Origin of the sequence: Ascidiaceihabitans donghaensis (assembly GCF_900302465.1) — a bacterium.
GTDB classification, from domain to species: Bacteria; Pseudomonadota; Alphaproteobacteria; order Rhodobacterales; family Rhodobacteraceae; genus Ascidiaceihabitans; species Ascidiaceihabitans donghaensis.
In genome coordinates this window covers 573,052-800,218 of record NZ_OMOR01000001.1, presented here as the reverse complement: position 1 = coordinate 800,218, position 227,167 = coordinate 573,052, and the positions used below count along the sequence as shown (strand labels likewise).

The window sequence follows — 227,167 nt, the reverse complement described above, 5'->3', positions numbered from 1 at the left end:
CTTGACCTAAAGTTAGGTTTAGAAATTACGGTAAGACAAGACACATTGAAAGGAAAAACAATGACCGCCATGTTAGAACACGCAAACTACACTGTTTCCAACATCGAAAAGACAGCCGCATGGATGCAAGACCTGTTTGGCTGGCATATCCGTTGGCAAGGCGACAGCACCTTAACGGGGCAGTCGATGCATGTCGGCACGGACACACACTATCTGGCGCTGTACACTCGTGAAGATGCAAAGCCGCGGCAGGAAAACTCCTACGATACCGTCGGCGGACTGAACCACATCGCTGTTGTGGTCGACGACATTCAGGACATGCGCAAAAGGGTCAAAGCAGCAGGGTTCACCCCGGGCGAACATTACGATTATGAACCTGGACAGCGGTTTTATTTCCATGACGATGACGGGATCGAATATGAAGTCGTGCAATACGACTGAAACACGCCTAAACCATGCTCAGCGCTTGCAATTCCCATCCGCTTTGGTTCAATTGCAAGTGTATTACTTAACGGCGGCCCATGTGGTCGCCTTTTGACAGTTGGACAGGTGCCATGGAAAAGATCCCAATGACCCGCGCAGGGTATACCGCTTTGGAAGTTGAACTGAAGCAGCTCAAAACCGTTGAGCGTCCGACCATCATCAAAGCCATCGCAGAAGCGCGCGAACATGGTGATTTGTCTGAAAACGCCGAATACCATTCCGCCAAGGAAAAACAGTCCTTTATCGAAGGCCGCGTCAAGGAATTGGAAGGCGCCATTTCACTTGCAGATGTGATTGACCCGTCCAAACTGTCGGGTTCTATCAAATTCGGCGCCAAAGTGACTTTGGTGGACGAAGACACCGACGAAGAAAAAACCTATCAGATTGTTGGTGAATACGAAGCCAATATCGAAGCCGGATTGTTGAACATCAAATCCCCCATTGCGCGGGCTTTGATTGGTAAAGAAGAAGGTGACAGCGTCGATGTGCGGACACCGGGCGGCGTCAAATCTTACGAAGTGCTCAGCGTTATTTATGCCTGAACTGTCGACGGGACACCCACGTCATGGCCGATAAACCAACAAGCGCAAAGCCGACCCAAGCCAAACCCACGCCGCTTGGCATCTATGACCGTCCGCAAAAGGATGGTATTTCCGGTATCGAAGTGATTGCCATAGCGCTGAGCGCTTTGTGGTTGCTGGGTGCTGCGATTTTCTTTGTGTTTTTGCCATCAGACGCTGCCACGTCGGACACGGGTGGTTTGCGGTTTTTGATGACGATGCTGGCTATATTCATGCCCGTTGCAATGATCTGGGTGGCCGCCACTGCCGCCCGCGCCAGCCGGGTCATGCGCGAAGAAAGCCAGCGCTTGCAGGCCGCAATCGACGCAATCCGTCAAGCGTATATTGCGCAATCCCAAGGCCGCGATCTTGGCGCGGAACCTTCTGTTTCGCGCAAGCTTGATGAAATTGCCGCAGCGGCCCGAAAAACCGAAACGGCGTTGGCCACCTTTTCGACCCGCCGCGAAGCCGAGGAAGCACAACGTCCCGCCCCTACCCCCAAAGTTGCTGCCGACGATCAACCTGCATTGGCCTTGGGCACCACAGCCGAGGACATCACACCACCCCTGCCCAACGGTGATTTTGTCCGCGCGATGAATTTCCCTGAAACGGCCGAAGACGAAGCCGGCTTTGCCGCTTTGCGACTGGCCTTGAAAGACCGCACCGCGTCGCAGCTGGTGCAAGCCGCGCAAGATGTGCTGACTTTGCTCAGTCAGGATGGCATTTACATGGATGATTTACGCCCCGACCGGGCCCGCCCCGAAGTCTGGCGCCAGTTTGCGGCCGGTGGACGGGGCCGCGAGATTGCTGCCTTGGGCGGTGTCCGCGACCGTTCCTCATTGGCGTTGACCGCCGGCCGCATGAAGCAGGATCCGATTTTCCGCGACGCGGCGCACCATTTCCTGCGCCGCTTCGACAAACAGTTTGCGGAATTTGCCCAGAACGCAACAGACAGCGAGATTTCGGCGCTGGCGGACACACGAACGGCCCGCGCCTTTATGTTGCTGGGGCGCGTTGCCGGAACTTTTGATTAACGCGCTATAGCCTAGGGTCAGGACCCTAAGCGTTGTCACCGCATGTAGGTGCGATCCGTGCTACGTTTTGTGCGTCAAACGTTGCGGTGTAGCCTTTGCCAGCGACTGTAAACGCCATTTGTGCCCCTTGCATTTCGGACCCCGACACGCGGATCTGACCCAGTTCCGAAGCCGTCAAACGATCATCAACGTCAATGGTAAACGATACTTTGGCACCTGATGGCAGACCTGCAAGTGGCAAGCTGAGCATCTCGGCCCCATCCGCCACGGCCAAAATGCCTGCGTCACTGCGAAACGGTTGGAACACTTCAACACCCGCGCCGCCACCCACAGTGTCAAAAATCAACCGCCCTTTGGACGGGGCAAGGTCCAACGAAATTTCGGTCACATCCAAAGCGGACGCCCCTGTGTTGGTGATCACAAAACGATCCACAGGTGCCCCTTCAACGAAGCGGGCTTCCAAGGGAACACCGCAGGTCGCGGACATTGCGGCGATCGGGGCCGCCATGGCAAGAAAACTGATGGGAAGAATACGGCGCATGTTAGGGCCTCCTTTAACTAGAGAAAAGGGTAGCCCAACACGCACCAAAGGCAATCAATCAGGGCGTATTACTTCGAAGCGTCTGCAATATAGGCAATGACATTCGCAATATCATCTTCCTTTTTCAGTCCGTTGAATGCCATTTTTGTCCCTTTGACCAAGGACTTGGGCTTTGCCAAGAATGCCGACAGCGTCTCAATATCCCAAACCAGACCGGATGCCGCCATAGCTTTGGAATATTTGAACCCTTCCACCGCCGCTGCCTGCGCCCCCACAATCTGGTACAAAGTCGGGCCAGCACCATTTTTGCCCGCTTTCAGCTTGTGGCAGGCTTTGCATTTTTTAAAGACCTTTTTGCCAGCATCCACGTCGCCTGCCACTGCAGCGACCTGAGTAGGGGCCGGGGCCGCTGGCGCGGCTTCAGCTTTTGTGTCGTCCATGGTGAACATCAAGCGTAGAGTTACAGGCGTGGTGCGCGTGATGCCCGGCAGTTTTGCCAGTTCCATCAGCTTGTCGACGCCGGCTGTGATGCCCAGATCATCGGTGCCAACAAAGATCATGTCGTTGGTGGTGATCATGACTTGGGTATCAGACACACGCAGCGCAAACATTTCCGCCTCGACTTCGATGTCCGCCCCAAGGAAGGACAACACCGCCTCAACGTCGATCACATCAGACGCGCCCACAGCCATTGCGGACATCTCGGCCATGTCGACTTCCGCGTTCAGGGTCGCTTTGGGTGCGCCTTTGAACACGAACTCACCAAAGCGTTCGTTTCGTATATCGATGTTCGTTTGAACGGACGTCAGATCGATCTCGATGGCCACAGCGCCTTGTGCGCTGACACCTCCCGAAATGGTTTCAAAGCTGTGGACTTCGCCAACGCTGTCTTTCTTGACCGATCCAAAGGCCAGCTTTGACGCAGAGGCATCCAACGTCCAACTGATGGATGCATGTCCATCGGCTGTCGCCGCATGGCCTGACAACGTAACAGCCGCGATGGCTGCGGCGCGCATAACTTTATTGAGCATAGTGCCCTCCCAGATTGCTATTTTTAAGCACCGCAACGGCGGCTCTATCCAAACAACACGGGGAGGGCAGGTTTTATTCAGGCCATCTTGGGAAAATAATCTTCACAATCGCCTTCGCGGTACACATCCGCCGTGCAGCAATGCAATCCGCCGCCAAAGGCATAGGCATCGCGCAACTCGACCTCAACGACGTTCATGCCCAGCTTGTCCATCTGCTCGGCTTGGTAAACCTCTGATTTTTCGACACAAACAGTTTTTGGATCAAGCACCAGAACGTTCATCGACAACCATGTTGACGAATAGCACAACGGCGGTGGTGCGTTGTGCGCGGGTTGCGCGGCGTCCACGATCTCCCATCCGTTGTCATTATACATTTTGCGTTGTTCTTCGGGCAAACGGCGCTGCGGGTTGTTCAAGATCAGTCCGGGCCGCAAAGGTGTAAAGGTTGCGTCAATGTGGATCGGATAAGGGTCCCCGGGAAAGTTCACCGTATGCACGCGGTGGTCGGGGAAGTGCCGGCGCAGCCATTCGATGCCCTTCAGGTTCGTCGTGAACCCGTGCTGCACCACCAAATCGCGCCCAAAGCGCAAAACATCTGCCGCATCAAACAACGGCTCTTCTTCAGTGGTGACAAAGAACTTCTCTTCGGCCCATTGCAGCCGCTTTTCGACGCCAATTTTGTCACTTAGATAATCAGGGTGATAATCCGCATCGGTCAGGCGCGGTTTTGGTGCAGATTCGTGGCGAAAGTTGGGGTCTTCATTGAAGTACCGCTGCATCAACGGGCGATAGTTCAAGTATTCGAACCAACGGCAGCGATAAGACATCGTTGCTTCCAGCATTTCGGACCCTACCGTCAACAACACATCGCGCGGCGGCATGCACCCAAACTGGCTTTCGGTGTGAAAGTCGGGGGTAGTGGCGGGCAAGGAATGGTCAATGGAATCGGGCCGATCCACACGCACACCGCGTTTCACAAGCATATCGGCAAAGTTATCCAGCAACTCATTGCCGCGATCGATCATTTCCTGCGGGCGACGCCCCCATTGCCCGCGCATATCGCTGTTTTCGGGCACTTTTGCATCCAAGGCAGGTTCTTCAGGCGGGATATGACAATCATCGGCACGGCCAACGATGACATGACGCAATGGATCCCATTCGTTCCAGCTGTTGACGATTGTGGGTTCGGCGGGTGTATCAGGCTTTTGTGTCATGGCTTTGTCGTAGCCACTGCATGGTCCCAAAACAAGCACCGGTTTGCGCAAAACATCAGTAGAAAACGACACGTTCGCAGATCGGTTGCAGTTTCCCCTCGTCCAGCGTCGGATTCGCACTAACTGATGAGTTATGTCAAAGCTGATTTCATTCTCCGGCTTGCCCGGAACAGGCAAATCATCCTTGGCTGTCGCCTTGGCAAAACAAACCCGCGCCATCTATCTCGATGTTGCATCCATCAACGCATCCCTTACACAAAACCTGCAATCGCAAGAGGTGGATCAATACGCCGCCTACTGTGCAGCACAAGCCGTTACCGAAACAAATTTGAAATTGCGGCGCAGTGTGATCATTGACGCAATCAACCCAACGGCACGGTTCCATGACATGTGGGCGCTCAGTGCCAAGCGCAGCAACTCAAGCCTGTTTTGGGTGACGCTGACATGTTCAGACTTTGCCATGCACCGCGACAGGATCGCCGCACGCAACACCCCACCCATTTGGCCTGATGTGCAACGGCACCCGTTTGATCCACACCCGCAGCCCCAGTTGAACCTTGATACCGCAAAACTAACACAGGACGCTTGCCTGATGCGTATCATGAAGGCGCTAAAAGACTATGACAGGAAGCTGCTGAAGGGAATGTAGCGCACAGTGTCACCCGGTGTGATGGTCGCGGCCCCGTCGGGCAATTCCACCAACCCTTCAGCCCAGCTCAATCCGCTGATGCGCCCTGATCCCTCGGATTTGAATATCTCGACGCGTCCCTGCACCATACGGGCGCGCAGGTATTCGCGCCGTCCCGGTTTTTTGCTTTTGGAAAAGGCCGCAGGCACTTCGAAGCCTTGCGGTATGCGCCATCCTGCCCCCGCCAACAGTCCAAAGGCGGGCCCCGCAAAAACAAGCGCACACACAAGTGCCGCCACCGGATTGCCCGGCAGACCAAAAACAGGGGTACCTTCCCACAATCCCAAAGCCAGTGGCCGCCCCGGTTTTATGGCAATCCGCCACATCTGCATAGCGCCTGCGTCTGTCAGCAGCGCCGACACGTGGTCTTCATCCCCCGCTGACGCGCCGCCGCTGGTCAACACAACATCCGCTTGTGCAGCGGCCCGATCCAGACAGGCAGCCAAAGCATCGCGGTTGTCAGCGACCCGTCCCATATCAACAGGCACATGCCCCATTTGCGCGATCAGCCCAAGCAGCATGGGCCGGTTTGCATCATAGATTTGCCCCGGCTGCGCGGTTGAGCCCGCCTCGACCAGCTCATCCCCTGTTGAGACAACCGCCACACGCAAAGGCTGGCGTACCGCAACGCGGTCGACGCCCGTGGCTGCCATCAGCGCGACATCCGCAGCCGTTACATGGCGGCCCGCAGACAATATCACTTGCGCAGCCTCTATGTCCTCTCCGGCCTTCCGCGTGTTTGCGCCACGCTTTATGGGACCGTTGAACGCAATTTGGCCTGCAGCCACTGTGACGTCCTCTTGCAGCACGACCGTATCGACACCGTCAGGCAATGCAGCCCCCGTCAAAATCCGCATTGCATGGCCTTCGGGCACGGCGCCCATATGACGCACGCCAGCCGCGACGCGGCCTTCTGCCAGTGGCATCACATGTGGGCCTTCACCACGACCACCTGCGAAGCCGTACCCATCAACGGCCGTGTTTGGCAGCGGCGGGTTGGACCGCAAGGCAGCCACATCTTGCGCCAGAACCCGCCCCATGGCCGATGTGACCACGACGTCCTCGACCGCAGTCACGGGGGTCAATCGCGTCTCCAACAAAGCCAACGCATCATCGACAGGTGTCCATTGAATTCCGGCAGGCAACGCAAAACAATCATTGGTCAGTTTGGGTGGCTCAGGGACCGTATAAAGCCCCTTGCGCAACGTGTCTTCAAACCCAAGTCCGAGAATCCAACCTTCAAGCGGGTGACCTTCACCCAGCATCGTCTCCAACGCGGTCCCGTCCAGCGCAGCAAAGGCTTGCGCCATCACACGGACCTGCGCACGGTCCTTGATTTCATCAGGGCCTTGCAGCTTTGCCACATCGACACCCAACATAGATGGATAAATTTCCGCCAACACAATCGGCGTTGTCGCAGGTTGAAACGGGCTAACCGATACAGCCGCGCCAAAACGATCCCGTAGCCCCTGTAAACGCGCCAGCCCCAATATGGCCTGTGATCCCACGGACCCCGTTGTAAACAGCTTCCAACAGGGTTGCGCCCCTTTGATCTGTTGTTCAACAGCGCGGCGTTCCGTCATGCCATGTCCGTGACGCAAGGTGCCCTTTGCAGGCAGATCCGGCCCGTCCTGCCCAACAGGGCACCCCCAGAAGGGTCCCACACCGGGAAACAACCGGTTTAATTGCTTTGCCACGTCCCAGCGGTTGTTGGCATTGTCGTCACTGTCCGTCACGCGCTGCGCGAAATCTGCCCAAAGCGCCAGCGGACCGGCCCGCCCGGTCACGGTCTGCGCGAACCCGTCCGGATAACCAAATGGAAAATCGAAACCCGCCAATACACGCCGTCCAGCGGCCAGTTCTGCAGCCAGCAACGTCTCTAGATGCATCATGACATCTGTGCGCGTGCGGTGGTAGGTGCAGATTGCAGCCCCGCCATCTTTGACAACAGCCATCCAGATCGCGTCCGCGCTGGGGCGTTTGGGCGATGGCGCTTTGGACGCGGACCAATCGACCATGACGATGGTGTCAAACCCGGTCACAGTCCGACGTGCCCCAAAATGAAATCTGCCACAGAAGACGTATCGTTCAAATCAAACACAGGACGATCCAACGTCAGCTCAACGTCTGCCGCAACGGCCTTGATCGTGGGGTCATCCGGCGCAATCAAGGCGTTGCCCGTTTCGGCACGGTGCGCTTCGACTTTGGGATGCGCATCGCGTTTGTAGCCCTCGATCAGCACCAGATCGACGGGGGCAAGTTTGCCCAATAAAGTCGCAAGCGTTGGTTCTTCTTCATCTCGCAATTCATGCATCAGGGCAAAGCGGTTGCGCGAGGCCAGCAAGACTTCTGTCGCGCCGGCCACGCGGTGGCGGTGGCTGTCTTTGCCTTCGTGATCCACGTCGAATGTGTGGTGCGCATGCTTAATCGTGGACACCGAAAACCCGCGCCCCGTGATCTCGATAACAAGCCGTTCCATCAGGCCGGTTTTACCTGCGTTCTTCCAGCCCACAACGCCAAAGATTTTCATAACATCGCCTGTGCTTTGACCAGATCATCTGGGGTGTTTACGTTAAAAAATGCATCCTCGGACGGGAACATTGCAAGGCGTCCATGGTGGCCATCTGTCCATTGCACCACCTTGCGGGTCCCTGCGTGAAGGGCGGTGCGCAGGTCATCGCGCAATGCGACGGGCCATAGCCCAAACGTCGGGTGGCGCAGCTTGTTGCGATCCGGGTGCGGTGTCGCGGCAAGTGCAAGCGGATGCACCATGCTCTGTGCGGCAGCTTGCAAACACTCTACCAAGTCCGATGGGAAAAACGGCGTGTCAGCGGCGGCGGTAACAATAGTGTCTGCCCCTTGGGATGCGGCGTAATCCATACCCGCCAGCACACCGGCCAAAGGGCCTGCGAAGCCTGTCATACTGTCCGCGATGACGGGCAAATTATAGGCGCTGAACCGCGATGGATCGCCATTGGCATTCAGCGCGATGCTGTCCACCTGAGAGGCCAGACGCTCTATCACATGCTGCAAAAGCGTTTGATCGCCCAGTGGCAACACCCCCTTGTCACCTCCACCCATGCGCGTGGCCTGTCCCCCGGCAAGGATGATGCCAATCATGAGCGTCATTTACTGTCCGCCCACTGCCACTGTTGTTGAACAAAACTCCAAACATCGTCTGCTTGCTCAGCCATAGCTCGTTCGGGCAGAAGGGCGGCAGTGACTCCGAACCGCAAAACAATTAAGCCATTTCGACGATCAATACTGGAAACATGTGACCAAGGGGCAAAAACGGTAGCCCCACCCTGTGTTTCCTCAATACCATGCGCATCCAGCTTTACCCGCGCGCCCCTAAGCCGATAACTATACAGATTTGCGGCTTCAATAGTGCGATTATCGAGGCATTTTTTCAACGCAAAACTTCCAAATCCAATCGCTAACGCGACTCCATAATAAATCGCCACGGGAAGGCCTGTCCGTTGCCAGACTATCATTCCCACGACAAGAGCGAAGCATGCGATACCAACGCCATTTATGAAGCTTGAAAGCTGTGCCAACCAGCGCCATTTGCCAGTGTAGATGCTGGCATGGATGCTACGTCTCCCAATTTTATAGTCGTTCTCAGTCAAAGAAAATTCTAGGAAAAATTCGTCTTTGCTCATTAGGCCCCCTTGCGCCCCGATTTGCGCGGCTCGTCCTTGACCGCGCTTGGGTCCGCATCCCACACCAGCCGTTCCTGCCCGGACAGGCACATGAACCTTTGCCCCCGCATGCGTCCGATCAGTGTCAGCCCCACTTGTTGCGCGATTTCGACGCCCCATGCGGTGAACCCTGATCGGGACGCCAGCACAGGGATGCCCATCATCGCTGTTTTGATCACCATTTCGGACGTCATGCGCCCCGTGGTGTAAAGCACCTTGTCGGCGGCAGTGGTTCCGGTCTGCATCATCCAGCCTGCGATCTTGTCGACGGCATTGTGACGGCCCACGTCTTCCATATAGACCAAGGGCTGGTCTCCGTGACACAGGACCGTGCCGTGGATGGCGCCAGCCTCAAGATATAGACTTGGGGTGCGGTTGATCTTGGCAGCCAGCGCGTACAGATCCGAGGTTTTGACTTGGGTCGCGGGCAACACCAAACCCTCAAGCCCTTCCATCATATCGCCAAAAACAGTGCCGACAGCACACCCTGAAGTGCGTGTTTTTTTCTTCAGCTTTTCTTCGTGGTCGGTTTGTACATCCGTGCGCACCACGACAACTTCAAGCTCTTCATCGAAGTCTACGGCAGTGACCACATCAGTGTCCGACACCATGCCCTGATTGCGCAAAAAGCCCAGCGCCAGGTATTCGGGATAGTCCCCAATTGTCATCGCTGTGACAATTTCCTGAGCGTTGAGAAAAATAGTCAAAGGACGTTCTTCGACCACGGAAATCTGCGTGATGTTACCGAGATGATCGGTGCCTGAAACCGCCCGCGTCAAACCGGTACGGCCCGGATCCGGTGCAATCAAATAACCGTCAGTGTTGTCGCGTTTGGCCAATTGCATACCCCTGTGAAGCCAGCTAGTCCTTTACCATAACCTAAGGCGTCGCAATGGCCATCACCACCACCAAATCCGCCTATTGGAAGGGCTTTTTCGACGGCGCACCGTTTGTTGCAGTTGCAGCGCCGTTCGCCGCGCTGTTCGGTGTGCTTGGGACAGAAGCCGGGCTGAACCTGTTTGAGGTTATGATGTTTTCGGTTGCCGTCATTGCAGGGGCCGCGCAATTCACAGCATTGCAGCTTATGCAAGAAAACGCCCCGACGCTTATTGTGTTGATTTCGGCACTGGCGGTGAACCTGCGGGTAGCAATGTATTCGGCGGCGCTGACGCCCTATCTTGGCGATGCACCGATCTGGAAACGCGCCATTGCGTCCTATCTGCTGGTGGATCAAAGCTATGCGCTTTCACATGCAACATTTGATGATGCACCCGACATGACAACGCCCCAACGCTACGCCTATTATTTCGGGACATGCACGCTGGTGATGATTGCGTGGTTTTCATGCAGCTTTGCAGGGGCCGCTTTGGGCACAGCCTTGCCCGCCAATATACCGCTGGATTTTGCGCTGCCTATCACGTTCTTGTCCATGGCTGCGCCTATGATGCGCACGGTGCCGCACCTGATTGCAGCAGCCACTGCGATTGTGGTCAGTTTGGCCGCAGTGTCAGTGCCATATTCGCTGGGGCTGATTATTGCGGGGGCGGCTGGCATGGTGGCTGGCGCACAGGCGGAACTTTGGTTTGAAAAGCGCGGTACGACATGAGCGGGTCAGGCGCATTATGGTTTATCATTGTCGCGCTGGGCGTGGGCAGCTTCTTGCTGCGTTTCTCCTTTATCGGGCTGGTCGGAAACAGGCCCTTGCCGCCATGGTTGTTGCGGCACTTGCGGTATACAGCCGTTGCGATTTTACCCGCACTGGTCACGCCTGTGGTGGTGTTTTCCAATGAAAGCGGAACAGGCCCGGAACCCATACGTTTGACAGCGGCAGTTGCAACTTTGGTGGTTGGGGTCTGGAGCAAAAACACGATTTTGACGATTGCAACAGGTGCAATCATCTTATCGGGCGGTCTTTATTTGTTTGGCTAGCAAATTTGCGCCACGCAGCAACCGCGGCATAAGTCGGACGGGACGGTGGGCGGGGCGCCTTGAGCAACTGCTCAAAAGCGCCGCACAGCGGCTAAAGTTGGACTTTAGCCACACCGTCAACAATCGTACCTTCATCGTCTTCATAGTAACGATCGGTCACAACACCCGGACGCGTTTCAAACTGTTGCATCAATTTTTTAGGGAAATAAGTGACCTTGATGTCTTCAAAGCCGGGAATTTGCTGCAAAAGGCTGGTGGTGGAATTGGTGCACGCCGCTTGGGACACAGGGCCACGGGCCTTAATCAGTTGCAATGCCAATTCTGCCTGTTGCGGAGTCACTTCGACCTCTTGGGTCACAACATGATACGCCACCCGCGCATGCGCACTTTTGTAAGCGGCCAGAACAACGGGACGAATACCAAACAAGACATCATCTTGTTGCGGCACCGCGTCGTTGTAAAAGGATCCCGCAGGATCAAATATGACCCGCTGTGATCCGTTCACCATCAAAGCTGTGTGTGCACCACTGCCTGACGTATTGCTGATCATGGTGATCAACGTGATCGTCGCGGGACCGGGATGGCGGTAGGATTCTTCCAGAACACGCGTGTCACTTGCCTGTGGCCCCTTTGGGCCTTCAGCACACGCGCCAAGGGCTGCAACAACGGCCAAAGCCGCACAAATACGCATCATACCAAACGCCCCCCAGCGCCACCAAAAACAGGTTTAACGGGCGAAAAGCGCCATAAACACAAGGATTCCAACAATCGCCACACAGGACCATGTTGTGAATTTGATGAACCCGTCAAAGGTGCTTTGCTGCACTTTGGTGTCCATTTCGCCGTGTTTGTGATCTGCCATGATCTAAATCCTTCAATCTTGCCAAGTTGGCTCGGGACTTACACCAAGCCAAACGCCCTGTCACCACGTCAAAGCGGCGCAGGGCTTACTTTATGGCGTTAATCTGCGTTAAGCATCATCAAGGTCTTGCGCCAAACGAAATCCGATCCGCTTGGGCTCGGCCTGTTCTACCGCTTTGGGTAAAGCCCGCAGCATGACATTCAGCTGACTGACGTGTTGAACAAGCTGTGTCTTCGATCCGGTCGGATCCGATCCGTAGAACGTGACGATGTCAGGGTCGTAGTATCCCATGCCTTCAATGCGCAAAACACCAGCGTCACCGCCTGTAAAGCCCATGGCCATCTCGTGTTCGTTGTCCAGATCTTCTTCAAAGTTTTTGAGATAGATAATCAGTCGCTCATAAGCCCATTGCGCAGGGCTTTTTTTGCCCACCGGCGTCTTTTTGACACCATCCGGCACAGGCTTTTGCGCCGCGTTCTTGGCTTTTGGGTCAGCATGCACCTCGTGCACTTTGGGCAGCGCGTCGGCTTCTTCTGCTTCTGCTGCCGTTTTTACCTGTTCGCCCATCGATCATCCTTTGGCCGTTATTGTTTGGCTTGATAGACCCACGCGCCATCGTCCCGTAAGGAACGCGTCGCTTGGCCCATCTGGTAAAGGTGCGACAAATGCGCGGCGGCTTCAACCATCGCCAACCCATATTCGCCCTCACCTATCGATCTTTTGAACAAAGGCGCGAAGCACTCCGTCGCTGATTTCGGTGTGTCGATGTAGGCCTCAAGGCGCTTTAAGGCACCGTGGTGATTCTCTATCAATTGGCGCATGCGTGTCGGTAGCCCAGTAAATGGCAGCTTGTGCCCACCCAACACCAGATGATCTTCCCGTGCCAGTGTCGCAAGCCGCTCGCACGCTTCTAACCAATCGCCAATCGGATCAGCCATCGGTTCAGTGGCATAAATTCCGACATTCGGACTGATAGAGGACAAAATCTGATCCCCCGCAATCACCAGATTGTCATCGCGCGACCACAGCGTCGCATGTTCAGGCGCATGCCCGTTGCCCATATGCACATCCCACGTGCGCCCACCGATCGTGATCACATCGTCTTGTTTGATGCGGGTGTACCCCAAAGGCATCGGCGCCACGATATCCCCGAAATTAAAGGGACGTTCCTTGGCGCGTTTGTCGAAAAGCTCCGGGCTCATGCCGCAGCGTTTGTAAAATTCCAGAGATTCAGCATTTGGCACGTCCTGCACATCAAGCGTCAACATGCGCGCCATCAACCACGCGGTGCGGGTGGTGATCATTTCCGCGCCAAAGTCGCTTTGCAGCCATCCCGCCAAACCAATATGATCGGGGTGATGATGCGTGACCAGAACGCGCGTGATCGGCTTGCCTGCAAGCGGGCCGTCCATCATCTTTTCCCAGATCGCTTTGGTCTTCTTCGACGCAAAGCCGGTGTCTACGACCGTCCAGCCATCCCCGTCGTCCAACGCGTAAACATTGACGTGATCCAGCTTCATGGGCAGCGGAAGGCGAAACCACAACACCCCGTCAGCCACCTCAACAGGAACGCCATGATCCGGCGGTGTGTCCCATGGATATCTCAGCCCTGTGGGCGCCCCGTCAGCCATTATGCTTGCAACTCCTCGATGCTCATGTCGAACAACCCCTTTGCGCCTTCTGTGGCATGGGTCAGATGGCCTGCATATTCAGGCAGCAATCGTTTGATATAGAACCGCGCAAGGCGTTCACGTGCGCCCCCGGGCGTGTCGGCCAAGGCCGTCGTCAATTGAAGGTGCCCACCCAAAACGCGGCCCCATGCCATAAGATAGGGAAACGCACCCGCAAACCGTTCGTCAATGTCAGACTGCCCCACCATCCATTCAGTGGCCTCACGCAAGGATTCGGCAGCATCCCACACAGCGCCTGCCATGTTAGGAAAGCGTCCACGCGATGCTTCGGCCTGTTTTTCAATTTCCTCAAGCAAAGCAAAAGCAGCGTCGCCCCCGTCCATCAATTTGCGGCCCACAAGGTCCATGGCTTGGATGCCATTGGTGCCTTCATAAATCGCAGTCACACGCACGTCGCGCACAAATTGTGCAGCCCCTGTTTCTTCGATAAAGCCCATGCCACCATGCACCTGAATGCCCGTATTGGCGACGGATTGGCCGATCTCGGTGCCAAAAGCTTTGGCGATGGGCGTTAAAAACGCGGCGCGAGCAGCCCATGTGGCATCGTCCGTGGCCGCGGCCATATCAATCGCAATCGCGCAGCTTAAAGCTATGGCCCGTGCCGCGTAGCTGTCGGCCTTCATCGACATCAACATACGGCGCACATCGGCGTGATCCACGATCGTGCCGCCGCCCTGTCGCGCAACGCGGCCCTGCTTGCGGTCCACTGCATACGCCAACGCATGGGTGTAAGCTGCATGCGCAATGCCAACGCCCTGTGCACCGACACCCAATCGCGCATTGTTCATCATTGTAAACATGGCAGCCATGCCGCCACCTTCCGGCCCGACAAGCCAGCCTGTCGCACCCGAATACTGCATCACGCAAGTCGGAGACCCGTGAAGCCCCATCTTATGTTCCAGACTGACCACATTCAGGCTGTTGGCCACACCGGGGTTTCCGGCGTCATCAGGGATACGTTTTGGCACAAGAAACAGACTGATACCTTTGGTGCCGGCTGGCGCACCGGGCATCCGCGCCAGCACCAAATGGCACACATTCTGCACCACATCGCTATCGCCCCAACTGATGTAAATCTTTTGGCCCGTGATGGCGTAAGTTCCATCACCGTTGTCTTCGGCCTTTGTGGTCAAAGCCCCAACATCCGATCCAGCCTGTGGCTCTGTCAGGTTCATCGTGCCGTTCCATTCGCCTGAAATCAGCTTCGGCAAGAACCGCGCCTTCAGATCGTCGGACGCATGATGTTCCAACGCCTCGATCTGGCCCTGGCTCATCATCGGAACCAATTGCAGCGCAAGGCAAGCCCCGCTCATCATTTCGTTGACAGACGTGGTCAGCGCAATGGGCAATCCCATCCCGCCATTTTCTGGACGCGCATTCATGCCCACCCAACCACCTTCCGCGATGGCTGTGTACGCTTCTATGTACCCCTCGGCGGTCCGTATTACGCCATTCTCCAAATGCGTCGGGTCAAGGTCACCGGCACGGTTGACCGGCGCGATCACCTCTTCGCACATTTTGCCAGCCTCCAACAAAATGGCTTGGGTCAGGTCTGGCGTCGCGTCTTCAAACATCGCGGTGGCGCGAACTTGTTCAAGACCCACAACATGTTCCAACAAAAACGCATGATCATCGACGGGGGCACGGTATGACATTTCAACCTCATTCTTTGTGGACGAAGGTTTGCGACCGCTTGGCAAGCGCGGCACAACCCGTTACCGAAGATCACCTAAAGCGCAATTTTTGCCAAAGTGTTGCAGTGCAGGTTGCAGCACTCTGGTCTGGCGCACTCCAACACGCAACCCATACGCCGCGTCACATCAAGAGCTGCCAATGACCGACAGACTGACATCAGATACTTTTGGAATTGACCGCGCTGCAACCTTGTTGCGCGAGGGGGCATTGGTCGCACTGCCAACCGAAACTGTCTACGGTTTGGGGGCCGACGCCCGCAATTCAGATGCGGTTGCAAACATCTATGCGGCAAAGGGTCGGCCAAGTTTCAATCCTTTGATTGTGCACGTTTCCGACATCGAAATGGCGCGCCGTTTCGTGGTTTGGTCAGACACGGCGCAAACGCTTGCCGACGCGTTCTGGCCCGGCGCGCTTACGCTGGTTCTGCCCTTGAAACCCGATCATGGCATCTCAAGCCTTGTGACCGCCGGGCTTACAACACTGGCCGTGCGCATGCCGGATCACCCCGTCGCACTGGCTGTATTGTCGCGTGCAGGCATTCCAGTCGCTGCCCCTTCGGCCAACCTGTCCGGTCGGATCAGCCCGACCACCGCAAATCACGTGCTGAACGGCTTGGATGGAAAAATCGGAGCTGTTTTGGATAACGGCCCCTGTCCGGTGGGGGTGGAAAGCACCATTGTTGGGCTGATTGAAACCCCCACATTGCTGCGTCCGGGGGGCGTTGCGCAAGAAGACCTTGAGACTGTTTTGAAACACCCTTTGCAGGCGCCGGAGCCCGATACTATAACGGCGCCCGGGCAGTTGGCTTCCCACTACGCTCCGACCGCGCAAGTCAGGTTGAACGCGGCGCAGGCAGAAGATCACGAAGTGATGCTGGGGTTCGGTGAAATCGGGGGCGATTTGAACCTGTCAGAAACAGGCAATCTGATCGAAGCTGCGTCCAACTTGTTTGACCATCTCCACAAGCTTAACGAGACACAAAAGCCCATTGCGGTTGCACCCATTCCGAACACAGGGCTGGGACAGGCCATAAACGACCGTCTCAAACGCGCCGCCGCTCCCAAAAACGGCTGACCCCGATCACAAAGCAGGTTTTCTTTTCGCCAAAAATATCCCGGGGGAACGCGGGACGCGTGGGGGCAGCGCCCCCCGAACCCGCTTCAGGCACGGCCAGCCGTCGCGGACAATGACAAGGGATCAACACCCAAAGATGCCAACGCAGCCGTCCACTTTTCAGCATCAGGTAACTCAAACACAACCTCGCGCGACACATCACAGGTCAGCCAGCCATTTTGTGCGATCTCGGCCTCAAGCTGACCAGGACCCCACCCTGCATACCCTAAGGCAAGAACCGATTGTTCGGGGCCTTCGCCCTTTGCGATGTCTTCAAGGACATCCAAAGTTGCGGTCATCCCGTAGCCTGCGACCTTCAAAGTCTGAATGCTAGACGTGTAATCCAGCGAATGCAGAACAAATCCGCGTGCCATTTCGACCGGACCGCCAAAATGGACGGACAACGTCTTGGACCGCGGGGTAATTTCGATAGAAAGCTGCTGAAGTATTTCTGTGAAATCCACATCTTTCGACGGCTTGTTGACGATCAGGCCCATAGCCCCTTCATCAGAGTGGGCGCATAGAAAAATTACGGAATGCTCAAACCGTGGGTCTCCCATACCCGGCATTGCAATCAAAAGTTTTCCATTCAATTCCACGAGATACCAAGCCTTCCTGCCACCGCATCCCCACCTTGCGGCAACGGACATAGAGCTGGCAAGAGACATATGAGCGCAAGGCGGAACACGGCCAACCGGCTGGCATCTAAAACCTGCACTCGGGGCGTTAATGTCCATTACAAAAGCTAACCACAACGTGATTTGGCATTTCAGCGCTATATCGTCATTTAGAATGAATGAAATACGCCACACATACCGCTCTCGCAGCTTTGCTCTGTTCCGCTCAGGCCTTAAGCGCACAATCGGCAAATGTGTTCGAAGATCCCATCGCGGTTGAGGTTTTGCACGGCTGGGAACGTGCCGACGGCAACCGAATAGCTGCTTTGCGCCTGACGTTGAAACCGGGTTGGAAAACCTATTGGCGTGCGCCAGGTGATGCTGGCATTCCTCCGCAGTTTTCATGGTCAGGGTCGCGCAATCTGGACGATCTGCGCATCACATGGCCCCAGCCCTATGTGTTTCATGACAATGGCATGCGGTCTATCGGGTATAAAAACCAGGTGGTGATCCCGCTGCATATCGCGCCTAAACGCACAGGCAAACCCGTACAGATCAAAGGGCGTATGGATCTGGGCGTGTGTAGCGACATATGCATGCCACATACGTTGCGCTTCTCTGCAACATTAGAAGACACCGGCGGCACGCCCACCCCCGCCATTGCCGCATCCCTTGCGACAGCCCCTTATTCGGCCGCAGAAGCAGGGGTGAAACGTGCCACATGCATCATCACTCCAAGCCAAGATGGCATGCGCATAGAAACGCGGATCACCATGCCCTCCGCAGGCGGGCGCGAAGAAACTGTCATTGAACCCGGGGTGCCCGGCGTGTGGGTCAGTGAACCCAAAACCAAACGCGACGGCCGCGATATTGTGGCGGTGTCAGACATGGTGCACCCGAACGGTGGACCGTTTTCAGTCAACCGGGCGAACATTCGGATCACAGTCATCGGCAGCGGCCATGCCGTCGACATTCAAGGCTGCACCGCAGGCTAGCAGGCAAGGTGTCAGGTTTCGCGTTGTCGCAAAGACCGCTGCTGGAAGGCCATCAGCTGATAGATGGCCGCAAACATGAGATAAACAACCAACACCAGCTGCGCGACGCCAACCACAAACAAGACCATCGACAACGGCATTTGCGCCACGTCGGCCAAACCGGGAAACACTGCTAGAAATTGTGGGGGCAAAGCGCCGGTGACCATAACAAACCCGATGGTCAGCGCACCCCATACCGCAATGACACCCCACATCGCCCGCAGCGTCCAAGCCAATCCCGTCGCGCGTGATCCAACGCCGCGGCGCATGGCAGCGATCAACCGTCCCACATCGTTCTGAACGGCGATTAACGACGGCACAACAAGCAGCACCAGAACCATGCCAAATCCAAGACCATAGACCAGCGTGATGATTGTTGGCTTCAAGAACTGCGCTTGCTGGCTTTGTTCATACAACAGCGGGGCCATACCCAAAACCGTCGTCAGCGTTGTCAGCAACACAGGCCGCAAACGGTCCGCGGCCCCATCGATGATGGACGGGACCAAGCCACGGTCTTTGGCATATTCATCAATGGATGTGATCAGAACGATGGAATCGTTAATGATAATACCTGTCATTCCAAGAAGGCCCACAACCGTGAACATGCTCAGCGGCACATCCCACAGATGATGCCCGTAAATTGTGCCCACCAAGCCAAACGGAATTATGGCCATGACAACCATTGGCCGTGTCCAACTGCCAAACACCCAGGACAACACCAGATAAATGCCTGCGAGACACAAAATCAGCCCCGTCAAAGCGTCGCTTAAAAATGTGCTTTCCTGTTCACTCAAACCGGACATCCGCCACTCAACCTGCCGCTCCGAGGCGATTTTGGGCAGGATGTCCTCTTGCAAGGCGCGGGTGACTTCGGCCGCGCGGGCCGGGTCGTCTTCCGAAATATCGCCCGTCACCGAAATCAACCGCACGCCGTTCTCGCGGCGTACCGTGCTAAAACCTGTGCGTCGCTCTACGCTGACAATATCCGCCAATGGCACATAGGCGCCGGTGGGCGTGCGCATTTGCATACGTTCCATGAAATCGGCCGTCAGTTCACCACTTGGAAGCTCAACACGAATGGTCGCAGACCGTGGACCTTCGGGAAACGTCGCGGCCTCGATCCCGTTCAAACGACTGCGCAATGCGCGGCCCAGCATGTCGATCGTAAAACCCAACGATTGCCCCTGAGGCGTCAAATCAAGGATCAGTTCCTCTTTGTCATAGGCCAGATTGTCCTGCATGGCGCTGACTTCGGGATATTGCCCTAGTGCCTTTTGCATATCCTGAGAGGCCGCTTTCAAAACGTCCGTGTCGGCGCCAAAGAACTGCACACTTAGGCTGTCGCCACCCGGCCCGGACCGCCACGACCGGAAACTGACCGTTTCCACCAAGGGATGCCGCACCACCATGTCCTGAAGTTCCGCCACGAAGGCAAAACTGGAATAGGGCCGCAAGTCGGCGTCGATCAATTCGATCGAAATGCCGCCCAGCAAATCTGCGTCTTTGGTTTCGACACCAGACAATCCGCGCCCCGCATTGCCGCCGATTTCTGCCATGACGTAATCCAGAGGATTGCGCCCGTGCCGCTGCTCATAATCTGCACCCAAGCTTTCCGTGGCCCTTTGGAATTCACGCATCATCTCAAGCGTGTCATCGCGTGTGGCGCCTTCGGCCATTGCAAAATTGCCTGTCACCGAACCGCGTTCCGGCGCGTTGAAAAAACGCCATTTCACATCGCCACTGATGAACAACACAACCTGAGACGCCAGGACCACACAAACCCCCGCCAGCACAACGTAACGTGCGCGTACCACGCCCGCCATGAAGGGGCGGAACAGGTGCTTGCGGACCCATTCAAACCCGTGGTTGACCACCACAGACGGCGTATCGATGCCATGTGTGCCAATCGACGCCACAACGCTTGCCTTGCGGTGCCGTCCCATAATCAAAAACAAAACAGCAGCGCCCACGATCACGTAATACGCTTGCGCCGCGCCGGTTTGCAGCAACGCCAAAGCCCCACCGTCAAGCGCGTCTGCGCCCGTCAGATATGTGTAAAGCCCGTGACCAGCCACAAACAAAGCAGCTGTCAAAGCCACCAGAACCGCGATGGACACAACAAGCCCAATAAGCAACTTCGGGCGACTGAACTTTGGTCCCTGCCCGCTTTTGGCAAGCGCATGTGACATGTGGTTGGGCAAGATCAAAAAACATTCAATAAGGGATGCGATCAACACCGCGATCACCGTGAAAGGAATATCGCGTATCAGATCCCCGAAACGCCCGCCCACGGCCACAAGGCCGAAGAACGCGATCACCGTCGTCAAGGTTGCGGCGAACACCGGCATCGCCATCCGTTGGGCCGCGCGCTCGGACGCCTCTACGGGCGTTTCGCCGTAATGTCGCGCCCTGTGGTCGGCATGTTCGCCCACGACAATGGCATCATCGACGACAATACCAAGCGTGATAATCAGACCAAACAAGCTGATCATGTTGATGGTCAAACCGCCCAGCCACATAAAGGAAATCGCCGCCATCAAAGCCACCGGAATACCGGCCGCGACCCAAAACGCGGTCCGTGCGTTCAGGAACAAAAACAGCAATGCCACGACAAGCCCCAAACCGACCAACGCGTTATCCACAAGCAATTCCAACCGTGACGAAATCGCTTCGGCGCGGGTGCGGATTAATTCAACCGTGACATCGCGCGGCAAGGTGCGCTGCATCGCGTCGGCGACTTCTTGCACCTTGGCTTGCATCTTGATGGCGTCGCCAGTGTTAGAACGGTCCACACGGATCGATACCGCAGAGTTTTCATCCACAAAGTAAGTGCGATTGCGGTCGACCCCTTGGCGCAAAACAGTTGCCACATCACCGATCAACAGTTTGCTGCCATCGGGATTTGAACGCAGTACAATGCCCGCGATTTCCTCAGCAGTGCGTTTTTGCGTGCCCGTTCGCACCCGCGCATTGGCGCCGGTCACATCGCCTGCGGGGTCTGCGTTGACCTCGCCTGCTATGGCCTCGGCAATTTCAGTCATGGTGACGTCGCGCGCGATAAGTTGCGCGGTCGGCACTTCCACCATGACTTGCGGGGCCGCAATGCCCCGGATCGTGGTGCGGGTCACGCCCACTGCAAACAGTCGCGTGACAAATTCGTCAGCAAACAGGCCCAGTTGCTCGGGGGCAATTGGGCCTGTGATGACAACATCCGTCACCCTGTCGCGCCACGCACTGCGCACAACCTTGGGGTCTTCTGCGTCATCAGGCAATGTCGTGATCGCATCCACCGCAGCCTGCACATCATCAGCGGCGCGGGCCATGTCCCAACCGGGCGCGAATTCCAGCGAAATGACGCCAGTGCCTTCGCGCGATGTGCTGTCGGAACTTTCGACCCCTTCCACCATCAACAGACTGGGTTCAAGCACCTGAACAATACCTGCATCCACATCCTCGGCCCCTGCGCCGTCCCAGATCGTCGTGACGCGCACGTTGTCCAAAATGACATCGGGAAAGAACTGGGCGCGCATATTCGGGATGGAAGCCATCCCCGCCACCAGCATCACCAAAAGCAACAGATTGGCGATGGTGCGATGCCGCACAAAATAGGAAAGTAATCCGCCAGCCGCTTTGGGGATAGGTCGGGCCATGCTTAGCCCCCCATCCGGCTTTCAATGCGTTTGATCATCTGTTCTGGCACCAATGGCTCTGACAGCCGCGCCAAAACGCGTGCTTTTGCAGCCTCTGGCATACGTGTGCTGCCTTCGATGAAGGCCACCAGCTTTGCGCGGCGGTCATCGCTGAGTTCAACCATCGCGGGGGATGCGGGGGCAACTTCCCCGCTTTTTGCTTTGCGCAAGGGCGTCACAGCGATGCCCGCACCTAACAAGGGTGATCTTGCTTCGACCACTTCGCGCCCCGCAAGGCCGTCACCGCGCACCAGTACATCATCGCCCTGGCGACGCACCAATGTCACGGGCAATGCTTCAAGGCGGTCACCATCGCCAAGCACCAAAACAGTTCCAGATGCATCCAAAGCAGAGGCAGGCAAACGCACAACATTTTCCACAGCCGGTTCACGCACTTGCACAGTTGTGAAATCGCCCGGTTTGAAGCCCACCGCGTTTTCAAGCCGTGCGAAAACCAAACGGCCAGTTTGCCCTTCACCGGCTGTGACGCTGGCACGGCTGATCCGGCCGGTTGCCGTCAAATCCACACCGGAAACATCCAAAACCGCAACAACATCGGCGCGGATCAATGCACCCGACGCATCCAAAAGCCGCGAATACTGTGCCGTGGACACCCGAAACGATACCTCAAGCGCATCCGGATCGACCAGATCCGCCAACTTTTCGTTGTTGTTGACCAAACGCCCTTCTACCACGTTGGTGGCGCTTAAAGTGCCATCAAACGGGGCCGTCAGCGTGGTGTCCTCAAGCCGCCGCGTGGCTTCGGCCAATGCGATATTGGCCCGCGACAAAGTGGTTTCAGCCTGATCAATGCGCGCTTCGGCCTGTGTCATGACCTGTCTGCGCGCCAACACCGCCTGACGGGCTGACGAGGCTGCCAGTTCAGCGGTTTCCACAGCGGCAGCCGTTCCAACGCCGCGTGTCACCAGATCTTGCTGACGTTGAAACGCGCGTTGTCGTAATTCGGCCTGTTCTTGGGCGGCGGCCTGTTCATCGCGGGCCAAATTCAACGCTTTTGCAGCATCGCGGGCTTCGGCCTGTGCATCTGCAATGTCTGCACGGACACGGTCCAGCGCCGCTTTGGCATCGGCGGGGTCAATGCGGACAAGTTCCTGTCCCGCGACCACAGCGCCACCGTCTTCAAACGCCTCGGCCAGTGCAATCACGCGTCCACTGGCGGCCGCCCGCAATTCAAGGGTGCGTCTGCTTTGCACTTCGCCAAACGCTTCAAGAACAGGTGTTTCTGTGCCCAAACGCGCCTCAACCAGATTGACAGCAAAGACGCGCTCGCGGGCAGGCGGCACGCGCTTTTCGGCACCAATTCTGGCCTGAACGGCGCCATTCACCAGAAAAACGGCATAGGCCATCAGCGCCAGCGTCATTGACGCCAGAAGCATGCCTATCAAACTTCGCCCTAGAAACCGCATGTCGTATTCCTTGCGCACCAAAGCGGCGCGTGTGGTCTATAATGTAGTTTGCCTTGCTGAAATACCAAGGCACATACGTGAAACGCACGTATGTGTTATTTCCGTCGCTGGTGTTCGTCCAAGCGCGGTAAAATTTCAACAAAATTGCAGGGGCGGTGGCGGTAATCCAACTGCCGCACAAGAATTTCGTCCCATGCATCTTTGCAAGCGCCCGGGCTTCCGGGCAATGCAAACAGGTATGTTCCGGCCCGTACGCCGCCTGTCGCACGGCTTTGGACCGCGCTTGTGCCGATCTTTTGCATGCTCACGATTGTGAAAACCGTCCCGAAGGCATCGATCTCTTTTTCATAGACGTCACGGTGCGCCTCAACTGTGACATCGCGCCCCGTAAGACCCGTGCCGCCCGTCGAAATGACGACGTCAATCGTTGGGTTGTCACACCACATACGCAATTGTTCCGCGATCTGGTCACGTTCATCCGGCAACACCAGACGGTCTGCCACGATATGTCCTGCGCTTTCGATCCGGTCCACCAACGTGTCGCCAGACCTGTCCTGATCCAGACCACGCGTGTCTGAGACCGTCAAAACAGCGATACGCACGGCGATAAACTCCGCGCTTTCATCAATGTGGCTCATGCGTGCAGCCTCGCTTTCAAACTTAAAAGATCCGCCCAAGCCTCGCGCTTGGCGATGGGATTGCGCAACAGGTAAGCGGGGTGGAACATCGGCAGGGTTGGCTTGCCACAGGCCTCTACCCAATCGCCACGCAATCGGGTGATGCCTTTCTTACCAAGCAGTGCCTGACACGAGATGTTGCCCATAACAACCAGAACATCCGGATCTGCCAAAGCGATGTGCCGTTCGAGGAACGGTTTCATCATGGCGATTTCATCGGGTTTCGGGTCACGGTTTTGGGGCGGGCGCCAAGGCAATACATTTGTGATATAGACCGTTCCGGCGATGCGGCTAAGGTCAACCGCATCCAGCATCCGGTCCAAAAGCTGTCCGGCGCGGCCCACAAATGGCCTGCCTTCGCGGTCTTCGTCACGCCCTGGCGCTTCGCCAATTATCATGACGCGCGCGGACGGATCGCCATCCGAAAAAACCATGTTGCGAGCGCCCAGTTTAAGATCGCAATGCTCAAACCCTTGCATCGCAGCCTTTAATCCCGGCAAGTCGACAGCCTGCTGTGCCACCATCTGGGCCACAGCGGATACATCCACCGCTGCTGCAGGGGCAGGCACCCCCTTGGACGGGGTTTTCTGTTTTGCGGCAGGTTCCGGTTTGGCCAGACGGTCCGGTAAAGCATAACGGTCAACCGGGGCATCACAGATCGCTTCATCTGCGCCCAGCTCAATCTGCCACGCCAACAAAGCCGCCGCTGAATGAAAGTCTTGTGATTCCATTTCGCCACCCTACGCCCCACAAGACAAAGACAAAACGCCCCAAGCTTGTTCTAATCAAAAATACTCAATTGCCGCAGCACCCGCCCCACACTATAACGCCTGAAATATCCACGAGGTTGCCCATGACATTTCTCCATCGCCATCTTCTGGGGATCGAACAATTGCGGCCAGATGACATCACGGCGCTGCTGGATCTGGCTGAGGAATATGTGTCGCTGAACCGCGGCGGGCACAAACATTCTGACGTGTTGGCGGGCCTCACCCAAATCAATATGTTCTTTGAGAATTCAACGCGCACGCAAGCATCCTTTGAGCTGGCGGGCAAACGGTTGGGTGCCGATGTCATGAACATGGCCATGCAGGCGTCCTCTGTCAAAAAGGGCGAGACGCTGATTGATACAGCCTTGACCCTGAATGCCATGCACCCCGATTTGCTGGTGGTACGCCACCCCCATTCCGGTGCGGTGGATTTGCTGGCACAAAAGGTAAACTGCGCCGTTCTGAATGCAGGCGATGGCAGACACGAACACCCGACCCAAGCGCTGCTGGACGCGCTGACCATCCGCCGCGCCAAAGGGCGCTTGCATCGTTTGTCCATCGCAATTTGCGGCGACATCGCCCACAGCCGTGTGGCGCGGTCCAACATCATCTTGTTGGGCAAAATGGAAAACCGCATCAAGCTGATCGGCCCCCCCACCCTGATGCCTTCCGAAATCGAACACTTCGGTGTCGAGGTCTACGACGATATGAACGAAGGGCTGAAAGACGTTGATGTGGTGATGATGCTGCGTTTGCAAAAAGAACGTATGGATGGCGGGTTCATTCCGTCTGAACGCGAATACTACCACCGCTACGGGCTGGACGCCGAAAAGCTGGCGCATGCCAAAGACGACGCCATCGTTATGCACCCCGGCCCCATGAACCGTGGTGTCGAAATCGACGGTGACATCGCCGACGACATCAACCGGTCTGTCATTCAGGAACAGGTGGAAATGGGTGTGGCCGTGCGCATGGCCGCGATGGATTTGTTGGCCCGCAATCACAAAGCGCAAACTGCATGACAGGCACGCCTGTGCATATCTGGACGGCCTCGCCACGGGCCTTTGCCCTGCGCTGTCTGGCTTTGTTTGCTGTCACCTTCGCGCTGTTGTTGCCCGGAGTGCCCTTTGTTGGCGGGCCTCAGGCCCTGTTGGCGGCCCTGTGCTTGTCGCTAATATATATGTTTATTCTGGATGACTTCGCTGAATGGCGGACCGACAAGAACGCCACATGGACACTGACCCCCAATGCCCTGCTGTACCAGAACCCGATGGAGGATCTGGACATCCATCAGGTGTCGTTGATGGATATCACAGCCGTGAAGCCCCGCTTATGGTGGGACGTTGTTTTGCGCTTGTCTGACGGGCAGGCCGTGACCATGCGCTATATCGAAAATCCACGCCAAGCGCGTGACTTGATCCAAAGCACGAAAGACAAAATGGCATGACCAATGATCTGACCATACAGGCTGCAGAAACCGGACGATTGCGTCTGTTTGCCATCAATCTTGATGCAAAGGCTGTGGCAGAGCTGGACAACGCCGAACCGGAAGCGCTTGGCCTTATGTTGGGTGTTGACGATCTTGACCCGACATACATGGAGCTGGTGCGTATTGAAGACCTGTCAGAGCTTGGGTTGATAGGATACCTGCGCGAAGGCTATGATCTGGGCGACGATATTGTAGGCGCTGACCGCACCAAGCTTGCTGCCTTGCGCGGCCATGTTCTGATTGTGCTGTCACTTGCGTTTCAAGGCCATGCCGTCACCTTGCCCAAACGCGCTGAGCTGACTTTGATCGCGACCTACACTACCCATGGACCGGACTGGAGCGAGGGAATGGCCCTAAGCACCCCTAGCGCCGAGCCGTATTCCGGACCACCCGTCAAGAAACGCCCGTCGGATGCCGCCATGTCCGGCCGCATCGCCACCTTCGCGCTGCTGTTCATCTTCCTTTTCACCGCCGTTTTCATTTGGATCGCCGCATGACCACAACTTTGTTCACAAACGCCAAATTGATCGATCCAGAAGCCGCAACCGAAACCTTCGGTGCGCTTTTGATAAAAGACGGACACATCCACACAGTGTTTGACGATCCCGCGCCCTCTGCGCCGTCGGACGTGGTTGTGGATTGTGCAGGCAAGTATTTAGCGCCCGGCATTGTCGATATGGGTGTCAAAGTATGTGAACCGGGCGAACGACACAAAGAAAGCTACCGTACAGCCGGATTGGCGGCCGCTGCGGGTGGCGTCACAACGATGATCACGCGTCCCGATACCGATCCTGCCATCGACAACCCCGAAACGCTGGAATTTGTCATTCGTCGCGCCCGGGAAATGGCACCTGTCCATGTGCATCCCATGGCCGCACTGACCAAAGGGCGGTTGGGGCGCGAAATGACTGAAATCGGGTTTTTGATGGATGCGGGTGCCATCGCCTTTACCGATTGCGACGCTGTTGTCACGGACACCAAGGTGCTGTCGCGGGCCATGACCTATGCGCGGTCTTTGGGGGCATTGGTGATTTGCCACCCGCAAGAGCCGATCCTAAGCGCAGGTGCGGCAGCCACATCCGGCAAATTCGCATCGTTGCGCGGACTGCCTGCCGTGTCACCAATGGCCGAGCGCATGGGACTGGACCGTGACATTGCGATGGTCGAAATGACGGGCGCACGGTATCACGCAGACCAGATCACAACGGCCCGCGCGCTGCCTGCTTTGGAACGCGCCAAGGCCAACGGGTTGGACATTACGGCAGGCACATCTATTCACCACCTGACGCTGAACGCCCTTGATGTTGCCGACTACCGGACCTTTTTCAAACTCAAACCGCCCCTGCGCGATGAAGACGACCGTTTTGCCATAGGCGAGGCCGTGGCCAGTGGTTTAATCGACATCATCAGTTCTATGCACACGCCCCAAGACGAAGAAAGCAAGCGCCTGCCATTCGAAGAGGCCGCCAGCGGGGCCGTGGCTTTGGAAACCTTTTTGCCAGCCGCGATGCGCCTTGTGCATTCCGGTGCAATCGAATTGCCTGTGTTGTGGCGCGCCATGTCCCTCAACCCTGCAAAGCGTTTGGGATTGGCATCGGGACGATTGACGAAAGATGCCCCAGCCGACCTTGTAATGTTTGACGCCCATGCTCCATTTTTAATGGATCGCACGACCTTGCGGTCAAAATCGCGCAACACCCCGTTTGACGGGGCGCGGATGCAGGGTAAGGTTCTTGCGACCTACGTTGATGGAACAGAAATTTTTAAGGCCGCATAATGCCATTCATCGAAAACAGTTTGACGCTTTTGGCCCTATGGGCCGTGATTGGCTATCTTTTGGGGTCCATCCCTTTTGGCATGGTGATTGCGCGTGTCATGAACCTTGGCAATTTGCGTGACATCGGGTCTGGCAATATCGGTGCGACAAACGTGCTGCGGACCGGCAATAAGACCGCCGCCGCTTTGACACTGGTTTTCGACGCCGCGAAGGGGGCCGTGGCCCTGTTGCTGGCGCGCCACTTTGTCGGCGAGGACGCTGCACAGATCGCAGGCATCGCCGCGATGATCGGGCATTGCTATCCCGTATGGTTGAAGTTCGCAGGCGGCAAAGGTGTTGCGACCTTTATCGGCATTATGCTGGCATTGACGTGGCCCGTTGGCATTGCGTGCTGTGTCGCGTGGTTGGTCGGGGCCGCATCGACGCGGATTTCATCTATGGGCGCTCTTGTTGCTGCCGCAGCTTCAACGTTTTTGCTGACCTTCATGGGCGCGCCCACTGCCCTTTTGATGGGAATTGTGCTGACGCTGCTGATTTTCTGGCGGCACCGTGCGAACATCTCCCGTATTCGCGCAGGTACTGAGCCGAAGATCGGACAAAAACAGGCATGATCGACGGCATCAACCTTCCGTTGATTTTGGGGGCCGCATTTTTGGCCTCCGCATCACCCGGCCCTGCAACATTAACCATTGCGGGGACTTCGATGGCGTCCGGGCGTCGGGCGGGATTGGCTTTGGCATCCGGTGTCACGACGGGATCATTGATCTGGTCGATCGCGGCAGCTTTCGGGTTGGGCGCTATAATGCTGGCCAACACGTGGGCTTTTGAAACCATTCGCTATGCAGGCGCTGCGTACCTGATGTGGCTTGCATTCAAATCGGCGCGGTCTGCGTGGTACGGTACAAAATTGCAGGCCCCTGAGTTGACCCGAACAACCCCCGCGCGGGCCTATGCCAAAGGGTTGGCATTGCATTTGACCAACCCTAAGGCCGTGTTGTTTTTTGGCGCACTCTATTCCATTGGCGTGCCCCCCGGCACGGGTGTTTCAGCATTGATTACGGTCATTGTTGCAATCGGCATCCAGAGTTTTGTCATGTTCCATCTATATGCGTTGATCTTTTCTTCCGCGCCGATGACGGCGGCCTACACCCGAATGAAACGAGGCTTTGAGACAGCGTTTGCTTTGGCTTTCGGCGCCGGAAGCTTGAGCATTCTGACGGCTCGATTGGGATAGGTTTTGAGGTCTTTCTGAGGCTTTGCCTCATGCTCCGGGATTTTTTCAGGAAAAAAACATGTCGACCATTACCAACGCGGGCTAAGGGCTTTCACAGCCTGTCGCAAAATGTTTTGCGCCTGCGGCAGTTCGGTGGCATCTTTTGGCCCCTCAACATAACCTGCCAACAAACTGGTTCCGAGCGGCGTGACGAATTCGTAGATCATGTCGTCTTGTTCCAATGAAAAGAACCCGGGCGCTTTCAGATCAAGACATCGGCCGGTTTGATCCGCTGCCAAATCACGGCACAAAGCCTTGCGTCCCGCCATGTACAAATCCATGGGCCGCGCAAAATCAGACCCCTTTGTGTAGTCGTCGATCTGGCGCAGCACCACTGTCACCACCTGCGCACAGGATGTGCATTGCATCACTGTCTGGTTCGTTGTGTGTGTTGTTTGCCACTGGCCGATCTGTCCAAGCCCTTTTGCCAATACTTTGCGTGCGCGGTCCATATAGGGGCTTTCCCATTGGGCGGACGCAGCCATTGGTAGAAGTGCTACAATAGCAGTGCATAGAACTTTCATCATGCGTGTCACCTTGGACTTTAAGGTCTGAAGATCAAGTGAAAGAAATAACTTGATCAAACAGTCTTATCTGTTATTTCTGTCATTACAGAAATTTAGAAAGAGATTCGCGATGCACCTGACCCCCGCCATGCAAGACTTTATCCTTCACTGGGGGGATATGGGTGCAAAATGGGGCACCAACAGGTCTGTCGCACAAATCCATGCCTTGCTGCATATCTCGCCCGATCCCCTAAGCGCAGACGAAATTTGCGAGCTGTTGAATCTGGCGCGCTCCAACGTGTCCAATGGCTTGAAAGAACTGCAAAGCCTGCGCATGGTGAAATCCAGCCGCAAGCTGGGGGATCGCCGTGATCACTTTCATTCGGTGCGTGACATGTTCGATCTGGTCAATACCGTGATCGAAACCCGCCGCGAACGCGAATATGCCCCGACTTTGGCAGCCCTGCGCGACGTTCAAAAACAAGCCGAAGACGACGCCACACCCGCAGCCGTCAAGCAGCGTTTCAAAGAAACCTTGGATACAATGCAGATGTTTGACGACTGGTACACGGAAGTGTCGCGCCTGCCCCGCGCCGTGCAATTGACCGTCATCAAACTGGGCGCAAGCGTCGCCCGTTTCTTGCCAAAGGGCAAATCAAAGGGCTAACGCCTAAAAATTTTGGAGTTTAATTTCTCTCATGACAGAAATGACCGTAAATAATGACTTACCCCAAGCAGCGCATGCAAGCGTGCCCTCCAATCCAAAAGGCTATTTCTGGATGCCAAGGCACCGCCCCGCACGTTATCTGGTGGATCCGGTGGCCTTCGTCATCGCGCTTATTGGCGGCCCCCTTTTGATCACAGCCGCCACCTTCTGGATGTTGTTTATTCCTGTTGGCGCTTTGATCATGGGCGGTCCGGTGTATCTGGTGATCGGCACCCCCTTGCTGCTCATCTACCTGCGCAACAACGCAGGGGATACCAACGGCGTCATGCAACTGTCCCTTTTTGCCGTGCTGGGCCTGTGTGTCGGTGGCGGCATCATGTCGCTGATCCTTGCAGGGTCTTCCGCCATCGGCCTGATTGCCGGCCTGTCGGTTTTCGCAGCCATCTTTGCCCCGCTTTGGGCTGGTGGATTTGGCTGGATTTACTTCAAACTGCGCAAAGATATTTACGCGCAGCCTCTTCCCAACCACTTCTGAGCGAAAGGAAACACCATGCTCATTCTTATTCTCAGCTACATTCTGATTGCCTTTGGCGGCGTTACTGCCCTGGCCAGCATGATTTTACGGATCGGCACTTTGATGGGCGACTGCCCGATAACCGCCGCCCGCGCCAAAACAGCGTCGCTGACCATTGCAACCGGATTTGCAGCCATAGGCGCAGGCGGCGTCATTCTGATCGGCGCGGCCATCCCAGTGCTGCAACAAGAACCCGCAGCAGCTTTGATGGTTGCCCTTGGCTGTGCAGCCCTAAGTCTGGGCCTTGGGTTTACCCACGCCGTCGCCACTTTGCGGGCCGTGACCCTACCCCCGGAACCTGTAAAGATGCAAACCGAGGTTGCACCTGCATAAAACAACAACAGTAATGAGGACCCCACCCATGGCACATTCAGAGCACCCCCCCAAAGGCGTTCACTGGCACGATCTGACCCAGTTCGGCCCCTTGGACAGCCTAAAAGAACTGACATTGTGTTTGCCGTGGTTGGGCGCCTCTTTTGTTTTGTACGCAAGCCCGTTGTGGATGATCGGCCCCTTTGCCAGCTTTATGTTCTTTCTGTGCGCTTTGCGCCTGAACCACGAAGCCATTCACGGCAATTTGGGCCTGAACCGTGGGGGCGACAGCATCGTGATGCATGTTCTCAGCGCCATAATGCTAGGATCAAACCATGCCGACGCCTTCTGCCACCTGAAGCACCACAAACACAACATGGGCGAAGACGATGTTGAAGGGCGCTGCGGTCACATGACCTTTTGGCAGGTGCTGAAATACGGGCCGCGCTTTCCGGTGGACTTGAACAAGGCTGCATGGCGCAGCGGATCACGCTATTGGCGGCGCAAAATGGTGTTGGACTGGGTTTTCGTTGCAGGTTTTGTTGCACTCTGTCTTGGGGTCGGTGCCCGCTTTTTGCTGTTGCACCTTGCCGCAATGGCGGTTGCGCAATGCCTGACTGCATTGTTTGCGGTCTGGATCACCCATCAAGGCACCCATGGGTCGGGACTGGCGGGACGCAGCCAAAGAGGAATCATGGCGAAGGCCGCTTACTTGATGCTGTATCATCGGGAGCACCACTTGTTTCCACGGGTGCCTGTATGTCACCTACCTGCTTTGGCCGACAGATTGGACAGTCAGGTGCCAGGGTATGCGCAATCGCGCCAACCCGTTGTCCCGCTTTGGGACACCGCAGGCTGACGCCTTCACAGGCTGCAGCTTTGCTAAAATTATCGCGAAAATGGACGCACGCTGCCCCATTTTCGCCCAATCCACATCGCCATACTGACGTTCCAAGCAATGTAGGAAATGTGCCATGATGGGACCACTTGCGGCGGTCAATTCCGTCTTTTCGAAATTCTTCAACATTATGGGACGTGCCAGCCGCGCAGAATATTGGTGGTATGTCGGTTTCTACGTTGTCTTTATGATTGCGGCCATCAGCTTCGATGTCTGGTCATTGGACGCTGCTGTAGCGGTGGGCAAACTGTCATACAACCCCTTTGACTATTTCACCACATACTGGCTTCTGATCAACTTTGTTCCGTCCATAACCGTGACCGTGCGTAGACTTCACGATGCGGGTTTTTCGGGTTTCTTCTTTTTGCTGTATTTTGTGCCGTTCATTGGCGGTTTGATGGTTTTCATCATGATGCTTTTACCGTCCAAACCAGACACCAATATCTACGGGCCGCCGCCGCATTTGCCAAGCTCCGGCACCAGTCGCCGCATGTCCACTGACGGATCAGGGACCGCACGTGCCCATGACCCGATGCAAGGTTATGCCGTGTTGGACCGGATCAACGAAAAACCAACCCCTCAGGTCATCGCCGCACGTAAGGAAGAGGTACGCGCCCTATACGAACAACGCGTCTTGGGCAGACCCGCGCCAACATAGGGCGCGGGCGGCGCGACCGATCAGTAGCTGTATTCTGGGAACACGCGCGTCAGATCACCATTCCAGTCGCCATTGTACTGGTCCAAAAGCTCGTCTGCGGGGGTTTTCCCGCTTTCGATACTTTCATGCAACGCGTTCAGGAAATGCGTCTCGTCGGGAACCATTCCGCCAGCCCCAGCACGTGCGCGGGCCTTCAGGCCCGCATCACTTAGGGCCACGGCTTCACGTGCCAAATCGTGCATGTTGATGTTGCCAACCTGTGCTTGTAGCCCATCTTCGGAAGCAGCCACACGCAACGCTTCGCGTGTTTCAGCATCCCAGCCTTTGCAAATGTCCCACGCGGCATCCAACGCGCCTTGATCATACATCAAACCCACCCAGAAGGCAGGCAAAGCGCACAAACGACGCCAAGGGCCACCGTCTGCGCCGCGCATTTCCATGTATTTTTTGATGCGGGCCTCGGGGAAGGCTGTTGTCAGGTGGTCGGCCCAGTCAGACATCAAAGGCATTTCACCGGGCAAGGCCGGCAGTTCGCCTTTCAGGAAATCACGGAAAGACATGCCCAAAGCGTCAATATATTTGCCATCGCGATAGACGAAATACATCGGCACATCGAGGGCGTATTCCACGTACCGTTCAAAACCCATGCCGTCTTCAAACACGAAGGGCAACATGCCTGTGCGGGCCGGATCAAGATCACGCCAAACACGGCTACGCCATGACTTGTGGCCGTTCACCTTGCCTTCAAAAAACGGCGAATTGGCAAACAAAGCGGTGGCAACAGGCTGCAAGGCCAACGCGACTCGCAGCTTTTGCACCATGTCTGCCTCGGATCCGAAATCGAGGTTCACCTGCACAGTACACGTGCGGCGCATCATGGTGGTACCCATGGTGCCGACCTTGTTCATATAGTCATTCATCAACCGATACCGGCCCTTGGGCATCAAAGGCATTTCGTCGTGGGTCCAGATCGGTGCCGCACCCAAACCGATAAAACCCACGCCGACTTCATCCGCGATATCTTTGACTTCGCGCAGGTGGGTGTTGACCTCGTCGCAGGTGGCGTGGATCGTCTCGACCGCAGCGCCGGACAATTCCAACGCACCGCCCGGTTCCAGAGACACATTCGCGCCGTCTTTTTCAAGACCGATCAGATGGCCGCCTTCTTCGACGGGGGACCATCCATAACGGTCACGCAAACCCGACAAGACTTTGACGATAGACCGTTCGCCGTCAAAGGGCAGTGGCTTCAGTGTGTCTTTGCAATAGCCGAATTTTTCATGCTCTGTGCCAATGCGCCAATCTTGCTTGGGCTTGCACCCCGAAGACAGGTATTCTGCAAGCTGGTCGTGATGCTCGATCAAACCGCCACCGGATTGAGGGATAGACATGGGCTGGCTCCTTGCCGCGCTTATTCAAGAGGTTCAGGGATGGTATCAAATTTCAGAACTGTCAATGCAGGCGGGCATGGGGCGGACGCAAGGGTTGTTTTTCCCAGATCACAACCGCTTGATTGGGCGACCGCGTCCCGCCCTTTGTCAGCTCTGACAGCATGCGTTCTGTTTGCAGACCCGGAAGGCGCGCAAAAGCATCAAACAACGCATCGGCCCCTTCGGCATCGACCGGAATAAGCAACGCTGGCGTGTCGCTGGCATCTAAACGCCAATGGGCAGGGGTCAGGGCGCGGTCCAACGTCAACCGCTGCAAATCTGCCACGGCAGCCGCCCCACCGGTCAAAGGGCCAAAGTAGGTGATTTGGCCCTCATCCACCTGCACAGCGCCCGCGCCACCCGCACCTGTGCGAAACCGGGCACGTTGCACGCCAACCCAGATCAAAACGGCCGCGATCATCAACAATGGGTAGCCCATCAGCTGCAAGAGTCCCGGCCGCCCGAACAGCCACAATGCAGCCAGCGCCAAAACGGCCACACCCACCAAGGCCTCGCGCCAACGGCGCAGCGCGGTGGCGGCTTCCGGTCTAATGAAACTCATAGCGATTGCGTCCCGTAGATGTTGTTACATCCAAAGTGGGGCCAATGCGCCGCAAGATCAATGGCGCCGCGCCCTTATCAGATTTTCTGATCCGAAAAACTCAAGACACCAGAACCATTTGAAACAGCCGGAACAGTTGGCTAAGTCCAATCCCCAATTGCGCTTTGCCACAGGGTCATCGCCGCAACAACGGCGGTATCCGCGCGTAAAATACGGGGGCCCAATTGCGCCACGTGGGCACATTCCATTGCACGCAGCTTTGTGCGCTCAGCCGCTGAAAACCCGCCTTCCGGCCCGATAAATATAGCCCACGGCCCTGCCCCACCCGAAAACGGCGTCGGTGAATCGTCTGCTGTCGCCTCGTCACAGAACATGATTCGGCGGGTGCTGTCCCATTGGGCCAAAAGACGGTCAAATCGCAGCATTTCCGTCACTTCAGGCACGAAAGTGCCGCCGCATTGCTCAGCGGCCTCAATAGCATGCGCTTGCAAGCGTTCGCGTTGGATACGTCCTGCATTGGTAAATTCGGTTTGCATGGGCAGAATGCGCGCGGCCCCCATTTCGGCGGCTTTCTCCACGATAAAATCTGTTCGCGCTTTTTTGATCGGGGCAAAGACAAGCCACAAATCTGGCGGCATCTTCAGCGGTTTGGTGTTTTGCAACACCTCCAAAGTACCGCCACGTTTGCCGGCGTTTGTCACTTGCGCCAAAAACTCGCCATGCACACCATCAAAGACAAGCACCTGCGCCCCCACGCCAAGGCGCATCACACCAAAAAGATAGTGCGCATGATCACGCGACAATTCAACCGATTGCCCTTGGGCCAATGGCAGGTCTAGAAAGAGGCGAATTTTTGCAGTCATGGATCCCTTTTATGCAAGACAATGCGCCCGCGCCAGATGGTCAAGTGGCCGATGCCGTAAAAGACAATTGGGTCGATGTATATGCACCGGAATGGACGCGGCCCTATTTGCGATTGTCCCGGGCTGATAGACCCATCGGCACATGGTTGCTTTTGCTGCCGTGTTGGTGGGGGCTGGCGTTGGCCATGCTGTATACACAAACCGCCAGTTGGATGGATGCATGGATCGCCTTGGGATGTGCGTTGGGCGCGTGGCTGATGCGCGGCGCGGGCTGCACATGGAACGATTTCACAGACCGCCACATCGATGCAGAAGTCGAACGCACACGGTCGCGGCCCATTCCGTCCGGTCGGGTGTCTACAAAAGGCGCTTTGGTGTGGATCGTTATTCAATGCCTGTTGTCGTTGGGTATTTTGCTGACCTTCAATCAAGCTGCCATCGCCTTGGGCGTGTTGGCGTTGCTGCCAGTGGCCGTTTACCCCTACGCCAAGCGGTTCACATGGTGGCCGCAAGTCTTTTTGGGTCTGGCCTTCAATTGGGGGGCATTGCTGGCATGGACCGCACACACGGGATCGCTGGGCGCCCCTGCTGTTGTGCTGTATCTTGCTGGCATCGCTTGGACGTTGTTTTACGACACCATCTATGCCCATCAGGACATCGAAGACGACGCGTTGATCGGCGTCAAATCAACCGCGCGTCTGTTTGCGGAAAAAACCCCGGACTGGTTGCGCAGGTTTTTGGCAGCCACCGTCGGGCTGATGGGCATTGCCGCAATTTTTGCAGCGCTTCCAAACGCGTCCCCCCTTGCTATGGCGCTGGCGTTGGCCGCGCCATGGGCGATGGGATGGCATATGGCATGGCAATTACGCGGTCTCGATATTGGTGATCCAGCAAAGTGCATGCAGCTGTTTCGCGCCAACCGCGACACAGGCGCAATTCCGCTGGTCTTTTTTCTCATAGCGCTCATGGTTTGATTGAAAGACCGACGCACAGGGCGTATCACCAAAGACAAGAGCGATCCTAAGACCAAAAGAGCCTGAAAAACGCACATGCGACTGTCTTCTCTCATCATTGTTGCCGCAACCTTTGTCGGGGCCGCTGCTGTATCATTGGTGGCTGCCAACTTTTCCGTCAAATTGATTGAAGAAACATCAGAAATTGGTGTGCGGCAGGCCTTGGACGACGCCAAAATGCCATGGGCCGAAGTTGCCGCGGACGGGTTGCAAGTCACTTTGTTGGGCATTGCGCCAAACGAGGCCCGAAGGTTTTCTGCCCTGAGCACCGCAGGCACAGTGGTGGATGCAGCCCGCGTGATTGACGCGATGGAAGTCGAGGCGGTGGCCGCCATTGCCCCTCCGCGGTTCTCCGCCGAAATTCTGCGCAATGACGCAGGGGTGTCGATCATCGGCCTGATGCCGACTGCCACAGACCGCGACGCCATCATCGAACGCTTCGCAGCCATGAGCGACGACGCATCGGTCACGGACCTTATCGAGACAGCAGATTATCCAACCCCGGACGGATGGACCGATGCGCTTGGATTTGCGCTGACTGCAATGGAACAATTGCCGCGATCAAAAGTGTCGGTGGAAGCGGGTCGCGTGTCCATCACGGCCATCACACAAAGCGCCGAAGCCAAAGCACAGCTTGAGGCACGCCTCAACCGCGCAGCCCCCCCCGGTTTGCGCCTGTCGCTGGACATTGCAGCCCCCCGCCCCGTTATCACACCATTCACTTTGCGCTTTTTGATCGACGACAGCGGGGTGCGCTTTGATGCGTGTTCCGCAGACACAGAAGCCTCTCGAACCCAAATTTTGCAAGCCGCCTTCAAAGCGGGCCTCACCGGGTCCGGACGATGCACCGTCGGCATGGGCGTTCCAAGCCCGCGTTGGTCAGAAGCCGTGGAAAAATCGATTAGCGCCTTGGCGGAAGTGGGCGGCGGGTCTGTTACGTTTTCCGACGCAGACGTCACCTTGATTGGCCGCGAAGGCGCCGGCCAAGCGACCTTTGACAAAGTCATGGGCGAACTTGAAAACGATTTGCCAGATGTTTTTGCCCTTTACGCAAAACTGCCTGAAACCGTGGACCCGAATGTGGGGCCGCCAGAATTCATTGCCACTCTTAGTCCGGAAGGCCAGGTGCAACTGCGGGGCCGGTTGTCCGATGAAAACCTGCGGACTGTGGCCGACAGCTATGCGAAAGCGCGGTTTGGATCAGACAGGGTTTACGTTGGCACCCGTGTCGTCGAGGGCCTGCCAAACGATTGGGCCACCCGCGTTCTGACCGGATTGGAGGCGCTGTCCAGCCTCAGCAACGGCGCAGTCACCGTATCTCCCACATCTATTTCCGTGCGCGGCAATACCGGCAATAAAGATGCAAACGCGAAAATCGCGACATTGCTGTCTTCGAAACTGGGCGAGGCGGAAGACTTCACGATTGACGTGACCTATCAGGAAAAACTCGATCCTGTGGCCAATATCCCGACACCAGACCAATGCGAGGCTCAAATCGGGGACGTGCTGCAAACAGGGCAAATCAGCTTTGAACCGGGAAGCGCCACAATTGATGCGGCATCCCTTAGCACGATGGACGATATCGCCGAAATCTTGAAAGTCTGCGGCGATATGCGTTTGGAAGTGCAAGGCCATACAGACAGCCAAGGCCGTGCCGAAATGAACCTGGCCCTAAGCCAAAGCCGCGCCCAATCCGTTCTGAATGAATTGCGTGCACGGCGCGTCCTGACATCATCCTTTTCAGCCAAAGGTTACGGCGAAACGCGCCCGATAAAGGACAACGACACCGAAGAAGGGCGCGAAGCGAACCGCCGTATCGAATTTCGTTTGATCCGCCCCAATCCAACGGAACCCGAGCCTGAATCTACGCTAGATTCTGTTGCCGAAACGGGCAATACAGGGCCTGCAACAGAAGGGACATCCGATGAGCAGAACTGAGTTTGTTATCGCAACTGCGATCATTCTGTTTGTGGCGTTTTGCCTTGGATGGTTTGCCAACTGGCTGATCCATCGCTTTACCCGCGTGGCGGCAGGCGATGTAGCCCAACTGGACCGTATGAGCCAGGAGTTGCATGAGGCCGAAGAAACCCGCGATCAAGCCATCACATACCTTCAGCAGCGCGAAGCGGAACTGACAAACCAGCTCAGTCAGACCGAGGCGGAATTGCGCGCCGCGATGGAAGGCCTTCGCGATGCGCGGCATGAGGCTGAAGAACTACGTGGCTACATTGAACGGGTGACACAGGGAACCTGACTGCCCCTTTTTGTGAACCCCGCAAACACGTCATTTAGATGCAAATTCGGGAAAAACACTGATGACAGACAAACCCACCCTTGAACAACTTTGGGCGCAAATGCGTGCTTCGGAAGTGTCAAACTGGGATGGTGTGTCACCACGCCTTTACGATCAATGCGCCCCATCTATTCGACCGCGCTTCAAGGTCCCTGCACGCAGCAGTGTCTTTACGATAGGCAGCTGTTTTGCCCGCAACATTGAAGAAAATCTTGGGCAACTGGGCTATGACTTGCCCATGCTAAAATTTGATTTGCCCGCCGAGGAAAAAATCAACAGCCGCGCAGCAAACATCGTCAATAAATACACCCCGCCAGCGATCTATCAGGAGGTCAAATGGTGTTACGACATTGCCAAAAGGGACGGCATCGTAAACTGGGCCGACTGCGAGGCCATCGCATTCGAAAAAGACGGCATGTATTACGACACGGCGACCCACGGGCGCTATCCGCTGAGCAAAGAGCGCATGTTGGAGCGACGCCAGCACATCTTTGATGTGTTCAAAACAATGTTTCAGACAGATTGCGTTGTGATCACCCTTGGCCTAACAGAAGTTTTTCGCGATGTGGAACGTGATCTTTACGTGTCCAATGCCCTCGTGGCCATCGGTCCACTGCGTCGGGCCTTGGGTGAGCGGCTGGAATTTGTAGATCTCGATTTCGAAACCTCATTGGGGTTTGTGCGCGGGGCCCTTGATCTGATCTGGGATATGAATCCGGACGCCAGAATCCTGATCACCGTCTCGCCTGTCTCGGCCAAAGCCACATTTAGCGGAGACGACATAATTCTGGCGTCGATCCGGTCCAAGGCATTGCTGCACACGGTCATCACCGAAGTCATTCGCAATGAGCCGCGCGCAGGTTATTTTCCCGGATTTGAACGCATTATGTTGACCCGCAGCTGGGATGTTTTCGCCCCCGACCTACGCCATGTGTCCGACTTTGCCGTCAAAGGCGTGGTTGCCCAGTTGGTTCAAACCTACTTTGAAGTGGATGCAACGCAGCGGCAGGACTTTGAAGCCAATATCGCGTCAGCGCATGATGCTGAAGTCATCTTCAACACCAATCTGGTTGAAGGCACCGCAGCATTGGAGGCAGAGGATTTTGAAACCGCCGAAGCATGCGGTCAGACCGCTTTGGAACAAGCCATACGCAATCGCGATATCAACAATGGCGAATTGCGCGCATTGCGGATCATCGACGCCGCCATCACCGCGCGGGCTGATTGGGTTGCCAGAGACGTCGTGCTCACCCGCATGATAGAGCTGCGGCCCCATTGCGTTGCCTGGATCAAGCTTGCGTACAACAATTACCGTCTTCAACGATATGACCAGCTAAAATCCAACATAGACATGGCAAAAGAAACACTACCCGACGATCATCCAAGCGCCGCCGCCCAGATCGAAAAGCTGACAGAATACTGGAAAAATGCCACCGGAGCGGCGCACTAAAAGGTTTTTACCAACGCTTTAACGCGTTTTCGTCATCATCTTTTGCAGCAACCCACTGCGCACTGCGCGCCGTGATTTCGCGCTTCCAAAACGGGGCGCGGGATTTTAAAAAATCCATCAGGTATTCGGCGGCCTCAAAAGCGTCTTTGCGATGCTTGGACGCTGTACCGACCATCATAATCATCTCACCCGGTGCAAGCCGCCCATAGCGGTGAATCACCAAAGCATCTGCCAAAGACCACCGGTCCATGGCTGTAGCGGCCATTTCGGCAAGCGCTGATTCTGTCATGCCCGGGTAGTGTTCGATTTCCATAACCTTCAAGCGCTCCTCCGGCACATCGCGCACAACGCCTGTAAAGGTGACAACAGCCCCCACATCCTGATGGCCGGCAGAAAAACGTGACACTTCCTCCCCCACATCAAACGGGTCTTCCTGAACCAAAATACGCATGATTTATCCCCCCGTCATCGGAGGGAAAAAAGCGACCTCGCGGGCCCCTTCCAAAGAGGCGTCAAAATCCGTGAGTTCCTGGTTCACCGCCACGCGCAGCGCCGACAGATCCGAGAATGCAGCGGCGTATCTGTCTTCACGACTTTTCAGTTCCTCGACCAGCTCAGCCACAGTCGCAGCGTTGGTATCCAGTGTTTCGCGTGGCCGACCGATGCGTTCGCGCACCCAGGCGAAATACAAAATGTCCATCAGTCTTCATCCTTTAGATGCGGCACCGCTTTTTTCAGGTAATCAATCCCGGTGATCAAAGTCAGTGCCGCTGCAATCCACAGCAGCCACAGACCGAGTGTTCCGGCCCATTGCATGCCTTGGAATTTCCATCCAAGGCCCAATTCATCGGTTAATTCACCATCCAAGATCGCTATCACCATGTCGTCGTCCATGCCCCACGTCGACATCCCGAAGTAGTGTTCGAACACGCCTTGTGAAAACAGCACTGCAATCGCCACCATCTGGAATGTAGTTTTCCACTTCGCAAGCGGGGTCACTTTCAAAGTGCCTGCCGTATCCCCCAGAAATTCCCGCAGGCCCGACACAAAGACTTCCCGAAACAGAATGACAGTCGCCGGCAGCACAAGCCATGCCTGCCAGCTGGAAAAGCCGATAATCACCATAAGCGCGATCACCACCATGGCTTTGTCTGCAATCGGGTCCAGCATCGCCCCGAGTTTGGTTTCCTGTTGCCAGTTCCGCGCCAGATACCCGTCGAACCAATCCGTAATCGCAGCACTTACAAACAGGATCAGCGCGAACCAATCCGCGTAAGGCCGTGTGAAGTACAAAAACATCACGGCCACCATAGGTGCGGCCCCGAGACGGATCAGCGTGAGGATATTTGGAATGGTCCAGTTCATGCGTCTAGTGTTAGCCTTTGTTCATGGGCGGGGAAAGGGGCGTTACCCCTCGGCCTGTGGCCTAACCCCAGGATATTTTTGGCGAAAAGAAACATGCGATACGATTACCCTTCCTGAAAGAAGTCATAGACCTTTTGTGCCAAGGCCGCCGAGACCCCTTCGACAGCTTTCAGATCGGCAAGATTTGCGCGACTTACGGCCTTGGCAGACCCGAAATGGGCCAAAAGTGCCCGCTTTCGTGCGGCGCCAACGCCGGGCACATCGTCCAAAGGAGTGGCGCCCACTGCCTTGGCCCGTTTTGCGCGGTGTGTTCCGATTGCGAATCTGTGCACTTCGTCGCGCAACCGTTGGATAAAGTACAAAACCGGATCGTTATGTCGCAAAGCAAAGGGGCGCTTCCCTGTGCGGTAAAATTCTTCTTTGCCTGCGTCGCGGTCAATCCCCTTGGCCACCCCGACCATCGGGACATCCCCTACACCGTATTCAATCATGATTTCACGGACAGCGCTGACCTGCCCCGCCCCACCGTCGATGAGCAGCAAATCCGGCCACATGCCTTTGCTGCGATCGGGGTCCTCTTTCAGAAGCCTTTTGAAGCGGCGCGTTAGCACCTCTTTCATCATCCCGAAGTCATCGCCCGGTGTAAGATCATCGCCTTTGATGTTGAATTTTCGATACTGGTTTTTCATGAACCCGTCGGGGCCCGCCACAATCATTCCCCCCACCGCATTGGTGCCCTGGATATGCGAGTTATCATAGGCTTCGATGCGTTGGGGCGGCGCATCCAGATCAAACGCGTCTGCCACACCTTTCAGCAATTTGGCCTGTGTCGCGGTTTCGGCCATTTTACGTGCAAGGCTTTCGCGCGCGTTGCGCAATGCGCCATCGATCAATTCCGCTTTTTCACCGCGTTGTGGCACCAGAATTTCAACTTTGCGGCCCGCTTTTATTGCCAGCGCTTCTGCCATCAAATCCGGGTTTTCGAGATCATTGGACAAGATCAGTTGACGCGGCGGTTCGCGCACATCGTAAAACTGGCCAATGAAGGCTTCCAGCGCCTCTGCCGCATCCACATCTACGCCAACACGCGGGTAATAATCGTGATTGCCCCAGTTCTGGTTGGCCCGGATGAAGAAGACCTGCACACAGGCCTGCCCCCCTTCCAGATGCAATGCAATGATGTCGGCCTCGGACACGCTACGCGGGTTCACGCCTTGGGCGGTTTGCACTTGGGTCAGGGCTTTGATGCGGTCACGCAGAGCAGCGGCGCGTTCGAATTCCATATCATCAGACGCCTGCGTCATTTCGCCGGCCAGTTTGGCCTGAATGTCCGCATTCTTGCCGCTTAGGAATTTCTCGGCGTCTTTGACCGTTTCGCGGTATGCATCCGGGGTGATTTTGCCAACACACGGCGCAGAACAGCGTTTGATTTGATACTGCAAACACGGCCGCGTGCGGCTGTCGAACATCGCGTTGGAACAATCGCGCAGCATAAACACCCGTTGCAATTGATTTAGCGTGCGGTTGACGGCACCTGCGGATGCAAAGGGGCCGTAATAGGCACCTTTTTCCTTTTTGGCACCGCGGTGTTTTTTGATTTGTGGGTAATCGTGTTCGGCAGTGACCAGAATGTTGGGAAAGCTTTTGTCGTCGCGTAACAGCACATTGAACTTCGGCTTGAGCTGTTTGATCAGGTTCTGTTCCAGCAACAGCGCCTCTGTTTCGGTGCGCGTCGTCAAGAACATCATCGACGCTGTCAGGGAAATCATGCGTGCAATGCGGCCCGAATGGCCGGACGGTCTGGCATAGTTACTGACGCGTGCACGAAGATTACGGGCTTTTCCAACGTATAGAACGCGGCTTTCGCTGTCCAACATGCGGTACACACCGGGGGAGCCATCAATCGTCTTGAGATACCCCTGAATGACATCAGGGCCTGTGGCTATCTGGGGTTGTGAAGCGTCGGTTTCAGTCGCCATGTGAGTCGCTCGATTCTCTGGTTTGGCTGCAATGTAGTGCAGACCGTAGCAACAGTTAACATACCCACTGTTCCTGTGGATAACTCTGCCGATAACTTTTTCACAGTGGAAGATTTTCGTTAGTTTTGAAGGATTTCATGGATTTGCCTATTTTTTAGGCACATATGTAACCATTTGATTTATATATTCTTTTTATTTGTGTCATTGCAAATAATTGAAAACATTAAGTTTTTAGTAACAGATTTGTAACGAAACTTAACGCAGTGCAAAACTTTCGACCCTAGTCTCATTTATTCAACGTCTAACACATCCGCTGTTTGCCATGCCAAGTGCTGTCCACCATCGACACACAACAACTGCCCCGTTACGGCAGGCGCGTCCAGAAAGTACCCCAAAGCAGCAGTAATATCGTCCGGGTTGGCCCCACGTTGTAGCGTTGTAGCTGCCCGTTGCGTGGCAAAATCCTGTGCCGTCTGACGTCCACCTTGCAGTGTTGGCCCCGGCCCTATGCCGTTGACCCGGATCACAGGCGCCAAGCCCTGCGCCGCAGTTTGCGTCAAAGCCCAAAGCCCCATTTTCGCAATTGTGTAGCTGGTAAATTCAGGCGTCAGTTTACGCACACGCTGGTCGATCATGTTGACGATCAAAGCACTGGCAAGCGGCTCTTGTGCGGCGTCGCGGCCGGGTTGCAGCCCTTGTGCTGCCATGGCTTGCGTCAAGACAAACGGCGCCCGCAGATTGCTTTCGATGTGCCTGTCCCAACTGTCCCGCGTGCCTGTTGTGAAATCGTCGTATTCGAAGATGGATGCGTTGTTGACCAAACACGTGATCGGTCCGCCAAGCGCGTCAGCGGCCTGCCCAAGCAAAGCCTGGCTTTGCGCTTCGTGTAAAAGATCAGCCTGCAAAGCAACGGCATTTCGCCCCATGCCTTTTATCTGATCGACCACGTCGGATGCGCCATCGTCAGAGAATGCATAGTGCACAGCAACATTGTAGCCGCGTTGCCCCAAATACAGCGCCATTGCGCGCCCCAACCGATGGCTTGAACCGGTCACGAGTGCATTTGGCGAATAGCGTGTCATAAGGCCCGTCCTTTGGGTTAGATCAACACCAAAGCAAGGTAGCCCACATACGCCGCGGTCAAGGCAATCCCCCAATTGCGGGTGATATCCTTGCGCAAATACACGAACGGGATCAGCAAGACCGAAGCCCCCAACATAACCCACAGATCAAAGCGCAAGAATGACGGGTCCACCGGTATTGGGCCCACAAGCGTTGCGATGCCAATGATCGCCAACAGGTTGAACATATTCGATCCGATGACGTTGCCCAATGCCACATCGGCTTGCCTGCGCAGCGCTGCCATAACGGTTGTCGCAAGTTCCGGCAAAGAAGTGCCCACCGCCACCAGTGTCAACCCAATGACGGTGTCACTGACGCCGTAGGTTTTGGCAATCACCGTGGCATTGTCCACCAATAGGTCAGCACCCAAAGGCAATCCGATCAATCCCAGCACCAAAAACGTGATGATGCGCCACCACGGCATATCGGGGTCAGCCCCTTCGATTTCTTCATCTTCATCGGGGGCGGATTTACATGCAATCCGATGCGCCTTGGCCTGCCGGAAAGCGTCAAACAGAACGTATCCAAGCGCGCCCAACAAAGCGAGGCCGGCTGTCATATCAAACACACCGCGGAACGCGAGGGCGAGAAACAAAAAGGTCGCCGCCAGCATGAAATTGAAGTTTTTGCGCGTGTCACATTCCGAAGTATGTAGCGTCGCCATCAAGGCAGGCACACCAAGGACCAACAACACATTGGCGGTGTTCGACCCAACCACATTCCCCAAAGCCAAGCCCGGCGCATCGTCCAAAATTGCCGATATCGCAATCAACAATTCAGGCGCGGATGTACCAAAGGCAACAATCGTCAAACTTACGATCAGAGCCGGCACGCCAAGACGCAGAGACAGATTCACAGCGCCTTTGACCAACGCATCCCCCGCCAAAAGCAAGATGACCAGTCCAAGACCGGACAGCAACCATGGCATCAACGATTCCATCATGCGTCCCCTTTACCGCAGGCACAGGGACCGGAACCGATCTTGTGACGCTTGCACGCTTTGCACTTGGTGGATTTCAATCGCTTGCCGCCAATCCAATGCAGTTTTCCGAACATCGCAAGCGCGCCCATGAAAACCAGAAACAGAATGACGACTTTAGACATCATGCGGTCACAACCCGAACTGGGCATATGCAGCCCGTTCTTCGATGTTGGTGACTGCATCTTGCATCAATTGTGCGCCGAAACGCGCCAGAAAGGGCTTCTTAACACCATAACGGTTAATTTTGACTTTCTCCCCGAAGCGATCCTGCAACATTGGCTTCAAGTGGCCAATGCCATCGATCAAACCCAGTTCCGTGGCTTTGCGGGCCAGCCAGACTTCTCCGGTGAACAAATCCATCTCTTGGGTCAGTTTTGCACCGCGACGTGCCGCAACGTGGCCCTTGAAATTGCCATGCAGCTCTTCCAACAAGCCCTTCAGTCGTGCCACATCTTCCGGATTTTCCGGGCGGAACGGGTCCAACATCGATTTGGATTTTCCGGCTGTATAAACCCGGCGCTCGACCCCTTGTTTTGCCAGCAATTCATGGGCCCCAAAACCGGCAGATATGACCCCGATTGACCCAAGAATAGAGCTTTCATCGGCGTAAATCTCGTCTGCGGCTGTGGCCAGCCAATACCCACCTGATGCAGCAACATCTTCGACAAATGCCAATACTGGGATGTCTTTTTCATCCGCAAGCCGTCGAATGCGTGCCGCAATCAGCGATGATTGCACAGGGCTGCCACCGGGTGAATTTATTTCAAGGGCGACGGCTGCAGGTTTTCCTTTGGAAAAAGCCCGCTCGATGACGGCAGTCAGGCCCGCGTCATTCAATGCGCCACGTCCCCCGCCCGCGATCATCCCTTGCAGGCGGATCACAGATACGGTGAGTTCGGATTTGATAAAGGGTATCCAGCGTTTCATTGAATGCCATGTAGATTGACAGACACCCTCGCACAAGGCCTGCGACAAATCGAACGGCCTGTGGGGGATCAATGCAACGCTTTCCGGCGCGTCACTGGCGAATGCGCCAGCCACTTTTGAAAATCCAGTAGACTGCAGCCAAACACATCGCTGAAAACAAACCGATGGCCAACAAGCTGGTCAGCACCGGCACGTCCTCAAGCCCGAAGAAGGCCCAGCGGAAACCCGACACCAGATACACAACCGGATTGAACATCGAAATGGTTTGCCAAACCGGGGGCAACATCGAAATAGAATAGAAAGATCCCCCCAGAAACACCAAAGGCGTCACAATCAGCAGAGGCACCAGTTGCAGCTGCTCAAAGTTGCCAGCCCAGATGCCGATGATGAACCCGAACAGCGCAAAACTGAAGCATGTCAGTAGCAAAAATGCGATCATCGCCAAAGGATGCGCGATCTGAATGTCCACGAAAAAGAACGACGTGCCAAGGATGACGGTGCCAATGAAAAACGCCTTGGTGGCTGCTGCCCCGACATAGCCCACGACGATCTCGAGAAAGCTAAGCGGCGCGGACAACAATTCATAAATCGTGCCGATGAACTTGGGAAAATAAATGCCAAAAGATGCGTTGGATATGGCTTGGGTCATAACCGTCAACATGATCAGCCCCGGCACGATAAACGCCCCGTAACTGACACCATCCACCTCGTCTATGCGGCTGCCAATGGCGGCACCGAACACCACGAAATACAAAGACGTCGAAATGATAGGCGAGATAAAGCTTTGCACAAAGGTTCTGAAAAATCGCGTCATTTCAAATACATAAATCGCGCGAATTGCTGTCCAGTTCATGCTGCATCCTCCTGCAACAGGGTGACAAAAATATCTTCCAAACTGCTTTGACGCGTCACAACGTCTTTCAACGTCAACCCTGCTTTGGCCACATCATTCAAAAGCTGGGTAATGCCAGTGCGCTCTTTGCGGGTGTCGTAGGTGTAGATCAATGCCTCACCATCGGGCGACAGGCTTAGGCCGTGGGCGCCCAGCGCGGCAGGCACCGCATCCAAAGGGGCTGTCAGTTGCACCTCCAACTGCTTTTTGCCCATCTGGGCCATCAGCTTGTCTTTGTCTTCCACCAACAGCAATTCACCATTGGCAATCACGCCCACACGGTCAGCAATGGCTTCTGCTTCTTCAATGTAGTGGGTTGTCAGGATGATGGTGACGCCATCGGCCTTCAAATCAGCCACAATGTCCCACATGTCTTTGCGCAATTCCACATCAACACCCGCCGTTGGTTCGTCCAGAAACAGAACACGCGGCGAATGGGCCAAGGCCTTTGCAATCAGAACGCGGCGCTTCATGCCGCCCGACAATTCCTTGACCTGGTTGTTGCGTTTGTCCCAAAGGGACAGACGTTTTAGGATGGTCTCGATCATGGCCATGTCGCGTTTTTTGCCAAACAGCCCCTGGCTGAACCGGACCGTGTTCAGAACCTTTTCAAATGGTTCCAAGGCGACTTCCTGCGGCACAAGGCCAATCATGCTGCGCGCGGCACGAAAGTCTGTTTCGATGTCGTGCCCACCAACCGAAACACGTCCCGAAGTCGCGGTCGTAATGCCACAAATCGTTGAAATCAATGTTGTTTTTCCGGCGCCGTTGGGACCAAGCAAGGCGATTATCTCGCCTTCTTCAATCGACAGGGTGACACCCTTTAGTGCCTCAAAGCCACCAGCATAGGCTTTGCGCAGGTCTTTAATATCCAAAATCACCGACATACGTATCCCCTTGGCTTTCGCCGCACCCTAGGGTGCATTGTTCAGCGCGGCAATGCACACAAGCTGTTCGGAGATGCGCGATTAATCCTTGCCAGTCAAACGGCCCAACCATCCTTTTTTCTCGGGCTGTTCCGCGTCCGTGTCCGCGTCGTCCGTGGCAGGATCAACGGGCCCCTCAAGATGGGTTTGCAGGTTCGTAAAGAACTGATCCGCCATTTTCTTGGCAAATCCGTCAATAATACGGCTGCCCAATTGCGCCAGTTTTCCGCCAACCTTGGCTTCAACATCATAGCTCAGTTCAGTGCCGCCCTCTGATGGCTTCATAGATACTTCGGCGCCGCCTTTGGCAAAACCCGCGGCACCGCCTTTGCCTTCGCCTGAAATGGTCAGTGATTGGTTTTCAACCATATCAGACAATGTCACGGCCCCTTTGAATGTCGCTTTTACAGGGCCCACTTTTTGGGTCACAGAGGCTTCAAATCCCTCTTCGGGCGATCCCGTCACGTCTGTCGCACCGGGCACACATGCCTTCAAAACATCCGGATTCAAAAGCGCTGCAAATACGTCTTCAGGGGATGCGGCAATCTGGCGGGTGTCTGTCATTTTCATAAGGCAGGTCCTTTTTTGGGCTTAAGCCTGCATATCCGTTTCAGTGCAGATTGGCTATTGCCGAAAGCGACATCCATGATACCGAATGAACTATGTCACGCCCCCCAACCAACACAGCGACACTTGGGATCATCTTCGTTCTTGTGGGTGTCTTTTGCATATCTATCAACGACATGCTGATCAAACAGCTGTCTGGCGGATACCCCTTGCACCAGATTGTGTTTGCACGGTCTTTCATCGGCATTCTGTTTTCGCTGATACTGGTACAGCTGGAAGGCGGGTGGCGGATCTTGTACACCCGAAGGCCTGGCATCCATGTGGTGCGTGGACTTTTGATCGTGATCTCGAACATGACATTTTTTCTGGCACTGGCCGCTTTGCCGCTTGCCGACGCCACGGCGCTTTTCTTTGCAGCGCCATTGTTCATCACACTTCTGTCGATCCCGATCCTGGGCGAAAAAGTCGGCCCCTTGCGGTTGAGCGCCGTTGTCTTTGGCTTTGTCGGGGTGATTGTGATGCAGCGTCCATGGGAAGGTGCGGGCAATATAGGTGCCGCGCGTATCGTTCTTTTGCTGCCGGTTGCGGCCGCATTGACCTATGCGCTGACGCAACTTCTGACACGCAAATTAGGGGTGGAAAGCAAAGCCTCTGCACTGGCGGTCTACATTCAGGGCATGTTCATCGTGGTGTCTGCCGGATTCCTTCTGGTGGCTGGAGACGGGCGTTTTGCCCTTGGCAGCAGCAACCCTTCGGTGCAGTTCTTACTTAGGGCATGGGTTTGGCCCGATCAAAGCGACCTTTGGGTCTTTATGGGCTTGGGCCTGAATGCGGCGATCATCGGCTATTGCCTAAGCCAGGCCTACAGGGTGGCCGACGCCGCAACCGTGGCCCCCTTTGAATACGTCGGGCTGCCTTTGGCCGTCTTCTGGGGGTTCTTCATTTTCGCTGAATTGCCTGTGTTCGAGGTTTGGGTGGGAATCACAATGATCCTGTCATCAGGCGTGTTTGTGTTTTTGCGCGAGAGATACAAAACACAGGCGGCCAAACCGATCCGTGGCCGCATCAAGGGGCGCTGACCGGATATGGTAAGTCAGTTACAAATCGTGGCCTTCTAAAAGGTATAAGCCGTTTAGCCCGCGCTGATTTTAACAACCACTTTGCCCGTGGCTTTTCGGGTACGCAGCAAATCAAGGGCTGCGTTCGCGTCCTCCAAAGCGTGCACAGCACTGACATGAGGCTTGATTTTGCCTGCACTGTACCAATCGATCAAAGTGGCAAAACTGTCAGTCAGAACTTTCGGCTTCACACGGACGTATCCACCCCAGTAGAATCCGATCACTGTCAGGTTTTTCACAAGCAAATGGTTGGCCGGAATCTGTGGCACATCACCCGATGCAAATCCCAACGGCAACAATCGCGCTTCGGGATTGCATGCCCGCATGGCCGCTTTGAATTGGTCGCCCCCGATCGGGTCATACACAACATCCGCCCCGCCCAAAGACTTGACGACATCCCGAATATCCTCGGTTTCAGAACAAATCAGATGGTCCGCGCCCGCGGCCTTGCACAACTCCAGCTTGGCAGCTCCGCGGGCACAGGCAATAACCTCTGCGCCCATGATTTTGCCCACCTCGACCGCGGTCAATCCAACGCCTCCAGACGCCCCAAGAACAAGCAACCGTTCACCTGGTTGTAACTGTGCTTTGTAGTCCAGAGCCACGTGGCTGGTGCCGTAAGCTACTAGAAACGCAGCTGCATCCAGACTGTCCATCTCGTCCGGTACGGGCACGCAAATCTCGGCTGGTATCGCGGCGTAGTCCGCCAGTCCACCAAACCCCGAATACGCACCCACCTTTTGGCCCACATGCAACCCCTCGACCCCAGCCCCCAGCGCTTCGATGGTACCGCACAGTTCCATGCCGACGGTCGCAGGCAATTGCGGTTTTTCCTGATAGGTGCCTTTGATAACCAGCGTGTCCCCAAAGTTCAGCCCGCAAGCGTGAACCTTGACCAGCACTTCTCCGGCCAGCGGCGTGGGCTTTTCAACCTCGCGCAGCTCCAAAGGCTGCCCCAATTCCACCACTTGCATTGCGCGCATCACATCACCCTTTTGTCGATGGTTTATGTTTCATCTGAGCCAATGTGCATCACCGCATAAGCGATCTGTACGGCGCCGAACACTGTGCTCAACATCCACCACAATAAAAACACAGCAAACACACCAATGTCGCTGTGTGTCACCAGATGCCACAAATTCAACACGTTGAAATATAGCAATAAGCCCGTAAACACGGCCGCCGCCAAACTGCCCCAAAACGCATGCCAGACAAACAGGCGGATCAAGCTGGGATCTTCGGAACTTACGGTCATCTAGGCCCCTCAGGGTGTGGCGATTTGGCCCTAGAATGCCTCGGGGCGCGCTTCTCTGGCCATGTGGTCTAATACCGCATTCACGAATTTGCTTTCTTTGCCTTCAGGAAAGAAAGCAACCGCCACATCCACGTATTCTGTGATCACCACTTTGGGCGGAATGCTTGTGTCGCGCAATTCCGCACCGGCCGCACGAAAGACAGCCCGCAATGTAGGGTCGATGCGCCCCAAAGGCCACTTCGCCACCAAAGCGCGATCGGTTTGTTGGTCGATGGCCGCTTGATAGTTCACAGCGTCTTCCATCACGGTGCGGAAGTGATCCATATCGCCGTCCAGCATTTCCTGGCCTTCGTAGGTTTCCCCAAAACGGAAATCCAGAAATTCACGCCGGACCACTTCAACGGTCTGACCGGAATGCTCCATCTGGAACAAAGCCTGCACCGCATAAAGCCGCGAGGCCGAACGCATCTTGCGCCGTTGGTTGCCCGAAAGGTTGGAATGTGCGCTCATGCCGTGGTGTTTCCGTCTGTGTCGCCTGCAAGCAGGATGTTGTCCGAAGCGGGCCTGAAGCCGATGCCACTGGATTGGGTGCCCCACTTACGGGCGAGCGCGATAAGGTGCAAGGCCGCAGCCGCCGCCCCACCACCTTTGTTTTGGTCATTCACGTCAGCACGCACTTCCGCCTGCTTGCGGTTTTCCACTGTCAGGATACCGTTGCCGATGCACAGCCCTTGCAGACCCAACAGTTGAATGGCGCGACTGCTGTCATTGCACACTGTCTCGTAATGCGTGGTCTCGCCCCGGATCACACACCCAAGTGCGACGTAGCCGTCAAAGTTGGACGCCCGGTCCGAAATACCGATGGCTGTCGGAATTTCCAATGCGCCCGGCATCTCGACCAAATCCCAAGTGGCACCTGCCGCTTCGATCTCGGCCTTAGCGCCAGCCACAAGGTTGTCCGCGATGTCCTTGTAGTAGGGCGACACCACGATCAGCAGTTTCGCAGGTTTATCAAAGGTTGGTCGGTCCAGAATATGGTGTTGCTCTGCGGTCGCCATCAGTCGTCTCCCATGATCGGTCGCTTGCCCGTGATCTCAAGGTCGTAGGCGTCCAGCCCCACATAAGTGGTCAATGGGCTGTCTGTAAGCAGGACCAGCTTGTGCAATCCAAGCTTCGCCAGCATCTGCGCCCCAAGGCCAGTGTTTTTGACGACCTTGGGGCCGTCTTCTTCTGTGCCAAACAATTCTTTGCGCGGCTGGCGGAACAGGCAGATCACACCCCGCCCTTCGTCCGCGATAATTTCCATTGCGCGGGGCAATTCCCCTGCAGATTTAGGGCCAAGCCCAAGAATATCAGCCGTCGCGTCCAATGCGTGCGTGCGCACCAGAACAGGGTCTGGGGTCGAAATGTCGCCTTTGATCATAACCACATGCTCAACACCGTAAGTCTGATCTGTGAAAATGCGCAAATCCCAATCGCCACCGTATTCCGACGTCACAGTCCGCGCATCCGTTTCAACCACCAGATTGTCATGGCGGCGACGATAGGCAATCAAATCGCTGATGGTGCCGATTTTCAGACTGTGTTCTTGGGCATATTCCACAAGATCCGGCAGACGCGCCATCTCGCCATCGGGCTTCATGATTTCGCAAATTACGGAACTAGGATAATGGCCGGCAAGGCGGGCCACGTCACATCCGGCTTCTGTGTGCCCTGCTCGGACCAGAACGCCACCTTGACGGGCGCGTAAAGGAAAAACGTGGCCCGGTGTCGCGATATCGGCAGATGTTTTGTCCGGGTCAATGACAGTGGCCACGGTCAATGCGCGGTCCCCTGCGGAGATACCGGTGCTGACGCCTTCGCGGGCCTCGATAGACACCGTGAAAGCCGTTTCATGGCGTGACGAATTGTGCATGGCCATCATCGGCAGGCCAAGTTCCTCAATGCGCTCAGCGGGCAATGTCACACAGATCAGCCCGCGCCCATGAGTGGCCATGAAATTGATGGCAGCAGGATCGGCAAATTGCGACGGTATGACCAGATCGCCCTCGTTCTCACGGTCTTCATGGTCCACAAGAATGAACATGCGGCCATCTTTGGCCTCGGCAATGATGTCCTCAATGGGGGAAATCGCGCCCGCCAAATCCACTTCAACCGGTCCCGGTGTTTCAAAACTCATGTGATATGCCTCGCAATCGACTCGCCGCACGCCTTAAAGCGCTGTGTCTAGACCATCCACAACACCAAGACCAGAGAGGCAAAAACCGCAACTATAGGCCACTTTCTTTTCGCCCCAAATATCCCGGGGGAGTACGGCAGGACGGGGGTTGGCAGGACAGGGGCTGGCCCCCTAACCCGCTTCCGCCAAACGCGCCACGTAACGCGCAAGCGTGTCAATTTCCAAATTCACAGCATCACCCAAAGCAACATCACCCCAAGTGGTAGCATCTTTGGTGTGTGGGATAAAATTGATGCCAAAAACATCGCCTTGCACCTCGTTCACGGTCAGTGACGTGCCGTTCAACGCGACAGAGCCTTTGGGGGCAATGAATTTGGACAATGCTGCGGGTGCGCGCAACTGTACGCGCGTGCTATCGCCTTCATCCACGATGCTCACTACCTCCGCCACACCGTCCACGTGGCCTGACACAATATGCCCACCCAATTCGTCGCCCACTTTCAGGGCGCGTTCCAAGTTGACCCGTTTGCCGATGGTCCAAGACGCAACATTGGTTTTACTGACAGTTTCCGCGCTGATCTGCACGTCATACCAATCATCGCCCAACGCAATGACAGTCAGACAGACGCCGTCTGACGCAATAGACGCGCCCATGTCGATGCCGGCTGTGTCGTATCCGGTCTGGATGCGGGCGCGCAAATCACCTTGCTGTTCCAGCTGGGTGATGATGCCGATGTCTGTGACAATGCCTGTGAACATGTGATGCCTTTCGTTGCTGTTTCATTGAGGTAGCGGGACAGTGGCAATGTGACAAGGCCGCTGCGACAGAAGATGAAACAGGCCAAACTTGGTGGGAAAGGAACCATTGTTTCCATTTGCCATAGTTTTGCCTAGGTTTTCTGGTCATTGTTCGTAAAGAATTTGAAACTAAATTGGAATGTATGGTGCATTCACCGCCTCAAAATCGGGTATTCTTGTTCCTTCAGGGACCACATGGCCCATTCTTTCACCGCCTTGGTCGCATGTTGCGCAAGGCGGGTGCGCAAGTGTGGCGTGTGGGGTTCAATGCGGGGGATCGTGCATTTTGGTTCCATCCTGCCAGCTATATCCCCTTTCGCGGCAAAGCAGACGACTGGTCCGATACATTTGCCCAACTGCTTGATGCCAAAGGCGTTACCGATATTGTGCTTTACGGCGACACGCGCCCGATCCACGCGCAAGCCGTGGCAGAGGCCCGTCGCCGCGGGCTGGGCGTTCATGTGTTTGAAGAAGGCTACATGCGGCCATTTTGGGTGACTTACGAACGGGGCGGCACCAATGGCAATTCGCGGTTGATGAATATGACCATCCCGCAGATGCAGACCGCTTTGGCGCAATCCGACATGGAAGCCCCTTTGCCCCCGGCGCATTGGGGGGACATGCGCCAACACGTCTTTTATGGCGCCTTGTACCACTGGTTTGTGATGTTCAGAAACGGTGACTACCGCAACTTCAGACCCCATCGCAGCCTGACCGTGACCAAAGAATTCCAGCTATATTTACGACGCCTGCTGCTGATGCCGATTCAGGCGCTGGAACGCCGCATCGCAACCTTGCGGATCAAACACGGCGGCTTTCCCTATCACTTGGTGCCTTTGCAACTTGAACACGACAGCAGCTTTCAAATGCATTCGCCTTTTGACACCATGGGCGACTTTCTGAAGGTGGTGATTGAGGGCTTTGCCAATGGCGCACCCCAGCACCATCACCTTGTCTTCAAGGCGCACCCCCTAGAGGATGGACGGGTGCCTGTGCGCCGCACCATCCGCGACGTCGCCCGCAAACACGGGGTATCGGACAGGGTTCATTACGTGCGTGGGGGCAAACTTGCGCAGCTTTTGAACCACGCCAGATCCGCTGTAACCGTCAATTCGACAGCAGGGCAACAGGTTTTGTGGCGTGGCATTCCGCTGAAAGTCTTCGGCCGTGCTGTCTATGCGAAACCTGAATTTGTGTCGGATCAACCGCTTGCACAATTCTTCGCAGGAGCGACCCGGCCCGACAACAAAGCCTACAAAGACTATCGCCGGTATTTGTTGGAAACCTCACAATTGCCGGGAGGTTTCTATTCGGCGCGGGGCCGCAGACAACTGTTGCGGCAGGTCGTTGACATGATGTTGTCGCCCGAAGATCCTTATGACGCACTCAAATCAGGCACCGCGGCTCCAAGGCAACAGTTGCGTGTTGTCACATAGCAGGCACTACCCCTAGCGGTAGATTTTCGTTTGGAATACCGCTAAGTTAAAACAAATCACGTCCGAATATAAGTGTTCAAAAAGCACAGGACGGATCGAGGCAGAGATAATTGGTCGAGGAGACCGTAGCAGTGACCTTTCATGGCTTTGGATGGGCGCGTCCCATCACAATGATTGCGGCTTTGGCCGTTGTCGCGTCTTGTGGTTTGCCCCAAGTGGGCCCCAACAAGCGCCAGATTTTCGCAGGCTCCGTTCAAAACAACGGCGATGCCTTTGTGGTTTCAGTCAATGACCGTGTGACACGCGCAACGGCTGTCACCGAAGCATTGGGGTTTTCCGAGGCCTTCAAAAACGCGGCGTCCCTTGGATCAGACACCATTCGCGCAGGCGATACACTGGGGCTAACCATCTGGGAAAACGTCGATGATCCCTTGCTGGGCGTCGAAGGTCAGGCCGCCACAATTCTGGACGAAGTTCAAGTAGACGGCAACGGCTTCATCTTCATCCCATACGCCGGACGTATCAAAGCCGCAGGCAATTCCCCCGAAGCCATCCGCCGCATCATCACATCCAAACTTGAAGACCAAACGCCCGATCCACAAGTCGAAGTGCGCCGTCTTGCAGGCGACGGTGCAACCGTATCCTTGGTTGGCGCAATTGGCGGCCAAGGGGTGTTTGCAATTGAACGTCCCACGCGCACGTTGTCCGCGATGCTGGCAAATGCCGGCGGTCTGACGATTGAACCGGAAATTGCCCAAGTGACTGTTATTCGTGGCAAACACCGTGGCACCATCTGGTTCCAGGACCTGTTCGACAATCCTCGTCTGGACATTGCCTTGCGTGCAGGTGACCGCATTCTGGTCGAAGAAGACAGCCGGTCGTTCACAGCCCTCGGCGCCACAGGTGGCCAAGCCCAAGTCCCGTTTGAAAGCCAAAACCTGTCCGCATTAGAGGCCATTGCACAAGTCGGCGGCCTGCAATCCAACGCCTCTGATCCCACAGGCATCTTTATCTTCCGCAACGAACCCGATGTCGTGGCAAACGCCGTGATGGGACGCGATGACCTGCAAGGGGCACAGCGTTTGGTCTACGTTTTGGACCTGACCCAACCCAACGGCATGTTCATGGCCCGTGACTTTGTAATCCGCGACAGCGACACATTGTACGTGACCGAAGCACCGTTCACACAATGGAACAAAGCGATTTCCGCTCTGACCGGCTCCGCCACATCCGTGAACGCGCTGACCGGCCTTGCTGGCAACTGACGCCGCGTGGCTTTGACGCCGCAAAATACAAAAGCCGCCGGGGTCGACAGGCCGCGGCGGCTTTGCGTTTACAATGGCGGTTTTTTGAAAAATGCCCGTGTCCGGCGCATTTTGGCATTGTCGGGGTATCAGATTGCATTGGGCTTGCCCCGCGAAGGTGACGCGGTCGCCGTTTGGGGCGACAGCCCAACGGCCCATCGCGGGCGGTCCGTGGCCGCCAAACACGATGCCCCTTTGGTTTATGTCGAGGATGCGTTTTGGCGATCATTGCACCCTGGCCGCGCACAAAATGAGCCGCCGCTCGGGTTGATGATCGACACCAAAGCGATGCATTTTGACCCCTCGAAGCCCTCCGATTTGGAAGACATTCTCGCCTCTCACCCGTTGGATGACACTGCACTGCTAAATCGGGCACGAGGTTTGATTGCGCGGTCGCGTGACGCCGGATTGACCAAATACACCGGGTATGACCCCGAGATTGCCCCCCCCGCCCCGGGTTACGTGCTGGTGATTGATCAAACCTATGATGACGCATCAGTGCGCGCCTGTGGTGCCGATCGCAACCGGTTTTTGGAAATGCTGTTTGTCGCCCAAGACGAACATCCGGGCGCAAAAATCATCATCAAAGCCCACCCCGAGACAACGCAGGGTCTGCGCACAGGCTACTTTCGCGACGAAGACTGCAACGTGCGTGTCAAGATGTGCACGGACCCCATCAGCCCTTGGGCTTTGTTCGACAATGCCCGCGCAGTTTACACCGTATCGTCGCAAATGGGCTTTGAAGCCATTTTTGCCGGCCACAAACCGCGCGTTTTCGGGCAACCGTTCTACGCAGGTTGGGGGCTGACGGTGGACGAATTTCCAGTACAACGCCGTCAACGCAAGCTGACCCGCGCACAGCTTTTTGCAGGCGCAATGATGCTTTATCCGAAGTGGTTCGACCCTTACCACGACACATTGGCGTCACCTGAAACCGCTTGTGAAAGCCTCGCGGCCCAAACCCGTTCGTGGCAAGCGGATCGCTTGGGCTGGGTGGCCAGCGGCATGCGACTTTGGAAACGTGCACCCCTGCAAAAGGTTTTCGGATCTCATAAGAAATTGATCTTTCAGGACGATCCTGCCCAAGCCCGACAAGCTGGTCGTCCATGGATGGTTTGGGCGGGCAAAGCGCAAGTCGGTCATGACGCCGCAACAAAAGTGGAAGACGGTTTCTTAAGGTCACGGGGGCTGGGTGCCCAATTGGTTCCCGCACTGTCACTGGTCACAGACGATTTGGGTATTTACTACGACCCGAAGAAGCCAAGCCGTTTGGAAAAATGGATACAAACGCGCCGCGACTTGCGCCCCGATCAACGCGACCGCGCAGAGGCGATACTTCGGAAAATCACGCAGCTCAAACTCAGCAAATACAACCTTGCAGGCACTGTACCTGAACTGCCCCAAGGCCAGCGCGTGCTGGTGGTGGGCCAAGTCGAGGACGACGCGTCAATTCAGACGGGCGCAGGGGCCATCAACACCAACGCCGCATTGTTGCGCAAAGCCCGTAACGCGCGGCCAGATGCGGTCCTGATCTATAAACCGCACCCCGATGTTGAGGCTGGCCTGCGCAGCGGCGTATGCGATGCCCAAAGCGTAGCGGATGTTGTTGTGCCGCGAGGCGACATCGCAGCGCTGCTGGACGAGGTGCAGGAACTTTGGACGATGACATCGCTCACCGGTTTTGAGGCCCTTTTGCGCGGCGTCCATGTCGTCACGACCGGTGCACCATTTTACGCAGGTTGGGGGCTGACTGAAGATTTGGGTGACATCCCACCGCGCCGCCGTCAGGACGTGTCACTTGCCGGGTTGGTTCATGCGACTCTGATAGATTATCCGCGTTACTATGATCCAAAGACCGAATTGCCGTGCCCCGTCGAAGTCGCTCTGGATCGTTTGGCGTCAGGGGGCATTCCAAAACCGGGGATAGCGCACAGGCTGCTGGCAAAGGCCCAAGGCGCGTTTGCGTCTTATGCCTATCTTTGGCGAAAGTAACCGGATCAACGCACCCAAGTCGTGACTGTGTCGGGACCAATCATTTGCGTACCGCTTAGGGTAAACCTGCGGGCCTCTTGTAGATGCGCCAGCCCCAAAGCCCCCATGTTCGGAAGGCCTTCAGCCCCGATCGTCATGCCTGCAGTGAAGGTGATAAGGCGGTCCACCAGATCATTTTCGATCAGCGTTGCGGCCAACGCACTGCCACCTTCACAAAACACGCGGGTCAGCCCATGCCCACCCAATTGTGCCATGGCATCGTCCATATCCAGCTGCGTGCCTGACGCGCGACACGACAACAGCGTGGCCCCCAAATCCGCCCACGTGCGTTGCAGCGTCTTGTCTGCATCTTTGCCGTGGCACAAGATCAACGGTGTTTCCTTGGCAGTCCGCGCCAGCGTTCCCATCAAGGGCAGGTCAAGGCGGCGCGAAATGACCACACGCGTGGGTTGGTAATCCACCCCCATATCACGCACTGTCAACGACGGATCGTCATGGCGTGCAGTACCACCCCCGACCATCACTGCATCATGACGGGCCCGCATCACATGCACCATGCGGCGTGACTGCGCCCCTGTGATCCACTGGCTTTCGCCTGATGCTGTGGCAATACGCCCGTCAACGCTGGAAGCCAGTTTCAGCGTCACCATAGGGCGGCCCATCACTGTACGGCGTAAAAAGCCGTCGTGATCGGCAAACGCCTGATCCCCCAAAAGTCCTGTTTCAACAACAATCCCTGCGTCACGCAACATCTGAGCGCCCAACCCATCGACACGTGGGTCACTGTCAGGAATGGCCATCACAACACGGGCGACACCCGCATCAATCAAAGCCTGCGCGCAGGGGGGCGTTCTGCCGTGGTGTGCACAGGGTTCCAACGTCACAAAAACATCTGCACCGTGCGCCGCACTACCGGCTTGGGCCAAGGCCATGGGTTCCGCATGGGGCACGCCGCCCTGTTGTGTCCAGCCGCGCCCGACGATCCGCCCGCCAGACACAATAACGCAGCCCACAGCCGGGTTCGGCCATGTGCGTCCTTGTCCGCGCCGCCCCAAAGACAGGGCCAGCGCCATGTAGCGTGTGTCGGAGGCTTGCGTCACTCGTCCGCGGACGTTTCAGGTGGGCGCAGTTCTGCGACGAACTTGTCAAAGTCGTCAGCCGCCTGAAAGTTCTTGTAGACGCTTGCAAAACGCACATATGCGACCGTGTCGATGCGGTTCAGCGCTTCCATCACGATCTCGCCGATTTGCTTGGACCCGATGTCTGTTTCGCCCATGCTTTCCAAGCGCCGCACGATACCCGAGATCATCTGATCAATCCGTTCCGGATCGATTGGCCGCTTTTGCATGGAGATCCGGATGGAGCGTTCCAGTTTATCGCGATCAAAATCTTCGCGTTTTCCATTGGTTTTGATCACAACCAAATCGCGCAATTGCACGCGTTCATAGGTGGTGAAGCGCCCGCCACATGCAGGGCAAAACCGCCGCCGCCGGATCGAAACGTGATCCTCCGCTGGGCGACTGTCTTTTACTTGAGTATCAATATTTCCACAAAATGGGCAGCGCATTGGCCGTTCCCCTATTCTATAAGTCCCGCCTGATTGTGGGGTTCACGCCCCACTTATCCACAGTTATAGGCCAACCGCTAGGATTTGGGTAGGGGGGAAATACACCCCCAAAATAGGGGATTAGCTGCCGGCGAAAAAAGCGGCGATGCGGCGCAAATGCGGGGCCGTGCGATGTTCAAAAAGGTAGATGCCTTGCCATGTTCCCAATCGCAAAACACCGTTCTGGACCGGAATGCCAAGCGACACAGGCAGCATTGCAGCTTTTATATGGGCAGGCATGTCATCTGGCCCCTCGTAAGTGTGTTGAAGATAGGCCATGGAGGGATCTGTCGTAGGCGGCACCAACCGCGCAAAGAATGCCTGTAGATCGGTTTGTACTTCAGGATCGGCATTTTCCTGAATAACCAGCGACGCAGACGTATGTTGCACCATAAGCGTCAACAGCCCGTCACGGCGTGGCACCCAACGGGCCACGTCTGCTGTAAATTCGTATAGGCCGGCGCCCTGTGTTGGCACGTCAAAGGTGGTTTGCATAGCGCCCATTGTGTCCACGACGCCGAACGGGCGCAAGGCCGCTGCTACTTTGTAGACCGCGTAAATGCGTCCCGGCAGTACCGCCGTGCAACAGCTGAGGTTCGGCTTAGGCCAACCGCATCCACTTTCAGCGTCAGCCCGTTTTCAACCTTTGGCACCGAAGTGCCGTTTGTGGTAAATACAACGCCTTTGCGACCTGACGCTGTCCGGGCGGCCCCCCGCGGGCTGCGCACATAGATGCGTGTGGTCTCAGGCAGGCCCTGACGGTTTTCAATATAGCTCGCGGCAGCACACCAAAACTCTGCGGCAGCCATATTCTGGCCTTGAATGACCTCAAAGTCAGATGCGTTCAACGCATTGATCTGAAACCTTTTTTCTTCACCCACAGTCGCGGCAAGCCCCATTGCAGGGCTCATCGCCAGTACCAACAGAATATATCTCATGCTGAATGCCTCCTGCGCGATGAGTTAGGGCATCCTTTGCAAAAGTCACGCTACAGTTCCCGCACCTGTTACCGCGAGTTAATAATCCGGGCATCGTGGCAGAATTGATAGGCGTGGTTAACAGACAAGCTGCTGCCAACGCTGCGCAACGAACTGCCAACGATCAAAACCGATCCACTGCTGCCATCACGGCCTTTGAGCGCGAACACCACCGGACCGCGTTTCGAAGTGCGTGCTTGATCCACGACAAGGCGTTCACTGCCCCGCGCCCCCAAAACATCCTGTGCGTAATCAGAGGCGGCACACCACATCCCGCGCGCCCCTTGGCCTTCGCCATTGGAAATACTGAAGGTGTTGCCTTGCGCGGGTGTCACCACCACGCGGTTTTCGGCCCGAAACGTCTGGGCCTGAACGGGAACGGCAAAAAGCGCTGTCGCGATGAGAACTGATAGAACTGTCTTCATTTGTTTAGACCTTTCGAAGTTTAAAAATTGTTGTCCGGAAATACATCGTAATCGCGGCAAAACTGCAGCGCATGGATGACCGGCAAACTGGCACCGGCGCGACGCACTGTCACAGACACACTTTGCGTTGGGTTTTCTGGCGCCTGCGTGGTGAACACGACACCCTTTCCAGAATTTTGGGTCACGCTTGGGCCGCGCGGCGTATCCACATAAAGGCGCCCTTTGTCCTGACCCAACGTATAGACAGCATACCGCGCGGCGGCACACCACATGCCACGCGCCCCCTCTCCGCGGGCTTCAATGACTTCAAACTGGGTCGCGGACACGGGGTTCACTGTCAGGCCGGGGTCAAAATAAAACCCGTTCGCCCCCGCATTCAGAGGGGCAAGGGCAAGTATTGCAGCAGCTAGGTATCTTAACGGCATGACTGTATCCTTTGCATCTTTAACACATATAGGGCGAGTTTTATTCACGCCCAAATCACGAGGCAGTGGGTCAAAACCCGTTTTTCAAAAACCGTGCGCGCAGTTCAGCATCTGGAACCATGCAGGTGTCGTACCGCCCGAACACCCGAAATCTGTTGCGGCGTATGGTTTTGTACAGGGGGGATTTGATCCAAGCAGGCAGAAAACGTGCGACACCCAACGCTTTCCAAGGCCAATTCAATTCCTGCATAGCCATCGAAAAGGCGTCCAGCTCCTGATGGATTTGCCCGTCTACAATCACCAGATTGGTTTCGAAATCCGTAAGCGCCAGATTAAGCGCCGCATAAAGCCGTTGCCCCAACGGCGACTGTGCTGTCGCAAAATTGAATGAGTCATTGCGTCGATACATGAAGCGGAAAAAGCCGGAGCACAAAACGCATTCTGCATCAAAGACGATCAGGTCGCTGCCGGCCAGTTCCACAGCCAAAGCATCAGGAAGGGTAGAGCGCGGGTTTTCCATACACCCAATATATGACAAAGCGCCGCCTCTTTACAGAGACGACGCCAATGTGTCGCAGACCTTCAGATATACGTGCAGTTACTGATCCAGGAAGGATCGCAATTTGCGCGAACGGCTTGGGTGCTTCAATTTGCGCAGCGCCTTCGCCTCAATCTGACGAATACGTTCGCGTGTCACAGAAAACTGCTGCCCCACTTCTTCCAAAGTATGATCCGTGTTCATGCCAATACCGAAACGCATCCGCAAGACGCGTTCTTCGCGTGGCGTCAGGGATGCCAGAACCCGTGTTGTGGTTTCTTTGAGGTTCTCTTGGATGGCGGAATCCAGTGGTAGAACCGCGTTTTTGTCTTCGATGAAATCGCCCAATTGGCTGTCTTCTTCGTCGCCAATCGGTGTTTCCAAGGAAATCGGCTCCTTGGCAATTTTCATCACCTTGCGCACTTTTTCCAAAGGCATTTGCAGCTTTTCTGCCAATTCCTCGGGTGTGGGTTCGCGACCAATTTCGTGCAACATCTGACGGCCGGTGCGCACAAGTTTGTTGATCGTTTCGATCATATGCACAGGAATACGGATGGTGCGGGCTTGGTCAGCAATAGAACGCGTGATCGCCTGACGGATCCACCATGTGGCGTAGGTCGAGAACTTGTAGCCGCGGCGATATTCGAACTTATCAACCGCCTTCATCAGGCCGATGTTCCCTTCCTGAATAAGGTCAAGGAATTGCAGACCGCGGTTGGTATATTTTTTGGCGATCGAAATAACGAGACGCAGGTTCGCTTCGACCATTTCTTTCTTGGCCTGACGGGCTTCTTTTTCGCCTTTCTGAACTTGCTGCACGATGCGGCGGAATTCGGAAATATCAAGACCAACGTACTGACCCACTTGGGCCATATCTGTGCGCAGCTCTTCAACTTTTTCAGCAGAGCGTTCGATAAACATCTGCCAGCCGCGACCCGCCTTTTGGCCCATTTCCTCAAGCCAGTTGGGATCAAGTTCACGACCACGATAGGCATCGACAAATTCGCGGCGGTTGATACGCGCTTGGTCAGCCAGTTTCACGATGGAGCTGTCGATTTGCATGATGCGACGGTTGATGCCGTAAAGCTGGTCAATCAAAGCTTCGATACGGTTGTTGTGCAGGTGCAATTCGTTCACCAGCAAAACGATTTCGGAGCGCAGCTTTTGGTAGGTGCCTTCGTCTTTGGCAGAAAACGACCCGTCTTCGTTCAAGGTCGCAGAAATCCGGCTGTCTTGCATTTCAGACAACAGTTCATAGTCGTGCGCGATGACTTCAAGCGTTTCTAAAACCTGCGGCTTCAATGCAGCTTCCATCGCAGCCAGCGACATGTTGGCCTGTTCGTCTTCATCGTCGTCATCGTCGTCATTTGATGCAATCGGGTTGCCGTCGGCATCCAGTTCCTGCTTCTTTTCACCTTCGGCTGCGGGGGCCGCGCCTGCAACTGGAACAACGGGCGTGGTTTCTTCTTCCTCGCCCATCTGGTTTCCAAAAGTCGCCTCAAGGTCAATCACGTCACGCAGCAAAATGTCTTCGGACAAAAGTTCGTCGCGCCAGATAGTGATCGCTTGGAAAGTCAACGGGCTTTCGCACAGGCCCGCAATCATCGTGTTGCGGCCGGCCTCGATGCGTTTCGCAATTGCGATTTCGCCTTCACGCGACAGCAGCTCAACGCTGCCCATTTCACGCAGGTACATCCGTACAGGGTCGTCAGTGCGGTCCAGCTTTTCCTGACCCGTAGAACCCAAGGTCAGATCACGGGTGCCTTCCGTGGTGACCAGATCGGTGGCGCCTTTGGCTTCTTCTTCTTCCGCGTCTTCATCTTCGATAATGTTGATGCCCATCTCGGATAGCATCGACATAACATCTTCGATTTGCTCGGAACTTACCTGATCGGGGGGCAAGACGGTGTTCAGCTGATCATAGGTGATGTAACCCTTTTCACGGGCTTCACCGATCATCTTTTTGACGGCGGCTTGGCTCATGTCCAGGGACATTTCAGCGTCTTCACCATCGCGTTTTGCGTCGTCGTTGTCTTTCGCGGCCATACGTCATGCTCCTAACAAGGGCGCCCCAAGTGATTCGCGGATCGAATCAGTTAGAGAATCATTCACGCCTTCGGGTGATTCGGCCACCCGTTTACCGTCTTTTTCCTAAGGAAACCTACCCAAATGTCACGAAAATCGTTAACTCGGGCCGGATTTTGAAAACCGAATCGAATCCATCAGCGTTTCAAAGGCGCTGCGTTCATCGCGGCTGATGCGGGCGCCGTTCTGGCCCACATCGAATTCTCCACTGTCTTCTGTGTCGCTGCGCACGGCTTGTTGTGCTGCTTTTGCGGCCTGGCTGAGCCGCCATGTGACCCCTTCATCGGCCACGCCCGTTAAATCTTCTGCCGCATCGGCAATCTCTGCGTCCAGTCCACGGGCCGCTTCAAGTTTCGCGAGTTCCTCGGCCACGGTCAAACGGGCCTTTTCAACATCGCCGGGTGTTCGGATGCACGGGACGATTGCGACATGGCTGGCATTCAGAAGATTATCAAGGGCATCCGGCCCCAGTGCGCTGTATATATTTTCACGCAACACCTCTGCATCCCGCCCGACACAGCGCAGAATCACGTCCCGCAAGATGCGGTGATCCTCATCACGACACAGCATATTTTCGATGCCAGTCTCAAAATCCTCGATCACAGCTGGGGTCGTGATCAGCGCGGCCAAAATAACAGCTTCACGCAAATGCGCATCAATCGTGTCATCTTGTGCGCGGCCAACCAAAGCTGACGATTTGGTCGTTGGCATAAAACTGTGGGTCTGTTCCCACGTGTTGGCACCAGCGCCCTTGCGGCCGAACCCTTTGCCGGAAAAGCCGCCTTTGCCGCCACGCGGTGCCCCACCGCTGTTGCCGCGTTTGGGGCTGAACAAGTCCCAACGCATGTCTTTGATCGCTTGCCCGTAATGTCCTCGGATGGACGGGTCTTTGATCAGTTTGATCTTTTCACGCAGCGCTTTGTCCAGCCCCGCTTTGCGCTCTGGGCTGTCAAAGACTTTGCCTTCGGTTTCGCGCTGCCACAGCAGGTTGACCATCGGCATGGCCTCATCCAACAGCTTTTGCAGCGCAGGCGCACCATGGGCCTTAAGCAGATCATCGGGGTCCCGACCGTCTGGCATGATGGCAAACCGCAAAGACTGTCCCGCTTCCAGCAATGGCAAAGCCAAATCGATCAACCGCATGGCCGCGCGCAAACCGGCCGTATCGCCATCCAGCGCAATGATCGGTTCGGGGGCAATGCGCCACATCATCTGCAACTGGTTTTCCGTGATGGCCGTGCCCAGGGGGGCAACACTTGCCCCAAAGCCGTATTCAGCCAAGGCAATCACATCCATGTACCCTTCTGCGACAATCAACGGTTGACCTTTGCCTGCAGCAGTTCGCGCGGGCCCGTGATTGTACAGGCTGCGACCTTTGTCAAAAAGCTCTGTTTCGGGTGAGTTCAGGTATTTCGCATTGTCATTCGGGTCCATAGCGCGACCGCCAAAAGCGGTACACCGGCCACGTGCGTCACGGATTGGAAACATGATGCGGCCACGAAAGGTGTCGTAAGGCTTGCCACCTTTCTGGCTGGGTTTCGCCAAACCCGCGGCCAGAATAAGATCGGGGGAGACACCTTTGGCGGTCAGATGATCCCAAAGCCCTTGCCACGCATCAGCTGCAAATCCGATTTCCCAACGCGCCTGCGCTTCAGCGTTCAAACCGCGCCGGTCCAGATAGTTGCGCGCGTCGGTTGCGGCACCTGTGTTCAAAGACATGCGGAAGAATTTTACCGCCTGTTCCATGACATCGGCCAATTCCGTGCGGTGATCGGATTTTTCCTGAGCCTTGGGGTCGCGTTCAGGCATGGGCATTCCAGCTTCGCCCGCCAGAATTTGAACCGCCTCCATGAAGCCCACATTTTCCGTTTCGCGCACAAAGGAAATGGCATCTCCTTTGGCGTGACATCCAAAGCAATAGTAAAAGCCCTTGCGATCATCTACATGAAAAGAAGCACTTTTTTCCTGATGGAAGGGGCACGGGGCCCACATATCGCCTTTGCCTTGGTTGGACTTGCGTGGGTCCCACATGACTTTACGCCCGACCACTTGGGACAAGCTTAAGCGTGTACGCAGTTCGTCAAGGAATCCGGGGGGCAGGCTCATATCTTATATATTGGGGCACACAGCGCCAGAGTCGAGTCCACCCCAAGCATTTAAGAACCGATGCACGCTGTCTTCCATTGCGCACCCAAATCGGTGTTTTTGAGATCGCGGCGTTTGACGTCATAGATTGGACCGGCCAGCACAGGCACAATGTTGTTGTATTTCTCGGGCCACTCGGGGTTCGTCGCGGCAATAGCTTCGACCACATTGGCCTCTTTGACACGATCAATACGGGCTTGCTGGATGGCCGCGACCACTTCGGCTTGATATGAGCAATCTTGTTCTTTGCTTTGGTTGGCAACCGCAGTCGAAGCTGTGGCGGCTGTCAGGGCAAAAGCTGTGGCAATCATAAAGGCGCGCATGGGTGTCTCCGGTCACAGGAAGGGAATCGTTTGTCCCAACTTATCCGCGCGACGCGACACCTGCCATGGCCTTTTCCAAATCGTGCAGTAACGTCTGCGCCATGGACCGGAACACCAGTATCAAAAAGCTGTCGACACCGATGCGCGTAATAGATCCGGCCACATGCATGATGTCGGTGCGGGCGGTGTGCCCGCGTTTGAATTGGCTGTCACGCATATCTATCGGCGTAAGGCGCGCAAGGACGTCACGGGCAGCCGCACCCGACAGCTCGACCACCGCCCAAGCATCCGACTGATCTGTGACGGCACACAGGCGCGCCAACCCTGCATCGGGCTCTGGTCCCAGCAACACCGCTTGTTCACGTCCAAACCAGATCGCACGTGCACCGTCTTTGCCAGTTGCACGGTTGGGGGCGGGAAAGGCCATGCCGTGCGCCACTTTCAGCGCATCGGACACCGCTTTGGTCTGACCCTTGTAAGGTGCGAGAGACGTCAGGCACTCCACAGACACTTCGCGCAAGGTCATCGCACCTATTGTGATAGGCACCACACCATCCATCGGTGTTTTCGGTTTCAAATCAACCACGCGCCCGCTCCCCCTCTTGATCAAAAAACACCGGATGGCAGACTTCGACCACAGTTTCGATGCCGCGCACCGCATCTACCATTTTCAAGCGATCTCCTTTCCGCAAAGCACCACCACGCACAAAACCAAGCGCCAGATAATGCCCCATAGTAGGCGAGAAAGCGACCGAGGTCAGATATCCAAGTCCATGTGGGGCGATGGGCTCTGCATCCTCTTCATACAGATGTGCCCCAGCCGTAAGCTGTTTGACGGCTCCGACAGGCTTGAAGCCCATCATTTGTTCGCGGTCTTCGTCGAGAAGCCCCTCGCGGTGCGCCATAACCTTGCCAAGGCACTCTTTCTTTACGCTGACCATCCGCCCCATGCCGACATCAAAGGCTGTCACACGTCCATGGATTTCGGCATGCGTGATAAAGCCTTTTTCGATACGCAGAACATTCAATGCTTCCATCCCGTAAGGTCCGCCACCCAGCGCCTCGGACCGTCCGACCAATTCGCGGAACAACGCATCACCATAACGCGAAGGCACAGCAATCTCGTAAGCATGCTCTCCAGAAAACGATATGCGGAACAACCGCCCCTGCACTCCGCCAACGGACACTGCGCCGCAGGCCATAAATGGCCAGCTTTCGTTGTCGATTGGCACATCCAGAACACCGTTTAAAAGGGCACGCGCCTGTGGACCCGCAACGGCAAACTGCGCCCATTGTTCGGTCACGGACGCAAGACGCACATCCCAGTCGGGGCGCACCACTTGCGTCACAAATTCCAGATGACGCATGACGTCGCCCGCCGCAGCTGTGGTCGTGGTCATGACATAGTGATGTTCACCCAATCGCGCGGTGGTGCCATCATCCATGACGTGACCGTCTTCGCGCAGCATCAAGCCATAGCGCGTGCGCCCGACCTTCAGGGTCGAAAACATGTTGGTGTAAACATAATCCAACAGCGCCGCCGCATCGGGGCCCTGAATGTCGATCTTGCCCAAAGTGGACACATCACACACGCCAACAGTTTCACGAACATAGCCAACCTCACGGTCACATGATTGCCGCCAGTTGGTTTCGCCGGTGATAGGGAAATAACTGGGCCGGTACCAAAGACCCGCCTCAATCATCGGCGCGTTGCGATCTACTGTCGCGGCATGGCTGGTGGTAAAGCGTTCCGGCATAAAACCTTTGCCCTCTGCCCCCGCGCCATACGCCGCGATGGCCACAGGGGAATAAGGCGGACGGAATGTCGTGGTGCCAGTTTCGGGAATACCGCGCCCTGTGGCATCCGCCAAAATTGCCAAAGCCTGAACGTTAGAGTTTTTACCCTGATCGGTCGCCATACCTTGGGTCGTGTAACGTTTCATATGCTCGACCGAACGGAAGTTTTCGACAGCCGCTTGCTTTACATCCTTCACAGACACATCGTTCTGAAAATCAAGCCACGCCCGCCCCTTTCCGGGGACGGCCCAAAGCGGCTCTAACGCGTAGGCGCTGTCATCGGCGTCGGGAACATCCGCCGCCGCACAGCTCAAAATATCCGCCGCTGCCTGTGCCCCGCTACGCAAACAGGCCGCCGTGGAAAAATCACCGTTGCACGCACCGGCTGCCACCAGCCCCGGCACGGCATCCGGTGTCGGCACAAAGCTTGCAATACTGGCATCCCACGTTGGTCGCCCGTTCATGTGACAGGTCATATGCACCGTCGGATTCCACCCGCCTGACATCGCCAAACAATCCGTGGCGATGTTTTCAGTTCCGGAGGCCGAGCGCACCGTGATGCTTTCCAGCAACTTGCGCCCGCTTGTTCCGGACACATGGGCCCCTCGTATCAGGTGGTAATCGCCACGCGCTTCAGCTTGGGTGCGGCTGTCGATGACAGCGGCCACATGAACACCTGCGTCCATCAAATCAACGGCTGTGCGGTGCGCATCATCGTTATTGGCAAATACAGTCACCGCCTTGCCCGGCGCCACGCCCCATCGGTTCAGATAGGCCCGCACCGCCCCTGCCGTCATAATGCCCGGACGGTCGTTGTTTTGGAACGCTACGGGGCGCTCAAGGGCGCCCGCGCACAAGATGGCGTGTTTGGCAGCGATCCGCCAGAATGTCTCAATCGGGGCTTTTCCATCACGCAAAGACGTGTGGTGATTGACACGTTCCAATGCGCCAAAGGTGCCTTGATCGTAGGCACCCGTTACGGTGGTGCGGCGCATCAATCGCACATTGTCCATCGCCGCCAACTGCGCCACGACGCTTGCAGCCCAATCGGCGCCTGGCTGACCATCAACCTGCAAGGTCTCGGCGTTCAGGCGGCCTCCCATTACAGAATCTTCATCGGCCAAAATGACATCGGCACCGGCCTGTGCAGCAGTCAAAGCCGCCATTAAACCGGCAGGCCCCGCCCCAATGACCAACACGTCACAATGGGCGAAGGCGCGTTCATAGGTGTCGGCATTGTCTTCACCGCTCAAAGCACCCAGACCGGCAGCGCGGCGAATAATTGGCTCATAGACACGTTCCCAGAAAGCGCGCGGCCACATGAAGGTTTTGTAGTAAAATCCGGCACCCAAAAACGGCGCCGCAATATCGTTGATGGCCATCACATCAAATTCAAGCGATGGCCATGCGTTTTGTGAGCGGGCCTGCAAACCTTCGTACAGCTCTTGAACAGTGGCGCGAACATTCGGGTCTGTATGGCCCGCAGCGCCCACCGTCACAAGGGCATTGGGTTCTTCACTGCCGGCTGTCAAAATTCCGCGAGGGCGGTGGTATTTGAAGGATCGGGCGACCAAACGGACATCATTGGCCAGCAATGCCGACGCCAACGTATCCCCCTGAAACCCGCGATAGCTGTTGCCATCGAAGGTGAATGAAACGGGCTTACTGCGATCAACGCGACCTTTCCCTGCAATTCTCATGGCGCAGTCTCCTTGCGGTCCACCGCCAGCTTTGCATCCAATATTTCATGGGACACAGTGTTGCGGGTGACCACAAGCCAAGCGCCACACCCTTGGGTGTGATGCCAGAACTCTTGCACCTCGCCGGGCAAGTTATCACGCAAATGAACGTAGTCCGCCCAAGCCGCCTGATCCGCATCTGATGCCGGTCGCGGCAACGCCGTCCCCTGACAATAGAATTCGCGCAAATCACGCGTACCACACAATGGACAAGGCAACCGCATCAGGTCTCTCCTAAAAAGAGCACACGCCCTTCATTCATTTTCCTAAAAACATCCTCGCCGGAGGCTCCCCACATCGCAAACATCCTCAATGCAAATTGTGCTGAGACCCGGTGGCCTCTTCATCCATGATGCCACGCCCCGTGCGAAAGCGGTCCAGACGATGTGCCGCAGCGGCCTTGTGGGGACGATCCGTCGCGATCAAATGCGCAAACACATGACCAGATCCAGGCGTGGCTTTGAAGCCCCCGTAACACCAGCCACAATTCAGATACAGGCCGTCAATGTGGGTTTTGTCGATGATCGGTGAGCCATCAAAAGACATATCCATAATGCCGCCCCACGACCTAAGAACCCGGGCTTTGGTGATCATGGGCATCAAGGTCATGGCGTTTTCAATGACGTGTTCTGCCATGGGCAAATTACCCCGCGCGGCATAGCTGGAATAGTAATCCAATGCCCCCCCAAATACCAAACCGCCTTTGTCAGACTGGCTGATATAAAAATGGCCCATCGGGTAGGTGATGACAGTATCAATGCAGGGTTTCAGCCCTTCTGTGACAAAGGCCTGAAGCACGTGGCTTTCGATAGGCAATCGCATGCCCGCCATAGCGGCCACCTGGCTAGAACGTCCCGCCGCAGCCATGCCGATTTTTTTGGCACGGATCGGGCCGCGTGTGGTCTGAACCCCACAAACCTTGCCATCGACGATATCAATACCTGTGACTTCACACTGCTGAATAAGATCAACACCGCGCTGATCTGCTGCACGCGCAAATCCCCAAGCCACAGCATCGTGACGCGCAGTGCCGCCACGCGGATGATACAAACCGCCGTAAATCGGGAACCGTGTCTGATCAAAATTCAAATAGGGGATCATTTTGCGCACAGCCGCGTTGTCCATCAACACAGCATCGTCACCTTGGGATATCATCTGGTTGCCACGGCGCGCCGCCGCATCCCGCGCTCCGTCAGAGTTGAACAGATTAATGATGCCACGCTGCGAATGCATCACATTGTAGTTCAGGTCCTCTTCCAGACCTTCCCATAGATTCAACGAATGACTGTAAAATTCCGAGTTGCCCGGCAGGCCGTAATTGGCGCGTACAATGGTTGTGTTACGCCCGACATTCCCGCCGCCGATATAGCCTTTTTCCAAAACGGCCACATTGGTGATGCCATGCTGGGATGCCAGATAATGGGCTGTCGCTAGACCGTGCCCCCCTCCTCCGATGATGATCACATCATATTCGGATTTCGGCTGAGGATCACGCCAATGGGGTTTCCACCCCTTGTTGCCGGTCAATCCCTCTTTCAGAACCCGCAGGCCGGAAAAACGCATGTACTGTACCCCCATGCACGCGACATCGCGCACTTGGTCACAGACCTAGCAACAGATGGGCTGCAGGCTCAATCACTTTCCGACATAGTTTTTGTCGACACGCGACCATCTACGTGTCCGGAGTTGCCCGCGCTCAGTGCGCCACAGCGTAATGGGCTACCATAGCGGTCAAGTCTTCTGGGGGTGTTGCGCTTTGCACATAAGCACATGCGTTGTTGGCATGCGCAAAGATTGATCCGTCCGAGAAGAAGCTGGTATTTGTGACAAAAATTACCCGCGCGTCCGGATGGCGGAAACTGGCAAAATCCGAAATCGCCAGCGCACTGCCGTCCGGCAGCACCAAATCCAAAATGATAATATCAGGTGAATGGTCTGTAAGATGCGAAATGGCTTCGTCATGGCCCGTCACCAATGTGACGATCATACCATTTCGTTCCATATGCTGTTTCCAAATGGCACCCAAATGTGCCTGGCTTTCGACAATTAATACGTTCATATTTTCCTCCGCGCCGAGAGTGAATCGACTGCGTCCCAATGCACCACCAATAACTTCCCAAGGTCTTAACAAGTTATTAACTGGACACCGCGATCATTAACCTGTCTTGCGATAAAATGAAAATCAGGCCGGTTTTCGCTAGATGTGACCCCCTTCTAAGCAGTATTCCGCTTAAAATGAACCCAGAAGGCCCAAAAAAATGGTGAACAAACGTGATCACGGAGGCGGCTTGGATGCAGCGATTCTGTCTTATGGCGGCCAACGCAGCACATGGATCGACCTTTCAACCGGTATCAATCCGGTGCCGTATGGTATTCCGGAAATTGCAGCCGACGGCTGGACAGCTTTGCCTGACCGCGCTGCGGCGGATGCACTGATCGAAGCTGCGCGTCAGTTCTGGCATGTGCCACACTCTGCGTCCATCATCGCAGCTCCCGGTGCGTCATGCTTGATCGCCAACATGCCCTATTTGTCAGCTGCCAAAACCGTCCATATCCATGGCCCCACCTACAATGAACACGCCGCAGCCTTTGTTGCCGCAGGCCAAACAGTTTCCCAAGACGGCACCCGCGCCGAAACCTGTGACGCGCAGGTTGTGGTACATCCCAACAACCCCGACGGAAAGCTTTGGGATGCAGGTGACATCACAGCGCCTTTCAAGATCATCGACGAAAGCTTTTGCGACGTATGCCCCGACGCATCCCTTGTACGGCGAACGACTGAGCCTTACACGATCGTTCTAAAAAGCTTTGGTAAATTCTGGGGTTTGGCAGGCCTGCGTTTGGGCTTTGCGATTGGGCAGCCTGATCTTATCGCAACACTTTCAGATCGCCTTGGACCGTGGCCCGTGTCAGGCCCCGCATTGCAAATCGGAACCGCAGCCCTGCGGGACGAAAACTGGGCGGCACGGACCCGAACCCGCCTAGGCCAAGACACCGAACGCCTTGATGCATTGATGCAGGCAAAAGGGGCTAAACCTTTGGGCGGCACCACGCTGTTTCGCTTGTATGATGTAGGCGATGCACACGCCTATCAGGACAAGTTGGCACAAGCCCATATCTGGTCGCGAATTTTCCCGTATTCGGATCGTTGGCTGCGCCTTGGGCTACCGCACCCCACGCAATGGGACCGCCTGGAGGCGGCACTATGAGCACCGCCATCGCCTTAAGCCTTGCCCTGATTTTGGATGCTATCGCTGGAGAACCCAAGTGGCTTTGGTCGCGCCTGCCCCATCCTGCAGTCTTGATGGGCAGAGTGATCGGATGGTGTGACCAAAAGTTCAACACCCAAGCCCCGTCGCGGACGACGGGCATTTTGATGATTGCGGCGCTGGTTTTCGTGGCAGGCTGCATCGGCGTACTGCTGTCTTACCTCGGCAGTGTTGTTGGCATTTTAATCGCAGCCATCCTGATCGCCCAACGGTCATTGGTGGATCACGTGGCGCGGGTGGCCAGTGGATTGCGGATGTCTTTGCCCGAAGGACGGCGGCAGGTCGCAATGATCGTCGGGCGTGACACGCGCGATATGGATGCCTCTGCCATCGCCCGCGGAGCCATCGAAAGCGGTGCAGAAAACCTGAGCGATGGCGTCATTGCCCCTGCCTTCTGGTTCCTTGTTGCGGGGCTGCCCGGTTTGTTGATCTACAAAATCGTCAACACCGCAGACAGCATGATTGGATACCTGACACCACGCCATGCCGCCTTCGGGTACGGGGCTGCAAAGCTGGACGATCTTCTGAACCTCGTTCCTGCGCGACTGACAGCACTGCTTATTGCTTTTGCGGGCGGTGTTTTGCGCGATTGGAAGGCAATTTCCCAAGAGGCGGGGCAACATCGGTCCCCCAACGCGGGATGGCCCGAGGCCGCCATGGCCCGCGCGATCAATGTCGCTTTATCCGGTCCGCGGGCCTATGAGGGCGAAATGCGGGATTTCCCATGGGTCAACGGTCAGGCAAACCATACCATCGGCGCAACACAGATTGACGCCGCCTGCACAATGCTATGGAAAGCGTGGGGCAAAGCACTTGTGTTGTGCGTGATCATTGCCCTGTTTTAAAAGGAAGCCCATGCGCCTTATCGCCTTTGTCACCGCCCTTTGTTTGCCTGCCATGGTCCATGCCCAATGTGGCGGGTCCTTCAACCAGTTCAAAGCCGGTATAAAATCCGAAGCCGTGGCAAAAGGCATTCCAGCCGGAACAGCAGATGCATTTTTGAAAGGCGTGCGGCAGGACAAGAAAGTGCTGAACGCGGATCGGGCCCAAGGTGTTTTTCAAAAACCTTTCATCGAGTTTTCGCGGCGCCTGATTTCAAACAGCCGTATTGAAGCGGGGCGCAAAAATGCACGGCGCTACGACAATGTGTTCGATCAGGTCGAAGCCTCCTATGGTGTCAATCGCAACGTGCTTTTGGCGTTTTGGGCGTTTGAAACCGACTACGGCGCTTTTCAGGGCAATTTCAACACCGCCAACGCGCTGGTCACATTAGCCCATGATTGCCGCCGTCCAAATCTGTTTCGGCCTCAGGTTTTTGCCGCAATGGAATTGTTCAAACGCGGTCAATTCAACCCCGCCACAACCACGGGCGCATGGGCCGGCGAAATCGGCATGGTGCAAATGCTGCCATTGGACATTATCGAGAACGGCACCGATGGCGACGGCGACGGGCGGGTATCGTTGAAAACCTCTGCACCTGATGCGCTGACATCGGGTGGCAAAATGCTGCGGTATTTGGGATGGCGGGCAAATGAACCTTGGCTGCAAGAAGTCACAGTGCCTGCGTCAATGGACTGGTCACAAAGCGGTTTGAAAACTGTGAAACCCGTAGCCGACTGGCAAGCTATGGGCGTGCAACCACGCAACGGGCGCCTCGCCAAACTGCCAGCATCGCTGATTTTGCCGCAAGGACACAAAGGGCCGGCCTTCTTGGCTTACCCCAACTTCAATGTCTACTTCGAGTGGAACCAATCCTTTACCTATGTGCTGACAGCCGCCTATTTCGGCACGCGCTTGCAAGGGGCACCTGCTTACAATGCAGGCAAGCCGGACACAGGATTGTCAGGGGATCAAATGAAGCGCCTGCAGAAGAAGCTGCAAAAGCGCGGCTACGATGTCGGAAAAGTCGATGGTATTCTAGGCGCACGCACCCGCGACGCGGTTCAAAAGGAACAGCAAAGACTGGGATTGCCAGCCGATGCGTGGCCCACGCCTGCGTTGCTTAAAAAGCTCTAATCAAGCCACCATTGACGCCGCTTTTTTCAGGTCAACCGAGACAAGCTGACTGACACCTTGTTCGGCCATGGTCACGCCAAACAGGCGGTCCATACGCGCCATGGTGACTGCGTGGTGCGTGATGATCAAAAAGCGGGTGTCTGTCTGGCGGCACATCTCGTCCAACAAGTCACAAAACCGCGTGACGTTTGCGTCATCCAAAGGCGCGTCCACTTCGTCCAGAACGCAGATCGGGGCGGGGTTGGCCAAGAACACCGCAAAGATCAAGGCCATGGCGGTCAATGTCTGTTCTCCGCCTGACAACAGGCTCAGCGTGCTTAGTTTTTTACCCGGAGGTTGGCACATGATCTCAAGGCCAGCCTCTAGGGGGTCATCGCTTTCGACCATCACCAGATTGGCTTCGCCGCCCCCAAACAAATGCGTAAACAGCAGCGAGAAATTGGCGTTGACCTGCTCGAACGCAGTCAACAGCCGTTCACGCCCCTCGCGGTTCAAACTGGCGATGCCAGACCGCAGCGTTTTGATGGCCTCTTCCAGATCCGCCTTTTCATGCACCAGTGTGTCGTGTTCTTCTTGCACTTCTTTGGCGTCTTCTTCAGCACGCAGGTTCACAGCACCCAAAGCATCGCGTTGCCGTTTCAACCGGTTCACATCGGCATCCAGCACGTCCACATCCGGCATGTCTTCGGGGTTCAGATCCAAAGCAGTCATAAGCTGGTTGGGCGTTTTTTGTTGATCCTCAGCAATACGTTCGGCGGCGGCAGAAACGGTTTCACGCGCGGCTTCCGCACGGGCCTCGGCACGGGCACGGGCTTCGCGGGCTTCCGATGCGGCCCGTTCCGCCTCGCGTTCTGCAAGGGTTGCATCGCGCAGAACGCCTTCGGCGACACTTAGCGCGTCGCTGGCAGCTGCTTTGCGTACATCCGCTTCGGACATCGCCTTGCTTAATTCATCACGCTTGGCGGCCAATTCGGCCGGAGCGGCCTGCGCTGTTTTCAATTCAGCTTCCGACGCTTCTTTGCGTTCCACAAGTTCGGCTGTGCGCTTTTCCGCGGTTTCAAGACGGTGACGCCAACCGCTGATTTCTTTGGTGATCTCTTGCGACCGTTTCAGGCGGGCTTCCCCTTCGCGCCGCACCTCATCATGGGCAGACCGGCGCGACATCATTGTGATCCGCGCGGCTTCAACCGTCATACGCAAATCATCAACGCTGGCACGTTCGGCGTCGACATCGCCCAGCTCAGCCAAAGCCCGTTCGGCTTCCAGAACCCGAGATCTGGCGCCCATGGCCTCTTCTTCGTGGCGTTTCACAGCCAAGCCCAACGATTCCAAACGGCCCTGCGCCAAATTGCGGTCTGCCTCGGACCGGCTTAACGCCCGGCCTGCATCCGCCACCAACTGATCGGCCTCGCGCCGCGCCAGACGGGCCGCGCGGTCGGCTTCTGTCAATTCTGCCAAACGCGTGGTCAACGCCTCATGGGCGCCACGCGCACCTTCTGCGCGCTGGCTGGCTTGTTCCAGCGATTGCTTCAATTCTTCCAGTCGGTTGAGCTGTTGCAACCGCAATGCCGCCGCACTTGGGGCGTCTTCCGCCCAAGCCCGAAAGCCGTCCCACCGCCACAAATCGCCTTCCAAAGACACCAACCGTTGCCCGGGCTGCAGCAAAGGCTGCAAACGCGGGGCGTCTTCGGCATCACACAGGCCTATCTGGCTCATGCGGCGATGCAAAACATCTGGAACCGACACGTGTTGCGTCAGAGGGGTCGCACCGCCCGGCATCGCCTGATCGTGGTCATAGGCTGGCAACACAGCCCAGCCAGATGGTCCATCCTCGGCCACTTCGGGCGCGCGCAAATCATCCGCCAGCGCAGCCCCCAGCGCTTTCTCAAAACCCTGCTCCACCTGCAAACGATCCAGAATTTGGCCACCCTCTGCGGTATCGCGTTCCACCAGCTTGGCTAAAGCACCGGTTTCCGCCCGCAGCGCGTTCATCTCACCTTCCGCTTCAGAGCGTTCCGCGCGGGCATCCGCTTCGCGCGATTGCGTCTCGGCGCGGGCCGTTTCCGCTGCAAGCAAAGCATCATCGGCACGTTTTGCAGTCACTTCTGCAGCTTCCGACGCGGATTGAGCCGCGACAAAATCTTCACCTGCTTTTGCCAAGGCTGCGTCACTTTGGGCAACGGCATCACGCGCTTTGGCGGCTTCCGCTTCGGATTTCTCTTCCGTTTTGCGGCTGTCATCCAACAAACGCTGCGCAGATCCGTGACGCGCTGCCAAACGGGCAACATCTTCGGTCTTTTGACCCAAATCAGCTTCGCGAGCCTGCAAGACATGTGCCGCTTCGCTGGCAGCCTCTGCGGCCTGCGTCAAACGGTCGTCATGGCCTTCGCTGGCTTTGGTGATTTCGCGCGCCTCCCATTCCAGACGCTCAATCGTTTCCCCCGCATCTTTGTTCAAACCGCCTTCGCGTTCGATGTCGCGGGCCAATTGTGTGATGCGGTTGGTTAAGGTCTGTATGGTTTGGGCAGCTTGGGCTTCTTGATCACTTAACGTGTCACGTTGCACCGCCAACCTTTGCAACACCGCTGCTGCAATTGCTTCTTCTTCGCGCAATGGCGGCAAAGCTTCTTCTGCACCAGCGCGGGCTTTTTGCGTGCCCTGCACCAACGCCTCGGCTTGCGCGGCCGCCGTCACACGTGTGCGCAGCGTTTCATCCGCCACCGCACGCGCATCATCCGCTTCACGCCAACGGCGGTACAAAAGCGCCCCTTCCGTCCGGCGCAATTCATCACCGATTTCGCGATAGCGTGCGGCTTGGCGTGCTTGACGTGCAAGCTGCGCCAACTGATTGGCCAGTTGTTCAATGACATCATCAACACGCGCCAGATTGGTTTCGGCACCTTTCAGTTTCAATTCCGCCTCGTGGCGGCGCTGATACAATCCGGAAATCCCCGCAGCCTCTTCCAGAATACGCCGGCGGTTTTTGGGTTTGGCGTTGATCAGTTCTGAGATTTGACCCTGACGCACCAGCGCAGGCGAATGAGCGCCGGTTGACGCATCCGCAAACAACATCTGAACATCGCGCGCACGCACGTCCTTGCTGTTGGTTTTGTAGGCGCTGCCCACGTCGCGGGTGATGCGGCGCACAATCTCAAGGGCGTCCTGATCGTTGAACCCCGCCGGAGCAAGTCGTTCCGAGTTGTCGATGTGCAGACTGACTTCGGCAAAGTTACGTGCAGGCCGTGTCGCGGCACCAGCAAAGATCACATCCTCCATGCCCCCACCACGCATCGCCGTGGGGCGGTTTTCCCCCATCACCCAACGCAGGGCTTCCAGCAAATTGGACTTGCCACAGCCATTTGGTCCAACAACCCCTGTTAGACCATCTGCGATGATCAGGTCGGTTGGATCAACAAAGCTTTTAAAGCCTGTCAGCCTGAGTTTCGAAAAGCGCAACGAAGGTCCTTTGGGTGATTCCAATATCGTCCAAAGGGTGGGGGTACAGTGCGGGGTCTGTCAACGCTTGGACACAACCATCAGCGGCATTGCGCGACTTATCCACAATATATTGCGGTTTTAGTGGGGTGTTACCTTAGTATGGGTCACATTGAACGGTGAAGTCACCATCGTTGCCGATCCCGTCAATGGAATAGCAATCGTAAGACACCGGCGCCCTTTCGGGAACTTCCTTGGCCCCTGCCCCGCAATCCAGATACCCGCGCACAAGCGCTGCATCTCCGGTGATCCGTGCGACCTTACAACCGCTGACCTGTTCCATTGCCACTGTGGCACGGTCCCCGATTGGTCCCAGCCGTGGCGCATATTGCGCATTGGTACGCAACGCTTCGGCCTGCAACGCTTTGACACGCACATCAAAGGTTGATCCATCAACAGTGACCCGAGTGGCAGGCAGTCCCGCAAAGTGTGGGCTGGGCGTGTCACAAGCTGCCAGAATGAACACGAGCACGGTAAAGAGAATATATTTCGCCATGCCAAACTGTGGCCTGATGTTGGTTAACGATTAGTGAACTTTCTGCGACAGGGTGCGATTCGCATAAAAGACGCTCTGCACCGTGCTATTGTCGCAAATCAATTTGCCCTATTGGCGCGTTGGTCATATATTTTTACCAATCAAGGATAGATTATATGCCCTTCCAACTGGTCCAACCCGAAAAACTATCCGGTGCAGTCGTGCGGCAGATCGAGGAACTGATCCTGCGCGGTGTCCTCCGGCCCGGAGAGCGATTGCCCCCCGAACGCGAATTGGCTGAGCGCTTGGGCGTGTCGCGTCCTTCCCTGCGTGATGCTTTGTCAGCGCTTCAAGACTCCGGTCTATTGGCCGCGAAACCGGGCGCCGGTGTGTATGTGGCGGACGTTCTTGGATCCGCCTTCGCCCCCGCATTGACACAGCTTTTTGCGCGACACGACGAAGCCGTATTCGATTATCTGTCTTTCCGGCGCGATCTGGAAGGTCTGGCTGCTGAACGGGCCGCGCGTCTTGGATCACAAACCGACTTGAAGGTGGTACAAGCGGTGTTCTCGAAAATGGAATCCGCCCACACCAAACGCAATTCCGACGAAGAGGCACAACTGGATGCGCAATTTCACATGGCCATCATCGAAGCTAGCCACAACGTGGTTATGCTGCATATGATGCGGTCGATGTACCAGCTTTTGCGCGACGGTGTGTTCTACAACCGCCAAGTGATGTTCCGCCAGAAGACCACGCGATCCGTTCTGTTGGATCAACACCGCGCTATCAATGACGCGTTGCAAACGCGCGATGCGGAAGGCGCCAAGGCGGCCGTTCATGCACATATGGATTTCGTCGAAAAAAGCTTACGTGATCAGCAACGGGCAGACAGAAACGAAGATGTCGCACGGCTGCGGTTGGATCACGAGGAAAGCAAGCCCTAGGCCCTTTGTCACGAAGGCTTCCGTGCTGCAGGACCCAAAAGGGACACATCCCCACAAAAAAAACCCGGCACATTGGCCGGGTCTTATGTAGCGTCAAGAGGGCTGCGATCAGTGCAGTTTAGACCCGACTTGTGAAATCGCATCGTCAATCAGCGCATTGCTGTCTGCTGCCGTCATCTGCTTGGCGATCACATCGCGCGCCGCGGAGACCGCGATAACGATGGATTGATCCCTTACTTCTTTCACAGCAGAGGCTTCAGCGGACGCAATCTGGTCTTCGGCAGCCGCCAAGCGACGTTCGATAGACTTGGCCAGATCTTCTTTGGCTTGCTCCGCTGCAACGTTGGCTTCTTCCTTTGCGGACGCAACGATACGGTCGGCTTGCGCCTGTACTTCTTTTTGCTTCCGCTCGTAGTCTGCCAGCAGCGTTTGCGCTTCTTCGCGCAGGCTTCGGGCTTCGTCGATCTCGGATTTGATGCCATCGGCACGCGCATCCAACATACGACCCAACATTGAGGGCACTTTGAAGTAGAACAAAACACCGATGAAAATGATGAACCCGAGGGTCACAACAAAATCAGTGTTCTTCAACGAAAAGAAAGGACCGGACGCGGCAAATGCCGGACTGGCCAAAAGACCAGCAATGGCGGCGGTCAGAGCGGTGAATACTGTACGCATCTGATTACCCTTTCATCCGTGCGGTCACAGCGGCTGTGATGGATTTGGCGTCTGCTTTGCCACCCATTGCTGCAACGATTTCTTTTGCAGTATCTTTGGCAACATCTTTGATGCTGTCCAAAGCCCCTGCACGAATTTCTGCGATGGCTTTTTCGCCTTCCGCTGCTTTGGCGGCGATTTGTTCGTCCGCCTTGGCAATGGCTGCGTCCAAGTCGGCTTTGATACCGGCTTTGGTTTCTGCCACGATGCGGCCTGCTTCGGCGCGGGCATCAACCAGCGCTTTGTCGTAGGCAGCTTCGGCGGCTTTAGCTTTGGACTTCAGGTCCTCTGCGGCAGCCAAATCATTTGTAATCGTTCCCTGACGTTCAGCCAGAACCGACGCAATACGCGGCAGCGCAATGCGGGACAGAACGAAGTAGATCACGATCAGGGTGATTACCAACCAGAAGATCTGGTTGCCCCATGTCGAGAAGTCCAGCTGCGGCATGCCTGGCCCTGCGGCGGCACCTTCAGCTGCGCTAGTTGTATCGGTTGCCATCTCGGTCTCCGGTCAAAACGCCCAAACGGGCTGTCATTACATCGGGCAATGCGCGTGAGCGCACCGCCCGACCGTAAGGAACTGGTGCCAGCGCGAACGCGCAAACACCGGTATTTTGAAGCGGTCTTAGACGGCGAACATCAACAGCAGAGCGACGAGGAACGAGAAGATCCCCAAAGCTTCTGCAAACGCGATACCGATGAACAGTGTCGCTGTTTGGGATGCTGCAGCAGATGGGTTGCGCAACGCGCCTGCCAAGAAGTTGCCGGCAACGTTACCAACACCGATCGCGGCTGCGCCGGAACCGATTGCTGCGAGGCCTGCGCCGATGTGTGCGAGTTCACCTTCCATGAGAATTCTCCTTACGATGGAATGTTGAGTGATAGAGTAGAGCGAACAGCACGTCCGCCCGTTGTACTTAGTGAGACGGGTGAAGCGCGTCTTTCAGATAGACACACGTCAGAATTGTGAAAACGTAAGCTTGGATAAAGGACACCAAGATTTCCAAAGCGTACATTGCTGTGATGCCAAGGATTGCGACGGGGCTAACCACTGCGATTGCTGCGAAGCCCGCGAACACTTTGATCACCGCGTGGCCCGCCATCACGTTGCCTGCCAAACGAATGGAGTGGCTGACGGGGCGCACGAAATAAGAAATGATTTCGATGATCGCCAAGATCGGGCGCAAGGCCAGAGGTGCCGAAGCAACCCAGAACAGGCCCAAGAAACCCGCACCGTTTTTGACAAAACCCACGATGGTGACTGTCAAAAACACCGCCATAGCCAGCACAACTGTCACAGCGAAGTGCGACGTTGGCGTGAAGGAACCTGGGATCAGACCAAGGAAGTTGGCGCAGACGATGAACATAAACAATGTCATAATGTAGGGGAAGTAGCCGATGGCGTCCTTGCCTGTAACGTCTTCAACCATCTTGTAGACAAAACCATACGCCAGCTCGGCGATGGATTGGCCGCGCGATGGAACCACTGAACGGTTGGATGTGGTCAGGACCATCAGGCAAATCACGGCTACAATGGCCAAAATCATCCACATAGCTGCGTTTGTAGGTGTGTACCAAGTGATCGGGCCGCCAAACAGCGCCTCGATGTTGAACTGGTCCATTGGGTGGAATTCCAACCCGCCGCCTGCTGTCGCTTCGCTTGCCATTCTCAGGCTCCCTCATCCTTGCGGGGATCGCCCGCAGTGTCTTTAACCGTGCGAACATCGTCCGCCGTATCTTGTTCGGCCTCATAGGCCATTTGTCGGTCCTGAAGCTCCTGCGCGCTGCGGATCATCGTTTTGACCCCGGCCACAAGCCCCAAGCAGGTGAAGATCAGCATGAAGATGGGAAGCGTCCCAAAGAGCCAGTCCAGCCCGTACCCCATGCCGAAACCGATCCCGAGACCGGCCACCAATTCCACCACCATCCGCCACGCGTGCTGCGCTTGGGAATAGTGTTCTTCCTTTCGAGGCGCAGGTTCTTGAGCCTGCTGCGCGGCTGCCAGTTTTTCCTCTAGCTGCTCAAGTCGCTGCTGTCGGTCAGTGTCAGGCACGCGGTTTTCCCCAGTTGGAAATCTCGGCGCATAGGTACGTCGGGCACAGATGCGAGTCAACCGCACCAAAACGCGATGCAAAAACTAACCAAGTCTTTGAATTACAGTTATATTTTTGACACGTCGCAACAGGGCGTTATTCTGCCGCAGCTCTGGTTTTGGCCAAAAATCCTGTTTCTGGTTATTCAACCGTTTGGTTGATCTTCTCCGGTATCGCGGAATTGCAAGGTTTGAGACAGAAGCCATGCGCGCACCTGACGCACTGCGCGGCGCCGAATGCCCTGCGAGGCACAGACCAAATGAAACGCCCCCGAAATCAGGCTGACGTCAGAACACTGAACCAATCGTCCGGCGGCGACTTCATGGGCCACACACTCTTGCGACCCAAGATATATTCCCTGACCTTCCAAAGCGGCTTCGACGGCAAGGTTTGCACGCAACCGCCACATCCCTTCTTCGGATGCTGGAACAGGTGCGCCCGCAGCAACTGCCCATTTTTGCCAAGTGTCTTCGCGCCGGTCCCGGAACCGTGGCGCTGCAAGGATGTCTTTTGCTGTCCAAACCTTTCCCTTCAACAGCGAAGGTGCGGCAAACGGAAAAATCCGGCCATCGCTTAACACGTCCGACGGCAGATCCAATGTCCCACGGTGGGCAAACCGCACAGCCAAATCCGCCTCATAGCGATCGACATCTGCCAGATCATGGGATGCTTCCAAGCGCAGTTCGATCTTGGGAAACGCCACCTGAAAAGCGCCCATGCGCGGCACAATAAACTTTTGCGCAAAAAGTGGTTCACTGTTCAGTGTGACACGCCCCTCGGGGGTTTCGGCCAAATCCTCGGTGGCGTCGTCCACGATATCCAACGCTGCTGTGATCCGCCCCAGATACGCACGCCCCTCATCACTCAGCTCTACACCGCGCGGCAAGTCCCGAAACAGATGCACCCCCAAACGGTGCTCAAGTCCGCGCACATGGCGACTGATCGCAGAATGGTTCACGTTGAGTTCTTCGGCGGCCCGCGTAAAGCTTTGGTGCCGCCCAGCGGCTTCAAAGGCGCGAAGGGCGTTCAAGGGGGGCAAGTTGCGTGACATTTCACATATGTGCCTTTTAAGCACAAGTTGTGTCAAGGAATGAGCGTTGAACTGTTTCGAAAAACCCCGCATTCCTAACCTATACGCCATATAAATAGGTTTCAAATGCCTCAATTCGTTCAAACTGCGCCTTCGCGCGGCCGGTCTCTTTTTGTAACGATAAAGCGTCTATGGACCGCTACTAAACCTGCTGGCCCATGCGCCCTACGCCATATCTCAGATGCGCAGGCCCGCGATATTGGGTTAACATCCGCCCAGATCGAGGCACTGCGCTTTGAATATCCGTCGCGCAAAACGCGCCATCCCGGTTTGTGACCTTTCGCCCGCGGCGCCCTGCCGGTATGGTTGCGACATGGCCATGACGCTCGATACGATTTTTGCAGCTCTTGCTGATCCGACCCGCCGGATGATCCTGACTATGCTGTTGGAAGATGACATGGCCGTGACAGACGTGGCCGACCCGTTTGACATGTCGTTGGCGGCCATTTCCAAACACCTCACCATCCTGACCCGCGCCGGCCTGATCGCGCAGGAAAAGCGCGGCCGCGTCAAGTGGTGCAAGCTCGAACCTGACGCCATGAAAAGCGCATCGGTCTGGATGCAAGGCTTTGGCCAGTTCGAACCCGTGCATCTGGATGCCTTTGAACGGTTTTTGGAAGGCGAACTTAGTCTTCCCGAAGAAGCAGCGACAACGCCACCACCGTCAGAATAACGCCCCCCAACACCCAGATCACCGGCACACCATTGCCCAGCGCAATTTCCCACAAAATGACCCATGAGGGCGTCAGATACGTGTAGGCCATGACTTTGGCAGACGGCAGGCGCAAGGATGCGAATTGCAGCAAAACAAAAGTTGCCGCGCTGGCGCAGACAGATACGTAGAAAATCGTGATCCAGACAATCGGCGGCAACGCCCCCCAGTCCGTTTGGCGCAAATCGGACCACCCGTAGACCGTCAACAGCACACAGCCTGCGACAAGAACCCCGAAACTGAACACCACCGCAGGTTCCCCACGGTTTAGTTTACGGATCATCGGCGTGTAAATTGCATGCGCCACACAGCCTGCAAAGTAGATCATTTCCCCACGCCCTATTTCAAAGGCCATCAACGCGCGCAGGTCTGCTTTGAAGATCACCCAAAGGGCGCCCGCCCCGCCAATCGCCAAGGCAAACGCCATACGCGGTGTCGTGATCTGGCGCAAAAGAACATAGCCAAACCCTGCGGACATAATCGGTATCAAAGTGAATACAGCCGCCGCAGAAACCGGAGGCGCCGTTTTCAGCCCTTCGAACATCAGCACGAAATACGTCCCGAACAGCGCCCCCAATACCACATAGCGCCACGGGGCCTGAAACGCAGCGCGTGTCAGCGTACCGCTTGCCAGTACCGCAATCCCGATCACAAGGCCCGCAATCGCAAAACGCACTGCATTCAACGCGCCCGGTGCAATTTCATTGGCAGCCATCGCCCCCAACGAAAAGGACCCCGCAACCAACATCGAAAAACACAGCATCGCCAAATGGCCCTGCTGCGACGGAGTCAATTGCCCCATGATTTGGAATGCTCTTTCAGAAAATTCAAAAACGCCTGCACTTTTGTTGTCCGGTGCAAATCGACATGAGTGACCAGCCACAAAGGGGCGGACCAGTCTTCCTGATGGGGAAACACCTCTAGCAGATCAGGATTTTTTTCTGCCTCGTTGACACCCATAAATCCAATGCCCGCCCCCGCGATCACCGCTTGTTCCAAGGCACGTACATCCGAGCTGCGGAATGTCAGTGCCGCCTGAGGCACTTTTTCGCGCAGCCAGCGGTTGAACGGCGCACGGCTGTCATCGTTGTCGTGGCCCACAAACCGATGTTGGCCGTAGTCCTCGATGCCTGTCGGCATGCCGTGTTTCGCAACATAGCCACGGCTTGCGTAAAGCCCCATGCGCTGGCTGACAAAAGGTTGCACCACATTGTCGGGTTGATCCGGCGCATTGCCCGCGCGGATAGCCACATGGGCTTCACCGTATTCAAGCCGAAACAGACGTTCACCTGTCAGGTAGCGGACAATCACATCAGGGTGTTCTTGTTGAAAAGCCGTCAGCAGCGGCGCCATACTGGGGGCCAGTGACACCAAAGAGGTCACTACCAGCTCACCCGACACATCCGTGCCCCGTCCTTTGATGCGTCCCACCAATTGGCTGAACTGGTCATCCGTGGCTTGCGCCACACGAAACAGATCCTCGCCGGCTTCTGTCGCGGTGTACCCGCGGGCGTGCCGTTGAAACAGCTTAACGCCCAAACGGCCCTCTAATGCATCGATGTGACGAATGACGGTGGCATGATGCACCCCCAAAACATCAGCCGCACCACTGACCGTGCCTTTGCGGGCAACCTGATAAGCGGTTTTGATCTCGTCCCAATTGTCCATTCAGGCCCTCATGTGCACAAATTCACAACGCACCCCAACCTACCGACACTTCGTTCGCATTTGCAATGGCTTGCGCTTTGACTTTGCACGCCACCCAACCATAGGGTGCCCCCTATGAAGGTCATCGAAAACACCGCGGAACAGCTTGTACTGTCCCAGACCCCTTGGGTTCTGGGCATCCTGATGTCGGTCGTATCGCTCGGCGCAATTGGAACGGTGCTTGTGCTGCTCTATCACCGCCAATGGCTTTTGGGCGCATTCATCGCTGGTGTCTCGGTGTTGGTGTTGCCTATTGCAGTGCTGCTTGTGGTGCAGCGCACACAGATTGTCGTCACACCTGAAACAGTCAGCATTCAATCCCAGAATTTGGCGCGTATCTTCAAGACCGACGTTGCAACGCAAACCATCAAACACGCTTCGGTGGAACGTTTCCGGCAAGAAGGCGACGTTATCACCACGTTTCGCCCGATTCTGGTCACAGCTGATGGTGACGTGCCGCTGCGCAAAGGCTTCCAAAGCGGGAACGGTGCGCAAGACATCGCAGACATTATAAACACATGGCTTGATGCGCATCGCGGCGGTTGACTCTGTAGACGCATCCACCTAAACGACCCACAACATCCGGAAGCTTCGATCTTCCGGTCCTTGATATCAAGGATCGCCCCCTGTCAGCGCGTCGCGCCCACAGGGGTATTTGTGTATTCCGCTTTGGGTCCCTACATCGGGGTGATCCAGCAACCGAACCGAAGGGGGCCATGGCCCATGTTTGAGAACCTATCTGAACGCCTCTCCGGCGTCTTTGACCGCCTCACCAAACAGGGTGCGTTGTCCGAAGAGGATGTGAAAACGGCCCTGCGCGAAGTGCGTGTGGCCCTGCTTGAGGCCGACGTCTCGCTGCCGGTGGCCCGTGACTTTGTTAAAGCGGTTCAGGAAAAGGCCACAGGCCAAGCGGTCACCAAATCCGTAACCCCCGGCCAACAAGTCGTCAAAATCGTACATGACGCGCTGATCGACACGCTAACGGGTGAAGGCGAACCCGGTGCGTTGAAAATCGACAATCCCCCTGCCCCGATCCTGATGGTCGGTCTGCAAGGCGGCGGTAAAACGACCACAACCGCAAAACTTGCGAAACGTTTGAAAGAGCGTGACGGCAAAAAGGTCTTGATGGCGTCTTTGGACGTAAACCGTCCGGCGGCCATGGAACAATTGGCCATCTTGGGCAACCAGATCGGCGTCGACACATTACCTATCGTCAAAGGCGAAGCGCCTGTCGCAATCGCAAAACGCGCCAAGACCCAAGCGGCCATGGGCGGTTACGACGTCTATATGCTCGACACCGCAGGTCGCTTGTCTATCGACGAAGAATTGATGGAACAGGTCAAAGCCGTACGCGACGTGGCCGATCCACGCGAAACGCTTTTGGTGGTTGACGGTCTAACGGGTCAAGACGCTGTGCATACGGCCGAAAACTTTGACGACCGCATCGGCATTTCCGGCGTGGTCCTGACCCGCATGGACGGCGACGGTCGCGGCGGTGCCGCATTGTCCATGCGTGCCGTCACAGGCAAGCCCATCAAATACGTTGGTCTTGGCGAAAAGATGGACGCGCTGGAAACGTTCGAGCCTGAACGGATCGCAGGCCGCATCCTTGGCATGGGCGACATCGTATCGCTGGTAGAAAAGGCCCAGGAAACCATCGAGGCTGAACAAGCCGAAAAGATGATGAAGCGCATGGCCAAGGGTATGTTCAATATGAACGACCTGAAAATGCAGCTTGAGCAGATGATCAAGATGGGCGGTATGCAGGGCATGATGGGCATGATGCCTGGCATGGGTAAAATGGCCAAACAGGTCGAAGAGGCCGGGTTCGACGACAAAGTGCTGAAGCAGCAGATCGCCCTGATCCAGTCCATGACGAAAAAAGAACGCGCCAATCCTCAGATTCTGCAGGCCAGCCGCAAAAAGCGGATCGCGCGCGGCGCGGGGATGGAAGTGTCCGACCTGAACAAGCTGCTGAAAATGCAGCGCCAAATGTCCGACATGATGAAAAAGATGGGCAAAATGGGCAAAGGTGGCATGCTGAAGCAGGCCATGAAGGGGATGATGGGCAAAGGCGGAATGCCCGCCGGCATGGACCCCTCCCAGATGGACCCCAAAGCGCTGGAAGCTGCAGCAAAACAAATGGGCATGGGCGGCAAGCTGCCCGGTATGGGTGGCGGAATGGGCCTGCCTTCTGGGCTGTCCGGCTTTGGAAAAAAGAAATAAATGACGGCTTTGGCCTCCATACCTACGCTGCACACTGAGCGATTGACCCTTCGTGGACCCACGGAGGCCGATTTTGACGTGTTCGCAGCGTTTTACGCCTCTGAACGATCCAACTTTGTCGGGGGGCCCTTGCCGCGTGAACAGGCTTACCGGATCTTGATGCAAGAAGCCGGCCATTGGCAGTTGAAGGGCTTTGGGCGCTTCAGCCTTGTCGAAAAGGAAACAGGAGCCACGGTCGGTATCGTTGGTTTGTGGAACCCTGTAGGGTTTCCCGAGAATGAGCTTGGCTGGGACCTGTTCGATGGCGCGTCTGGCAAAGGCTACGCCACCGAAGCCGGTGCAGCGGTGCGCGCATATGCTTACTCTACCTTGGGATGGACAACTTTGATCAGCATGATCGCCGACGGCAACGAGGCGTCTGTTCGCGTAGCCAAGCGCCTTGGTGCGCGTCCGGACGGCACTTTCACGCATGAACGGTTTGGACCCATGGCAATATGGCGACATCCTGCACCCAAGGAGGCCTCAAATGACTGACGCTGTAAACCGCGCTGCCGCCGTGCTGAAAGAGCACCGCGAAAGCATTGATCGCCTTGACGCGATCCTCATCTACACCCTCGGTGAGCGGTTCAAACACACACAGGCTGTGGGGAAACTCAAAGCCGAACACGACCTTCCCCCGTCCGATCCGGCCCGCGAGGCCACCCAGATCGCACGTCTCGAAGATTTGGCAAACCGGGCCGACGTAGATCCGGAATTTGCCAAGAAGTTTCTCAACTTCATCATCGCTGAAGTCATTCAGCACCACAAATCACACCAATCTAAATCCTAAGGAAATCAATACCATGGCTATGAAAATTCGCCTCGCCCGCGGTGGCTCTAAGAAGCGCCCGTTTTACCGTATCGTTGCAGCAGACAGCCGCATGCCACGCGATGGCCGCTTCATCGAAAAGCTCGGCACGTACAACCCACTGCTGCCCAAAGACAGCGAAGAGCGCGTGAAAATGAACATGGAACGCGTTCAATACTGGTTGGGTGAAGGCGCACAGCCAACTGACCGTATCGCACGTATGCTGGAAGCGGCTGGCGTGAAGGAAAAAGTCGAGCGTAACAACCCCAAGAAGGGTACACCGCACAAGAAAGCGCAAGATCGCGCTGAAGAAAAAGCTGCAAAAGCAGAAGCCGCCGCAGAAGCAGCAGCAGCCCCTGCCGAAGAAGCACCTGCGGAAGAAGCTGCAGAGTAATCAGAAGGTCAGCTGGCATGGATGCCTTTTCACAAGACTTCCGCGACCAGTTTCAAAACCTTTTGGCGTGGCGCCGCGATGTGCGGCGTTTTCGCACCGATCCCGTGGACGAGGCGTTGCTGATGCAATGCCTCGACACCTTCCGATTGGCCCCCTCGGTGGGTCTGTCAGAACCTTGGCGTGTGGTCCGCATTCAAAGCGCCGCAATGCGCACCAAAGCTATTGAAAATTACCAGACAGCAAATGCAAAAGCACTCGACGGCTATACCGGCGAAAAAGCCGAGCTTTATGCGGGTTTGAAGCTGTCCGGCATGCAAGAAGCCCCGGAACATATTGCAGTCTTTTGCGATGATGCGACATCCAAAGGCTCGGGCTTGGGGGCAACAACCATGCCTGAAATGCGGCGCTATTCTGTTGTTGGTGCTGTAAATCTGATGTGGCTTATGGCCCGTTCTCTTGGGCTTGGGATGGGCTGGGTGTCCATTCTTGACGCCTCGAAGTTATCTGCGGATTTAGATGTGCCTGAAGACTGGTCGCTTATTGCCTATTTGTGCATCGGATGGCCCGAAGAGAATTCGACGACGCCAGAGCTTCAGACCAAAGGCTGGGAAACCCGCCAAACTGCCCTTAACATTGAGACACGGTGACCCATGTTTCGCATGATCCGCACCATCATCTTTGTTGCAGTCGCCTTTGTTGCGGGTGTCCTATATGAGCAATACAACGATGGCCTGGACTGCGATGCCAAGGGCGGAGAAATGATCAAAGGCCTGTGCGAAGGAACGCTTCAATGAGAGATGAAATGATTTGTGTGGGCGCTGTCAGTGGCTCATATGGCGTACAGGGCGAAGTGCGCATCAAAAGCTTTTGCGCGACCCCCGAGGACATCGAAACCTATAGCCCTTTGACCTGCGAACACGGCGTCGACGTGTTCCATCTGTCCTTGATCCGCCCCATCAAAAACGGCTTTGTGGCGCGTTTGGTCGAGGTAAAGACCAAAGAGCAAGGCGATGCGCTGAAAGGCACCCAGTTGTTTGCACGGCGCGCGCAACTGCCCAGCCTGCCCGACGACGAATACTATCATTCCGATCTTGTGGGGCTGACGGTTTCAGACACCGGTGGCACGCTGATTGGCACCGTGAAATCCGTGCAAAATCATGGTGCGACAGACTTGCTGGAAATTCAGAGCCCCGGATCAAGCGCCACGATTTTGTTGCCATTTACACTGGCTGCGGTTCCAACTGTGGATCTGGACGCGGGCCGCATTGTGGCTGATCCCCCCGACGGCGTTCTTTAGCCTAGCCCACAGGCTTTGGACCGCATCAAGAAAGCTTTGAGTTCCGCGCGGCATTGATGTTATGGCCAACAGGTTGCGTGACCCTATCTAGAAAGGCCCGAACCGTGGCAAACACCCCAAAGTCATTTGGCCGCAAATCAATTCGCGCCACGATGACCCCAAGCAGCCTGATGGACGAAGTTCCAGATCTTGCCGGTGTTTGGCAAGCCCGTGTCATCACATTGTTTCCAGACGCTTTTCCTGGTGTATTGGGCGAAAGTTTGACGGGGCGTGCATTGCAAGACGGCAAATGGCAGTTGCACACACATAACTTGCGTGACTTTGGACTAACGAAACACAAAAACGTCGACGACACGCCTTCTGGTGGAGGCGCGGGCATGGTGTTGCGGGCCGACGTCGTGGGGCCAGCAATCGAAGCTGCCAATGCCCATTCCAAGGGTCGCGTACCGGTGGTCTATATGTCACCACGCGGTGTGCCGTTTACCCAGAAAATGGCGCAATCATGGGCGCGGTGCGATGGTGTAACGATCCTGTGTGGCCGCTTTGAGGGCGTCGATGAACGTGTGCTTGAACACTACAATGTCATGGAGGTTTCGCTGGGAGATTTTGTTATGACCGGCGGCGAAATCGCAGCGCAGGCCATGATCGACGCCACGGTTCGCCTGTTGCCAGGCGTTTTGGGAAACGCCGACAGCGCCGTTGAGGAAAGCCATTCCAACGGCCTTTTGGAGCATCCACAATACACCCGCCCCGCCACATGGAACGGACGCGACGTGCCGCAGGTTTTGATGTCTGGAAATCACGCTAAAATCGAACAATGGCGTCAGGAGATGTCAGAAAACTTGACGCAAACACGCAGGCCCGACTTATGGGCAAAACGCACGAAGCCGGAAAAATAGCGGTGGGATGCCCGTGCGTTAACCTTTTGGCGTTAACCTTTTTGCGAGGTTGTTAACACTTTGTTTGCTATGCTTCACAACAATCGCTAGCCTGCATAAAACGCTCATTTACAGGCCCCTTTCATGTTTGAACGACTGCTCGCTTTCATCCAAAATCCAACAAAATATGAAACGCCTTTGCCTCCAGCGGACGCAGCCCATGTGGTTGGCGCCTTGATGGTACAGGCCGCCAAAGCAGACCGTGCCTATCTGTTTGAAGAAGTCGAAGTGATCGACCGCGTGTTGGCCCGACGTCACAACCTGAACCCGGTCGAAGCCGCAAAAATGCGCGCCCAGTGTGAAAAGCTGGAAGAACACATGCAGGACACCGATGCATTGGCCGGCATTTTGAAAGAAGCGGTCGGCACGGAAGAAGCCGAAGCTGCCCTGCGCGCCCTGTGGGCCGTCGTGTTTGCTGACGGGCTGGAACAAGAAGAAGAAGACAACGTGTTGCACCACGTCGAAGCCGTTTTAGGTGTGTCCCCTGCCCGCGCCAAAGAATTGCACGATGAAGAGATGCGGAACACCGCCAAAGCCTGATCAACGTAAATCTTCACGTAGGTGGCCAACAACACATAGGCTTGCCTTCACATAGGCTTGCCTTCACATAGGCTTGCCTTCAGGACCCATCAATCCGGATGATCTGGCAGATCGCGGAATGCCCGCTGCACCAAGAACCGTGACGCAAATCCGTTGCGTGACGTCCCATAGTGTTCGGGTTAAAGAAAGATCAACACCACTGTGGCGGCCATAAACGCCGCCATAACGGTCATGAACCCACGCCAGATGGCATCAGACTGCAAGACACCAGACAACAGATGCCCGACCGTTGTCCAAAACAGGCAAACACACAAGTTTATTCCGGCAAAAACCACAAACAGCCTGAGCGCCTCGATATGTGGGGCCAGCCCAATTCCGAAACCCGCGGACGCGGCTAAGGTAATCGCCCAGATCTTCGGGTTTACCGCCTGAAACAGTACCGCTTGCACAAAGGTGAACGGCTGTCCTGCATCTTTTGCACGCCCTGCCCGCCCCGCCTGTGCAGTGCGCCACGCCAACCACAAAATCCAAAGGGCCGCCGCAATCTGAAACACCAGTTTCAATGCTGGAAGCGCCAACAACAGCGCGTTAACTCCAAATGCGCTGCTGGCTGCCAACAGCCCGGTCCCTATTGGCACGCCCAAAAGATGCGGCAAGGTGCGCCTGAACCCGAACCGCGCCCCGGACGCCGTCAACATGACGACATTTGGCCCGGGCGAAAACAACCCAGCAAACACAAACAATAAAAGAGGGATCGATGCATTCATAAGCGACACCTGGACTATGTGCTGCATTGTTCTGTCACAGCAGATTGAAATAAAATGCGCCGTGATCTAGAACAGCATGGCTTTGATTATCATGCACAATTGCAGGTCAGATCAACAAGAATGCGGCAGCCTGCCCGTCCAGTTTGCACATAAGATCCCGACACCCTTAAAATCATTATGTTACAAAGCGATCTCGTGACGTCTCTGGTGCCTGCGCGGCCTTGACCCGAACCCGTTTTTGGAACTATACCCTGCCCGTTCCGACTCGCATTTTGTGTGACCGGACCCTTTGTCCTGTTTCCGCTTCTTCGCGGTCTGTTTGCAGCCCAAAGGTACCAAAGCAATGTTGACCTATCCTCTTGCGGGCGAATGTGTTTCGGACCCGATGAAGACAAAGAGCTCTGGATCGCACCAAACACTTCGGGGGCAAACCCTGAGCATTATAGGAGCCATCAGATGAACCTGATTGCACAGCTAGAGGCGGAGCAAATTGCCGCCCTGGGAAAAGAAATTCCTGATTTCAAAGCAGGCGACACCGTGCGCGTCGGCTTTAAAGTGACCGAGGGTACACGTACCCGCGTTCAGAACTACGAAGGTGTGTGCATCGCGCGCAACAACGGCAAAGGTATCGCCGGATCCTTCACAGTTCGCAAAATTTCCTTTGGTGAAGGCGTGGAACGTGTGTTCCCATTGTTCTCCACCAACATCGACAGCATCACCGTGGTCCGCCGTGGTCGCGTGCGTCGCGCCAAACTGTACTACTTGCGCTCGCGTCGTGGTAAATCCGCACGTATCGCAGAAGATACAAACTACAAAGCCCCTAAAGCCTGAAGGTCAGACAGATGAAAGCAGATACACATCCCGATTATCACCTGATCAACGTCAAAATGACAGACGGCACAGTGATCGAAATGAAATCCACTTGGGGCGCCGAAGGCGACCAATTGGCTTTGGACATCGACCCCTCTGCGCACCCCGCGTGGAACGGCGGCAGCAGCCGTTTGTTGGACACTGGCGGTCGTGTTTCCAAGTTCAAAAACAAATATGCAGGTTTGGGCTTCTAAGCCTTTCCCATCGCTATTTTTTGCAAGGCGTCGCTTGGAAACAAGCGACGCTTTGTGCGTTTTTGACGCTTCTTTTGTTGGTCCTTGACGATTTGGTAACCAGTAATGCACCAATATTTGTCCCAAGAGTGAGACTCAGTCACACGCCACAGGGGGCCACATCTTTCTATGAATTTGAAACCATTCTCTCGCCCGCGTCACGGCACTGATAATATTTTTCCGCCCATCATGCCTACGCTTGATCTGGCGGCGCAAATCCAGGATGCACGGCGGCACCTAGAATCCGGTCACACCGAATTGGCATCGGTCATCGCCGACACCTTGACCCTAACGGCCCCTCTCAACCCACAGGTGCTGCATTTGCGCGGTGATTGCCTGACGAAGGACGGGAAACTGACCGAAGCGATTGCTTTGTTTGACAAGGCCCTAACAAGCCAAGACGTAGATGATCTTTGGGCCTCCAAAGGGCGTGCTTTGGCAGCGCTTGGGCGCAATGCGCGCGCCGCTTTGTGTTTTGAACGCGCCCACGCATTGGCCCCGCATGCAGCACATTGGCATGCATTGGCAGAAAATCTACTCAGCGCTGGCGCCCCCCAAGATGCACATTTTGCAATGGCAGAGCATTCCGAAACATCGGATTTGCTAAAGGCACGCATTTTGATGCAGTTGGGTCGTAAGAAGGAAGCTATGGCGGTCGCGCACGCGCAAAAGGCGATCACCGCTCAGGCGTTCGACTGGCTTTGTGATGTGACAAAGACCGCAGACGACATGGCAAACCTTCAAATGCGGGCCGTAGAACTGCTTGCAGAGAAGGACACCCCGATCGCTTTGGTAAAGACCGCAACGCAATTGGCAGGCGAACACTGCCCGCAAAAGACGCAAGATCGGCTAAGTGCCTGTATAGAAGGGACAGGCAGCTCTTCATCCGAAAAAGCGAACGCTCATTTGGCGTTGTTTCGGATATCTGATCAACGCAAAGACACCACCCGTGCAGCGGAACACCTTTCGGCGTATCACAAGTGCGCCCAAGCAACTTCAAACTACAAACGCAGCAAAGACAGTGTGCTGTTTACCATGCTGATGCGGCTTCGGTTCACTCCGCTACCGGCAACCAAAAGTTCTATCCTGCCTCTGTTTGTAACGGGTTTGCCGGGGTCAGGTGTCGCTGCGATGGCACGTATTCTGGAACAGGGTTCACTGAACCGGGCTGCCCGTCAATTGACCTTCGTAGAAACCATTATGACGCGTTTTATACGTCATCTAAGACAGGAAAAACGCCTCGATGTGACACGTGAAGACCTGTTGGTACTGCAATCCCAACTGCGCGAAGGTTTGCGGCAGGCCGCGGATGGGGCTGACGTGCTGATAGATTGCACGCGCTTGAATTTTCGTTGGTCAGGATTGCTGGCCGCCGCCCTGCCCGAGGCGCGGGTTGTGCATATGACCCGTGATCACGTGCACACAGCTTGGACCACGTTCCGCAGCGATGGCCCCGACCTGGCGCTGGGCTGTCGTCACACACCGATGCATCTGGCGGCATACTTACTGCGCAGTGCGAATTTGATGCGCCATTGGGAATCGCAACACGCCAACATATGCGGTGTGTCCGGTGATGCCTTGTGTCGTCCCGGTGGTCACACGGCTCATGCCGTTTTGAAACGCTGCGGCTTGAATTGGTCGGCACATTGCGACTTGCCAAAAGACACTGCAAACCGCGATTGGCACCGCTATGCAACAACGGCGGCCCCCTTACGGCTGGCTTTACGGGAATTTACCGATCTACAGCCGATGCAATTGCCGATGTGACGCTTCCCAAAGACCAATACCCCACATATAGTATGCCCAACATGACGCGAAACTGTGTGTTCAAGCATGACGCGATATTGTGTTTGGTACACAGCGCGGCCCAAAGGCACGCGGCGAAGGGGACAGATCATGGCGCATATTATTGTCGTCGGGAACGAAAAAGGCGGCGCGGGTAAATCCACCGTTTCAATGCATGTCGCGACGGCTTTGTCGCGCATGGGGCACAAAGTCAGTGCGTTGGATCTTGATCTACGCCAACGCACATTCGGACGATACGTGGAAAACCGCGCCGAGTTTATGAAAGAGTCTGGCCTGTCTTTGCCATCCCCCGAAGTGCATGATCTTCCGGAGATTGACAGCAACAGTCTGAAACCGGGTGAAAACGTCTATGATCACCGGTTATCTGCGGCCGTTGCAACGCTGGAACCCGACAGCGATTTCATCCTGATCGACTGCCCCGGTTCACACACGCGCCTTAGTCAGGTTGCCCATTCGCTGGCGGACACGCTGGTCACGCCATTGAATGACAGTTTCATCGACTTCGATCTTTTGGCGCGGATCGATGCCACGGGCGATAAGATCAAAGGCCCTTCTGTTTATTCTGAAATGGTCTGGAACGCCCGCCAGCTGCGCGCCCAAGCGGGATTGCAACCCATTGACTGGATTGTTGTGCGCAACCGATTGGGCGCACAGCGTATGGTCAACAAAGAGAAAATGGAACGCGCCATCCAGATGCTATCCAAGCGTATCGGGTTCAGGGTCGCGCCGGGCTTTAACGAACGCGTCATTTTCCGCGAACTTTTCCCCCGCGGCCTGACCCTACTGGACCTCAAGGACATCGGCGTCAAACAACTGAATATCTCAAACATCGCAGCGCGTCAGGAATTACGCGACTTGATGAAGTCCCTGAACCTTCCGGGAGTTTCCGTCGACTTTTGAAGAAAGGCTGACCATGACCAAACCAAAATTTGGACCCACCCGATCAGAGCTTTTGTTTCGGCTTGGGTTTTCGATCGTGGGTTTGGGACTTTTGGTCGGCGCGGTGGCCGTGCGCGGCATGCCAAAGGGGCCCGCCATGTTTGAAACCATAGGCGTGGCCGGATTGTTTTTTGGCGGAACTTTGATCTGGACAGGTTGGAAGTTGGTCAAAGGCATCTATGCCGACGCACCCGACTGAAAATCCGAAGTAAAACGCTGAAAGGGTATATAAATGGTGGCACGGATTGTGTGCGATGTTGTGGTGCCCAAATCCATGATTGCCCACCCGGCGCGGTTCGGCGGAACCGATACCGGGGCTTGCCTGCGAGGTGACTTGCATATCGAAAGCAGTGGCCGTGTTCACCTGCAGAATTCAGCGTTTTCCGCAACGCCCCGCATGGTTTTGCCTGCATTGGCAGAAGCACATTGCCACTTGGACAAATGCCACTCCATTTTCCGTATGGACAATGTCGGGGGTGATCTGTTGGAGGCAATTGAACGCCAACGCCAAGACAAAGCAAATTGGACCGCTGACGATTTGGCCGCCCGTGCATCGCGTGGTCTGGCCGAAGCACAAGATGCCGGTTGCGCGGCCCTGCGCACCCATATCGATTGGGGGGACACAGCTGAACCACCTTTGGCGTGGACGGTCATAAACGATCTCGGGTTGCAGTCCCCGATGGACGTACACTGCGCCGCACTTACCGGTGTTACCGAAATGGCGGACGAATCCTATTGCACCGCCGTCGCCCGCGCTGTCGCGCAGAGCAATGGTGCCTTGGGCGCGTTCATTCATGGACAGCCTGAAATCGCAAAGGCACTGACCAATATGTTTGATGCCGCAACGCGCTTTGGCCTGCCTTTGGATTTTCATGTAGACGAAAGCCTTGAAGATCTGAACGGCGTTGAAACGGTCGCCGACGCGGCAATTGCTTGCAACTTTGAAGGACCGATATTGTGTGGGCATGCCGTTAGCTTGATCCGCAAAACTCCAGCCGACCTTTCTCGTATTGTGGACAAATTGCAAAAAGCCGGGATCACGATCTGCGCATTGCCGACAACAAACTTGTACCTTCAAGGTCGCATTGCTGGTACGCCCAAAGACCGAGGCCTGACCTGTTTACAAGAGTTGCGCGATGCGGGTGTCGCGATAAGCGTGGCGTCCGACAATGTAGGGGATGCATTTTGTCCTTTGGGGCAGCACAACCCAATGGCTGCTCTGAACCTTGCAGCATTAAGTGCGCATCTTGACCCACCATTCGAAGATTGGTTGGCATTGATTACAACAAACGCATCGCGTGCCATGGGGCTAGATCCACTTTATGTGGACAGCGCACCCCTGTCGAAATTGCGGATTTCTGATGCAGAATCGACCGCGGATCTGGTTGCGGGTCGCGCCCCCCTGCTGCCACTTGCAAACGCGTTTCTTGAGTTTCAGCCGCCCAAATGAAGTTGTTTTGCGGTGGACACACACTGTAAATTTCAATCTCCAACAGTCTTCCTTTGGAAAATCTTAATTGGCGCCCCGAAAAACCCCCTAAGCCACGCCACAACGACACAAGTGACGGTGCAGACCAAGCAAATGCCGTTTTTTGTACCAAGATGTACATAACGGGCTGCGTAAGCTGACGTCAGCGATCCAAGTTAGGGTTGACGCCGCGCGTCCGTGTGACGACTATCCGGGCATCATCCGCCAAAAGGGTGGCAACAAAGGCAGATCAACTGCCGCACCTGTGGGTCACTCACCCACGTTTCAGGCGCCAGCCCCAGGGCCGCGCCAACTACAGAGAGGAAGAACATGACGTTTTTGACACGGACTGGCACGCCTTTGCATTCATCCATTACGGATGCTGCGAAAACAGCTGGAAACGATGAAGTAAGCCGCCGCGAATTCTTGGCTTTGGCCAGCGCCTTTGGTGCCACGGCCGCGACAGCCTATGCAATGCTGGGCACGGCCCGCCCTGCGATGGCTGCTGGACACAAAGTTGGCGGCACAGTTCGCTATCAAACAGAAGTACGTGCCCTGAAAGACCCGCGCACCTATGACTGGTCACAAATCGCGAACTTCTCGCGTGGTTGGCTGGAATATCTGGTCACATATGAAAATGACGGCACCTTTCAACCGCAGCTTCTGGAAAGCTGGGAAGTGTCCGAAGACGCAAAAACCTACACATTGAACGTCCGCAAAGGCGTAAAATGGAACGATGGTTCCGATTTCACTGCCGAAGACGTTGCACGCAACATCACTGGCTGGTGCGACAAAGACCTTGAAGGCAACTCAATGGCCGGCCGGTTTGCGACACTGATTGACGCAGATACAAACCAAGCATTGGACGGCGCCATCGAAGTCGTGGACAGCCACACCGTTAAGCTGAACCTGCCAAGCCCAGATATTTCATTGATCCCTGGTATGGCGGACTATCCGGCAGCGATCGTGCCTGCGTCCTACACGGCAGACACAGCCCTTTCCAATCCAGTTGGCACAGGCCCCTACAAGCCAGAATCTCTGGAAGTTGGCGTCAAAGGTGTCTTGGTGCGCAACGAAGACCACACATGGTGGAACGCAGGCAACGGCGCTTACATGGACCGCATCGAATACATCGATTACGGCACAGACCCCGCTGCTTGGGTCAGCGCCGGTGAAGCTGACGAAATCGATCTGACGTATTCCATCGAAGGCGAATTCATCGATATCTTCGATACGTTGGACGGCTTTGTGAACAACTCTGTGGTGACGGCTGCAACCGTTGTTGTACGTCCAAACCAGCTGGCTGAAGTTGATGGCAAAACGCCATATGCTGACAAACGTGTTCGTCAGGCGATTTCCATGGCTGTCGACAACGAAATCTTGTTGGAGCTGGGCGTAACCGGACGCGGCGAAAAGGCTGAAAACCACCACGTTGGCCCAATGCACCCCGAGTATGCAGAACTGCCAGCGCGTAAAGTCGATCCAGCAGGCGCAAAAGCGTTGATGGAAGAGGCAGGCATGGCCGACTTCGAACACGAGCTGATTTCGATTGACGCTGGGTACCGCAAAGACACCACCGATGCGGTTGCGGCACAATTGCGTGACGCGGGTATCAAAGTCAAACGGACCATTTTGCCAGGCTCTACGTTCTGGAACGATTGGGCGAAGTATCCGTTCTCTTGCACAAACTGGAACCACCGTCCGTTGGGCGTTCAGGTTTGGGCTTTGGCATACCGCGGCGGTGAAGCATGGAACGAATTTGGCTGGGCAAATGACGAATTCGACGCGATCCTAACTGAAGCTCTTGCAACGCCAGACGTCGAAGCGCGCCGCGCATTGATGATGAAAGGTCAAGCATTGGTGCAAGAAGAAGGCGTTACGATCCAGCCTTACTGGCGTTCCCTGTACAACCACACCAAAGAAGGTTTGGTCGGCGGCGGTCACCATATCTCATTCGAGTTCCGCCCTGCGGAAATCGCCTGGACCTAAACACCTAAGAAACTTTAAGAAGGGGCTGCAGTTTTTTGCGGCCCCTTTTTTGTGCCTCACTTAACCCTGAAAGCTTTGCGTTCGTCACTAAGTCGGGTTGTCGTTGCCGGCGTCCGCATCATTCAACAGCCCTGCAACAAACCCGATATGGTCCATCACCATCGGTTTTTCCAGAAATGCACGCACAACAGGGTTTGCTTGTGCCCTTTGTCGATCCGAAGGGTTGATAGATGTCGTCAACATCACAACGACCATGCGGGCGAAATCAGCCCCCAATTCCTGAGTGGCTTCTTCAAGGAATTCAAAACCGTTCATCCGGGGCATATTTATGTCCAAGAAGATAACGTCGATATTTTGGCCCGGATTTTCCTTTAAAAACATCAAAGCTTCGTCGGCGTAGTTGAACGAGATTATGTTTTCCACACATCCGGAACGGTTCAAAATACGTTTGTAATTGCGCTGGTCAATTTCTTCATCGTCAATCAACATGACCGTTTTAATCATTTCAGTCATCGTCCCTCCACCGGAAATTCAACCGTCATCGCACACCCATCGCCTGACTGCGATTTCATCGAAATCGTGCCACCATGGTTAGCGGTCACGCGTTTACATACGGTTAAACCCAAACCGGACCCCGGATGATCGGTGTGGGTGTGCAGACGCTGAAACAGTGCAAAAATCTTTTCATGGTGAATTTGATCCACACCTATGCCGTTGTCTTGCACACAGAAGCGAATCCGGTCCCTTTTTTTGGGCAAGACTTCGCGGATAGTGACATGGGGTGGCACACCCGGCGTGGCAAATTTCAGGCCATTTTGAACCAGGTTTTGAAACAGCAACCGCAATTGCCAAGGGCTGCCTTGCAACCTTGGAAGATCTCCTATTTCCACAATCCCATTAGATTGGGCAATATCGCCCGACAGATCTTGCACAATCTCTGCCAAAAGCACGTTCAAATCGACATCCTCAACTTGCAGATCGTCCCCAACGGTGCGTGCATATTTCAAGACATCTTCAACCAGAAGCGTCATCCGTTGAACCGTTAGGCAGGCGTCTGCAATCATGGACTTGCCGTCTTCGCTTAGATTATCGGCTTCGGTTTCCAACAGCTCTTTTAACAACATCTGGATCGTATTCGCAGGTGATTTCATGTCGTGGGAAATTGCATAAGTGAACTGCGCCTGTTCTTCGTTGGCATTTTCCAGCGCTTGGCTCCGTTGCCGCAACAGAGTTTCCACGACTCTGCGGCGATGCACTTCGGCCTGAAGCTTATCAAAGTCCTGGCGCCCTTTCCTGTGTGCATCATTGATGGCAGCAACGATGTTGTCCAAATCGTCTCGTGTTTCATGGGGCGCTCGATCCAGTTGCAGCGGTTTTCGACGGTCAAACCAACCGCGTTGCGACACATGTTGAGATATCGTTTCTAGATGCCGAGTGACCATGCGGTCGAACAACAACAGCATCACCATAGACGCGCAGAGTGTCTTTCCTAGATTTGAAAACAGCATGACAAACAGCTGCGACCACAATCGTGTTTCCACCGAACGCAAAGTTACCCCGACAAACAGTTTGCCCAAGGGCACCTCACGCGCGGTGTCTGCATCGTGAAAAAAGTCCACTGTGCCGCTGACAGTCCGGTCTACACCGGTGAATTCGCCTGCCTCCCAAATCTGTCCATTATCCGACTGAAGCTTCAGATACTGCACATCCTCATTGTGCAGCACGCCTTCCAACAGCGCCTCTATCAAAGGGGAGTTATATCGCCACAATGCCTCTTCAAAGCCGTGTTTGAAGCTGCTTTCGATCATCTGCACAGTGGCGGTGACCTCCGCCCGCCCCTGTTTGTAGCTGGCATAAAGTTGAAAGCTGGAAGCGAACAAGGATAAAAACGCGTTGGCCAGCAAGATATAGATAACCATGCGACGCCCAAGCGCACTTGAAGATCGCCCCCCAACCGAAAAAAAACCTGTCATCTTGGCGACCTGAACAATGCTGTTAAGACGTGCTTAATGGTTGGCATTATCATGCGATAACCCAGCCCAATTTCCAGCAACAGATATGCCGCACGTATCACACGGTCTTCCCAAAACAGTTCGGCGTAGCGCATCACCACGCATCAAACCCCGAACCTAGACCAGAAACCGTTAACAATGGATTTCACCCCTTTAAGGGGAGTACATTTTAAGAAGCGGTTTGGGCTAAAAATTCGGTTAAATCGTCTATGTTCATTTGCAATTGCCGCGCTACGGCGATTGGATCCGTTGCCTTTTCACGAAGAAAAACCGAAACGGGCGTTAGAACAGAATGGACAATTTCAGCATCGCTCATAGGGGTGCGCGTCACCTTGGCAAAATGCGCCTCTTCCAGAATAAGATCTTCCATCAACGGGTCAATCACCGCCCCGCCGCCACCCGGGTAACGATAAAAGCCCACGCCACCTATCTTGCCGATACGGCCTTCCGCGACCATGCGTGGCAACACAGGGCTACGATATGCATTGCGGCGTTTGAGTACGTGCAGCAAGCCAACGTGATCCTGCATTTCCAACGGCCCCACCAGAAAGCCCGCCCCGACAAGGGCTTCATCCAATTCCCACGGATTCGTATGAGACCACAAAAGCGTGTCACAGGCCGCCCAAAGCACGTCTTCAACTTGTGAAATCTCAAATGTCACGGTCCACGTTGTTCGATAAAGCGATGTTTCGCGATGGTGGTCAAAACATCGTTAACAGACGACTGTTGCGGCCTGTTTGATGTGTCCACCTGCGCCAGCGCCGTTTCATACAAATGGCTTCGCGCCGCGAGCAACGCCTTCAGTTGGTCCATGGCTTCGGGATTGCCCTCCATAGGGCGCAAGTCGCCCTGCGCACGAACACGGGCCATATGTTCCGCAGGACTGGTGCGCACCCAAATCGTATGGAAGTAGGTTTTCAACAACGAAAACGTCTTTGGTTGCGCAACGATGCCGCCTCCCACAGACATAATCAATCGGTCGTGCGCCGAAACCACGGCCTCTATCGCTTCGGATTCCATCGCGCGGTATCCGTCTTGGCCATACAGTTCCATGATTTCGGAAGCTGGCATGCCCACGCGACTTTCGATTTCCGATTTAAGCTCAACAAACGGGATGTTCAAAGCCGCTGCCGACTTTTGTCCAAGCGTCGATTTGCCGGCACCGCGCAGACCGATCAGACACACACGTTGCGCCCGTAGTGCATGCGGGTTTTGCACAACAAGCATACGCCGCACTTTGCCCTGGGTTTCGGAGCCTGCGTTTTGGTAAAGCTGCGCGATCTGTCGGGCCTCTCGTGTGGTGTCGCCGGTGTCGCTAAGCAAATCTTCGATGCGGGTGTTCAGCGCGGATGCAACACGCTGCAACAGCAAAACAGAGATATTGCCTTCGCCACTTTCCAACTGCGCCAGATAGCGCGGCGAAACACCGGATCGTTCGGAAAGTTCACGGCGCGGCATACCCAATTCTTTTCGCACAGCACGCACACGGCCCGCCAAGCGCATAATCAACGTCTCACCACCGTCGACTTCACGGTCGGTTTCAGACTGCTGGATTTCCAAATTTTGCGTCATGTGTGTCGGCACCAAAGTATTCCAAAAGCGCAAACCGTTTAGATTGACTTGCAGATATCAAACTGTGGCAAACCCGATAAAAGGCAACAAAACTGGTCGAATTTTAAAAGCGCCCTGCCTGCGGTGGGTTGTCGCAGGCAAGGTATGGCGCACCTGCCTAGTATGTTTCGACGTGATACCGCCCGTTGTCACGCATTTCATCGCGTTTTTCAGTCCAGTCAAATCCGGCTTGTCTGGAAATATCGCCCAGTGCTTCCTCAACACCAGCTTCCATCGCCTTTAATCCGCAAATGTAAATGTGACCTTTCGGATGGGACAGTAAAGCTGCGATATCATCCATATTCTCGCGTAGTTTATCCTGCACATATACTTTCGGGGCATCGCCCATTCGGCTGAAGGCAAAAGACTTTTGCAAGAAGCTGTCAGGCACCTTTTTCAGTGGTCCAAAATAGGGTAAATCCCGCGGACTGCGGGCACCAAACACCAGTGACAAAGCCCCTGTAACCGATGGCATTTCACGCTGTCTGTGCATTGTCATGGCGCGAAACGGGGCGGATCCGGTTCCTGTGCATATCATCAAAACCTGTGCCTGCGGATCGGATGGCAAAAGAAATGTCGCCCCGAATGGCCCTGTGATTTGCACGGTGTCGCCTTTGGACAAATCACATAGGAAATTTGAACACAGGCCGTCGTCTTCGCGCTTCACCGTCAAAGACAAATTGTTGTAGCCGGGCCGCTCACCATCCCTTGGGCTGGACACAGAATATAGTCGGGGCAAATGCGGATTGCCTTGCGCGTCGGTACCGGGCGCTATGACACCCACGCTTTGCCCTTCCAACACAGGGAACGGCAGCGATCCCAAATCCAGAATAATATGGCGCACATCCCCGTCGCTGTCTTCTTCGGTCAGACGGTAGTTGCCCTGCACTGTGGCGGTCGCAGGTTTGCCCAATGTGTACATGTTGATAGTTGGTTTAGACGCAGTTGCCGGTGCTTTGGCTTTACCACCGGCACCTGCGTGTGCTTCCGCCAAAAGCCGGGCAATCACATCATCCGTGCCATCGCCGTCGCCCGTGCCCTGCGCCGGGGCGATGTCTTCTTGAACGGGCAGCTCTTCCCATTCGAACTGTGCGTCCAAAGAATAGGGTGTATCGACCACCCGCCATTCGTCGATTGACCCCGTTGGACAAACCGGGATGCAGTCCATGCAAAAATTGCATTTGTCGGCATCCACAACCACATTGTCGTCGTTGTGGGTGATCGCCCCTATCGGGCACGTCATTTCGCACGTGTAACAGCGGATGCAAATTTCCGGGTCGATCAGGTGTTGTTTGAAAGGCGTGGGGTGGGTCATGCCATATGCAACTTTACATATTCGAAATCGCCGGGCTTGTTGTCGATGCCAACCTTCGGGGGTGCGATCCATGTCGCGTATTTGCCGGGCTCAAAGCAGGGCTTCATCAGCGATGTGATGAAATCGCCATCCGCTTTGGTGGGCAGCCATTCATGTTGGCGCTTGGTCCATTCGTCTGTCGACATGATGTTGCCGTCGGGATCAACCGCTACAGAGGAAAACACGCCAATCTGGCGGTGGAAGCCTTCATGTGGCATTTTGAACGCAAATTCCACGCCCGACTTTGCGATCAGTTTGTTCCAACGCCCGACACCGCCAGAGGCATCGCGCACATAGTCGTCGCGCAGGCGCATGTTGATGGCGGTCAGGGCGGGGACATCTTCGGTCAGAATCTTGCCATCGACAATCGAGGTCACAGCATAGGTGTCATTGTGCAGCTTATGGTCATCATCAATGCGCTGCTCCATGTAGCGGCCCTTGATGCCGGAATTGTAAGCGTTGGCAGCGTTGGTGCTGACCTCTTGGCCAAACAGATCGAGGCTCAGGGTGTAGTGCAGGTTCAGCTTTTTCTGGATAGTCGGCAGGTCGATGACGCCTAAGTCACGGATTTTGTTGATGTCATAGGGGTCGGTGATACCATTGGCAGCCATCGCTTCCAGCGTTGCTTGAATGGTGCGGCCAACGCCGGTTTCACCAACAAACATATGGTGGGCTTCTTCGGTCAGCATGAAACGGCAGGTGCGAGACAAAGGATCAAAGCCAGACTGGGCAAGGCTTTCAAGCTGCATTTTACCGTCGCGGTCGGTGAAATAGGTGAACATGAAAAACGATAGCCAATCAGGCGTTTCTTCATTGAACGCGCCCAACATGCGGGGGGCATCGTCGGATCCGGAAGAACGGACCAACATGTCATCGGCCTCTTCACGACCGTCTTTGCCAAAGTACTTTTGCAGCAAATAGACCATTGCCCACAGGTGACGGCCTTCCTCGACATTGACCTGAAACAGGTTGCGCATGTCATACAGCGACGGGGCGGTCAGACCCAGAAAGCGCTGCTGCTCAACAGAGCCCGGCTCCGTGTCGCCTTGAATAACAATCAAACGCTTGAGCATGTTGCGATACTCGCCCGGCACCTCCTGCCACGCAGGTTCGCCGTAGTGCTCGCCCATGGGAATGGTGCGGCCCTCGACAGCAGGGGCCAGCAAAACACCCCAGCGGTATTCCGGCATCTTCACGTAATCAAATTTGGCCCAGCCTTTGGGGTCAACGGAAACGGCGGTGCGCAAGTAAACCATGCTGTCCTGAAAATTCTGCGGGATCAGATCGTTCCACCAGTTGATGTAGCCGGGATGCCATTTCTCCAGTGCTTTCAGAACCTTCTTGTCTTGGGACAGGCCCACATTGTTGGGGATTTGCGTGTCATAGCTTACGTTCATCAAGTCCATCATCATCTCCTCAGAGGCATGGTGCGGCAAGCCACACCTTACGGTTTCATCTCATTAAATTCTCAACTGCGCCCATGCAGTGCACGGTGCATCACACCCGCTTCATGTCGTATGTGCCACGCACGCCCGTCCCGTAACGCTGCAACGCACCCTCCTCGCCCACGGCATTGGGGCGTTGGAAAATCCAGTTCTGCCATGCCGTCAGACGGCCAAAAATGCGGGTTTCCATAGTCTCTGGCCCAGCAAAACGCAGATTGGCCTCCATGCCAGTCATCGCGTCGGGGCTGAAACTGGCGCGTTCTTCCATGAACAGGCGGACTTCATCCTCCCAGTCGATGTCGTCGTATGCGTAGGTGACAAGGCCAAGGGCTTCTGCGTCTTGGGCCAACAATGGCGCAGCCAGCTGCGCCTTACAGGCGTCAACGTCATCCGGGCTGCCCAAAAAACGCGTTTGCAAACGGGTTAAATCATTGCTCATCGGATATGTTCCAAAGTTGCCCGATGTCAGCATGATGGTGGCCTCGGACCGATCATCGTCGTCAAATTCCTCCAGCATCATGTAGCTGCGGTCCGCCGACCACAAAAGTTCGGCCAAGGGACCAGCAAAGCAACTGCCGTGTTCAACAATAGCCACCAGAGATCGAGACGTTACATCAACGCGCTTTAGAACCCGCTTCCAATATTGCAGCACTTCATTGGCCAGCCAGTGATCGCAATTGTTGAGTAAAAGCGCTTCGTGTGCGGCGACACGGACCGGATCACCTACAGTTTGAAACGCGATCAAACCCAATTTCAACTCATTGAACCTTAAGTGTAAAATCGCATCGTCAAGTTCGCGGGCGCACCGCAGAAGCCATGCCTGTGCACCCAATGTGGTGAATGCGCCCATATCGGTCGGCGCATCATCCGTTGGACCATTTATCGTGATCGTCGCACGGTGGGCCGCCCGATCAAGGGCAACAGAAACCGTTGAATAGGTCAAAGCTGTTTCCGAAATCTCGCGCTGCAGTGGCGGCAATGCGATGCCTGTTGCGGCTCCGGCCTTGGACGGGCCCGCGGCCAATTCCGCGGCGCGCATTTTAACCCCTTCGTCAAATTTGGAGTTGGCAAAAACCTCATCCACAAGACCCCACTCTACGGCGCGTTTGCCTTTCACACCTTCTTCAACGGAACAAAAAACATCCGCCCGATCACGCCGTACTTTCCGCTTGTCGGTGACCCGTGTCAGCCCGCCGGTGCCCGGTAAAACCGCCAACAACGGCACTTCAGGCAAAGACACAGACGATGCGCTGTCGTCGGTCAACATCAAGTGGTTGCATGCCAACGCCAGTTCGTATCCGCCACCCGCGCAGGCCCCCTTTATTGCGCAAATGTAGTTCTGATCGCTGTCAGTCAAGGCCTTTTCGTAAGTGTTGCGCGTTTCATTTGTGAATTTACAAAAGTTGACTTTATGGCTGTGCGCGGCCCCGCCCAACATGCGAATATTGGCGCCGGCACAAAACACTTTGTCTTTGCCCGATTGCATGACAACAACCTTCACTTCAGGGTGTTCAAACCGCATACGCTGCACCACATCTGCCAATTCGATGTCGACACCCAGATCGTAGGAATTGAGCTTGAGCTGGTAGCCCTCAAACAGACCTGCGTTTTCATCCACATCCATAAACAGATTGGCAATCGGGCCGTCATATTCGACCCGCCAATGCCGATATTGGCTTGGATCTGTTTGAAAATCGATACGCTTTGTCATGGGCCGCCTTCCGCACAAACCTGTATTTTGAGAAATATAGTACAACAGTTCAGTGCAATGCGGCACTTGGAGATGCCAAAACCTACACAATTATGCACTTTAAAGCATTATTTGCTAATCGTTACTCTGGTTTGGTGAACCCAAGATGCAATCATTTGCACATCCAACCCCAGCATCGTGCCTGCGTGCCCTTTCAAAAGCGCATCAACCATATCGCACAGGCGCAACACGGCGTTTGGCTTTCCCATACGGTGTTTCAAGCGGGCATTGGCAAGCTGGATGATGGCTTGCGTCACATCCCGTTCAGGCGATGGATCAGGCAAAGCCAACCAAACGGCTTCCAATACTTCGTGGCATTCCCAAAAATAGCCGGCTTGCAGGTATTTGAGCCCCACTGACCATGCTTGCGTGTCTTGGACGGCAGCGTCCGACGCAACTGACGCTTTTATATCATCAAACCACCCTTCGGGGTGCCGCGCATTTTGTCCCGGCACATACGCATGCGGCGGCCAAGGGACGGTGTCAGACAATGGGTGATGGCGATTGCTCAAACGCCTGCAGTCGCGTGCAAAATTCGGTGATGGCGGTCAGGGTGACGTCTGGCGCTTCAAATTGGGGCATGTGGCCAATATCATCCAAAAGCAGCATTTCAAGAGGCGCGTAAATGCGATCTTCGATTTCTGTGATTTGATCCAAAGACCCGTAGGCATCCTCGGATCCTTGAATAGCCAACACAGGAATACGCCAATGGTCGATTGAATCCGCGATATTCCACCGAACCTGATCGGGGTGCGTCCAACGGTCATGCCAGCCAAAAAACGCAACATCAGGGTCAGCATGATGGCGCGCCATCTTCTCGCGCAATCCACCAGTTTCATACGCCTTCCGCACCGACGACATATGCGCCAAACCGCGCGGGTCCGCAAAGAAATGCGGTGCGATCAACACCAAACCACGAACACGCATGTCAGACACAGAGCCCGCGTAAATGGCACAGATCGAAGCGCCTTCGCTGTGGCCCATCAACACACAGGACCCAACACCCAAAGCATCCAACACAGCACCCAGAACATCTTTGGCTTCGCGATCCGCATAATCCATTGGCCGTGGAAGCGGCACAGTTGATGACTGCCCGTAACCGGCACGCGAATATGCCACAACGCCCCAGCCTGTTGCAGCTGCCAAGCGTTCCGGCAGATCGCGCCAAAGGCTCAGACTGCCCAGACCTTCGTGCAACATCACTAGTGTGGGCGCCTGATCCGGGGTGGGCCCGAAGCAGGCGTATTCCAGGTCTGCGTCTCCGACATGCAGGCGTGCGTCTGGCGCCGAAGTCCAAGGGGCTGTCATTGGGTATCCTCGCGCAGTTTAAAGCGCTGGATTTTACCGGTCGCCGTTTTTGGCAAATCGTCTACCACCTCGACCCAACGCGGGTATTTCCATTTGCCAATCTTGTCTTTGACGTGGGTTTTTAGCATCTCGCCGATCCCGTCAGCGGACACGCCGCTGTTCAATACAACAAAGGCCTTGGGCTTTTCCAGCCCGTCCGCATCTTTGTGCGCGACGACAGCGGCCTCCAACACGTCGGCATGGGCCACTATCGCGGATTCTACCTCGAAGGGTGATACCCAAATGCCGGACACTTTGAACATGTCGTCCGTGCGCCCGCAGTACACAAACAGCCCGTCTTCGCGGCGTTCATATTTGTCACCCGTGTGGGTCCACATCCCTTCAAACGTGGCGCGGGATTTGTCACGTTGGTTCCAATACCCGCCCGCCGAGGATGCACCATTCACCAACAACTCACCGACCTCTCCTGTCGGGACGTCCACGCCTGCATCATCCACAAGCCGCACCTCATACCCCGGAACAGGACGTCCGGAGGTGCCATAGGTTACATTCCCCGGCGCGTTGCTTAAAAAGATGTGCAACATCTCGGTAGATCCGACCCCGTCCAGAATGTCGATGTGCATCATAGCCGTCCATCGCTGTCCAACATCTGCAGGCAAAGCTTCACCCGCCGACGCACACAATCGCAGTGGTGCGATGACCGGGCCGTGCGCATCCATGTAGGCCAGCATCGCCGCATACAGCGTAGGCACACCGAAAAAAATCGTCGGGGTTTCCGTGTTCAAAATGTCGACGACCACGTCTGGTGTAGGCCGCCCAGCGAACAGAACGGTGGTGGCACCTGCCGACATCGGAAAGCTCATTGCATTGCCCAAACCATAGGCGAAAAAGAACTTTGCTGCCGAATACACCGTGTCTGTTTCGCGGATACCAAGCACTTGGGCGCCGTAGGTGTCACAGGTGGCTTTTAACGCCGAATGGACGTGATGCACACCTTTTGGCGCACCTGTAGATCCCGAGGAATACAGCCAGAACGCAGTTTCATCGTCGCTGGCGTCGAACGCGCGTTCGGGGCGGGCGTCTTGCATGAAATCGTCAAAGCTTGTGTTGCCTTTTGCTGCGTTTCCAATCACGACCACATGCCGCAAATAGGGATTGTCCGCCAATATAGGGGCAACAGTGTCAAAGAGCGCGTCAGACACAAACAATATCGTCGCCCGTGCATCGCGCAAAATCGCATCGTAGATAGGGGCAGTTAGCAAAGTGTTCAGCGGTACAGGGATCACCCCGCGTTTGATGGCCCCCCAGAAAATTTGCGGGAATTCAATCGTGTCCAGCACCAGCATCGCGGCCCTGTCTTCGGGGGTGATACCCGCGCGGTTGAACGCCCCGGCCGCAATGTCAGACTGTGCCGCCAATGCACCATAGGTCAGGCTGCGCCCCGTTCCGTATTCGCGAAACACAACCTTGTCGCCACGCCCTTCTTCGACGTGTCTGTCTACAAAGTACACTGCGGCATTGGCCATGGCTCCGTTCTCCCCCCAACGTGGCTATAACATGCATTATCCTGCAATCAGGACATTTTCCTCGCAAACACTAATCCAAAAAATGCATTTTAATGCAGCGTGTCTGCTAGGGTATCAGGAACAACGTGATTGCCGGAAACGCCACCAAAATAACCACACGCACAATGTCAGACCCGACAAAGAACATAACCGCTTTATAGGTTTCGGTAATGCGTGTTTCGCGGTCCATCGCGTTGATAATGAAAAGGTTCATACCAACAGGCGGTGTGATCAATCCGACCTCGACAACGATCAGAACAAGAATACCGAACCAGATGGCGACATGTTCGGGGCTCATCCCGAAGTCCATCGCGGAAATCACCGGAAAGAAGATCGGCACTGTCAGCAAAATCATCGACAAGCTGTCCATGACACAGCCAAAGATCATGTAAAATGCCAGGATGATGGCCAACACAACCCAAGGGCTTAGCCCAAGGTCCAGCACGTAATCCGCCAGATACTGAGGCACGCCAGACAGCGCCAAGAACCCGTTGTAGAACCCCGCGCCCAGCACGATGAAAAAGATCATGGCGGTGGTTTTTCCGGTGCCCAGCAACGATTCCTTAAATGCGGGCCACTTCAAATTGCCAGACATCCACGCCACCAGCCCGGTGCCAGCCGCGCCAATGGCCGATCCTTCCGTTGGGGTGAACCAGCCCGCATAGATGCCGCCCACAACCAGTCCGAAAATGGCCAGAACAGGCCACGTATTGCCAAGTGCCTTCCAACGTTCAGCCATGGGCACAGGCGGGCGTGTACCAGCAGATCCGGGGAACAATCGCACATAGATCGAGATCGTCAGAATATATCCAACGGCGGCCAAAACGCCCGGCGCGAAGGCCGCAAGGAACAGTTTGGCAATGTTTTGTTCCGTAATGATTGCGTAAATTACCAAAATCACGGACGGGGGGATCAGGATGCCCAACGTGCCGCCGGCGGCCAGAGTTGCAGTGGAAAACCCACCGGAATAGCCGTAGCGGCGAAGCTCTGGCAAAGCGACTTTGCCCATAGTGGCGGCTGTGGCCAAAGATGATCCGCAAATCGCCCCGAAACCGGCGCAGGCCCCGACAGCGGCCATTGCAACACCGCCCTTACGGTGCCCCAGAAAGCTTTCTGCCGCTTTGAACAGCGATGTGGACATGCCCGAAAGGGTCGCGAATTGTCCCATCAACAAGAACAATGGAATGATCGACAGCGAATAGCTGGAAAATGTCGTGTAGGTTTCGGATTTCAGCTTGGACAGAAGCGGCGTTGGATTGCCGTTCATCGCGAAATACCACCCCCCGATGCCACAAAGGAACATCGCAAGGCCAATGGGCGCACGCAGAAAGATCAGCCCCAAAAGCACAGGAAAGGACCAGAACCCAAGTTCCAGACGCGACATATCCGCGAACGGCAAAAGATCAAGAAATGCGGTCATATCAATTCTCTGGCAGCAATGTGCGACCTGTTGTGGCCTCACCCACGCGTAAAATCGCGCAATAGATGGCTGTTAAACATGCCACGCAAGCGGCGGTGAAGCTGGCGGCATAAGACCACCAGACAGGCATTTGCAGGAAAAAGGTCGTTTCACCATTCCCGATGTAGCGTTGCATGCCTTCATACAAGCGCCATGAAATGAAGATGATCGTGACGCTTAGCACAACTTCCCAAAACGCGCGCAGCACGCGCAAAGCGCGCGGCGGCAAAGCGGATGTAAACACATCCACAGTCGCATGGGCGTTATACAGCTGGCAGATCGGAAAAAATGCAAAAATGGCAAAAGCGACACCGGATTCAAGCAATTCATAACTGCCGTTGATTTCCCCGACGCCCATTTCGATCACGCGATTGGCAAAGCCACCCAAGATCGAATTTGCAAAATCTGAGTGCATGAATTTGTTCAGAGATCGCCCGACAATAGACAATGTTGTCAGCACGATAATCGCAATCAGGACAAACCCACCAATGATGGCAGTGATACGGGCAAGAGATCGGAAGAAAGTATGCATGGCGTCGCCTGATGTTACGCAAAACCGCGGCGCAGGTCACGCGCCGCGGTTATTGGTGTTGGCTTTGGTTTACTCGGCTGAGTATTTTGCGATCAAGGCACGGGCCTCGTCGATCAACGCTTGGCCGTCTTTGCCTTTGGCGTCCATATCCGCGACCCATTCGTCATAGATAGGTTGCGCGGCATCGCGCCATGCCTGAACAGCGTCGCCCTCAACGGTTACGATGTTGTTGCCACGCGCAACAGCTGCGTCCCGCGCCGGACCGTCTGCACCTTGCTGGGTGGTGCCAGCAAAGACAGAGAACTCAAGACCAGAGTTGTCGTCGATCACCTTTTGCAGATCAGCAGGCAGGCTTTCGTAACGGTCTTTGTTCATCGCCAGAACAAAGGTCAAAGTGTAAAGCGACACACCGGAAAATTCTGTGTGGTTGCTGACCAGTTCCGGCACTTTCAACGCAGCTGTGACTTCCCACGGGATTGTTGTGCCATCGATCACACCTTTGGACAGCCCTTCAGGCACAGCTGGTACAGGCATACCGACAGGGGTTGCGCCCAGCTTGTTCAGGAACGTGTTGATAGACCGTGACCCACCGCGAATTTTCAGACCCGCCATATCGGCTGGTGTCTTCACTTCTTTGTTGGTGTGCAACATGCCCGGACCATGCACCCACGTGCCAAGAATATGCACATCGCTGAATTCGGTGTCTTTCATGTGGGTTTCGAACATTTCCCAATAGGCGCGGCTGACAGGGCCTGCGCCTGCTTCCGTCATCATGAACGGCAGTTCGAACACTTCTGTGGACGGGTAGCGGCCCGGTGAATACCCGACAACTGTCCAGACGACATCGGCCACGCCATCGATGGCTTGGTCCATCAATTCAGGGGGCTTACCGCCCAACTGCATGGACGGATAACGATCCACTTTGATGCGCCCGCCAGAGGCCTCTTCAACGTTGTCGGCCCAGACATCCAGCACCAGCTTCGGCACATTGGCTTGCGCTGGCAGGAAATGGTGCAGTGACAAAGTCACCTCCTGAGCGGCCGCCGACGTTGCACCGAACCCCATTGCAAGTGCCGCGGCCCCTGCCAAATGCAGAAACGATTTCCGAGTAAGTGACATGTTTTATCTCCCTTTTCTTCATTCATGCGCCGCTTAGGGCATCATTATTCTGTAAGTGTTAAGTGAGATGGAAGGCACTGTCACCCGCATTTGCAACTGTCTTTTGATCCGGCGCATCACAATGCATTCTGAGACATTTTGACGGAACGGCTTGGTTCTTGCCCTCAAATCGCTCGGAATCTGCGTTGAACAGTCTACTTTAGACGTATTGACCCAAAAGCAGACACCGCTGACACAGGTTTGCATCTGCATCGATGCGACTTGTGGTTGCGTCACGACACAGGATGGAAGACATTCAGCAAGGATGGGGTCCGAATACGGGCGGGACAGCTTAGCGCAAAGCCAACATGAATTTCATGGCAAGGCTATGGTGCGGCATAGAAATATGAAAGTACGTGGGGACAGAATGTCTGACACTGATGGTTTGATTTTTGTAGGTATTGCAGCGTCTGCTGGTGGTTTGGAAGCTGCGTCATTGTTGGTGCAAAATCTGCCGATTTCGGCAAATGCGGTGTATGTCATGGCGCAGCACATGTCGCCGACACACAAAAGCTTGCTGACGTCATTGATTTCTCGTGAGACCAAATTGCCTGTGGTCGAATTGAAAGATGAAATCACCCCGGAACCCGACACAATCTACATCACGCCGCCAAATCTTGATGTGATGGTCGAGAACGGCAAAATCAGCCTGCACAATCCCAGCGGCCATCCTGCAACGCCCAAACCGTCGGCGGATCGCTTGTTCAAAAGCATCGCAGCAGATTGCGGGGATCGTTGCGTGGGGATCGTATTGTCCGGCACAGGCACCGACGGATCCTATGGCGTGCAAGCCATCCGCGAATCTGGTGGCATCACGATTGCGCAAGACACTGCGTCCGCCAAATATGATGGCATGCCCGCATCTGCCATTGAAACAGGCTGCGTTGACTTGACGCTGACACCTGCACAAATGGGCCAGCATCTGGAGAAAATCCTGTCGGTTCCACGCGACTTTGATGCGCTGCGTCACATCAACGACCAACCGAACCGGTTATCGGAACTGCTGCAGATCCTACTGGCCCGCACGCGCATCGATTTTCGCGACTACAAAGACAACACCATCAATCGCAGGATCAACCGCCGTATGGTGGCTTTGGGCATCGACGACTACGAAAGCTACGTGCAGCACTGCCGGACCTCGTTGGAAGAAGTTGACGCATTGCACCGCGATTTGCTGATTTCTGTGACGCGTTTTTTCCGCGATCCCAGACAGTTTGAACAGTTGGCCGAAGAAGTCAGAACTTTGGCCCGTAATCGTCAACGCCAGCAATTGCGCATCTGGGTTGCGGGATGTGCGACCGGCGAAGAAGCCTATTCACTGGCCATTCTGATATCCGAAGCGCTGGGTGGGCCCGAGGTGCTGGAAAAAAATTCTGTCCAGATTTTTGCCACAGACATCGACGAACGCGCTTTGGAGGTTGCACGCAAAGGCGTGTACCCGATCACCGCCGCGCAAGACATTCCGCCCCAGTATCTGGAACGCTATTTCACAACTACAGGCGGTAATCTGGTGGTGTCTCCCGAAATTCGCGCCATCACGTTGTTCTCGAAACATAACATTTTTCAGGACCCGCCCTTTATCAACGTCGATCTGGTCACACTGCGCAACGTCCTGATCTACTTTAACGCGCTGTTGCAGGAACGGGTACTCAACCGGATTCATTACGCCCTCAGCCCTGGCGGGTTGTTGTTTCTGGGCACTTCAGAAACTGTCGGGGCGCTGGATGTCCAGTTTGAAGCCCGCGCAGGAGCAGACAAAATCTATTCCAAGCGTAACTTGGCACGACGTGACGGGGTCGCGGGCTTTATGGACCAGCGCCGGCTTGGTAGCTCGATCGCGCAAGCCAATTCGCAAACCAAAGCAACAAACGCCGCCGTGTCGGAGGCCGAAATCCAGATGTTCGACGCGCTGGCAAAATCCGTCGCGCCCAATGGCTTTATAGCCATGCAAAACAGCAACATTGTACGTGTCTTTGGGGACATAACCCCGATCATGCAGCTGACAGAAGATACGACGCTGACGTTAAACACCCGTATTCTGCGTGCAGGCTTGCGCGACGAGGCACCCAGTTTGATTTCTATGGCCGCCAAAGCGAAAATCGCGCGTGGCGGGCGGTGGCACAAAATTGCAGGGCTGGATTTCAACGAGGTCCGTTTGGTTTGCTATCCGATCATCAACCCCAATGGCGAAAACCACTTTTTGATGGCTATGGTCACCCGCACCGAAACGGACACCGAAACCATCGTGGAGTCTTTGTCTGACAAGGAACGCACAAAATACATTCTGCAAATCGAAAACGAAATGCAGTCGACACGTGAAGCGCTTCAGCAAACGGTGGAGGAGTTGCAGACCTCTAACGAAGAATTGCAGGCCGTAAACGAAGAAATGCAGTCCACCAATGAAGAATTGCAATCAACCAACGAAGAACTGGAAACCTCAAACGAGGAATTGCAATCAACCAACGAAGAGCTGATCACCGTCAACGAAGAAATGCAGATCAATTCAAGCGAATTGCAAAGTGTGACGATTGAATTGTCGGCGGTTTTGAACAGCACCCCCTACCCTGTTTTGGTGGTGGATCAGGCACTTATCATTCGCCGCGCGTCAACCCAGGCTTTGGAGTTCTTCGAGATCGAAGAATTGCCTCAAACCGGCATGCACCTTTCATTATGTCGTTTGCCAGACGGCTTTCCGAGCATCACAAAAAGCGCCAGCGAAGTATTCAGGCTTCGCGAGCCTTTGACTGTACCGGTCGAAGAAGACGGCAAAAAATTGCGTATGGACTACGCGCCGTTCTCTGACAGCATGGGCACAATGCTGGGGATGACATTGTCTATTATCAGGCTGGACTAAGCCACCGCCGGTTCCCTGCGATTGGCTGCCCCGCATCTTATGCATTTGGGGCGGTCGCGTTGTCGTTTGTTTTAACGAAAGTAAACGTCGCGCACGTTGCTTTTACCATTCTCAAAGCAAGCTCAGGCAAAACTTTCGCATCTTGTTCATAAATGCAGCGACACCATGCGATCCAATATTTCCAAGTATACAACGGTTTGTGCGCATCTATGCCAGTACAAACGTACGGTTTTGGCAAAAGTTTGCCAATCGAGGATGTGCGTTAAAAAACACACCTTTCCCGTGCGGTCGGTAACTTTTTGTTAACATTCATTTGGAAAAAAGACTTACGGAAAAGGGGATGTAACACGTGACGGCTTTAGCTCAATCCAGCTCATTTGCGATCACTCTCATCGAAGACATTGCCACACAGCAATACGTTGTACGCGCAGTCGATGTGAACGCAAAACAGTTCAACCACCGGGTGTCCTTCAAGCAAAACGAACGTATCGAAGATGTGTTTAACAGCGTTCTTGTTGAAACCATTACGACGCTTTTATCCCGCATCAATCAAGAAAACATGGTGTTTTCCATTCCAGATAAAATCATTGAAACACAGGGGCTTATCTTGGGCAGATTGCGTATGCTGGTGACGCAGTCATCAGAAGGGATGCGCAATGTCATTATTCGGTTTGCGCATTTTATTGGTCATTTCCAAAATGCATTCACTGCACGTTTTGGGTTTGATTCTGCATTAGAAGATCAAAAACGTGTGGCGGAGACAGCCCTGTTTCTGGACATCTCCAGCCCCATCCTGAACATCATCAGCGCGTTAACTGAAAGTGCCCTGCCCGATGGTTCAAAAGTGTCGCTGGAAACACGTTTGAAACAACTGCATCTGGATACTGAGGAATTCCGCTTTTATCTGGAACTTTTGCGTCGTCATGCCATCCAAAGCGCCGATGGGCCGCTGCACAGCGTGACACCGCACAGACAACGCATCAACTCTGCGGTGTAATTAGCCCTTAGGATCAGGCCCCTACAGCGCAGCGATAACCAATATCTCAACCAAAAAACCAGGTCGCGCCAGTTTCGCTTCGCCGCAGGCGCGCGCGGGGGCATGCCCTTTTGGCACCCAAGCATCCCAGACCTCGTTCATCGCCTCGAAGTCCCCCATGTCAGCCAGCCAAATTGTCGTTTGCAAGATGTTGCTTTTGGATGTGCCCGCTTCGGCCAGCAATACATCCACCTTGTCCAGACATTGCTGCGTTTGATCCGCAACGCTGTCGTCCAGGGTGCCGACCTGCCCTGACAAGTAGACGACCCCGTTGTGCGTAACGATCTGGCTCATGCGCTGATTTGTGTGCTGGCGTGTTATCGACATAGTGATGCTCCTGTTGCTTGACCCTTTGTGTAAACCATCACACCCTGCCCGCAAAGGGAGACACACTTCATGATCAAACTGTACAGTTGGACCACCCCGAACGGTCGCAAAGTATCAATCGCTTTGGAAGAAATGGGACTTTCCTACGAATCAGTGCCCGTGAACATCGGCAAGGACGAGCAGTTTGCGCCATCCTTTCTGAAAATCAGCCCCAACAATCGCATCCCTGCCATCGTCGACGGTGATGTCACCCTTTTTGAAAGCGGGGCAATATTGCTGTATCTGGCACAAAAGTCAGGCAAGTTCATGCCAGACTATGGAAGTGAGCAATACTGGAAGATGATGCAGTGGTTGATGTGGCAAATGGGCGGGTTTGGCCCGATGCTGGGTCAGGCGCATCATTTCCTAAAATACAACGCCGGCACGTCCGAATATTCGGAACAGCGTTTTCATTCAGAAGCCAAACGCCTGTACGGCGTTCTGGACCGTCACCTTGCGCAATCCCCCTACATTATTGACACCCTTAGCATTGCGGATTTTGCCATTTGGCCATGGGCATCACGTTTTGAGTGGCATCAAATAGATCTGAATGCGTTCCAGCATGTTAGACGCTGGTACTTGGAACTGGCCGCCCGGCCGGGGTTTCAGCGCGGCTACAAGCAGCCTTTGAACGTTGGTGATGTGCCATTGGTCTAAGTTGCATGGGGGCTCTGCCCCCAAACCCCCGAGATATTTTTAGCGAAAAGAAGACCAACGGCACGAGAAGTTTGGACATTGGTGCGAGATACAGACCGAACGCACGTGTCGTCCCCTCAAATGGGCATCATTTCACAAAGTAGTCAGTAAGAGGAAAGTGGTGGCGTGGGGGAGACTTGAACTCCCGACCTATCGATTATGAGTCGATCGCTCTAACCAACTGAGCTACCGCGCCTTCGGGCCGTGAATTATGAGACAAGGGCGCAGTCGTCAACCCTCAAATCACTTCAATTTTCCCGCACAGCGTCAATCATGCGCTGAACATTGTCTGGATCGGCGTCTGGCGTGATGCCGTGACCCAGATTGAAGATGTGCGGCCCCTTCGAAAACGCCTTAACAATGGCCTTCGTTTCATCCACCAGCGCCTGTCCGCCAGTGACCATATGGGACGATGCCAGGTTGCCTTGTACACAGCCGTCGACCTGCACATGCGCAGCCCCCCAGTCTGCAGACACAGAATTGTCCAGCGCCACACAATCCACACCAGTCGCTTTGGCAAACCCGATGTATCCATCACCTGCTTCGCGCGGAAACCCGATGACGGGGATGTCTGGGTACTTGGCTTTAAGGGCCGCGGTGATTTTACGTGCAGGTTCAAGAGAATACTTCTTGAACGCATCCCCTTTTAGGGACCCAGCCCAACTGTCGAAGATTTTCACAACTTCAGCGCCGGCTTCAATCTGCGCCAGCAAATAATGAACGGTTGCTTCGGTGATCTTGTCCAGCAACGCCTCGAAGACAGCAACATCGTTTTGCATCAGCGCATGTGCCGGACCTTGATCCGGTGTGCCACGCCCGGCAATCATGTATGTTGCAACAGTCCAAGGCGCACCTGCAAAGCCGATCAACGTCGTGTCAGACGGCAGTGCACGCGACAGTATTTTCACTGTCTCGTAAATGGGATTCAGAGTTTCATGGATGTTGTCCACCGAACCCAATTTATCCAAATCTGCTTGGGAGGTGATGGTCGACAATCGTGGCCCTTCGCCTGTCACAAACCATAGATCCGCGCCAAGCGCCTGGGGAATCAACAAAATGTCCGCAAAGAGAATAGCCGCGTCGAACCCATAGCGCCGGATAGGTTGCAAAGTAACTTCGGCGGCCAAATCTGGATTGTAACAAAGCGACAAGAAATCCCCGGCCTGTGCACGCGTCGCTTTGTACTCGGGCAGATAGCGCCCCGCCTGACGCATCATCCAGATCGGTGGCGTCGGCAATGTCTCACCAGCCAGAGCGCGCAAAATAGTTTTGGTGGGGGCCATTGTCTTATCCTTCGTTTCCGTAGCATCTTGTCGATAACGCTTGACCCTTTGTTGTCAACACATCACCAGTTGTCAATCTAAGTTGACACAATTAGGCTGCGACATATGACTGTGCATCTTCCGACCCCCGCCTCCCCTTTAAACATTGGCACACGCGGCTCTCCGCTGGCATTGGCGCAGGCCTATGAAACCCGCAGCAGGCTAATGGATGCGTTCGATTTGCCGCAGGAGGCTTTCGAAATCGTGATCATCAAAGTGACAGGGGACATGATTCAGGACCGCGCTTTGAAGGAGATCGGCGGCAAGGGTCTGTTCACGCGCGAGATCGAAGAAGATTTGTTGGCAGGCAAAATCGACATCGCCGTCCATTCCATGAAAGATATGCCCACCATCCAACCCGACGGGCTATTGCTGGACACGTACTTGCCGCGTGAAGATGTGCGCGATGCCTTTATTTCCCCCACTCTCAATGGCATTTCCGAACTGGCCGCAGGCGCTGTCGTTGGCACGTCCAGTCTGCGCCGCAAGGCACAACTGTTGAACCGCCGCCCGGACCTGAATGTTGTCGAGTTTCGCGGCAACGTGCAAACACGGTTGAAGAAATTGGCGGATGGTGTGGCGGAATGCACTTTTCTGGCCTGCGCGGGACTAAACCGCCTGAGTATGGACGAGGTGCCAGCAACCCCTGTTGAAACCAGCGATATGTTGCCGGCAATCGCTCAGGGCGCCATCGGAATTGAACGCCGCTTGGACGATCCACGAATGGAGCACATGCTGGCCGCCCTGCACCATACGCCAACGGGTCAACGATTGGCTGCAGAACGGGCGTTTCTGAAACGTCTGGACGGGTCCTGCGAAACCCCCATTGCAGGCCTTGCGGTGCTGGAAGGCGATCAACTGCGTTTGCGCGGCGAAGTCCTGCGCCCTGATGGAACAGAGGCCATCGGCGGTGAGCGTATTGGCCCCATCGACAGCGGTGAAAAAATGGGAATTGCATTGGCGGAAGAGCTTCTGGACCGTGCAGGCGACGGCTTTTTCGACTGGCATTAACCGGTAATTGGTCGGCAGAACCCGCGCAGCGTCACTTGGCATTTGCCTTGACGGATCGTGGGTCCATCTGAAACGCTGATCGTATGACACCTGGAAAAGCATATCTAAGCAGCGATGAAATCCGCCCTTTGGCTGCACGATCCGATGGAATGGGACTGTGGCTGGTCCTGCATTGCTGGGGCGTGATCTTTGGCGCTGTTGCGGTTTTTGCCGTGTTCCCCAACGTGCTGACTGGTATTTTGGCCGTTATCATCATTGGCTCACGCCAGTTGGGACTTGCCATTTTGATGCACGAAGCGGCACATGTCGCCTTGTTCAAAACCCGCCGTTGGAACGAATTTGCAGGCGAATGGATATGCGGACGCCCGATCATGGCAGAGATGTTCGCCTATCGTCACTATCACCTGACTCACCATAGGTTCACCCAAACCGACAAAGACCCCGACCTGGCGCTATCTGCCAAATTTCCCGCCAGTCACGCTTCGATCAAACGCAAGTTTATTCGGGACCTGACCGGCCAGACGGGTGTGAAGTTGCTGATGGCACAGATCATGACCCATGTGCGGCTTGCCGGGGACGATGAAGCCATGGATGCCGCCAAAACCGACGCTGCGCAGGCATTCAAATCAACGGACCTCGTCAAGTCGTTGGTGATGTTTTCAAGTGTCGCGTTGCTTATGAGCCTTGCAGGCGCGTGGTGGTACGGGCTGGTCTTTTGGGTGCTTCCCTATCTGACGTGGTTCCAATTCGTTTTGCGGGTGCGCAACATCGCAGAACATGCCGCCACAGAGACGTCCGATGATCCGTTTCAAAACGTGCGAACAACCCATGCCAACTGGATTGAACGGGCATTGGTTGCCCCCTATTGGGTGAATTATCATCTGGAACACCACATGATCATGCACGTCCCATGCTGGCAGTTGCCAAAGATGCACACAGCTTTGTTGCGAAAGGGCTTGGGGCACCGAATGAAAACGGCACCCAGCTATGCGGCGGCTCTCGCAGAGGCAGGCTGGGGACGCACTTGACCCGTTTCCTGACGTCTGAGGATGCGGAAAATGCCTGCGCCTTGCTGGCCCATCTTATGCCCGACATCGCAGCACCGACTGCATTTGCAACGCTGATAGATCACCCCGGCACCTTCATAGCAGGGGCACATGCCGGTGGTGACCTGATTGCAATGGCAACACTACACCTTATGCCAAATATGACCCAAAGCGGGCGCCCATACGGGGTGATCGAAAATGTGGTGACGCATCCAGACCATCGCGGAAAAGGCCACATGCGAGGCGTGATGGCGCATCTGCACAAGCAAGCCTGGCAGGCCAATGCCTATAAAATCATGCTGATGACGGGACGCGATACCGGGGCCAAAGGGTTTTACGAAAAGCTGGGGTATTCAGCAGACCAGAAACACGGGATGCAAATCAGGCAGGTGCCGCCACGCACAACACACACCAAATAGCGGGATGGTGGGTGGGGCGTCTTGAGCGCATGCTCAAGCGCGCCACATCACCAGACCAACCGGGCTTAAATCCACTTTGCCAACGGCGGTAAGCTCATCAAAACCGCGTTTGCGTCGTGGCCTGTTTCAAGACCAAACTTTGTGCCGCGATCATAAACCAGATTGTATTCAGCATAGAGCCCACGATGAACCAACTGCGCGTCTTTGTCGGCTTCTGACCAATCCTGAACACGGCGTTTTTCGACCAAAGGCAAGTATGCCGGCAGAAAGGCACGGCCAATGTCTTGGGTTAGCGCCAAATCTGCATCCCAATCGCCAGTGCAATGATCATCCATAAATATGCCGCCCACGCCACGGGCGCGGTGGCGGTGGGGAATGTAAAAATATTCGTCCGCCCACTCTTTCAGGCGGGGATAAAGATCAGCACCGTGGGGGTCCAAATGCGCCTTTTGCTGGTCATGAAAATGTGCCGTGTCTTCGGGGTACTCAATGCACGGGTTCAGATCAGACCCGCCGCCGAACCACCAGGCATGAGGCGTCCAGAACATGCGCGTGTTCATATGAACGGCAGGCGCATGGGGGTTTTGCATATGGGCCACCAATGAAATCCCCGACGCCCAAAAGCGCGGATCGTCTTTCATGCCGGGAATGCCCTTTCGGGCCGCCATTGCATTTTGGGCACGTTCACCCAAAGTGCCATAAACAGTCGAGATATTGACGCCGACCTTTTCGAACACGCGGCCCCCGCGCATGACGCTCATAAGGCCACCACCAGCATCACTGCCATCGTCGGATGTCCGTTTGGTTTCGGTCACTTCAAATGTACCGGGGTCGGCATCTGCCAATGGGCCTTCGGAATGGGACGCTTCCAGATCTTCGAACGCGGCAACAATCTGGTTACGCAAATCGCGAAACCAGTCAGCAGCGCGCACCTTTTGGGAATCAAACGTGTCAGTCATGGAAAGCTCCGAAAATATCTTGAAAGTGTCTTGTTTGGTTGACACTTTTCTAAACCAGAAAACAGGCCGATGAAAAGGTTTAGTGTGCAGGTGCTGCCACAGGATCAAGAAGGCTGCGGCCGCCGTCCACCGTGACGGTTTCGCCTGTCATGAAGCCCGACCCGTCAGAGCACAAGAACTGCACCGCATCCACCAATTCGCCAGGGCTGGCAATCCGACCAAGGGGCGTGTGGTCTTCGATATCTTCGCGCCATTCATGATGCTCCATCACAGAAGACTTCAAAGACGCCGACATCACCGATCCAAAGGCTACCGCATTCACGCGGATACGATGCGGGGCCAGCGACAATGCCATAGACCGCGTCATCTGTTCCATTGCAGCAGAGGCAATCGAATACCCCATCAACTGAGGCTGGGACCGATGCGCCGCAATAGACGACAGATTGACGATGGCGCCAGCGGGCCGATCGTTTTCCCCGTCCGATTGCTTGATCATGCGTTTGGCCACTTGCTGGGTCAAACGCAGGGCCGTCATCATGTTTTGCTCTAACAAAACAGACACAGAATCGTCTTCGACATCCATGGGATCGGTCGTCATGACCTGACGGGATGCATTCACCAGCACATCCACACGATCAAAGGCGTCAATGGTGGCGGAAATCAGATTGGCGATGGTCAGTCGTTGCCGCAAGTCACCGGCAAAGTAGCGCATATTGCCTTCGTCCAGCGCTTCGCCCAACTCTGCCTTCAAACGCGCTTCGTCCATGTCGGCACAGACAACATTGGCCCCGCGATCCGCAAAATCACGGGCAATCGACAGGCCAATGCCATTGGCGGCCCCGGTCACGATCACAGTCTTACCTTGAATGCTAAATGACATGCAGATTGTCCTTTATCGGGTCCGGATGAACAGCGTTTTAGCTGCGTTTTTTCTTCGGGCGCAGCGCGTGCACCAATTTGAACCGTGCATCGCCGCCCAAATCAACGATTTTCACAAAATGATCTGACAGGCTGTCTTCATAAGGCAGATGCCGGTTGGCCACCATCCAAAGACTGCCCGAAGGGGCAAGCATCCGCGCCGCCGCTGCAATAAAGGCACGACCCAACGCAGGGTCAGCTGCGCGCCCGGTGTGAAATGGCGGGTTCATGACAACGGCATCCACACGGTCTTGTGCCGCCCAAGTAGTCGCATCTGCCCAATGATAGCGGGCACGCGGGTCCGTAACATTGCGTTTCGCACATTCCAGCGCCATGTGATTGGCTTCCACCAGATGCACCGCATCCACAGCATCACGTGTCAGGATATGGGCCGACAAAAACCCCCAGCCGGCGCCAAGATCGACAACAGTCTTCCCAAGCTTCTGCGGCAAGGCGTCCGCCAGCATCGCCGACGCCACATCCACACCGTCTGCGGAAAACACCCCCGGCGCGGTCCAAAAACCACCCTCCGTCAACGCAGGACCCGCCGCCCAATCGGTCAGGTCTGGTGCCGTGTTCATCCAGTAAAGCTTACCGTGCGCCTTGTTGATGGGCCCGCTGACATCACCGCGTTTGCGCAAAGCTTTTAAAACCGCGTCCGCACCGTCAGTTTTTTGACCGTCCACAATCACTGGCCCATCCGTGACGGCAGCGGCCTGCGCGATCAATGCATAGGCTTCGGCCTTGGCACGCGGCAAACATACAATGCTTGCCACATAGCGGTCTTCGCACGCGACGCCGCAGCCATATCCCGCAGCATCAAAAGCATCATACATTGGCTTTGAAGGCTGGATAATATGCACACGGCGCTGATCCAAAGCGCCCAAATCCGCGCCCTCTGCGGGATGGAACACCGCGATACGGCCCACATCAGGCACGGCCAAACCGCCCCCCCCGTGCAAGGCCAAAGGCAAACGCGCACCTAACATGTGATTATTCTTCTTTTTCCATAGTGCATTGCAGTGGATGCTGATGCCGCCGCGCAAAATCCATGACCTGACCGACCTTGGTTTCGGCAATCTCATGGCTGAACACACCTACAACAGCCAGCCCCTTTTTATGCACGACCAGCATAATTTCAAAAGCTTGGGCATGGTTCAGACCAAAGAAGCGTTCCAGAATGTGAACGACAAACTCCATCGGCGTATAGTCGTCGTTCAGCAACATCACCTTATACAGCGGTGGGCGCTTGGTCTTCGGCTTGGTCTCGGTGATGACAGATGTATCGCCATCATCATCCGAAGAATTTGCCATCATCGTCGCATCAAAGTGCATGACCGCCCCGTTCTATCTGGTGTCAGAGAATCTACTTAGTGTACTAGGATGCGTTATATAACGTGCTTGAGGCGCGAGAAAAGGGGCCAGACCATTTCATGACGCACAGCATCACGACAATTGCCTTCGACGCAGACGACACCCTGTGGCACAATGAACGGTTTTTCAAACTGACCCAAGACCACTTTGCATCGCTTTTGGCAGACTATGTCGAGGGGCCCGATCTGATGGGGCGCCTTCTGGAAGCAGAGCGGCGAAACATCCTGCACTACGGTTTCGGGATCAAGGGTTTTGTATTGTCTATGATCGAAACGGCGCTGGACATCACCGACGGGCGGGTCCCGCAACACGTTATTCGCGATCTGGTCGAGACTGGTAAAGATATGCTGGCGCACCCCATAGAATTGCTGCCACATGCCCGCGAGGCGGTGGAAATCGCCAAAGTGTTCGGGCGTGTGTTGATCATCACCAAAGGGGATTTGTTGCACCAAGAACGCAAAGTGGCACAATCGGGGCTTGGCGATTTGTTTGATGGTGTCGAAATCGTCTCTGACAAAGTGGCAAAAACATACACCCGTATTTTTGACGCAGCGGGCGATGGCGCGGCGCGGGGCATGATGATTGGCAATTCCATGAAGTCCGATGTCCGCCCGATGATCGATGCCGGGGGATGGGGGGTCTTCGTGCCGCACGACCTGTCTTGGGACATCGAGCATGCGGAGGAACCAACCGACCACCCCCGCTTTCGCAAAATCGACGACCTAGGACAACTACCGGACCTGCTATCTGACCTCAGCAAAACAGGGTGACCCAACGAGACGTCTTTTCCTCAAATATCCCGGAGGAGACGCGGCACGCAGAGGGGCTGATCGCATGGCCCTGTGTGCCACATTCTTGACACAATGGCGGGTGTAGCGGTGTGCGGGTGATGCAACGCTACATGTTGGATTTCTGCACTGCAAAAAACTGGTTAATCACGCACTGCTAAGGGTTTATCGGAATGGGGAACTGTGCTACGTTTTCCCCATAAAAATAAGGGTACGCCGAAAAAATTGGTGACCCAGAGGCAGAAAAAGGCAGTTTCATCGTGAAGGTTCGGCACATATCGCCGGCCCGTAATGGGCTATTTCTATTCGCTGCAATCTGGATGCTGGTGGTCTTACCGCTCAGCGCCATGGCGGCACCCTATGCGGCATTCGTTATGGATGCCCGCACAGGTGAAGTCTTGCATGCCCGAAACGCGGACACGCGGTTGCATCCTGCGTCTTTGACAAAGATGATGACGCTGTACATCGCATTCCAAGCCATTGAACGTGGTGAAATCTCACTTGATACCAAAGTGACCATTTCCAAAAATGCCGCAGCTGAGCCACCCTCTAAATTGGGCCTGAAGCCCGGTCAGCGGATTGCCTTGCGGTACTTGATCCGCGCCGCTGCCGTAAAATCCGCCAACGACGCAGCCACTGCCATCGGCGAAGCCATTTCCGGATCAGAAGCGCGGTTTGCTCGCCGTATGAACCGCACCGCCAAACAACTTGGCATGACACGTACCACCTTCAAAAATGCGCACGGCCTGACCCAAAGCGGGCACTTGTCGACAGCACGTGACATGTCCACCATGGGGCGCCACGTCCTTTATGACTTCCCACAGTATTACAACCTGTTTTCCCGCAAAACAGCGGACGCCGGAGTGCGTACTGTGGCCCACACCAACCGTCGTTTCCTGTCCAGCTATCGGGGCGCGGACGGCATCAAAACCGGCTACACACGCGCCGCGGGCTTTAATCTGGTATCCTCAGCACAACGCGGCAACGAACGTATCATCGCCACCGTCTTTGGCGGTAAATCCACCGCCTCTCGCAACGCAAAAATTGCAGAGCTGATGGACTTGGGCTTTCGTCGGGCGCCATCAAACGCCCCCGTACGCAAACCTGCGGCCCCTGCCTACATTGCCGACAACGGGCAAAAGCCCAAAGGCGCGGGCAAAACCATCCGTGTCAGCGGTTCTGTGAAGAAAAGCCTGCGTCCCAAATCACGGCCCGGCGCGGCAGAAGCCCCCGTTCTTTTGGCGGCAGCGGTCACAACCACAGAGATCTTGCCGGATGACATTCAAAACGCTTTGCAAATCGCCCAACAGTCGGTCGCAGCACCTAAACCCGCGCCTGCTGCAAAGGTCGTCACCACACGCCCCAATGCGCGACCAGCAAATCTGGTGCTGGCACGTGCCATCCCCGAACCCGAAGTTGTCACGCGCCTGTCCACATCGGGGGGACGTCATTGGGGGATCAATGTAGGTCGCTACACAAGCCGCTACAAAGCCGAAAAAGTTCTGTTGAAAACCGCCCTGGCAGAGATGTCGACCTTGGACGGCACCTTGCGCAAGGTCGTGCGCCGCCCTCAGGGCTTTGACGCGAACTTTTTGGGGATGTCGCGCGAACAAGCCGATCTGGCCTGCCGACGTCTCAAATCGCGCAACACCACCTGCTTTATGGTTGGACCGTCCTAGGGTCAGGACCCATTAATTGTGCGCCGTCAGTTTGACAGATTTTTTCGCTGACAAGAAGCATCTGTGCAAGAATAGTGGTTCTATTTCAAACAGATGTGACGCAGTCAGCGGGAAAATCCGTCAAACCCAGAGGGCGACGATTTCACTTCATTTCAGCGTCGTGGAACGCTTGCAAATAGAACTACTATTTGCGGCACGTCCCAAACCACTGAAATCTTGTGAAATTGCCGCTGACGGCGCAGAATTAATGGGTCCTGACCCTAACGGTCCCACCAGTTAAGCGTCAGGGCTTTGGGTGATCATCCCACTGATCATCCAGAATGCGTTGGCTGTCGCCTTCCGGATCATCGTATTGCCGACTGCGTAGGGTATAAACAAACCCCGCCAATCCAATACCACCCAAGATCAGCGAAATCGGGATAAGATATGTCAGGATCGTCATGACCGCACCCGAAGTGCGTTCAAGGACACCGTGATGGACGAGCTGGACATCGCCAACGCTGCAATCAAAGGCGTGGCAAATCCGGCTGCGGCCAAAGGCACCGCTAAAATATTGTAGATCGTTGCGATCTGGAAATTTTCCTTAATACGTTTTGTAGCGTTTTTTGCCGTTGTGATGGCCTCTACCAAAGGCGCAAGGCTTTGCCCCAACAACACCACATCCGACGCTGATCGCGCCGCATCCAAAGCGCTTGCAGGCGAAATGGACACATCAGCCGCTGTCAAAGCCACGGTGTCGTTCAAACCGTCCCCCACCATCAGAACGCGGGCACCCTGCCCTTGCAGGTCACGGATCATGTCAAACTTTTGCTCGGGACGCATGCGCGCGTGGGCTTGGGTGATACCAAGACGTGCAGACACGTCATCCACCGGACCTTGCGCATCCCCGGACAGCAAAATCACGTCCAGACCAGACTGCTGCAAAGCTGCAATCAGATCCTTGGCACCGGCCCGTAGATCATCTTCGAAAGCCAATTTATAATTTCGCCCGCCTGCTTTCAATATCGACGTGGTGTGCGCCGTGTCCGATGAAACATCACCGCGCCCCAGCCGAACGGTTTCCCCATTCCAAAGACCGGAAATGCCTTCGCCCGACCGTTCAACAATGTCCGCAACATCCGCCCTTGCGCCGCTTTGCGCCGAAATGGCTTTCGACAGTGGGTGGGCTGAGACATCCGCCAACCGCAACGCAACGGCTTGGATGCCTTGCGGCAACGCGTCCCACCCCAAAAGGCGTGGTTGGCCTGTGGTCAATGTGCCGGTCTTGTCGAAAACAACTGTGTCGACCGTCGCCAAGCGTTCCATCGCCGTTGGGCTTTTCACCAAAAGCCCCTTACGAAACAAGCGACCAGCCGCTGCGGTTGTGACCGCGGGGACAGCCAACCCCAACGCGCATGGGCAGGTGATGATCAGAACTGCCGCTGCAATATTCAGCGCAAGCCGCAAATCCCCTGTCCCCAACCACCACCCTGCAAATGCCAATGCCGACAGGATGTGAACACCCGGTGCATAAAGCCCCGCCGCCTTGTCCGCCAACGCCGTATACCGTGACCGTCCGCTTTCCGCGATGGCCACAAGCTCTGCCATCTGGTGCAGCGATGTGTCCTGACCAACTGCAGTCGCCCGAACCGTCAAGGGGCCTGTCATGTTGATCTCGGCGGCTTGCACCGTGGCCCCGACGGCCACGACAACCGGGTTTGTTTCTCCTGTGACCAAGTGCCGGTCCAGCTCAGATTGCCCCTCGATCACAACACCGTCCACAGGCATTCTGCCGCCCGGACGCACCAGAACAAGATCGCCCACCTTGATCTGCACCAAATCCGTTTCAACCGGTGTGCCATCCACCATCAACAAAGCACGTGGCACTTCCAGGGCTGTCAGTTCTTGCGCCGCTGACCGTGCTGCCGCACGGGTGCGAAATTCAAGATAACGACCGGCCAACAGGAAAAAACAAAGCGTCAACGCCGCATCGAAATAGGCATGTTCCCCCGACAAAGCCGTTTCATACAAAGATGTCCCGACCGCCAACAGGATCGCCAAGGAAATGGGCACATCCATATTCAGGCGCCGCGCCCGCAACGCCCTGAAAGCGCTTGAGTAAAATGGCTGTCCCGCGAAGAGCACCGCAGGCAAGGTAATGGCCGCAGAAATCCAGTGAAACAGATCCCGCGTCGCATCCGACGCACCTGACCACACAGCAACCGACAACAACATGACGTTCATGGCCGCAAATCCTGCCACGGCCAAACGCATCAACAGCTCGCGCCCTGCCTTGTCCATTGCAGTCGATGCAACAGCGCCCGAATCCAGTTCATGCGCCTCAATACCTGCGGCGTTCAAGGCATCCACCAAGGCAGAGGCCCCGACATCCGTCTTGGGCGTGATCGTGGCACGCTTTAAAGTCAGGTTCACACGCGCGATTTCCACATCGGGATGCCCATTCAAAGCGCTTTCTGCAGACCGGATACAGCGCATGCAGTGGATCGCAGGCAAGGACAACAAAATGTCCCCGGCTTTTGGGCGAACTACAGGCATCTGCGCAGGCACCGCCACGCATCCAGGACACGCCATCGGCCTGACTGCCTCAGCCATCGGTTTACCCTTTCACATGCAAGATGACGCGCTGTTCAAAGGCCGTTCCATCAGCTGCCTGCGCCACCATTCGAATGTTCCAATTGCCCGGCGCAAGATCGGCTTGCGCGGTGTATCCTTTCCCATCAAACCGGAAATCCGGCACCATGTCACTTTGAACATGGGTGGCACGCCCAAGGGTCGCGGACAGGCGTTGCGCTTTGACAGGCTGTCCGTCTGCGTCGGAAATGGTCAATCGCACTTCACCGTTCTGCGCATGTGCTGTGACCTGCCAGCCCAGTGACTCCTGGGCATCGCGGCGCACGTCAAAGCTTTGGGAAGCAACATAGGAGTTTTTAACCTCAACCCCCGGAAAACTGCTGACTGCATTATAGGCCAGCGTCAGATTGACCGTGATGATGATGCCGAAGCCAACGGCGAACATGCTAAACACATGCCATCCTGTCAGTTTGCGTGCGCTCATGATCCATCTCCTTTTCCGGTGAATGAGGTGTCTTTGTACGCCCGTTCGCCCCCACCCAAAGCTTCGACCCAAATGCGCACATCCGTGCTGCGGGCCGCAACAGGATCAGACCCGTTGGGTGCGATGATGTACACCCTTTTCAATACGGTTGTATCGGCGGGAACGTCCACAGATTCGTAAGGTGTGCCTTCAATCTGGACGCGAAATTTGGGGTGTCCCTTTACGCTGATCCGGAACGTCTGAGGGTGCAAATCCTTGTTGCGCAAACGCACATCGTAGGTGTTGCGGATTGAACCATCCGACAAGGTGATGAAGGTCGGGCTGCGTACAGGGGCAACGGTCAGCTCAACATCGGACCGAATGAACAATGCAAACACAAGGGCGAAACCTACGGCGGCCCACATGCCGGAATACATCAATACCCGAGGGCGCAAGACGTGTTTGATAACAGAGCGCGGTGCCGCGCCGTTGCGTTCTGCCTCTTCGTCCGTCAACGCCATGTAATCGATCAATCCGCGTGGTTTGCCAATCTTGTCCATGATGTTGTCGCAGGCATCGATACACAGCGCACATGTGATACATTCAAGCTGTTGGCCATCGCGGATGTCGATGCCAGCAGGGCAAACATTCACGCAAGCCATACAGTCAATGCAGTCCCCTTGCGGTTCGGTTTTTGCAAGCTCCGAATGCTTGCGTGGCTCTCCCCGCCATTTGCGATAGCCCACAACCAACGTGTCGGGGTCCATCATCGCCGCTTGAATGCGCGGCCACGGGCAGGCGTAGTTGCAAATCTGTTCGCGCGCAAAGCCGCCAAAAACAAAGGTCGTCGCGGTCAGGATCGCAATTGTGGAATAGGCGGCGGGATGCGCAGAAAATGTCACAAGATCGCGCGCCAGCGTCGGCGCATCTGCAAAGTAAAAAACCCATGCCCCCCCGGTGGCCAACCCGATCAACAGCCATAGAAACCATTTCGTCAGGTTCAGTCGCGCTTTGCGCAAATCCCATTTCTTTTGGCGGTGTAGGCGAAGCCGCGCGTTGCGGTCGCCTTCAACCCATCTTTCCACAAGGATAAATAGGTCGGTCCAGACGGTTTGCGGGCAAGCATATCCACACCACACGCGTCCCAAGGCAGAGGTGAACAAGAATAACCCCAACCCTGCCATGATCAGCAATCCAGCGACAAAGTAGAACTCGTGTGGCCAAATCTGGATCCAGAAAAAATAGAAACGACGCCCCGCCAGATCCAACAAAACGGCCTGATCGGGCAAATCCGCACCGCGATCCCAACGAATCCACGGCAGCAGGTAGTAGATGCCCAAAGTGATGCCCATAATGTACCATTTGAGCGTGCGGAATTTGCCCGATACCCGCTTTGGGAAAATCGGTTCGCGAGCCACATAAAGGCTCGGGGCCGGGTCAGTGCTGCTCAAGGCTTTGCTCCTAATGCGCATGTTTGTGTTGTGTATGACATGGCAGGCGAACTCCGACTTTGACATGGGTCAAACCGTAGCGATCCGTTCACAGCGATGCCCTCACAAGGGTTGATACCGCGTGCCAGTCACATTTTTCTTAAGGCGTCGGTTTCTTTGCGCAACGTGCGCCGCAACCAATGGACAAAAGCCTTCAAGGGCGGGCGCGGCACACCGGAATGGGTCACAATATGGTACCCTGCCCCGTCGCGATCCTCTTCAAACAGCTTCACAAGACGCCCCGCTTGCAGGTCACGTTCAACAAAACACTCTACGGTCACGATCACGCCTTGACCATCACGCGCACCGTCCAGCATCAGATTGCCCGGCACTTGGATGAAACTGCCCGTGATCCCGCTGGCAACCCCGTGTTTTTGCAACCAAGTTGTCCCTTCGGAGCGCCCGAATTCTTCTAACCACGGGGCCTCTTTCAAGTCAGAAGGTTGCGTGATTGTGTGCCCTTTTATCAAATCAGGCGAAGCCACAATGACCATCGGGCATTCCATCCATATTTCCGAATGAAGCCCAGGCCACGGCCCTGTGCCATAGCGGATTGCCACATCCACGCCATCCGGTGACACCGGAACCAAATCAGCGCTTGGGTCCACGAGAATATTGATTTCGGGATGCTGTGCGCGGAAATCAGGCAAGCGCGGCATCAACCATGACGCCGCAAACGATGGTGTAACCGACAGGTGCAAAGGCCGCGCGTCGTTGGCCCCCGTGATGTGCGCGGCCGCATCAGCCATTTTGGCAAAGCCTTCCAATGCAGCATCAGCCAGATGCCGGCCTTCGTCGGTCAAAGACAATGCGCGGCCAGATCTGTCCAAAAGCGCCACCCCAAGGTGCTTTTCCAGCGCCTTTAATTGTTGGCTCACCGCTGCATGGCTAACGCCCAGCGCGGCACCGGCTTCCGCCACCCCGCCGGTTTGGACAAAAGCGGCAAAAGCCCGAATTCCAGCCAAAGGGGGAAGGTCACGCCATTTCATATGTTAGATCATCTTACATTTGTGAATTTCGATTGAATCGCATTCTGTGCCGCATTGCCCAATATAGCAAGAACAGAGAAACCTCACAGGAGAAAACAGATGTTAAATATCCTAGCAAAATCTTTCACAACAGCCACACGTTCAAACATTGTGCGGGTGCGCGACGTCAAACCCAAAACAACCCATAAGCGTTGGCTTCCAAGCGGCCACTGGTTCTTATCACCCACCCGCGACATTGACGTCACCAAGCTGTAAGGATTGCCACATGACACGGACAGCCTTGCTGCTTGTAGACATCCAGAACGACTATTTCGAAGGCGGGCTTTGGCCGTTGCATCAGATGAACCGCGTGGCCCGGACCGCAGCCACCGTTTTGGCCAGGGCCCGTGAAAACGGCCGCAAGGTAATCCATGTTCGCCATGAGGGCGCATCAGATGCGCCCTTTTTTCGCCCCGGCACACAAGGCGCAAAAATCCATGCCAGCGTGTCGCCTGTGTCAGGTGAGCCTGTCGTGCTAAAACACCGCCCCAACAGCTTTCATGAGACCGAATTGCTGGGCATACTGCGCAAGGCCGGCGTCACCCGCGTTCAAATTATCGGCGCGATGGCGCAGATGTGTATCGACGCCACGGCGCGGGCCGCACGAGATTTCGGATTTGAAGTCGAAGTTATAGCAGACGCAGTGGCCGCCAAATCAGTGGCATGGAATGAACACAACGTGTCAGCAACGGATGTGCATGCAGCCTTTATGGCCAGCTTGTCAGGCACCTATGCAACTGTGGTGCCACACGCAAAAGAGGCCAGCTGAAAAGCTGGCCCCGTTTGCTTGATTATTCGCCACCACCAAGTTGGTGCACATAGGCAGACACGGCACGAATTTCGGCCTCCGACAGGCGGTTGGACCATGGCGGCATGACGCCGTATCGGCTGTAGGTTACAGTTTCGCGCAACGTATCGACGTCGCCGCCATACAGCCAGATTGCGTCCGCCAAGTTTGGTGCCCCTTGATCGCGATCGCCCAACCCTTGTTCACCGTGACACGCAGAACAATTGTCCTCATATATAACGGCCCCAGCATCCACCAAGCTCGCGTCTTGCGGTGTTTCTGACAGCGACATGACAAAATTGACAACCTGCTCGATTTCTTCAGGTTCCAGAATTTCGCCAAAGGCAGGCATTTCGGAATACCGCGCATCATCATCGTCTTCGTTGCGAATACCGTGGGCCACGGTCAGATGGATGTTTTCGATGTCACCCCCCCACAGCCAGTCGTCATCCGACAGCACAGGGTATCCCGCAGCCCCAAGGCCACCTTCGCGCCCGTGGCATTGTACGCAGAATGTGTTGAACACAGCCTTGCCCGAAGATGTGGCGTAGCTTTCCAGTTCCGGGTCGGTGATGATTTCGCCTAAGTCAACCGAAGCCAACCGCGTGTTGATCGCTGCATTTGCGGCATCGACTTCTGCGATTTGTTCTACCACTTCACCGCGCGTGGAGTACCCAAGCATCCCGCTTGTTGCCGCCGACACCAAAGGCCAAGCCGGATAGGCAATTGTATAGCCAATCCCCCAAACGATGCAGAGATAGAAGGTGTACAACCACCACCGCGGCATCGGGTTGTTCAGTTCTTCGATCCCGTCCCAGCTGTGTCCGGTGGTCCCGATTTTCTTGTCGTTCTCGTTCAGTTTGGTCATTTTTTTGCCTCCCTATCAGGGGCGGGTTTGTCATCGTTGCGGAACGGGATGTTTGCGGTGTCCTCAAAAGCTTTACTGCCACCGGGCCGGAAGGCCCAAATGCCAATGCCCACGAAAATGCAAAACAAAAGCAACAACATCCAGCTGTCTGCGAACTCACGCAAAAGGGAATAGGTTTCCATATCAGCCCCCTTTCTTAGCGGCTTGCATCAGGCGTGAAGGTCGAGAAATCGACCAGTGTGCCCAGCATTTGCAGATAAGCAACCAACGCATCGGCTTCAGAAATACCCGGCGCCCCGTCAAAGTTGCGCACCTGCGCCCCGGGATAGCGTTCCAGCATTTCCTCGTAATCGCCGTCGGGATCGATTTGCACCTTGAAATCTGCCTGCGCCATTTCGATCATTTCGGGTGTGTAGGGCACCCCCACAAGCCTGTGCGTTTTCAACAGGTCTTCCACGTATTCCCCGTCGATCATGGTCCGCTCCAGGAACCCGTATTTCGGCATGATGGATTCAGGCACCACCGCTTGCGGGTCACGCAGGTGGTCGATGTGCCAATCATCCGAATAGCGCCCGCCAACCCGCGCAAGGTCTGGCCCTGTCCGCTTGGACCCCCACTGGTGCGGGTGGTCGTACATGGATTCTGCGGCAAGGCTATAGTGTCCGTAGCGTTCGACTTCATCCCGCATCGGCCGGATCATCTGGCTGTGGCACACATAGCACCCTTCGCGCACGTAGATGTCGCGCCCTGTCAGTTCCAGCGGCGAATAGGGCCGCATCCCTTCGACTTTCTCGATGGTGTTTTCAAGGTAGAACAGCGGCACAATCTGTACCAGCCCCCCGATGGTCACCACCAAAAAGCTGAAGATCAGCAACAGGCTTGCGTTCTTTTCGAGGATCTTATGGCGATCAAGAATACCCATCGTCGTCCCCTCCTTATTCTGCTGGGACAGCTGTCATCAGCCCGGCTTTCGCCGGAGCTGCACGCACAGTCATCCAAAGATTGTAACACATGATGATCGCACCGGTGAGGAACAGAACCCCGCCCATACCGCGCACAACATACATCGGGAATTTGGCTGCAACCGTGTCTGCAAAGCTGTTCACAAGGAACCCGTTTGCATCAACTTCACGCCACATCAGACCTTCCATAATGCCGGTCACCCACATAGAGGCCGCATAAAGAACGATACCGATTGTCGCCAGCCAGAAGTGCCAGTTCACAAGGCTCAGGCTATACAAACGCTCACGTTTCCACAGCACCGGCACCAGATAGTAAAGTGCGCCAAAGGTGATCATACCGTTCCAGCCAAGTGCGCCGGAATGCACGTGCCCGATGGTCCAGTCGGTGTAATGCGACAGCGAATTCACCGCGCGGATCGACATCATCGGCCCCTCAAAGGTGGACATGCCGTAGAAGGCCAGCGACGTCACCATCATCCGGATCACCGGATCGGTGCGCAGCTTGTCCCATGCGCCTTGCAGAGTCATCAAACCGTTGATCATGCCGCCCCAGCTTGGCATCCAAAGGATGATGGAAAAGACCATGCCAAGGGTCGCCGCCCAATCGGGCAACGCGGTGTAATGCAAGTGGTGCGGACCCGCCCAGATATAAAGGAAGATCAGCGCCCAGAAGTGGATGATCGACAATTTATACGAAAACACAGGACGCTCGGCCTGCTTGGGAATGAAATAGTACATCATGCCCAAGAACCCCGCCGTCAGGAAGAAGCCCACGGCGTTGTGACCATACCACCACTGCACCATGGCGTCCTGCACGCCGGAAAAGACCTGCACAGACTTAGACCCCCAGATCGACACGGGGATCGAGATGTTGTTGACTACATGCAGCATCGCGACGGTGACGATGAAGGCCAGAAAGAACCAGTTGGCCACGTAAATGTGTGGCTCTTTGCGCTTGACGATGGTGCCCAAGAACACGGCCAGGTAGGCCAACCACACGACGGTCAGCCACAAGTCAACATACCACTCAGGTTCCGCGTATTCCTTGGATTGTGTGCCGCCCAGCAAATAGCCGGTGGCGGCCAGAACGATAAACAGCTGGTAGCCCCAGAATACGAACCATGCGGTATTGCCGCCCCATAGGCGTGCGGCGCATGTGCGTTGGACGATAAACAATGACGTACAGATCAGGGCGTTGCCCCCAAACGCAAAAATGACGGCAGAGGTGTGCAAGGGACGCAAGCGACCGAAATTGGCAAGACCTTCGGCCCATTCGAAGTTCAGCGCCGGAAAGGCCAATTGGAAGGCGATGACAACGCCGACCAAAAAACCGACAACACCCCAGAAGGCGGTGGCAATCACACCCGCCCTTACAACGTCATCCATATATTCGTTCTGGGGGGCCACAAACACCGGTTCATCGGTTTGTCGCAGGGTGATCAAAAACAATCCCCCGGCAACAACCATGAACAAAACCATGTGGACCTGATACGCTAAATCGCGGGCATAACTCGCAGCGATCATGGAAAAAAGCGTCAACAGCCCCAGCACGAAAAGCTTCACATAATTTGCCATTCTACCGTCCTTCTTTAATAGGCACGATGAGGCCAGCGCACAGGGGCGCACACCGCATCGTTACATTGCTTGTGAAGGACTGGCCTTAACAAGGCTTTGATCTGCATCAAATCAAACCGGAAAATCGCTTGATGCGCGTCAATGCGACACGCGCAGAACAGTGGCAGTCTTCCCATATGTCGTTCAGCCAAATGGGAGATGACACATGACCTTTAAATCTATCATGACCGTTCTGACGGAAGGCACCGATGGTATGACTGCTTTGCCCCCTGCGATGGCGCTTGCACAGCAGTATGATGCACATCTGGACGCGTTGGCCCTTGGATTGGATCGCACGCAAACCGGTTACACTTATGGCGACATCAGTGCGCTGGTGCTGGAAACCGCGCGTGCGGCTGCCATTCAGGAAGCCGAAGCACTGGAAAGTCAGGCAACGCAAGTGCTGCGTGGTGCTTCGGTGCGCGCGGCGATCATGAAGGCGATTGCCACAACCAGCGACATCACTCGCGTCGTGGCCAGTCACGCCCGCTTTAACGATCTTGTCGTGCTGAATCAGCCCTATGGTCCAGACGCGGGACCCGATGCAGCGGCCGTGGTTGAAGCCTGTCTTTTCGATGCAGGCGTCCCCACTTTGATCTGCCCAAAACACATCACTCAGGCAACAGCCCCGCGCCGCGTTGTTCTGGCGTGGAACGAAAGCGCCGAAGCCTTGGCAGCTACCCGCGCCGCCTTGCCAATTTTGAAGGCGGCCGAAACTGTGTTCATAACCGTCATTGATCCGCCCACGCATGGCCCGACCCGCAGTGATCCCGGCGGCCCCCTCAGCCAGATGCTGGCCCGTCATGGTGTTCGATGCGAAGTTGATGTTTTGGGCAAAACCCTGCCGCGCATCAGCGATGTGTTAAACCGCCACGTTCAGGATAAGGACGTCGATATGCTGATCATGGGGGCATATGGCCATTCGCGTTTCCGCGAGGCGATCTTTGGTGGGGCGACCCGCAACATGCTTGAGGGGGCAACCGTCCCTGTGTTTATGGCAAGATAACGATTGCGCAGTTCATTGCGGCGGCGGGGCCCGATCAAAGCCAACGGTCGCCTTGCCGCCGGTTTCGGGTTGCAGCGTCTCACAGATCGCACCTGCACCGTCTTGGGTGCAGGTGATTTGGCGTTTGTGGATGTAACCGGTGTCTCCGCAGGCCAGATTGCCCGGTTCAATGAATTGCAAACCGCCGCCAGAAAACTCTGCGCGCACTGTGCCTTCGCAGGTCACACCGTCATTGGATTGCATCGTCTGGGTCCCGTTGCCATGCGCGTCAAAACACATCTGCCACTGCGCATACGACCGGATTTCTCCCGTATCGACGTCGCGCGTTCTGTATGTCGTGTCCAAAGCCCAGCATCCATATAGCATTTCAAGATCTTGCGCGTTCCAGGCTTCATCCGTCATGGGGGCTGTCGGATCAGGGGGCGCTTTTACACATTGGCGGGCTGCCAGTTCGCGCTCCAGCTCAAAAATGCGCCGTTGCAGATCCAGCCCCTGCCCCATGGATGCATCAAGCGCTTGTGCAGTTGCGATTTCCGAAGGGGCTGCGCACGCCGACAAATACGTGTTCAAGAAGGGCAAAGGCAGCGCACAGGCCCGCAACAAAAGCACAGCCGCCACACCAACGAGAGCCGTCAGAACAAAAGATCCAAACACAATTGGAAAGGCGAGGCGTGAAGACATCAATAACAAAAGCCACAAATTCAGGTCGAATTCAGAGTTGCCGATAATTCCAGCACGGTCAATGCGCACCCTGACCGAAACCCGGTGACAGGTTTCCCCATTTTGAGTAACCTAAGGTACGCAAAGCTGTGCCATAAAGTGCGCCTCTTTTTCTGGGTACAAAGGATATGTCTGTGTCAGTTTGGAAGTCTTTGATGCCAAGATCTCTTTTGGCCGCAACCCTCATGGTGATTATTGCAGTGGCGTCCCCCCAAATCGTCGTGGCCCAACACGACGCCCGCAAGGTGCTTTGGTTCAACGGCATGCCCGATATCCCGCCCACCTTCACAACACGCCATCGCAAGAAAATGTCTAATTATGTAAATGGATACCGCGACGGCACAGCCTTTGACGTCACATACACACATCGCACCAGCGGCGGGGGGCTGGCCGCAGCCTTGTCCGCAGCCCAATACGATATTGTTGTGTTGGATATGACCAACCGCGATGCGCTGATCAACGCAAAAGACCAAGAGGCCTTGCGCCAATTTTACGGCACCGGGCGTTCTGCTTTGATGCTGGATGGGTCCTTTGCCATCCGCAGCATCGACATCAACCCAACCACAAAATTTCCCGGCGTCAATAAATCCGGGGGCGGTTTGCTTATGAACCAGATGTACGCGCTGTCAGAGAACGGCGGCGGCATTTTGATCGGCACTGATCACGACATCTGGCAGTCCAATGCCAACAAGGCCCTGCAGGCGATCCTGCCGCAAGCCCAGTTCCAAGGCACCACAAATCCGTCCACAGACGGGGATTTCATCGGCAATGTGCTTTTGGCGTCGCGTGTGATTGTGACCGCCCGCGACCTGCTAAAACATTGGGAATCCGTGCCAAACCAAGGCGAAGCGCCTGTGGGCACCTTTGCCGATTTCACAGGTCAGACCGTCACCCTGTTTTCGCTTGTCGAAACGGCAGACAAGCCGGGGGGTGGACGCAAACGTCCTTATATTTCGGCAAGTTTCTCGCCGGGGCGTGAACGTATTCCCATCGACAGCGCCGACAAGGTGTTTGAAAACATGCCGACCCACTCGACCAAACCGTAAAGCTTTCTACGTCGCTCCGTCCCGAAGCACGTCCGCCGGATCGACACGGGCAGCACTGCGCGCCGCGAAAAACGACGCAGCGCCTACAAAAGTCAACGTGATGCAAACGATCAACGCAGCTTGCGCGAAGGTCAGCACAACCAATCCGCCTTTCGCCGTCAGGGCGCTATCAAACAGCGTCTCGGCCACGATGCCCGCGATAAAGTACAATCCAAAACTGACACAAAGACCCGCCACTGCAGATACCAGCGCCTGTACAACCGGAAATAACCACAAACGGTTCGGGCCAATCCCAAGCAACGCAAGTGCTGCAAGCGTTTGGCGTTTGCGGGCAACTTCGCCCCAAAACCCAAAGATCAGTGCCGCAGACAAACCCAGACTGGCCACCGCTGCTGTCAGCAAAAGCGCAATGTTTAAATTGCGGCCCAGTGTCAGGATACCGCTGACTTCTGCTGTTCGGGCCTCTGTCTGGATGCCGAATTTTTCTTCAATGCGTGATTGCAAAGCGGCAAGTTGCGTCAGATCCCGCGCAAACACACGCATGCCTTCAAAGGTGGTGACACGGGCGGCCACATCCTTGCCTTGGGTGATGCCGTGATCGGGCAGTGCGTATTCATCATAGAAAGCTTCTACCAAATCCAGCACCGCGATGTCCGCCAAAACAGAGCGGCCGGAAAGCCGCGCGTCGGGCAGCACAGCGATGACATTGAGGGGCAGCATCAACTGGCGCGGACGGTCACTGGCTTGCGTAAAAATCTGGGCAGTATCGCCTGCCTTCATGTCCAGCTGGCGGGCCAAACTGGCGCTAAGCACTGCATCCATCGGCCCCAACTCCACGCCTTGCGGCAAGGTCGGATCGCCTGTGCCTGAAGGCACAAGGATCGCATCACGTTTGGGTGTCGCACCGGCACGGCGCACGTTTACAAAGTCGAAAACGCTGCGTGTTTTGGCCGTGGCGAAACCGGTTTCGGGCCAACCCGCCACCAGATCAATGTCCTGTTGGGTAAAGCTGCTGTTGCCTGTGGTCTCGATGCGCAAAGTGGCGGGGTCGTTCAAAAGCTGACCAATCAGCGCATCGTAAACACCGTTCTTTACCCCGAAGATCACCATCAAAGGCACCAGAACACCTGCCAGAATGGCCACGTTGCAAATCAGGTGAATGCGTTCGCGCAACAAGTCGCGCAGGGCAAGGTCGACCAGCAACTTCATGCAAGGGCCTCTTGGTGCATCAACTGGCTGCGCGCCTCTGCAGCGCCGGGTGCGCTGACCAGTTCCAGGGCCACACGGCGCATCGGGAATTGGTCCAGAAGGGCCAGATCATGAGACGAGATTATGACCCCCGCCCCGCCTGTCGCAGCCACATCTATCAACAAGCCCATAGCGGTGCTTGCAGCCCCCGGATCAAGAGCGGCCGTTGGTTCATCCGCAATCACAAACGCAGGCCTGTGGGCCAAGGCACGCGCGATGGCAACACGTTGGCGTTGTCCGATAGACAGCGATCCGGGGCGCAACTGGCGCACATCCCCCAGCCCCAACTGGCCCACCAGATGGTCCTGCCATGCAGCATCTTCACGCCCTGAAATGCTTTGCGCCAAATGAATGTTTTCTGTCACAGACAAAAACGGCAGCAGCCCGCCGCTTTGGGGGACAAAGCCAAACATATCCGCGCGAACCTGCGCAGGGGATTGCGCACCCGGCGTCCAAACCGACGCCAGATCAAGGGTTCGCGTATCCGAAGATATTCCAAACGCCGTCACAGCACTGGGGCGGCGCAACAGGCCCAACAGTTCAAGCAACAACGTCTTGCCAGTGCCACTTGGTCCCGTCAGCCCCACGGCTTCGCCTGCCCCGATCGACAGGTCCGGCACCGATAAGGTGAAGCGGCGTTCGCGGTCTGCCAAGCTGACTTCAACGCCTTTCAGGATCAGACGTGCAGGCATGGATCAGGGCAGCACATCAAAGGGCATCGCAAACACATGCTCTCCGTCAGGGGCTCCGTCAAACAACGGCGTCCACACAGAGCTGTCGAACAGCCACTTGCGATACTGCACCAGTTTTTGGCGCATCCCGTCAATCAAGCTGCGGCGCATCATGGCGCTTTCGGCCCACCGCTGTTCAGACATACCCAAAACCTGACTTTGATAAGGCAAGCGGTCCAGAAACTCCAAAGCGCCGCCCAGAGTATCCGCATTCGCGTTCACCAACAGATCAGGGTTTTGCGCCATATCCGCAATCAACCCGCGCACCTGTCCGAAAAAGTCGATGGATTGTTCGGAGGACTGCGCCGTTTCACCGATGCGCACCATATTATCAAGAAAGTCCGCCATGCTGGCCATTTCGTTCTTTGTTACCAGAAGTCGCGGTTCAATCGCCAAGCGGTTCGGGGCCTCAACCGCGCGGTTTGACACCCAGCCCTTGATGACATCGGGCGCTTGGGTGCCTTTTTGCTCACCCAACCATGCCAGTTGCATAGCACGGCCCAATTCCACCAGCTTGTCGCCTGCTTCCTCGTTGTTCAGAACGGTGTCTTCGCCACGCACAAGGCGCACGTGGTCTGTCAAAGCGGTGACAAGCCGCGTCACAACCCCTTCAAAGGCAGGCTCTGATCCGCCTTCGATAGGGAAATAAAATTCCTGTCCCGCAAAACGCGACAATTCGCGATACCGGCTGGCAGCGTAAGCGTGATTGCCAGCCCCGTTGGGTGTTTTCAGGTGCAATGTCATGACCACGATGTTGCGGCCTTCAGCATCTTTTTGCAGCTCGACCGTGCCAATTTCTGAGCGTGAATTGGGGTCACGGGGGTCTTTTGGTCCAGCATCGGTCACAAGGATCACATAGCGCGCGTCGATCTTGTCGCCGTCGCCTTTGGCCTGTTCCCAATCAATCTGGTCAATGGCATCCTCAACGCCAGCAAGGCTGTCTTCGTTGAACCCCGGCGAATTGGCCCGCGCCACGTTTGTGGCTTGCCCAATGGCTGCCAGCACCGGTGTTTGATCCCGACGTCTCTCCAATCCGATCAATGTTTCGGTGCGATATTCCAGTTCAGGCACAGCTTCGATGTTGTCGCGAAAACCAATCACGCCAAAGTTCACCAGTTTGCCGATTTCAGTTCCTTCAATCTGGCGCACGGTGTTTTGCAGCACACGTTGGGTCAGCGAAATATAGTTTTCCATCGACTGCGTGGTATCCAGAACAAATACGATCCCCACATCAAAAGCGGCGTTGTCTGTGGTCAGGGTTTGTGCGTTTTTGGGCGCTTGTTTTGGTACCGAAGCCACCTGCATCATGAGGATTTCATCGTAGGTCAGCGGGTGCAGCGCCTCTGTGAAGTCCAAAATCGGCATCAGATACAGATCATCACGGATATTGACGAATTCGGCAGGTTCCACCGAAACCACACCACGTTCGCCCCCTGTCAGGCCCGCCGACGCTTCGGCCACCAGACGTTCTTGGACGTCGCGCAGCGCCTCGTGGTTCATCAGCCATTCCAGATCCGGCTGCGTATCAAACAACAACTGACGGCTACGCCCCGCCGCATTTGTGAAGGCGCCCACGATGTTTTGCTTCCACTGCACGGTGCCCGGTTCGCGCACCCAGCCTTCGGGGGAGGCATTTGGGCTGGGCCCGACTTCGATCCAGTCGCCATTGCGGGCAAAAACATAAAGCGGCTGAAACGCAGGGTACGTGTCTGTTGCAGGCCCTTCAGGTGCACTGTGCTGCATGATGCCGGGACGGGTCAGAACCCGTTCGTAAATGGATGTCGTGCCCTCAAGCGTCAGCGGCTTGCGGTCCTGCGCCATGACACTGGTGCCCAGCATCAAGATCATCGCAACAGTGGCGGTCAGGCGGTGTGGCAGCGCGGATAACATGGGCAGAGTTCCTTGGTTACTGGCAGTGATCTTCACGCGCACTTGCAGACAGCGTGTCGGTTTTTAGCAAAAGACGGCGACACACAGCTTGCAAACGTGATTGCGCCTGTGTCGATCCTGCATTGATGGCGCGGGCGTAATAATCCGCCGCACGGGCGGGATCATCTGCGAAGGTCAGCCCGATGGTGCCTTCGATCTCTTTTTCGGTCACACCGATATCGTAAAGTGCGCCAAACAGGTTCAACGCATCGGCATCATTGGCCGCAGCCCCTTGTTCCACCAGGCCCAACGCGCCATCGGGTGACACGGCACTGCCACAGCTGCGCAGCTTGTCGGCCATGGCGGTAAACCCTTGGGATTGCATGCTGGCCAAAGCCCCCACATCACATCCATCCGCAACTGCGGCGCGCGATGTTTCGGGCGCAGGGGCAGGCGCCGGTTCTTCAGGCTGTGCCGCGTCTTCCATACCAAACAACAAATAATTGGCGACGATTGCCGCAACAGCAAGAAGCGCCAGAAGGATCAACAACAAACGCCAACGTGGGCGGCGTTCCTCTTCTTCGTCTTCCCAATCCTCATAGTCGCCAGCGTCATCTTCAAGCGCGTCTGGGGCAATCTCTTCTTCCAGACCATCCGACGGATCGGGCATCACTTCTTCGGGGACTGGATCAGGTTCAGCCACTACAACCATTGGCTTTTTAGCCAAGGGCGTGGCACCGGTTCCGCCAATATCCCCAACCACAGCCTCATCCGGGCCGGCGTTGATATCGTCAGGCCAATACGTATCAAACCCGACGCCGCCGACTTCAATGCGAACAGGCGTGTCTTCTTCCAACTGATTGACGATGTCCGGCCCAACAATCAGCCGCAGCGCACCCCCGTCTTGGGTCGCTCCACGTGCTGGCAGTTCAGCACGGTTGGGCTGCCAGCCTTCCGGCCCCAACCACTTTTGCTGGTAGCTGTTGTAGACGGCGACACCCACTGGATCGCTGGCGGCGGTTGCCCCTTCGATCGTGATTTCCGCAAAGCCGCCACGCGGGTGCTTCGGGTCTGGTCTGATGTCTACTACCACGTCTTATCCCACATTTGGCGAAAGCTCTGACAGAACGCCACCCAAGCGGATGTTCTGTTCGATGTTTACGGTACCTGCGTCTCCGTCTTTGGCGTTTTCCACGAATAGTGAATCCAACGCAAACACCCAGTCGGTCCAAGCATCTGCAGCAGAGGCCCTTGGCACTGCAGGCAAGCTGTCTGCGCTGTCCGCCCCTTTGCGGCGCTCGAACGCGGGACGGCTTTCACCATTGCCCAGGTCGATCACCAAACCCTTCCCGTTCAGCATATCGCGTGCGCCAAGCATCGTGACAAAATTATTGATCCGTTCCGAACACACAATAGCGGCAGAGGGGGCCTGCTTGTCCACTGTCAGCCCATAAGAAATCCCTGTCAGCATGCCCATGATCCCATCGCGGACATCCACACGGCTAAAGCCATGCACCATCTCATTCACCAGATTGCCTGCCGTTTCTTCGTTCAATTGGAAGACAGCCAGTTTTTCATCGTCTTCGCGGAACCGTGCAAGCCCTTCCATCCAAACGGCAATCGCGGTGTCGGCTTGAAAGGCTTCGGGGGTCATGGTGCGAATAGACTGTGCGGCAGGTGGCGCTTTTGTTGTGTCACCCGCATCCAAAGTTGGCGCAGGTGATGGCCGCGCGGGGGCACCGGGACGCAAAGGTGCACCCGGTCGTGCAGGGGCACCGGGGCGCACCGGAGCACCCGGACGCGTGGCCGCTGGCGCCGCAGCCGCCATGGCCGGTTTAGGTGCTTCGCTGGTCACGGCGTTTGTGATCCGAATGGAAGACGGTACGCGCGAAATGCGGTCTTGTACCGCGTCCTGATCCACTGACAGCGCGTTCAAAAACGCACCAAAGCGGTGATGCGAAAGGGTCATTTCCAACCCGTCGATTATTTCTGCTGCGGCCAGTCGTTTTTCTTCAATCCGCTTTTCCACATCGTCCGACACATAGAATTGCGCCAGTTCTTGATGGACTTTGCCAGCCAGCGCGTCGATTTGCGTGGTGATCTGGCGCAGCTTGCTTTCGGGTTTGCACACTTTGGTCAGTTCTTCGATCAGATAGCCAACGCCACCGTCGTTCAGGGTCAGTGCCGCATCCCATGCCCGTTCAGGCTGCTTGAAATGCGTCTGTACCGATGGCGTTTGCAAACAACCGGCTTTCAGTTCCGCAACCCGCGCAAGCTTTTCGGCGCGAATGGCCGTTTCGCGTTCTTGATCGTCGTATTCGATCAACCCTTCGACAAAGTAGTTCGGGTTACGCAACCAATAGCAGTTCTGGAACGCTTGGCTGTCGGTCCACTTATGAACCCACGATTCCGTCAACTTGCCAAACCCTTTCAGCAAGGACGCATCCATCCGCCTCTCAAACCGTTCGCTTTCATTGCCGCCCGACGCGCTTTCACCCAGATGCTTGTCGAACTTGGTCATCACGAAAAACAAAATGCAGTCGTTTTGCGCCCGCTCAGCCGGGGTGCTGCCATGCGTCAGGTCGATCCATTGTTCGACAAGCCCCGGCAGACTTAGCGTTTCCATGTTGCTGTCCGGCACACACAAAAGCATTGATGTGATTTCTTGGTTGGACACGTAGCGGTCAAACAAATAGGCCACTTTGCCGCGCAACAGCATGTTGGTCACGGCCTCTTCGGGATTGCGCAATGTCACGGACAGCGGCGCTTCAAAGCGGTTGCGTGCCCCCGGAAAGTCCAGCAAGTCTGTCTCGCCGAAGAAGGGCGAAGGTTGCTCCTCCATGGGAAACACCAATTCCGCCGCCAAAGCCGTGACAATGGCACGGTTCAGTTTGCCGTTTTTGCCCGCGGCCGTCTGGATATCCAGCATATCCTCGCCTTCCGGACCAAACAGCCCACCCAGCGTATTCACATCAATAATCGAGGTTTCGCGCGGCTGCAGGGAATCGAGCCCTGCGTAGATGACCTCGGCGTGGTTGATGGTCGCCAACGCCTTCGCAAGCTTGATATACAAATCCGTCAACGGCGCATATCCGCCCCATAGGATCGACAAGAATTGCCCGCGATCTTCGGGTGTCATGCGCGGCGCCAATTCCGCGGCTTCATCCCAGAAACCGCCCAAGTTAAAGGCATAAGCGGATTTGCTGATCCATTTCTGGACGTAATCCGCGATTTCAAAGACCTCTTCATAATCCAGCCCCCCCACATCCGTGCTTTGGGCTTTGGGGGTATGCGCCGCAAAATGCGCGGCCAACTGGTCTGGACTGGGCGGTTCTTCGGACAGGTCCCCGTCTTCATAAAAGCTGTTGATTAGCGTGCGGGCGATATCAGCTTCGGTCAGCAGGTTCAGCTGGATGGGAAAGCCGTCAGGCGTGGGTGCACGGCTCATGGTGAAGCGGGTGACAAGGCCGGTGGATTCGCCGTCGCCTGCCGGGTTGACTTGGCTGATGTAGTCCAGCTTGCCGCCGGGGCCGTTGAAATCAGCGACCAAACGGCCTTCGTTTGGACGCGCCAGCACCGACACCAAAAAGGACTTGCCGGCTTGCGACGGGCCAAACACGCTGACGCTCATCTTGGTTTGGGCCGCGCGTCCCAGACGTTCTGCGCGACGGGCAGATTTGCGCAAAACTTTGGGCAGATGGGCAGTGCGCCCTTCTACGGTCTGGGCGTTTTCGGGATCGTTGATCCAATCGAGTGCTGCACGCGAAAGCCGCGCAACGTCAGTGCATCGGGTCGAAAGGGCGTCTTGTTGGCTCATGTCATTTCCCTTTCATCACACCTGGAACACGCCGGTGTCGATCCAGTATTCGTCTTCAAACCCAAGCGTGTGAAGCTTCAAGATCACGTCGCCGGATTTCATCGCCCCGCCCTCTCCGTCTTCGACCTGATCAATTTCAAAGGCTTCACGCATGGATTCGCGGCGCAGTTTGTCTTCGCTGGTCTCACCATCACTGTCGTCAAAGTCCGTCTTACGCAATTCGACTTTGATGGGCAAAGGCCGCGACTGGTTTCCGGTGTCGGCAAAATCCATGCGGAACAACGGGGTGGTGGTCCAGCGTTCAAGCGGAAGCTGACGCGACCCGATGTAGACAGGCGAATACAAGTTCACCTGCGCGGTATCGCTGGCCTGTCCGCCCGCATCCAGATCAACATCAGAAAACAGGATACGTTCATCCGGAATTTGCCCGTTGATGTCCATTTCGCCTACGAAGCGCGCGGTCGATCGCATCTGGAACGCGCCCGTGGTCACTTTGAAGTTCGGGATGCGGTTTTCGGACAATGCAATCAGCATCCCGCCCACAGCCACAGTAGATTTCGGGTCGCCTATTTTCTGCGAAACAGGATCGCGGAACGGGTACCACCGCCCCGTCTTGTAGTTGTGCATGGAAATCAGGCGGTGCGGCGGCACGACCAACATTTCTTCGACGATGGACCGAATCGCAGGCAATCGCGATGGCCGTCCCGTCAAAAGCACCACGTCAACGCCCAGATGGTCGATGACCTCGCACATATTGCCAAGGACGCGCTGGAACACCTCGCGGCTGATTGCGTCCACATCTTCGCGCGATGTGGTCAGCACCAGATCAGCCAATTTCCAATCATGCGCCCCAAGTGATTTAGCGGCGGTTTCCACGTAAGACAGAATTTCAGTTCCGATTTGCGCGGCGCCTTCGTTAGATTGAGCGTCGTGCGGGGCATCCTGTGCGGCGTCGTCTTCGTCTGCTTCAACCGGTTCCGGCAGGCCGAGAATACGGGCCACAGGCAATTCAAAGCGGTCAAATTCTTCTGAGGTTTCGCAATGCGCCAGTGTGGCTTCCGCCAAAGGCATCAACACCCGCAGCGAAAACTGTCGACGACGTTGCACCGCTTGCTGGTCTTGTCCGCCAATGTCGCCACCAAACAACTCGCGCAGCTTTTCAGCAACATACACACCGCCCGCAGCTTCGATGCTTTCCTGAATGCGCGGGATCACAATGGCACTGACAACCCTTTGGATAAGATCATCCCCCGCCACTCGAAAGCCTTCGCGGAATGTCTGTTCGGGATGCAACACGCGGTTGGCTTCGCTGCGATACGTGGTGATCATCAAATCGGTTGTGCCGCCGCCCACATCGATACTGGCAAGCCTGAGCGATGGTTCTTCCGCCCCCGAAGGGCCGGGGCGCGGTTGCCCTTTCAACGTCAGGAAGGTGTCGATGCGCCCGTCAAACTTTTGGGTCAACTCGCTGTAAAGATAGACAAGTTGTGTGCAAGATGCTTCATCCCAATCCACCGTCACATCAGGTTTGATGGAATAGGGACGCTGCGCCTTGTCCAGCCCAAGCTGCTGCCAGATCAGCCCCAAAGCCCCTTGGGTGCGTGATCGAATGATGGCCTGTTCCTTGATTGGGGTGGCCGTGGGCAGGCTTAGGATGATGCGGTTCAGACGGCGTGGCAGATCGGATTGCGCACGACGGGACCGCGACGCAGGATCGTTGATCTGGATCAGCGCATGGGCAATGATTTCGCCCATCATAAACCCGAAAAGCGACGACCGCGAAAAGCGGGGGCGGATCGCAGGGGTGCTTGGTGTGTCACCGCGTTTGCGCAGGCGTTGTTCTTCCTCGTAGCGGACCTGCTTCATCACATCGCCCGCTTCGTTGAGGTGGCGCATGGCGGACCGCACGGCTTTCGGCAGGTTGTTGGGGTCCATGTGGTTGTGAAAACGCCAGTCTTGTTGCACCGCAACGCTGTCCCATAGGTAGCGTTTGGGCGACGACAGGCCGGAAATCGTTTCGGTGCCTTCCTCGCCCTGCACAAGACGCACGGCTTCGGGGCCAATGCGCACAAAACTGGGCCACATGAACGCATTGCGTCGGCCAGAGCGGCTGGCGTAGCGATCATCGCCAAAGCGCAAATCGGCAAATTCAACACGGCTGGGAAAGAGGCCGGAATAATAGAATTCAGGGCGGCTAAGGTCCCGAATCTCAAGCGGGAAAGACCGCGCCAGATCCACGCGTGTCTCACCGGGGAATTGTTCAATCAAGATGCCACAGGTGCGGCTGTTGCCCACGTCCAGCACCAGATCCACGTTCACAGGCGTGACGGCATCGCGTTCGCTGACTGTGTTGGCAAACCGGACTTGGGGCGGGCTGACTGCGACCTGAACCAAATTCAGATAGGTCAAATACCGCGCCCAGTGTTCAAAACGATGCGGCAGATCTTCTTCGGCAAAACGGCGACCGGGGCGTTCGGCGCGTTTGAAGGTCAAAAACAGCTCTTTCAGCCAATCCGACACCCAGCGCTGGTGGTCCAGCACATTGCCATCTTCGTCCGTTTCAGGGCGGCGCAGGAACCACCGCATGTCATTGGGTTCCGACACCAGTTTGAAATCGCGGGCCTTTTCGGCGTCCGAGGTTTCAGGCACCACATAGTTGGTGTCCTGCTGCGCGTCGATCAAAGATGTATCAAGTGCGATCTGAATACGGTGCGTGTGGCCGGTTTCGGGATCAGGCTCAGCCAGTTCAACCGTACGCATCCGCGCCCAGCTTGAGGGGCCAGGATCATATTGCAATTCACCAGCCGGGCCGCGCTGGCTTTTGACGCGTAAAAACGGCACAGGCACCCATTTTTCCAAAAACGGTTCAAGGGCTGCGACCGTGCGTACAGAATATTCGTCGTCGTCGTCACGCCGCGCGTCCAACACATCAGCGTCCCGCGTATCGTCACCCGACAAAGGAAACAGCGTCAGGATGTTTTCATCATCCTGTTCACGCGTCACACGTTCAATGTAGCGCAAAGGACGAATATCAAGCTTGTTCAGATCAAACCCGAAATCCAGCATTTGCACACCGGAATATGGCACCAACGTGATTTCGTTGCGCAGGTTCGCGAGTGTTCTGATTTGCGCTTTACGCTCTTTGAGCATCAGTTGCCCTTTCCAACGGTAAATGTCTTTGTCCAAGGGCCCTGCCCGCGCACAACGCGGCCATCGTAAGTCTCAATCTTGTCGCCGTTACGCACCCGCAACCGGAAATCTTCAGTGGTTGCCCCGCCGTAGGGGTTATACAGGGACACGCTAACAGAATATTGACCAGTTTGCGGCGCATCAAAATACATGCTTTCGATGGCATCGGCCTGCGCCGTGGTGCGACTGTGATTGCCGCCCACATCCAGCACACCACCACAGGCGTTTTGCTTGCCGTAGTTGATTGTATCACCGGCGGGACACCGCACATCCAGATGTAGATCGGCAATGCTGTCCCATAGCAAAGACACCGTCAGCTTGCCTTCCCGCGCACCCCGATCCGCCAAACGCGTCTGGTCCGCATCAGGGATCAGGCTGGCCTGTTGTTTGGGCTGGCAGGCGCGATCAGCGATGGCGATTTGCCGCTCTGCTGTGGCGATCCTGTCGCGCAAACTCAAGCTTAGTCTTTCTTCGACTGACGCCACCGGACCGGGGGGCGGGCAATAACTGGCCACACCCGGAATACGCAGGGCACAGGCCTCAACCATCAGATACAGAATGGCCGCAATCATAATCAGTAAAAGCAACCAGCCAAGCCATAACAACCACCACAGCCCGAACGGCCCACGATCCCGTTCATCGGCCCTTGGCGGTGGCGCAACAGGGGCTGCGGCTGCCGCCACCTGTGCGGCAGCGGCAGCTTTTACCGCGGCTGTTTTTTTGGCACGCGCAGCACCTTCCGTGCCGCTGAGATCCCCCGCCACGACAGCTTGGGTGTCGGAAACCCACGCCCAGTTCAGCAACACAGGCTGCATTTCTTCGCCACCCGACAACACGTAAACACACTCGGCGCCGGGATAGCGCACCGCATTGCTTAACGCTTCGCCCAAGCGCTGTTCATCGGGGTTGGTCTTCGCCAAAAGATCTGTGCCCAACGCTGTAATGTCAGCGATAAGGCCGTCCAAATCATCTTGCACCAACTGGCGCGTGTCATCATCCAACGCATCAAGCCGCTGTGGTTTCCCATCAGCGACCGCGTACCAGTCGAAACGATCGCCGTATTGCGTTGCAACAGGTTCCGCGAACACGGCTGCATGTCGGTCGCCCAATGCATCCCGTATCGTACCCGAGATCAACTCATAGGATCTTTGCGGCGCTGTGCCTAAAGGCGACAACCCTTGGGTGGACGTGTTTGCAAGGAAGGCTTCGGACATTGCGGCGCTCACTCGGACTTCGGTGCAAGGGCCGGAAGCGTCGGCTTGGCGGTGTCTGGTTCGGGTGCAATGACCGCCGCCGTTTCAGGTGCCTTTGGACGCTGGATTTGCGGGTTGCACGTTTGGGTTACCACCTGCGGCAACGCGCCGGTATCTGCCAAAAACCGCGTCAGATCGCCCGAAGACAGTGCAAAATTCAGGTTCCGCAAAGCCCCTTGTTTGACGAAGGTGTTCACCCCGACCAACCTGCCGCACATGTCGATTAAAGGCCCACCCGAATTGCCCGTAGAAATGGGTGCCGAATGGACAACGACGCGGGTGCGTTCGTTGAAATTCTGCTCTGCAGATACGGTGCCATCCGTGACGGTCAATTCCGGCACCGCGGTGGTGTCCCCTGTGCGCAACTGCTGGAAATTGGCATCGCTTTGCAACAGATCGCCCGGATATCCCGCTGCAATCACCGACTGCAATCGCAGGCTTTCATCCGCTTCCAAAACCGCAAACGCCGGCTGGTTTACACCGGGCACGCGCAGCAGCGCAAAATCACCGCCAGTGGTGTCAAACGGCCCCATCGTTTTCAGCACCTGCGCCTGTTGTACGGCCCCCAGCGCTTTGTTCGTGACATAGATCGCATCAACACCCTGCCCCGAGATGACGTGGAAATTCGTCACCAAAAGATCCGGCCCGACAAAGAACCCCGTGCCGCTGGACAGACCCGTCGGTGTCGGGGCCAAAACGATTGCTGTGCGTTCTTCGATATGCGCCAGAAGGCTGCGTGTTTCTTTGGGGTCCGTTGAATCAGGGACCTGCACTCGTTCCGGATCAGGGGGCAAAATCGCGGTACGATCTGCAGGGCGCACGGCGCCCGGAATATCGCTGCGATCGTTGGGATCAGGGGGAAGAAGCCCCTCAATGGTGCGGCCATCCGGCATCAAAAGCGTGCCGTCATCGATACACATCGCACCATCCAGCGCCGTTTGCAGGTCTGCCAATCGCTGTTCCAGGGCGCGGTTCACGTCTTGGGCCGCCCCCAAAGCGGCTTCGTCGGTGATGACGCGGTTCGCTGCGCGATCCGGGAAAATACGGGTGCCCGGGATCAGCAACCAGATCAGCACAATGCCGGCCAGAAGCAACATCAAAGCCAGCGGCAGCCATGCCCAAAGGGGAACACGTCCAGCTGGTGCCTGAGCGGTGTCGGTATGTGGCGGCGGTGCAGATGGCGGAACTGCGGACGCGGCGTTGGTTTCGTCCTCTTGCTGGGTGCTAGAGGCGTTTGCGAGGCTGGCACCGCCTGCCCCCGCTGCGGCCCCTGCAATTGCGGCCCCTGCAACAGGTGCTGCGCTGCTAACCGCTTGCTGGTCTTTTGATTGGCGGTTTTGGCGTGAAGCCCGTTCGGTTTCCGTCAACGGTGGAGCCGCCGCCAATGGCAAAAAGCGCCCCAAAGTCCGCCCATAGTGGTCAGACCGCGACGCGGCATCGCGCGCCATCTCTGCAGGCAACATACCCCAGTTGATAATGACAGGAACGCCGCCCACAGACCAAATGTCGTTGGGATCAGAAATATACAATGCGTTTGCAATCAAGGCCCCGTCGTCAGGATCATCCATCAAGTCGCGGATCGGGCGCAGTTGGCGGCTGAGTTCGCTGGACAGGGCCGCCTGCTGTGCCTCATCCAGTCGCCCGAACGGTTGCGCATTTCCTTGCGCCTCGGTGTACCACGACACGGACGGGGCCGCCTGATCGTTGCCGCGGCTTAGCAATGGCTCTGCAAACAACTGGGTGGCGTCTTCACCGATGCGGGTGCGCAAGACCTCTAACAATGCAGGATAGGATTCCAGCGCCAGGCCCCCGCCAACTTCCAAACACTGGCGTAGCTCAATTTGCGTTTTCGTCAGGAAATGCTCTGCCATCAATTGTCTCTTGCTGATCTGCGGAATTCGACGGTGGTTGACCCGCCAACTTCCGGTTGCGAAACCACACAGCTTGCGGTTCCATTGTCGTTCAATTCACACGCGCTGCGCAGTCGGTAAATGTATTCACCGTCGCTGCATTGCAGGTTTGCCGGTTCTTCGATGATCAGCTTGCCATTGCCATCAAAGCGCCCTTGCACGGGACCTTCGCAGGTGGCGCCATTGTCGGCCAACATTTCTTCGCGCCCTTTGCCAGTAGCATCGAAACACATTTCCCAGACATTGTACCGCGACGTTTCACCCGTTTCGCGGTTGTTTGTCACAAAACGGCTTTCCAGTTCCCAACATCCCTCAAGCAACCCGATACGCCTGTCGTTCCAATCCTTACGATCAATCTTTTCAGGCAAAGGGGGCTTTTCGGGCTCGGTTTGTTTGGGTTCTGCAATCTGCACAGGCACGTCCGGCACACATTGCAAAGCCGCCAGTTCGCGTTCGCGCTGCAAAATGGCACGTTCCAAGCTGCGGTTGGCATCCGTCAAAGACGCCAGTTGATTTTCCGCTGCCAAACTTGTGTTCACAGGACACCAGTCTGACCAGGTCCAAGCGATCCGGTTTTGTGCCCCACACGCGGGCAAAACGGCCAAAGCAGCCCAAAGCACCAAGCCCACCAAAACAACTGAGCCGCCGTATGTGAAAACCGCACGCATAAATTGACAGAAAACCCCTCATTCAAGCCAAGTAAACGTGACTCTGGACAATGGGTCAACGTAAAAAGCCAAATTGCGCGATAATCGAAATGCCGGCTTCATCCCCGTACAAAAACTGTTGTTTCAAGATGTTAGGTGCTGCGTGATGTTTGACCAAACCGAAGCCCCCGCGTGAAAAAAGGGCAGCCACACTGGCCGCCCTTTCAATCAAGGTCTGATGCGTGGTGTTTAGGGTTTTGTCACCGTCAAAGCAGGCAAACGTGCCGCTGTCGGGATCAGCTTTGGCAAACCGTTGCCAGCACCGCTGGCGCGTTGCTGGTCCAGTTGCAGCGCCGCACGGATGACTTGCACCCGCTCTGCCGTCGTGCTTGGAACAAAGGCAGGTGTTGCACCTTGTTCCAGCGCACCCATAGCGCTGCGATACCAAGGTGCTGCAGCCGCTGGCGTCGCTGCAACGCCAAACCCTTCACGCAGGTGGTGTCCGACAATTTCACCATATGGCGCTTGCCCCGCTGCCAGCATCGCCAACGCACCGGACAAAGCCATTTCTTCGTTGTCCAGACGGTATCCGATGCCGATGCAGATCTGGCCATATGCAGCGGTGGTCGCCGGATCAGTCAATCCCAGCTGCGCTGCTGTCGACCGCGAAGATGCAACCACTTGCGCTTCTTGCGCTGTGGGCAACGTCGCCAAGACACCAGCGTAACCGCCCTGGATCTGTTCACACAGGCTTGTCAATTCGGTCTCTGACACTTGGAACTGAGACGCGACTGACCCACCTTGCGTGATGGCATAGCCACGCGCTTCGCAGAATTTTTCGCTAAGGGCTTGATTGGAATCCGTCATATTCGACGCTTGGATAAAGCCCTGAATACGGGTCGTTTGATCCACCAATTCACACCGTGAAGCCGCTGAGACAGCCACTTTTCCGATTGGTTGCAGTGGCTTCAGCTTTGGAATGGCACCCCCCACGACTTGGCCAGCCTGATTGGCTTTTGGCAAAGGCTGGATAGGCTGTTGAACGGCACCGTTCTGGGTCTGGGCGGTGTTGCTGAACCCTGCTTGGCCTGTGTTGGCGTTGTAGCCATTCTGGCCCGTGTTGTTGTTAAAGCCGTTCTGGCCCGTGTTGTTGCCTGCATAGGCTTGGCCCGTGTTGTCGCCATATTGCGCTGCAAAATTCGGGTCGCGTTCAATCTTCAACAAACCGCGCGGGCCCAAGGCGGCCATTGTTCGCGGATAGGCGTTGCCTGCACCAGCATTGAATTTCTGCCAACCGTTCACCAATGTCTGGCGTTCAAAGTCGGTCAATTGGCCTGTGCTGGGGTAGCCCATGTACCCTTGATAGTCACGAATGGCGGCGCGGCTGCGCTTGCCCAACGATCCGTCAACTGTACCAACTGGAAAGCCAAACGCGTTCAATGAGCTTTGAACATCGCGGTTTTGTTGCCGCTGTGCGGAACTGATGCCTGATTTACGTGGGGCTTTGTATGTCTTGCGGCTGCCAGAAGATCTTTTTTTCTGACCACATTTGGTCAAACCACAAACCACAATACCGCCGATGATTGCGTCTTTCAGGTCGGCCGAAGCCTGCTCTGCGGTGGAAGTGAATGCAAATGCTGCGATCATCGCACCACCTACCGTCTTGGCCATAAACTGACGCGTCATATTCGTTATCTCCCTAGCAAGCAGAATATCTGTAAAATCGTTGTAACCCGAATCCGTGTTCTTTGCACTTTACAAAAATTGGCACACCAAACCACCTTTTTGCGTATTTTCAGCATCTTTTAGGTACAATACGTACTAATCGCAGGGATTAGGGCTAATCTATAGCCACTTGCAGCAAATCGCCTTTGCCCATGTCCGGTCGCTGGACATAGACCAACAGGTCGCTCCAGAATCGGTTCAACATAGTCAGCAATTGGGTTTGTTCGGCTTGCGCAAGATCCTGTGCCAGACTTGTATAGGCCCGCTCCCGCACCTCCTGATCGACATCCGATACAAGGGTTTCCAATGTCGCCCGGTACGACAAAAGATAGGTGTCTAGGCTTTCGCGCAACCCCGTCAAGCGGTCCACGTTCAACACCAGTGTTTGCATCATTTCGGCACGTTGTGTGCCCGACATCAGTTGAATTGTGTCACGCAACGCCAGACTGTCACGGGTCAAACGGTCAATTTCACGATCGCCTTCATTGATCGTTTCGACAAATGCCGCGCCACTTAACAGCGTGGACTTGGCCGCTTGAAACAGGGACTCTGCGGCCGCTTCACGCGCGACCCGGAATTCAAGTTGTAACCCGCTTAGGGCCTCGCGGCGTCTCGGATCGACTTCTTCATCCAAAAGGGCTGACAAGGCGGCCAACGGGTCCGCCTGAGCATCCGCGGGTCTGTCCGCTTCTGCTGCCCAGTTTTCGCGGATTTTCTCGTATCGGTCCTCGGACACCACAACGGCCGTCAAAACCATGCGCAATCCGAAAAATTCACCGGCCAGCGCCTGCCCTGAAAGACTGCTGAACAAGGGGTATTCACTGCGTTTGGCCGTGTAAATTTGCGCATCTTCCAAGTCGACCGATCCGCCGCGCGTCACCAAACCGCCCGGCTGCCCATGGGTGCGCCCGATGGCATTCAGGCGGAAAGGCTCCAACATCAATTCTTCGGCGTTGCCGTATACATCCAAAAGCCCGATGGGGTTCGGCTTGCGACGCCCGCCCATAACGGTCAGCCCTTTGCTGCCGCTACCCGGCGCAAGATAGGCGGCGTAATCGCCTAAGCTGCCCTCGGAAAAGAACCTGCGCGCCGCAAAAGTTGACCCATCAGCCTTGGCCCCGCCGCGCGCAGCATATTCCCATTCGGGTTCCGTGGGCAGGCGCAAAAAGCCCGTGCGATCCCCTTGGCTTGGCAGGGTGTCACGGGCGTTTTGCATCAACCATTCGGTGTAGCTGCGCGATAGATCAACGGCCTCGTACCATGTCAGCCCGCCTTTGGCGCGCGATTCAATCGGCTTGAACGGGCCATCACACTCACCTTTGATAGCGCGGTATTGGGCCTCGTTCATCTCGTAGCGTGCAATGTAGTAATAGCTGACACCGGCCTGCACATCATCGAAGGCCCCGCGCAGATACGTCGGCTTCAAATAGTCAGAGAAAGCCGTTGTCGCATCCGACTGTCCCATACGAAAAGGACGGTCCGCCAACGGGCTTTCCACATTCACCGGAACATTGACGCGCTGAAACGCCATTCCACCACCGCAGGCCATCGGCAGGATCAAATCTGCAGCGGGGTGCAATTTGGCAGATGGGTCAACCAGAATATCCGGCCATGGTTTGTCTTGGGCAAACACAGGGGCCGTACATAGTAAAAACAAAGCGAAAAGACTGTGGCGCATATCAAACTCAATCCAGATGTTCATTTTCAATAGATCAGAACAGGAAATTGGGCAATCGCGGCAGGATCAATCCAGCTGTGCACCGATCATAGGCGGCATAGGCACAGGATCATCCGCATCAATGTGGGACGGAAAACTGCTTAGCAAAATACCATAGCGCATCCGGGCGTCCGTGATGGCACTATAGCTGCCGATAAGCTCGCGGATTGGTCCGCCCAGCCGTTCCAGCCCGGACACAAACGCCAGAATGACACCCACTTCAATCTGGTCATTGATCGCAAGATATCCCCCGTATGCGATGACCCCAAACGGTCCCAGAGCGATCAGCAGGTTGTTGATTGTCTTCATCACGTTTTTGGTCATCAAGAATTTGGTGCGAATTTGCAAGATCGTGTCCGTCAGCGTGGTAAAGGCTACGGGCGGCTCTTGTTGCAAAAGTTCGACTTCGGCATTGTCGACGATAAAGTTCCCTAAGGCGCGTGTCTTTAACGCCTTCTTCGCCGCGAGCCGGTTCATGCGGGCCTGAAAAATCGGCACGATGATGAATTGCGGCGAATACAATGCCAAAGCAATCGTGGCCACCAGCGGCTCGATGTAGAACATGTAGCCCAGCACGGTGATCAATGTGCCAATCTGCAACAACGGACCCGAAATCGCGGCCCCCGCGAATCCGCCAAGCTTTTCGACTTCTGACGACAACATGGACACCACGGCCCCTTCGTCCACAACGTCTTCGCCCGCTGCACTGGCCTTGATTTTGGCAGGCGGCGTTATGGTGTAAATGCAGTAAAAAACCGACCGGCGCAAAGTGTGCACAATCTTGGCAGAGATCAGTTCACGTTGCACACGCATTGCCAGCTTCAGGCCCGCAGACAGAACCAAGGCGCCCACATAGAGCGACCCCAACCAAACCAACAGATCAAGGTCTTTGTTGGCCACGGCGTCGTCCAGCATCCTGCGTTGCAATTCCAGCGGAATTGGTGCCAACGGCAATAGCATTAATGTCAGTGCAATCACGACGGCTTGTCGGGCTTTGGAATAGCGAAAAATGTAGCGATAAACAGAAGCAGGCATAGCACGCATGGAAGATGTCTTTCTTAACAGACCCAAGACGTGGCATGCGACGTACTGATTTGCAAAACGGTTTCGGTGCAGGTCACCAGATTGTGCAAATTATCAAAGCCCCAGCGTCAGCTTAGAACACCGCCATCGCTGTCGTCGCCGGCTTCTTCCATCAACCGATCGACATCGGGCACAACGACCTTGCGCTTGCCATCCAGGACAATAACACCGTCGCGTTTCAGGGCAGACATCTGACGACTCACCGTTTCAAGCGTCAGGCCCAAATAGTCAGACATCGCTTCACGGGTCAGAGGCAGGTCTATTGTGACTTCGCTTTTGGCCTCACCAAAGTGCAAAGACGCATCGCGCCTGACGATAATCGCCAACAAGGATGCAATCTTTTCACGCGCCGTTTTGCGCCCCAGAACCAGCATCCATTCACGCGCTGCGTCCAATTCATCCAACGTCATTTGCAACAGACGTCCCGCAATATGGGGGGTTTCATCGACCAAGCGTTCAAAGGGGCGTTTGCGAAAACAACACATAACCAGATCGGTAGTGGCCACGACATCGTAATGCGCATGATCGCGGCCCGGACGCCCCACAAAATCAGACGGCAACAGCAAGCCCACCATTTGGCGGCGGCCATCTTCCATAGTCTGGGTCAAGCTGGCGACGCCCGACACAACAGACGCCACAAAATCCATTTTGTCACCAGACCAGACAACCGTCTGGCCCGCTTCAAAGGACCGATAGTACTTTATTTCTTCAAGCCGTTCCAATTCCTCAGAATCGCACCGTGCGCACACAGCGCGATGCCGGATAGGGCAATCAACGCAGTCTTGGTTGATAGAAGCGAGAGAGACAGTCATGGCGCTGCTTTCTTGGAGTTTTTCGCAGGTGTGGACAGATGCGGCATGTTGATCTGTGTCAAAGTAGAAGAGTTAGCCAAAGTTTATCCTTCCCGTATGGAAAAGCGAACCGAATTCTCGAAACTGGGTCTTTTTGACGCTCATGTGCCACGGTACACGAGCTACCCGACAGCGCCGCATTTTTCTGGCGATGTCGGACCGGATACATTCAGCCATTGGGTGCAGGCCGTGCCCGAAAATGGGCAAGTGTCATTGTATCTGCACATCCCCTTTTGTCGCCGGCTGTGCTGGTTTTGCGCCTGCCGCACACAAGGCACCCAAAGCGGTGCACCAGTGCGTGGATATCTGGATACGCTCAAGGTGGAAATCGACATGCTTGCCGCACAATTGGCGCCTGGGATAACCTTGTCACGCATGCACTGGGGCGGTGGCACGCCTACTTTGCTCACGTCCGAGATGATCACGGAACTGGCGGATCATGTCGCGGCAGTCTTGCCATTTGGTCCAAACGCCGAGTTTTCGGTCGAAATTGACCCCGGCGAAATAGATCAGCCCCGTGTGGATGCGTTAGCAGCCGCAGGTATGACCCGTGGATCAATCGGCGTTCAGGATTTTGACCCAGCCATTCAAAAGACTATCGGACGCATCCAAAGCTATGAAACAACCGCCCGCGCCGTTGACATGTTGCGGGCCGTCGGGGTGACCAGTCTGAACACAGACATTCTGTTTGGGCTGCCCGGTCAGGACCGTGAAAAAATCACTCAATCCGTGCAAAAGTTGCTGTCGCTTGGTCCCGATCGCGTGGCGCTTTATGGCTATGCCCATGTCCCTTGGATGGCGCGGCGTCAAACCATGATCCCCACGGATCTACTGCCAAAACCCGAAGAACGTTTGCGCCTGTTTGAAACCGCAGCGCGATTGTTCGAATGGGATGGCTACGATGCAATCGGCATTGACCACTTTGCGCGCAAAGACGACGGCTTGGCCATTGCCCGGCGCAACGGCACCCTGCGTCGCAATTTTCAAGGCTACACAGACGATACCAGTGACACGCTGATTGGTCTGGGCGCGTCTTCCATTTCAAAGTTCCCGCAAGGCTATGCCCAAAACGCACCTGTGACGTCAGCTTATGCAGGTTTGGTACGTGGTGGCGGTATGGCAACCGTCAAAGGACATGCCCTGACCCAAGAGGATCTGTTGCGCGGACGGCTGATTGAACGGCTTATGTGCGATTTCAAGGCATCCGCCGCGCAGTTTCCTGGACACGAAGATCACGTGTCCTCGATTTTGCGCAAAGTCGCAAACGCGTTTGAAGGCGCTGTCAAATTTGATGGAAACACGCTAAAAATTCCGGCTGATGCTGCCCCGCTGACCCGCTTGATTGCACGTGCGGTAGACGCCTATCACATGGACCGCAAAGGTCACGCATCAGCGATCTGACAACCACCCCGCGACTTGACCGGTTTTCATGTGCTGTTTAGCGTGGGGGTACTTATTTACTGCTATTTTTCAAACAATAGGGCCGTATTGCGTCCCATTTTAAAAACTCAACGCCGCATGTGCGGCTTGGATTGATTTCAAAGGATACTTTTCGTGAACATTCAAGCGATCCTAAGCATAATTATCGTTTGCAGTTTCGTGGGCCTGACTGGCGCGCTCGTTTATATTGAGGCCAGCGATGTCGTAAATATGCAGCTGGGCGACAATTCGTTTTTGGATATTCTGAAGATACTGGTCGGCGTTTTGGCAGCTTCCATGTCTCAGGTTCTTAACTACTGGTTTTCGCGGGGGGGCGCGGAAAAGAAGTAAATCGGCAAACCAGTAAAATATGCTTTAATGTGAGGCCTGCAGCAGTTGCCGTGTGTAATCGGTCTGCGGGTTTTCAAACAGGTCATTTGCGACGCCCTGTTCCACAACATCGCCTTGCTTCATCACCATCACCTTGTGCGACATGGCACGCACAACTTTCAGATCGTGGCTGATGAACAAATAGGCCAGCCCATATTTTTCCTGCAAGTTCCGTAGCAAATCCACGATTTGCACCTGCACGGTCATATCCAGCGCCGATGTTGGTTCATCCAGCACAAGCAACTTGGGACGCAGCACCATCGCCCGCGCAATTGCAATCCGTTGCCTTTGCCCGCCTGAAAACTCGTGCGGGTAGCGGTCCATTGTGGCCGGATCTAAGCCAACCTCTTGCATCACTTCTGTGACCAGCTCCCGTTCTGCCCTGTCGGGGTCAACATTGTGAATCGCCAGCCCCTCGGAAATAATCTGGGCGCAGGTCATGCGGGGGCTCAAACTGCCAAAGGGGTCCTGAAACACGATCTGCATGTCCTTGCGCAGCTTGCGCAATTCCTTGGTGGACCAGGCGCGAATATCTTGCCCCATGTAACTGATCAGTCCCTTGGACGAGATCAGCCGCATGATGGCCAGTGCCATTGTGGTTTTGCCCGAACCGGATTCGCCCACAATACCAAGGGTCTCGCCAGCCTTGACGGTCATGCTGGCGTCGTTCACCGCCTTGACGTGACCCGCAACACGGCGCAGGAACCCTTTGTGAATGGGGAACCAGACTTTCAGGTTCTGGGTTTCGGCGATGACCGGCGCGTCGGCAGGGACCGGCGCTGGCGCCCCCGATGGCTCCGCCCCCAACAGCTTTTTGGTGTAGGGATGTTGGGGATTGTCGAAGATGTCTTTTGTTGGCCCCGTTTCCACGATTTCACCGTGCTGCATCACGCACACGCGGTCCGCGATGCGGCGCACGATACCCAGATCATGGGTGATGAACAAAAGCCCCATGCCCTCTTCGTCTTTGAGGTCCGCCAACAGCTCAAGAATTTGCGCCTGAATGGTCACATCCAACGCGGTGGTGGGTTCGTCCGCAATCAGGATGTCGGGTTTGTTCGATAGAGCCATCGCAATCATAACGCGTTGCCGTTGACCGCCAGACAATTGGTGAGGGTAACTGCCAAGGCGGCTTTCTGCGTCACGAATACCCACTTTGTCCAGCATATCCAGAACCCGCGCCCGCGCATCGGGTCCGATGATACCCTGATGCAAAGCAATGCTTTCGGTCAGCTGTTTTTCAATGGTGTGCAACGGGTTCAGCGACGTCATCGGTTCTTGAAAGATAAAGCTGATGTCGTTGCCACGCACCTTGCGCAACAAACGGTCATCCGCCCCGATCATTTCCTGACCGTCATAGGTGACCGACCCCGACACCTCGGCGCTGTCGCCCAGCAATGACACCGTGGACAATGCGGACACCGATTTGCCCGATCCGGATTCACCAACCAAAGCCACCACTTCGCCCCGGTGCACATCAAAGCTAACGCCTTTGACGGCTTGGGTCAGTTTGCCATCCTGACGGAAGCCGACTTTCAGGTCTTTCACCTGCAACAAAGCACTCATGAGAAGGTCTTTCTGGGGTCAAACGCATCGCGGATGCCTTCAAAAATGAAGATCAGCAGCGACAACATGACGGCAAACACCGAAAACGCGGTAAAGGCCAGCCATGGGGCTTGCAGGTTTTGTTTTGCCTGCAACGTAAGCTCGCCCAAAGACGGGGCAGAACTGGGCAAACCAAAGCCGAGAAAATCAAGGACAGCCAGCGTGGAAATGGTGCCTGTGATAATGAAGGGAAGCATCGTCAACGTGGCGACCATGGCATTGGGCAGCATATGCCGGAACATGATCGTCGTATTGGAAACGCCCAAGGCACGCGCCGCCCGCACATATTCCAGATTGCGCGCCCGCAAAAACTCGGCACGCACGACCCCCACAAGCCCAGTCCATGAAAACAGGATCAGCAAGAACACAAGCAGCCAGAAACTACGCCCCATAATCGCAAACATCAAAATGATGACATACAACGACGGAATGCCGGACCAAATTTCGATGACGCGTTGAAAGATCAAATCGGTCAAACCGCCAAAAAACCCCTGAATTGCCCCCGCGATAACACCAATGACTGTCGCCACCCCGGTCACGATAAGCGTGAACAAAATTGACAACCGAAACCCGTGGATGATCCGCGCGGTGACATCGCGTTTGGTCCCGTCTGTGCCCAGCCAGTTCTGGCTGTTGGGGGGCAACGGGGCCGCACCCGGCCGGTCCACTTCGGTATTGAAACTGTAAGGGACAAGCGGCCAGATCATCCAGCCTTTTTCGATGGGCTCACCGTTCACTTCGCCGTCTGCCGCGTCTTTTGCAACGCCTTCAGGGTCGTCAAAGCAGTCTTCCAACCCGCCCGACACAATCAAGCATTCCACTTCGATTTCTTTGTAGTCGGCTTCGGTTTCAAAGTCGCTTCCAAACTCGGTCTCGGCATAGAAATTGAACACCGGCGTGTAATACGCACCCCGATATTGCACCAAAAGCGGCTTGTCGTTGGCCAGAAACTCCGCCCCCAGCGACAGAACAAACAGCACACTGAAAATCCAAAGCGACCAATAGGCCCGTTTGTTCTTTTTGAAATTCGACCAACGCCGCGCGTTCAGGGGGGACAAAGCCATCAGCCTTCCCTCCGTTCAAAATCGATGCGTGGGTCCACCAAGACGTACATCAGATCAGACAGAATGGCGACCAGCAGCCCCATCAGGCCAAAGATATAGAGCGTGCCAAACACAATGGGGTAGTCCCGCGCCACAGCAGCCTCGTAGCCCAAGCGCCCCAACCCGTCCAAGGAAAAGATGGTTTCAATAATGACCGATCCACCAAAGAATACAGACACAAACACGGCTGGAAAACCTGCGATCACAATCAACATGGCGTTGCGGAAAACATGACCATATAACACCTGCCGTTCGCTTAATCCCTTGGCGCGTGCGGTGACGACATACAGTTTTTTGATCTCGTCCAGAAAGCTGTTTTTGGTCAGCAATGTCAGCGTGGCAAACGCCCCGATGGTCGACGCAAGAACAGGCAAGGCGATGTGCCAGAAATAGTCCGCAACTTTGCCCAAAGCCGACATTTCGTCGAAGTTGTCAGAGGTCAGGCCCCGCAGCGGAAATATTTGATAGTAACTGCCGCCCGCAAATAGAACCAAAAGAATGATGGCAAACAAGAAGGCTGGCACAGCATAGGCGGCAATGATTATGCCGCTGGTCCAAGTATCAAAGCTGGAACCGTCGCGGACAGCTTTGCGAATGCCAAGGGGGATGGAAATAGCATAGGCAATCAGGGTCGACCACAGGCCCAAGGTGATCGAAACGGGCAGCTTTTCTTTAATTAGGTCGATCACTTCTATCGACCGGAAATAGCTTTCTCCGAAATCGAAGCGGGCATAGTTCCACAACATCAGAAAAAAGCGTTCATGCGCCGGTTTATCGAAACCGAACTGCGCTTCCAGTTCTTTGATGAACTCTGGCGGCAGACCACGCGCCCCGACATAGGTGCTGTCAGACGCCGTGTTCAATTCTTCGGTCACGCCTGCATCGTTGTTGGCGCCCGCAAAGCTGCCAAACACATCGCCGCCCCCTTGCGCCCGCGCAATGGCCTGTTCAACCGGGCCACCCGGCACAAATTGCGTCAGCACAAAATTGACAAGCAAAATCCCGATCAACGTCGGTATGACAAGCAAAAGCCGCCGCGCGATATAAGCGCCCATATGCGCTTACCTCAATGCGCCAGCGGCCTTTAAAGCGCTGGCTTTGTCCGCGTTGTACCACCAGAAATCGAGGTAGCCCAAATCAAAGGCGGGCATGTTTTCTGGGTGTTCAAACATGTTGTAGTAGCTGACCCAGTGGTTGGCTTTGTACCACAGCGGGATCATGAAAAACTCGTGGCGCAGTACACGGTCCAATGCCCGCAACACGGCCACTTCTTCTTCGCGGGTTTCCGATTGCAGTGATGCTTCGATGATCGCATCCACCAGCGGGCTGGCCAATCCGGCAGGGTTAAACAGCGAAAACGCGGCTGTTTCGGACCCGTAACGCTGCATCAATCCCGTTCCTGCGCCCAGAAATGCGGCGTAGCTGTCATACACCAAGTCATAGTCACGGTCGCGTTCACGCGACGTGTATTGGGCCGAATCCACCTTTTCAAAGGTGATGTCGATGCCAAGTTTCCGCACGTTGTTGACGTAGTTTTCCATCGCCGCGGACAAGGTCGACGGTGAAGACGAATTGAACAAAAAGTTGACGCTTAAGGGCTGGCCATCTGCATTGCGCCGCATCCCGTCATCCCCAACGGCCCAGCCCGCATCATCCAAAAGCCGCATCGCAGTGCGTGCGTTGCGGCGGTCCAGAAGGCGGCCTGCTTTGGATGTATGGGGGATTGCCACGGGTTCTGACAGCATGTCAGCCGGAACCAGATCACCAAGGCTTTGCAAAAACGCCAGTTCCGCGCCTTCGGGGGTGCCTTTGGCCATGATTTCAGTGTCCTGGCTAAATGACGCACGTTGTTGGAACAGGCCATATTGCAGGCTTTCGTTGGTCCATTCGAAATTATACGCCAAGGCCAAGGCCTGCCGGACGCGGCGGTCCTGCATCACCTCCCGCCCAAGATTGAACACGATACCGGATGGCGTCGCGGGGGCACCATCAGGCAGTTCTTTCTTCACGATATGCCCGTCGTCGATCTTGGAAAAGTCGTACCCTGTCGCCCAGCGCTTGCTGTCGCTTTCGATGCGCATGGTGAATTCACCTGCCTTGAACCCTTCAAAGCGGGCTGTGTCGTCGCCAAAGTATTCAATTCGGATACGGTCAAAATTGTTGCGCCCGACATTGAAAGGCAAATCATTGCCCCAGTAGTCGGGGTTACGCTTATAGACGACGCGGCGGTTCACATCCACATCCTCGATCATGTAGGGGCCAGAGCCGGGTGAAACCTCAAGGCGGGATTCGTTCAGGCTCGCACCCGTCTCCTCATACCATTTCTTGGACCACGCGGGGACGAACCCCACTTGGTCGATCAAACTGCGGCGCGATATCCCTTCTGTGAAGTAGAATTTGATGGTGTGATCGTCGATGACTTCGACTTTGGGAATGCGCTTACGCACGGCATCCGCATAAGATTTCAAACCTTCGTCCAAAAGCAGGTTGTGCGAAAATGCGATGTCGTGGGCGGTGACCGGAGAGCCATCAGAAAACCGCGCCTCGGGGCGCATGTAAAAAATCACCCAGTTTCGGCCTTCATCGTATTCAAGCCCTTTGGCCAACAACCCGTAGTATTCCGCATAAACATCGGCGGGTGCGTCGGCGTTTGTGCCGGCCCCCAGCAGGCTTTCGTACATCACCGAGGACAAGGCCCCGGCCCGGCCTTTGCGTGTGTAGGGATGCATCGAATCAAATGTGCCAAGCGTACCGATCGAAATTTCCCCACCTTTGGGGGCATCCGGGTTCACATAATCGAAATGCGGATAGTCTTCGGGATAGGTCAAATCCCCGTAAAACGAATAGCCATGTGTTTTGACCGTATCCTGCGCACGCACCATCGACGCTGCCAGCACGATCAAACTTAACCCCATGATCCCAAGCGTCCAAATCACGGGACGCAGATCAAAATGCTTGGTTTTGGCCTGACTTTTGTTCTGACTGCGGGTCTGCTGCATGGTGCTGATCCTGTTCATGTTTTTGGTAAACGTCTGCTCAATATATTGCGCTCACGCTACTGTGCCAGTGCTGTGACATTCAAGTTGCGAATATGTGAACGAAGAATTAACGCACCGCGCGGCGCCCCGTTGCGCAACAAAAAAGGCCGCATGCGGTGTGCATACGGCCTTGAAAGCTATTTTTCGCGAATCAGATTATTCGTCAAGGCTGTCGAGATACGCGATCAGGTTGGCGCGGTCCGTTGGTTTTTTCAAACCGGCAAAACCCATTGTTGTGCCCGGCGCCCAGTCTTTTGGCTTGGCCAAGAACCCATCAAGGTTCTCCGCTGTCCATTCACCACCAATGCTTGCCAATACATCAGAATAACCGAAGCCATCCGCCGCACCGATTTCGCGGTTTACAACGCCGTACAGGTAAGGGCCTGTGCCGTTCGCACCGGCTTCCAGCTTGTGACAAGCTGAGCATTTCTTGAACACTTTTGCGCCTTTGCCAATGTCGGCCGACGCCAACAGGTCGTCCAAGCTGACTTCTTCAACTTCGGCGGCACCAGAATCTTCTTCCTCAACTTCAATCACGTAAGCTGCGGCATGATCGCCGTGACCGCCCACATGATAAAGTTCCTCAGCTGCCCATTTGCCAAGCAGCAGCACCAGCAAGGCACCACACAGGCCGCCGGCAATTTTTGTAAATGTCATCGTGTCGAACATGAGTATTGCTGTCCATCTCTACGGGGTTGGCTGTACTGTTGGGCGGGTATCTATTGGTTCCCTTTGGCGCTGTCTAGGTGTAGTTACCGCGACCAAACGCCCTGCCCCTGCTATTTCAGCACTGCAATGGCATGAAAAAGTGAATTTAGGATAACCGAAAATGAGCCAACGCATCGCTTTTCAAGGAGAGTTGGGCGCCTACAGCCACGAAGCCGTGCTAAAAGCGCGGCCCAACGCCACACCAGTGCCCTGCCGCGGATTCGAGGATGCCTTTCAAGCCGTCCACGACGGGGCCGCTGATTTGGCCATGCTGCCTGTGGAAAACACCACCTACGGCCGCGTTGCAGACATCCACCGCTTGTTGCCGGAAAGCGGGCTGCACATTATCGACGAGGCCTTTGTACGCGTGCGCATATCGTTGATGGCGAATGCGGGACAATCGCTTGAAGACATCAACCATGTCCGTGCGCACATGGTTCTCATTCCACAAGCCCGCGCTTTTCTTGATGCACACAACATCACCTTTGAAAGCGCCGTAGACAGCGCCGGAGCTGCAGCAGATATTGCTGCAAGCGGTGAAATGGGTGTTGGGGCGCTGGCATCACATGTGGCGGCAGACATTCATGGCTTGCAAGTGTTGGCGCGTGACATTGAAGATCAGGGGCACAACACAACGCGCTTTTTGCTGATGTCCCCCCAAGCCGATGAGACACGGCGCAGTGAAGACATGGTCACCACATTTGTCTTCCAAGTTCGCAACATTCCCGCAGCGCTGTACAAGGCGATGGGTGGCTTCGCGACCAATGGCGTGAACATGACCAAGCTGGAAAGCTACATGGTGGGCGGTGCATTCACAGCCACGCAATTCTATGCCGATATTTCAGGGCATCCGGACGATCCAGCGGTCGCGCGCGCCCTTGAAGAACTGGAATACTTCACCAACACGCTTGAAATTCTGGGCGTTTACCCGTCTGCACAAGTGCGGACCTAACCCAACGTCTTAGCCGAAGTTCAGTGTCGCAGGGACACTTGAAGTCCGTGGATCAAGCGACGTTTCTTGCCCGATCTTCCAGAGTTTTCGCGTACTGGGCCGCACGCAATTTGAAGCGTTTGGTCAAGGTCCCTTTGGCCAGCTTCAGGGATTGCAGCAAAAGACGCGCGGGCAAAGATGTCGGTTTGACTTCGAATTCAACGCTCATGCGGGTGCGTGTTTTGGACAACGCCAACAACTGCACAAAACCTTTGCCTTCCAATCCGGACGACGTGGACATCAGCGCGATTTCATTCGGCCTGTCAAAACGTGTGACTTCCACATCAACCTCACGATGTTTGCCACGCATCGAAAACTCGGCGTGCCATTTCATTCCAACACCCTGAGCCGTCAGCTTATCCATGCGCCGTACTTCAGCACCGCGACGCATGGCGGCGCGTTCATAGATGTCAAATTCGCATAGCATGTCGAAAACGGTTTCAATCGGTGCGTCAATATCTTCGCGGGTCGAAAAAATCATGCTCTGCTCAGTGTATTGTTGGTTTGATCCAGTGTCGTCTTAATCCAATGTGTCCGCAAGCCAGTTTTCCAGCAAAAAATGTGCAATTGCACCTTTACGGGCTGGCAAGATTTTCGGGTGTTCGCCAGCAAAGGCTTGCATCATCTCTTCTCGGGTGACCCACATAGCGTCTTCGATCTCGACGGGATCAATGGTGATGTCGCGGCTTGTCGCTTCCCCCCGGCATCCAAACATCAGCGATGCGGGAAAGGGCCAGGGTTGGCTGGCCAAATAATCGACATGGCCCACCGTCACGCCAGATTCTTCAAACACTTCGCGGCGCACAGCAGCTTCCAGCGTTTCGCCCGGCTCCACGAACCCGGCCAACAAGGAATACATCCCCTGAGGCCACCCCGGAGACCGCCCCATCAGCACAGAATTTCCGTGTGTGATCAACATGATGACAACCGGATCTGTGCGCGGAAAGTGATGCGCATTGCAGCTTGGGCAATTGCGTTGCCACCCGGCATGCGAAATATCCGACTTGGCACCGCATTTCGCGCAAAAGCCATGGCTCGCATGCCACATCTGAATGGCGCGTCCACTGGCTGCCAGTTCAGCATCACGCGGCGACAACCATGTCATGGTGCGGCGCAATTCGGCAAACACCTGATCATCGGCAAGGTCGGGATGGTGTTGTTCACTGGGATCTAAAAAGCCGCCCAAAAGATGTGGGTCAAGGTCGCGGGGTTCCCATGCCGACACGTCAAAGGCAAAGCGGCCTTCCCCGTCTTCACGCCCCAAGAAAATCGGATCTTCCGTCGCATGTTCCAAAATCGGATGGTCCATTGGCAAGCGCACCAATGCAGCAGGTCGCGTCGTCTGGATCAGGGGCTTGCCACGCCAAAACACAATAGCCCGGCTGTCGCTTGCCTTGCGTAAAAATGCTACAGCACTGGAATTTCCGCGAATTTCACCCGCGCGATCAAGGCCCGACCCTCCGAATGTCACTGTTTCCGCGTGTTTCATGTCTGGCCCCTTTTCCGCATTGCCGCAGGCTTGGCATGTCGCGCAGGCGGGTTCAATCCCGATGCCCCAAAACACGGCTTTCGTCTGGGACAGTGTCGCAAATTTCGCCTTTTGCGAGTTTTACCCTACGTTTACTATCGTAAAGGGCGAAACGCTGGTTTAGTCTATGATCCTAAGAAGGAATAAAGACGTGAATTCCGGCCAAAGACATCAATGGCGCGACGGTGTAGTCGCTCAGGCAAGCTTGCGCATTCTTGCTACCAGTGATTTGCACATGAACCTCAGAGGCTTCAATTACATCACCGGTAAACCGCAGGCCAAAGCAGGGCTGGCGCAACTTGCCAGTATGATCACCCAAGCCCGCACCGAAAACGGTGAAGGCGCGTGTATTCTTTTGGACAACGGTGACGCTTTGCAAGGCGCCCCTATCGCTGACACTGCAGCGCAACCTCCGCTTTCGTACAATCACCCTATGGCTTTGGCCTTTGATGCCCTTGGCTACGATGCCATTGGACTGGGGAACCACGATTTTGATTATGGATTGGATTTTCTGGACACGGTCAGCACCCAATACAAAGCCCCGACAGTGTGCAGCAACATCGTGTCTAAGGCGCTGTCGGACGTGCGCATGTGGACGATTGTTGACCAGCAGGCCACTTGCTCTGACGGGGTGGTACGCGATTTGAAGGTGGGTGTCATTTCCGTGCTGCCCGAACAAACGATGATCTGGAACAGCAAGCATCTGTCGGGCCGTGCGTCCATCGGCAGCATGCAAGACGCGGTGAACCTGCAAGTGCCAAAAGTCAAAGCGGCCGGCGCGGATTTAGTTGTGTTGCTTGCCCATTCCGGCATTGGGCGTGGCAATGGCCCAAAGGACGCGGAAAACGCAGCGCTGCAGTTGTCGAATACCCCAGACATCGATGCTGTGATCGCGGGTCACACACATAGTTTGTTTCCAGATTGCGCGTCACAAGCTGTTCCCGGCAGCGATCCCGTGCAGGGCACCTTAAACGGAACACCCGCGGCGATGCCCGGATTTGGCGGGTCGCATCTGGCGGTTCTGGACCTGAACCTTGGACACGCAAATGGCGCATGGCATGTGCTGAACCATTGTGTCACTTTGCGCAGTGCCCCCAGCACGACCCTTCACGATCCGGCCATTTTGCAAGCCACCGATGCAGCGCATCAACGCACCAAAGCAAGAATGGAAGAAACCGTCGGGGTCGCCTCGGCCCCGCTAAACAGCTATTTTTCCTTGCTTCATACCAGTTCGGACCTGACATTCATCGCCCACGCGAAACGTCTTGCCATGCAACGCCACATCGCGGGCACAGCGCATGCTGAACTGCCGCTTTTGGTCAGCACGTCCGCGCATGCGTCGGGCGGAAAAGCCGGACCGGACAACTACGTCGCATTTGCCAAAGGCCCGTTGCGGCGCCGTGATGTCAGCCCCCTTGTGCCCTTTGATAATGCGATTTGGGGCCGTGTCGTCACGGCACGAGACGTGCGTGAATGGCTAGAACGCTGCGCGGCGGTCTTTGCGACACAACGGCCTGATGCCCCGGATCAAATGCTGCTTGATTCAAACGCACCGGGGTTCAACTTTGACGTTTTGCACGGCGTCGATTTTACAATAAATCCAACACGTCCAAGCCGTTACGATCCCGACGGCACCCTTGTTGATAAAAACGCATCCCGTGTCGAAAGCCTGACGTTTGACGGTGCGCCATTGGAAGACTCACAGCAATTTTTGATGGCATCCAACAGCTACAGGTTGGCGGGGGGCGGACAATATCCCGGCTGCACCACGCAAGCCGTCAGCGTGAAATGCGAAGAAACAGTCAACGATGCGCTGGCGTGGTTGATCCACAATCCGCTCTATCAGGCAGACGCCCCGGAAAGCCGTTGGAACCTGTCGCCGGGCTTGGACCTGCATACGGTCTACAAAACAAGCCCTGCCGCGCGGATACACCTTAAGCAAATAGCGCGGTATAACCCCGTTGATCTGGGCGACACCGCAGACGGTTTTTGTGCATTGCGTTTGCACCTGTAACGCCACGGCCCTTGCACGTCGTTTCACGACTCATTATATGAACGGTTGAGAGGTTGGCGCGGGCAAGCGCCTCGCCAACCCGGTCAGATCCGGAAGGAAGCAGCCGTAACGAGTCCCGTTTGGGTCGTTGTCAATCTCTCACCCAAGCGCAAATTGCAAAGCAATTTGCGCGTAGCCCGGCAAAGGTATCCGAAGGATACTACGAGAGGGCAGCCCCCCCTTACACCCAAAACGGCTCTAACCCCCAATGCTGTGTATTTTGCACGTAGCCCTCACATCCCAAACGGCCCTCACGTCCACTTCCCAAAGCACAAGCCTCTACCCAATCCGCCCACTGTCCCTATGTTGAGGTTTATGGCTAACGATTCGTCACAAACACGCACCGACTGGGCCGAGGACCGCACCGTTCTGGCCAATGAACGCACATTCGCATCTTGGATGGGCATGGGATTGGGGGCCGTGGGGATCGCGATCGGGTTGAAGGCCGTCTTCGGCGCCACAGACCCGACTTGGGTTGCCAAGGCTGTCGCTTCGATATTTCTGGTCGTTGCGATCGGGGTTTTTTGGATGGCACGTCGACAGGCGTGCAAAACCCTTGAACGCATCACGCAACACGACGCCGAGGCGTTGCCCTCAAAAAGCTTTACCAAACTTGCAGTGGCCATGACGATTGCAACGCTGGCGACAGGCGGCGTGCTTTGGTCTTTGTAAAAGCGGTTTAGCGGCTGTCGACAAACACCGTCACATCGCTTTCCGCAAGGCCTGCACCGCCCACGACCCGCACAACCGGAATGTTGTTGATCAACACAATCGCGTCTTCGCCGTCTTGAGAATTCTCGACTGTTACGGTGTCTTCATCCCCGACGGGGTTCAAAAGACCGGGCTGGCCTTGAACAACAAGGGAATCCTTGCCTTGTTCAAAATCCGTGATCGTGACCACATCATACCCGTCTTCGACGCCGTTGTAGGTCTCGACCACAACGCTGTCGCGTCCGTTGCCGGTTTCAACAACATCGCCTTCATCAACCACCAACGTGTCAGAGCCGAAGCCACCGCTCACGGTATCTGCGGTGCCTTGGTCCGATGCATCATCCACTGACACAATGAAATCGGCCCCTTGCTGGCCGTTGATCTCGTTTGATCCGAAACTGTCAGAAATCGCATCGTTGCCAACGCCGCCATTGATCGTGTCGTCGCCACCTTCGACCGTTGCCTCAGATAGGTTGCCGCTGCCTTCGGCAATGGGAAAGGGTTCAAAGTCATCGGCGCTTGGAATGTTACGAAAATCGGCGCCATAAACGTCGCTGCCTTCGCCAAGATCGACACTGTCATCGCCCAGGCCCGTCAGGATCACATCGTCACCGGCGCCGCCATCAACGGTATCATCGCCCGCACCAAGAAGAAGGTAGTCATCACCGCCCAGTGCTTCAACGTCTTGCGCACCGCTGACAAAATCAATTTGCCCCAAAGCCTGGTCAGCCTGACCTTGCGTGATTTCGCCTTCCGCAACCAGATCGTCGAATTCCGCGACAAAATCTGCGCGATATGCTTCGTCCGAAATGACGTCCGCGTCTTCTGTCGGAGACGCCTGATCACCTGACGCACCGTCGCTGCTATCGTCGCTTCCAATCAGTGCGGCCAAACCCAGACCCAAACCTAAAAGTGCCAACAAACCGAACATGGACGAATTTCCCCGAATGAAAGAATACAACTCATAGTAAATTTTCGTCGCGTTTTTAACAAGTTATTACAGCCACGGCTTGCGAAACGAACTGTTTCAACTTCCCGAACAACACTTGCCGCTGTGGACGTTCAGCGCGGGGCGCATTACCTTCTGTTTGTGACGAATCCACAGAAAGCCAATTGATGTCTGACACCCCTGCTCCTGCCTATCAGGTTCTGGCCCGCAAGTACCGGCCAGAGACCTTTGTCGATCTGGTGGGACAGGATGCCATGGTGCGCACCCTGCGCAACGCATTTGAGGCAGACCGCATTGCCCAAGCCTTTGTAATGACAGGCATTCGTGGCACCGGCAAAACAACCACAGCACGCATTATCGCCAAGGGCATGAATTGCATCGGCCCCGATGGCACAAGTGGCCCAACCACCGATCCGTGTGGCGTTTGCGAACATTGCACCGCCATCATGGAAGGCCGCCATGTCGATGTCATGGAAATGGATGCCGCATCACGCACCGGCGTTGGCGACATCCGTGAAATCATCGATTCAGTGCATTACCGCGCCGCGTCGGCCCGCTACAAGATCTACATCATCGATGAGGTGCACATGCTGAGCACCTCGGCCTTCAACGCGCTTCTCAAAACGCTGGAAGAGCCGCCCGCCCACGTCAAATTCATCTTCGCCACCACCGAAATCCGCAAAGTGCCTGTCACGGTTCTTTCGCGTTGCCAACGCTTTGATCTGCGCCGCATTGAACCCGAAGTGATGATTGCCCTGATGCGCAAGATCGCCACGGCGGAAAACGCTGAAATCGCGGATGATGCGCTGGCTTTGATCACGCGCGCCGCCGAAGGGTCCGTGCGCGATGCGACGTCCTTGCTGGATCAGGCCATCAGCCATGGCGCGGGCGAAACCACCGCGGATCAGGTGCGCGCGATGCTGGGCTTGGCCGATCGGGGCCGCGTATTGGACTTGATCGACATGGTGCTGCGCGGTGACGCCGCTGCTGCGTTGACAGAGCTTTCGGGTCAATATGCAGACGGCGCGGACCCAATGGCTGTCTTGCGCGATCTGGCGGAAATCACCCATTGGGTGTCCGTCGTCAAAATCACACCGGATGCGGCCGAAGACCCCACCGTATCGCCAGATGAACGTGCCCGCGGTTTGGCCATGGCCGAAAACCTTCCCATGCGCGTTTTGACACGCCTGTGGCAGATGCTGCTGAAATCATTGGACGAAGTGGCCGCAGCCCCCAACGCCATGATGGCCGCAGAGATGGCGATCATCCGGTTGACCCATGTGGCCGACCTGCCCAGCCCCGAAGAGCTGGTGCGCAAGCTGAACGGTATCTCGCCGCCTTCAGCCCCTTCAAATGGCGGCGGCAATGCAGGTGCGCCCCAAGGGGGCCAAGGGGGACAATCAGCCACGGCAGCTTACGCGGCCACAGCTGCCCCCGCGCAGCCCGGCAGTGGTGGCACAATGGCCGCTGTTGCTGTCGATGCAGATGCGGCCCTCGCCCGGTTTCCAACGTTTGAGCATGTCGTCGAACTGATCCGCATCAACCGCGATGGCAAGCTGCTGGTGGATGTGGAAACCGACCTGCAACTGGCCTCTTACCAGCCCGGGCGCATCGAATTTGTGCCCACCCCGACGGCGCCCCGCGATCTGGCCCAACGGCTTGGCGCGAAGCTGCAACTTTGGACGGGCAACCGCTGGGCTGTTACCATCGTCAATGAAGGCGGTGCCAAGACCATCGCCGAAATTCGCGACGCCGCTGACTTGGAATTGCAAGCGAAAGCCGAAAATCACCCGATGGTGCAAGCCGTTTTTACCCAATTTCCCGGTGCAAAGATCACAGCCATCCGCACCGCTGAACAAATAGCCGCAGAGGCCGACGAAGATGCCCTGCCAGAAGTGGAAGACGAATGGGATCCCTTCGAAGAGGATTAATTTTGGCGGCGCTGCCCACTTCTGCGCTGGCCGAAGTCTGCGACAAGGTCCGCCCCCAGTGGGTGCCCGGCACACCTGCCACCGCTTTCGCCGAAATGATCGCCCTGTTCGGCACGCCGCCGTCTTTGGTGCTGCTGGTCGCCACGGCCCTTGTATTGCGCTTTCGCAGCAAGTGGGGCGGATTGGGCATCACTGTCGCATGGGCCGCTTGGGTGTCGGTTGTGTCAATGGTTGGCGCAGGGGACGCCTTGCAACAACAAGCCACCCTTGAAGGCTGCGTCGGTTCGCCGGCCTTGTTCATTCTGGTTGTCGCTGCGATATGTATTGCAACGATACTGTATACCTCGCCGCGCAGCACGCGGCTTTGACCCAAACGGAGACACGCGATGTTCAAAGGACTTGGCCAGCTTGGCGATATGGCCGGCATGATGAAAAAAGCCCAAGAAATGCAAACCAAGATGGCAGAAATGCAGGACGATCTGCATAATGTCATGGTTGTGGGCGAATCTGGTGCCGGCCTTGTGAAGGCCACAGCCAGCGCCAAGGGAGACCTGAAGGCGCTGGACATCGATCCGTCCATCTTCAACGGTGACGAAAAAGAAGTGGTTGAGGATCTGATCCTGGCCGCCATCAAAGACGCGCAAGCCAAAGCGGCGGCCAAGGCCGAAGCGGAAATGACCAAGCTGACCGATGGTTTGGGTCTGCCAAAAGACATGAAGCTACCATTCTGATCCGCGCGGCCATAGCAGGGGCGCTGCTGTCGGCGCTGGCCTTTTCGGTGTCGGCTCAGGATTGGTTCACATACGAGGCCTGTCAGGTAGACACCGTGGCCCTGCATGATGCGGCCGTAGCGCCCGCCAGCTTGGACGCGCTGATCAGTGATGGCGCGGCCTTGCCCAATGGCGTTGGTAATTTCTGGAAAATAACCTCTGCCGACGGTAAGGTTTCCCATCTTTGGGGCACCAACCATTCCAACGATCCCAAGCTGCTGGATTTGCCACAATCTGTGCGCGATGCCATAGCCGCTGCGCGCGTTGTTGCGTTGGAAACCGATTTCGTCTTCCGTTCACGCACGAAAATGGAACAGGTCCAGTCTGGCTTGGACATTCTGCGCGAGCCGGGCGAAGAAGCATCCGAGGTCTACACGGAAATTGATCTGCGTATCCTGGCATGGTTAAAAGCGCGTCTAGACGGGATCGGCTGGGGGGCGGATGCTGTGGAATGGATCACACCCACCGGTCTAGCAGAAATCATGCTGAACGATCCCTGTTCCGATTTTGCGACAGGCACGTATCCCACCCAAGACAGCCTGATCCAAACTTTGGGTGCAATTGCGGGGGCGAAAATTTTGGGGTTGGAGACCCAAGACGCATTTCTTGAACATCTGAACAAAACGGAAAACCGCGGATTGGCATTTGATTTAATCAACTTATACGGCGCGACACTAAATCCTGCTGCCCCGGACACCGCCCGCGCCACAAGCTATGCTTTATACCTTCAAGGCCGCAACGGCGCTGCCATGATGTGGGAACGCAACGCCGCACAGGCGTTTTTTGGACACAACGCAGGCGCGTCTCTTATAGATCGTGTTGACGCGTATCTTCTGGTGGAACGCAATCGTCAATTTTTGGAAGCCGCCTTGCCTGAACTGAAACATGGGGGCGTTTTCATCGCGATTGGGTCTTGGCATCTGCCCGCCAAGACAGGCATGGTTGAAGGCCTCAGGGCAGCTGGTTTCACTGTGGACCGTATCCCGACCCCCAATGAGGTTGCACAGTGAGCAGCACCAAAGACATTGACGCCTTGATCGAATTGATGGCGAAATTGCCGGGCCTTGGTCCAAGGTCCGCACGCCGCGCCGTCCTACACTTGATCCGCAAACGTGCCTTGTTGCTGACCCCCTTGGCCGATGTGATGCAAACCGTCGCAGCCACAGCACGAGAATGTCTGAACTGCGGCAATGTTGGCACATTGGATGTGTGTGATTTATGTACGTCAGAAAAGCGTGCAAACGGTGAACTTTGCGTGGTGGAAGACGTGGCAGACCTGTGGGCCATGGAACGATCCGGCGTGTTCAAAGGCCGATATCACGTTTTGGGTGGCACGTTGTCAGCCCTGGACGCAGTGGGGCCCAGCGAACTGCGCATCCCGAAATTAATGAATAGGGTGCAAGCCGAAGGCATTTCCGAAGTCATTTTGGCCCTGAACGCGACCATCGACGGTCAAACAACAGCCCATTATATTGCTGACCAATTGGAGGGGCAGGTTCAGTTGACGTCTTTGGCCCAAGGTGTGCCCATTGGCGGTGAGCTGGATTACCTCGATGACGGCACGATATCGGCAGCGATGCGTGCGCGGAAGTCACTTTAGTCTACCGGCCATAACCTCCTTTTAAGAAGTCGGCTGTAGTTCGGTCACATGATGACCTTGACCCGATTAACAGAAATGCTGGAACAGGATATGGCAGCGGGTGCTGCAGCCATTCAGGCTGATTTTATTGCCCGTACATCTGCAATTATCGCGACCTTTGCGCTTTCCAGCTACTTTTTAAAGTGGCAAGTCATTGCAGTGGTCGCCATTGCCATCATTGTGGCAGAGGTTGCCGAAATTGCCTGTGTTCGGATCAGCAAAGCACATTTTTCATTAAAACTTTATGGGGTTTGGGCGTCCCTCAATATCTTGTCCGCATTCTCATTTTGCAGCCTCGCCTTGTTCTTGGTCACGCACTCATCGCCGACCGCTGTCATGATGGGCTTTATGGTTATCGTTGGCTGCATGACCCAGCCTCTTTTGGTCGGCGTCGGCAGTATCGCCCTAAGCTACGGGTGCCTCATAGTTCCCGTGTGTATTGCATCCGCCATCACAATGCATTTCACCAAAAGCACCGAACACCAATGGGCAGGACTGGCCGGGCTACTTATCCTAAGCTTGCATTCCATCATGGTTATTTACAAAGCCAGATCCGTTATGCGGGCCAAAAACAAAGCCCAGCACGAAGCCACGGAAGCCGCAAAAGCCAAAACGCGTTTTATGACAGCCATCAGCCACGAAATTCGAACGCCTCTTAATGGAATTATGGGGATTGCAGAACTTCAACGCAGTCAGGCCAAAACCCAAGATGACTTACATCAGGCAAACATCCTGATTGACACAAGCGAAAGCCTAAAATCCATTCTGGATGACATTCTGGATCAAGCGAAAATTGAAGCCGGGCAAATGCAACTGATCTATGCCCCGGTGGATTTACGCAATGTTGTAAGGCACACTGTCGCGTTGTTTCAGGCCAACGCCCAACAAAAGCATTTGGAATTGCGCTGCGAATTTCGCCCCGACGATGAAGCTTTGACCATTTCAATGGATCGGTTACGGATCGGACAGATATTGTCCAATCTGGTTTCAAACGCCATCAAGTTCACCGACCAAGGCAGCGTGGTGGTCAAAACGACATTGATGCCAAACAACAGGGGCCTGCCCATTCTGGAAGTTATCGTGGCCGACAGCGGGCGGGGCATGACCGACGACGAAATGGGGCAATTGTTTCGCGATTTCAGTCAAGTCGACGACGAACATGCCCGCGCAGCTATGGGGACAGGATTGGGTCTGTCCATTTCACATGGTTTGGTAACGGCAATGGGTGGAACACTGAAAGTTCGTAGCACAATCGGTAAAGGATCAGAATTTGTTTTGACCCTACCATGTACACGTGTAGCGCCCGCCGCATCATCCCAAGCTGTGCAAGACAACAAGACACCTGACCTGACGGGTTGGCGCATTCTGGCCGCTGACGACACCCCCGCAAACAGGTACATCGTAGAGAAATTTCTTAATTCCACACAGGCTGAGGTGACAATTGTTTCGGGCGGAACCGCGGCGCTTGAGGCGATGAAAGCTTCGGATCAGGACGTCTTGTTGCTGGACATCAAAATGCCGGACATGGACGGAACAGTGGTTTTTGACAAAATGCAAAACCTGCCCAAGGATGTTCTGCGCCCCAAGGTCATTGCGCTTACGGCCAATACGCTTGACGACGCGCGGCGCAACTATTGCCGCATGGGGATGGATGGTTTTTTACCTAAGCCACTAAAAAGGGCAGATCTTTTTGCAGAGCTTGAACGCATAGGGCTAAACGCCCCCAAGCCAAACCCTGCAAAAATCTAGGTTTCGTGTCCCAATAACAGATTAGGGCTGTTCGTCTTCGTCGCCGCCACCTGACGGCAGGTTGAAGAAGCTGTCAGCATCAACCAAACCGGATGTGTTGTCATCTTCATCATCGGATGTGTCGTCCGATAGCGAGAACGTCTCAAGACCTTCGATAGCAGTCGGGATTTTGGGTTCCGCGTCCATGCCCAGAGATTGCTCAGTGCTCACCAACTTGCGACGCTCATCGTCTGTCATGACTTCGCCCGCAGCGGCTTTCTTGGCAGCGGCTTTCTGGACCGCGGCGTCCAATTCAGATTGCTTGCATAGACCCAATGCGACCGGGTCAATAGGTTGAATATTGGCGATGTTCCAATGCGTGCGTTCCCGGATGGCTTGGATCGTCGGCTTGGTTGTACCAACCAGCTTGCTGACCTGGCCATCTGTCAATTCGGGGTGGAACTTGACCAGCCACAGGATGGACGCCGGACGATCCTGACGTTTGGACAGTGGCGTATAACGCGGGCCGCGACGTTTTTCTTCACCTTGCGCTGCAGCGTTGAATTTCAACGCAAGTTTGTGCAGCGGGCTGTTTTGCGCGGCGTCGATTTCGTCTTGGGTCAACTGGTTGTTCGTCACCGGATCAAAACCTTTGACACCCGCAGCGACGTCACCGTCTGCAATGCCCTGCACTTCAAGTTCATGCATGCCAACAAAGTCTGCAATCTGTTTGAAGCTGATTGTTGTGTTGTCTACCAACCAAACAGCCGTGGCTTTCGCCATAATCGGTTTTGCCATGTCACATGCTCCTTACGCATATCGTCAACCAAATCTTCCCCGTTGCCTGAAATAGGCTGCCTTGGCGGTCAAGGCGGTTTCCATTGTAGGGGAACTTGAAGCGTATATAGTCGGGACCAAGCAATAAGGAAAGACCCATATGCACAGGTATCTGACAGCGTTTCTGATCTGGATGACGGCGACACTGCCTGCGCTATCAGAGGGCGAAAAAGCGGGGCAGTTTGATTACTATGTCATGGCGCTAAGCTGGTCGCCCAACTGGTGCGCCCTTGAAGGCGATTCCCGAAATTCGCCACAATGCGAAGCACGCCACGATCATGGGTGGATCCTGCATGGGCTGTGGCCGCAATTCCACCGCGGTTTCCCGTCTTACTGCCGCACAGCGGAACGCCCCCCGTCACGCGGCATGACAAACGCCATGGCAGACATTATGGGCACCGGCGGCTTGGCTTGGCATCAGTGGAAAAAGCACGGCACCTGCACAGGTCTAAGTGCCGCACAGTATTATGCCCTTTCCCGCGAAGCTTACGCGACCGTGACCCGTCCGGAGGTGTTCCGCAAGCTGACCAAAGACGTGAAACTGCCAGCCTCTGTTGTCGAAGACGCGTTCTTGAAAGCGAACCCCACGCTGGAACCGGACGGCGTGACCATCACCTGCAAACAATCACATATTCAGGAAGCGCGCATTTGCCTAAGTCGGGATTTGAAACCTGTGCCTTGCGGCCAAGATGTGGTGCGTGATTGCAAAATGAAAGATGCGTTATTCACTCCGGTCCGGTGAATGACCCGGCTTCCAGCCTGGCGCTTTCACCAAATACCCCCAGACGTCCCCCCATGTTTGGGCCGATTTGACATCACGCATCAGGCCCGGAAGCTCTGAAAACCACACCCGCAAAGGATTGCGGCTATCGAAATCGCGTTTTAACCCATAGCGCGGTGTTTCCTCTTCCGCTTGGAATGTCCCCCACAAACGGTCCCACACGATCAAAATACCACCGTAGTTGCGATCCAGATATTTATCATCTGATCCGTGATGCACACGGTGGTTTGAGGGTGTGTTAAAGATACGATCCAGCGGGCCTAACCTGCCGATGGTTTCTGTGTGAATCCAAGTCTGATACGCCAGCACAACCACAAGTCCGAAGAAAATCAGTTGCGGTGGGAAGCCGACAAAAACCAACGGCAAATGCGCAATCAATGACCACAGCCCTTCCAAGGGACCAAAACGAATACCGGTGATGATGTTGTAATCGCGCGAAGAGTGATGAACCGCGTGCTGCGTCCACAGCAAGCGCACCTGATGGGCGATGCGGTGTTCCCAGTAGTATACGATATCTGCTGCAAGTACGACCAACGCGACGCTCCACCACGTGATGGGCATAACCCAAGGCACAAACGCGTCGGACAGCACAAAGAAGGCCCCGTAGCCCGCGGTTAGAATGGTCACCTCCACCAGAATGGACGGGATCTGTGTTGATGCGCTCACCAACATCTCAGCAAAAGTTCTGCCTTTGTGGGACCCTTTAAACAGCGTCTCAGCGATTTCGATCAACAGGATCAATGCGCCAAGCACAAAGAATACGTTATCAATCTGGGTCGAGAGTTGTGCCAATGTCTCGGATGTCATGGGCCATTGCCTTTCAAAAGTGTGCGCCACGCAAAAGCGGCTGCTTGATTTGGGGTTGCGGCGCCATCCTGAACCAGCTTCCAGGCGGCATAGATTAAATGTGTGTAGGCTTCGGCAATCCAGGCGGTTGGAAGATTGGGGTCAAACCCACCTTCCGCTTTGGCCTTGTCGATGTCGTTGAGCAGGCTTGCATCTTCAGCTGCGTATGCTTCTTGCAATGCAGCGTCTGCTTCAAAAATTGCAGTTGCAAGAAACAACTGTCGGTTGGCCAAAGGCAGGATTGCACCCAGCGCCCATTCCAAGCCTTGCATGTAGCTTGTGGCGTTTTCGGTGGCCTGCACAACAACAGCATCAAGTTCGGTCAATGCTGTTTTGGCAAGCGTGTTCAGAAGCGCATCACGGGATGGATGATGCCGGTGCAATGTCGCCCGCCCGACACCGGCATGCTTGGCAACGTCGGCCATCGATGCCCCGGCATTTGCGCTGAACACGGCAAAACCGGCTTCGATGATTGCTTGTTCGGTTGTGAGTTTAAGTGCCTTCATGAGACACATATGTCTCATATGGGACATGATTCGCAAGGGTAATTTTCAAAGGCGCAAGTTTACGCCGGACCCCGGACATGCATTGCGCTTTTCCTTGGGTGAACAAGCAACAAAGAAAAACACCCGCCCTAAGGTTTGACGCTTAAGACGGGCTACGGTGTTTCAAAGTACCAAATTGTCTGGACGTTTCAGCCGCCAGCAACGCTTAGAACAATTTTCCCAATATGCGCGGAGCTTTCCATGCGCGCATGTGCCTTCGCGGCATCTGCAAAATCAAATGTCTCGTCCATCACGGGCTTCACTTTGCCGGCCTCGATCAGGGGCCACACAGCCTCTGCCAGATCCTGGGCAATACGCGCTTTCGCAAGGTCGCTTTGCGGACGCAGGGTGCTGCCTGTGATCGTCAATCGCTTCATCATCATCAGCGCAAAGTTCAGTTCCACCTTTGGCCCTTGCAAGAATGCAATCTGCACCAGACGCCCGTCTTCGGCCAAAGTGGCTACGTTGCGCGGAATGTAATCCCCACCAACCATATCAAGGATCAGATTGGCGCCACCTTCAGCCTTCATGACGGCCACGAAGTCTTCGTCGCGGTAGTTGATTGCCCGCTCGGCCCCAAGCGCCACACAGGCTGCGCATTTTTCGTCGGAGCCCGCTGTCACAAACACCCGTGCGCCAAAGGCGTGCGCCAATTGGATGGCTGTCGTACCGATCCCGCTGGATCCACCGTGAATCAAAAACCGCTCACCTGCTTTTAATCCACCCCGCGTGAAGACGTTGGACCATACCGTAAAGAACGTCTCGGGCAGGCACGCTGCTTCTTTTAACGACAGGCCCGCAGGCACAGGCAAACAATGCGCCGCAGGGGTCGCCACATATTCCGCGTACCCTCCGCCCGGCAGCAGGGCGCAAACCTTGTCGCCCACAGCCAGCCCACTCACACCGTCGCCTACGCTGACCACTTCACCGGATGCTTCCAGACCGGGCAAGTCGCTGGCCGTCGGAGGCGGAGCATACATGCCAGCGCGTTGCAAAGCGTCCGGGCGGTTCACCCCAGCATACGCCACTTTCAAAACAACTTGGCCATGGTCTGCGACAGGCATAGGCCGCGTCGTTTCCTGCAAGACCTCTGGTCCGCCAGGTTTCGTAATTTCTATCGCACGCATTGTGGTGGTCATGGGTGATCCTTTCGCTTTCCCCCTGCGTATCAGGTGCATCTGCCACGGCAAAGCCGCAAAGGAGCATCCATGCTCGTCCTCGCCCTAACGTTAAACTGCCTTATCGTTTTCCCACTGACCTACGCATTGCTCACCAACAATGCCGGCATGGACGCAGCCTACGGTCCGGACAGCGATGCCCGTCGTATACTGGCCTGTCTGTATGGAACCATCGGCGCCGCAAGTGCCTATGCCCTTGCCCTGATCGCCATGGATCAACGCCCCGCCGCAGTCCAGATCGCCATTGTGTTGTTTGTACTACAAATCGTCTACAAACTGGCCACGGTCGTGGTTGTCGGGCCAGGCCACGCCGTGGCGCAAGCAAACATGTTTGTCGTTGTGGTGTTGGGGATCACGTTGATCACCCTACGCAGTTAGTCACGCGGGCTGGTCCAACTGCCGGGCAAATCAATATTTGGCATCCGCGTCGGCGCTTTGATATGGCTTAGAAGCCAATTGGGGCCAGCCAACAACTTGCTAAGGGTTGGGCTGTCGCGCACATGGGCTTTCATCTTTTCGATCTGCATCACATCATCAATGCGTCGATCCAAAAAGTCCCATGTGGCTGCGTTGTCGGGACTGTTGTCACCCAACCAATACAGAACCGTTGCGCTGTAAACACCGCTTAATGTGGCACGTTTTGTGTACCAGTTCACGTCGTCCGACGTATCGCCAAGCGTCGTCCAGATATGATCCGCAGTGCCCCACACCAGCTTCGCACCATCCGCCGCATGTGTGGGCAAAGCAAACAAAGTGGTGCCGCGCCGCACCGCCTCTTTGTCGGTGACAGCTTCAATCCGAAAACGAACACCGGCTGCAATCTTGTCGCGAAACTTCATGTCGCTTAGGTCTTCTGTTTTTAACCGCTCAACCATCACCGCATCGCCGCGGTTGTGATAAGCAATCGCCAAGTCGACGGCCCCTCGCGGACACACCGCCCGCGCCATCGCCGATTCGACATCTGCATCCCGCACCGCCGCCTGAAATGTGGCTTCAGACCAGCCATCAAAGGCGACATGCATCAATGCGGCATCCAAAAGCTGCGATTTTGTGGTCTCATAGGGGGTGGTCATAGGACTCTCCTGCGCAATCCAAGCTACATACTAGACAATATAGGTCTGGTTTGCTATTGGCCAACTTCCTGCAAATCCTTGCAACTTCAAACTAGAAAGGTGGTGAAAACCACATGCAGGTTAGTGTTCGCGATAATAACGTCGATCAAGCGCTGCGCGCCCTGAAGAAAAAACTTCAGCGCGAAGGTGTGTTTCGTGAAATGAAGCTTAAGCAACATTTCGAGAAACCGTCCGAGAAAAAAGCACGCGAGAAAGCCGAAGCGATCCGCCGTGCCCGTAAATTGGCACGCAAGAAAGCACAACGCGAAGGTATGATGTAAGTCAGCCCCGCAGTGTCGGAAATTTGAGACCCCCCGCTGAGTGATCGGCGGGGGTTTTCTTTTGCCCGCGTTATACAGGGCATTCAGTTACCTGCGTTCTTTCAGCGCGAAATAGCCGATTTGGTCGCTTTTTCGAAACGGCTGGACGCTGCCGATGGTGAACGATGAAATGGGCTTGGATCAGCCCATTCCGGTTCCATCTCCTCGATCCTCTGGCCAGCTTGCAAACTACGACAGTAGCACTGGCACACAGACAACAATGGAGAACCAAATGTCTAAGGCAAGTTTGTTTGAGCGGCAGATGCTGGAGCTGATCAACGAAGAACGCACATCCCGTGGATTGGACCCGTTGCAGCTGGAATTACGACTGAACACATCCAGCGAAGACCACAGCGAATGGATGTTAAACCGCGACGTCTTTTCACACACCGGCAGCAATGGCTCAAGCGCGGGTGACAGAATGCGGGATTCGGATTTCAAGTTCAGTGGGAATTGGACCTGGGGCGAAAACATAGCCTGGCAGTCAGAGCGCGGAAGCACAGGGATTTCAGACGATGTTGCCAACCTGCATGCCGGTTTGATGAACAGCCCCGGACACAGAGCGAACATTTTAAACCCCGATTTTGAGGTCATCGGCATCGGCATCGAACGCGGCGACTACAAAGGCTATGATGCCGTGATGGTCACCCAGAATTTTGCCGCAACTGATGCGCCTGTGCGCATTGACGGCGGCATGACACCCCAGCCGCCGGAGCCGGAACCCGAAGACAACATGCCCCCCGTTGCGTGGCTGAACCGTATGACCTTTTCACCCAATGAATGGTTGGACGCTGGCAAACTTGTAAAATTTCGCGACGCAGATGGTGATGCGCCGACCCAGTTCATGGTGCGCAACCCATTGGACGATTTCAAAATCCAGATCGACGGCCGCACTTTTGAAGGTCCCGGCACCTACCGCATCGACGCCGACGACATTGAAAGCCTGCGTATCACAGCCGACAGCGTGGGCGATCGCGGGAATATGCAAATCAGGGCACACGACGGTACCGAATGGGGAAACTGGGACAGCTTCAGATTGCGTGCCGTCGCCCCGACAGCACCAGCATCCCTGGACAATGATCTTATCGCATCACAAGACGCGGCAGCACCGTTTGTTGCTGCAGAGACCATGGTTTCGGATCAATTGCGCGATTTCGATCTGGACGAGTGCATTGTTCCCCATGATCAGGATGTGTTCCTGATGGCGTAAACACTGCCCGTTGCGTAGACGTAGCTCCCCCGCTGGGCCATCAGCGGGGGTTTTTCTTTTTCTCCGCCTCCCGTGAACTTTTCTGACCGCCATGCGTTGTGACTGTAGGCCAACAGAAAGAAACCCATGGAACCTGTCAAAATCCTGATCGAACAGCTTAAGCAAATTTTGCGCGGCAGCATCGAAATGATCCCACAAATTGCAGTTGCAGTCGTCGTGCTGGTGGCGGTTTGGGGCATCAACCACTTGGCACATTTCATCTTTGACCGCGCCCTGACCCATACGAAGTTGCGTCAAAGCCTCAAAGACTTGTTTTCTTTGCTGATCACTTTGCTGGTGTGGGGATTTGGTCTGATGGTGGCCGCCGTCGTCCTGTTTCCCGGTTTGACACCTGCAAGCATCCTGACCGGTCTTGGTATCGGATCTGTCGCCATCGGGTTTGCCTTTAAAGACGTGTTCGAGAACTTTCTGGCCGGAATCATCATTCTATTTCGCCGCGAGATGCGCATTGGCGACCACATCGAATGTGAGGACATTGAAGGAGAAGTCACGCATATTGCGATCCGCGAAAGCCATATCCGCCGCACAGACGGACAGCTGGTCATTGTGCCCAATTCGATCCTGTTCAAAAACCCTGTCGTTGTACGGACAGATTGGGACACCCGCCGCGTCACTGTGATTTGCGGTGTCGCCTATGATGAGGATGTCGACGCAGCCCGGGACGTCATCGCCAAAGCCGTCTCAACTTGCGACACTGTCCATCAAGACGACAAGCCGATCCAGATTTTTGCGCAAGAGTTTGCGGATTCTTCCATCAACTTCGAGGTGACGTGGTGGACCGGATCAAAACCTGTGGATGTGCGTCAATCGCGTGATCAAGTGGTTGCCACCGTCAAACGCGCTTTGGACGATGCTGGCATCGAAATCCCGTTCCCTTACCGGACACTCACCTTCAACGGCCCCGTTCCGGTGCAAGCCACGCCACACCCCGAAAATTAAACAGGCAAGGCCGTTGTCTTGAACACTGTGCGCAACGCGAAACTGGACTGCATCCCCTGCACCCCGGGCAAGCGGGCCAAGTGCTGGCGGTGAATGCGCGCGAAATCCTCGGTGTTTTCGGCTACGACCTTAAGCAAGTAGTCAGCCGTTCCCGCCATTAAGTGGCACTCCAGCACATCAGGGATGCGGCGCACACTTTTCTCGAATGCGTCCAACACGTCATCCGCTTGTCCCCGCAGCGTAATTTCCACGAACACAGTTGTCGGCACGCCCAGCTTTCGCGCATCCAACAAGGCAACATAGTCCTTTATGTACCCGTCCGTCTCCAACCGTTGCACACGCCGGTGACACGCAGATGCTGACAAGTTCACTTCTTCGGACAGGTCCGCATTCGACATCCGCCCCTTCCGCTGCAGAACAGTCAGGATGCGACGGTCTGTTGTGTCCAAGCTCATATACGCAGATTCCTTCGATTAATCAGAATAATATTAACACAATCTTCGACAATACCCCACCCAAAAGGCCAATCTTCCGTATCAATTTGCGCACCTACTTGCCTAAGAATTAGGCAGTTTAAAAATCCAACGAGGAACGCACATGCGTATCGGCTGCCCAACAGAGATCAAACCCCAAGAATATCGCGTCGGTATGACGCCCAATGCTGCGCGCGAAGCCGTCGCACATGGCCATGCCGTCGTGATCCAGACGAATGCGGGCGCAGGTGCTGGCTTTCCGGACGAAGACTACATCGCAGCAGGTGCGGAAATCGCGGCTACAGCAGAGGAAATCTTTGCCTCGGCAGAAATGATCGTGAAGGTAAAAGAACCCCAAGCAGGTGAGCGGAAAATGCTGCGCGAAGGCCAGCTTTTGTTCACATACCTGCACCTTGCCCCCGATCCGGAACAAACGCACGACCTGCTGGAATCAGGCTGCACAGCCATCGCATATGAAACCGTAACAGACGCTGCGGGCGGCTTGCCGTTGTTGGCCCCGATGTCCGAAGTCGCAGGTCGCTTGGCCCCTCAAGTTGGTGCATGGACTTTGCAAAAAGCCAACGGCGGACGCGGCGTGTTGATGGGTGGCGTTCCAGGTGTGGGTCCTGCACGTGTGGTTGTCATCGGTGGCGGCGTGGTTGGCACGCATGCGGCACGCATAGCGGCAGGCATGGGCGCCGACGTGACCGTGCTGGACCGGTCTTTGGGGCGCATGCGTTACCTCGATGATGTGTTTGGCGGGCAGTTCAAAACAAGCTACGCCAGCGCAGGCAACACCATTGAATTGGCCCGTGAAGCTGACATGATCATCGGGGCTGTGTTGATCCCGGGCGCTGCGGCCCCCAAGCTGATCAGCCGCGCACAATTGTCCGAACTGAAACCGGGGGCTGCCCTTGTGGACGTGGCGATTGATCAGGGCGGATGTTTTGAGACATCACGCGCCACCACGCATCAGGACCCGATTTATGATGTGGATGGCGTTATGCATTACTGCGTCGCCAACATGCCGGGCGCCGTTGCGCGAACTTCGACCATTGCCCTTGGCAATGCCACGATGCCGTTCATGCTTGCTCTGGCCGACAAGGGCTGGCGCAAAGCCTGCGAAGATGATCCACATCTGCTTGCTGGTTTGAATGTGCATGCAGGCAAGCTGACTTATTTTGCTGTTGGCAAAGCCTTGGGGCTAGACGTGTTGTCGCCGCAATTGGCATTGAAAGCCTAAGTTGCTTCGTCGATGCGCCCTAAAAATTTGGGGCGCATCGCACGCAGGTGTATGGCTGCGAACCCCATAAAAGCCTTTATGCGTGGTACGTCACGCACATCGGGATGGGTCAGAACCCAAATTGCAGGATAGTCAAAAGGGGCAATCCCCGGCACCCGCGTGAGATTTGGATCACTGTCTCCCAGAAAACATGGCATCCGCGTGGCCCCCATACCTGCACGCGTGGCCCCGATCGCTGCAACCATATCGTCGACAACAACCGTCACACGCCGTTTTGGCCAAGCGTTGCGAATTTCTACGGGCAAGCCCGGCCAATGCGCAAACCGCACCCAATCCAAAGTCGTAACGCTTGGGTTCCCCAAACCCGCAACCATTTCTTTGTTTGCATAAACACATGCCTTCTGGGGACCAATCCGGGTGCCGACAAGTGTTTCCGTTGGCTCATCCGCGATCCGAAAGGCGATGTCTGCTTCACGCCTTGCCAGGTTCAAAGGCGTGTTGCTGGCAATCAATGACATATCAATGTCGGGATGGGTTTGCGAAAACGCCATAAGGATCGGCGCAAGCACACGTTCAATAACCAGCGACGGGGCCGTGATAATCAACGGGCCACTCAGCGATCGGTCGCGCCCCGCAAGGGTACGACTTAGATCAAGCTGCGCGGCTTCCATTTTTTCTGCCGCGTTTGCCGCGTCCAGGCCGGCGGCTGTCGGCGCATACCCTTGAGGCAGACGGTCGAACAGGCGTGCACCCATCACATCCTCAAGTGCTGCGATCCGTCGCGATACAGTGGCGTGATTGACGCCAAGGACACGCGCCGCGCCGCTTAACCCGCCTTGGCGCACAGTCTCAAGGACATGTTTAAGATCATTCCAGTCGGTCATAGCCTGATTGTTTTTGCACATCTTAGGCGCAATGTTGAGCACTTTTGCAGATAAAGACGGGGCCTTATTTTCGGATCACATTACAAAAGGAAGATCCAATGGCGATCCACGCAGTGTTTACATTATCCCTAACCAATCCTGACAGATTGGCGCAGTACCGCGAAGTTGCAGCGCAAGCGCTGGCCAAACATGGCGGGGCTGTTGTGCAAGCGTCTGGTAGCATCACGCGCCTAGACGGAGACCAAGACACGCCAACGATGGCCGCAGTTCTGAGTTTTCCGGATGCAGATGCGGCGCTGGCCTGGCATGCAGACCCAGAGCTGGCTGAGACACACGACTTGCGTCGGGGGTCCGGCAATACAAACCTTATCCTTCTGGGATAAAGTAAAAGGCCCGCAGGACAGTCCGGCGGGCCTTTCGGTAGATCATTTAAAAGTCCATTACTTCTTCAAAGCAACCAAGATTTCCGCCAACAGCTCTTCTTGCGTCGGGCCTTTTGGTGCTTCCGGTTCTGGCGCTGCTTCTTCTTTCTTCTTCATGTTGTTCACTGTGCGCACCAGCATGAACACCACAAAGGCGATGATCAGGAAGTTGATGATGGCCATGATGAAACGACCGTAGGCAAACACAGCGGCACCTGCTTCTTCAGCTTCTGCGATAGATGCGTATTCACCGTCACCCAACAAAGCATACATGCCGCTAAAGTCTACGCCGCCCATGAACAGGCTGATGATAGGATTGATCAAGTCAGCAACAAGTGACCCGACGATCGCTGTGAAGGCCGCACCGATGATGATCCCAACAGCCATGTCCATGACATTGCCTTTGGCAATGAAATCTTTGAATTCTTTAAGCATTTTAGTTCCCTCGTTTTGTCGAAATGGCCGTCGTCTTTTTGTAAACGTTCGCCTGCGCACATGGCCTAGCACATCTTCGCGCCTATTGAAGACTGTTTTTACGGGGAAAACTGACTAGTTTTGTCTCATAAATCATCAGGAGAACACGATGACCGACCTTAGCGCATTCCCGATCACCCAAAAGTGGCCCGCACAAGATGCAAGCGTCTTGCAGCTTTATTCCTTCCCCACACCAAACGGGGTTAAAGTGTCCATCGCCCTCGAGGAAATGGACATTCCCTATGAGGCGCACACAGTGACGTTGTCCGATGCAGACGTAAAAAGCCCCGAATTCCTGTCACTCAACCCGAACAACAAGATCCCCGCCATTGTTGATCCGGATGGCCCGGATGGCGCCCACCTTGGGTTGTTCGAATCTGGTGCGATTTTGATCTATCTGGCTGAGAAGTCCGGGAAGTTGATCGGCAAAACCGCAGCAGACAAAGCCAAGATCATCCAATGGGTCATGTTCCAGATGGGGGGCTTGGGTCCGATGTTCGGGCAATTGGGGTTCTTCAGCAAATTCGCAGGATCCGAATGGGAAGATAAGCGTCCTCAACAGCGCTACATTGACGAAGCCAAACGGCTGCTTGCGGTTCTGGACAAGGAACTGGACGGCAAAGACTGGATCGCAGGTGACTATTCCATCGCAGATATCGCGATTGCACCATGGCTGGCCGCTTTGGATTTTTACGGAACCAAAGATCTTGTCGGGTGGGATGACCACAAAAATGTCGTGGCCTACCTGGATCGCTTTCTGGCCCGCCCCGCCGTCGTCAAAGGGCGCACCATTCCGCCGCGCGGTTAAGCGGGCAACGCACCTGTCAAAACATAGCGGAGGATCTGGACAACTTGGACCGGGTCCTCTGCAACCGCCAACGCGGCAGCATCGACTTCTTTCAGCGCATGGGCGTGATCCGCACCGTGTAGCACGATCAAGGATTTGCCGAGTGCTGCAGCGTAGCCCGCATCAAACGCCGCGTTCCATTGTTTGTACTTTTCGCCAAACCGCACCACCACGACATCTGCATCCTCGATCCCTTTGCGGGTGCGAATAGCGTTCATTTGTGCGCCCTTGCGGTCATGCCAGAACTTGTTCGGTTCGTTTCCAAGGATTGCCACACCGCAATCATCTGACGCTGCATGGTCCGTTACGGGGCTGTTGAACGCCACATCAAGGTCACTTGCGCCTTGCGTGATTTGCTCGCGCCAATCGGTATGGATTTCACCGGAAAGATATACGTTCAACATGCCATGTCTCCTGTTTTGAAAGGGTCAGCCGCGCAGCACGCCGCCGGTGGCCTTGGTCACTTTTTCAATCACCTTTGCACCAACCGCTTCGATGTCCGCATCTTTCAGCGTGGCATCCTTTGGTTGCAAACGCACAGTAATGGCCAAGGATTTTTTGCCTTCGCCCAAGCTGTCGCCGATGAATTCATCAAACACGCGCACATCATCGATCAACGCTTTGTCGGCACCGGCGGCGGCATTGACCAGCGTCAATGCTTCGACGTCCGCGTCCACAACAAATGCGAAATCACGTTCCACCGCTTGCAGGTCACTGATAGTCAATGCGCCTTTGTTGGCCCCGGCTTTGCGCGGCAACGGAATCTCGGACGGCCATAGGGTAAAGCCCATTGCAGGGCCTTTGATGTCCATCGCTGCCAGTACTTTCGGGTGGATTTCCCCGAAAATACCCAACACCTTTTTAGGACCAAGGCAAATTTTGCCATGGCGGCCCGGATGCCAGCAGTCGGGTGCCCCGCGCATGATTTGCACTTTTGCAGGCGCCCCCATTGCGGCCAAAACGGCCTCTGCGTCAGCTTTGATGTCAAAAACATCAACATCGCGCGATGCGCCATGCAAATCTTTGGGGCTTGTGCGGCCCACCAGCAATCCAGTCACCAGATTGTGTTGTTCGCCCGGTTCGCCCCCATGAAATGCAGGGCCGACTTCGAACAAAGCAACATCTTGAAATCCACGTGCCTGATTGCGGGCCGCAGCCTGCAAAAGCCCCGGAAGCAGCGCGGGACGCATGTGGCTCATATCTGAGCTGATGGGGTTTTCCAGCATAGTCGCGTCATCGCCGCCACCAAACAAAGCCGCTGAGGCCTGGTCGATGAACGTATATGTTACACATTCATTGTAGCCCAAAGCAGCAGCGGTCCGGCGCGCCATTTGTTCGCGACGCTGCATAGGTGTCATGACCGGCTTAGACACACCATCCGTCAAACGTGGCAAAGGCACGCCTTTCAGCTTGGTCAATGACGCGATCCGCGCCACTTCTTCGACCAGATCGGCCTCACCTTGCACGTCAGGCCGCCAGCTTGGCACATGCGCCATGTCACCTTCCAAGCGGAACCCAAGTGCGGTCAAAGTCTGACGCTGGGTGCTTTCGGGGATAACCATGCCCACCAAAGACTGCACGCGTGCTGCGTCCAGCTTGTAGGCCCGCGCGGTGTTCAGGTCGTTACCTGCGACAACAACCTCAGAGGCTTCGCCGCCTGCGTGATCCACGATCATACGCACCGCACGTTCCAGCCCTTCGTAGGTGAAGGCAGGGTCAATGCCCCGTTCAAAGCGATACCGCGCGTCCGAGTTTATCTTGAGGGCGCGGCCTGTGTAGGCGATTTGAACCGGATCCCAATAAGCGCTTTCCACAAAGACATTCACAGTGTCTTCGGTGCAGCCTGTGTCGAGGCCCCCCATGATACCTGCAATGCTTTCGGGACCAGTATCATCGGAAATGACCATTTGACCCGCTTGCAGCGCATAGGATTTTTCATCCAAAGCCACCAGCGTTTCATTGCCTGTGGCGCGGTGCACACGCAGGTTGCCTGCAACTTTATCTGCATCGAAGACGTGCAACGGGCGGTTGCGGTCGTAGGTGAAGAAGTTGGTCACATCCACAAGGAATGAAATGGGCCGCAAGCCGATTGCCCGCAAAATATCCTGAAGCCATGCCGGGGATGGGCCGTTTTTCACGCCTTTGATCAAACGGCCATAAAAGACCGGACAGCCATCGCGCGTGTCCTCGTCGATGCTGACCTGAATGTCCGACGCAAAGCTGGCAGGCACATATTCCACGTCACGTGATTTGAGTGTGCCAAGGCCCCGTGCCGCCAGATCGCGTGCGATGCCTTCAACACCAAGGGCATCGGGGCGGTTGGGCGTGATTGCGATTTCGATGGCAGGATCGACTTTGGCGGGATCGTGTTCCGCCAGCCAATCAACAAAACGCTGCCCTACGTCACCTGAAGGCAATTCGATGATACCGTCGTGTTCATCCGACAGCTCCATCTCGCGCTCTGAGGCCATCATGCCAAAGCTTTCGATGCCGCGGATTTTACCGACGCCGATGGTGGTATCGATGCCCGGCACGTAAACGCCTGGTTTGGCCACAACGACCGTGATCCCCGCCCGCGCGTTGGGGGCGCCGCAGATGATTTGCTTCATGCCTTCATCTGTGTTGACCTGACACACCCGCAAACGGTCCGCATCGGGATGCTTTTCAGCACTTTCCACGTAGCCGATGGTAAAATCAGCCAGTTTTGCGGCACGGTTTTCGACGCCCTCAACTTCGAGACCCAAGTCGGTCAGCGCATAGAGGATGTCATCAAGAGACGCATCAGTGTCGAGGTGGTCTTTGAGCCAAGAGAGCGTGAATTTCATCGCGGGAGTGCCTTTGGGAAACCGAAAGATTTGTGTTCCCTGTGCAATGACAAAGAATGACCTCAAGTGCAAGCAATGGTGCGCTAAAGCGACACCTTACGGGTAGGTCGGCACACGGCCCAACAGGTCATCCAGTTGCCGCCCAATCCAGCCATGCGGGATAAAGTGCCCACCGGGATGGGTGTCCAGAACCACGCCCGTTCCCTTCGCGCAATCGGCCCACTTCGTGCGCTGAAACGTCAGAAAATCAACCACATTGTAGCTGCTTTGCACATTTCCGTCCCCACAGCCCATCTGCCGACGCCACAGGGCCACCGGAAAGGTTGCGTCCCCGTTCGCCCCGTATTCAAAGTCCAGCACATTGTCATTTAGCCCATGCACGTGGCGCACATGTGTGGGGGATTGTGCGCAGTCTTCAGCTTGCGACAGCGTTCCTGAAATCCCCAGCATAGCGCGCACATTCATTTGACCGCCGCGATCACAGGCCACACGCCAAGCCATGATCGAGCCATAGGAATACCCCGAAATGAAAATATTATCGCGGTCGATGGGATAGCGTTTGGCAACATCCTCAAGCACGGCCTGTGCAAATGCCACATCCTCGGTATCCGGAGACCACATGTTCCACGTTTTGCGCAGCCCGTTGGGCGCGATCAGCAACACCCCGCGCCGCCGTGTCGCCCCGGAAATACGCTGATGTTGCACAGGCAAAGCACCGGTGCGCTGCCAGCCATGAAAGTGGATCAGGACCGGCATCGCGGTTTCGCCATCCCAATCGTCGGGCTCCCTGACGTGATAGGACCGGTCACCCACGGCGCAAGGCACATCCAAAAGGCAGTCTCGTTTCCATGGGCCCATGGCATGGGCAGGCAATGTGACAAGGGCAAGCAGCAAAGCAATGGCGTATTTCATACGCCTTACATGGCGGATGGGCGGGGCTGTGTCATCTCACAAAATCGTGGAACCACAAGACAGAACCCTTCACTTGCCGTTCTGATCCAGCTTGCTTTTGACCCGCAGCACCGACGCCATTTGCGCCTGACGAATCCGGTCCTCTTTGCGTGTATATGTCTCATGGGCATACAAAAACACCACAAGCGGTAAACTGACCGCGCCAACCCCAAAATATACCGCAAGATTGCCGGAAAACAGGGTTACCACGTGCACGACGAAACAAAGCGCTGTGATGGAACGCACTGCCCAACGTGATACCGAAGGTACTTTGCGCTCACACCACGCATAGTAGTCGGAAAAACGAACAATGAGGTAGTACAAAGGCCTACCGGCTCAACCCGCCATGCAACGTCGGTGTGTCCAACGCCGCAAACCCGTAGTGCCGCAGCCAACGCAGATCGCTGTCGAAGAACGCCCGCAGGTCGGGAATGCCGTATTTCAGCATCGCAATCCGGTCGATCCCCATGCCAAAGGCAAAGCCCTGCCATTCGGCCGGATCAATACCACCCGCTTGCAGCACTTTGGGGTGTACCATGCCAGAGCCAAGGATTTCGAGCCAATCGTCGCCCTCGCCCACTTTCAGGGTGCCGCCTTCCCAAGAACAGCGAATATCGACCTCGGCTGAGGGTTCGGTGAACGGGAAGTGTGACGCGCGGAAGCGGATGTCCACGTTATCAACTTCGAAATAGGACTTCACGAATTCTTCCAGAACCCACTTGAGGTTGGCCATGGAAATGTCCTTGTCGATGGCCAGACCTTCGACCTGATGGAACATAGGGGTGTGGGTCTGATCGTAGTCCGCGCGGTACACGCCGCCCGGGCAGATGATACGCGTGGGCGCACCCGTTTTCTCCATCGACCGGATTTGCACGGGGCTTGTGTGGGTGCGCAACACGTGGGGTGGGCGGTCGTCGCCCTCCGCACGGTGCATGTAAAATGTGTCCATTTCGGCACGCGCCGGATGGTGGCCGGGGATGTTCAGCGCGTCAAAGTTATACCAGTCGGTGTCGATGCGCGGGCCCTCGGCCACGGAAAACCCCATCTCTGCGAAGATGGCTGTAACTTCTTCGGTGACTTGGGAAATCGGGTGAATGGACCCACGGCGTTGCGGACGCGTCGGCAAGGTGACATCCAGCCATTCAGTGCGCAAACGCGCATCAAGGGCCGCATCGGCAAGACCTGCCTTTTTAGCGGCCAAAGCGCTGTTGATTTCGTCCTTGAGGGCATTCAGCGCCGGACCTGCTGTCTGGCGTTCTTCGGGGGTCATTTTGCCCAATTCACGCATCTTCAACGCAACTTCGCCTTTTTTGCCAACAGCAGCCAAGCGGATGTCCTCAAGGGCGGCTTCATCAGCAGCACCAGCGATTTGGTCAAGATATTTGGCTTTCAGATCGTCCATGACGGCCCCTCAAATAATGTTGCACTCTGCTAGCGCCCGAGGGTTTTGATTGCAAGCCGTGCCATTGCAAACGACAGCCAAACCGTAACCTTTGGTTGACAAAATCAAACGAAAACACAGGATAGGCTGGGTAAACGTAAGGGGTAGGCGCAATGCAAGAAGACGATCCATGGGCCCTGACCCCGACCGCATCCAAGACAGATGCGATTGCGCAGACACCGCATAACCCCATGCATTATGCGCTGGACAGGATCACGGGTGTGACCCCTTTGGACGGCACAACAGACGAAACTGTGCCTGCCGCACTTTGGCCCGCCGTCTTTGGTCCGTTGCCAAAGTCCCCCGATGCGGCAGCACCTGCCAGTTTTGCAATTCTGGATGCCGCCAAGATCACAAACTTGCCTCAGATGTTGGAAGGATCCCGCCTGCCACATCAATGCTTGTTTCAGGGCAAGGCCTTGGAGGATCTGGGGGATGCAGCCCCTTGGATCGTTGCGCTGGAAGACAACAACCGGTTTGTTCGGGGCCTGTTCACACGGTCCTCTGCGCCTTGGGACGTTTGGGATACGGACGGCGGCGTGATCTTGCGGTCGTATGAAGACTTGAACAGCTTACGGTCCCATTTCCGCAAGTTTACCAAAGTCCGCGACGAAACGGACACATGGATGTTTTTCCGATTCTGGGAACCCTCATGGGTGGAACGTCTTGCCGAGGTTCTGGACCCAAACCAACTGCACGCCCTACTTAAGGGCGTCGAAGCGTTTGGGGCCAAAAGCGGTGAAGACTTTGTTATTCTGCGACCAACCTAGACGCGGGTTCGGTTAATTCCTGAGCATCAAAAAAGGCCAGCCGCGCCTCGGCTGAGTGATCCTGATTAAAGAGAATAGCATCCGTTAGCGCCCGCGCCTCGGCGGCATCTGGCATGTCTGCACGTTGCGCCACAAGGATCAGGCCGATCGTGGCGCCGTAAAGCGTGTCGAAACTGGTAAACCCACTTTCAAAAAGCTGATCAATCACTGCATCAAGGGCGTCCCGTTCTTCGGCCCATGCAGGTGCTTCCAATATCACTTGTTCTGCCACACGCCGCTTCAGGCGCACAGTTGCGGTTTCATTCAAAGCAGCCATTTGGGCTTTGGAAATGCGGAACATTCTTTAGACTTTCAAATGCAGGGGGTTCAGCGGCTCTGGCATCCAGACGCCCAGTTCTTCAATCACAGCCTGTGCGTTTTCCCACAGCACCCTTTGCGCAGCAGGATCAAGATTCAGCGATGCCCAGCGTAGGATCTGGTCGGTGATCTTCTGGTTCTCAACAATAGACAAATCACCCAAAGGGGGGAAATAGTCCAATTCGTCTACGGGGTTCCAACCGTGCCGGGCGCAGATTTGAGCGTCCCATGGGCTCAGCTTTTCCGGCACGTCCGTGGGCAATTCTGAATCGCGCATCTCAAGAATATGGCCAATTGTGTCAGGATGATTGATGGCTTTGACTGTTGGTTCAAACATATCAGGGAAATACAAAAACGCCGTCGCCCACGATGAAATATGCGGCTTTTCTGAATGCTCGGTTTCGAAGTCGATGCCGATGTCAAAAAAGCTTTGCACTTCTTGTGGGGTCCAGGCCAATTGATCACCACCAAACAGCCAATCCCGAATATCCGGCAATGGCTCCGGTGACGCCAAAGCCGCATCCCGAAGCCGCATCACCATGTCCCGCAGATCAGCGCGGCATTCATCCATTGCGCGGGCGCTTTCGAACCCCAAACGAGGCCAGAACGCGTCCGTCACATCCATAGAAAAATATGCGACCAAAGCCCCCCAGTGTTCCGGAGGGCGAGAGTTTGACTGTTGTCTGAGTGTCATGGGATTGCCAAATTTGCTGGAATTGTCGGCCAAGCCGGAGGAAAGAGAGACGGCAGCATACGCACACCACGGTAGATCAGATAGCCGATGCCGACAGTCGCCACAACTTTTGTAGCTGTTTCGGCACTGGGCAGAACACTTGGGCTGGGGCTGGTGGCGGGGCCAACCCATTCAGAAGGCTTGGGCGCAGGTCGCGTCGCCCAAGTTCGCGCCCCTGGTGGCGGAGGCCCGCATCTATTTTTAATAAGTTCTTTCAGCAGCTTATCAAGGTGCTTTTGCTGATTGACGATCTGGTTGTGATGGTTCGTCCAGCTTTGGGTGCCCGGTCCGTTGGCGCCCCTGATCTGCTCGGGAAAACGATGTTTCAAACCGTGCGTCTTGTTGTCACCCATTGCCCGTTTGTCACGGTTGATCGCCTCGTCGATCTTTTTGCGGATCGCCGCGCATTTGTCCGCGGGCGGCGGACAGTTGCCAGTGGTACACGTCATAAAAATTACAATCTAAAGTTACACAGTCAGCATGCCCATTTTACAGATTCTCTCAAGTAAAAACGCGATTGCTGCACAAACGGAAAAAGCCGCCCCCCTTCGGGAGCGGCCTTTCAAAATCGATGTACGCTTGGCTTAGTTGGCCAAAGCAGCCTGTGCTTGGGACACGATCGCACCGAATGCTTCGGGCTCGTGTACGGCCAAGTCGGCCAGAACCTTACGGTCCACTTCGATGCCAGCCAAGTTCAGACCGTTGATGAAGCGCGAATATGTCAGCGCCTCGTCGTGGGACCGTACCGCCGCGTTGATCCGCTGGATCCACAGAGCGCGGAAGTTGCGCTTGCGGTTATGGCGGTCACGGGTTGCATATTGATTGGCTTTGTCCACCGCCTGGCGCGCGACCTTAAAGGTGCTCTTGCGACGGCCGTAGTAGCCTTTGGCGGCCTTGATGACCTTCTTGTGACGGGCGTGAGTGACTGTGCCACCTTTGACTCGAGACATATTGTAATTCCTTCTGGCTTAACGGTCGTAGGGCATGAAGCCCTTGATGATTTTTGCATCTGGCGCAGACAAAGCTGTCGTGCCGCGTGCGTTGCGCAGGAATTTGTTCGTGCGTTTGATCATCCCGTGCTGTTTGCCAGCCTGGGCGCCCATGACCTTACCGGTCGCGGAAACCTTAAAGCGCTTCTTGGCGCTCGATTTCGTCTTCATCTTTGGCATTTCCGTCTCCTGAGTTTGAGTTCGGTATTTGCGCGACTCGGCATGCCATATCGGCCGGACGCGCGGAACGAAGTTGGGCTATAGGGGGGAACGGGGCATGACGCAAGGGTGTTTTGGTCCATTCGCCCCCTGAAAAAGAACGCGGTTCGGCTCCAGATGCAACCATTGTAGGGTTTGCCCGATTTAACCGGAATAAGTTCCGCCTGCACATCATCTTATAACGGCCTCAAGCCATCAAAATCTGTACATATCCACGCAATCAGCTACCGTATATTGCGACCAACAACCTAAGTTCTGAGGTGTATTGATGAACCTGACACGTCTTGTTTACTACAGCCAACGCAACCCGTCTGAAAAATTGGACACGCAAACACTGATCGAAACGTGCCAAACTAACAATGCGCGGCAAAATCTGACGGGAATCTTACACTACAACGGAGACCACTTCTTGCAGGTGCTTGAAGGCGGACGCGTTGAAGTGTCCGCCCTGTACCACCGCATTTCACGCGATTCCCGTCACGCCAACATCATCTTGCTGTCATGTGCCGATGTGCGCGAACGCATGTTTTCAAAGTGGTCCATGGGTTTGCATCAGGGCATGGATGAACGGACCCGCGAAATCTATCTTCGCTACTTCTCGACGGATAATGTGAACCCGGAAACAGTGAACGTGGACAGCCTGCTGGACGTGCTTCAGGACATTGCAATCGAAATGGCCCCGTCGCGCTAATCCTTCGCGCTAACCCCGGCCATCGGTGCCGCGACTATAGCCTGTAAAGCACATGACACCGCCTGATTACCGGCGGCGTTTTAGCTTTTGCGCCTCTGCTTCAGCACGACGGTTACGGGCCTCTGCCTCGTTCAAACGGCGCTGCATTTTCGCAAGCGCGAACACGTAGGCTTCGCTGTCATTTGCTTCGATACCGACACCGCGGCGCTGCCCCAAAACGAACCCCAGCACACCGGACAGAATGATCATTCCAGCCCAAACCATGATTGTGGTTGTCATTTCAGTTTTCCCCTTTGGTGATGCGCGTTATTTGAAAATCTACGCGGCGGTTTTCTGCATCCTCTGACGCATCCCCCTGAGCAAACGGCAGTCGCGACCCAAAGCCCATCGGTTCAAAGTTGTCGGCCAACAGATCAAGGTCTGCCAAAACTGCGAGCGCACTGTCGGCGCGGTCCCAGCTGAGTTTCAGGTTGCTGGCCTCGTCGCCGGACGGATCGGAATGCCCGGCCACGACAATATGGGCTTGCGGACAATAGCGTACAGCGATGCCCAGCATCCGCAATGTATCGCGCCCATCTGCGTTGATACCCGTTGAACCGGCGTCAAAGCCGATGACGGTTTGGGCCATAATATCTTGAAGATCATCTACACAGTCGCGGGCTGCCACCACATCGGCAGCTGGTTTCAGCTGTGGCGTGGGTCTAATGACAGGTGCAGGGGTCTGCGCGGGGGGCAAAACCCCGGGAACTTCCGTCAAGGAAAACGCAAGCGTCGTATCGGCACGTTGGGAAATCACAATGTCCTGCGGCGTGGCAAGCGCAGCGGTCGGGCGGCTTGCATCTGTGCTTTCCGCGCCCTCTTGCACGGCGGCGGTTTGGGCAGTCGTCATGCTGTCGGTTCCCGACTGCGACCATGCAGTAAATGCCCCGGCACCCAGCAAAGCAAATCCAAGCGCACCCGCCACATAAAGCACAAAGGGCGTTTTGCGTTTGCGCCCCGACATCACACGCTGAGCCGCCGCGTGGCTTAAACCCGCTTTGCGCAACCGTGCAGTCGCTGGTTCAGTTTTACCCAGCCCATATGCCATTTCATCCCCCAATCAAATCAGCGCAGCTTTTTACGCGAAAAACGTCACTGTCGTACTGTCCGCGCTTATTTCGATATTCACATTGATCCCCAACAAAGCTGCCGTTTCCCGAATAACAGCCTCGTTTTCGCGTAGCGGCAAAAGGCTTTGCTGATCATTCAAGACCAAGGTCAGACCCAATTCACGCACGGTGTGTTGCAACACCGTTTTTAGTCTATGTGAATAAAGGACAGGCTGCATTTAGAGACCCACAATTACATCGTACCATATTTTGTGGTAGCACCTAGAACTTCAGGGCACAAATCTACAAATGGCTCTTACAGATACTTTTCAAGGATTTTTCTGAATTCACGCACCCAACGGAAACGCATCAAGCCCTAGGCTCAGGACCCATTAATCTTAATGCCTCAGCGCGGTTTTCACGAAATATCAGAGGCTTGGGGCGCGACGATAAGAATGGTTCTCTTTTCAAGCGGCTCAAGACGCTGAGATGAAGTGAAAAACACGTCTCCGATTTCCCTGATTTGGCCCGTGACTATCGTTGCATATGATTGAAATAAAACCACCGCCGACCGGCAACACATGCTCGCATGTGTGAGAGGAAATTCCCGCGCAACTGCGCCTCATCACGAACCAAATCAGGAAAACTGAGGCATTAAGATTAATGAGTCCTGAGCCTAAAGAATCTGGGCCACCACACGCACAAAGGCATTGGGCACATCTTGCAGGCTATATCCGTTGGGCTTTGTCTGGATCGCGTAGATAATCAGCCCACCGGCGATTAAAATCGTAATTGCCGACGCGCGAGGCGCCCGCCTGTCCGTTAAGGCAGACAGCATCGAAGGGATCGCAAAAATGGCGACAATAATCCCCGCGACCAATGCAATATCTGGTTCCATTATTCGTTACTCCACAATATGTGGGCAGCCTACTCTGGATCAGTGTTGAAAATCAAACGCTCGTCACAGGGCGCCACACGCAGAATGTTGGTTGTGCCTGTCACATTGAAAGGGACACCTGCCGTCACAAGTATCTGATCGCTTTCATCAGCATACCCCTGATCACGCGCTGCTTTTGCGGCGCTCACCACAGCCCCTTTGAAACGATCCATCATGCTTGTTTGCACGCAGTTGATGCCCCAGCTTAACGCCAACCGACGGGCTGTACCAACCAGTGGTGTCATCGCGACAATCGGCACGCGCGGACGTTCCCGTGCTGTCAAAAGCGCTGTGGTTCCGCTTTGAGTAAAGCAGCAAATGGCTTTGATGTCTGTTGTTTCTGCGATCTCACGGGCGGCGGCCACAATACCGTCGGCAACAGTTGTGCGATTGGCGGTGCGGCTGGCTTCGATGATTTGGCGATACGTGCTGTCGGCTTCGACCTCTTGCGCCACATTATCCATGGTGCGCACTGCTTCGATGGGGTAGCCGCCTGCAGCACTTTCGGCGCTCAGCATGACGGCATCGGCCCCTTCATAGATGGCAGTTGCAACGTCAGAAACCTCGGCGCGTGTCGGCATCGGACTCTCGATCATAGATTCCAGCATCTGGGTCGCCACAATCACAGGCTTGGCCGCAGCACGGCATTTGCGCACCAACCGCTTTTGGATGGGCGGCACATTCTGCACAGGCAATTCCACACCCAGATCGCCCCGCGCGACCATGATCCCGTCGCTGACAGCCAGGATATCATCAAAACGATCCACCGCGTTTGGCTTTTCGATCTTGGACAAGATCGCCGCGCGGCCCTGAACCAACGCACGCGCTTCCTCAACGTCTGCAGGGCGTTGCACGAAGCTAAGCGCCAACCAATCGACACCCAACCCACAGACACATTCCAGATCGGCCTTGTCCTTTTCAGACAGCGCCGCCAACGGCAGTTCCACATCGGGCACGTTGACACCTTTACGATTGGAAATCACGCCTCCGATGACAACGGTGCAATCGGCGAAATCCTTACCGCAGGCCTCAACCCGCAACCTGATTTTCCCGTCATTGACCAGCAAGGATGCGCCGGGTTCAAGTGCTGCAAAAATCTCGGGATGCGGCAGGCAAACGCGGGCACTGTCGCCTTCAGCCTTGTCCAGATCAAGGCGAAATTTCGCGCCTTCGTCCAGCATCTCACTGTCACCGGCAAACACGCCGACACGCAATTTAGGGCCCTGCAAGTCAGCCAAAATACCGATAGTGCTGTTCAAATCCTGTTCGACCTGACGGATGATGGCATGCTTTTCGGCAATTTCCTCATGGCTGCCATGGGACATGTTCAAGCGGAACACATCTGCGCCTGCCTCATGCAAGGCGCGGATCATTTCATAGCTGTCAGAAGCTGGTCCCAAAGTAGCTACGATTTTCACGCTGCGCAGTCGTCTCATGATGGGGCATCCTTGCTGTTATCGCTATCAGTTGCAGCCTTATCGCCCAATTCACATTCCGGAGCAACTGCCGTAAACCTCATGGCAGCACCAAGGTAACAGACCCATGACATTTCAACCATTTTTCACCCACGGCGCATCTCGCAGCAACCCTTGGCTGATCACATGTGATCACGCCAGCAACACCGTGCCAGACTTTGTGAACGGCGGGGATTTGGGTCTGGCCCAAGCAGACATGCAACGCCACATCGCCTATGACATCGGTGCGGCCGGGGTAACACGCGCACTGGCCGATATACTGGATGCGCCCGCAATTTTGTCGAATTTCTCACGGCTAGTGATAGACCCCAACAGGGGAATGGACGATCCGACGCTGCTGATGAAGCTGTACGATGGCACAATCATTCCCGGCAACAGGAACGCCTGCGACGCCGAACGCCAACGCAGGATCAATGGCTGCTACACACCCTACCACACGGCATATGAAACTTTGGCAAAGCGCCCCAATACGGTTCTGGTGTCGATCCACAGTTTCACACCCCAACTTAAAGGTCGCGACCTGCGGCCGTGGGAAATCGGCGTGCTCTATCACACCGACACGCGCATGGCCCTGCCCTTGATCGACAGCTTCACTGCAGCGCTGGACACACCGGTCGGCAACAATGAACCCTACGCAGGGCACCTGCCCGGCGACGCGATTGATCAACACGGGCTGCAAAAGAACCGGCCAAACGTACTTATCGAAATCCGCAATGACCTGATTGAAACAGAGCAAGATCAAATCAAATGGGCCCACTTCCTTGCAGCGCACCTTGTAAAAGCCCGCGCCATGACCGACCTTTGATCCAACTTCATCTCGCCAAATAAACCTCGGGGTCCGGGGCCGCGCCCCGGTCCAACCCCAGCCAAAAGGACCAACCCGATGGATGCTCAAACCCAACTCGAACTCGAAGCAGCAGCGTTTCGCCGCCTACAAAAACACCTGATGGAAGACCGCACAGACGTGCAAAACATCGACATGATGAACCTGACAGGATTCTGCCGGAACTGCCTGTCGCGCTGGTATCAAGAGGCAGCAAATGAACGGGGCATCGATATGACAAAAGATGAAGGGCGCCACGCCTTCTACGGCATGACCATGGATGACTGGAAAAACAACTTCCAGACAGATGCCACAGGGGCACAACAGGACGCGTTCAAAACTGCCTTCAAAGAGAACGTGACAGACAAGTAAGGTGGGCTTCAGCCCACCCTACCAATCTTAAATCGCAACCTTGCGGCTTTCATCCAGATAGATCTCGCGCAAGCGCTTGGACACATGTCCGGGCACACCGTCGCCAATCTGTGCGCCGTCGATCTCGACCACACCGTTCACGAACATCGTGGCCGAGGTAATGAACGCCTCGTCAGCCTCTTTCGCCTCGTCGATGGTAAAGTTGCGCTCTTCCACTTCCATTTGCGCCTCTTGCGCGAAACGCAAAACCGCAGCACGGGTGATGCCGTGCAAAATGTCGTTGGACAAAGCACGGGTAATGATCTTGTTGCCTTTGACGATGTAGGCGTTGTTGGATGTACCCTCGGTGACAAAGCCGTCTTCGACCATCCAAGCGTCATCGCACCCTGCGGCCTTGGCCATCATTTTGCCCATGGACGGGTACAGCAATTGAACGGTTTTAATGTCGCGGCGGCCCCAGCGTTCATCAGCGATGGAAATCACTTTGATGCCGGTTTTTGACGCGGGGCTTTCGGTGACACCCGGCTTGGATTGCGTAAATAAAACAACCGTACAAGGTGTCGTTTCGGGATCAGGAAACGCAAAATCGCGATCCGCAGGTGCGCCGCGTGTGATCTGCAAATAGACACCGCCATCTACGACGTCGTTGCGTGTGACCAGTTCACGGTGGACTGCCAGTAATTCATCTTTGGTGATGGGGTTTTTCATGCCCAGTTCGCTCAAGGATCGATCCAAACGCACCGCGTGCCCTTCGAAATCAACCAGTTTGCCGTCCAGAACAGACGTTACCTCATAGACACCGTCCGCCATCAAAAAACCACGATCAAAGATAGACACTTTGGCTTCGTTTTCGGCAACATATTCGCCGTTCAAATAGACTGTGCGCATTGGATTTATCCCCATAGTGTGGCTGACGGCGGGTGCACGCCAGCGGCATCAAATGTCAAAGGTTCATCGCGGTCTTCGGCCAGAAGAAGCGGGCCGTCAAGGTCCGTTATCAGCGCACCTTGGGCCACCAAAGTTGCCGGTGCCATCGCCAAAGAGGACCCGACCATGCACCCGACCATAACCTTATAGCCCTCAGCCAGCGCAGCATCACGCAGCGCCAAAGCTTCTGTCAAACCACCAGTTTTATCCAGCTTGATGTTCACCACATCGTATTTACCGCGCAATTTGGGCAAGCTTGCTGTGTCATGGGCACTTTCGTCTGCGCAAACAGGCACAGGACGCTCCATTCCCAACAAAGCGTCATCTTCGCCCGCAGGCACCGGCTGCTCAACAAGGGCAACGCCCAAACGCACCAAATGAGGTGCAAGATCGGCATAAACCTCAGCAGACCAACCTTCGTTGGCATCTACGATGATGGTGGATTTAGGGGCACCGCGGCGCACGGCTTCCAAACGCGGCATATCGTCCGGAGTGCCCAACTTGATTTTCAACAACGGGCGAAAGGCGTGCTCGGACGCTTGAGCCTGCATCGCTTCGGGCGTATCCAATGACAAAGTGTATGCTGTGATCTCGGGGGTCGGGGCAGACAGACCCGCCAGCTCCCAAACACGTTTGCCGGCCCGTTTGGCTTCTATATCCCAAAGGGCACAATCCACCGCATTTCGCGCGGCACCCGCCGGTAAAAGATCATACAACGCCTGGCGGGTCACATCGCCGGGCAATCCCTTGATCTGATCCGTCACACTGTCAAGACTTTCACCATAGCGGGCATAAGGCACACATTCGCCCCACCCTTTGTGGGTGCCATCATCAAGATGAACCGTCAGCACCTTGGCCTCGGTGCGAGAGCCCCGCGCAATGGTAAACACCTGCGCCAACTTGAAAATGTCATGGCTCACATCAATGCGCATTATATCCCCCGTTCATCTCGCAAAGAAAACCTCCGCCGGAGGCATCCGGCAAAGGCAGCATAGACCGAACCTTCAAAGTTCAAGCAAACGATCCACCAAAGGGCCCGCCCCAAAGCGGAACGGATCGGTCGCGGGCAGACCCATGCGATCCTCAATCTCTGTCAGACAGGCCCGCGCCTCTGCTTCGTCCAGCGCTTTGGTGTTCACTGACACACCAGCAATCTGGCAGTCTTGATTGGCCACACGGGCAATGGGCAATGCCGTATCACGCAACTGCTCCAAAGAAGGCAACGTGTAATGCGGCAAACCACGCATGTGCGTGCGGGTTGGCTCGTGGCACAAAATCAGCGCATCGGGTTGGCCACCATGAATCAAGGCCATGGTCACACCGGAATAAGACACGTGGAACAGGCTGCCTTGGCCTTCAATGTGATCCCAATGGTCAGCATCATTGTCCGGGGTCAGGTACTCAACAGCACCAGCCATGAAATCAGCAATGACCGCATCCAAAGGCACGCCCTTGCCTGTGATCAAAATCCCGGTCTGTCCTGTCGCGCGAAAGTCCGATTTCAAACCGCGCTTTACCATTTCAGCGTCCATGGACATGGCCGTGTACATTTTGCCACACGAACAATCGGTGCCGATGGCCAAGACACGTTTGCCTGTGCGTTTTTCACCGTTGGCGATCGGGTAAGCCACGGAAGGCACACGCACATCATGCAAAGTACGACCATTGACTTTGGCAGCAGCTTGAAGCTCGTCTTCGTCGCGCAACAGATTGTGCAGGCCAGCAGCCACATCGTAACCCATCTTCAGGGCCTCGACGATTACCACTTTCCAAGCATCGGAAATGATACCGCCACGGTTGGCAACACCAATCACCAAAGTCTTGGCGCCTGCGTTCAGCCCTTCTTCTAGCGTCAGATCGGCAATGCCCATATCCGCGCCGCACCCTGGCAGGCGGAACTGGCCAACTGCATTGTCAGGACGCCAGTCCTTGATACCTTGCGCCACTTTAGCAGCCAATTGATCAGGCGCGTCGCCCAGGAACAAAAGATAAGGTGTTTGGATCATAGCGAAGCCCCCACGGTGTGAATGATTGTGTCAGTTTCGGGCAATATCGCTGACCTATCACGCAATTCAATTCCAATTCTCAGCCAGGGCAGCGGATTTTGGAAAATATCTTCGATGATGTCTTGGTTTGTTCGAATATTCTTGCGTCTTGGCCAAAAAATCAACGAAACCCTCCGACTCACACAACGTCAATGCTGCAGGTGCAGAATCCCGCTTGCACCCTTCTGCGCAATTTAATACCTGCTTAAGGCAATCCAAGCGCAACAATGTTTCCCACCCGAAAGGCCACAAAATGAGCTTCCGCCTGCAACCCACCCCACCTGCACGCCCAAACCGCTGCCAGCTTTTTGGTCCGGGTTCCAACACCAAGCTGTTTGCCAAAATGGCAGCGTCGGCCGCAGACGTCATCAATCTTGATCTCGAAGACAGCGTCGCCCCCACTGACAAAGACGTGGCGCGCGCCAATGTGATTGAAGCCATCAACACCGTTGATTGGGGCAACAAAACCTTGTCTGTGCGGATCAATAGCCTCGACACCCCTTTTTGGTACCGCGATGTCGTGGACCTGTTAGAACAGGCGTCTGAACGCCTTGACCAGATCATGATTCCGAAAGTGGGCTGTGCGGCAGACATCTACGCCGTTGACGCGCTGGTTACTGCAATCGAAGCCGCAAAGGGACGCACAAAACGCATCGATCTTGAGGTCATCATCGAAAGCGCTGCGGGCATCGCCCACGTTGAAGAAATTGCTGCATCTTCCCCACGCCTTGTCGCCATGAGCCTCGGCGCCGCCGACTTCGCCGCGTCTATGGGCATGCAAACGACAGGCATCGGCGGAACACAGGAAAACTACTACATGCTGCACGAAGGCCAGAAACACTGGTCTGATCCATGGCACTGGGCACAAGCCGCAATTGTTGCAGCCTGCCGTACACACGGTATTTTGCCCGTTGATGGTCCATTCGGAGATTTCTCCGACGATGAAGGGTGCCGTGCGCAAGCGCGCCGGTCCGCGACATTGGGAATGGTCGGCAAATGGGCCATCCACCCGAAACAAATCGCAATCAGCAACGAAGTGTTCACACCCTCCGACGAAGCCGTATCCGAGGCCCGCGAAATTCTGGCAGCTATGGAAACAGCCAAAGCAAATGGCGAAGGGGCAACCGTTTACAAAGGCCGCCTGGTGGACATCGCATCCATCAAGCAAGCCGAGGTGATCGTGCGTCAGCATGAAATGATCAACGGATAAGTGATTTGCCAAAGGCGCGAATGGCGCGTCCAATGGGGCCTCCACTTTCGTGCGAGGCCCCATGCGTTTTCTCATCCTAGTTATGTGTTTCATCCCGCTGTCTCTGCGGGCGGAAGACCTGTCTGTCCGCGACGGCTGGGCCGTGCACAAAACCGATAAACCCTATGTACAATTGGTCAAAGACACGCGTGCAGCCGTCAAGACGCATGGCATGTTCGTGGTCACACAAGCGGGACCAACCGCAGCGGCAGCAAAACGTGGCATCACAATACCCGGAAACCGGGTGATTGGCGTGTTCAACAACGACTTCGCTGTCAAAGTGTTGGGCACTTCAACCGCCGCAATGATCGAAGCACCCATCAGGCTCTATGTGACAGAAAACGCCAACAAGACTGCGACCCTGTCATACAAGATGCCTACATTCATTTTTGCGCCCTACAAAAAAGATGGCGGAACAGAGCTGATGACGCTTGCGGAAGAATTGGATTCAATCTTCGCAAAGATTGCAAAAGACGCGCAAAACTAGCGTTCTCTTTTTGCTAAAAATATCCCGTTGGAGACCGCGCAGCGGGCGGGGGCAGCGCCCCTTGGATTCTATCAGGCCCGCGCATCCTTTGGGGATCCCATAACCACATAGGTTGTGATGGCATTCACTTGCGGATGGGCACCTAAAAAGTCTGTGTGAAAAGCTTTGTAAGCGGCAATATCAGCGCATTCAACGCGCAGCAGATACTCGATCGTGCCAGTGATGTTGTGGCATTCCGTGACTTCAACAGCCCGGGACATCGCGCGTTCAAAGCCTTCCTGACTTTCCTTGGAATGATCGCGCAAACCGACCCCAATATAAGCCAGAAAACCTATACCCAACGCGGTGCGATCCAAAACGGCGCGGTAGCCGCTGATAAGACCCGTCCGTTCCATTTCTTGCACGCGGCGCAAACAGGCAGACGGAGACAAGCCAACCCGGTCCGCCAATTCAAGGTTGCTGATCCGTCCATCGCGGATAAGCTCTTGCAATATATTTTCGTTTATTTGATCAAGCTTCGCCATTTGTTGCAAAATATAACGCCAATCACGTGACTTCGCAATTTCAAAGCACATCAAACAGTAAATAGTTGCGGCATGCAGTATGATCTTTTGACGGCGCTTGCCGGTTTCGCCTTTGTCAGTTCAATCACCCCGGGCCCAAACAACTTGATGTTGATGGCGTCGGGTGCGAATTTTGGATTCATCCGTTCTTTGCCACATATGGCGGGGGTGGGGTTCGGGTTTCTGGCGATGATCATTCTGGTTGGCCTTGGACTGGGACAGGTGTTTGAAATCTACCCGATCTCCCACACGATCCTCAAAATCGGGTCGGTTGTGTATCTACTGTATCTTGCGTGGAAAATCGCGACGTCTGCACCGAAGGAAACATCGGACCAAACCGGAACGCCGATGACATTTCTGCAAGCATGTGCGTTTCAATGGGTGAACCCAAAGGCATGGACCATGGCTGTCACAGCCGTAACAGTTTACACGCCCGACACCAGTTTTTCAGCGCTGTTGTTGGTGACGGCTGTTTTCGGGGCATTTAACATTCCATGCATCACGACATGGAACTTGATGGGACGCGAAATGGCGCGCGTTTTGACCAACCCCACGCGGTTGCGCATGTTTAACTATTCGATGGCGGCGTTGCTGGTGGCCTCGCTTTATCCTGTGCTCTTTCCCTGAGAGCCACATCGCGTCCTGCGCCCACTCATCAGCACAGCGTTGCAAAATGCATCATAGCCCGCCATATAACACCCAACACGGCAGCCAGATCTGAGGGACAGGGCAATGACGCAATATATGGAATTTGAAAAACCTCTCGCCGAGATCGAAGGCAAGGCCGAAGAATTACGGGCTATGGCGCGCGACAACGAAGATATGGACGTCACTGCAGAAGCCGCAGCCCTCGACGTCAAAGCGGCCGCCATGCTGCAAGAGCTGTACGCGACACTGACGCCATGGCGCAAATGTCAGGTCGCGCGCCACCCCGACCGCCCCCATTGCGCTGATTACATCAAAGCATTGTTCACCGAATACACGCCGCTGGCCGGCGACCGGAATTTCGCAGATGATCACGCCGTCATGGGTGGTTTGGCCCGCTTCAACGGCACCCCTGTGATGGTGATTGGCCATGAAAAAGGCAACGACACCAAATCACGCATCGACCGCAACTTTGGCATGGCGCGCCCCGAAGGCTACCGTAAAGCCACGCGGCTGATGGATTTGGCGGGGCGCTTTGGTATGCCTGTCATTACCCTTGTCGACACGGCAGGGGCCTATCCCGGAAAAGGCGCAGAAGAACGGGGCCAATCAGAGGCCATTGCCCGCGCGACGGAAAAATGCCTGCAAATCGGCGTGCCGTTGATTTCGGTGATCATCGGCGAAGGCGGGTCCGGCGGCGCTGTGGCATTTGCCACGGCCAACCGTGTCGCGATGCTGGAACATTCGATTTATTCGGTGATCTCGCCCGAGGGTTGCGCGTCGATCCTGTGGAAAGACGCAGAAAAAATGCGCGAAGCAGCAGAAGCCCTTCGCCTTACAGCGCAAGATCTCAAGCAACTTGGCGTCACCGACCGCATCATCCCCGAACCCTTGGGCGGCGCACACCGTGACTGGCAAAAAGCCATAGAAGCTGTCAGTGCAGAAATTGGCGATATGCTGGCAGAATTGGGCAAAATGAAACCAGCAGAGCTGATCTCGGATCGCCGCAAAAAATTCCTGGATCTGGGCTCCAAGGGGCTGGCGGCGTAACGCCCAGAAAATTACAAATTTTCTGGGCCGTTGTCTTTGAAAGGCAACGGCTATAGCTCAAACGACGGCACACGCGCTCGCAAGTGATTGCGCAGATCTCCCAGTGGCCGGGCGTCTTCAATCCAGCCCTTGTCCAACGCCAGAAACTTCTGGCTCAGGGTGACGATATCGGGCTGCGCGTCCTTCACATCCAAACCGTCAAAGACGTAGGTTGCCCGACCTTGCCCTTGCAGGCTGATGTTCACCGGCGCCACGCAACCACCCAGACAGGAAACCGCGTCGACTTCGATGGCGTCACTTAGCCCCGCCTGCTTCAAAGCCCCACGCAAAACGGCACAATCCTGACGCGCAGTGTGCCCTTCCACGCGTTCGCACGTGGCACAGACAAGCAACCGATTTTGAGCATCTTTCGACATAGGCGCATTTGCAGCGCCCTGCGTCATCGTGTCAACCTGAGATGTATCGTGCGCAACCGTACAACGCAGCCGTGTCATCGGTTATCAGATATAGCGGAATTTCACCAAAACGCCCTGCAAAGGCAGCGTCCTTGCCCGCCTCTTGAACAACGATCTCTGCCACGTCTTGCCCCAGAATGGCCCGGGCCAACGACCCGTTGAAATACAAGCCCCCAAGCGGCAAATACTGATAGATCATTTCCCGGCAAAACACGCCCAAAGCACGCGAAAACAGGGCCTTCGTGGCTTGAGACGCTGCATCGCAACCTCGCGTGATCGCAGCAGGTTCGGCCTGAATACCACACAGAAGGGTATGGATTTTCGCAAGTCCGGGTCCCGAAAAGCACTGCTCGACCGTTTGGAAGTCTTGCGCGGCGGCGCCCAGTTCTGATTTCAGGATTTGCATCACCCGCACAGGCAGGCTGGCATGACCAAGCTCTGCCTGAAACACGCGACCATCCCCGCTTAGGCTTACATTGAAGCCTGTCGCCACACCAACAACAAGGGCCTGCCCTTCTTGGGCCGCACCACCGCCAATGCGCTGCACAGCCTCTGTCGGCAAAGCAGGCAAAGCATACCCCAAAGCCGCCAGATCATTGATCACTTGCACGTCTTCAAAACCCAGCTGACCCTGCAAATCATCCGCATCGAAGCGCCACGCCCCATTTGTCAAAGCGCCCGAACGCCCCGTCACAGGACCCGCAATTGCAACGCACAGGCTGTTTGGGCGTGTGCCACCGCGTTGCGCCAAATACATGGCAACCACGCTTTCGAAACTGTCCATGCGAGCATTGGCGTAATGCATCGTGCTGCCCGCCACAATCTGCCCCTGCCAATATACGGCAAGGCGCGTGTTGGTGCCCCCAACATCCGCCAATAGCGTCGGCGCGTTTTCCATCAGGCTGCGGCCTCGCCTGGCTTTTTGCCCAGAATGATCATGCTGAGCAGCTCATCATCCGTCACGTCATTCACATCCACGGTGTCGACCAACTGGCCGTTCTTCATCACCGAGGCCCGATCGCACAGCTCCATCACATCATGGATGTCGTGGCTGATCAAAAAGATGCCAATGCCGTCGGCCTTCAGCTTCTGGATCAATTCGGACACCATCTGCGTCTCGTGTGGTCCAAGGGCAGCGGTGGGTTCATCCATGATCAGAATGCGCGCGTCAAAATAAACAGCCCGTGCAATGGCCACGGATTGGCGTTGACCGCCAGACAGCGCAGACACAGGTTCTGCGAATTTCTGGAAGTTCGGGTTAAGGCGGTTCATGATTTTGCGGGTTTCGGCCTCCATCGCGTCATCATCCACAAAGCCCAAACCACTGGTCAGTTCACGCCCCAAAAACAAGTTGCTGGCAGCGTCCAGATTATCGGCCAAAGCCAACGTCTGATAGATGGTTTCAATGTTATAGCGTCGCGCATCACGGGGATTGTTGATGGTGGCGCGTTCGCCATTGATCCAAATTTCACCACTGTCAGCGGCATAGGCCCCCGATAGCATCTTGATCAGCGTGGATTTGCCTGCGCCATTGTGGCCCAAAAGGCCCACGACTTCGCCGGGATATAGGTTGATGGATACGTCGTCTACAGCCCGTACACCTCCAAAGGCGATGGACATGTTGCGCAACTCGACCAAAGGGGTTCCTGTTGTCATGAGCCTTCTCCTTATATGCCGGTCTTGCGGCGATAAACGATGTCGATCCAGACGGCAAAGACCAGAACCAGCCCCACCACGATGGATTGCAACGGCGCATCCACACCAACCGAGGCCATGCCCGATTGCAGCGTTTGCATGATCAGCGCCCCGATCACGGCACCGTAGATGGTGCCAAATCCGCCCGCCAATGCAGTGCCACCAATGACGGCTGCCGCGATAACGCGCAGCTCGTCCAAAGTGCCAAGGCCCACATCCACTGCACCCAATCGCGCTGAGGCCACGACCGCCGAAATCCCTGTCAACGCCCCCATCAGGGCAAAGACCTTCACTGTCAAAAGCCGCGTGTTGATGCCCGACAGCTCTGCCGCTTCGGGATTGCCCCCGGTCGCATAGACGTAGCGGCCAAAGCGGGTGCGCGTGGACACAATTGTCATCACAACGGTAACGGCCAGCAGAACAATCACTGGAATAGCCACCCCGTGGTTCCAGACCATTCCATCCGTATACTCAATGCCGCGCGCTTCGGTCATGCGCTTCATAGCACCCTTGGGAATTGGATAGCTGTTCATGGTCCAGACAAACGCCATGATCAGACCTGCCGCCAACGCGACCAGAATGCCCTCGGCCCACATCGGTTTCACCGTGAACCCATGGGTGGCCTTGCGGCGGCGGCTTGCCAAGATCAAAGCCACAGCAGCCAACGACGCGACAACACCGAACCCCCACGACAGGGTCTCGCCCAGCGTGCCTTCAGCCCCGCCGCCCAACAGGCGGAATGTGGGGTCAAGGGGCGCGACTGTCTGGCCTTCCGTCACCCACCACATCGCGCCACGGTAGACCAGCAGCCCCCCAAGCGTCACGATAAAGGCAGGCACCGTCAGGTAGCCGATAACCCAGCCCTGCGCGGCCCCGATCACTGTTCCCATCATCGTGGCGGCGATGGCCGCGATGATCCAGATCGACCAGTGCCCTAGCCCCACGTAGTCAGGCAAAACATGCACTTGCAATGCAGCAACGGCCATTCCGATAAACCCAAGCAACGATCCCACTGACAAATCGATGTTGCGTGTCACAATCACAAACACCATGCCCGTGGCCATGATCGCCACCGATGCAGTCTGCACAGACAGGTTGAATAGGTTGCGTGGCGTCAGGAAACGTCCGCCTGTGATCAGATCAAACATCACACATAATGCTACAAGTGCGCCGATCATGCCCAGAAGGCGCAGGTCGATGCCAAGTTTGGTAAGGAAGGTTTTCATCACGTCACCTTTAGGAGTGAGAAGCGGGTGCACGAACGGGATGCGCGTCAACAGGCGCTCACCGTGGATGCTAGAAAATTATGAGGAGAAGAAGCGAGGTGTCCCCCCGACCCCGCAAGGCCGAGAGGACTGGGAGTGTTTAGTTACAAGCGGCGTTGGAAGAACCCGCGCACAGCTTGTCTTTTTCGATCCAGCCTGCGTCGATCACGACGGACAGGTTGTCGGCTGTTACAGGAACCGGCTCAAGGAAGCGGGCCTGCAATGTTGTGCCTGCTGGAGACGTCCATTCGCCAGAACCTTCAACAGTTTCGCCTGCGGCCAATGCAACGGCGGCTTCAGCAGCTGCTGTGCCAAGGGCGCGTGCGTCTTTCCAAACGGACACAGTTTGCGTGCCAGTCGCGACACGGTTCAGAGCGGCGTGGTCACCGTCTTGGCCGGACACTGGAATGCCTTCCATGCCTTGCGCTGTCAGAGCCGCAACAACACCGCCCGCGGTGCCGTCGTTGGAGGCCACAACCGCGTCCACTTTGTTGTCTTGTGCGGTCAGGATCTGTTCCATATTGCGCTGTGCGTTCGCAGGCACCCAGCCGTCTGTGTAAGCTTCGCCGACAATGGTGATGTCGCCCGCGTCAATCGCCGCTTGCAGCACTTCTTGCTGACCACCACGCAGGAAGTCTGCGTTTGGATCGGTTGGGGAGCCCTTGATCATGACGTAGTTGCCTTTTGGCATGGCGTCCAGAACCGCACGGGCCTGCATACGACCCACTTCGACGTTGTCGAATGTCAGGTAAAAGGCGCGGCTGTCTTCGATCAAACGGTCATAGGCAATAACAGGAATACCTTCGTCGGATGCTTGCTGCACGGCCGGACCAACAGACGACGCGTCTTGCGCCAGAATGATCAGCGCGTTTGCGCCTTGAGCGATCAGCGATTCAACATCAGACAATTGCTTGCCGGAAGAAGATTGCGCGTCTGCAGAAATGTATTTTGCACCAGCGGCGTCCAAAGCAGCTTTGATTGCGGCTTCGTCGGTTTTCCAGCGCTCTTCCTGAAAGTTTGACCAGCTCACACCGACGACGATGTCTTCAGCCCAAGCGGCTGTGCTCATCAACACGCCTGCTGTGACCGCGATTGCAGTTTTAAAAAGTTTCATTTGTTCCTCCCGAACGATGTCACCCGCTGGTTTTGCAATTTTTCATGCGGGGTCGAATCTGTTGTAGCGAGATTAAATTCGCTTTGCAAATTAAATTGGACACAGGTCTATTTTTTGGTGCAAGCTTGGTCTTGGAAGGCCGATCTGTGTATAACCATCGGCAGGGAGAACGGGCATGGCATTTGGACATCAGCGCGAACAGGGGCGACGCGTGTTGCTTCGCGCCATTGAACGGCACGGACCAATCCCACGCATAGACCTGTCTCAGGTCACGGGCATTTCCCGTGCCACCGTCACAACAACCACAGCAGACCTATTACGCGAGGGCCTGATCGAAGAAGTGCCCCGCCAAGACGGCGCAGAAACCAGTCGTGGCCGCCCCCGTGTCGATCTGAAACTGCGCGGCGATGCCCATTGTGTCGCCGGGATCAAAGTCTCCGACACTACAATATCAGTGATGTTGTCAGATTTTGTTGGCACCGAATTGGCAAGTCGTGACGTGGACCTGCCCAAAGGCCCGAACGAAGCAGATGCGCTTGCTGATCGCATCGCAAACGTCGTGCAAACACTGGCACAGTCCATTGGCAAAAACCTGTCTGATCTATCTGGCGTGGGCGTTGGGCTGGCGGGGATTGTCGACGCGCAAAACGGCACAGTCTACTGGTCGCCGTCCCTGACCGCCCGCAACATCAATTTTCGGGACATCCTGTCCCTGCGCATGGGGGTGCCTGCATTTTTAGACAATGACGCGAACCTCGTGGCCATGGCAGAAAAAAGCTTTGGTCTTGGGCGCGGACATTCCGATTTCATCGTTGTTATCATTGAAAGCGGCGTTGGCATGGGCATTGTCTTGAATGACCAAATTTATCGCGGCACACGGGGTTGCGGCGCTGAATTCGGCCACACCAAGGTGCAATTGGCCGGTGCGCTGTGTCGCTGCGGGCAACGCGGATGTCTTGAAGCCTACGTTGCCGATTACGCCATGTTGCGCGAAGCTGCCAGCGTTGGCGCCATTGACCAAACCCTGCCCCCCACAAAGCAGTTTGAACAACTTTTGGCTGCAGCCAAGGCCCAGGATCCCACGGCAGAAACCATCGTGGCGCGGGCCGGGCACATGTTCGCCTTGGGCCTTGCCAATCTGGTCAACGTCTTTGATCCCGAGCTTATCATTCTGGCGGGCGAGCAGATGAAATTCGACCACCTTTACGCCGAAGAGGTTATCGCCGAGATGCGCAAATCCATCGTTCAAATCGACAAGGCCCCGCCCGAAGTCGTCATCCACAAATGGGGCAACCAGATGTGGGCCAGCGGTGCCGCGGCCTATGCCTTGGACTTCGTCTATGACATGGCGGCAAAGGATGTGCGTGAAGATGCAGGGTAAAGTCGCGCTATTTGCAGCAGGTATCGCATGGGCCGGGTTTGCACCATTTTCGCTGGCTGACGTACAGTTTGCCCCGGTGACGGTGCCCGAACATGTCTATACAGGTGGCTGGGAACATTTTGTCGGGGGCGGCCTTGCCGTTCTGGATTGTGACGGCGACGCAAAACCCGATCTTTTTGCGGCGGGAGGTGCTGCGCCTTCTGCGCTTTGGCGCAACACAAGCTCCAAGGATGGGATAGAATTTGCCCCCGTTTCAGAATTTGCGCAACTGTCCGGCGTCACGGGCGCTTACCCGATGGATTTGAACAACGACGGCCACCTTGATTTGGTGGTGATGCGGGTTGGCGAAGACACAACCCTTTTGGGCGACGGTCAATGCGGGTTCACCCCTGCCCCGCTGCCGGGCGTTGCGTTCGAAGACCGCTGGACAACAGCTTTTTCCGCCATCTGGTCTGGCGATGACACTTTGCCCAGCTTGGCGTTCGGGCATTACGTGGACAGGTTTGATCCAGATGGACCCTTCGAGGCATGTGACACCAACCTGCTGTTGCGCCCCGACCAAACGAACAACGCCTACACCGCCACGGAACTGGCACCGGGGTTTTGCGCCTTGTCCATGTTGATCTCCGATTGGTCACGCGGCGGCACACCGGACCTGCGCGTTAGCAATGACAGACACTACTATGTCAAAGGTGGCGCAGAGCAGCTTTGGACTTTGGGCGACACACCGCGCCTTTACACACAGGACGATGGGTGGATTACCCACCAACTTTGGGGAATGGGCATCGCATCCCGTGATCTGGATCGCGACGGGCTGACCGAGGTGTTCTTGTCCTCGATGGGCGACCAGCGTCTGCAAGAATGGACGGGACAAGGCGCTGAATTCAAAGACGCCCCCTTTGAACGTGGTGCCGCCGCACACCGACCCTACACGGGTGGCGACGGGCGACCATCAACAGGATGGCACATTGCATTGGGCGACGTACAGAATGACGGCATGGATGATGTGTTCATCGCCAAAGGCAACGTCCAACAAATGCCCGGCATGGCGATGGAAGACCCCAACAACCTGCTTATTCAAGATGAAAAAGGACAGTTTTCAGAGGCGGGCCTGACCGCAGGCATCGCCAGCCTGCACCGTGCCCGTGGCGCATCCCTGACCGATCTGGATGGTGACGGGCTATTGGATCTGATTGTTGTGAACCGTATGGCGGCGCTCGAGGTTTATAAGAACACTTCTGCACAAACAGGGTATTGGCTAAGCGTTGAAGCCCGTCAACCGAACGCGAACACACGCGCCATTGGCGGCTGGATCGAAGTTATGGACGACATGGGGTTGCAAGTGCGCGAACTGGTGATTGGTGGCGGACATGCAGGCGGCAGCGCAGGTCCTGAACACTTTGGACTTGGTGACGCTGAAGGCATCATGATGCGCGTTATCTGGCCTGATATGACAGCCACACAGTGGATGGCTGTGCAAACCAACCAACGCGTACGCGTGATGCGCGACGGGGAAAGTGCGACGCTGACCCGCTATTAGGATCAGCCCCTTTCACCACCAGCGCCACAGGGTTAATGGGTCCTGCCCTTAGTCAAAGGGCAAACCACTTGGGACAGACGCTGGAATGCCCAAGGCCCCGCGCAAGCTTTGCACATCGGTCAACGCATTCAAAAACGCAAGCAATTGCGACACCTCCGCATCGGTCAAATCTTGTGGCTCAAGCTGATTTGCCTGTGAGATACGCGTGACCTCTGCGGTATCCGCCATCACTGCGAAATCCCCTTTTCCCAAACCGTCAGGCAACACAGCCTGATCAGCCAAATAGGTTTTTAACGCCCCCAAAGGATCAAGGTGATGGCGCACCACACCTTCCAACGTCGCATAGGCTCCGGCGTGCCCATAGGGCGCTGTGTGCGCAACATTGCGCAAACTTGGCGTGCGGAACGCATAGGCATCTGCGGTATTTCCAGTCACACGCATGCGCCCCAGATCGCGTTGGTGATTTTCAAATATAGCCGCTTTGCCCGGCCCGATTTGCGGCATGGCGATTGCGTGGAACTTATGATCGGTCTGGAACAGGCCCGCATGGCATGTGGAACACCCCGCAGAGCCATAGAACAATTCCATCCCCGCCATAGCATCCGTGTCCATAGGGGCCCCACGACGCAAAAACGCATCAAATGGACTGTTCACTGCACGCCATTCAAAATCCACAAACGCCGCAATTGCGTCGGAAATGTCCGTGAAATGCACAGCCGTGTCCGCACCTATGATCGGATCGAAAGCGGCGCGATAAGCCGGAATTGCCTCAACCCGCTTGGCCAGAATATCCCAAGCACCGTCCGGTCCGGTGATCACGCCCCGCCGGACCGCACGCGACACATCGTTTTCCCCCAAATGCCCGGCCATTTCATCAGCGGACAAGACCGGAAACATCGTTTGTGCCGACAACAATGAAGCAAAACCTTGCTCCATCTCTGAACCCAAGGGTGTGCGAATACCGGACGGGCGCGTGGTGTCGACTTCAAGCCGCCCGTCGTGGAAGAACGATGTGAATTCCGAAGCGCCAATATTGAACAACATAGGCGCATGACGCGGTATCCGCTTTTCCGGCAGATTGTCCGCATCTACCTTACGCACCGGCCCCAGCCCGATACCGCCATCGCCAATCCCCAAAGACACGCCATCAGCGGTGTTGAATTTCGGATGATGGCACGTGGCACAGGACACCGTTTTGTTGCCCGACAAGATGGGATCGAAAAACAACAGCTGCCCCAACGTGATTTGCGCATTGTTTGTCTGCGGGAATGATACATCAGGCGTTGGAAGGTCCGCAGCCTGAACGGCGACCACAGCACACGCACTTATCAAAACCGTTGCGAATACCCTTTTCATTGCAGTGCCTTCATCGCTGAATATCCCTTGCAGTATCGTGCATAACCCTGCGCGTAGGGCTCTACCAAAGATGGATCAGGATGGACCGTCCGCGCAAGGGTTGGTTTTGTCATGATCGTCGCAGGGTCGGCACCCGTTACACCGCATATCGCCAGTCGCGCCGCACCAAGGGCCGCGCCAAATTCACCTTGCGCCGGAACGTCCAGCGGAAGGTCCAGAATGGACGCCAGCATCGCAACCCAATGATCCGACTGTGTCCCGCCCCCAATCGCCAAAAGCCGTTTTGGTGCAGCGCCTGTTGCGCGCAATGCTTCCAGACTGTCGCGCAAGGCATAGCACACACCCTCCATGACGGCGCGGGTCATGTCATTGCGTGTATGCGCAATATCAAGCCCCAGAAAACCGCCCCGTACTGCACTGTCGTTGTGAGGCGTGCGTTCGCCGGACAAATACGGCAAAAACAACAGATCATTTGGCGGTTCGGGCGTCGCCCCCAAGGCTTGGGTCAACTCAGACGGCGTGACGCCCGTGATCCCGCTCAGCCAGTTCATACTGTCTGTGGCCGCCAAAACGACCCCCATTTGATACCATTGCGCGGGCACCGCATGGCAAAAGCTATGTACGGCCGTCTCGGCCATGGGCGCGAATCCATCCCGCGCGGTCAAAACGACACCAGACGTGCCAAGCGATACAAAACCGTCTCCGTCTTCCATCGCCCCCACCCCGCACGCAGCGACGGCATTGTCGCCGCCCCCTGCCACAACTTGCACATCCTCCGGCAATCCCAGCAAAGCCGCGATATCGGGTTTTACAGTGCCGATACCTTCGGTGCCTTCGTAAAGCATTGGCATTTGGTCGCGGCGCATGCCCGTAGCGTCCAGCAACGTGTCGGACCAGTCCCGTGCCCCAACATCCAGCCACGCGGTCCCCGCACTGTCAGACATGTCCGAAGCAGCCACACCGGTGAGCCAGAAATTCATGTAATCCTTTGGCAGCAGAACCTTATCAACCTGTTCAAACAACGCAGGTTCATGTTGCGCCATCCACACCAGTTTAGGGGCTGTAAAACCGGGGAACACAATGTTGCCAGTCACTTTGCGAAATACTGGATTTGAATCCAAACGGGCCGCCTGACTGTGACTGCGGGTGTCGTTCCACAAAATGCAGGGGCGCAAAACAAGACCCTCCGCATCCAGTGTCGTGGCGCCATGCATGTGACCAGACATCCCGATGCCCTGCACTTTGGCAAAATCGGACGGATAAGACGCCTTCAGCGCAGCCATCACGGCAATACAGCTGTCTGTCCAGTCCTTCGGGTTTTGCTCTGACCAGCCACTGTGGGGATGCGACACGCTGTAATTTGCATTGGCGTCACCAATGGTGCGCCCCGCTGCATCAACCAGCAATGCCCGCAGGCCCGAGGTGCCCAAATCAAGACCGATAAACATTGCCGCTCTCCTGTGTTTCCAAATGCG

Annotated in this window: 238 protein-coding genes, 1 tRNA gene and 1 other RNA gene; 91 read left to right on the top strand and 149 right to left on the bottom strand. The window is 55.6% G+C overall.

Annotated features, from left to right (window positions below; all coding sequences use genetic code 11):
- Positions 1-60 precede the first annotated feature (60 nt).
- The 3 genes from ASD8599_RS03995 (at position 61) to ASD8599_RS03985 (ending at position 2,077) form a co-directional block, all read left to right on the top strand.
- Entirely contained in the window at positions 61-441 is a 381-nt protein-coding gene (locus ASD8599_RS03995) for a VOC family protein (protein ID WP_108827339.1), read from the top strand.
- Positions 442-554: 113 nt separating this feature from the next.
- A complete protein-coding gene (gene greA / locus ASD8599_RS03990; protein WP_108829990.1) occupies positions 555-1,025 on the top strand; it encodes a transcription elongation factor GreA in 471 nt (156 codons plus the stop codon).
- A 23-nt stretch (positions 1,026-1,048) separates the two neighbouring features.
- A complete protein-coding gene (locus ASD8599_RS03985; RefSeq protein ID WP_108827338.1) occupies positions 1,049-2,077 on the top strand; it encodes a hypothetical protein in 1,029 nt (342 codons plus the stop codon).
- 25 nt (positions 2,078-2,102) lie between these two features.
- Here ASD8599_RS03985 and ASD8599_RS03980 read toward each other — a convergent pair whose 3' ends face one another.
- The 3 genes from ASD8599_RS03980 to ASD8599_RS03970 form a co-directional block, all read right to left on the bottom strand.
- Positions 2,103-2,618 carry an aggregation factor core gene (locus ASD8599_RS03980; RefSeq protein ID WP_108827337.1) on the bottom strand — a complete coding sequence of 172 codons (516 nt, stop codon included), beginning with the start codon at positions 2,616-2,618 and terminating at the stop codon, positions 2,103-2,105.
- A gap of 68 nt (positions 2,619-2,686) precedes the next feature.
- On the bottom strand, positions 2,687-3,649 hold the full coding sequence (locus ASD8599_RS03975; protein WP_108827336.1) for a c-type cytochrome: 963 nt from the start codon (positions 3,647-3,649) through the stop codon (positions 2,687-2,689).
- 77 nt (positions 3,650-3,726) lie between these two features.
- Positions 3,727-4,863 (bottom strand): serine/threonine protein kinase, encoded by a 1,137-nt coding sequence (locus ASD8599_RS03970; RefSeq protein WP_108829989.1) that lies wholly within the window; start codon positions 4,861-4,863, stop codon positions 3,727-3,729.
- A 133-nt stretch (positions 4,864-4,996) separates the two neighbouring features.
- On the opposite strand from ASD8599_RS03970, the gene ASD8599_RS03965 reads away from it, so the two are divergent.
- Complete coding sequence (locus ASD8599_RS03965) at positions 4,997-5,512, top strand: P-loop nucleotide/nucleoside kinase family protein (RefSeq protein ID WP_108827335.1); 516 nt, start codon at positions 4,997-4,999, stop codon at positions 5,510-5,512.
- Here ASD8599_RS03965 and ASD8599_RS03960 read toward each other — a convergent pair.
- The 5 genes from ASD8599_RS03960 to fdhD are packed head-to-tail and all read right to left on the bottom strand — an operon-like array spanning position 5,482 to position 10,097.
- On the bottom strand, positions 5,482-7,593 hold the full coding sequence (locus tag ASD8599_RS03960; protein WP_245925919.1) for a molybdenum cofactor synthesis domain-containing protein: 2,112 nt from the start codon (positions 7,591-7,593) through the stop codon (positions 5,482-5,484). The genes ASD8599_RS03965 and ASD8599_RS03960 overlap by 31 nt on opposite strands.
- Entirely contained in the window at positions 7,590-8,081 is a 492-nt protein-coding gene (gene mobB, locus ASD8599_RS03955) for a molybdopterin-guanine dinucleotide biosynthesis protein B (protein WP_108827334.1), read from the bottom strand. The genes ASD8599_RS03960 and mobB overlap by 4 nt, the downstream gene beginning before the upstream one ends.
- Positions 8,078-8,680, bottom strand: coding sequence for a molybdenum cofactor guanylyltransferase MobA (mobA, locus tag ASD8599_RS03950; RefSeq protein WP_108827333.1), 603 nt, complete (start codon positions 8,678-8,680; stop codon positions 8,078-8,080). The genes mobB and mobA overlap by 4 nt, the downstream gene beginning before the upstream one ends.
- On the bottom strand, positions 8,677-9,213 hold the full coding sequence (locus tag ASD8599_RS03945; RefSeq protein WP_108827332.1) for a hypothetical protein: 537 nt from the start codon (positions 9,211-9,213) through the stop codon (positions 8,677-8,679). Before ASD8599_RS03945 ends, mobA begins: the two co-directional genes overlap by 4 nt.
- A complete protein-coding gene (gene fdhD, locus ASD8599_RS03940) occupies positions 9,213-10,097 on the bottom strand; it encodes a formate dehydrogenase accessory sulfurtransferase FdhD (protein WP_108827331.1) in 885 nt (294 codons plus the stop codon). The genes ASD8599_RS03945 and fdhD overlap by 1 nt, the downstream gene beginning before the upstream one ends.
- A 47-nt stretch (positions 10,098-10,144) precedes the next feature.
- Between fdhD and ASD8599_RS03935 the strand changes: the two genes are divergently transcribed.
- Entirely contained in the window at positions 10,145-10,858 is a 714-nt protein-coding gene (locus ASD8599_RS03935) for an AzlC family ABC transporter permease (protein WP_108827330.1), read from the top strand.
- A complete protein-coding gene (locus tag ASD8599_RS03930) occupies positions 10,855-11,181 on the top strand; it encodes an AzlD domain-containing protein (RefSeq protein WP_108827329.1) in 327 nt (108 codons plus the stop codon). The genes ASD8599_RS03935 and ASD8599_RS03930 overlap by 4 nt, the downstream gene beginning before the upstream one ends.
- Before the next feature lie 91 nt (positions 11,182-11,272).
- Here ASD8599_RS03930 and ASD8599_RS03925 read toward each other — a convergent pair whose 3' ends face one another.
- The 5 genes from ASD8599_RS03925 to ASD8599_RS03905 form a co-directional block, all read right to left on the bottom strand.
- On the bottom strand, positions 11,273-11,875 hold the full coding sequence (locus ASD8599_RS03925; protein WP_108827328.1) for a hypothetical protein: 603 nt from the start codon (positions 11,873-11,875) through the stop codon (positions 11,273-11,275).
- A 33-nt stretch (positions 11,876-11,908) separates the two neighbouring features.
- Positions 11,909-12,043, bottom strand: a complete 135-nt coding sequence (locus ASD8599_RS03920; protein ID WP_108827327.1) for an aa3-type cytochrome c oxidase subunit IV — start codon at positions 12,041-12,043, stop codon at positions 11,909-11,911.
- 108 nt (positions 12,044-12,151) lie between these two features.
- On the bottom strand, positions 12,152-12,610 hold the full coding sequence (locus ASD8599_RS03915; RefSeq protein ID WP_108827326.1) for a DUF6173 family protein: 459 nt from the start codon (positions 12,608-12,610) through the stop codon (positions 12,152-12,154).
- 17 nt (positions 12,611-12,627) lie between these two features.
- Positions 12,628-13,674: an MBL fold metallo-hydrolase gene (locus ASD8599_RS03910; RefSeq protein WP_108827325.1), complete on the bottom strand. Its 1,047-nt coding sequence runs from the start codon at positions 13,672-13,674 to the stop codon at positions 12,628-12,630.
- Positions 13,674-15,389, bottom strand: coding sequence for an acyl-CoA dehydrogenase (locus ASD8599_RS03905; RefSeq protein WP_108827324.1), 1,716 nt, complete (start codon positions 15,387-15,389; stop codon positions 13,674-13,676). Before ASD8599_RS03905 ends, ASD8599_RS03910 begins: the two co-directional genes overlap by 1 nt.
- 178 nt (positions 15,390-15,567) lie before the next feature.
- Between ASD8599_RS03905 and ASD8599_RS03900 the strand changes: the two genes are divergently transcribed.
- Positions 15,568-16,503, top strand: a complete 936-nt coding sequence (locus ASD8599_RS03900) for an L-threonylcarbamoyladenylate synthase (protein ID WP_108827323.1) — start codon at positions 15,568-15,570, stop codon at positions 16,501-16,503.
- Between the two features lie 86 nt (positions 16,504-16,589).
- On the opposite strand, the gene ASD8599_RS03895 is transcribed toward ASD8599_RS03900, so the two are convergent.
- Positions 16,590-17,192, bottom strand: a complete 603-nt coding sequence (locus ASD8599_RS03895) for a YqgE/AlgH family protein (RefSeq protein WP_108827322.1) — start codon at positions 17,190-17,192, stop codon at positions 16,590-16,592.
- Between the two features lie 146 nt (positions 17,193-17,338).
- Here ASD8599_RS03895 and ASD8599_RS03890 point away from each other — a divergent pair, with 146 nt between their 5' ends.
- On the top strand, positions 17,339-18,154 hold the full coding sequence (locus tag ASD8599_RS03890) for a protein-disulfide reductase DsbD domain-containing protein (RefSeq protein ID WP_108827321.1): 816 nt from the start codon (positions 17,339-17,341) through the stop codon (positions 18,152-18,154).
- 11 nt (positions 18,155-18,165) lie between these two features.
- Here the strand turns inward: ASD8599_RS03890 and ASD8599_RS03885 are convergent, their stop codons facing one another.
- From ASD8599_RS03885 to ASD8599_RS03870, 4 genes are all read right to left on the bottom strand, one after another.
- Positions 18,166-21,843 (bottom strand): efflux RND transporter permease subunit, encoded by a 3,678-nt coding sequence (locus ASD8599_RS03885; protein ID WP_108827320.1) that lies wholly within the window; start codon positions 21,841-21,843, stop codon positions 18,166-18,168.
- A 2-nt stretch (positions 21,844-21,845) separates the two neighbouring features.
- Positions 21,846-23,309 (bottom strand): efflux RND transporter periplasmic adaptor subunit, encoded by a 1,464-nt coding sequence (locus ASD8599_RS03880; protein WP_108827319.1) that lies wholly within the window; start codon positions 23,307-23,309, stop codon positions 21,846-21,848.
- A 95-nt stretch (positions 23,310-23,404) separates the two neighbouring features.
- Entirely contained in the window at positions 23,405-23,947 is a 543-nt protein-coding gene (gene moaB, locus ASD8599_RS03875; protein ID WP_108827318.1) for a molybdenum cofactor biosynthesis protein B, read from the bottom strand.
- Positions 23,944-24,717 carry a uracil-DNA glycosylase gene (locus ASD8599_RS03870; protein ID WP_108827317.1) on the bottom strand — a complete coding sequence of 258 codons (774 nt, stop codon included), beginning with the start codon at positions 24,715-24,717 and terminating at the stop codon, positions 23,944-23,946. The genes moaB and ASD8599_RS03870 overlap by 4 nt, the downstream gene beginning before the upstream one ends.
- Before the next feature lie 122 nt (positions 24,718-24,839).
- On the opposite strand from ASD8599_RS03870, the gene ASD8599_RS03865 reads away from it, so the two are divergent.
- From ASD8599_RS03865 to ASD8599_RS03840, 6 genes are read left to right on the top strand one after another with little or no spacing between them, the layout of a single operon-like run.
- The gene (locus tag ASD8599_RS03865; RefSeq protein ID WP_108827316.1) at positions 24,840-25,778 is read left to right on the top strand and encodes an aspartate carbamoyltransferase catalytic subunit; all 939 of its coding nucleotides are present in this window, start codon (positions 24,840-24,842) and stop codon (positions 25,776-25,778) included.
- Positions 25,775-26,203 (top strand): hypothetical protein, encoded by a 429-nt coding sequence (locus tag ASD8599_RS03860; RefSeq protein WP_108827315.1) that lies wholly within the window; start codon positions 25,775-25,777, stop codon positions 26,201-26,203. Before ASD8599_RS03865 ends, ASD8599_RS03860 begins: the two co-directional genes overlap by 4 nt.
- Entirely contained in the window at positions 26,200-26,742 is a 543-nt protein-coding gene (locus tag ASD8599_RS03855; RefSeq protein WP_108827314.1) for a hypothetical protein, read from the top strand. The genes ASD8599_RS03860 and ASD8599_RS03855 overlap by 4 nt, the downstream gene beginning before the upstream one ends.
- Positions 26,739-28,022, top strand: coding sequence for a dihydroorotase (pyrC, locus tag ASD8599_RS03850; RefSeq protein WP_108827313.1), 1,284 nt, complete (start codon positions 26,739-26,741; stop codon positions 28,020-28,022). The genes ASD8599_RS03855 and pyrC overlap by 4 nt, the downstream gene beginning before the upstream one ends.
- Entirely contained in the window at positions 28,022-28,633 is a 612-nt protein-coding gene (gene plsY / locus ASD8599_RS03845) for a glycerol-3-phosphate 1-O-acyltransferase PlsY (protein ID WP_108827312.1), read from the top strand. Before pyrC ends, plsY begins: the two co-directional genes overlap by 1 nt.
- The gene (locus tag ASD8599_RS03840; RefSeq protein ID WP_108827311.1) at positions 28,630-29,256 is read left to right on the top strand and encodes a LysE family translocator; all 627 of its coding nucleotides are present in this window, start codon (positions 28,630-28,632) and stop codon (positions 29,254-29,256) included. The genes plsY and ASD8599_RS03840 overlap by 4 nt, the downstream gene beginning before the upstream one ends.
- Before the next feature lie 68 nt (positions 29,257-29,324).
- On the opposite strand, the gene ASD8599_RS03835 is transcribed toward ASD8599_RS03840, so the two are convergent.
- Complete coding sequence (locus ASD8599_RS03835) at positions 29,325-29,822, bottom strand: hypothetical protein (RefSeq protein ID WP_146188184.1); 498 nt, start codon at positions 29,820-29,822, stop codon at positions 29,325-29,327.
- Between the two features lie 109 nt (positions 29,823-29,931).
- On the opposite strand from ASD8599_RS03835, the gene ASD8599_RS03830 reads away from it, so the two are divergent.
- From ASD8599_RS03830 to ASD8599_RS03810, 5 genes are all read left to right on the top strand, one after another.
- Positions 29,932-30,468 carry a GbsR/MarR family transcriptional regulator gene (locus tag ASD8599_RS03830; RefSeq protein ID WP_181364400.1) on the top strand — a complete coding sequence of 179 codons (537 nt, stop codon included), beginning with the start codon at positions 29,932-29,934 and terminating at the stop codon, positions 30,466-30,468.
- A gap of 31 nt (positions 30,469-30,499) precedes the next feature.
- The gene (locus tag ASD8599_RS03825; protein WP_146188183.1) at positions 30,500-31,003 is read left to right on the top strand and encodes a hypothetical protein; all 504 of its coding nucleotides are present in this window, start codon (positions 30,500-30,502) and stop codon (positions 31,001-31,003) included.
- Positions 31,004-31,018: 15 nt separating this feature from the next.
- A complete protein-coding gene (locus ASD8599_RS03820) occupies positions 31,019-31,375 on the top strand; it encodes a hypothetical protein (RefSeq protein WP_108827308.1) in 357 nt (118 codons plus the stop codon).
- A 28-nt stretch (positions 31,376-31,403) separates the two neighbouring features.
- Entirely contained in the window at positions 31,404-32,213 is an 810-nt protein-coding gene (locus ASD8599_RS03815; protein WP_108827307.1) for a fatty acid desaturase, read from the top strand.
- A gap of 115 nt (positions 32,214-32,328) precedes the next feature.
- Entirely contained in the window at positions 32,329-32,910 is a 582-nt protein-coding gene (locus ASD8599_RS03810; RefSeq protein ID WP_108827306.1) for a DUF805 domain-containing protein, read from the top strand.
- A 20-nt stretch (positions 32,911-32,930) separates the two neighbouring features.
- Here the strand turns inward: ASD8599_RS03810 and ASD8599_RS03805 are convergent, their stop codons facing one another.
- The 3 genes from ASD8599_RS03805 to ASD8599_RS03795 form a co-directional block, all read right to left on the bottom strand.
- Positions 32,931-34,301 carry a glutamate--cysteine ligase gene (locus tag ASD8599_RS03805; RefSeq protein WP_108827305.1) on the bottom strand — a complete coding sequence of 457 codons (1,371 nt, stop codon included), beginning with the start codon at positions 34,299-34,301 and terminating at the stop codon, positions 32,931-32,933.
- A gap of 61 nt (positions 34,302-34,362) precedes the next feature.
- A complete protein-coding gene (locus tag ASD8599_RS03800; protein ID WP_108827304.1) occupies positions 34,363-34,902 on the bottom strand; it encodes a hypothetical protein in 540 nt (179 codons plus the stop codon).
- A gap of 140 nt (positions 34,903-35,042) precedes the next feature.
- Positions 35,043-35,765 carry a 16S rRNA (uracil(1498)-N(3))-methyltransferase gene (locus ASD8599_RS03795; RefSeq protein WP_108827303.1) on the bottom strand — a complete coding sequence of 241 codons (723 nt, stop codon included), beginning with the start codon at positions 35,763-35,765 and terminating at the stop codon, positions 35,043-35,045.
- A gap of 11 nt (positions 35,766-35,776) precedes the next feature.
- On the opposite strand from ASD8599_RS03795, the gene ubiA reads away from it, so the two are divergent.
- The 4 genes from ubiA (at position 35,777) to ASD8599_RS03775 (ending at position 40,521) form a co-directional block, all read left to right on the top strand.
- Positions 35,777-36,739, top strand: a complete 963-nt coding sequence (gene ubiA / locus ASD8599_RS03790) for a 4-hydroxybenzoate octaprenyltransferase (RefSeq protein WP_108827302.1) — start codon at positions 35,777-35,779, stop codon at positions 36,737-36,739.
- A gap of 75 nt (positions 36,740-36,814) precedes the next feature.
- On the top strand, positions 36,815-38,716 hold the full coding sequence (locus ASD8599_RS03785; protein WP_108827301.1) for an OmpA family protein: 1,902 nt from the start codon (positions 36,815-36,817) through the stop codon (positions 38,714-38,716).
- The gene (locus ASD8599_RS03780; RefSeq protein WP_108827300.1) at positions 38,703-39,032 is read left to right on the top strand and encodes a hypothetical protein; all 330 of its coding nucleotides are present in this window, start codon (positions 38,703-38,705) and stop codon (positions 39,030-39,032) included. Before ASD8599_RS03785 ends, ASD8599_RS03780 begins: the two co-directional genes overlap by 14 nt.
- Positions 39,033-39,093: 61 nt before the next feature.
- A complete protein-coding gene (locus tag ASD8599_RS03775; RefSeq protein WP_108827299.1) occupies positions 39,094-40,521 on the top strand; it encodes a GSCFA domain-containing protein in 1,428 nt (475 codons plus the stop codon).
- 7 nt (positions 40,522-40,528) lie between these two features.
- Here ASD8599_RS03775 and ASD8599_RS03770 read toward each other — a convergent pair whose 3' ends face one another.
- The 10 genes from ASD8599_RS03770 to ASD8599_RS03720 form a co-directional block, all read right to left on the bottom strand.
- Positions 40,529-40,972, bottom strand: coding sequence for a molybdenum cofactor biosynthesis protein MoaE (locus ASD8599_RS03770; protein WP_108827298.1), 444 nt, complete (start codon positions 40,970-40,972; stop codon positions 40,529-40,531).
- A 3-nt stretch (positions 40,973-40,975) separates the two neighbouring features.
- Positions 40,976-41,224, bottom strand: coding sequence for a molybdopterin converting factor subunit 1 (gene moaD / locus ASD8599_RS03765; protein ID WP_108827297.1), 249 nt, complete (start codon positions 41,222-41,224; stop codon positions 40,976-40,978).
- Positions 41,221-41,886 carry a CDP-diacylglycerol--glycerol-3-phosphate 3-phosphatidyltransferase gene (pgsA, locus tag ASD8599_RS03760; RefSeq protein WP_108827296.1) on the bottom strand — a complete coding sequence of 222 codons (666 nt, stop codon included), beginning with the start codon at positions 41,884-41,886 and terminating at the stop codon, positions 41,221-41,223. The genes moaD and pgsA overlap by 4 nt, the downstream gene beginning before the upstream one ends.
- Positions 41,887-41,990: 104 nt before the next feature.
- The gene (gene uvrC, locus ASD8599_RS03755) at positions 41,991-43,865 is read right to left on the bottom strand and encodes an excinuclease ABC subunit UvrC (protein ID WP_108827295.1); all 1,875 of its coding nucleotides are present in this window, start codon (positions 43,863-43,865) and stop codon (positions 41,991-41,993) included.
- A 290-nt stretch (positions 43,866-44,155) separates the two neighbouring features.
- Positions 44,156-44,947 carry an SDR family oxidoreductase gene (locus tag ASD8599_RS03750; RefSeq protein ID WP_108827294.1) on the bottom strand — a complete coding sequence of 264 codons (792 nt, stop codon included), beginning with the start codon at positions 44,945-44,947 and terminating at the stop codon, positions 44,156-44,158.
- A gap of 17 nt (positions 44,948-44,964) precedes the next feature.
- Positions 44,965-45,918 (bottom strand): calcium/sodium antiporter, encoded by a 954-nt coding sequence (locus ASD8599_RS03745; protein ID WP_181364544.1) that lies wholly within the window; start codon positions 45,916-45,918, stop codon positions 44,965-44,967.
- Positions 45,919-46,098: 180 nt separating this feature from the next.
- Entirely contained in the window at positions 46,099-46,896 is a 798-nt protein-coding gene (locus ASD8599_RS03735) for a S49 family peptidase (RefSeq protein WP_108829985.1), read from the bottom strand.
- Between the two features lie 91 nt (positions 46,897-46,987).
- Positions 46,988-47,749, bottom strand: coding sequence for an ABC transporter permease (locus ASD8599_RS03730; protein ID WP_108827292.1), 762 nt, complete (start codon positions 47,747-47,749; stop codon positions 46,988-46,990).
- Positions 47,746-48,675, bottom strand: a complete 930-nt coding sequence (locus tag ASD8599_RS03725) for an ABC transporter ATP-binding protein (RefSeq protein WP_108827291.1) — start codon at positions 48,673-48,675, stop codon at positions 47,746-47,748. Before ASD8599_RS03725 ends, ASD8599_RS03730 begins: the two co-directional genes overlap by 4 nt.
- An 81-nt stretch (positions 48,676-48,756) precedes the next feature.
- On the bottom strand, positions 48,757-49,284 hold the full coding sequence (locus tag ASD8599_RS03720) for an SRPBCC family protein (RefSeq protein WP_108827290.1): 528 nt from the start codon (positions 49,282-49,284) through the stop codon (positions 48,757-48,759).
- Between the two features lie 92 nt (positions 49,285-49,376).
- Here ASD8599_RS03720 and ASD8599_RS03715 point away from each other — a divergent pair, with 92 nt between their 5' ends.
- Positions 49,377-50,360, top strand: coding sequence for a DMT family transporter (locus ASD8599_RS03715; protein WP_108827289.1), 984 nt, complete (start codon positions 49,377-49,379; stop codon positions 50,358-50,360).
- Positions 50,361-50,413: 53 nt separating this feature from the next.
- Here ASD8599_RS03715 and ASD8599_RS03710 read toward each other — a convergent pair whose 3' ends face one another.
- The 6 genes from ASD8599_RS03710 to ASD8599_RS03685 form a co-directional block, all read right to left on the bottom strand.
- A complete protein-coding gene (locus tag ASD8599_RS03710) occupies positions 50,414-51,382 on the bottom strand; it encodes an NADPH:quinone oxidoreductase family protein (RefSeq protein ID WP_108827288.1) in 969 nt (322 codons plus the stop codon).
- Positions 51,383-51,405: 23 nt separating this feature from the next.
- Entirely contained in the window at positions 51,406-51,654 is a 249-nt protein-coding gene (locus ASD8599_RS03705; RefSeq protein ID WP_108827287.1) for a hypothetical protein, read from the bottom strand.
- Positions 51,655-51,684: 30 nt separating this feature from the next.
- On the bottom strand, positions 51,685-52,164 hold the full coding sequence (gene nusB, locus ASD8599_RS03700; RefSeq protein WP_108827286.1) for a transcription antitermination factor NusB: 480 nt from the start codon (positions 52,162-52,164) through the stop codon (positions 51,685-51,687).
- Complete coding sequence (locus ASD8599_RS03695; protein WP_108827285.1) at positions 52,161-52,712, bottom strand: 6,7-dimethyl-8-ribityllumazine synthase; 552 nt, start codon at positions 52,710-52,712, stop codon at positions 52,161-52,163. Before ASD8599_RS03695 ends, nusB begins: the two co-directional genes overlap by 4 nt.
- Complete coding sequence (gene ribB, locus ASD8599_RS03690; RefSeq protein WP_108827284.1) at positions 52,712-53,833, bottom strand: 3,4-dihydroxy-2-butanone-4-phosphate synthase; 1,122 nt, start codon at positions 53,831-53,833, stop codon at positions 52,712-52,714. The genes ASD8599_RS03695 and ribB overlap by 1 nt, the downstream gene beginning before the upstream one ends.
- 171 nt (positions 53,834-54,004) lie before the next feature.
- Positions 54,005-54,592, bottom strand: a complete 588-nt coding sequence (locus ASD8599_RS03685) for a riboflavin synthase (protein ID WP_108827283.1) — start codon at positions 54,590-54,592, stop codon at positions 54,005-54,007.
- 182 nt (positions 54,593-54,774) lie between these two features.
- Between ASD8599_RS03685 and ASD8599_RS03680 the strand changes: the two genes are divergently transcribed.
- From ASD8599_RS03680 to ASD8599_RS03670, 3 genes are all read left to right on the top strand, one after another.
- Entirely contained in the window at positions 54,775-56,067 is a 1,293-nt protein-coding gene (locus ASD8599_RS03680; RefSeq protein ID WP_108827282.1) for a capsule biosynthesis protein, read from the top strand.
- Positions 56,068-56,237: 170 nt separating this feature from the next.
- Entirely contained in the window at positions 56,238-57,332 is a 1,095-nt protein-coding gene (locus ASD8599_RS03675) for a polysaccharide biosynthesis/export family protein (protein WP_181364543.1), read from the top strand.
- A gap of 6 nt (positions 57,333-57,338) precedes the next feature.
- Positions 57,339-59,363, top strand: coding sequence for a capsular polysaccharide biosynthesis protein (locus tag ASD8599_RS03670; protein WP_108827281.1), 2,025 nt, complete (start codon positions 57,339-57,341; stop codon positions 59,361-59,363).
- A 5-nt stretch (positions 59,364-59,368) separates the two neighbouring features.
- Here the strand turns inward: ASD8599_RS03670 and ribD are convergent, their stop codons facing one another.
- From ribD to ASD8599_RS03595, 15 genes are all read right to left on the bottom strand, one after another.
- Entirely contained in the window at positions 59,369-60,463 is a 1,095-nt protein-coding gene (gene ribD, locus ASD8599_RS03665) for a bifunctional diaminohydroxyphosphoribosylaminopyrimidine deaminase/5-amino-6-(5-phosphoribosylamino)uracil reductase RibD (RefSeq protein ID WP_245925918.1), read from the bottom strand.
- Positions 60,460-60,930: a transcriptional regulator NrdR gene (gene nrdR, locus ASD8599_RS03660; protein WP_108827280.1), complete on the bottom strand. Its 471-nt coding sequence runs from the start codon at positions 60,928-60,930 to the stop codon at positions 60,460-60,462. Before nrdR ends, ribD begins: the two co-directional genes overlap by 4 nt.
- A 120-nt stretch (positions 60,931-61,050) precedes the next feature.
- Positions 61,051-61,464: a secondary thiamine-phosphate synthase enzyme YjbQ gene (locus ASD8599_RS03655; RefSeq protein WP_108827279.1), complete on the bottom strand. Its 414-nt coding sequence runs from the start codon at positions 61,462-61,464 to the stop codon at positions 61,051-61,053.
- A gap of 44 nt (positions 61,465-61,508) precedes the next feature.
- Positions 61,509-61,907, bottom strand: coding sequence for a hypothetical protein (locus ASD8599_RS03650; protein ID WP_108827278.1), 399 nt, complete (start codon positions 61,905-61,907; stop codon positions 61,509-61,511).
- Positions 61,908-61,975: 68 nt separating this feature from the next.
- Positions 61,976-62,371, bottom strand: a complete 396-nt coding sequence (locus tag ASD8599_RS03645) for a hypothetical protein (protein WP_108827277.1) — start codon at positions 62,369-62,371, stop codon at positions 61,976-61,978.
- Between the two features lie 20 nt (positions 62,372-62,391).
- Complete coding sequence (locus tag ASD8599_RS03640; protein ID WP_108827276.1) at positions 62,392-62,796, bottom strand: hypothetical protein; 405 nt, start codon at positions 62,794-62,796, stop codon at positions 62,392-62,394.
- 70 nt (positions 62,797-62,866) lie between these two features.
- On the bottom strand, positions 62,867-63,334 hold the full coding sequence (locus tag ASD8599_RS03635) for a thiol-disulfide oxidoreductase DCC family protein (protein ID WP_306418862.1): 468 nt from the start codon (positions 63,332-63,334) through the stop codon (positions 62,867-62,869).
- Between the two features lie 60 nt (positions 63,335-63,394).
- A complete protein-coding gene (gene rpoD / locus ASD8599_RS03630; protein WP_108827274.1) occupies positions 63,395-65,380 on the bottom strand; it encodes an RNA polymerase sigma factor RpoD in 1,986 nt (661 codons plus the stop codon).
- 138 nt (positions 65,381-65,518) lie between these two features.
- A complete protein-coding gene (gene dnaG / locus ASD8599_RS03625; RefSeq protein WP_108827273.1) occupies positions 65,519-67,525 on the bottom strand; it encodes a DNA primase in 2,007 nt (668 codons plus the stop codon).
- A 50-nt stretch (positions 67,526-67,575) separates the two neighbouring features.
- Entirely contained in the window at positions 67,576-67,887 is a 312-nt protein-coding gene (locus tag ASD8599_RS03620; protein WP_245925917.1) for a hypothetical protein, read from the bottom strand.
- A gap of 40 nt (positions 67,888-67,927) precedes the next feature.
- The gene (locus tag ASD8599_RS03615) at positions 67,928-68,473 is read right to left on the bottom strand and encodes a sarcosine oxidase subunit gamma (protein WP_108827272.1); all 546 of its coding nucleotides are present in this window, start codon (positions 68,471-68,473) and stop codon (positions 67,928-67,930) included.
- Positions 68,466-71,384, bottom strand: coding sequence for a sarcosine oxidase subunit alpha family protein (locus ASD8599_RS03610; protein WP_108827271.1), 2,919 nt, complete (start codon positions 71,382-71,384; stop codon positions 68,466-68,468). Before ASD8599_RS03610 ends, ASD8599_RS03615 begins: the two co-directional genes overlap by 8 nt.
- A complete protein-coding gene (locus ASD8599_RS03605; protein ID WP_108827270.1) occupies positions 71,381-71,647 on the bottom strand; it encodes a sarcosine oxidase subunit delta in 267 nt (88 codons plus the stop codon). The genes ASD8599_RS03610 and ASD8599_RS03605 overlap by 4 nt, the downstream gene beginning before the upstream one ends.
- A gap of 85 nt (positions 71,648-71,732) precedes the next feature.
- Positions 71,733-72,986 (bottom strand): sarcosine oxidase subunit beta family protein, encoded by a 1,254-nt coding sequence (locus ASD8599_RS03600; RefSeq protein ID WP_108827269.1) that lies wholly within the window; start codon positions 72,984-72,986, stop codon positions 71,733-71,735.
- A 133-nt stretch (positions 72,987-73,119) separates the two neighbouring features.
- Positions 73,120-73,482 (bottom strand): response regulator transcription factor, encoded by a 363-nt coding sequence (locus tag ASD8599_RS03595; RefSeq protein WP_108827268.1) that lies wholly within the window; start codon positions 73,480-73,482, stop codon positions 73,120-73,122.
- Positions 73,483-73,681: 199 nt separating this feature from the next.
- Between ASD8599_RS03595 and ASD8599_RS03590 the strand changes: the two genes are divergently transcribed.
- The 3 genes from ASD8599_RS03590 to ASD8599_RS03580 are packed head-to-tail and all read left to right on the top strand — an operon-like array spanning position 73,682 to position 76,708.
- A complete protein-coding gene (locus tag ASD8599_RS03590) occupies positions 73,682-74,632 on the top strand; it encodes a threonine-phosphate decarboxylase (protein ID WP_108827267.1) in 951 nt (316 codons plus the stop codon).
- Positions 74,629-75,537 carry an adenosylcobinamide-phosphate synthase CbiB gene (gene cbiB, locus ASD8599_RS03585; protein ID WP_108827266.1) on the top strand — a complete coding sequence of 303 codons (909 nt, stop codon included), beginning with the start codon at positions 74,629-74,631 and terminating at the stop codon, positions 75,535-75,537. The genes ASD8599_RS03590 and cbiB overlap by 4 nt, the downstream gene beginning before the upstream one ends.
- A gap of 10 nt (positions 75,538-75,547) precedes the next feature.
- On the top strand, positions 75,548-76,708 hold the full coding sequence (locus ASD8599_RS03580) for a lytic murein transglycosylase (RefSeq protein ID WP_108827265.1): 1,161 nt from the start codon (positions 75,548-75,550) through the stop codon (positions 76,706-76,708).
- On the opposite strand, the gene smc is transcribed toward ASD8599_RS03580, so the two are convergent.
- Both smc and ASD8599_RS03570 read right to left on the bottom strand, forming a co-directional pair.
- Positions 76,709-80,164 (bottom strand): chromosome segregation protein SMC, encoded by a 3,456-nt coding sequence (smc, locus tag ASD8599_RS03575; protein ID WP_108827264.1) that lies wholly within the window; start codon positions 80,162-80,164, stop codon positions 76,709-76,711.
- Positions 80,165-80,300: 136 nt separating this feature from the next.
- Complete coding sequence (locus ASD8599_RS03570) at positions 80,301-80,699, bottom strand: hypothetical protein (RefSeq protein ID WP_108827263.1); 399 nt, start codon at positions 80,697-80,699, stop codon at positions 80,301-80,303.
- A gap of 155 nt (positions 80,700-80,854) precedes the next feature.
- Here ASD8599_RS03570 and ASD8599_RS03565 point away from each other — a divergent pair, with 155 nt between their 5' ends.
- A complete protein-coding gene (locus ASD8599_RS03565; protein ID WP_108827262.1) occupies positions 80,855-81,625 on the top strand; it encodes a FadR/GntR family transcriptional regulator in 771 nt (256 codons plus the stop codon).
- A 108-nt stretch (positions 81,626-81,733) separates the two neighbouring features.
- Here ASD8599_RS03565 and ASD8599_RS03560 read toward each other — a convergent pair whose 3' ends face one another.
- The 6 genes from ASD8599_RS03560 to ASD8599_RS03535 all read right to left on the bottom strand — a co-directional run bounded on the left by ASD8599_RS03560 (position 81,734) and on the right by ASD8599_RS03535 (position 85,486).
- Positions 81,734-82,303, bottom strand: coding sequence for a F0F1 ATP synthase subunit B (locus ASD8599_RS03560; RefSeq protein ID WP_108827261.1), 570 nt, complete (start codon positions 82,301-82,303; stop codon positions 81,734-81,736).
- Positions 82,304-82,307: 4 nt separating this feature from the next.
- Positions 82,308-82,841 (bottom strand): F0F1 ATP synthase subunit B', encoded by a 534-nt coding sequence (locus tag ASD8599_RS03555; RefSeq protein ID WP_108827260.1) that lies wholly within the window; start codon positions 82,839-82,841, stop codon positions 82,308-82,310.
- A gap of 126 nt (positions 82,842-82,967) precedes the next feature.
- A complete protein-coding gene (locus ASD8599_RS03550) occupies positions 82,968-83,192 on the bottom strand; it encodes a F0F1 ATP synthase subunit C (protein WP_108827259.1) in 225 nt (74 codons plus the stop codon).
- A gap of 67 nt (positions 83,193-83,259) precedes the next feature.
- Positions 83,260-84,009 carry a F0F1 ATP synthase subunit A gene (locus ASD8599_RS03545; RefSeq protein ID WP_108827258.1) on the bottom strand — a complete coding sequence of 250 codons (750 nt, stop codon included), beginning with the start codon at positions 84,007-84,009 and terminating at the stop codon, positions 83,260-83,262.
- A gap of 2 nt (positions 84,010-84,011) precedes the next feature.
- Entirely contained in the window at positions 84,012-84,395 is a 384-nt protein-coding gene (locus ASD8599_RS03540; RefSeq protein WP_108827257.1) for an AtpZ/AtpI family protein, read from the bottom strand.
- A 185-nt stretch (positions 84,396-84,580) separates the two neighbouring features.
- Positions 84,581-85,486 (bottom strand): LysR substrate-binding domain-containing protein, encoded by a 906-nt coding sequence (locus tag ASD8599_RS03535; RefSeq protein WP_181364399.1) that lies wholly within the window; start codon positions 85,484-85,486, stop codon positions 84,581-84,583.
- A gap of 352 nt (positions 85,487-85,838) precedes the next feature.
- Here ASD8599_RS03535 and ASD8599_RS03530 point away from each other — a divergent pair, with 352 nt between their 5' ends.
- Entirely contained in the window at positions 85,839-86,198 is a 360-nt protein-coding gene (locus ASD8599_RS03530) for an ArsR/SmtB family transcription factor (RefSeq protein ID WP_108827255.1), read from the top strand.
- Here the strand turns inward: ASD8599_RS03530 and ASD8599_RS03525 are convergent.
- Together ASD8599_RS03525 and ASD8599_RS03520 are read right to left on the bottom strand one after the other, a co-directional pair.
- Complete coding sequence (locus tag ASD8599_RS03525) at positions 86,152-87,039, bottom strand: DMT family transporter (RefSeq protein ID WP_108827254.1); 888 nt, start codon at positions 87,037-87,039, stop codon at positions 86,152-86,154. The two genes, ASD8599_RS03530 and ASD8599_RS03525, sit on opposite strands and share 47 nt — an antisense overlap.
- Entirely contained in the window at positions 87,027-87,905 is an 879-nt protein-coding gene (locus ASD8599_RS03520) for a LysR family transcriptional regulator (RefSeq protein WP_108827253.1), read from the bottom strand. Before ASD8599_RS03520 ends, ASD8599_RS03525 begins: the two co-directional genes overlap by 13 nt.
- Positions 87,906-88,019: 114 nt before the next feature.
- Here ASD8599_RS03520 and ASD8599_RS03515 point away from each other — a divergent pair, with 114 nt between their 5' ends.
- From ASD8599_RS03515 to ASD8599_RS03475, 10 genes are all read left to right on the top strand, one after another.
- Positions 88,020-88,490 (top strand): hypothetical protein, encoded by a 471-nt coding sequence (locus ASD8599_RS03515; RefSeq protein ID WP_108827252.1) that lies wholly within the window; start codon positions 88,020-88,022, stop codon positions 88,488-88,490.
- Positions 88,491-88,667: 177 nt separating this feature from the next.
- Positions 88,668-90,170, top strand: coding sequence for a signal recognition particle protein (gene ffh, locus ASD8599_RS03510; protein WP_108827251.1), 1,503 nt, complete (start codon positions 88,668-88,670; stop codon positions 90,168-90,170).
- Complete coding sequence (locus tag ASD8599_RS03505) at positions 90,171-90,704, top strand: GNAT family N-acetyltransferase (protein WP_108827250.1); 534 nt, start codon at positions 90,171-90,173, stop codon at positions 90,702-90,704.
- Positions 90,697-90,999, top strand: coding sequence for a chorismate mutase (locus tag ASD8599_RS03500; RefSeq protein WP_108827249.1), 303 nt, complete (start codon positions 90,697-90,699; stop codon positions 90,997-90,999). Before ASD8599_RS03505 ends, ASD8599_RS03500 begins: the two co-directional genes overlap by 8 nt.
- Before the next feature lie 13 nt (positions 91,000-91,012).
- Positions 91,013-91,411: a 30S ribosomal protein S16 gene (gene rpsP / locus ASD8599_RS03495; protein WP_108827248.1), complete on the top strand. Its 399-nt coding sequence runs from the start codon at positions 91,013-91,015 to the stop codon at positions 91,409-91,411.
- A 17-nt stretch (positions 91,412-91,428) separates the two neighbouring features.
- Positions 91,429-92,058, top strand: a complete 630-nt coding sequence (bluB, locus tag ASD8599_RS03490; RefSeq protein WP_108827247.1) for a 5,6-dimethylbenzimidazole synthase — start codon at positions 91,429-91,431, stop codon at positions 92,056-92,058.
- Positions 92,059-92,061: 3 nt separating this feature from the next.
- Positions 92,062-92,205 (top strand): hypothetical protein, encoded by a 144-nt coding sequence (locus ASD8599_RS20235; RefSeq protein ID WP_181364398.1) that lies wholly within the window; start codon positions 92,062-92,064, stop codon positions 92,203-92,205.
- A complete protein-coding gene (gene rimM, locus ASD8599_RS03485; RefSeq protein WP_108827246.1) occupies positions 92,202-92,708 on the top strand; it encodes a ribosome maturation factor RimM in 507 nt (168 codons plus the stop codon). Before ASD8599_RS20235 ends, rimM begins: the two co-directional genes overlap by 4 nt.
- 104 nt (positions 92,709-92,812) lie before the next feature.
- Positions 92,813-93,607: a tRNA (guanosine(37)-N1)-methyltransferase TrmD gene (trmD, locus tag ASD8599_RS03480; RefSeq protein ID WP_245925916.1), complete on the top strand. Its 795-nt coding sequence runs from the start codon at positions 92,813-92,815 to the stop codon at positions 93,605-93,607.
- Between the two features lie 123 nt (positions 93,608-93,730).
- Positions 93,731-94,186, top strand: a complete 456-nt coding sequence (locus ASD8599_RS03475; RefSeq protein ID WP_108827244.1) for a tellurite resistance TerB family protein — start codon at positions 93,731-93,733, stop codon at positions 94,184-94,186.
- A 179-nt stretch (positions 94,187-94,365) separates the two neighbouring features.
- Here ASD8599_RS03475 and ASD8599_RS03470 read toward each other — a convergent pair whose 3' ends face one another.
- Complete coding sequence (locus ASD8599_RS03470) at positions 94,366-94,953, bottom strand: LysE family translocator (RefSeq protein ID WP_108827243.1); 588 nt, start codon at positions 94,951-94,953, stop codon at positions 94,366-94,368.
- 456 nt (positions 94,954-95,409) lie between these two features.
- On the opposite strand from ASD8599_RS03470, the gene rplS reads away from it, so the two are divergent.
- The 7 genes from rplS to ASD8599_RS03435 all read left to right on the top strand — a co-directional run bounded on the left by rplS (position 95,410) and on the right by ASD8599_RS03435 (position 102,258).
- Positions 95,410-95,784 (top strand): 50S ribosomal protein L19, encoded by a 375-nt coding sequence (gene rplS, locus ASD8599_RS03465; protein ID WP_108827242.1) that lies wholly within the window; start codon positions 95,410-95,412, stop codon positions 95,782-95,784.
- 11 nt (positions 95,785-95,795) lie between these two features.
- Complete coding sequence (gene rpmE / locus ASD8599_RS03460) at positions 95,796-96,017, top strand: 50S ribosomal protein L31 (protein WP_108827241.1); 222 nt, start codon at positions 95,796-95,798, stop codon at positions 96,015-96,017.
- 168 nt (positions 96,018-96,185) lie between these two features.
- Entirely contained in the window at positions 96,186-97,823 is a 1,638-nt protein-coding gene (locus ASD8599_RS03455) for a tetratricopeptide repeat-containing sulfotransferase family protein (RefSeq protein ID WP_108827240.1), read from the top strand.
- 129 nt (positions 97,824-97,952) lie between these two features.
- Positions 97,953-98,762: a division plane positioning ATPase MipZ gene (locus tag ASD8599_RS03450; RefSeq protein ID WP_108827239.1), complete on the top strand. Its 810-nt coding sequence runs from the start codon at positions 97,953-97,955 to the stop codon at positions 98,760-98,762.
- A gap of 13 nt (positions 98,763-98,775) precedes the next feature.
- Complete coding sequence (locus ASD8599_RS03445) at positions 98,776-99,000, top strand: hypothetical protein (protein WP_108827238.1); 225 nt, start codon at positions 98,776-98,778, stop codon at positions 98,998-99,000.
- A 33-nt stretch (positions 99,001-99,033) separates the two neighbouring features.
- Positions 99,034-100,251 carry an amidohydrolase family protein gene (locus tag ASD8599_RS03440; protein WP_108827237.1) on the top strand — a complete coding sequence of 406 codons (1,218 nt, stop codon included), beginning with the start codon at positions 99,034-99,036 and terminating at the stop codon, positions 100,249-100,251.
- 348 nt (positions 100,252-100,599) lie between these two features.
- Positions 100,600-102,258 (top strand): ABC transporter substrate-binding protein, encoded by a 1,659-nt coding sequence (locus tag ASD8599_RS03435; protein ID WP_108827236.1) that lies wholly within the window; start codon positions 100,600-100,602, stop codon positions 102,256-102,258.
- Between the two features lie 87 nt (positions 102,259-102,345).
- Here the strand turns inward: ASD8599_RS03435 and ASD8599_RS03430 are convergent, their stop codons facing one another.
- From ASD8599_RS03430 to ASD8599_RS03370, 13 genes are all read right to left on the bottom strand, one after another.
- The gene (locus ASD8599_RS03430; RefSeq protein WP_245925915.1) at positions 102,346-102,771 is read right to left on the bottom strand and encodes a response regulator; all 426 of its coding nucleotides are present in this window, start codon (positions 102,769-102,771) and stop codon (positions 102,346-102,348) included.
- Complete coding sequence (locus ASD8599_RS03425) at positions 102,768-104,231, bottom strand: ATP-binding protein (protein WP_108827235.1); 1,464 nt, start codon at positions 104,229-104,231, stop codon at positions 102,768-102,770. Before ASD8599_RS03425 ends, ASD8599_RS03430 begins: the two co-directional genes overlap by 4 nt.
- A 208-nt stretch (positions 104,232-104,439) precedes the next feature.
- Positions 104,440-104,931: a 3-hydroxyacyl-CoA dehydrogenase family protein gene (locus tag ASD8599_RS03420; protein WP_108827234.1), complete on the bottom strand. Its 492-nt coding sequence runs from the start codon at positions 104,929-104,931 to the stop codon at positions 104,440-104,442.
- Positions 104,928-105,842 carry a helix-turn-helix transcriptional regulator gene (locus ASD8599_RS03415; protein WP_108827233.1) on the bottom strand — a complete coding sequence of 305 codons (915 nt, stop codon included), beginning with the start codon at positions 105,840-105,842 and terminating at the stop codon, positions 104,928-104,930. Before ASD8599_RS03415 ends, ASD8599_RS03420 begins: the two co-directional genes overlap by 4 nt.
- 157 nt (positions 105,843-105,999) lie before the next feature.
- Complete coding sequence (gene boxA, locus ASD8599_RS03410) at positions 106,000-107,196, bottom strand: benzoyl-CoA 2,3-epoxidase subunit BoxA (RefSeq protein WP_108827232.1); 1,197 nt, start codon at positions 107,194-107,196, stop codon at positions 106,000-106,002.
- Positions 107,193-108,644: a benzoyl-CoA 2,3-epoxidase subunit BoxB gene (gene boxB / locus ASD8599_RS03405; RefSeq protein ID WP_108829980.1), complete on the bottom strand. Its 1,452-nt coding sequence runs from the start codon at positions 108,642-108,644 to the stop codon at positions 107,193-107,195. Before boxB ends, boxA begins: the two co-directional genes overlap by 4 nt.
- Before the next feature lie 88 nt (positions 108,645-108,732).
- On the bottom strand, positions 108,733-110,391 hold the full coding sequence (gene boxC, locus ASD8599_RS03400) for a 2,3-epoxybenzoyl-CoA dihydrolase (protein ID WP_108827231.1): 1,659 nt from the start codon (positions 110,389-110,391) through the stop codon (positions 108,733-108,735).
- Positions 110,392-110,498: 107 nt separating this feature from the next.
- Positions 110,499-110,921, bottom strand: coding sequence for a DUF309 domain-containing protein (locus ASD8599_RS03395; RefSeq protein ID WP_108827230.1), 423 nt, complete (start codon positions 110,919-110,921; stop codon positions 110,499-110,501).
- Positions 110,914-111,738: an alpha/beta fold hydrolase gene (locus ASD8599_RS03390; protein ID WP_108827229.1), complete on the bottom strand. Its 825-nt coding sequence runs from the start codon at positions 111,736-111,738 to the stop codon at positions 110,914-110,916. The genes ASD8599_RS03395 and ASD8599_RS03390 overlap by 8 nt, the downstream gene beginning before the upstream one ends.
- The gene (locus tag ASD8599_RS03385) at positions 111,735-113,264 is read right to left on the bottom strand and encodes a benzoate-CoA ligase family protein (RefSeq protein WP_108827228.1); all 1,530 of its coding nucleotides are present in this window, start codon (positions 113,262-113,264) and stop codon (positions 111,735-111,737) included. Before ASD8599_RS03385 ends, ASD8599_RS03390 begins: the two co-directional genes overlap by 4 nt.
- A 106-nt stretch (positions 113,265-113,370) precedes the next feature.
- Complete coding sequence (locus ASD8599_RS03380; protein ID WP_108829979.1) at positions 113,371-114,687, bottom strand: TRAP transporter large permease; 1,317 nt, start codon at positions 114,685-114,687, stop codon at positions 113,371-113,373.
- A gap of 37 nt (positions 114,688-114,724) precedes the next feature.
- Positions 114,725-115,294 (bottom strand): TRAP transporter small permease, encoded by a 570-nt coding sequence (locus ASD8599_RS03375; protein ID WP_108827227.1) that lies wholly within the window; start codon positions 115,292-115,294, stop codon positions 114,725-114,727.
- Between the two features lie 69 nt (positions 115,295-115,363).
- Positions 115,364-116,413, bottom strand: a complete 1,050-nt coding sequence (locus ASD8599_RS03370; RefSeq protein WP_245925913.1) for a TRAP transporter substrate-binding protein — start codon at positions 116,411-116,413, stop codon at positions 115,364-115,366.
- Positions 116,414-116,819: 406 nt separating this feature from the next.
- On the opposite strand from ASD8599_RS03370, the gene ASD8599_RS03365 reads away from it, so the two are divergent.
- A complete protein-coding gene (locus tag ASD8599_RS03365; protein WP_108827226.1) occupies positions 116,820-119,306 on the top strand; it encodes a CheR family methyltransferase in 2,487 nt (828 codons plus the stop codon).
- Between the two features lie 349 nt (positions 119,307-119,655).
- Positions 119,656-120,303, top strand: a complete 648-nt coding sequence (locus ASD8599_RS03360; RefSeq protein ID WP_108827225.1) for a hypothetical protein — start codon at positions 119,656-119,658, stop codon at positions 120,301-120,303.
- A gap of 21 nt (positions 120,304-120,324) precedes the next feature.
- Here the strand turns inward: ASD8599_RS03360 and ASD8599_RS03355 are convergent, their stop codons facing one another.
- Complete coding sequence (locus ASD8599_RS03355) at positions 120,325-120,669, bottom strand: RidA family protein (protein ID WP_108827224.1); 345 nt, start codon at positions 120,667-120,669, stop codon at positions 120,325-120,327.
- Positions 120,670-120,738: 69 nt separating this feature from the next.
- Between ASD8599_RS03355 and ASD8599_RS03350 the strand changes: the two genes are divergently transcribed.
- Complete coding sequence (locus ASD8599_RS03350) at positions 120,739-121,365, top strand: glutathione S-transferase family protein (protein ID WP_108827223.1); 627 nt, start codon at positions 120,739-120,741, stop codon at positions 121,363-121,365.
- A gap of 158 nt (positions 121,366-121,523) precedes the next feature.
- On the opposite strand, the gene ASD8599_RS03345 is transcribed toward ASD8599_RS03350, so the two are convergent.
- Positions 121,524-121,600, bottom strand: a tRNA-Met gene (locus ASD8599_RS03345).
- Between the two features lie 52 nt (positions 121,601-121,652).
- Complete coding sequence (hemE, locus tag ASD8599_RS03340) at positions 121,653-122,687, bottom strand: uroporphyrinogen decarboxylase (RefSeq protein ID WP_108827222.1); 1,035 nt, start codon at positions 122,685-122,687, stop codon at positions 121,653-121,655.
- Positions 122,688-122,792: 105 nt separating this feature from the next.
- Between hemE and hemC the strand changes: the two genes are divergently transcribed.
- From hemC to ASD8599_RS03325, 3 genes are all read left to right on the top strand, one after another.
- On the top strand, positions 122,793-123,737 hold the full coding sequence (gene hemC / locus ASD8599_RS03335; RefSeq protein WP_108827221.1) for a hydroxymethylbilane synthase: 945 nt from the start codon (positions 122,793-122,795) through the stop codon (positions 123,735-123,737).
- An 83-nt stretch (positions 123,738-123,820) separates the two neighbouring features.
- Complete coding sequence (locus ASD8599_RS03330) at positions 123,821-124,765, top strand: fatty acid desaturase family protein (protein WP_108827220.1); 945 nt, start codon at positions 123,821-123,823, stop codon at positions 124,763-124,765.
- Positions 124,762-125,202 (top strand): GNAT family N-acetyltransferase, encoded by a 441-nt coding sequence (locus ASD8599_RS03325; protein WP_219928850.1) that lies wholly within the window; start codon positions 124,762-124,764, stop codon positions 125,200-125,202. The genes ASD8599_RS03330 and ASD8599_RS03325 overlap by 4 nt, the downstream gene beginning before the upstream one ends.
- 65 nt (positions 125,203-125,267) lie before the next feature.
- Here the strand turns inward: ASD8599_RS03325 and hemF are convergent, their stop codons facing one another.
- The 4 genes from hemF to clpS all read right to left on the bottom strand — a co-directional run bounded on the left by hemF (position 125,268) and on the right by clpS (position 128,414).
- On the bottom strand, positions 125,268-126,161 hold the full coding sequence (hemF, locus tag ASD8599_RS03320) for an oxygen-dependent coproporphyrinogen oxidase (protein ID WP_108827219.1): 894 nt from the start codon (positions 126,159-126,161) through the stop codon (positions 125,268-125,270).
- 79 nt (positions 126,162-126,240) lie between these two features.
- Positions 126,241-127,041 carry an SDR family NAD(P)-dependent oxidoreductase gene (locus ASD8599_RS03315; RefSeq protein ID WP_108827218.1) on the bottom strand — a complete coding sequence of 267 codons (801 nt, stop codon included), beginning with the start codon at positions 127,039-127,041 and terminating at the stop codon, positions 126,241-126,243.
- Between the two features lie 37 nt (positions 127,042-127,078).
- On the bottom strand, positions 127,079-128,068 hold the full coding sequence (locus ASD8599_RS03310; RefSeq protein ID WP_108827217.1) for a class I SAM-dependent methyltransferase: 990 nt from the start codon (positions 128,066-128,068) through the stop codon (positions 127,079-127,081).
- Positions 128,069-128,072: 4 nt separating this feature from the next.
- Entirely contained in the window at positions 128,073-128,414 is a 342-nt protein-coding gene (gene clpS, locus ASD8599_RS03305; protein ID WP_108827216.1) for an ATP-dependent Clp protease adapter ClpS, read from the bottom strand.
- Positions 128,415-128,512: 98 nt separating this feature from the next.
- On the opposite strand from clpS, the gene ASD8599_RS03300 reads away from it, so the two are divergent.
- Together ASD8599_RS03300 and ASD8599_RS03295 are read left to right on the top strand one after the other, a co-directional pair.
- Entirely contained in the window at positions 128,513-129,223 is a 711-nt protein-coding gene (locus ASD8599_RS03300; protein ID WP_108827215.1) for an HAD family hydrolase, read from the top strand.
- 338 nt (positions 129,224-129,561) lie between these two features.
- A complete protein-coding gene (locus ASD8599_RS03295) occupies positions 129,562-130,920 on the top strand; it encodes a D-alanyl-D-alanine carboxypeptidase family protein (RefSeq protein WP_245925912.1) in 1,359 nt (452 codons plus the stop codon).
- A 283-nt stretch (positions 130,921-131,203) separates the two neighbouring features.
- Here the strand turns inward: ASD8599_RS03295 and ccoS are convergent, their stop codons facing one another.
- From ccoS to ASD8599_RS03270, 5 genes are all read right to left on the bottom strand, one after another.
- Entirely contained in the window at positions 131,204-131,362 is a 159-nt protein-coding gene (ccoS, locus tag ASD8599_RS03290) for a cbb3-type cytochrome oxidase assembly protein CcoS (RefSeq protein WP_108827214.1), read from the bottom strand.
- Complete coding sequence (locus tag ASD8599_RS03285; RefSeq protein WP_108827213.1) at positions 131,359-133,512, bottom strand: heavy metal translocating P-type ATPase; 2,154 nt, start codon at positions 133,510-133,512, stop codon at positions 131,359-131,361. The genes ccoS and ASD8599_RS03285 overlap by 4 nt, the downstream gene beginning before the upstream one ends.
- Positions 133,513-133,516: 4 nt before the next feature.
- The gene (locus ASD8599_RS03280) at positions 133,517-133,975 is read right to left on the bottom strand and encodes a FixH family protein (protein ID WP_108827212.1); all 459 of its coding nucleotides are present in this window, start codon (positions 133,973-133,975) and stop codon (positions 133,517-133,519) included.
- Positions 133,972-135,426, bottom strand: coding sequence for a cytochrome c oxidase accessory protein CcoG (gene ccoG / locus ASD8599_RS03275; protein WP_181364541.1), 1,455 nt, complete (start codon positions 135,424-135,426; stop codon positions 133,972-133,974). The genes ASD8599_RS03280 and ccoG overlap by 4 nt, the downstream gene beginning before the upstream one ends.
- Before the next feature lie 107 nt (positions 135,427-135,533).
- On the bottom strand, positions 135,534-136,433 hold the full coding sequence (locus tag ASD8599_RS03270) for a LysR family transcriptional regulator (protein WP_108827210.1): 900 nt from the start codon (positions 136,431-136,433) through the stop codon (positions 135,534-135,536).
- Between the two features lie 99 nt (positions 136,434-136,532).
- On the opposite strand from ASD8599_RS03270, the gene ASD8599_RS20230 reads away from it, so the two are divergent.
- Both ASD8599_RS20230 and ASD8599_RS03265 read left to right on the top strand, forming a co-directional pair.
- Positions 136,533-136,688: a hypothetical protein gene (locus tag ASD8599_RS20230; protein WP_181364396.1), complete on the top strand. Its 156-nt coding sequence runs from the start codon at positions 136,533-136,535 to the stop codon at positions 136,686-136,688.
- A gap of 10 nt (positions 136,689-136,698) precedes the next feature.
- Positions 136,699-137,241, top strand: a complete 543-nt coding sequence (locus tag ASD8599_RS03265; protein ID WP_108827209.1) for a cysteine hydrolase family protein — start codon at positions 136,699-136,701, stop codon at positions 137,239-137,241.
- A 22-nt stretch (positions 137,242-137,263) separates the two neighbouring features.
- Here ASD8599_RS03265 and ccoP read toward each other — a convergent pair whose 3' ends face one another.
- The 4 genes from ccoP to ccoN are packed head-to-tail and all read right to left on the bottom strand — an operon-like array spanning position 137,264 to position 140,664.
- Positions 137,264-138,127 carry a cytochrome-c oxidase, cbb3-type subunit III gene (gene ccoP / locus ASD8599_RS03260; protein ID WP_108827208.1) on the bottom strand — a complete coding sequence of 288 codons (864 nt, stop codon included), beginning with the start codon at positions 138,125-138,127 and terminating at the stop codon, positions 137,264-137,266.
- Positions 138,124-138,309 carry a cbb3-type cytochrome c oxidase subunit 3 gene (locus tag ASD8599_RS03255; protein ID WP_108827207.1) on the bottom strand — a complete coding sequence of 62 codons (186 nt, stop codon included), beginning with the start codon at positions 138,307-138,309 and terminating at the stop codon, positions 138,124-138,126. Before ASD8599_RS03255 ends, ccoP begins: the two co-directional genes overlap by 4 nt.
- Before the next feature lie 14 nt (positions 138,310-138,323).
- A complete protein-coding gene (gene ccoO / locus ASD8599_RS03250) occupies positions 138,324-139,049 on the bottom strand; it encodes a cytochrome-c oxidase, cbb3-type subunit II (protein WP_108827206.1) in 726 nt (241 codons plus the stop codon).
- Between the two features lie 13 nt (positions 139,050-139,062).
- Positions 139,063-140,664, bottom strand: a complete 1,602-nt coding sequence (gene ccoN / locus ASD8599_RS03245) for a cytochrome-c oxidase, cbb3-type subunit I (protein WP_108827205.1) — start codon at positions 140,662-140,664, stop codon at positions 139,063-139,065.
- A 205-nt stretch (positions 140,665-140,869) separates the two neighbouring features.
- Between ccoN and ASD8599_RS03240 the strand changes: the two genes are divergently transcribed.
- On the top strand, positions 140,870-141,709 hold the full coding sequence (locus ASD8599_RS03240; protein ID WP_108827204.1) for a universal stress protein: 840 nt from the start codon (positions 140,870-140,872) through the stop codon (positions 141,707-141,709).
- 12 nt (positions 141,710-141,721) lie between these two features.
- On the opposite strand, the gene ASD8599_RS03235 is transcribed toward ASD8599_RS03240, so the two are convergent.
- Positions 141,722-142,459 carry a hypothetical protein gene (locus ASD8599_RS03235; RefSeq protein WP_108827203.1) on the bottom strand — a complete coding sequence of 246 codons (738 nt, stop codon included), beginning with the start codon at positions 142,457-142,459 and terminating at the stop codon, positions 141,722-141,724.
- 125 nt (positions 142,460-142,584) lie between these two features.
- Between ASD8599_RS03235 and ASD8599_RS03230 the strand changes: the two genes are divergently transcribed.
- On the top strand, positions 142,585-143,475 hold the full coding sequence (locus tag ASD8599_RS03230; RefSeq protein ID WP_146188182.1) for a hypothetical protein: 891 nt from the start codon (positions 142,585-142,587) through the stop codon (positions 143,473-143,475).
- Between the two features lie 6 nt (positions 143,476-143,481).
- On the opposite strand, the gene ASD8599_RS03225 is transcribed toward ASD8599_RS03230, so the two are convergent.
- The 13 genes from ASD8599_RS03225 to fnrL all read right to left on the bottom strand — a co-directional run bounded on the left by ASD8599_RS03225 (position 143,482) and on the right by fnrL (position 163,476).
- A complete protein-coding gene (locus tag ASD8599_RS03225; RefSeq protein ID WP_108827201.1) occupies positions 143,482-144,684 on the bottom strand; it encodes an ABC transporter permease family protein in 1,203 nt (400 codons plus the stop codon).
- On the bottom strand, positions 144,681-145,415 hold the full coding sequence (locus tag ASD8599_RS03220; protein ID WP_108827200.1) for an ABC transporter ATP-binding protein: 735 nt from the start codon (positions 145,413-145,415) through the stop codon (positions 144,681-144,683). Before ASD8599_RS03220 ends, ASD8599_RS03225 begins: the two co-directional genes overlap by 4 nt.
- A gap of 3 nt (positions 145,416-145,418) precedes the next feature.
- A complete protein-coding gene (locus tag ASD8599_RS03215) occupies positions 145,419-147,344 on the bottom strand; it encodes a vWA domain-containing protein (protein WP_245925911.1) in 1,926 nt (641 codons plus the stop codon).
- A 16-nt stretch (positions 147,345-147,360) separates the two neighbouring features.
- Positions 147,361-148,416 carry a hypothetical protein gene (locus tag ASD8599_RS03210; protein ID WP_108827199.1) on the bottom strand — a complete coding sequence of 352 codons (1,056 nt, stop codon included), beginning with the start codon at positions 148,414-148,416 and terminating at the stop codon, positions 147,361-147,363.
- 3 nt (positions 148,417-148,419) lie between these two features.
- Positions 148,420-151,140: a virulence factor SrfC family protein gene (locus ASD8599_RS03205; protein ID WP_108827198.1), complete on the bottom strand. Its 2,721-nt coding sequence runs from the start codon at positions 151,138-151,140 to the stop codon at positions 148,420-148,422.
- A 15-nt stretch (positions 151,141-151,155) separates the two neighbouring features.
- A complete protein-coding gene (locus ASD8599_RS03200) occupies positions 151,156-154,290 on the bottom strand; it encodes a virulence factor SrfB (RefSeq protein WP_108827197.1) in 3,135 nt (1,044 codons plus the stop codon).
- Complete coding sequence (locus tag ASD8599_RS03195; RefSeq protein WP_108827196.1) at positions 154,290-155,543, bottom strand: hypothetical protein; 1,254 nt, start codon at positions 155,541-155,543, stop codon at positions 154,290-154,292. Before ASD8599_RS03195 ends, ASD8599_RS03200 begins: the two co-directional genes overlap by 1 nt.
- A gap of 8 nt (positions 155,544-155,551) precedes the next feature.
- On the bottom strand, positions 155,552-157,453 hold the full coding sequence (locus tag ASD8599_RS03190) for a trypsin-like peptidase domain-containing protein (RefSeq protein WP_108827195.1): 1,902 nt from the start codon (positions 157,451-157,453) through the stop codon (positions 155,552-155,554).
- Positions 157,453-158,160 (bottom strand): hypothetical protein, encoded by a 708-nt coding sequence (locus ASD8599_RS03185; RefSeq protein WP_108827194.1) that lies wholly within the window; start codon positions 158,158-158,160, stop codon positions 157,453-157,455. Before ASD8599_RS03185 ends, ASD8599_RS03190 begins: the two co-directional genes overlap by 1 nt.
- Positions 158,161-158,388: 228 nt before the next feature.
- Positions 158,389-159,825 carry a peptidoglycan-binding domain-containing protein gene (locus ASD8599_RS03180; RefSeq protein ID WP_108827193.1) on the bottom strand — a complete coding sequence of 479 codons (1,437 nt, stop codon included), beginning with the start codon at positions 159,823-159,825 and terminating at the stop codon, positions 158,389-158,391.
- 154 nt (positions 159,826-159,979) lie between these two features.
- Positions 159,980-161,542 carry a formylglycine-generating enzyme family protein gene (locus ASD8599_RS03175; protein ID WP_108829974.1) on the bottom strand — a complete coding sequence of 521 codons (1,563 nt, stop codon included), beginning with the start codon at positions 161,540-161,542 and terminating at the stop codon, positions 159,980-159,982.
- Positions 161,543-161,608: 66 nt separating this feature from the next.
- Positions 161,609-162,625, bottom strand: coding sequence for an ABC transporter transmembrane domain-containing protein (locus ASD8599_RS03170; RefSeq protein WP_108827192.1), 1,017 nt, complete (start codon positions 162,623-162,625; stop codon positions 161,609-161,611).
- Positions 162,626-162,732: 107 nt separating this feature from the next.
- Entirely contained in the window at positions 162,733-163,476 is a 744-nt protein-coding gene (gene fnrL, locus ASD8599_RS03165) for a transcriptional regulator FnrL (protein ID WP_108827191.1), read from the bottom strand.
- A gap of 96 nt (positions 163,477-163,572) precedes the next feature.
- Between fnrL and hemN the strand changes: the two genes are divergently transcribed.
- Positions 163,573-164,916 (top strand): oxygen-independent coproporphyrinogen III oxidase, encoded by a 1,344-nt coding sequence (gene hemN, locus ASD8599_RS03160; RefSeq protein ID WP_108829973.1) that lies wholly within the window; start codon positions 163,573-163,575, stop codon positions 164,914-164,916.
- Positions 164,917-165,069: 153 nt separating this feature from the next.
- On the top strand, positions 165,070-165,285 hold the full coding sequence (locus ASD8599_RS03155; protein ID WP_108827190.1) for a hypothetical protein: 216 nt from the start codon (positions 165,070-165,072) through the stop codon (positions 165,283-165,285).
- A 24-nt stretch (positions 165,286-165,309) separates the two neighbouring features.
- On the opposite strand, the gene ASD8599_RS03150 is transcribed toward ASD8599_RS03155, so the two are convergent.
- The 5 genes from ASD8599_RS03150 to ASD8599_RS03130 all read right to left on the bottom strand — a co-directional run bounded on the left by ASD8599_RS03150 (position 165,310) and on the right by ASD8599_RS03130 (position 171,739).
- Positions 165,310-166,890, bottom strand: coding sequence for an ABC transporter ATP-binding protein (locus tag ASD8599_RS03150; protein WP_108827189.1), 1,581 nt, complete (start codon positions 166,888-166,890; stop codon positions 165,310-165,312).
- Entirely contained in the window at positions 166,887-167,993 is a 1,107-nt protein-coding gene (locus tag ASD8599_RS03145) for an ABC transporter permease (RefSeq protein WP_108827188.1), read from the bottom strand. Before ASD8599_RS03145 ends, ASD8599_RS03150 begins: the two co-directional genes overlap by 4 nt.
- The gene (locus ASD8599_RS03140) at positions 167,993-169,087 is read right to left on the bottom strand and encodes a microcin C ABC transporter permease YejB (RefSeq protein ID WP_108827187.1); all 1,095 of its coding nucleotides are present in this window, start codon (positions 169,085-169,087) and stop codon (positions 167,993-167,995) included. Before ASD8599_RS03140 ends, ASD8599_RS03145 begins: the two co-directional genes overlap by 1 nt.
- 6 nt (positions 169,088-169,093) lie before the next feature.
- Complete coding sequence (locus tag ASD8599_RS03135; protein WP_245926117.1) at positions 169,094-170,947, bottom strand: extracellular solute-binding protein; 1,854 nt, start codon at positions 170,945-170,947, stop codon at positions 169,094-169,096.
- 279 nt (positions 170,948-171,226) lie between these two features.
- The gene (locus ASD8599_RS03130) at positions 171,227-171,739 is read right to left on the bottom strand and encodes a c-type cytochrome (protein WP_108827185.1); all 513 of its coding nucleotides are present in this window, start codon (positions 171,737-171,739) and stop codon (positions 171,227-171,229) included.
- A 160-nt stretch (positions 171,740-171,899) separates the two neighbouring features.
- On the opposite strand from ASD8599_RS03130, the gene ASD8599_RS03125 reads away from it, so the two are divergent.
- Positions 171,900-172,730, top strand: a complete 831-nt coding sequence (locus tag ASD8599_RS03125) for a prephenate dehydratase (RefSeq protein WP_108827184.1) — start codon at positions 171,900-171,902, stop codon at positions 172,728-172,730.
- A gap of 52 nt (positions 172,731-172,782) precedes the next feature.
- Here the strand turns inward: ASD8599_RS03125 and ASD8599_RS03120 are convergent, their stop codons facing one another.
- Together ASD8599_RS03120 and nudC are read right to left on the bottom strand one after the other, a co-directional pair.
- Positions 172,783-173,250, bottom strand: a complete 468-nt coding sequence (locus ASD8599_RS03120) for an SRPBCC family protein (RefSeq protein ID WP_108827183.1) — start codon at positions 173,248-173,250, stop codon at positions 172,783-172,785.
- Positions 173,251-173,289: 39 nt separating this feature from the next.
- Positions 173,290-174,258, bottom strand: coding sequence for an NAD(+) diphosphatase (gene nudC, locus ASD8599_RS03115; protein WP_108829972.1), 969 nt, complete (start codon positions 174,256-174,258; stop codon positions 173,290-173,292).
- A gap of 166 nt (positions 174,259-174,424) precedes the next feature.
- Here nudC and ASD8599_RS03110 point away from each other — a divergent pair, with 166 nt between their 5' ends.
- The 3 genes from ASD8599_RS03110 to ASD8599_RS03100 all read left to right on the top strand — a co-directional run bounded on the left by ASD8599_RS03110 (position 174,425) and on the right by ASD8599_RS03100 (position 177,022).
- Positions 174,425-176,311, top strand: coding sequence for a 5'-nucleotidase C-terminal domain-containing protein (locus tag ASD8599_RS03110; RefSeq protein ID WP_108827182.1), 1,887 nt, complete (start codon positions 174,425-174,427; stop codon positions 176,309-176,311).
- 46 nt (positions 176,312-176,357) lie between these two features.
- Positions 176,358-176,455, top strand: an RNA gene (gene ffs / locus ASD8599_RS03105) — signal recognition particle sRNA small type.
- Between the two features lie 210 nt (positions 176,456-176,665).
- Positions 176,666-177,022 carry a YidH family protein gene (locus tag ASD8599_RS03100; RefSeq protein ID WP_108829971.1) on the top strand — a complete coding sequence of 119 codons (357 nt, stop codon included), beginning with the start codon at positions 176,666-176,668 and terminating at the stop codon, positions 177,020-177,022.
- A gap of 7 nt (positions 177,023-177,029) precedes the next feature.
- Here ASD8599_RS03100 and ASD8599_RS03095 read toward each other — a convergent pair whose 3' ends face one another.
- On the bottom strand, positions 177,030-177,992 hold the full coding sequence (locus ASD8599_RS03095) for a calcium-binding protein (protein WP_108827181.1): 963 nt from the start codon (positions 177,990-177,992) through the stop codon (positions 177,030-177,032).
- Positions 177,993-178,177: 185 nt separating this feature from the next.
- Between ASD8599_RS03095 and ASD8599_RS03090 the strand changes: the two genes are divergently transcribed.
- From ASD8599_RS03090 to ASD8599_RS03065, 6 genes are read left to right on the top strand one after another with little or no spacing between them, the layout of a single operon-like run.
- Entirely contained in the window at positions 178,178-179,941 is a 1,764-nt protein-coding gene (locus ASD8599_RS03090; RefSeq protein ID WP_108827180.1) for a DNA polymerase III subunit gamma/tau, read from the top strand.
- Between the two features lie 2 nt (positions 179,942-179,943).
- Positions 179,944-180,309 (top strand): hypothetical protein, encoded by a 366-nt coding sequence (locus tag ASD8599_RS03085; protein ID WP_108827179.1) that lies wholly within the window; start codon positions 179,944-179,946, stop codon positions 180,307-180,309.
- An 18-nt stretch (positions 180,310-180,327) separates the two neighbouring features.
- The gene (locus ASD8599_RS03080; protein ID WP_108827178.1) at positions 180,328-180,672 is read left to right on the top strand and encodes a YbaB/EbfC family nucleoid-associated protein; all 345 of its coding nucleotides are present in this window, start codon (positions 180,328-180,330) and stop codon (positions 180,670-180,672) included.
- A 47-nt stretch (positions 180,673-180,719) separates the two neighbouring features.
- Positions 180,720-181,721, top strand: a complete 1,002-nt coding sequence (locus ASD8599_RS03075; RefSeq protein ID WP_181364394.1) for a TraB/GumN family protein — start codon at positions 180,720-180,722, stop codon at positions 181,719-181,721.
- A complete protein-coding gene (gene recR, locus ASD8599_RS03070) occupies positions 181,718-182,311 on the top strand; it encodes a recombination mediator RecR (protein WP_108827176.1) in 594 nt (197 codons plus the stop codon). The genes ASD8599_RS03075 and recR overlap by 4 nt, the downstream gene beginning before the upstream one ends.
- Positions 182,312-182,362: 51 nt before the next feature.
- Positions 182,363-184,099 (top strand): ATP-binding protein, encoded by a 1,737-nt coding sequence (locus ASD8599_RS03065; RefSeq protein ID WP_181364393.1) that lies wholly within the window; start codon positions 182,363-182,365, stop codon positions 184,097-184,099.
- Between the two features lie 21 nt (positions 184,100-184,120).
- Here the strand turns inward: ASD8599_RS03065 and ASD8599_RS03060 are convergent, their stop codons facing one another.
- Positions 184,121-184,876 (bottom strand): DUF1013 domain-containing protein, encoded by a 756-nt coding sequence (locus tag ASD8599_RS03060; RefSeq protein WP_108827174.1) that lies wholly within the window; start codon positions 184,874-184,876, stop codon positions 184,121-184,123.
- Between the two features lie 139 nt (positions 184,877-185,015).
- Between ASD8599_RS03060 and ASD8599_RS03055 the strand changes: the two genes are divergently transcribed.
- Positions 185,016-185,657 (top strand): ribonuclease T2 family protein, encoded by a 642-nt coding sequence (locus ASD8599_RS03055; protein WP_108827173.1) that lies wholly within the window; start codon positions 185,016-185,018, stop codon positions 185,655-185,657.
- Here ASD8599_RS03055 and ASD8599_RS03050 read toward each other — a convergent pair.
- The 3 genes from ASD8599_RS03050 to ASD8599_RS03040 all read right to left on the bottom strand — a co-directional run bounded on the left by ASD8599_RS03050 (position 185,637) and on the right by ASD8599_RS03040 (position 188,226).
- A complete protein-coding gene (locus ASD8599_RS03050) occupies positions 185,637-186,503 on the bottom strand; it encodes a sterol desaturase family protein (protein ID WP_108827172.1) in 867 nt (288 codons plus the stop codon). The genes ASD8599_RS03055 and ASD8599_RS03050 overlap by 21 nt on opposite strands.
- The gene (locus ASD8599_RS03045; RefSeq protein WP_108827171.1) at positions 186,500-187,048 is read right to left on the bottom strand and encodes a TetR/AcrR family transcriptional regulator; all 549 of its coding nucleotides are present in this window, start codon (positions 187,046-187,048) and stop codon (positions 186,500-186,502) included. The genes ASD8599_RS03050 and ASD8599_RS03045 overlap by 4 nt, the downstream gene beginning before the upstream one ends.
- Positions 187,049-187,236: 188 nt before the next feature.
- A complete protein-coding gene (locus tag ASD8599_RS03040; RefSeq protein ID WP_108827170.1) occupies positions 187,237-188,226 on the bottom strand; it encodes an NAD(P)H-quinone oxidoreductase in 990 nt (329 codons plus the stop codon).
- 69 nt (positions 188,227-188,295) lie between these two features.
- Here ASD8599_RS03040 and ASD8599_RS03035 point away from each other — a divergent pair, with 69 nt between their 5' ends.
- A complete protein-coding gene (locus ASD8599_RS03035) occupies positions 188,296-188,643 on the top strand; it encodes a hypothetical protein (protein WP_108827169.1) in 348 nt (115 codons plus the stop codon).
- Here ASD8599_RS03035 and ASD8599_RS03030 read toward each other — a convergent pair.
- A complete protein-coding gene (locus tag ASD8599_RS03030; protein WP_108827168.1) occupies positions 188,640-189,338 on the bottom strand; it encodes a COQ9 family protein in 699 nt (232 codons plus the stop codon). The two genes, ASD8599_RS03035 and ASD8599_RS03030, sit on opposite strands and share 4 nt — an antisense overlap.
- Before the next feature lie 113 nt (positions 189,339-189,451).
- On the opposite strand from ASD8599_RS03030, the gene rpsU reads away from it, so the two are divergent.
- The 3 genes from rpsU (at position 189,452) to ASD8599_RS03015 (ending at position 191,906) form a co-directional block, all read left to right on the top strand.
- On the top strand, positions 189,452-189,658 hold the full coding sequence (rpsU, locus tag ASD8599_RS03025) for a 30S ribosomal protein S21 (protein ID WP_007118112.1): 207 nt from the start codon (positions 189,452-189,454) through the stop codon (positions 189,656-189,658).
- 271 nt (positions 189,659-189,929) lie between these two features.
- Positions 189,930-190,907, top strand: coding sequence for a CAP domain-containing protein (locus ASD8599_RS03020; protein ID WP_108827167.1), 978 nt, complete (start codon positions 189,930-189,932; stop codon positions 190,905-190,907).
- 126 nt (positions 190,908-191,033) lie between these two features.
- Positions 191,034-191,906, top strand: coding sequence for a mechanosensitive ion channel family protein (locus ASD8599_RS03015; RefSeq protein WP_108827166.1), 873 nt, complete (start codon positions 191,034-191,036; stop codon positions 191,904-191,906).
- Here ASD8599_RS03015 and ASD8599_RS03010 read toward each other — a convergent pair.
- Positions 191,903-192,361, bottom strand: a complete 459-nt coding sequence (locus tag ASD8599_RS03010; protein WP_108827165.1) for an Lrp/AsnC family transcriptional regulator — start codon at positions 192,359-192,361, stop codon at positions 191,903-191,905. The two genes, ASD8599_RS03015 and ASD8599_RS03010, sit on opposite strands and share 4 nt — an antisense overlap.
- A 142-nt stretch (positions 192,362-192,503) precedes the next feature.
- Here ASD8599_RS03010 and ald point away from each other — a divergent pair, with 142 nt between their 5' ends.
- Positions 192,504-193,622, top strand: a complete 1,119-nt coding sequence (ald, locus tag ASD8599_RS03005) for an alanine dehydrogenase (RefSeq protein WP_108827164.1) — start codon at positions 192,504-192,506, stop codon at positions 193,620-193,622.
- Here ald and ASD8599_RS03000 read toward each other — a convergent pair.
- A complete protein-coding gene (locus ASD8599_RS03000; RefSeq protein WP_181364392.1) occupies positions 193,619-194,506 on the bottom strand; it encodes a LysR family transcriptional regulator in 888 nt (295 codons plus the stop codon). The two genes, ald and ASD8599_RS03000, sit on opposite strands and share 4 nt — an antisense overlap.
- Before the next feature lie 98 nt (positions 194,507-194,604).
- Here ASD8599_RS03000 and ASD8599_RS02995 point away from each other — a divergent pair, with 98 nt between their 5' ends.
- Positions 194,605-194,889 (top strand): DUF1330 domain-containing protein, encoded by a 285-nt coding sequence (locus tag ASD8599_RS02995; RefSeq protein WP_108827162.1) that lies wholly within the window; start codon positions 194,605-194,607, stop codon positions 194,887-194,889.
- A gap of 57 nt (positions 194,890-194,946) precedes the next feature.
- Here ASD8599_RS02995 and mscL read toward each other — a convergent pair whose 3' ends face one another.
- On the bottom strand, positions 194,947-195,363 hold the full coding sequence (gene mscL / locus ASD8599_RS02990) for a large conductance mechanosensitive channel protein MscL (RefSeq protein ID WP_108827161.1): 417 nt from the start codon (positions 195,361-195,363) through the stop codon (positions 194,947-194,949).
- A gap of 148 nt (positions 195,364-195,511) precedes the next feature.
- Here mscL and ASD8599_RS02985 point away from each other — a divergent pair, with 148 nt between their 5' ends.
- Positions 195,512-196,210 (top strand): glutathione S-transferase family protein, encoded by a 699-nt coding sequence (locus tag ASD8599_RS02985; RefSeq protein WP_108827160.1) that lies wholly within the window; start codon positions 195,512-195,514, stop codon positions 196,208-196,210.
- Here the strand turns inward: ASD8599_RS02985 and ASD8599_RS02980 are convergent.
- From ASD8599_RS02980 to pheS, 5 genes are all read right to left on the bottom strand, one after another.
- Positions 196,207-196,653, bottom strand: a complete 447-nt coding sequence (locus tag ASD8599_RS02980) for a YtoQ family protein (protein WP_108827159.1) — start codon at positions 196,651-196,653, stop codon at positions 196,207-196,209. The two genes, ASD8599_RS02985 and ASD8599_RS02980, sit on opposite strands and share 4 nt — an antisense overlap.
- Positions 196,654-196,677: 24 nt before the next feature.
- Complete coding sequence (gene pheT / locus ASD8599_RS02975; RefSeq protein ID WP_108827158.1) at positions 196,678-199,074, bottom strand: phenylalanine--tRNA ligase subunit beta; 2,397 nt, start codon at positions 199,072-199,074, stop codon at positions 196,678-196,680.
- 96 nt (positions 199,075-199,170) lie between these two features.
- The gene (locus ASD8599_RS02970) at positions 199,171-199,986 is read right to left on the bottom strand and encodes a CE1 family esterase (protein ID WP_108827157.1); all 816 of its coding nucleotides are present in this window, start codon (positions 199,984-199,986) and stop codon (positions 199,171-199,173) included.
- Positions 199,987-200,055: 69 nt separating this feature from the next.
- A complete protein-coding gene (locus ASD8599_RS02965) occupies positions 200,056-200,241 on the bottom strand; it encodes a hypothetical protein (RefSeq protein ID WP_146188181.1) in 186 nt (61 codons plus the stop codon).
- Positions 200,242-200,353: 112 nt separating this feature from the next.
- Entirely contained in the window at positions 200,354-201,427 is a 1,074-nt protein-coding gene (pheS, locus tag ASD8599_RS02960) for a phenylalanine--tRNA ligase subunit alpha (protein ID WP_108827155.1), read from the bottom strand.
- 152 nt (positions 201,428-201,579) lie between these two features.
- Between pheS and ASD8599_RS02955 the strand changes: the two genes are divergently transcribed.
- Complete coding sequence (locus ASD8599_RS02955) at positions 201,580-202,236, top strand: DUF4123 domain-containing protein (protein WP_108827154.1); 657 nt, start codon at positions 201,580-201,582, stop codon at positions 202,234-202,236.
- On the opposite strand, the gene ASD8599_RS02950 is transcribed toward ASD8599_RS02955, so the two are convergent.
- From ASD8599_RS02950 to rpmI, 5 genes are all read right to left on the bottom strand, one after another.
- The gene (locus ASD8599_RS02950) at positions 202,217-202,576 is read right to left on the bottom strand and encodes a hypothetical protein (protein WP_108827153.1); all 360 of its coding nucleotides are present in this window, start codon (positions 202,574-202,576) and stop codon (positions 202,217-202,219) included. The genes ASD8599_RS02955 and ASD8599_RS02950 overlap by 20 nt on opposite strands.
- Before the next feature lie 3 nt (positions 202,577-202,579).
- The gene (locus ASD8599_RS02945; protein WP_146188180.1) at positions 202,580-203,287 is read right to left on the bottom strand and encodes a hypothetical protein; all 708 of its coding nucleotides are present in this window, start codon (positions 203,285-203,287) and stop codon (positions 202,580-202,582) included.
- Complete coding sequence (locus ASD8599_RS02940) at positions 203,284-203,775, bottom strand: hypothetical protein (RefSeq protein ID WP_108827151.1); 492 nt, start codon at positions 203,773-203,775, stop codon at positions 203,284-203,286. Before ASD8599_RS02940 ends, ASD8599_RS02945 begins: the two co-directional genes overlap by 4 nt.
- 135 nt (positions 203,776-203,910) lie before the next feature.
- On the bottom strand, positions 203,911-204,276 hold the full coding sequence (gene rplT, locus ASD8599_RS02935) for a 50S ribosomal protein L20 (RefSeq protein ID WP_108827150.1): 366 nt from the start codon (positions 204,274-204,276) through the stop codon (positions 203,911-203,913).
- 18 nt (positions 204,277-204,294) lie between these two features.
- Complete coding sequence (rpmI, locus tag ASD8599_RS02930; protein ID WP_108827149.1) at positions 204,295-204,495, bottom strand: 50S ribosomal protein L35; 201 nt, start codon at positions 204,493-204,495, stop codon at positions 204,295-204,297.
- Positions 204,496-204,802: 307 nt separating this feature from the next.
- Between rpmI and ASD8599_RS02925 the strand changes: the two genes are divergently transcribed.
- Positions 204,803-205,225, top strand: a complete 423-nt coding sequence (locus ASD8599_RS02925; protein WP_108827148.1) for a BLUF domain-containing protein — start codon at positions 204,803-204,805, stop codon at positions 205,223-205,225.
- Between the two features lie 66 nt (positions 205,226-205,291).
- On the opposite strand, the gene ASD8599_RS02920 is transcribed toward ASD8599_RS02925, so the two are convergent.
- From ASD8599_RS02920 to pyk, 5 genes are all read right to left on the bottom strand, one after another.
- Positions 205,292-205,504, bottom strand: a complete 213-nt coding sequence (locus ASD8599_RS02920; RefSeq protein WP_108827147.1) for a hypothetical protein — start codon at positions 205,502-205,504, stop codon at positions 205,292-205,294.
- 1 nt (position 205,505) lies between these two features.
- A complete protein-coding gene (locus ASD8599_RS02915; protein WP_108827146.1) occupies positions 205,506-206,312 on the bottom strand; it encodes an OmpA family protein in 807 nt (268 codons plus the stop codon).
- Positions 206,313-206,342: 30 nt separating this feature from the next.
- Complete coding sequence (locus ASD8599_RS20115) at positions 206,343-206,552, bottom strand: hypothetical protein (RefSeq protein ID WP_146188179.1); 210 nt, start codon at positions 206,550-206,552, stop codon at positions 206,343-206,345.
- A 437-nt stretch (positions 206,553-206,989) separates the two neighbouring features.
- Positions 206,990-207,211 carry a hypothetical protein gene (locus tag ASD8599_RS02910; protein WP_108827145.1) on the bottom strand — a complete coding sequence of 74 codons (222 nt, stop codon included), beginning with the start codon at positions 207,209-207,211 and terminating at the stop codon, positions 206,990-206,992.
- Positions 207,212-207,240: 29 nt separating this feature from the next.
- Positions 207,241-208,686 carry a pyruvate kinase gene (pyk, locus tag ASD8599_RS02905; RefSeq protein ID WP_108827144.1) on the bottom strand — a complete coding sequence of 482 codons (1,446 nt, stop codon included), beginning with the start codon at positions 208,684-208,686 and terminating at the stop codon, positions 207,241-207,243.
- A 106-nt stretch (positions 208,687-208,792) separates the two neighbouring features.
- On the opposite strand from pyk, the gene ASD8599_RS02900 reads away from it, so the two are divergent.
- A complete protein-coding gene (locus ASD8599_RS02900) occupies positions 208,793-209,530 on the top strand; it encodes an N-formylglutamate amidohydrolase (RefSeq protein ID WP_108827143.1) in 738 nt (245 codons plus the stop codon).
- Positions 209,531-209,608: 78 nt separating this feature from the next.
- Entirely contained in the window at positions 209,609-209,920 is a 312-nt protein-coding gene (locus ASD8599_RS02895) for a DUF1244 domain-containing protein (protein ID WP_108827142.1), read from the top strand.
- 27 nt (positions 209,921-209,947) lie between these two features.
- Here ASD8599_RS02895 and ASD8599_RS02890 read toward each other — a convergent pair whose 3' ends face one another.
- The 3 genes from ASD8599_RS02890 to dgcN form a co-directional block, all read right to left on the bottom strand.
- The gene (locus ASD8599_RS02890; RefSeq protein ID WP_108827141.1) at positions 209,948-210,808 is read right to left on the bottom strand and encodes a D-amino-acid transaminase; all 861 of its coding nucleotides are present in this window, start codon (positions 210,806-210,808) and stop codon (positions 209,948-209,950) included.
- A gap of 5 nt (positions 210,809-210,813) precedes the next feature.
- Positions 210,814-211,779 (bottom strand): N-acetyl-D-Glu racemase DgcA, encoded by a 966-nt coding sequence (dgcA, locus tag ASD8599_RS02885; protein ID WP_108827140.1) that lies wholly within the window; start codon positions 211,777-211,779, stop codon positions 210,814-210,816.
- Positions 211,780-211,851: 72 nt separating this feature from the next.
- Positions 211,852-212,853, bottom strand: coding sequence for an N-acetyltransferase DgcN (gene dgcN, locus ASD8599_RS02880; protein ID WP_108827139.1), 1,002 nt, complete (start codon positions 212,851-212,853; stop codon positions 211,852-211,854).
- A gap of 292 nt (positions 212,854-213,145) precedes the next feature.
- Here dgcN and ASD8599_RS02875 point away from each other — a divergent pair, with 292 nt between their 5' ends.
- Positions 213,146-214,102, top strand: a complete 957-nt coding sequence (locus ASD8599_RS02875; RefSeq protein ID WP_108827138.1) for an L-malyl-CoA/beta-methylmalyl-CoA lyase — start codon at positions 213,146-213,148, stop codon at positions 214,100-214,102.
- Between the two features lie 61 nt (positions 214,103-214,163).
- Positions 214,164-214,628 carry a DUF302 domain-containing protein gene (locus ASD8599_RS02870; protein WP_108827137.1) on the top strand — a complete coding sequence of 155 codons (465 nt, stop codon included), beginning with the start codon at positions 214,164-214,166 and terminating at the stop codon, positions 214,626-214,628.
- Between the two features lie 71 nt (positions 214,629-214,699).
- On the opposite strand, the gene ASD8599_RS02865 is transcribed toward ASD8599_RS02870, so the two are convergent.
- Positions 214,700-215,152, bottom strand: a complete 453-nt coding sequence (locus ASD8599_RS02865) for an Lrp/AsnC family transcriptional regulator (protein ID WP_108829970.1) — start codon at positions 215,150-215,152, stop codon at positions 214,700-214,702.
- A gap of 72 nt (positions 215,153-215,224) precedes the next feature.
- Here ASD8599_RS02865 and ASD8599_RS02860 point away from each other — a divergent pair, with 72 nt between their 5' ends.
- On the top strand, positions 215,225-215,818 hold the full coding sequence (locus tag ASD8599_RS02860; RefSeq protein ID WP_108827136.1) for a LysE family translocator: 594 nt from the start codon (positions 215,225-215,227) through the stop codon (positions 215,816-215,818).
- A 105-nt stretch (positions 215,819-215,923) separates the two neighbouring features.
- Positions 215,924-216,886, top strand: coding sequence for an acetyl-CoA carboxylase carboxyltransferase subunit alpha (locus tag ASD8599_RS02855; protein ID WP_108827135.1), 963 nt, complete (start codon positions 215,924-215,926; stop codon positions 216,884-216,886).
- A gap of 50 nt (positions 216,887-216,936) precedes the next feature.
- Here the strand turns inward: ASD8599_RS02855 and ASD8599_RS02850 are convergent, their stop codons facing one another.
- The 5 genes from ASD8599_RS02850 to xylF all read right to left on the bottom strand — a co-directional run bounded on the left by ASD8599_RS02850 (position 216,937) and on the right by xylF (position 221,415).
- A complete protein-coding gene (locus tag ASD8599_RS02850) occupies positions 216,937-217,329 on the bottom strand; it encodes a DUF1636 family protein (protein ID WP_219928849.1) in 393 nt (130 codons plus the stop codon).
- A 4-nt stretch (positions 217,330-217,333) separates the two neighbouring features.
- Entirely contained in the window at positions 217,334-218,239 is a 906-nt protein-coding gene (locus ASD8599_RS02845; protein WP_108827134.1) for a glucokinase, read from the bottom strand.
- A complete protein-coding gene (locus ASD8599_RS02840) occupies positions 218,239-218,997 on the bottom strand; it encodes an ATP-binding cassette domain-containing protein (protein WP_108827133.1) in 759 nt (252 codons plus the stop codon). Before ASD8599_RS02840 ends, ASD8599_RS02845 begins: the two co-directional genes overlap by 1 nt.
- An 11-nt stretch (positions 218,998-219,008) precedes the next feature.
- A complete protein-coding gene (locus tag ASD8599_RS02835) occupies positions 219,009-220,262 on the bottom strand; it encodes a sugar ABC transporter permease (protein ID WP_108827132.1) in 1,254 nt (417 codons plus the stop codon).
- A gap of 139 nt (positions 220,263-220,401) precedes the next feature.
- Positions 220,402-221,415: a D-xylose ABC transporter substrate-binding protein gene (gene xylF / locus ASD8599_RS02830; protein ID WP_108827131.1), complete on the bottom strand. Its 1,014-nt coding sequence runs from the start codon at positions 221,413-221,415 to the stop codon at positions 220,402-220,404.
- 175 nt (positions 221,416-221,590) lie between these two features.
- On the opposite strand from xylF, the gene ASD8599_RS02825 reads away from it, so the two are divergent.
- Positions 221,591-222,796, top strand: a complete 1,206-nt coding sequence (locus ASD8599_RS02825; protein ID WP_108827130.1) for an ROK family transcriptional regulator — start codon at positions 221,591-221,593, stop codon at positions 222,794-222,796.
- On the top strand, positions 222,786-224,336 hold the full coding sequence (locus ASD8599_RS02820; protein ID WP_108827129.1) for a CRTAC1 family protein: 1,551 nt from the start codon (positions 222,786-222,788) through the stop codon (positions 224,334-224,336). The genes ASD8599_RS02825 and ASD8599_RS02820 overlap by 11 nt, the downstream gene beginning before the upstream one ends.
- A 48-nt stretch (positions 224,337-224,384) precedes the next feature.
- On the opposite strand, the gene ASD8599_RS02815 is transcribed toward ASD8599_RS02820, so the two are convergent.
- Together ASD8599_RS02815 and xylB are read right to left on the bottom strand one after the other, a co-directional pair.
- The gene (locus ASD8599_RS02815) at positions 224,385-225,692 is read right to left on the bottom strand and encodes a cytochrome-c peroxidase (RefSeq protein ID WP_108827128.1); all 1,308 of its coding nucleotides are present in this window, start codon (positions 225,690-225,692) and stop codon (positions 224,385-224,387) included.
- On the bottom strand, positions 225,689-227,140 hold the full coding sequence (xylB, locus tag ASD8599_RS02810; RefSeq protein ID WP_108827127.1) for a xylulokinase: 1,452 nt from the start codon (positions 227,138-227,140) through the stop codon (positions 225,689-225,691). The genes ASD8599_RS02815 and xylB overlap by 4 nt, the downstream gene beginning before the upstream one ends.
- Between the last annotated feature and the right edge of the window lie 27 nt (positions 227,141-227,167).

Coding starts and splice junctions, on each gene's coding strand:
- ASD8599_RS03995 (WP_108827339.1), top strand. CDS start 61: ATGACCGCCATGTTAGAACACGCAAACTACACTGTTTCCAACATCGAA.
- greA (WP_108829990.1), top strand. CDS start 555: ATGGAAAAGATCCCAATGACCCGCGCAGGGTATACCGCTTTGGAAGTT.
- ASD8599_RS03985 (WP_108827338.1), top strand. CDS start 1,049: ATGGCCGATAAACCAACAAGCGCAAAGCCGACCCAAGCCAAACCCACG.
- ASD8599_RS03980 (WP_108827337.1), bottom strand. CDS start 2,618: ATGCGCCGTATTCTTCCCATCAGTTTTCTTGCCATGGCGGCCCCGATC.
- ASD8599_RS03975 (WP_108827336.1), bottom strand. CDS start 3,649: ATGCTCAATAAAGTTATGCGCGCCGCAGCCATCGCGGCTGTTACGTTG.
- ASD8599_RS03970 (WP_108829989.1), bottom strand. CDS start 4,863: ATGACACAAAAGCCTGATACACCCGCCGAACCCACAATCGTCAACAGC.
- ASD8599_RS03965 (WP_108827335.1), top strand. CDS start 4,997: ATGTCAAAGCTGATTTCATTCTCCGGCTTGCCCGGAACAGGCAAATCA.
- mobB (WP_108827334.1), bottom strand. CDS start 8,081: ATGAAAATCTTTGGCGTTGTGGGCTGGAAGAACGCAGGTAAAACCGGC.
- mobA (WP_108827333.1), bottom strand. CDS start 8,680: ATGACGCTCATGATTGGCATCATCCTTGCCGGGGGACAGGCCACGCGC.
- ASD8599_RS03945 (WP_108827332.1), bottom strand. CDS start 9,213: ATGAGCAAAGACGAATTTTTCCTAGAATTTTCTTTGACTGAGAACGAC.
- fdhD (WP_108827331.1), bottom strand. CDS start 10,097: ATGCAATTGGCCAAACGCGACAACACTGACGGTTATTTGATTGCACCG.
- ASD8599_RS03935 (WP_108827330.1), top strand. CDS start 10,145: ATGGCCATCACCACCACCAAATCCGCCTATTGGAAGGGCTTTTTCGAC.
- ASD8599_RS03930 (WP_108827329.1), top strand. CDS start 10,855: ATGAGCGGGTCAGGCGCATTATGGTTTATCATTGTCGCGCTGGGCGTG.
- ASD8599_RS03925 (WP_108827328.1), bottom strand. CDS start 11,875: ATGATGCGTATTTGTGCGGCTTTGGCCGTTGTTGCAGCCCTTGGCGCG.
- ASD8599_RS03920 (WP_108827327.1), bottom strand. CDS start 12,043: ATGGCAGATCACAAACACGGCGAAATGGACACCAAAGTGCAGCAAAGC.
- ASD8599_RS03915 (WP_108827326.1), bottom strand. CDS start 12,610: ATGGGCGAACAGGTAAAAACGGCAGCAGAAGCAGAAGAAGCCGACGCG.
- ASD8599_RS03910 (WP_108827325.1), bottom strand. CDS start 13,674: ATGGCTGACGGGGCGCCCACAGGGCTGAGATATCCATGGGACACACCG.
- ASD8599_RS03905 (WP_108827324.1), bottom strand. CDS start 15,389: ATGTCATACCGTGCCCCCGTCGATGATCATGCGTTTTTGTTGGAACAT.
- ASD8599_RS03900 (WP_108827323.1), top strand. CDS start 15,568: ATGACCGACAGACTGACATCAGATACTTTTGGAATTGACCGCGCTGCA.
- ASD8599_RS03895 (WP_108827322.1), bottom strand. CDS start 17,192: ATGTCCGTTGCCGCAAGGTGGGGATGCGGTGGCAGGAAGGCTTGGTAT.
- ASD8599_RS03890 (WP_108827321.1), top strand. CDS start 17,339: ATGAAATACGCCACACATACCGCTCTCGCAGCTTTGCTCTGTTCCGCT.
- ASD8599_RS03885 (WP_108827320.1), bottom strand. CDS start 21,843: ATGGCCCGACCTATCCCCAAAGCGGCTGGCGGATTACTTTCCTATTTT.
- ASD8599_RS03880 (WP_108827319.1), bottom strand. CDS start 23,309: ATGCGGTTTCTAGGGCGAAGTTTGATAGGCATGCTTCTGGCGTCAATG.
- moaB (WP_108827318.1), bottom strand. CDS start 23,947: ATGAGCCACATTGATGAAAGCGCGGAGTTTATCGCCGTGCGTATCGCT.
- ASD8599_RS03870 (WP_108827317.1), bottom strand. CDS start 24,717: ATGGAATCACAAGACTTTCATTCAGCGGCGGCTTTGTTGGCGTGGCAG.
- ASD8599_RS03865 (WP_108827316.1), top strand. CDS start 24,840: ATGACATTTCTCCATCGCCATCTTCTGGGGATCGAACAATTGCGGCCA.
- ASD8599_RS03860 (WP_108827315.1), top strand. CDS start 25,775: ATGACAGGCACGCCTGTGCATATCTGGACGGCCTCGCCACGGGCCTTT.
- ASD8599_RS03855 (WP_108827314.1), top strand. CDS start 26,200: ATGACCAATGATCTGACCATACAGGCTGCAGAAACCGGACGATTGCGT.
- pyrC (WP_108827313.1), top strand. CDS start 26,739: ATGACCACAACTTTGTTCACAAACGCCAAATTGATCGATCCAGAAGCC.
- plsY (WP_108827312.1), top strand. CDS start 28,022: ATGCCATTCATCGAAAACAGTTTGACGCTTTTGGCCCTATGGGCCGTG.
- ASD8599_RS03840 (WP_108827311.1), top strand. CDS start 28,630: ATGATCGACGGCATCAACCTTCCGTTGATTTTGGGGGCCGCATTTTTG.
- ASD8599_RS03835 (WP_146188184.1), bottom strand. CDS start 29,822: ATGATGAAAGTTCTATGCACTGCTATTGTAGCACTTCTACCAATGGCT.
- ASD8599_RS03830 (WP_181364400.1), top strand. CDS start 29,932: ATGCACCTGACCCCCGCCATGCAAGACTTTATCCTTCACTGGGGGGAT.
- ASD8599_RS03825 (WP_146188183.1), top strand. CDS start 30,500: ATGACAGAAATGACCGTAAATAATGACTTACCCCAAGCAGCGCATGCA.
- ASD8599_RS03820 (WP_108827308.1), top strand. CDS start 31,019: ATGCTCATTCTTATTCTCAGCTACATTCTGATTGCCTTTGGCGGCGTT.
- ASD8599_RS03815 (WP_108827307.1), top strand. CDS start 31,404: ATGGCACATTCAGAGCACCCCCCCAAAGGCGTTCACTGGCACGATCTG.
- ASD8599_RS03810 (WP_108827306.1), top strand. CDS start 32,329: ATGATGGGACCACTTGCGGCGGTCAATTCCGTCTTTTCGAAATTCTTC.
- ASD8599_RS03805 (WP_108827305.1), bottom strand. CDS start 34,301: ATGTCTATCCCTCAATCCGGTGGCGGTTTGATCGAGCATCACGACCAG.
- ASD8599_RS03800 (WP_108827304.1), bottom strand. CDS start 34,902: ATGAGTTTCATTAGACCGGAAGCCGCCACCGCGCTGCGCCGTTGGCGC.
- ASD8599_RS03795 (WP_108827303.1), bottom strand. CDS start 35,765: ATGACTGCAAAAATTCGCCTCTTTCTAGACCTGCCATTGGCCCAAGGG.
- ubiA (WP_108827302.1), top strand. CDS start 35,777: ATGCAAGACAATGCGCCCGCGCCAGATGGTCAAGTGGCCGATGCCGTA.
- ASD8599_RS03785 (WP_108827301.1), top strand. CDS start 36,815: ATGCGACTGTCTTCTCTCATCATTGTTGCCGCAACCTTTGTCGGGGCC.
- ASD8599_RS03780 (WP_108827300.1), top strand. CDS start 38,703: ATGAGCAGAACTGAGTTTGTTATCGCAACTGCGATCATTCTGTTTGTG.
- ASD8599_RS03775 (WP_108827299.1), top strand. CDS start 39,094: ATGACAGACAAACCCACCCTTGAACAACTTTGGGCGCAAATGCGTGCT.
- ASD8599_RS03770 (WP_108827298.1), bottom strand. CDS start 40,972: ATGCGTATTTTGGTTCAGGAAGACCCGTTTGATGTGGGGGAGGAAGTG.
- pgsA (WP_108827296.1), bottom strand. CDS start 41,886: ATGAACTGGACCATTCCAAATATCCTCACGCTGATCCGTCTCGGGGCC.
- uvrC (WP_108827295.1), bottom strand. CDS start 43,865: ATGGCGACTGAAACCGACGCTTCACAACCCCAGATAGCCACAGGCCCT.
- ASD8599_RS03750 (WP_108827294.1), bottom strand. CDS start 44,947: ATGACACGCTATTCGCCAAATGCACTCGTGACCGGTTCAAGCCATCGG.
- ASD8599_RS03735 (WP_108829985.1), bottom strand. CDS start 46,896: ATGAAACGCTGGATACCCTTTATCAAATCCGAACTCACCGTATCTGTG.
- ASD8599_RS03730 (WP_108827292.1), bottom strand. CDS start 47,749: ATGAACTGGACAGCAATTCGCGCGATTTATGTATTTGAAATGACGCGA.
- ASD8599_RS03725 (WP_108827291.1), bottom strand. CDS start 48,675: ATGTCGGTGATTTTGGATATTAAAGACCTGCGCAAAGCCTATGCTGGT.
- ASD8599_RS03720 (WP_108827290.1), bottom strand. CDS start 49,284: ATGAAAATGACAGACACCCGCCAGATTGCCGCATCCCCTGAAGACGTA.
- ASD8599_RS03715 (WP_108827289.1), top strand. CDS start 49,377: ATGTCACGCCCCCCAACCAACACAGCGACACTTGGGATCATCTTCGTT.
- ASD8599_RS03710 (WP_108827288.1), bottom strand. CDS start 51,382: ATGCGCGCAATGCAAGTGGTGGAATTGGGGCAGCCTTTGGAGCTGCGC.
- ASD8599_RS03705 (WP_108827287.1), bottom strand. CDS start 51,654: ATGACCGTAAGTTCCGAAGATCCCAGCTTGATCCGCCTGTTTGTCTGG.
- nusB (WP_108827286.1), bottom strand. CDS start 52,164: ATGAGCGCACATTCCAACCTTTCGGGCAACCAACGGCGCAAGATGCGT.
- ASD8599_RS03695 (WP_108827285.1), bottom strand. CDS start 52,712: ATGGCGACCGCAGAGCAACACCATATTCTGGACCGACCAACCTTTGAT.
- ribB (WP_108827284.1), bottom strand. CDS start 53,833: ATGAGTTTTGAAACACCGGGACCGGTTGAAGTGGATTTGGCGGGCGCG.
- ASD8599_RS03685 (WP_108827283.1), bottom strand. CDS start 54,592: ATGTTCACAGGCATTGTCACAGACATCGGCATCATCACCCAGCTGGAA.
- ASD8599_RS03680 (WP_108827282.1), top strand. CDS start 54,775: ATGGTGCATTCACCGCCTCAAAATCGGGTATTCTTGTTCCTTCAGGGA.
- ASD8599_RS03675 (WP_181364543.1), top strand. CDS start 56,238: ATGATTGCGGCTTTGGCCGTTGTCGCGTCTTGTGGTTTGCCCCAAGTG.
- nrdR (WP_108827280.1), bottom strand. CDS start 60,930: ATGCGCTGCCCATTTTGTGGAAATATTGATACTCAAGTAAAAGACAGT.
- ASD8599_RS03655 (WP_108827279.1), bottom strand. CDS start 61,464: ATGCAAACCACCTTTGACGTGCCAACACAGGGCGCCGGCCTATACGAA.
- ASD8599_RS03650 (WP_108827278.1), bottom strand. CDS start 61,907: ATGAGATATATTCTGTTGGTACTGGCGATGAGCCCTGCAATGGGGCTT.
- ASD8599_RS03645 (WP_108827277.1), bottom strand. CDS start 62,371: ATGAAGACAGTTCTATCAGTTCTCATCGCGACAGCGCTTTTTGCCGTT.
- ASD8599_RS03640 (WP_108827276.1), bottom strand. CDS start 62,796: ATGCCGTTAAGATACCTAGCTGCTGCAATACTTGCCCTTGCCCCTCTG.
- rpoD (WP_108827274.1), bottom strand. CDS start 65,380: ATGGCCGCGAAAGACAACGACGACGCAAAACGCGATGGTGAAGACGCT.
- dnaG (WP_108827273.1), bottom strand. CDS start 67,525: ATGAGCCTGCCCCCCGGATTCCTTGACGAACTGCGTACACGCTTAAGC.
- ASD8599_RS03620 (WP_245925917.1), bottom strand. CDS start 67,887: ATGCGCGCCTTTATGATTGCCACAGCTTTTGCCCTGACAGCCGCCACA.
- ASD8599_RS03610 (WP_108827271.1), bottom strand. CDS start 71,384: ATGAGAATTGCAGGGAAAGGTCGCGTTGATCGCAGTAAGCCCGTTTCA.
- ASD8599_RS03605 (WP_108827270.1), bottom strand. CDS start 71,647: ATGCGGTTGCCTTGTCCATTGTGTGGTACGCGTGATTTGCGCGAATTC.
- ASD8599_RS03600 (WP_108827269.1), bottom strand. CDS start 72,986: ATGCGTTTTTCCGGCCTGCGGGTTCTGAAAGAGGGATTGACCGGCAAC.
- ASD8599_RS03595 (WP_108827268.1), bottom strand. CDS start 73,482: ATGAACGTATTAATTGTCGAAAGCCAGGCACATTTGGGTGCCATTTGG.
- ASD8599_RS03590 (WP_108827267.1), top strand. CDS start 73,682: ATGGTGAACAAACGTGATCACGGAGGCGGCTTGGATGCAGCGATTCTG.
- cbiB (WP_108827266.1), top strand. CDS start 74,629: ATGAGCACCGCCATCGCCTTAAGCCTTGCCCTGATTTTGGATGCTATC.
- ASD8599_RS03580 (WP_108827265.1), top strand. CDS start 75,548: ATGCGCCTTATCGCCTTTGTCACCGCCCTTTGTTTGCCTGCCATGGTC.
- ASD8599_RS03570 (WP_108827263.1), bottom strand. CDS start 80,699: ATGGCGAAATATATTCTCTTTACCGTGCTCGTGTTCATTCTGGCAGCT.
- ASD8599_RS03565 (WP_108827262.1), top strand. CDS start 80,855: ATGCCCTTCCAACTGGTCCAACCCGAAAAACTATCCGGTGCAGTCGTG.
- ASD8599_RS03560 (WP_108827261.1), bottom strand. CDS start 82,303: ATGCGTACAGTATTCACCGCTCTGACCGCCGCCATTGCTGGTCTTTTG.
- ASD8599_RS03555 (WP_108827260.1), bottom strand. CDS start 82,841: ATGGCAACCGATACAACTAGCGCAGCTGAAGGTGCCGCCGCAGGGCCA.
- ASD8599_RS03550 (WP_108827259.1), bottom strand. CDS start 83,192: ATGGAAGGTGAACTCGCACACATCGGCGCAGGCCTCGCAGCAATCGGT.
- ASD8599_RS03545 (WP_108827258.1), bottom strand. CDS start 84,009: ATGGCAAGCGAAGCGACAGCAGGCGGCGGGTTGGAATTCCACCCAATG.
- ASD8599_RS03535 (WP_181364399.1), bottom strand. CDS start 85,486: ATGTCACGCAACTTGCCCCCCTTGAACGCCCTTCGCGCCTTTGAAGCC.
- ASD8599_RS03530 (WP_108827255.1), top strand. CDS start 85,839: ATGGCCATGACGCTCGATACGATTTTTGCAGCTCTTGCTGATCCGACC.
- ASD8599_RS03525 (WP_108827254.1), bottom strand. CDS start 87,039: ATGGGGCAATTGACTCCGTCGCAGCAGGGCCATTTGGCGATGCTGTGT.
- ASD8599_RS03520 (WP_108827253.1), bottom strand. CDS start 87,905: ATGGACAATTGGGACGAGATCAAAACCGCTTATCAGGTTGCCCGCAAA.
- ASD8599_RS03515 (WP_108827252.1), top strand. CDS start 88,020: ATGAAGGTCATCGAAAACACCGCGGAACAGCTTGTACTGTCCCAGACC.
- ffh (WP_108827251.1), top strand. CDS start 88,668: ATGTTTGAGAACCTATCTGAACGCCTCTCCGGCGTCTTTGACCGCCTC.
- ASD8599_RS03505 (WP_108827250.1), top strand. CDS start 90,171: ATGACGGCTTTGGCCTCCATACCTACGCTGCACACTGAGCGATTGACC.
- ASD8599_RS03500 (WP_108827249.1), top strand. CDS start 90,697: ATGACTGACGCTGTAAACCGCGCTGCCGCCGTGCTGAAAGAGCACCGC.
- rpsP (WP_108827248.1), top strand. CDS start 91,013: ATGGCTATGAAAATTCGCCTCGCCCGCGGTGGCTCTAAGAAGCGCCCG.
- bluB (WP_108827247.1), top strand. CDS start 91,429: ATGGATGCCTTTTCACAAGACTTCCGCGACCAGTTTCAAAACCTTTTG.
- ASD8599_RS20235 (WP_181364398.1), top strand. CDS start 92,062: ATGTTTCGCATGATCCGCACCATCATCTTTGTTGCAGTCGCCTTTGTT.
- rimM (WP_108827246.1), top strand. CDS start 92,202: ATGAGAGATGAAATGATTTGTGTGGGCGCTGTCAGTGGCTCATATGGC.
- ASD8599_RS03475 (WP_108827244.1), top strand. CDS start 93,731: ATGTTTGAACGACTGCTCGCTTTCATCCAAAATCCAACAAAATATGAA.
- ASD8599_RS03470 (WP_108827243.1), bottom strand. CDS start 94,953: ATGAATGCATCGATCCCTCTTTTATTGTTTGTGTTTGCTGGGTTGTTT.
- rplS (WP_108827242.1), top strand. CDS start 95,410: ATGAACCTGATTGCACAGCTAGAGGCGGAGCAAATTGCCGCCCTGGGA.
- rpmE (WP_108827241.1), top strand. CDS start 95,796: ATGAAAGCAGATACACATCCCGATTATCACCTGATCAACGTCAAAATG.
- ASD8599_RS03455 (WP_108827240.1), top strand. CDS start 96,186: ATGAATTTGAAACCATTCTCTCGCCCGCGTCACGGCACTGATAATATT.
- ASD8599_RS03450 (WP_108827239.1), top strand. CDS start 97,953: ATGGCGCATATTATTGTCGTCGGGAACGAAAAAGGCGGCGCGGGTAAA.
- ASD8599_RS03445 (WP_108827238.1), top strand. CDS start 98,776: ATGACCAAACCAAAATTTGGACCCACCCGATCAGAGCTTTTGTTTCGG.
- ASD8599_RS03440 (WP_108827237.1), top strand. CDS start 99,034: ATGGTGGCACGGATTGTGTGCGATGTTGTGGTGCCCAAATCCATGATT.
- ASD8599_RS03435 (WP_108827236.1), top strand. CDS start 100,600: ATGACGTTTTTGACACGGACTGGCACGCCTTTGCATTCATCCATTACG.
- ASD8599_RS03430 (WP_245925915.1), bottom strand. CDS start 102,771: ATGACTGAAATGATTAAAACGGTCATGTTGATTGACGATGAAGAAATT.
- ASD8599_RS03425 (WP_108827235.1), bottom strand. CDS start 104,231: ATGACAGGTTTTTTTTCGGTTGGGGGGCGATCTTCAAGTGCGCTTGGG.
- ASD8599_RS03415 (WP_108827233.1), bottom strand. CDS start 105,842: ATGACGCAAAATTTGGAAATCCAGCAGTCTGAAACCGACCGTGAAGTC.
- boxA (WP_108827232.1), bottom strand. CDS start 107,196: ATGACCCACCCCACGCCTTTCAAACAACACCTGATCGACCCGGAAATT.
- boxB (WP_108829980.1), bottom strand. CDS start 108,644: ATGATGGACTTGATGAACGTAAGCTATGACACGCAAATCCCCAACAAT.
- boxC (WP_108827231.1), bottom strand. CDS start 110,391: ATGACAAAGCGTATCGATTTTCAAACAGATCCAAGCCAATATCGGCAT.
- ASD8599_RS03390 (WP_108827229.1), bottom strand. CDS start 111,738: ATGACAGCCCCTTGGACTTCGGCGCCAGACGCACGCCTGCATGTCGGA.
- ASD8599_RS03385 (WP_108827228.1), bottom strand. CDS start 113,264: ATGGCCAATGCCGCAGTGTACTTTGTAGACAGACACGTCGAAGAAGGG.
- ASD8599_RS03380 (WP_108829979.1), bottom strand. CDS start 114,687: ATGTCGCGTCTGGAACTTGGGTTCTGGTCCTTTCCTGTGCTTTTGGGG.
- ASD8599_RS03375 (WP_108827227.1), bottom strand. CDS start 115,294: ATGCATACTTTCTTCCGATCTCTTGCCCGTATCACTGCCATCATTGGT.
- ASD8599_RS03370 (WP_245925913.1), bottom strand. CDS start 116,413: ATGTCACTTACTCGGAAATCGTTTCTGCATTTGGCAGGGGCCGCGGCA.
- ASD8599_RS03365 (WP_108827226.1), top strand. CDS start 116,820: ATGTCTGACACTGATGGTTTGATTTTTGTAGGTATTGCAGCGTCTGCT.
- ASD8599_RS03355 (WP_108827224.1), bottom strand. CDS start 120,669: ATGTCGATAACACGCCAGCACACAAATCAGCGCATGAGCCAGATCGTT.
- ASD8599_RS03350 (WP_108827223.1), top strand. CDS start 120,739: ATGATCAAACTGTACAGTTGGACCACCCCGAACGGTCGCAAAGTATCA.
- hemE (WP_108827222.1), bottom strand. CDS start 122,687: ATGGCCCCCACCAAAACTATTTTGCGCGCTCTGGCTGGTGAGACATTG.
- hemC (WP_108827221.1), top strand. CDS start 122,793: ATGACTGTGCATCTTCCGACCCCCGCCTCCCCTTTAAACATTGGCACA.
- ASD8599_RS03330 (WP_108827220.1), top strand. CDS start 123,821: ATGACACCTGGAAAAGCATATCTAAGCAGCGATGAAATCCGCCCTTTG.
- hemF (WP_108827219.1), bottom strand. CDS start 126,161: ATGACTGACACGTTTGATTCCCAAAAGGTGCGCGCTGCTGACTGGTTT.
- ASD8599_RS03315 (WP_108827218.1), bottom strand. CDS start 127,041: ATGTCATTTAGCATTCAAGGTAAGACTGTGATCGTGACCGGGGCCGCC.
- ASD8599_RS03310 (WP_108827217.1), bottom strand. CDS start 128,068: ATGTTAGGTGCGCGTTTGCCTTTGGCCTTGCACGGGGGGGGCGGTTTG.
- clpS (WP_108827216.1), bottom strand. CDS start 128,414: ATGCACTTTGATGCGACGATGATGGCAAATTCTTCGGATGATGATGGC.
- ASD8599_RS03300 (WP_108827215.1), top strand. CDS start 128,513: ATGACGCACAGCATCACGACAATTGCCTTCGACGCAGACGACACCCTG.
- ASD8599_RS03295 (WP_245925912.1), top strand. CDS start 129,562: ATGCTGGTGGTCTTACCGCTCAGCGCCATGGCGGCACCCTATGCGGCA.
- ccoS (WP_108827214.1), bottom strand. CDS start 131,362: ATGACGATCCTGACATATCTTATCCCGATTTCGCTGATCTTGGGTGGT.
- ASD8599_RS03285 (WP_108827213.1), bottom strand. CDS start 133,512: ATGGCTGAGGCAGTCAGGCCGATGGCGTGTCCTGGATGCGTGGCGGTG.
- ASD8599_RS03280 (WP_108827212.1), bottom strand. CDS start 133,975: ATGAGCGCACGCAAACTGACAGGATGGCATGTGTTTAGCATGTTCGCC.
- ccoG (WP_181364541.1), bottom strand. CDS start 135,426: ATGCGCATTAGGAGCAAAGCCTTGAGCAGCACTGACCCGGCCCCGAGC.
- ASD8599_RS03270 (WP_108827210.1), bottom strand. CDS start 136,433: ATGAAATGGCGTGACCTTCCCCCTTTGGCTGGAATTCGGGCTTTTGCC.
- ASD8599_RS20230 (WP_181364396.1), top strand. CDS start 136,533: ATGTTAAATATCCTAGCAAAATCTTTCACAACAGCCACACGTTCAAAC.
- ASD8599_RS03265 (WP_108827209.1), top strand. CDS start 136,699: ATGACACGGACAGCCTTGCTGCTTGTAGACATCCAGAACGACTATTTC.
- ccoP (WP_108827208.1), bottom strand. CDS start 138,127: ATGACCAAACTGAACGAGAACGACAAGAAAATCGGGACCACCGGACAC.
- ASD8599_RS03255 (WP_108827207.1), bottom strand. CDS start 138,309: ATGGAAACCTATTCCCTTTTGCGTGAGTTCGCAGACAGCTGGATGTTG.
- ccoO (WP_108827206.1), bottom strand. CDS start 139,049: ATGGGTATTCTTGATCGCCATAAGATCCTCGAAAAGAACGCAAGCCTG.
- ccoN (WP_108827205.1), bottom strand. CDS start 140,664: ATGGCAAATTATGTGAAGCTTTTCGTGCTGGGGCTGTTGACGCTTTTT.
- ASD8599_RS03240 (WP_108827204.1), top strand. CDS start 140,870: ATGACCTTTAAATCTATCATGACCGTTCTGACGGAAGGCACCGATGGT.
- ASD8599_RS03230 (WP_146188182.1), top strand. CDS start 142,585: ATGCCAAGATCTCTTTTGGCCGCAACCCTCATGGTGATTATTGCAGTG.
- ASD8599_RS03225 (WP_108827201.1), bottom strand. CDS start 144,684: ATGAAGTTGCTGGTCGACCTTGCCCTGCGCGACTTGTTGCGCGAACGC.
- ASD8599_RS03220 (WP_108827200.1), bottom strand. CDS start 145,415: ATGCCTGCACGTCTGATCCTGAAAGGCGTTGAAGTCAGCTTGGCAGAC.
- ASD8599_RS03215 (WP_245925911.1), bottom strand. CDS start 147,344: ATGTTATCCGCGCTGCCACACCGCCTGACCGCCACTGTTGCGATGATC.
- ASD8599_RS03205 (WP_108827198.1), bottom strand. CDS start 151,140: ATGAGCCAACAAGACGCCCTTTCGACCCGATGCACTGACGTTGCGCGG.
- ASD8599_RS03200 (WP_108827197.1), bottom strand. CDS start 154,290: ATGCTCAAAGAGCGTAAAGCGCAAATCAGAACACTCGCGAACCTGCGC.
- ASD8599_RS03195 (WP_108827196.1), bottom strand. CDS start 155,543: ATGTCCGAAGCCTTCCTTGCAAACACGTCCACCCAAGGGTTGTCGCCT.
- ASD8599_RS03190 (WP_108827195.1), bottom strand. CDS start 157,453: ATGGCAGAGCATTTCCTGACGAAAACGCAAATTGAGCTACGCCAGTGT.
- ASD8599_RS03185 (WP_108827194.1), bottom strand. CDS start 158,160: ATGCGTGCGGTTTTCACATACGGCGGCTCAGTTGTTTTGGTGGGCTTG.
- ASD8599_RS03180 (WP_108827193.1), bottom strand. CDS start 159,825: ATGACGCGTCAGTTTATGGCCAAGACGGTAGGTGGTGCGATGATCGCA.
- ASD8599_RS03175 (WP_108829974.1), bottom strand. CDS start 161,542: ATGCGCCACAGTCTTTTCGCTTTGTTTTTACTATGTACGGCCCCTGTG.
- ASD8599_RS03170 (WP_108827192.1), bottom strand. CDS start 162,625: ATGCGTGCTATGCCTGCTTCTGTTTATCGCTACATTTTTCGCTATTCC.
- fnrL (WP_108827191.1), bottom strand. CDS start 163,476: ATGACTGTCTCTCTCGCTTCTATCAACCAAGACTGCGTTGATTGCCCT.
- hemN (WP_108829973.1), top strand. CDS start 163,573: ATGGAAAAGCGAACCGAATTCTCGAAACTGGGTCTTTTTGACGCTCAT.
- ASD8599_RS03150 (WP_108827189.1), bottom strand. CDS start 166,890: ATGAGTGCTTTGTTGCAGGTGAAAGACCTGAAAGTCGGCTTCCGTCAG.
- ASD8599_RS03145 (WP_108827188.1), bottom strand. CDS start 167,993: ATGGCTTTGTCCCCCCTGAACGCGCGGCGTTGGTCGAATTTCAAAAAG.
- ASD8599_RS03140 (WP_108827187.1), bottom strand. CDS start 169,087: ATGGGCGCTTATATCGCGCGGCGGCTTTTGCTTGTCATACCGACGTTG.
- ASD8599_RS03135 (WP_245926117.1), bottom strand. CDS start 170,947: ATGGGGTTAAGTTTGATCGTGCTGGCAGCGTCGATGGTGCGTGCGCAG.
- ASD8599_RS03130 (WP_108827185.1), bottom strand. CDS start 171,739: ATGTTCGACACGATGACATTTACAAAAATTGCCGGCGGCCTGTGTGGT.
- ASD8599_RS03125 (WP_108827184.1), top strand. CDS start 171,900: ATGAGCCAACGCATCGCTTTTCAAGGAGAGTTGGGCGCCTACAGCCAC.
- ASD8599_RS03120 (WP_108827183.1), bottom strand. CDS start 173,250: ATGATTTTTTCGACCCGCGAAGATATTGACGCACCGATTGAAACCGTT.
- nudC (WP_108829972.1), bottom strand. CDS start 174,258: ATGAAACACGCGGAAACAGTGACATTCGGAGGGTCGGGCCTTGATCGC.
- ASD8599_RS03110 (WP_108827182.1), top strand. CDS start 174,425: ATGATCCTAAGAAGGAATAAAGACGTGAATTCCGGCCAAAGACATCAA.
- ASD8599_RS03100 (WP_108829971.1), top strand. CDS start 176,666: ATGGCTAACGATTCGTCACAAACACGCACCGACTGGGCCGAGGACCGC.
- ASD8599_RS03095 (WP_108827181.1), bottom strand. CDS start 177,992: ATGTTCGGTTTGTTGGCACTTTTAGGTTTGGGTCTGGGTTTGGCCGCA.
- ASD8599_RS03090 (WP_108827180.1), top strand. CDS start 178,178: ATGTCTGACACCCCTGCTCCTGCCTATCAGGTTCTGGCCCGCAAGTAC.
- ASD8599_RS03080 (WP_108827178.1), top strand. CDS start 180,328: ATGTTCAAAGGACTTGGCCAGCTTGGCGATATGGCCGGCATGATGAAA.
- ASD8599_RS03065 (WP_181364393.1), top strand. CDS start 182,363: ATGACCTTGACCCGATTAACAGAAATGCTGGAACAGGATATGGCAGCG.
- ASD8599_RS03060 (WP_108827174.1), bottom strand. CDS start 184,876: ATGGCAAAACCGATTATGGCGAAAGCCACGGCTGTTTGGTTGGTAGAC.
- ASD8599_RS03055 (WP_108827173.1), top strand. CDS start 185,016: ATGCACAGGTATCTGACAGCGTTTCTGATCTGGATGACGGCGACACTG.
- ASD8599_RS03050 (WP_108827172.1), bottom strand. CDS start 186,503: ATGACATCCGAGACATTGGCACAACTCTCGACCCAGATTGATAACGTA.
- ASD8599_RS03045 (WP_108827171.1), bottom strand. CDS start 187,048: ATGAAGGCACTTAAACTCACAACCGAACAAGCAATCATCGAAGCCGGT.
- ASD8599_RS03040 (WP_108827170.1), bottom strand. CDS start 188,226: ATGACCACCACAATGCGTGCGATAGAAATTACGAAACCTGGCGGACCA.
- ASD8599_RS03035 (WP_108827169.1), top strand. CDS start 188,296: ATGCTCGTCCTCGCCCTAACGTTAAACTGCCTTATCGTTTTCCCACTG.
- ASD8599_RS03030 (WP_108827168.1), bottom strand. CDS start 189,338: ATGACCACCCCCTATGAGACCACAAAATCGCAGCTTTTGGATGCCGCA.
- rpsU (WP_007118112.1), top strand. CDS start 189,452: ATGCAGGTTAGTGTTCGCGATAATAACGTCGATCAAGCGCTGCGCGCC.
- ASD8599_RS03020 (WP_108827167.1), top strand. CDS start 189,930: ATGTCTAAGGCAAGTTTGTTTGAGCGGCAGATGCTGGAGCTGATCAAC.
- ASD8599_RS03015 (WP_108827166.1), top strand. CDS start 191,034: ATGGAACCTGTCAAAATCCTGATCGAACAGCTTAAGCAAATTTTGCGC.
- ASD8599_RS03010 (WP_108827165.1), bottom strand. CDS start 192,361: ATGAGCTTGGACACAACAGACCGTCGCATCCTGACTGTTCTGCAGCGG.
- ald (WP_108827164.1), top strand. CDS start 192,504: ATGCGTATCGGCTGCCCAACAGAGATCAAACCCCAAGAATATCGCGTC.
- ASD8599_RS03000 (WP_181364392.1), bottom strand. CDS start 194,506: ATGACCGACTGGAATGATCTTAAACATGTCCTTGAGACTGTGCGCCAA.
- ASD8599_RS02995 (WP_108827162.1), top strand. CDS start 194,605: ATGGCGATCCACGCAGTGTTTACATTATCCCTAACCAATCCTGACAGA.
- mscL (WP_108827161.1), bottom strand. CDS start 195,363: ATGCTTAAAGAATTCAAAGATTTCATTGCCAAAGGCAATGTCATGGAC.
- ASD8599_RS02985 (WP_108827160.1), top strand. CDS start 195,512: ATGACCGACCTTAGCGCATTCCCGATCACCCAAAAGTGGCCCGCACAA.
- ASD8599_RS02980 (WP_108827159.1), bottom strand. CDS start 196,653: ATGTTGAACGTATATCTTTCCGGTGAAATCCATACCGATTGGCGCGAG.
- pheT (WP_108827158.1), bottom strand. CDS start 199,074: ATGAAATTCACGCTCTCTTGGCTCAAAGACCACCTCGACACTGATGCG.
- ASD8599_RS02970 (WP_108827157.1), bottom strand. CDS start 199,986: ATGAAATACGCCATTGCTTTGCTGCTTGCCCTTGTCACATTGCCTGCC.
- pheS (WP_108827155.1), bottom strand. CDS start 201,427: ATGGACGATCTGAAAGCCAAATATCTTGACCAAATCGCTGGTGCTGCT.
- ASD8599_RS02955 (WP_108827154.1), top strand. CDS start 201,580: ATGCAAGAAGACGATCCATGGGCCCTGACCCCGACCGCATCCAAGACA.
- ASD8599_RS02950 (WP_108827153.1), bottom strand. CDS start 202,576: ATGTTCCGCATTTCCAAAGCCCAAATGGCTGCTTTGAATGAAACCGCA.
- ASD8599_RS02945 (WP_146188180.1), bottom strand. CDS start 203,287: ATGACACTCAGACAACAGTCAAACTCTCGCCCTCCGGAACACTGGGGG.
- ASD8599_RS02940 (WP_108827151.1), bottom strand. CDS start 203,775: ATGACGTGTACCACTGGCAACTGTCCGCCGCCCGCGGACAAATGCGCG.
- rplT (WP_108827150.1), bottom strand. CDS start 204,276: ATGTCTCGAGTCAAAGGTGGCACAGTCACTCACGCCCGTCACAAGAAG.
- rpmI (WP_108827149.1), bottom strand. CDS start 204,495: ATGCCAAAGATGAAGACGAAATCGAGCGCCAAGAAGCGCTTTAAGGTT.
- ASD8599_RS02925 (WP_108827148.1), top strand. CDS start 204,803: ATGAACCTGACACGTCTTGTTTACTACAGCCAACGCAACCCGTCTGAA.
- ASD8599_RS02920 (WP_108827147.1), bottom strand. CDS start 205,504: ATGACAACCACAATCATGGTTTGGGCTGGAATGATCATTCTGTCCGGT.
- ASD8599_RS02915 (WP_108827146.1), bottom strand. CDS start 206,312: ATGGCATATGGGCTGGGTAAAACTGAACCAGCGACTGCACGGTTGCGC.
- ASD8599_RS20115 (WP_146188179.1), bottom strand. CDS start 206,552: ATGCAGCCTGTCCTTTATTCACATAGACTAAAAACGGTGTTGCAACAC.
- ASD8599_RS02910 (WP_108827145.1), bottom strand. CDS start 207,211: ATGGAACCAGATATTGCATTGGTCGCGGGGATTATTGTCGCCATTTTT.
- pyk (WP_108827144.1), bottom strand. CDS start 208,686: ATGAGACGACTGCGCAGCGTGAAAATCGTAGCTACTTTGGGACCAGCT.
- ASD8599_RS02900 (WP_108827143.1), top strand. CDS start 208,793: ATGACATTTCAACCATTTTTCACCCACGGCGCATCTCGCAGCAACCCT.
- ASD8599_RS02895 (WP_108827142.1), top strand. CDS start 209,609: ATGGATGCTCAAACCCAACTCGAACTCGAAGCAGCAGCGTTTCGCCGC.
- ASD8599_RS02890 (WP_108827141.1), bottom strand. CDS start 210,808: ATGCGCACAGTCTATTTGAACGGCGAATATGTTGCCGAAAACGAAGCC.
- dgcA (WP_108827140.1), bottom strand. CDS start 211,779: ATGCGCATTGATGTGAGCCATGACATTTTCAAGTTGGCGCAGGTGTTT.
- dgcN (WP_108827139.1), bottom strand. CDS start 212,853: ATGATCCAAACACCTTATCTTTTGTTCCTGGGCGACGCGCCTGATCAA.
- ASD8599_RS02875 (WP_108827138.1), top strand. CDS start 213,146: ATGAGCTTCCGCCTGCAACCCACCCCACCTGCACGCCCAAACCGCTGC.
- ASD8599_RS02870 (WP_108827137.1), top strand. CDS start 214,164: ATGCGTTTTCTCATCCTAGTTATGTGTTTCATCCCGCTGTCTCTGCGG.
- ASD8599_RS02865 (WP_108829970.1), bottom strand. CDS start 215,152: ATGGCGAAGCTTGATCAAATAAACGAAAATATATTGCAAGAGCTTATC.
- ASD8599_RS02860 (WP_108827136.1), top strand. CDS start 215,225: ATGCAGTATGATCTTTTGACGGCGCTTGCCGGTTTCGCCTTTGTCAGT.
- ASD8599_RS02855 (WP_108827135.1), top strand. CDS start 215,924: ATGACGCAATATATGGAATTTGAAAAACCTCTCGCCGAGATCGAAGGC.
- ASD8599_RS02850 (WP_219928849.1), bottom strand. CDS start 217,329: ATGACGCAGGGCGCTGCAAATGCGCCTATGTCGAAAGATGCTCAAAAT.
- ASD8599_RS02845 (WP_108827134.1), bottom strand. CDS start 218,239: ATGGAAAACGCGCCGACGCTATTGGCGGATGTTGGGGGCACCAACACG.
- ASD8599_RS02840 (WP_108827133.1), bottom strand. CDS start 218,997: ATGACAACAGGAACCCCTTTGGTCGAGTTGCGCAACATGTCCATCGCC.
- ASD8599_RS02835 (WP_108827132.1), bottom strand. CDS start 220,262: ATGAAAACCTTCCTTACCAAACTTGGCATCGACCTGCGCCTTCTGGGC.
- xylF (WP_108827131.1), bottom strand. CDS start 221,415: ATGAAACTTTTTAAAACTGCAATCGCGGTCACAGCAGGCGTGTTGATG.
- ASD8599_RS02825 (WP_108827130.1), top strand. CDS start 221,591: ATGGCATTTGGACATCAGCGCGAACAGGGGCGACGCGTGTTGCTTCGC.
- ASD8599_RS02820 (WP_108827129.1), top strand. CDS start 222,786: ATGCAGGGTAAAGTCGCGCTATTTGCAGCAGGTATCGCATGGGCCGGG.
- ASD8599_RS02815 (WP_108827128.1), bottom strand. CDS start 225,692: ATGAAAAGGGTATTCGCAACGGTTTTGATAAGTGCGTGTGCTGTGGTC.
- xylB (WP_108827127.1), bottom strand. CDS start 227,140: ATGTTTATCGGTCTTGATTTGGGCACCTCGGGCCTGCGGGCATTGCTG.